The sequence below is a fragment of the Pseudomonas sp. GGS8 genome, assembly GCF_024168645.1.
Taxonomy (GTDB): domain Bacteria; phylum Pseudomonadota; class Gammaproteobacteria; order Pseudomonadales; family Pseudomonadaceae; genus Aquipseudomonas.
Map to the genome: position 1 here is coordinate 2,972,821 of NZ_JALJWF010000001.1, position 228,710 is coordinate 3,201,530.

A 228,710-nucleotide genomic window follows, 5' to 3' on the forward strand; every position below is an offset into this window, starting at 1 on the left:
GACTTTCTGTTTGTAAGGGGCGACTTTGCCGTTGAGGTTGAGGGTGGCCAGCGTGCGGCCGTGGAACGCGCCATCAAAGGCAATGATCGCGGTGCGACCGGTGGCGCCACGGACGATCTTCAGGGCGTTTTCCGCCGCTTCCGCGCCGCTGTTGGTGAGCATGCCGCTGACCGGGTAATCCACCGGAATAAACGCAGCCAGGCGATCCATGAGTTCGATGTAAGGCATATGGGGAGCCGCGTTGAACGCGTAGTGAGTCAGCCGAGTGGCTTGTTCGCGAATGGCCTCGACGATGCGCGGATGGCAATGGCCAAGGTTCAGTACGCCGATTCCTCCGACAAAGTCGATGTAGCGCTTGCCATCGGTGTCCCAGACCTCGGCATTTTTGCCGTGGCTGAGGCTGACGGGGTGAACGATGGAGATCGACTGGCTGATGGATTCGCTGCGCATGGATGGCTGACTCTGAAGAAGGGATGCTTCTTTTTATCTAAGCCGCGAGCAGAGGTGCCCGGCAAACGAAATAAAGTTGCCGGGTCAATCTTAAAAGTCGGGATGTGCCCTGATACCGATCGATGGCGACGCATAATCTGTGGCGAGGGAGCTTGCTCCCGTTGGGTCGCGAAGCGACCCTGCTTATCTTAATAAAGTAGGGGACCGCTGCGCAGTCCAGCGGGAGCAAGCTCCCTCGCCACAGGTTCAGTGTCACTCATATGACGTGTTTTGCGGGCTTCAGTCAGCGGCGTGTCAGTGGCTGCTGAGCAAACTTCACACCCGCCAAACCATGGGCAATCAACGCGCGGATATTGCCGTGGTCGCTGCCTTCGGGCGTGGCCAGCACCGAACGGTAATGTTCACCGAACGCCAACAGCGCTTCTTCATCGCTCAAACCTTCCAGCAACGCCAGGCCCAGGGTCTTGCACGAGCCTTCGTTCTGCCCGGCTGCGTTTTCCACGCCGCCGTTGTTGAAAGCCTGAGGCTGGTAGTCATAACCGGCGGCAATGAACGCCAGGGTGTCGGCGAAAACGTGTTCGCCGCTGTTGAGACTGGCGCGCAGGGTGTTCAAATCACTCATTGGGTTTTCCTTTGGCGAACGCCGCTTGTTGGTCGGCGCTGGCTTCTTTCTGGTATTGGGCTTTCCACTCGGCGTACGGCATGCCGTAAACCACTTCGCGGGCTTCGTCGAGGCTGACGTCGATCTGGCGTTCGTCGGCAGCGGCCTTGTACCACTTGGACAGGCAGTTGCGGCAGAAACCCGAGAGGTTCATCAGGTCGATGTTCTGCACGTCCTTGCGGCTGTCCAGGTGGGCAACCAGCCGGCGAAAGGCGGCGGCTTCAAGTTCCAGGCGTTGTTGATCGTTCATGATGGGCTCTGTGCAATCAAATCGTGGCGCGGATGATAAAAGCCTGGCGAGCGATGCGCCAGACGCGGTCAACGGCTCGCGGCCAGGGTAATCGACACCGACTCGGCGAAGCGCAACGCGTGGGGCTTGTCGACTTCGACTTCGGCGTACAGCACCGACTCGTTGGCCATGACCAGGTCCAGCAACTCCTGGGTCAGGCGCTCGAGCAGGGCGAAGCGATTGCCTTCTACGTGGGCAATGATCGCCTTGGTGATGGTGCGGTAGTTCAGCGCGTGATCGATGTCGTTGTCACGCACGGCGTCCTGGGCGGCGTACAGGATGGTCAGGTTGATCAGCACATCCTGCTTGTTGAGGATTTCGTCCTCGTTGATCCCGATGAAAGTTCGCAAACACAGGTCCTTGACCCGGATGCGTGCCATTCCTGGTTGAAGTTGTGGCATTGCTACTTGCTCCGTCCAATCAATTGCAGGAACTCCTGGCGGGTGTTGCTCGACTCGCGGAAGGCGCCGAGCATCACCGAGGTGTTCATGGTCGAATTCTGTTTCTCGACGCCGCGCATCATCATGCACATGTGCTGGGCTTCGATGACCACCCCGACACCGGCCGCATCGGTCACTTGCTGCACGGCTTCGGCGATTTGCCGGGTGAGGTTCTCCTGGATTTGCAGGCGGCGGGCGAACATATCCACAAGCCGTGCGATCTTCGACAGGCCCAGCACCTTGCCCGTTGGAATATAAGCCACATGCGCCTTCCCGATGAAGGGCAGCATGTGATGTTCACACAGCGAGTACAACTCGATGTTGTCGACAATGATCATTTCATCGTTATCGGAGGCGAACAGCGCGCCGTTGACGATCTCTTCGACACTCTGTTCGTAACCATGACACAGGTATTGCATCGCCTTGGCGGCGCGCACCGGGGTGTCTTGCAGCCCTTCGCGGTCGGGGTTTTCACCGAGGCCGATGAGGATCTCGCGATAGCTCTGGGAAAGGGCGTTCTGGGGCAGGGATAACGTCATGGGACATCCTCGCAGCGGGCGGCTTATTTGACGTGCCGTCCGCCATTGACGGTCAGGGTCGTGCCGGTGACATAAGGGTTGTCGAGCAAATAGCGCAGGCTCTGGTAGATCACTTCGCTGCCGGGCTCGATGCTCAGTGCGGATTTGGCCAGGACCCTGGCGCGGTACGCCGCGTCGTCGTCGGGATTGAACAGTAGCAGGGCTGGCGCGATACCGTTGACCTTGATGTCTGGTGCGTACTTGGCGGCAAAGGACAGGGTCAGGCTGTCGAGCCCGGCTTTGCTTGCGCAGTAGCCGATGTGCTTGCTGCTGCCTTTGCGGGTCACGTCATCGCTGATGTGCACGATGTCGGCGGGGCTTGAGCGTCTGAGCAAATCTGAACAGTGCAGGTTGATCAGGTAGGGCGCCAGCATGTGCACGCTGAACATGCGGGTGAAGGCTTCGACTTCGGCGCCTGGGGTTTCGGCCAGCCATTCGGAGGCGTTATGGACAATCGCCCGCAGGCTGTCGGTGTGGTTCTTCAGTTCGCCGATGAACGCGAGAATTCCGGCCTCGCTGGAAAAGTCCGCGAACACCGCTGTCGCTCCCAGGTCGCGCAGTGTCTGTACGCCGGGGCGTTCGCTGCGGTAGCTGAAAATGACCGGTTGGCCGTCTTCGAGCAAACGCTGCGCACAGTGCAGGCCGACACGCTGGCCGGCACCGGTGATGAGGATGGGGGCTGCGGAAGAGGTCATGAACGGCTCGCGTCGCGGTTAGAGCAAAACTATACCAGCGACGGGAGGCGTACACCTACGCCCTGTCGGAGCGAGCGGTGCGGCGACAGGGGTTATTGATTTTGGGTGGCGGGTTCGGCGGGCAACGGACGTGCCAATGAGGCGTGCAGCCAGCCGGCCAGAAGATGGGTCGACAGTGGAATGAAGAAATAAACCATCAACGGCGTCAGGCACAGGGTGCTGACGAACACGCGGGTCAGCAATCCCGTTTCAGCCAATAACGGTCCCAGCACAAAGTTGAACAGCAGGGACACCGGAAAGAACGCCAGCCAGATCGCCACGGCCTGCTTCCAGCGTGGCGGGCGTTGCCCTACCGCACCGAACCAGCCATCGATGCCACTGACCCGATGCTCCGAAGGGTGGGCAAACAGATTGCTGCCGCGTCCCAGCCAAGCGGTACGCGACGCGGAATGCTCCCAGGCGTGCAGCGTCTGCTCGTCGGCGAAGCGGAAAATAATCTGGAATTCGTCATCGTCGGGGGGCGGAGCGAGTACGCCAGAGCCGAGATAACCGGGGAAGTCGGTGGCCAATTGTTCGCCTTCGCGCAACCAGGCCATCAGGTCCTGATAACGCCCATCGGCGACACGACGCGCAACCATCAGCGTGACGGGTGAAGTAGACATTGTGTATCTCCGTAAGGCAAACGCGTCGCTCCGGATAGGAGTTTCGCCAGGCACAGCGCCGGGGTAGTGGGCTGCGTCTTGGGACAGGCAAGGATTATTCCTGATTGTGTCTGGAACTTTCGTTCCAATTAGTTCAACGACGTGTTGAATATCACTGGGGTATGAGAGTAAAAATGTATCAAAATATAAATATGGATCCAAAATCCCCGTGCTGACCGACATTGCGCCTGGCTTGCCCCCCATTACCTCCCTGATTCGAGAAGAGCTGTTCCCGATTCGTGAGGTTGCGCGCATGACAGGGGTCAACCCGGTTACGCTTCGAGCCTGGGAGCGACGCTACGGGCTGATACAGCCCACCCGCACCGAAAGCGGGCACCGTTTGTATTCGATGATCGATATTGAGCGTGTGCGCAGCATCCTCGGCTGGATCGAGCGCGGTGTCGCGGTCAGCAAAGTTGGCAAGATACTGGCCAAGACCGAACCGCTCCAGGTGCTGGAGCGGATCATTCCCGACGAACTCGTTCAAGTCGACTACGGCCAATGGCAGCAGCAGGTCAAGGCGGCAGTGAGTGTTTTTGACGAAGTTCAACTCGAGCATGTCTACGGTCAGATTTTTTCCAGTTATCCGCTGACGGTTGTGTTCCAGGACATCCTGATTCCGATCTGGAAGCTATTGCTACAACGCCATGATGCATTCGGTCAGACCAGCGAGTGGCTTTTTCTGGATGGCTTTCTGCGTTCTCGAGTATTGCAACGCCTGCTGCTGGTACGTGTCATGCAGCCGCGACGAGTGATTGTCTGCGCCTTGGCCGACCAATGTCATGAGCTCGAAGTGTTGGTCACGGCGCTGTATCTGAGCAGCATCGATTCGGCTATTCAGTTGTTGGCGATCGGGCAGCCCTTTGATGAGTTGATCCTGGTCTGTGAGAAGATCAAGCCCAGGGCACTGGTGCTGATTTCCAATCATGTACCGGCTGCCGAACTGCCTCGACGTTTGAACCGTCTGGCCATGGGGCTGGATTGTCAGCTGTTTCTGGCCGGGGATGCGTCCGACCTGGCGCAAGAGAGTCTGGCCGGGTCGTCGGTGGGTTGCCTTGGAAACGAGGGGGTGGGGATGCGCCAGCGTCTGAAACAGTTCCTGGCGGGAAACCTGGATACCTGAGATTCAAATATGCAAAGCAGGATGGGTCAGGCGATGTTGTTGAAGGATGTACTGACGCAGACGCTCGGTTTCGTCCTTGTCACTCTGGCTCAACTCGTAGGCGTAGAAACCTTGCTCGGTCTCACGCTCCAAGGTGCCGCGCAACGCAATCCGCTCATAGCCTGACGGGCTGAACCACAATGCGAAGTGCTTTGGCGCTTTGGTCTTGTTGCGAACTTCCAGCAAAACCCCTTTGAACGATATTTCGTGCACCCACATCGTGCCGGGTTGCCCCTTGGCATTTTCCAGAGCCACTGGCTCTTCGAGCGCCAGGCGCCATGGCCGAATCATTGGCCCGTCTTCATAAATGCTGGGAACGCCGAGGCGTAGATGCATTGCGTGAAATTCATCTTCCACCAGGTGCAGCGGGAAGGTCATTTGCTGATTTTCGAAAGTGGCATGGATGGTGACTTGCTCATGAGCGGCCAGGCGTGTGAGCAAGTCACGGATTTGCGAGCCGCCGTTGACGAGCAAACTCGACGTCGCATCCCGCACATTGAGTTGCGGGTTGTGTTGCATGGTCTGGATAAAGTCCAGCTCATCCTGGGTCAGGAGTGCGTCGCGCTGCATGATTTGCTCGAAAGAAATAATTACAAAGTCATCGGTGATTGTAGTAAATGACCACTAATTCGCAGATTGGTTTGAGCCGTTCGTCGATTTGAGATCAGCAAGTTCTGCCTGTACCTCGGCCAATTGCGCTTCCAGCTGTGCGACTCGCTGCTGTGCCTTGACCTGAACCGTGACGTCTTTCTGCACCCCGACAAAATAGGTTTGTCCGTCGTGCGGGTTTTTTACCGTGGAAAGCGACAGTTCGTTCCAGAACGGGGTGCCGTCCTTGCGGTAATTCTTGAGAATTTCCCGGCAGGAACCGCCATTGTCCAACGCTTGGCGAATCAATGCGAGGGCGGGCTGATCCCGGTCTCCTGCCTGCAAAAAACGGCAATCCTGGTAGAGGATTTCTTCGTTGGTATAGCCCGTCAGGCGTTCGAATGCCGGGTTTACGTAAATCAGGATATTGTCCTGTTCGCCTTCCTTTTCGGCAATCACGATGCCGTCGTTGGACGCGTCGATCACCATTTGCAGCAGTGAGGCATTAATCATCGCAGAGTCCTTTGCGTATTGATGGGTACGCTGCATTCTAAAAGATCAATGCGAGCCGTGCTGTTAATATCTTGGCCTTTTACTCAGCTTCAGGATCAGATTGATGAAAGTCGCCATCCTTTCCGGCTCGGTGTACGGCACGGCTGAAGAAGTCGCCCGCCACGCCGCAAGCCTATTGAACGCCGCCGGTTTTGAAACCTGGCACAACCCGCGCGCGACACTTGCCGATGTTCAGGCTTTTGGCCCGGAAGCCTTTCTGGCGGTGACTTCGACCACCGGCATGGGCGAGTTGCCGGACAACCTGCAACCGCTGTATTCGACGATTCGCGATCTATTGCCCGCCACCTGGCGTGGCTTGCCGGGTGCCGTTATCGGGTTGGGCGACTCGAGTTACGGCGATACGTTCTGCGGTGGCGGTGAGCAAATGCGTGAATTGTTCGGCGAACTGGGCGTGCGTGAAGTGCTGCCAATGTTACGTCTGGACGCCAGTGAAACCGTAACGCCGGAAACCGACGCCGAGCCTTGGCTGGCGGACCTCATCAGCGCACTGCGAGGCTGACTTGTGGGAGCGGCTTAACTTACGGGCATTAAGGCTTACGCGCCTTTATAGGGTGGGTGCTTTGATATGGATCCAGGCTCACCCACGCACTGACCCACTCGGCCATCAAGCTGGCTGCCAATGCAACTACCCGAAGTCTGGAGGCTGACTAGACTGCTGTAACGTCAGTAAAACAATAAGAACAGAAAAACGAGAATCCTTGCCGTGAACGTAGCCCCCGTCCAGTCGCCACACAGTGTCAAAGGTAAAGTCAGTGCCGCCGAGTGGCAGGCACGCGTTGACCTGGCTGCCTGTTATCGTCTGGTCGCCCTGCACGGCTGGGATGATCTGATCTTCACGCACATTTCGGCCAAGGTGCCGGGCACTGAAGATTTCCTGATCAACCCGTTCGGGCTGATGTTCCATGAAATGACCGCATCGAGCCTGGTCAAGGTCGATCAGGCCGGCAACAAATTGATGGACAGCCCCTACGACATCAACCCGGCGGGTTACACCATCCACAGCGCGGTGCATGAAGTCCGGCATGACGTCGTGTGTGTACTGCACACCCACACGGCGGCGGGGGTGGCGGTATCGGCGCAGAAACAGGGCATTTTGCCGATCAGTCAGCAGTCATTGTTCGTCCTGTCCAGCCTGGCTTATCACGCCTACGAAGGCGTGGCGTTGAACCATGAAGAGAAGGCGCGGCTGCAAGCCGACCTGGGTGAAAACAATTTTCTGATGCTGCACAACCACGGTCTGCTGACCTGTGGCGGCACCATCGCCGACACGTTCCTGATGATGTTTACCTTCCAGCGCGCCTGCGAGATTCAGGTGCTGGCGCAGAACGGTGGCGCGGAGCTGATCGCCATCGAACCGCAGATTCTGGCGGGTGCCAAGGCGATGATCGCCGGCGTTACCAAAAGTGCTCAAGGGATGGGTGGCGCGCTGGCCTGGCCGGCGCTGCTGCGCAAACTCGATAAACAAGACCCGGGTTATAAACTCTAAATGGCACTCACCGAAATTCCTCTGTGTGTGTGGCGTAAACGCGGCCAGACGTTCGTCTTCCGCGGTCAGAACATCCGCTACTGGGCTGCGGGGCAGGGTGAGCCACTGTTGCTGATCCATGGCTTCCCGACCGCCAGTTGGGACTGGCATTACCTGTGGCAACCGCTGGCGCAGCGCTATCGGGTGATCGCCTGTGACATGCTCGGCTTTGGCGATTCGGCCAAGCCGCTGAGTCACGACTACAGCCTGCTGGAACAGGCTGATCTGCAACAGGCGTTACTGGTGCACTTGAACGTCGAGCAACCCGTTCACGTGTTGGCACACGATTATGGCGACAGCGTGGCCCAAGAACTGTTAGCCCGACACTACGAAGCGCGCGCTCATATCGCCAGTTGCGTGTTCCTCAATGGTGGACTGTTTCCCGAAACCCATCGCCCGGTGTTGATGCAAAAACTCCTGCTCAGCCCCTTGGGCTGGATGATCGGGCTGGCTTTTACCCGTGACGCTCTGGTGAAGAGTTTCAAGCAAGTCTTCGGTCCGCAGACCCGGCCCAGCGAAAGTGAGCTGGATGATTTCTGGAGCCTGGTCGACAGTAATCACGGGCAACGGATCATGCACAAATTGATCGGTTACATACCGCAGCGGCGGCTCCAGCGTGAGCGTTGGGTCAGCGCCATGCAGCGCGGCGAGGTGCCGCTGCGCGTTATCGATGGTGAGGTCGATCCGGTTTCCGGTGCGCACATGGTGGCGCGCTATCGGCAACTGATTCCCGCCCCGGATACCGTCCTGCTGCCCGGGATCGGCCATTACCCACAGATTGAAGCGCCGGCACAGGTGCTTGAGCACTATCTGGAGTTTCGCGACCGGTTGGTTTCACCGCCGCTCAAAGTGGCGTGTTCCTGATTATCCCGCTGCCTTATCGCGCACCATTCAGCCGCCCCCGTGTTCATTGTGACCGGCAGCCCCGTGCCCGACACTCGCACCTCATTGTCCCTGGCCTGCTGGAGTTCCCCATGAATGAGTCTGTGCGCTTCGAAGATAAAGTGGTGATCGTCACCGGTGCGGGCGGCGGCTTGGGGCGGGCGCATGCATTGCTGTTCGCAAAGCAGGGAGCCAAAGTGCTGGTCAATGATCTCGGCGGCTCGGCTCAAGGTGAAGGCGCCAACACTTCGGCAGCCGATCGCGTGGTGGCGGAAATTCGCGAAGCGGGCGGCACTGCCGAGGCTAACCATGACTCCGTCACCGACGGCGACAAAATCGTCCAGAATGCCCTCGACACATTCGGCCGTGTCGATGTTGTGGTGAACAACGCAGGCATTTTGCGCGACAAGACCTTTCACAAGATGGACGACGGCGACTGGGACCTGGTTTACCGCGTTCACGTCGAAGGCGCCTACAAAGTCACCCGCGCCGCCTGGCCACACATGCGCGAGCAAAACTATGGCCGTGTGATCTTCACCGCGTCGACCTCGGGTATTTACGGCAACTTCGGCCAGTCCAATTACGGCATGGCCAAACTCGGTCTCTATGGCCTGACACGCACACTGGCTATCGAGGGCCGCAAGAACAACATCCTGGTCAATGCCATCGCCCCCACGGGTGGCACCCGCATGACCGAAGGCCTGATCCCGCCGCAAGTATTCGAGCAACTCAAACCGGAACTGGTCAGCCCGTTGGTGGTGTATCTGGCCAGCGAGCAATGCCAGGAAACGTCGGGGCTGTTCGAAGTGGGGGGCGGCTGGATGGGCAAGGTGCGCTGGGAGCGCAGCCTGGGCGCCGGGTTCGATCCGCGGGTCGGTTTCTCGCCGGAAGATGTCGCGGCGCACTGGCAGCAGATCTGTGATTTTGAAGGCGCGGCGCATCCGAAGGACAATATTGAGGCGTTGAAGGAGATGATGGAGAACTTGCAGAGGTTTTCGTTATAAGGCTTGTGGCCACCCAGTCGGCGGTAGGTGATTGGGTGGCCTGTGTGGCTATCGCTCGTATCGTTTTTCAGTCACGAATTTTGGCGCTTTCCAGTGTGGGCCTTTGATAGCAATAGCGAAATCGCCCTCAGCCAATATGCCTTCCTCGAATAGCTCCTCGTAAGTCTTACACAGCTCACCACGGGCGATCACTTCGAACCGATAACGCCCAAACAGCATGTCAATCGAGGGAAATGCCAAGCCGATAGCCAACACTGATAGCAGATCTCTTACAGATTCGTTTCGGACAGCTTGTTCGAGTTTCGCTAATGATGTTTTCGATCCACAACCTCCTTCAAAAGCCAGAATCTCCTGCCGTTTGGCGGCCTCAATGGCTTCGTCCGTATAACGAAGTGTTTCGTCGTTGCCGAGTTTGAAATCCTCAAGCGCTGCAGTATGAACATTGTTCCAGAGGGAAGCATTTTTCTTCGGAATGAAATCATCAGGAATGCCCATGGCTCTAAGTCTTTCCATCATACGAAGAGTATGTGCATAGAAGCGCCGGTCGGTATCGGTCATCTCAAGTTTCCCCTCCAGAATGTCCTCCAGACGCTGAACCATGATGCTGTCAGCACCCGAGCCACTTTTTGGAATGGCATACATTTCTTCCGATTCAGATTTGTCTCTATCCGTCATACGCTGTGCTCGCTGCAAAGAGTTTTTAGTTTTTGCCGAGTAATTAACGTACACCAGCTTGCGAAGAGACGTGTCTGGTAGGTGAGTAAGCGTATGCCTGCATTATTGTGTGAATAATTGCAGGAGTAGATGTCAGTCAGAACATTGCTGGCCAAATAAAGGATGTTTCGTACAGAACGGTGGGACGTAGCTTTCACGACTTTTGTCGACTAAGCGGTATGAGGGAGCAAGCACCTATAGCCTGCTCCCATTAATTTTTATTGCTCAGGTTTGAATCCTGGCTTTCCGTTTGCCGCTCGCCATTGTTTTATGGCATTTAGTGCTCCGGCAGCACTGTCTTCGACGCCATCTTCCGGATAATACAAAATATCAGATCCGTTCGGGTGTTCCGAAGTGTCTACTATGTTGTCAACGATTGCGTCGAGTTCTTTTTCTGATGAGTAATCGCCTTCAAATAATCGGTTGATAAGTCTCGCGTACTCTGACTCTGTGTAATCTTCGAGTTTTTTCTTGAGTTTAATCATGGTGGCTTCTATTTTCTGAGTGCGTGTAAATGTGTTGTGTTGTTGCGGAGTCTGTTGGCGCGCTGAAGAAAGTCATGGCGAGTTTGCAGAGGTATTCGTTGATTGGTATAAGGGAACAAGCACGTATAGCCTGCTCCCATTAATGTTTATTGCTCGGGTTTGAAACCTGGTTTTCCGTTGGCGGCTCGCCAGGCTTTAATGGCTTTTAATACGCCAGCGGGGCTGTCTTCAACACCTTCTTCCGGGTAGTACAATACTCCTGTGCCGTTTGGGTGTTCTGAAGTGCTTACGATATTGTCCACGATTTCATCGTGTTCTTTCTCTGTTGTGTAATCCCCTTGAACCAAACGGTCTATAAGGGCAACGTATTCTGATTCTGTGTACTCTTCGAATTTATTTTTAAGTTTCATCTCATATTTCTCCATTTTTGGAGTGAGTTTCAATGTGTTGCTTTGGTGTCAGTAGACGAAGATTATCTATGTCGTAGACCGAGCCGCCTTCACTGATAAGCGTAACATGGTGAATCTCAAACTTCGTACGTCTACCCATTTGCTCCGAAGGAGGGGCGCTTGGTGATAGACCATTTCTAATATCAAATTTGTTGAATAAGGTGAACTGATCAATCAAGAATGGATCATGTGCTACAGCCTTCCAAAATGCTCTGCGAAACGCCTTGAAACTCGAAAACTCCCTACCTCGAAGTTTATCCGCAATCTGTTCGGGAATCGGTGCGCCTTGCAGTGTCGACGCTGCTCCCAACCAGTTCTCTGAAACCGGCTGACCGTTGCCGGTTGCGATCCCGGGATCCTGGCGCCGATCCCTGAACATGGTGAACGTCGGCGGGATCCCTGACTCAATCGGGAAGACCGTGATGAATCCACCAAAACCATACTGATCCAGCTGCGGAAACGGGTCTATCCGTCCCCCGTCGGGAGTAACATTTGCGCCTTCGTAAATCGGCAGCTCAGTGTCGACCAGCGGGAAATCCGTCGAAGGATTCAGTGGGTCTACCAATGGCGTCCAAGTGACGATGGGGCCGATGGAGTCGGAGGTGGTGGAAACGTAAGCGCTTTTCTTTGCGTCGAAGTGAGCCGCTCTCACAGGCACATTAGCGGGTACTGTCACGCCGTCGGTGCTGACAACGACGATCTCTACCCTGTTGCCTATCGTCCTCGAGCCGAGCCTCACTGGCAGGTCGATCTCCCCTCCGACGGCTGCCAGTTCATACAGGTCGGCAGTTGAATCAGGAGCGAGTTCTGACAGCGGAACACTTACGGAGAAAAGATCACCGTTACCCAGCCTGGAGGGAGCCAATAGAGCGGCGAACCCGACCAGGACCGGCGCTGCTGCAGTTGCGAGAGCTGCGATAGCCGTGGATACCGCTGCGCGAAGCGCAGTCCTGAGCGCCAAAGAGGTTGCTGGACTAACGCCGAAGGTCCCGGTTGTTCCGGTAAACGCCGGGCCGAATGCCGCCATCGAACCAACATTGGCAAACGTGGGGTTTTGCCACCGAGCCTCTGTTTCCTCTCGCCATTGCGCCAAGAGGCGTGCCTGATCGAGTTGTCGTTGGGCCTCGCCCTCTGCCGCCAGACTAGCCTGTTGCCGCTCGCGCTCTTGCGCCTGCCTTTCCTTCAACTGCTGTATCTTCAGATTTGCCCGTTGAACTTGTCGTTGAGCCACGACAGTAGCTGTATCAATGACTTTCCAGCGAATCTCCAGACTCTGTCTTTCTGTTTGTAATTGCTTTTGTATCTGCTCGATTCGCTGTTCCATTTCAGCTTGAAGACGAGCCTGCTCGGCTGCGAAATGCTGCGCGGCTGCTTCTGCCTTGGCTTCAGCCTCGGCCAGAGCTGTATTCAATGCTGAGATTCGTGCCCTTTCTTGAGCCTCAAGCTGAACCAGAGCCTGAAGCTGAGCTTTAGATTTAGCTTGAACCTCAACATAAGCATCAGCTTCCGCCTGCATGCGCGCCTTTTCTGCGGTAACACGTTGGGCTTCCTGTTCCGCTGCCAATCGCGCCTGTTCCTCGGCCACGCGTTTGGCTTCAGCCAAGGCTCTTGCCTGAGCCGCTGCCGCCGCTTTTGCGTTGGCCTCGGCAATGGCGTTGTTTTGTGTGGCCAAGCGGGCGTCCAACAGCTTTATTTGCTCAGCCAGGAACTTCGCCTCGTAAGCTGCGGCATAAGAGATGTTCCATTTCTCTACTGCTCTGTAATAACCCATTTGCCCTGCGCGACGACGACCCGGGGGCTCCTCGAAACCCTTGTAAGCAGGATTTTCACCTTTGTGGGTCAGTGGGTCATGGCCATAATAAAGATTGGCTATTCCTATCTGTTCTTGATGATCTGTCCTTGCTTTGAACAGTTGCAGCTTAAGCGTCCGTAACTCAATCTCAAGAGCATCGGTTCCAGGGGGAACCACAGCAGCAACGGCCGCTCTTGTTTTTGCAAGTTCGGCATCGGTTATATGAATGATGTTCTTGATGTTTTCGTTGAAGCGTTCTTCGGTATACGCATTATTATCCATCAGTAAATCAGTGGCGGAATCCATTAAGTCATAGGCACGATCGGTGTGGTCGGGGCCTGATGCGCCCCCTGCGCTAAATCCGAAACCAGGAGACGACGAAGGTGTACGAGGTATACCTCTATTAACAAGGATATTTTTTTCTTGCTGCATATCGAGTTCCTTTCGATTCGAATATCTGAATAGCCACGTCGGGATTCAATACGTGCGGTCGTTCATGGCTATTTATGTCGTCACCCATCCAGGGCGACCAGGAAAACTATAAGTTCGATCTTTTAATGCAGGCAGGTGAGCGTTTCCGACAGTGATGTAGGAAACATGAAGTTTTATCTCGGAAATAAGCCCACATAAAAAAGGCCGCTGCAAACGCAGCGGCCAAAGTAAGACGTGGATCCAGGAGCTACAAATCAACGTCAGTGAACACAGGGCGATGAGTCAAAAAATACGCTTCGAATCATCTGGATTCTGTCGCCAATGGGGTGGTCTATCCTCCCCATCGCTTCGTGCTTTCAGGCCGTTTGCCGTGAAAGCCCGGCAAGAATAAGCGCTTGAGCGCAAAGGAAAAATAGCGATTCCAGACATGCAGTGTTGCAGTTCGGGTAACAGTTTCCGGCTGACCCCTGGTAGCAGCAGCCTCGCAAGCTTGGCAGCTGCTAACAGCGAACGCAGGCTGCGCCAGTTGCTACACGCCCAACTTCAACCATGTCCATGCGCTGCGCTGATAACCCTTCATCCAGCCCATCCATACCCCGCGCAAAACCCCGTCCCATGCGGGCATTCATCCTTTGGAGGTACAGCGCGAATACCTCCTTGGTGCGCTTATCGCTCCCGGCAAGCGGCAGTAGGGTGGGGCCTTCTGTCACTCACCGGGGAAGACGCATGACAAAAACAACAATGCGCGCCATCTTCAAACCGCAAGCGCTGGCCGCTGCGGTGGCCTTGGGCTGCTGTGCCCAGGCGCAGGCAGTTTCATTCAACATCGGCGAAATCGAGGGGCAGTTCGATTCTTCGCTGTCCGTCGGCGCAAGTTGGGGCATGCGCGACGCCGACAAGTCGCTGGTGGGCACCGTCAATGGCGGGACCGGCCAATCCTCGACCGGTGATGACGGACGCCTGAACTTCAAGAAAGGCGAAACCTTCTCCAAGATCTTCAAAGGCATCCACGACCTCGAATTAAAGTACGGCGACACGGGTGTGTTCGTCCGTGGCAAGTACTGGTACGACTTCGAGCTCAAAGACGAAGACCGCGAGTTCAAGCAGATCAGTGACAGTGGCCGCAAGGAAGGCGCCAAGTCTTCCGGGGCGGAGCTTCTCGATGCCTTCGTTTATCACAACTATTCCATCGCCGATTTGCCGGGCACCGTGCGCGCTGGCAAGCAAGTAGTCAGTTGGGGTGAAAGTACCTTCATCGGCAACTCGATCAACAGCATCAACCCGATCGACGTCTCCGCGTTCCGTCGCCCCGGCGCCGAGATCAAGGAAGGGCTGATTCCGGTCAACATGCTGTTCGCCTCCCAGGGCCTGACCGATCAGCTCTCGGTGGAAGGTTTCTATCAACTGGAGTGGGACCAGACCGTCGTCGACAACTGCGGCACCTTCTTCGGTAACGATGTGGTGGCGGACGGTTGCAACAACAATTACACCGTCGGCAGCCCGGCGATTGCCCCGTTGGCGCCTTTGGCGTCGGCCTTCGGTCAACCGATCCAGGTGACCCGCGAGGGCGTGGTCGTTCCCCGTGGCGGCGACCGCGATGCGCGCGATTCCGGGCAGTGGGGCACGGCGTTGCGCTGGCTCGGTGACGACACCGAGTACGGCCTGTACTTCATGAACTACCACAGTCGCACACCGACGGTCGGCACCACCACTGCCAGCCTGTCGACGCTGGCCAGCCTGCCGGGCATGGTAAGTGTTGCCAACCGTCTGGCGCCGGGCAGCGGGTCGGGGCTGGCGCAAAGCGTGATGCTCGGACGCGGTCAGTACTACCTCGAATACCCGGAAGACATTCGTCTCTACGGCGCGAGTTTCTCCACCACCTTGCCTACCGGCACCGCGTGGAGCGGCGAGATCAGCTATCGCCCGAATGCTCCGGTGCAGGTCAACACCAACGACCTGACCCTGGCCATGGTCAACCCGATTGCCGGCGGCGCCGCGTCACCGATAGCCACCACTCCTGGCGCTGACAACAAAGGCTATCGCCGCAAGGAAATCACGCAGATCCAAAGCACCCTCACACAGTTCTTCGACCAGGTGTTGGGCGCCCAGCGCTTGACGCTGGTGGGCGAAGCGGCGGTGGTTCACGTCGGTGGTCTGGAGCCGCGGAGCAAACTGCGTTACGGCCGCGATTCGGTCTACGGCCAGTACGGTTTCGGCGGCGATACCGACGGCTTCGTCACCTCGACCTCCTGGGGCTACCGCGCCCGGGCAATCCTCGATTACGCCAACGTGATCGGCGGGATCAATCTCAAGCCCAACCTGTCCTGGTCCCATGACGTCAGCGGTTATGGCCCCAACGGTCTGTTCAACGAAGGCGCCAAGGCCATCAGCGTCGGCCTCGATGCCGACTACCGCAACACCTACACCGCGAGCTTGAGTTACACCGACTTTTTCGGCGGGGATTACAACACCCTGACTGACCGCGACTTCGTGGCCTTGAGCTTCGGCGTGAACTTCTGATCTGCCTGAGAAGGATGATTTAAATGCGCAAGATGATTCTGCAATGCGGTGCCCTGGCACTCAGTCTGTTGGCCGCTAACGTAATGGCGGCGGTCTCGCCGGAAGAGGCCGGCAAGCTCGGCACCACACTCACGCCACTCGGCGCCGAGAAGGCCGGTAACGCTGACGGCTCGATCCCGGCCTGGACCGGTGGCATCCCGAAAAACGCCGGTGCGGTCGACAGCAAAGGCTTTCTGGCCGACCCGTTCGCCAGTGAAAAACCGCTGTTCACCATCACCGCCGCAACGGTCGACAAGTACAAGGACAAGCTTTCGGACGGTCAGGTGGCGATGTTCAAGCGCTACCCGCAAACCTACAGAATTCCGGTCTACCCGACCCACCGTACCGTGGCCGTGCCACCGGAAATCTACGAGTCGGCCAAGCGCAGCGCGCTGAACGTGACCAGCATCAACGACGGTAACGGCTTGGCCAACTTCACCGGCAACCGCTACTACGCGTTCCCGATTCCGAAGAATGGCGTCGAGGTGCTGTGGAACCACATCACCCGTTACCACGGCGGCAACCTGCGACGCATCATCACCCAGGTGACCCCGCAGACCAACGGCAGCTACACGCCGATCCGCTTCGAGGAAGAGATCGCCGTACCGCAATTGATGAAGGACCTGGACCCGGACAAAGCCGCTAACGTACTGACCTTCTTCAAGCAGTCGGTGACCGCGCCGGCGCGGCTGGCGGGTAACGTGCTGCTGGTGCACGAAACCCTCGACCAAGTGAAAGAGCCGCGCCTGGCGTGGATCTACAACGCCGGTCAACGTCGTGTGCGTCGTGCACCGCAAGTGGCCTACGACGGACCGGGCACCGCCGCTGACGGCCTGCGGACTTCGGATAACTTCGACATGTTCTCCGGTGCGCCGGATCGCTACGACTGGAAATTGATCGGCAAAAAGGAAATGTACATTCCCTACAACAGCTACAAACTCGACTCGCCGAGCCTCAAGTACGATGACGTGGTGAAAGCCGGGCACATCAACCAGGACCTGACCCGTTACGAGTTGCACCGGGTCTGGGAAGTGGTGGGCACGGTCAAGCCGAGTGAGCGGCACATCTACGCCAAACGCCACATGTACTTGGACGAAGACAGCTGGCAAGTGGCGCTGGTGGATCACTACGATGGTCGTGGCCAACTGTGGCGAGTGGCCGAAGGTCACGCCCAGTACTACTACGATCACCAGACTCCGGCCTACACCCTCGAGGCGCTCTACGACATCATCGCGGGTCGATACATTGCCCTGGGAATGAAGAACGAAGAGAAGCACAGTTTCGAGTTTGGCTTCGACGCCAAGGCTGCCGACTACACCCCGTCGGCCCTGCGCGCCGAGGGCGTCCGGTAAGGGTTTTGATACATAGGCATCACGAAAGGCGACCGGTGGGTCGCCTTTTTTATGGGCGCCAATCAGCGCGCTGAATACCTCTCAACAAGCGGGATGGAGAGGGTTAGGGTTGTCGGACAATTATAAAAAGGCACGCCGCAATGACCGCCATGACCCCGTGTCTGGACCGTTCTGGATTTCTGCCCCGCCTGTCCTCTCATCACCTGTCGCGGGCTCGCTTGACCGAGCCGCTACTGGCCTCCACGGCCCGAGTGAAATTACTCTGCGCACCCGCCGGCAGCGGCAAGAGTGCGCTGCTCGCCGAGTGCCTGTTGCGGGCGCCATCCCAATGCCGGGTGCATTGGCTGCCCTTGTCTGGCGTGGCGTCGAGCGCGGCCGATTTTCGTCATCGTCTGGCGGAGGCGCTGGGGCTGGCCTCGGCGGGCGAAACCGAATTGCTGCGCAATCTGGCGCGATTACAGACGCCGACCTGGCTGTTTCTCGATGACTACTGCCGTCTGCCGAACCCGGAGCTGGACTCGTTGCTGGATCGCATGTTGGCGATCGGCAGCCCGATGCTGACCTGGTGGCTTGGCACTCGCCGCCGGCCGCAATGCAACTGGCCAAGGTTGCTGCTCGATGATGAGTTGTACGAGTGCGAGAGCGCTTGGCTGGCTTTTACTTCAGGTGAAGTGGAGCAGCTGTTGCGTCCCTGGGTGCCGGATCAGGCCAACAAGGTGGCCAGTCGGGTCATCCGTCGCACTGGCGGCTGGTGTGCCGGTGTGCGGATCGCACTGTTGCAGAAGTGCGACTGGTCGCGTCAGGACAACGCCCAGGGACGGGCGGACACCTTGCTCGATTATCTGCAGCACGAGTTGTTCAGCTCGCTGACGCCTGAGTTGAGCGAGGCCTGGCGCGTGCTGGCCCACTTGCCACGCTTCAATGCCCGACTGTGTGATCACCTGTTCGGGGCCGGGGAGGGCGCGCAGTACCTGAGGACCTTGCAAGCTCTGGGCTGTTTTATCGAACCCTGGCGCGACTCCACCGACTGGCTGCAGGTGTTCACCCCGTTCACCCAATTGCTGCGCGATGAGCAATGGCCGGCCGGACGCTCCTGGCATCGGCGTGCCTGCCAGTGGTTCTGCGCCGAGCAGGACTGGAAATCAGCCTTCGAACAGGCATTGCTCGCCGAGGAATACGAAGTGGCGGTCAGCCTGTTGCAGCACTTCAGTTTCGAGCAGCTGTTCGAGGAGCAGACGGTGGTGCTGTTGTTGCGTTTGCACGAGCAGCAAGGCGAGGAACTGACACTGGGCAGTCCGCAGTTGGTCGGATTGATTACCGCCGCCTTGTTGTTCGCCGGACGTTTCGAGCAGGCGACCACCTGCATCGCTCGTTTGGCGCATTTCACGCCGCAACCCTCGGCCGTGCTTCAGCATCGATTGATTGCACGCTGGCAGTCCCTGCAGGGTTGGCTACTGCATTTGCAGGGGCGCATGGAGCTTTCTCGCGCGCACTTTCTTGACGCGTTGAGCGCACTCGATCCCGACTGTTGGACGGCGCGGTTGATGTGTTTGTCGGGGCTGACGCAACAGGCATTGCTAAGGGGCGAACTCGACGTCGCACACGCCCATAACCGCGAGGCCTTGTGCCTGGCGCGGGCGCAAGGTTCGCTGGTGTTCGAGGGCCTGATGGAGCTCGATCATGCGCAATTGCTGGAGCAACGGGGCGCGGCGGTGCGGGCCGAAAGCTTGCTCTGTGACATCAATGAACTGCTCAGTCAGCGTTCGGACCGACCTGCGCCCTTGCTGGGACGAATTGCGTTGCGTCGTGGGCGGCTGGCCATGAGTCTGGGAGCAGACGAACACGCTGCCGAACTCTTTCAGGCGGGGCTGGACGAGTGCTTGCACAACCATGACAAGCGCGTGCTGTATGGGTTTCTCGGTCTGGCGCAACAGGCGGCCAATCATCGAAATTATGCTGCGGCGTTTGTTCATCTGCGCGACGCTGAACGGTTAATGCAGCAGCGGCAGATTCCCGAAACGGTTTATCGGGGGGTACTGCTGCAAATCAGCAGCCATATCTGGTTGCAGCAGGGGCGTCCCGAGTTGGCCTGCGAAGCCTTGAGTCGGGTGCTCCGTCATTATCGTGGCTCCCCTGTACGCCAGGCACCGCCAGCGACACTCGAGCTGATACCGGTTCTGGAATTCCTGTTGATACTGGCCGAGGTTTATCTAGGACTGGCCCAAGCGCCGTTGGCCCGGCTCGAGGCCCAGTTGCAATGGGCGCGACAGCGAGGCATGTCGCGACTACAAGCACAGTTGCATTTGGTCATGGCCGAAGTTGCCTGGTTGACCGACGACCCTTCTGCTCAGCAGTCGTTGCAGGACGGATTGGCCCTGGTCGAGCGCTGCAACCTCCAACAAGTGTTGTGCGATTTGCAACTACGCCAGCCTGAATTACTGGGCGCAATCCGCCTTGCCGCAACGGGAGCCCCTTTGAATGGGGAGACCTTCCCACAGAGTCAATTGAGTTTGCGTGAAATAGAAGTATTGAAGTTAGTGGCGCAGGGTAATTCCAATCAACAGATTGCCGACCTTCTTTTTATTTCATTGCACACCGTTAAAACCCATGCACGGAGAATTAATGTGAAGTTGGGAGTGGAGCGAAGAACCCAGGCGGTTGCGCAGGCAAAGTTGTTGGGGATGCTCGGTTAGTGTTGGGTTTTCTGTGTATGGGTTCGGCTTCTGATAACGATCAATCGGCCAGGGCAGGTGGCTGATACCCCATCCGCCAACTCACGGCCCGGGTCGCCGCCAGCAAGCGCTGCGCCGCCGGGCCGTTTTCGTCGGCGTGGAACAACGAGGTCGGGCCGACGATGGTCATCACCGCCGCCACCTGGCCGACGGCGTTGAACACCGGAGCCGACAATGCGTCGACCCCGGGCATCAATAATCCGTGAACGTGGTGCAAACCCCGTTCGCGGATTTGCTGGCACAACGTCACGTAGGCCTGCTCGTCCGCCAATGGGTGAGCCTCCACCGCGCTGACCTCCGCCTCGCGCAGTTCCACCGTCTCCCGGTGGGGCAGAAAGGCACTGAACACCAACCCTGTCGACGAGCTGAGCAACGGTAAAACCGAGCCCAATTGCGTGACCACCGTCACCGCTCGCACTGCCGGTTCGATGTGCACCACCGTCGCCCCCTGATTACCCCACACCGCCAAAAAACAGGTTTCGTTCAGATCGTCACGCAGTTCGGCCAAGGGCAGGGCGGCGACTTTCAGCACGTCCATACTGTTCAGAGCAGCCAGGCCCACGCGCAACGCTTCACGGCCCAGGCCGTAGTGGTTGGTGGCGGGGTTCTGCTCGGCAAAACCGCTGGCGATCAACGCCTGTAGGTAACGGTGAACCTTGCTCGCAGGCATCTGAACGTGTTCGGCCAGACGCGACAGCGAGGTCGAGGGCGATAGCTCGGCCAGTGCCTTGAGGATGTCAGTACCGACCTCGGCCGAGCGGACTTTCTGTTTATCGTTGTTGCGCGGCGTTTCCATGAAGGCGGTCTGATCCCGGGACGAATGGGCGTCTTTATAGCTTGACGGTCAATACCAATCAAATTACGTTATGCGTAATTGAATTACGATAAAAATAACTTCCCGTTCAGGAGGCTCCATGAACCTCGATTCAACGGCGCCAGCGCTGGCTTATCAGTCAGGCTTTGGCAACGAATTCAGCAGTGAAGCGTTGCCCGGCGCACTGCCCGTCGGCCAGAACTCCCCTCAAAACGCTCCTTACGGCCTGTACACCGAACTGTTCTCCGGCACTGCGTTCACCATGGCCCGCAGCGAAGCACGCCGCACCTGGATGTACCGCATTCAGCCGTCGGCCAATCACCCGGCATTCGTCAAACTGGATCGGCAACTGGCCGGTGGTCCGTTGGGTGAAGTGACCCCCAATCGCCTGCGCTGGAACCCCTTGGATATTCCGACCGAGCCTACCGATTTCATCGACGGGCTGGTGAGCATGGCCGCCAATTCGGGCGCGGATAAACCGGCAGGAATCAGCATTTATAACTACCGCGCCAACCGCTCCATGGAGCGGGTGTTCTTCAACGCTGACGGCGAAATGCTGCTGGTACCGGAGCTGGGCCGCCTGCGCATCGCCACCGAACTGGGCGTGCTGGAGCTGGAACCGCTGGAAGTCGCCGTGCTGCCTCGCGGCCTGAAATTCCGCATCGAATTGCTCGACCCGCAAGCCCGCGGCTACGTGGCTGAAAACCATGGTGCGCCATTGCGCCTGCCGGACCTGGGGCCGATCGGCAGCAACGGCCTGGCCAACCCCCGGGACTTCCTGACCCCGGTGGCGCATTACGAAAACCTCAAGCAACCGACCACCCTGGTGCAGAAATTCCTTGGGCAGCTGTGGGGCTGCGAGCTCGATCATTCGCCGCTGAACGTGGTCGCCTGGCATGGCAACAACGTGCCGTACAAATACGACCTGCGCCGTTTCAACACCCTCGGCACGGTGAGTTTCGATCACCCCGATCCGTCGATTTTCACCGTCCTGACCTCGCCGACCAGCGTGCATGGTCTGGCCAACCTCGACTTCGTGATTTTCCCGCCACGCTGGATGGTGGCCGAAAAGACGTTCCGTCCACCGTGGTTCCACCGCAACCTGATGAATGAATACATGGGCCTGATCAAGGGCGAGTACGACGCCAAGGCCGAAGGTTTCGTGCCGGGCGGCGCCTCGTTGCACAGTTGCATGAGCGCCCACGGCCCCGATGGCGAGACCTGCACCAAGGCGATCAACGCTGAACTGGCGCCGGCTAAAATCGATAACACCATGGCTTTCATGTTCGAAACCAGCCAGGTGCTGCGCCCGAGCCGATTCGCCCTGGATTGCCCGCAACTGCAAAACGATTACGACGCCTGCTGGGCCACGCTGCCCGCCACTTTCGACCCGACCCGGAGATAACCCATGACTCAGACTTCCATCACTCGTAGCTGGGTTGCCTCCGCCAACGGCCATGCGGATTTCCCGTTGCAGAACCTGCCGTTGGGCGTGTTCAGCGTGAAGGGCGCCGCGCCGCGCAGTGGCGTGGCCATCGGCGACCATATCTTTGATCTGGAAGCGGCACTCGATGCCGGGCTGTTCGATGGCGCCGCGCGCGCCGCTGTCGAAGCCACCCGTGGCGGCCAGTTGAATGCGTTTTTCGAGCGGGGTCGCGAAGCACGCGTCGCCCTGCGTGAACGCTTGATCGAGTTGTTTAAGGAAGGCAGCACCCTGCACGGCAAGATCGAAGCCCAAGGCGCAAAACTGCTGCCGCTGGCGGCGGATTGCCAGATGCACCTGCCGGCGAAGATCAACGACTACACCGACTTCTACGTCGGCATCGAGCACGCGCAGAATGTCGGCAAACTGTTCCGCCCGGACAACCCGTTGCTACCGAACTACAAGTACGTGCCAATTGGTTACCACGGCCGCGCCTCGACCATTCGTCCGTCCGGCACCGACGTGCGTCGACCGAAAGGCCAGACCCTGCCGGCCGGCCAGACCGAGCCGACGTTTGGCCCGTGTGCACGCCTGGATTACGAACTGGAACTGGGTATCTGGATTGGCCCGGGCAACGCCATGGGCGACTCGATCGCCATCGGGGACGCCGCCGATCATATCGCCGGTTTCTGCCTGCTCAACGACTGGTCGGCGCGGGATATTCAAGCCTGGGAATACCAGCCGCTGGGGCCGTTCCTGTCCAAGAGTTTCATCACCAGCATTTCGCCGTGGGTGGTGACGGCGGAAGCGCTGGAGCCATTCCGTCGTGCGCAGCCGGCGCGCCCTGAAGGCGATCCGCAACCGCTGCCTTACCTGTTCGACAAACGCGATCAGGCGGCCGGTGCCTTCGACATCGAACTCGAAGTGCTGCTGCTGACCGAATCGATGCGCGAACAGAATCTGCCGGCTCATCGCCTGACCCTCAGCAACACAAAACATATGTACTGGACCGTTGCGCAGATGGTGGCGCACCACAGCGTCAACGGTTGCCAGTTGCAGGCCGGCGATCTGTTCGGTTCGGGCACGCTGTCCGGGCCTGAAAGCGGCCAGTTCGGCAGCCTGCTGGAAATCACCGAGGGCGGTAAAAAGCCGATCGAGCTGGCTTCGGGCGAGGTGCGTAAATTCCTCGAGGACGGCGACGAAATCATCCTGCGGGCACGTTGCAGCCGTGAGGGATTTGCCTCCATCGGTTTTGGCGAATGCCGCGGCAAAGTGCTGCCGGCGCGCTAAGAGGATCGGCTCATGGAACTCTATACCTACTACCGTTCGACCTCGTCTTACCGGGTGCGCATTGCGCTGGCGTTGAAGGGGCTGGATTATCAGGCACTGCCGATCAACCTGATCGCGCCGCAGGGGGGCGAACATCGCCAGCCGGCATACCTGGGCATCAACCCGCAAGGCCGGGTGCCGGCCTTGCGCACCGACGAAGGTGAATTGCTGATCCAGTCACCGGCGATCATCGAGTACCTGGAGGAACGTTATCCACAGGTGCCGCTGCTGTCCAAAGACCTCGCCGCCCGCGCCCACGAGCGTGGCGTGGCGGCGGTGATCGGCTGCGACGTTCACCCGCTGCACAACGTCAGCGTGCTGAATAAACTGCGGCAGTTGGGGCACGATGAGCCGCAGGTGGTCGAGTGGATCGGTCACTGGATCAGCCAAGGGTTGGCGACGGTGGAGCAGTTGATCGGTGACAGCGGTTACTGCTTTGGCGAGCAACCGGGGCTGGCGGACGTCTATTTGATCCCGCAGTTGTATGCGGCCGAGCGCTTCAATATTTCCCTTGAGGCCTACCCGCGAATTCGGCGAGTGGCGGCGCTGGCCGCGACACATCCAGCCTTCTTCCTGGCCCATCCGGCGAACCAGCCAGACACCCCGTAAAAAACGTAGGAGCGAGGCTTGCCCGCGAAGAACGACAACGCGGTGATCCTGATGGACCGAGGCGTCGGTTCGCCGGCAAGCCTGGTTCCTGCAGGGGGATGCGTTCAATGGATGATGGCGTTGGGCGGAAGGTGCCCCAGCCGTTCGGTCAGGCGAATCTGCTGGATCGGGTCGTCACAGAGCAGCAGCGCGTGTTCCAGGTCAAAACGCTCGGCATTCGGGCAGTCCAGCCGTTGATAGAGGCTGGCCCGGGCCAGGTAGTCGGAGGCACTGGCGTTGCCCAGTTCCAGCACGCGCTCGGCGTCGACCAGAGCGTCGATGTAGTCATCGCTGGTGAGGTGCAACTGGCGCAGGTTGCGTGACAGCCGTTGCAGCATCTGCGCAGGTTCTGCGGTCTGCAAATGCTCGGCGCTGAGCTTCATGTTCGGGCCGTACTGGCGTTGCAGCAGTTCACGACAATCATTGGGGTACAACCGGCGCCCACCGCACGGGTCGAGCAGGTGATCGGCGCCTTGCACCCGCAGCAGAAAATGCCCGGGGAAGTTGACCCCGACCATAGGAATCTCCAGCCTTCTGGCCAGTTCCAGCGCGATCAGGCCCAGTGCCAGCGGCTGGCCCCTTCGGCGTTCCAGCACTTTATGGAGCAACGCCACTTGCGGGCGCAAGGGCGTGAAGTCGTCCTGGGCAAACCCCAGGTCATTCATCCGCCGCAACAACGGTTGCGCCAACTCATTTACCGGCAGCATCGGTAATCCGTAGCTGACTCGCTGTTGCAGGTCCTTGAAGTCCGCCAGCACGGTCTCGGGATTGAGCTCTTTATCGTGTTCGACGGCGATCCACAACGCCGCCTCGAACAGCGCGGGCGGTGATCGTTGCAGACAGTCGAAAAAGCGTTGGCGCGGGGTCATCAAAATCTCCGGGCAATGCCCTCGTTTTAGCCCCGTCACACGCTTTCGTCCAGTGCCGCACACAGGCAGTAACAGGTTATGACCAAAAGCCTCTAAAGCGGTGCCGCTTATTCCGGCGCGCTTCTGCAATTTTTGTGCGCAAGCCTATACTGGCGACTACAAGAAGTGATTCGGGAGCCTTACGATGTTCGCTCTCATGCAAAGCACTCGCCTTGAATCGCTGCACCTGAGTGTTGATCCGGTCACCGGGTTGAAGGCGGTGATTGCCATCCATAACAGCCGCTTGGGACCTGCCCTGGGCGGGTGTCGTTACCTTGCCTACCCCAGCGATGAATCCGCGATCGAGGATGCTGTGCGCCTCGCCCAAGGCATGAGTTACAAGGCGGCATTGGCCGGTCTGGCTCAGGGTGGTGGCGTTGCGGTGATTATTCGCCCGGCCCACGTGGAAAACCGCGCCGCAGTATTCGAAGCCTTCGGGCGCTGGATCAATCAGCTCGATGGTCGCTACATCACCGCCATCGATGCCGGCACCTCGGTGGCGGACATGGACTGCATCGCCCAACAGACGCAATTCGTCACCAGCACCACCGCTGCAGGCGACCCTGCACCCCACGCGGCCATGGGCGTGTTTGCCGGCATCCGCAGCACCGCCATGGCCCGTTTGGGCAGCGATAATCTCGAAGGGCTGCGCATCGCCATTCAAGGCCTGGGCAATGTCGGTTATGCCTTGGCCGAACAGTTGCACGCGGCCGGGGCCGAGTTGTTGGTCAGCGACATCGATCATGGCAAGGTGCAACTGGCCATGGAGCAGTTGGGCGCTCATCCAATTGCCAACGATGCGCTGCTCAGCACACCGTGCGACATACTCGCGCCCTGCGGCCTGGGTGGTGTGCTTAACAGCAATAGTGTGTCGCAATTGCGCTGCGCGGCGGTCGCAGGTTCGGCTAACAACCAGTTGATCCATCTGGAAATCGCCGATCAGCTGGAACGTCGGGGCATTCTGTATGCGCCGGATTACGTGATCAACGCCGGCGGGCTGATCTACGTGTCGCTCAAACACCGCGGGGAAGAGCTGACGACTATCACCGCGCACCTGTCGAAAATCAGTTCACGGCTGACCGAAGTCTTCGCCCATGCCCAGGCGGAAAAACGTTCTCCGGCCAGGGTAGCGGATGAGTTGGCGGAGAAAGTGCTGTACCGGTAAAAGTTTGAAACGATAAAGGAGTGAGCGCGTATCCGGTCAACTTGCTCCCCAAGCCCTGCGCCACAAACGTCGGGCCTGACCATCGCACGCCGACCCCGCGTGCCAGGAGCCCTGTGATGCTTCACAAGGTTGAGCTGCCGTACACCCGTTTTTTATCCCCCGATGGCCAGTTGCTTGGTGATCTTCCCGCCTGGGCCGACGATTTCAATCTGCTGACGCGCCTGTATCGGCAGATGGTCCTGACCCGCCTTTTCGACCAGAAAGCTGTCGCCCTGCAACGCACCGGGCGCATTGGCACCTACGCGCCGACTTTGGGCCAGGAAGCCATTGGCGTCGCAGTTGGCAGCCTGATGCACGCCGAAGATGTGCTGATCCCGTATTACCGTGACACCGCCGTGCAGTTGATGCGCGGTGTGCGCATGGAAGAAATCCTGTTGTATTGGGGCGGCGATGAGCGTGGCAGCGACTTTGTCGACCCGGCGGTGGCCCAGGATTTTCCGATTTGTGTGCCGATCGCCACCCAGGCCCTGCATGCCTGTGGCGTCGCCAGTGCATTCAAAATCCGTGGTGAGCATCGAGTCGCCGTCACCACCTGCGGCGATGGCGGCACCAGCAAAGGGGATTTCCTCGAAGCCCTCAATGTCGCTGGCGCCTGGCAGTTGCCGGTGGTGTTCATCGTCAACAACAACCAATGGGCGATCTCGGTACCACGGCGAATTCAGTGCGGTGCCCCCACGTTGGCGCAGAAAGCCATTGGTGCGGGGTTCCACGGTGAGCAAGTCGATGGCAACGACATACTCGCCGTGTATGACCGCGTGCAAGCGGCCCTCGAACGGGCACGCCACGGCAAAGGCCCGGTGTTGCTCGAATGCTTGAGCTATCGCCTCGGCGATCACACCACGGCCGACGATGCCACACGCTACCGCTCGGCGGACGAGGTCAAGCAGGCCTGGCTCGAAGAACCGATCAAACGCCTGCAACGGTTCATGGCCGGGCAAGGTGTATGGGACGAAGGCCGCGAACAGGCGCTGATCGGCGAATGCCAGGCGCTGGTGCAAAGTGCTGTGGATAACTTTGACGCGGCGGGTCTGCAGGCGCCGGAATCGGTGATCGATCATGTTTACGCGCAGTGGCCGCAGGCTCTGGCCGAACAGCGCGAAGAGTTCCTCGAACGAGTGGCGCGCCGGACGGGAGGTTCGGGCCATGAGTAACGGTAAGGTGGCGCTGCTGGAGGCGGTGAATCTGGCGTTGCATCGGGCCATGCGCGAAGACGAGAACGTTATCGTCCTGGGTGAAGACGTCGGGGTGAACGGTGGCGTGTTTCGCGCCACGCTGGGCCTGCGCGACAGTTTTGGTTTCAAGCGGGTGATCGACTCGCCGCTGGCCGAAACCATGCTCGGCGGGCTGGTGGTGGGCATGGCGGCCCAAGGCCTGAAACCGGTGGTGGAAATTCAGTTCATGGGATTTATCTACGCCGCCATGGAGCACTTGGTGTCCCACGCCAGTCGCATGCGCAACCGCACGCGCGGGCGGCTCACTTGCCCGATGGTGCTGCGCTCGCCAATGGGCGCAGGGATTCGCGCACCGGAACATCACAGTGAAAGCACCGAAGCACTGTTCGCGCACATTCCGGGGTTGCGGGTGGTGATCCCGTCCTCGCCGGCCCGGGCCTATGGTTTGTTGCTCGCGGCCATCGACGACCCGGACCCGGTGATCTTTCTCGAACCGACCCGACTCTACCGCATGAACCCGCAACCGCTACTGGACGACGGTAAACGCCTGCCGCTGGACAGCTGTTTCACCCTGCGCGAAGGCAGCGACATCACCTTGATCAGTTGGGGCGCCAGTGTGATGGAAACCCTGCAAGCCGCCACAGCGTTGGCCGAGCAGGGCATCTCGGCGGAAGTGATCGATGTTGCCAGTATCAAACCGTTGGACCTCGACACAATGGAGGCCTCGGTGCGCAAGACCGGTCGCTGCGTGATCGTGCATGAGGCGCCGCGCTCCTGCGGGGTCGGCGCGGAAATCGCCGCCAGTCTCTACGAACGGGTGTTGCTGGAGTTGCAGGCACCGATCCAGCGAGTCACCGCGCCGGACATCCCGCCGCCACTGTATCGACTGGAATCGCTGTACATGCCCGGCGTCGAAGACATTCTTCACGCCTGTGACACCGTGCTGCGCCACGCCTGAAGAAGCCCCTGAAGAGACGCCAGAGGCCGAGGAGGTTGCGATGAAATATTTCAAACTGCCGGATCTGGGCGAAGGCTTGCAGGAAGCGGAAATCGTCCGCTGGCACGTCAAGGTCGGCGATACCGTCAAGGCTGACCAATTGCTGGTGTCGGTGGAAACCGCCAAGGCGCTGGTGGACATTCCCGCGCCTTACGACGGCGTGGTAGCGAAAACCTTCGGCGGCGAGGGCGACATCCTGCATGTGGGTGAGCCGTTGCTCGGTTACGAAGGCGAAGCGGACGCGGGCACTGTGGTCGGACGGCTTGAGGGCGGCGGCACGAGTCAGGAAGATGCATTTTTTATCGGCGCAGCACCTTCGACCCGTGAGCACTTGGCGAACCGCGCCACGCCGGCGGTACGTCAATTGGCGCGACAACTGGGCGTTGAACTGAGCGCCTTGGTCGGCTCCGGCCAGGACGGCCAGATCACCCGCAGCGATGTGGAAAATGCGGCCCAGACGGAACGTGAGCGTTTCGGCGGTGAGAAGCTGCGCGGTGTGCGACGCAGCATGGCGCTGAACATGGCCAGATCCCATGCCGAAGTGGTGCCGGTGACGATTTTCGGCGATGCCGATCTGCATCGCTGGGGGCAGGCGCGAGAACCACTGATTCGTCTGGCCAAAGCCATGGCGGCGGCCTGCGCGGTGGAGCCGGTACTCAACAGCGGCTTCGATGGCAAAACCCTGTCGCTCAAACAACACGAACGGCTCGACCTGGGCATTGCCGTGGATACGCAGGACGGCTTGTTCGTGCCGGTACTGCGCGATGTCGGCAATCGCACGTCGGCGGATTTGAAAGAAGGTGTGATGCGCCTGCGCGCCGATGTGCAGGCGCGCTCGATTCCGCCCAAGGAAATGATGGGCGCGACACTGACCCTGTCGAATTTCGGCACCTTGTTCGGTCGCTATGCCAACCCGGTCGTGGTGCCGCCACAAGTGGCGATCCTCGCCGCCGGGGCGATTCGCGATGAACCGGTGGCGGTTGAGGGTGCGGTAGCGGTGCATCCGATCCTGCCGCTGTCCCTGACCTTCGATCACCGCGTAGTGACGGGGGGCGAGGCGGCGCGGTTCTTCAAGGCGCTGGTCGACGCACTGGAGCAACCTGACCCCTGATTTTCTGCGGGCATGAAAAAGGCCCTGAGCCATTGGGCTCAGGGCCTATTCAATTCGGGCATTGCTTATTTCGGCGTCTTGGCGGCTTTGGCTGGCTTGGTCGGCTCAGCGGGTGCTGCTTCAACAGGTGCAGCAACTGCAACAGGTTCAACAACTTCGGCTGGCGCACTCAGCAGCTCGGACAGTGCATCCGGCTGGCTCTTGAACGCCTTGGCGAACACATCGCGGTTTTTCGCCATGTAGATCCCGGCTTCTTCCACTTGCTGTTCGGTCAGGGACGGAACGGCTTTTTGCAACACTTCAGCCAGCAATTCGGCCAGTTCGAGCATTTTGTCATGACGGTCAGCTTCGGCTTTATCCATGAACAAGCGCTCCAGATCTCGGCTGCTGCGGTATACCACTTCGACGGCCATTCACCACCTCACATGCCTTCACATTTAGTTGTCTTTGCGACTACTGTATCTATATACAGCGAAAAGGATAAGCGAATCCCTGCGCTTTGGGTAGTGGCTTTTTAATGTAGACCGGATTCGGGGTTTGTCAGGTGGACCGTGTCGCTCCAATCGCGGGCAAGCCCGCTCCCACAGGAGCAGCGCTGAACCCTGTGGGAGCCGGGCTTGCCCGCGATGGCATTCGTCCCACCACCGCCAACGTGCCTCATGTCACGCAGTCATCATCTCACCCCACAGCCTCTGGCCTTTTTTCTGCATGCAGAACAACCGTCACGTCCAACCCGCATCATCCGCTCGAACCGAGCTAAGGAATAACCATCGTGAAAATCAACTGGGCCGAGAGCCTGCGGCAGAACGTGCACCAACTGGCCGAATCCCTGGGCAACCTGTTCGTCGAGACCTTCCACTACCTGGCGCTGTTTGCCATCGGTGCAGTCACCGCGTGGGCGGCGGTGATGGAATTCTTGCAGATGATCGAGGCGGGGCACATCAAGATCGATGACATCTTGCTGCTGTTCATCTACCTGGAACTGGGGGCGATGGTCGGGATTTACTTCAAGACCAACCACATGCCGGTGCGGTTCCTGATCTACGTGGCGATCACCGCACTGACGCGGCTGCTGATCTCCAACGTCTCGCACCACAATCCGCCGGACCTGGGGATCATCTACCTGTGCGGCGGGATCCTGCTGCTGGCGTTTTCGATTCTGGTGGTGCGTTACGCCTCGTCGCAATTTCCTTCAGTGAAGATCGAACACCCGCAGCGCAAGATCGGTGCGGGTTCCGGTGAGCATCCCGAAGTGGAAAAGGGTGAGCTTTAAAGCCCTATTTCAGGTCGGGTTCGGGCTTTGACCTGTGGCGGCGGAAGCTTACGGTTGTCGCCGTCGGTCATGGCTTCGAGGATCGCCACGGCGCAGTGGCCCTGTTCGATGGCGATGCCGAACTGAATGCTTTGCACCAAGCGTTTGAGGCGCTTGGGGTCATTGCGTTGTTCGGCGCTGATCATCCGTTTGGCCACCACGCGGCCAGCGTTGGAGAGGGTCAGCATGATGCTGCCGTCCAGACCCTGGATGCTCAGGTTGATTTGATAATCCGCTGCAAAGGCATCGGTAATGAGCTGAAAAGGGTTGTCCATGATGCGTCACCGCCTGATTGAACGTGCAGTTGTTGACGGCCATGATCGGGATTAGTTCGCAATACCAGACCACCGGCCTTCCTTGTTCATGCGCTTTCTTCCGTGCCGCGTAGGGGATACAGCAAGGGGCATGCCGGAAAAACTGTCGGACAATGTTTACGGCAAAAAAACGGCGGGCACCTTGGCCCGCCTTCTTTTTGCCTGCCCGTTTCAGGGCATAAATGAATAGATGATCGCAGACAGTGCAATCAAACCGACCAACACCACGAACACGTTCGAGGCCTGGCCCGAGTACTGGCGCAAGGCTGGCACGCGGCGGATGGCGTACATCGGCATCAGGAACAACAGGCAGGCGATGATCGGCCCGCCGAGGGTTTCGATCATGCCCAGGATGCTCGGGTTGAAGGTCGCCACGGCCCAGCAACTGAGGATCATGAACAGCGCAGTGAGGCGGTTCAGCCAGCCGGCAGAGATGACTCGACCACGGCCACGCAGGCTTTTCACGATCAGGCCTTGAAAGCCTTCGCTGGCGCCGATGTAATGGCCCAGGAAGGATTTGGTGATTGCCACCAGCGCAATCAGCGGCGCGGCGTAAGCGATGCCCGGTGTCTGGAAGTGGTTGGCCAGGTACGACAGGATCGAAATGTTCTGCGCCTTCGCCGCGGCCAAATCAGCCGGGGACAACGCCAGCACGCAACTGAAGCAAAAGAACATCACGGTGACGACCATCATGGCGTGAGCGATCGCCAGAATGCCGCTGCTTTTGCGTTCGGCTTGCTCGCCGTAACGTTGTTTCTGATCGACAGCGAAGGCAGAGATGATCGGCGAATGGTTGAACGAGAACACCATCACCGGGATCGCCAGCCACAAGGTTTTGAAGAACAGTGGCAGCGGCATGCCTTCATTGGCAGTGGCGAAGAACGCGCCGTTCCAGTTCGGGATCAGGCTGACACCGAGCAGCAGCAAGGCCGCGACGAACGGGTAAACCAGCACGCTCATGCATTTGACGATGACGCCCTGACCACAACGTACGATGGCCATCAGGCCGAGAATCAGCCCCAGCGACAGGATCGCCCGAGACGGCGGCGTCATGTGCAACTGGTGCTCCATCAGGCTGCTCAAGGTGTTGGTCAGCGCCACGCTGTACACCAGCAAAATGGGGAAAATCGCGAAGAAATACAGCAGCGTGATCAGCTTGCCGGCGCCGATGCCGAAGTGTTCTTCCACCACTTCAGTGATGTCCCCGGAACGGCCGGACAACACGAAACGCGTCAGGCCGCGGTGTGCAAAGAATGTCATCGGAAACGCCAGCACGGCCAGGATCAGCAGCGGCCAGAAACCACCCACGCCGGCGTTGATCGGCAAAAACAGTGTGCCGGCACCAATCGCTGTGCCATAGAGGCCAAGCATCCAGGTGGTGTCGTGTTTACTCCAGCCTTTGTGAGTTATTTCGCTACTGCGTGTGAGGTCTACAGCGGGATTATCGGCAGCAGGTGTACGTACATCGGTCATCGTTTTCGCCTCGTTATTATTTTTACTCGGGCTCACGTGTTGCGGACGGTCAGGAAATACTCCTCAGCATTCCACCCAGCTGACAGCCAGGCCGCCCCGTGAAGTTTCTTTGTATTTGTCGTGCATGTCGGCGCCGGTATCGCGCATGGTGCGGATCACCCGGTCCAGGGAAATGAAGTGTTTGCCGTCACCGCGCAGGGCCATTTGCGTGGCGTTGATCGCCTTCACCGCGGCAATCGCGTTGCGCTCGATGCACGGCACTTGCACCAGACCGCCGACCGGGTCGCAGGTCAGGCCGAGGTTGTGTTCCAGGCCGATTTCGGCGGCGTTTTCCAGTTGTTCCGGGGTGGCGCCGAGCACGTCGGCCAAACCGGCAGCGGCCATGGCACAGGCCGAGCCGACCTCACCTTGGCAGCCGACTTCGGCGCCGGAGATCGAGGCGTTTTTCTTACAGAGAATGCCTACAGCGGCCGCGCCCAAAAAGAACGCCACAACGTCATCGTCCGACGCGTCCGGGTTGAATTTCATGTAGTAGTGCAGCACCGCCGGAATGATCCCCGCCGCCCCGTTTGTAGGCGCGGTGACCATCCGTCCGCCCGCGGCGTTTTCTTCGTTCACGGCGAGGGCGAACAGGTTCACCCACTCCATGGCCGACAGGGTGGAGCTGATGACGTTCGGTTTGCCGATTTCCAACAGGCTGCGATGCAATTTCGCCGCGCGGCGCGGAACATTCAGACCGCCTGGAAGGATGCCTTCGTGACGCAAGCCTTGCTCGACGCACTCGCGCATCACCGACCAGATGTGCAACAGGCCCTGACGGACTTCGGCTTCGCTGCGCCAGGCCAATTCATTGGCCATCATCAATTCGGACACCCGTAGACCGTGCTGTTTGCAGAGCTTGAGCAATTCGGCGGCGCTGGAGAAATCGTACGGCAGCACGACGTCGCTGGCCGGTGCAATGCCGGACTCGGCTTCGGCCGCTTCGATGATGAAACCTCCACCCACCGAGTAGTACGTCTGCTCGAACAGCTCACCGGTTTCGCCGAAGGCTGTCAGGGACATGGCGTTAGGGTGGTAGGGCAGGCTCTCGTCGAGCAGCAGGAGATCGTGCTGCCAGTTGAAGGCGATGGTCGCTTTGCCGGCCAGGGATAGTTCGCCGGTTTGGCGCAGGTGCTGAATTCGGCTGTCGATGCAGGTCGGGTCGATGCTATCCGGCCATTCGCCCATCAGGCCCATGACACAGGCGCGGTCGGTGGCATGGCCGACGCCGGTGGCCGACAGCGAGCCATAAAGGCGGATTTCTACCCGACGTACGGCGGCCAGCAAATGCTGGTCAATCAGTGCTTGGGCAAAGGTCGCCGCAGCACGCATCGGGCCGACGGTGTGGGAACTGGACGGACCGATGCCGACTTTGAAGAGATCGAAAACACTGATAGCCATGCTAAAGCCTATACAAGCAATGGAAGAGAAATCGCCGCCATTTTTGTAGGCCAAGCGCAATGTCGGCGATACTGCCTACCTCGGTCCTACGTGACCAACGAAACTTCCTAAGACAGCCTTTAGCAGGACTAAACGATGAGTCGTCAATTGCACGCCCAGACTTACGTCTGGCTGCACGTGTTTACCTGTGCCGCGCGGCACCTGTCGTTCACCCGTTGTGCCGAAGAACTGCACATCACGCCGGGCGCGGTCAGTCAGCAAATTCGGCAATTGGAAGAGCGGCTAGGGTTTCGCCTGTTTCACCGGCGTGCCCGTGGTGTGGAATTGAGCGCGCAAGGCCAGCGCCTGGCCATTACGGTCAACGAGGCTTACGGCAGCATCGACGCAGAATTGCGACGACTGGATGCGGGAATGATCAGCGGGATTTTGCGGGTGCGTTCGATTCCCTCGTTCCTGAGCAAATGGCTGACCCCGCGTTTACCGCGTTTGCAGCAGCGTTTCCCGGATATTCAATTGCGCCTGGTGGCGGAGGACAGCAGCGTGCCGTTGCACGAGGGCGACTTCGACCTGGCGATTGATCTGAACGACGGCAGTTATCCCGGATTGTTATCCACAGCCCTGCTCGACGAGCAGATATTCCCGGTGTGCGCTCCGAGCCTGTTGCGCGGGCGGCCGCCGCTGCACGGTCCGGCAGACTTGATGCACTTTCCGTTGTTGCACGACATCACCGCCTGGCGCGGCAGTTACGAATACGCGGAATGGGAGTTTTACCTCAATGCCATTGGCTTCGAAGGCGCGGACGTGCGGCGCGGACACACCTTCAACCGCAATCACCTGACCATCGAAGCGGCGATTGCCGGGATGGGCGTGGCGATTGCGCGGCGAACGCTGCTCAACGATGAGCTGGAACGGGGCACGCTGATCGTACCGTTTGGCCTGGCGGTGCCCAATCATAAGCGCTACGTGCTGCTCTATGCGCCGGGTGCGCTGAGCCATCCGGGCGTGCGTGCGGTGCATGACTGGCTGGTGGAGGAGGCAGGGATTTTTCGCAGCCAGCACCCGCTGGGGGAGCGGCAGGAGTGAGCAGCTTGGGACATCAGGCAGGGGCGACCCAACTCCCGACATTAACAGCGCTTTTGCCCGTTGTCCGGCTTTTTTTGCGTATGAATATTTATCTTTTTTTAGGGGTTGAAATGTTCCGCGCACACACCGATTGTGTAACCAAGAGGTTGCGGTGATGACGCCCAAGGGCCAGCCGATGCGCCTCTTGCGAGCTAGCTGAAATAAGGGAAGAACTATGCAAATCCAAGTCAATAGCGATAACCATATTCAAAGCAGTAAACGACTGGAGGAGTGGGTACGTACTACCATTGAGAGCACGCTCGAACGTTATGAGGAGGACCTGACCCGCGTCGAGGTCCATCTGCGGGACGAGAACGGCGATAAGCCTGGTCCCCATGACATGCGCTGCCAGCTGGAAGCGCGGCCAAAAGGCCACCAACCGATTTCCGTGACTCATAAAGCCGACTCCCTGGAACTGGCGATCGACGGGGCGGCCGAAAAACTTGAACATGCGCTGGAGCATATGTTTGGCAAATTACGCGGCAAACCACGCGCCGCTGTGGTGCCGTTCGACAGGGGCGCTCATGCCGATGCGCTGCTTGAGGATGAGTTTCTCGAGAACGAACAGGCTGCGCTCAACGGTTGAGGCCTGATTCACTTTTTACCTTCCCAATGACTACGGGCCTGCATTGCAGGCCCGTTTTTATTTCAGGCGCAGGGGCTGTCGAAGGCTGCGATCTTTTGATCTTGCTTACCGCAAAAACGCCTGCCGATACTCCCCAGGCGTCCCACCCAAAGCCTGGCGAAACCGATTGGTAAAGTGACTGGCACTGGCAAAACCGCACGCCAGCGCAATCTCCCCCAATGGCTGCGATGTTGCGCGCAACAACTCCCGCGCCCGGCTCAATCGCCGCGCCAACACGTACTGATGCGGCGGCAAGCCGAAGCTCACACGAAACATCCGCGCAAAGTGATATTCCGACAGCGCGCACAAGCTCGCCAACTGCCCCAGGCTGATTGCCTCCGCCAACTGGCTGTCGATGAATTCCACCAACTGCCGCCGCTGATGCGCCGCCAATCCACCCTTGAGGCGCAAGCCCTGACGCACGCCGACCTGGCTGAGCAGAACATGGCTGAGCATTTCGTGGGCCAGGCTGCTGGTGAGCAGGCGTTCGCCCGGTTCGTCCCAGTTGAGCGCGATCAACTGCCGAAAACGCCGGGCCTGCCGGGGGTCTTCGAGGAACGTGCGCTCGCGCAACTGCAATTCACGCGGTTCGCGATCCAGCAGCGTGACGCAGCCGAGGGCAAATTGTTCGGGGCTGAAATACAGGTGGGCCAGGCGAATGTCGCCGTTGATCACCCAGCCTGACTGATGGTCGGCCGGCAGAATGCATAACTTGTCCGGGCCACCCTTGGTGTCAGGCTGGTCGCGGCGGAAGGTGCCGGTGCCGCCGGCGATGTAGCACGACAGGGTGTGATGGCTCGGTGCCTCGTAATCCTGGGCATCATGGTGGTTGTTCCACAAAGCCGCAGCCATGCCGTCACCGAGCTCGGCGCTGTGCTCCAGGCGAGCATTGGGCGAGCGGTTGAGCGCTTGAAAGACTTGCAGTGTATCGAGTGACACTGGTGCGGCCATGATCGGTTCTCTCCAACGCCTTGCATCCTACTCCGTAGACATTGGCCTGCCAGCCCGCCGGCCGACAAAAGCGCAAGTTTATGCAAGTGCAAAAGGGTTTTACGCCGGACACTGAAGGCCTATTCAGGAGTCTTCACCATGAACCTCTCGTTATACCTGCTGACCGTGCTGATCTGGGGCACCACCTGGATTGCCTTGAAATGGCAATTGGGCGTGGTGGCGATTCCGGTGTCGATCGTCTATCGCTTCGGACTCGCGGCGCTGGTGTTGTTCGTGATGTTGCTGCTCAGCCGGCGTCTGCAAGTGATGAATCGCCGTGGGCATCTGATTTGCCTGGCGCAGGGGCTGTGCCTGTTCTGCATCAATTTCATGTGTTTTCTCACCGCCAGCCAATGGATCCCCAGCGGCCTGGTCGCTGTGGTGTTTTCCACCGCCACGTTGTGGAACGCCTTCAATGCGCGGGTGTTCTTTGGTCAGAAAATCGCGCGCAACGTGCTGATGGGCGGCGCATTGGGTTTGTTCGGCCTTGGCCTGCTGTTCTGGCCCGAGGTGGCCGGTCATACCGCCAGCCCGGAAACCTTGCTCGGGTTGGCTTTGGCGTTGCTCGGAACCTTGTGCTTCTCGGCGGGCAACATGCTGTCGAGTCTGCAGCAGAAGGCCGGCCTGAAACCCCTGACCACTAATGCCTGGGGCATGGCTTACGGCGCAATGATGTTATCGGTGTGGTGCCTGGCCAAAGGCATCCCGTTCGACATGGAGTGGAACGCCCGCTACATCGGCTCGTTGTTGTATCTGGTGATTCCGGGATCAGTGATCGGCTTCACCGCCTACCTGACCCTGGTCGGCCGCATGGGGCCGGAGCGGGCGGCGTATTGCACCGTGTTGTTTCCCGTGGTGGCGCTGAATGTGTCGGCATTTGCCGAAGGCTATCAGTGGACAGCGCCGGCACTGATGGGGCTTGTGCTGGTGATGCTGGGTAACGTGTTGGTTTTCCGCAAGCCCAAAGTGCGCGTGTTGCAGCGGACTGGCAATTTGGCCTGACGTTTTTGGGAGGTCGAACGCGGTACTGTTCAGCGCTCGATCTTTAAGGCGATATACATCAGTAACGGCAACATAAAATCAACGATATGCCGAGCCCAATCCTTGGCATTCCATGTCTGTGATTTGTCCATGTCGAACCATTCGACGCCCACGACCTGCAAACAAACGTAGTAGATGAACAAACCGATCAGTAAACCGATTATCGAGAATTTTTTTGCTTCATGAAATTCTCGGGCTGACGCATTCAGCTTTTTATAAAGGTGGTAAGTGCCTACCAGGCAGTAAACGGTGTAGGTCACTTCGAGAGTGATGATGAGCCAGTAAATCCGGTGATGCAGCATGGGCGAAGTGATGGCTCGGTAGCTTGTTCGCTCATTGTTATGGGTTGTGTCCATGCTCAGGACATGGGCGACATATTCGTAGTTGGTGGCGTAGTCAGTAAAGTTGCTATACATCACCAGGAGTCCAAAAAAACTTATATAAGCCATTAGGACAATCTTGCTGATTCTGATGATCTTGTCAGTTGTGTAGTTGTTCAAGGTGATAGTTCTCCATCTACATAGTCCGGGGGCGGGTAAGTAGGGGAGATTCTAAGGGGCTTAACTTATTTTCGTTGGTTGACTGAATTGCAAGTTGTGTAAAAAAACGGGCAGTCATAAAAAATGTCTGCCCGTTTTTAATCAGCCTTTCCAGACTTGCGGGTTCACCAGATCCTGCGGCCGCTCACCCAACAAGGCGCTGCGCAAATTGGTTAATGCGCGGTTGGCCATGGCCTCGCGGGTTTCATGAGTCGCGGAGCCGATGTGCGGCAAGGTCACGGCGTTTTTCAGTTGGAACAGTGGTGATTCAGCCAGTGGTTCTTTTTCGTAAACGTCCAGCCCGGCGCCACGAATCCGGTTGTTTTGCAGGGCTTCGATCAAGGCCGGTTCGTCCACCACCGGGCCGCGGGCGATGTTCACCAAAATGGCGCTCGGCTTCATCAGCGCCAGTTCGCGGTGGCTGATCAGGTGCCGGGTTTTTTCGCTGAGCGGCACCACCAGGCAGACGAAATCGGCTTCGGCCAGCAGTTGATCCAGGCTGCGGAACCGCGCACCGAGCTCCTGCTCCAGTGCAGTCTTGCGGCTGTTGCCGCTGTAGATGATCGGCATGTTGAAGCCCAGCCGACCACGACGGGCGATGGCCGCGCCGATGTTGCCCATGCCGACGATGCCTAAGGTTTTGCCATGCACATCGCTGCCGAACAGGGGGGCACCGACCGTGGCTTGCCATTGTCCGGCCTTGGTCCAGGCGTCCAGCTCGGCGACGCGGCGGGCGCTGCTCATCAGCAGGGCGAAGGCCAGGTCGGCGGTGCTTTCGGTGAGCACGTCGGGGGTGTTGGTGAGCATGATCCCGCGTTCGTTGAAGTAGGCGAGGTCGTAGTTGTCGTAGCCCACCGAGACGCTGGAGACCACTTCCAGTTTGCTGGCGTTTTCCAGCTGCGCCCGGCCAAGTTTGCGACCAACACCGATCAGGCCGTGGGCGTGGGGCAGGGCTTCGTTGAATTGGGCGTTGATGTCGCCGTTTTTCGGGTTCGGCACGATCACATCGAAGTCTTGTTGCAGGCGTTCGATCATGGGCGGGGTGATGCGGCTGAAGGCGAGGACGGTTTTTTTCATTGGAGAGGGGCTCGTCGGGCGTGGAGATTGCCAAGCACGCTAACATTCTTCCCCGGCATTAGGCGAGTGCTCGGATTGCCCGGGTGTACGCCATGCAAAATTGTAGGAACGACCTGTGGCGAGGGGGCTTGTCGGAACGCCGCACCGCCCCGTTTGAGTGCGTAGCACTCACAAGATCTTTGATACATCAGAAATTTTGGGGTTGCTACGCAGCCCAACGGGGGCAAGCCCCCTCGCCACAGGTCGTTCCTATAATGGATCAGCTGTGTGGCGCGGGTTTTGGTACGTCGACGTTATCCAGCACTCGATTCACTGCCAGCTCGGCCAACATGATGACCTGCTGGATCGCCAGGAGCGTGTGCCGCTGCGGGGTGTCGACATAGGCTGCGATGTCGCTGGTCATGACGCTGGCCGAGGCCAGGGATTCGCAGACATGGGCCAGCAGGCTTTCGTTGTCCATGTCCGGTGCAACCTGAAACATCCTGCTGGGCTTGCGGCCTTCTGGTTTTTTCGGAGTGGGCTTGAGGTAGTGATCGAGCGCCCGTTCGGCGGCTTCGTTGAGTTTCTTGGAATCGAGGGATTCGTAGGGGGAAGTGTCGTCCGCCTGAGGCGGATTCGGTGTCGCTTTAAACATGGCAAAGATCCTTAAAGTTGAGGAGCTGCCACTTTTTCGTTTTCCAGACAAAAGGGTGGCAGCTGTACGCGGACTGGAAAAACCGGTAAAGGATCAAACCCGGCAGACCCGAAGGTCTCCCACGCACAGCCGCCATAACTGTGGAGCTACAAAAGCGCCGCATTATGTCATTTGCTGTGATCCTATACTTCGGGTTTTCCAGGCCCGATCGCTGAATTGCCAGCGACCCATAAAGCCTACCCACTTCGCTTCCGACGCAACAACCGTCAAAACTTGTCGGAAACCTCCCCAAAAACCACCGCGTCTGTAGGACCGTGAAGTCAGTTCGCCACCCGAGCCCCACCCAAACTCCCACTCAACTCATACGCCGCCAATTCCGCCTGATGCGCCGCCAGAATCTCCGGCAACGACCCGCGCAAATACTCGACCCAGGTCTTGATCTTCGCGTCCAGGTACTGCCGCGACGGATAGATCGCATACAGATTCAATTCCTGCGAACGATACTTCGGCATCACCCGCACCAGCGTACCGTTGCGCAGCCCTTCAATCGCCGCATACACCGGCAACACGCCAACACCCATGCCGCTGGTGATCGCCGTCTTCATCGCATCAGCGGAGTTCACCAAAAACGGCGAGCTGTTGATGGTGACCATTTCCTGGCCTTCGGGGCCATCGAAAGCCCACTTTTCCAGCGGGATCACCGGGCTCACCAGGCGCAAGCACATGTGATTGAGCAAATCGCTGGGCTTCTGCGCGCAGCCGTTGGCTTTTACATAGGCGGGCGATGCGCAAACGATGCTGTAGGTGATGCCCAAACGCTGGGAGACGAAGCCCGAGTCCGGCAGTTCGCTGGCGAGCACGATGGACACGTCGTAGCCCTCATCGAGCAGGTCCGGCACACGGTTGGCCATGGTCAGGTCGAAGGTCACGTCGGGGTGGGTCTTGCGGTAGCGGGCGATGGCGTCGATCACGAAGTGCTGACCGATGCCGGTCATGGTGTGCACTTTGAGTTGCCCGGCCGGGCGCGCGTGAGCATCGCTGGCCTCGGCTTCGGCTTCTTCGACATAGGCCAGGATCTGCTCGCAGCGCAACAGGTAGCGCTTGCCGGCCTCGGTCAGGGCGATGCGGCGGGTGGTGCGGTTGAGCAGGCGGGTTTGCAGGTGGGCTTCCAGGTTGGAGACCGCGCGCGAGACGTTGGCCGTGGTGGTGTCCAGTTGCACGGCGGCGGCGGTGAAGCTGCCGGCCTCGGCCACGTAACTGAAGGCGCGCATGTTTTGCAAAGTGTCCATGGGGTGCTCTCTTGACGAATGGCAAATTGTGACACGAAGTTTCAGAGACTGAGACCCCGACCAAGGGATTATCTCGTTAACGGTAACAAAGATTCACAAGAATCCCGGCTTATCGCCATCCGGGCCCACCCCTAGAATTGCGCCATTGTTGGAACGGGCTTGTGTGGCGAGGGGGCTTGCCCCCGTTGGGTCGCGAAGCGCCCCTAAAACCAGTCACCGCGTTCTTCAATCAGAATGCGGGTGATCGATTTACGACTGCTTCGCAGCCGAACGGGGGCAAGCCCCCTCGCCACACAGGCCTCGCTCCTACCAGATCTTGTACCTCTCCCTTTCAGGAATTTGCAGCAGTGCCGCGTCGCATCAACAGAGCGCTCAGAACGCTCAGTGTTTTGGCTTTAACCGTGACCATCAGCGGCTGCATCGGAACCGGCGGTATTGCCCCACAAGGCAAGGCACTGGAGGCCAATTCATTGGCCACCGACGAAGCCATCCAGAGCGCCGCCCAGGACGCTCACTGGCCCACCGCCCAATGGTGGCAAGCCTACGGCGACCCGCAACTGAACCGCTGGATCGACCTCGCCCTGCAAGGCAGCCCGAACATGGCCATGGCCGCCGCGCGAGTGCGTCAGGCCCGGTTCATGGCCGGCATTGCCGAGTCAGCCGAGTCGTTGCAGATTAACGGCCAATCGACCCTCAAGCGCCACAACTGGCCGACCGATCAGTTCTACGGCCCCGGCGAGTTGGCTAACACCACCACTTGGGACAACAACGCTGCGCTGGGCTTCAGCTATGCCCTCGACCTCTGGGGGCGCGAAAGCAACGCCACCGAGCAAGCGGTGGACATGGCGCACATGAGCGCTGCCGAAGCACGGCAGGCCCAGCTCGAATTGCAGAACAACATCGTGCACGCCTACATCGAGCTCTCGTTGCATTACGCGCAACGGGACATCGTCGCGGCGACCTTGAAGCAGCAACAGCAAATCCTCGACCTGGCGCAAAAACGCCTGGACGGTGGCATCGGCACGCACTTCGAAGTCAGCCAGGCCGAAACGCCGCTACCGGAAACCCATCGCCAACTTGATGCGCTGGATGAAGAAATCGCCCTCAGCCGTAACCAGCTCGCGGCCTTGGCCGGCAAGGGACCGGGGGAGGGCGCGCAGTTGCAACGGCCGACGCTGTCGTTGGGGACGGCGCTGAAGTTACCGTCGTCGCTGCCGGCGCAATTGCTCGGTCAACGCCCGGACGTGGTTGCCAGTCGTTGGCAAGTGGCGGCCCAGGCGCGGGGCATCGATGTCGCTCACGCCGGCTTCTACCCCAACGTCGATCTGGTGGGCAGCCTCGGTTACATGGCCACTGGCGGCGGTGCGCTGGAGTTCCTGACCGGCAAGAAGCTCAACTACAGCGTGGGACCTGCGATAACATTGCCGATTTTTGACGGCGGCCGTTTGCGTTCCGAGCTGGGTGAAGTCTCGGCCGGTTATGACATCGCCGTGGCCAAATACAACCAGACGCTGGTCAATGCGCTGAAGAACATCTCCGACCAGTTGATCCGCCGCGAGTCGATGGACAAGCAGCAAACGTTCGCCGCCGAATCGGTGGCCACGGCGCAGAAGACCTACGACATCGCGATGATTGCGTATCAGCGTGGGCTCACCGATTACCTCAACGTACTCAATGCGCAGACCTTGCTATTCAAGCAGCAACAAGTGCAGCAGCAGGTGCAGGCTGCGCGGTTGAGTGCTCATGCTGAACTGGTGACTGCTTTGGGCGGAGGCCTCGGCGCTGGCAACGACGTCCCGAGTGCCGAGAAAACCCACCCCCCGAAAACCCCGGTTCTTTTGCGTTGAACACAAACCCTGTGGGAGCGGGCTTGCCCGCGATGGCGTCATCACATCCGACATTGATGGCGCCTGACACACTGCCATCGCGGGCAAGCCCGCTCCCACAGGTTCTGCGTCTTAACCGAATCTCAATGAGCACGATTTCATGACTCCCTTGCCCGCACCTTTGCGCTGGCTGTATTCCCTTGAATGGCGCCGGGGTTTCTTTGACTGGGCGCGCAGCGATGGCGTGACCTGGGTCTACATTTTCAAGGTGTTGTTCGCGGCGTTCCTGACCCTGTGGCTGGCCATGCGTCTTGAATTGCCGCAACCGCGCACCGCGATGATCACCGTGTTCATCGTCATGCAACCGCAAAGCGGCCAGGTGTTCGCCAAGAGTTTCTATCGCTTCCTCGGCACGTTGGCCGGTTCGGCGGTGATGGTCGCGCTGATTGCCTTGTTCGCGCAGAACACCGAACTGTTCCTCGGCTCGCTGGCGATCTGGGTCGGCCTCTGCACGGCTGGTGCGGCGCGTTGTCGCAACTTTCGCGCCTACGGATTTGTGCTCGCCGGTTACACCGCGGCGATGGTCGGGTTGCCTGCCCTGGCGCATCCGGACGGCGCATTTATGGCGGCGGTCTGGCGGGTGCTGGAAATCTCTCTGGGGATTCTCTGCTCGACGCTGGTCAGCGCCGCGATCCTGCCGCAAACCGCCAGCGCGGCAATGCGCAACGCCTTGTATCAGCGCTTCGGCGTGTTCGCGTTGTTCGTCACCGACGGTTTGCGCGCTCGGAGCAAACGAGATGCTTTCGAAGCCAGCAACGTGCGCTTCATTGCCGAGGCGGTGGGCCTGGAAGGACTGCGCAGCGTCACAGTGTTCGAAGACCCGCACATGCGTCGACGCAACGGGCGACTCAGTCGTTTGAACAGCGAGTTCATGGGCGTCACCACACGCTTCAATGCCCTGCATCAGTTGCTCGAGCGCCTGCGCGGCAGCGGCGCCGATCACGTTGTCGCGGCGATCAAACCAGGGTTGCAGGACCTGGCCGAAGTGCTCGACGGTTTCAGCGGCCGTGCGCTGACCAGCCCTGACTCCGCTCGCCTGGCCAGCGCCTTGGCGACTTACAAGGACAACTTGCCGGCGCAGGTGCGCAGGCTTCGGGCGAGCTTTCAGGAGAGCGACCCGAGCGACGCCGAACAGCTGGATTTTCACACTGCCTACGAACTGCTTTATCGCTTCGTCGACGACCTGCACAGTTATGCACAGACCCACGCGTCCCTGGCCGATCACAGCCACGAACGGGAGCGTTGGGACGAGCCCTTCACCCCGCAAACCAACTGGTTGGCCTCGGCGGCGTCGGGGATTCGCGCAGCGTTCATCCTTGTGGTGCTCGGCAGTTATTGGGTGGCCACCGCGTGGCCGAGCGGGGCGACCATGACCCTGATCGCCGCCGCCACCGTGGGCCTTTCTGCGGCGACACCGAACCCCAAGCGCATGGCCTTTCAGATGGCCTGCGGGACCTTGCTCGGGGCGCTGATCGGCTTCGTCGAGATGTTTTTCATTTTTCCCTGGATCGACGGTTTTCCGTTGCTTTGCGTGATGCTCGCGCCGGTGATTGTGCTCGGGTCGTTCCTCACTTCTCGGCCGCAATACGCCGGTGTCGGCCTGGGGTTGCTGATCTTCTTCAGCACCGGTTCCGTGCCGGACAACCTCACGGTCTACAACCCTTACGCCTTTATCAACGACTACATCGCCATGGTCATGGGCATGTTGGTGTGCGCGGCGGCCGGGGCAATCATTCTGCCGCCCAACAGCCGCTGGTTGTGGCGGCGGCTGGAGCAGGACTTACGCGGGCAAGTGGTGTACGCCATCAGCGGCAAACTCAAAGGCCTGGCGTCGAGTTTTGAAAGTCGCACGCGGGACTTGCTGCATCAGGCCTATGGCCTCGCCGCAGGGCAGCCGCAGGTGCAGCGGGACTTGTTGCGCTGGATGTTGGTGGTGCTGGAAGTCGGCCACGCGATTATCGAACTGCGCAAGGAACAAGCGATTCTGCCGGTGCATCCGGCGTATGCCGAATCCCAGCCGTGGCGCCAGTCCATCCGGGTGATGGGGCGTTCGCTGGTGCGGCTGTTTCTGCAACCGGGCCAGAGCAATCTGGAGCGGGCGCTGGTCGCGGTCGACCACGCGATCGGTCGCGTGCAGGCCACCGACGAACCCTTCGCGCCGCACTTCGACACCTCTGCATTGCGCCGGGTGAAGAGCTACCTGCATTTTATCCGCACCTCGCTGCTCGACCCGCAATCGCCTCTGGCCTCATACACCACTGCCAAGCCCCAAGGACTTGAACATGCCTCGTGAAATCGCCTTCCACGGCGTGTACATGCCGACCATGACCCTGATGTTTTTCATTGCGGCGGCGCTAGCCTGGGGCCTTGATCGGTTCTTGTCCGGGTTCGATCTGTACCGCTTCTTCTGGCACCCGGCACTGCTGCGCCTGAGTCTGTTTACCTGTCTGTTCGGCGCTTTGGCGCTGACTGTCTACCGTTGACTCTCTACCACTGACTCTCTATCACTGAAGAAGGCCCTGATGAAAAAGCTTTTCAGCCTGCTCGCGACCCTGCTGGTATTGGCCCTTGCCCTGTGGATCGGCCGGACCTTGTGGGTGCATTACATGAATACGCCCTGGACCCGCGATGGCCGGGTGCGCGCCGACATCATCAATGTCGCCGCCGACGTCACCGGTGAGGTGGTGGAGGTGCCGGTGCGCGACAACCAGCTTGTGAAGAAGGGCGACCTGCTGATGCGCATCGACCCCGAGCACTATCGCATCGCGGTGAAACAGGCGCAGAGCCTGGTGGCCTCGCGCAAGGCGACGTGGGAGATGCGTAAGGTCAACGCCCATCGTCGCGCCGACCTCGACAACCTGGTGATCTCCAGGGAAAACCGCGACGACGCCACCAACATCGCCGACTCGGCCCTGGCCGATTACCAGCATGCGCAAGCGCAACTGGAAGCGGCGGAACTGAACCTCAAACGCACCGAAGTGCGGGCGGCGGTGGACGGCTACGTCACCAACCTCAACGTCCATCGCGGTGACTACGCGCGCATCGGCGAAGCGAAAATGGCCGTGGTCGATATGAACTCGTTCTGGGTCTATGGCTTCTTCGAGGAAACCAAACTGCCGCACGTGCGGGTGGGCGACAAGGCCGACATGCAGTTGATGAGCGGCGAAGTGCTCAAGGGCCATGTGGAGAGTATTTCGCGCGGCATCTATGACCGTGATAACCCGGAGAGTCGCGAGCTGATTGCCGACGTGAACCCGACGTTCAACTGGGTGCGCCTGGCGCAGCGGGTGCCGGTGCGGATTCACATTGATGAAGTGCCGGAGGGTGTGCTGTTGGCGGCGGGGATTACGTGTACGGTGGTTGTTAACTAACCGTTAGACCTGCGTCGCATCCATCGCGAGCAGGCTCGCTCCCACAGGGAATTTGCGTCGTTCACCGAGTCAGAGTTTGAACTCGGTCAATGTGTGCGAGCCTGCTCGCGATGGACGCGACGCAGGTTCACTCCTTGCAAAACGTCTCATGTAAATGCCGCCAAACCACCTTGCCATCGGCCTGTTTCTCAAACACCACCGAGGACCGGCGATCAGAATGTAACCCCGTTGCATCGGTCTGCTGCTCGCGATAACTCACCACTGCGCCACCGTCATACAGCGCGACACCTCGCAACTCGCTGAGCTCGATCCTGAAGCCGAGCTTCTTGCCGCCCGCCAGCAGGAACAACTCATTCAACGCCTCGAAATCCAGCACCCGACCCAAGGGCGAGACCATGGAAAACTGCGGCGAAAAACGCGTCAACAATTGCTCAAGTTCAGCCTCGTTTCGCTCCTCGGCCAACCATTGTTCGATGGCTACGTGGGCCTGGATCACTTCGTCAAAGTATTCGGTGTAGTCGGTCATGCTGTTTCCTGAAAGTCTGAAAAGTGTGTTCTGACGCCTTCGCGGTGTCAGAGCTGCCCGCGCAACCCGAACCGCTTCATCAGCCCCGACTCCAACAGCCCCTTGGGCAACAACCCCGCCATCAACGGCAACGCCCGGCTGCCATTGCCCAAACGCACCAGACGCGGCGGTTTATTCTGCTGCACGGCCTTCAATAAACCGACGGCAAACTCACTGGCAGGCGTCGGCTTGTCCTGAGACGCCTTGGCCCGTGCACGAATACCTTCGCGCAGCGGCCACCACGGTGATTGTTCGGTGATCAGTTGCTCCGCCTCATGGCCGGCATTCTTGGCGAAGCTGGAGGCGATGGCCCCCGGCTGAACTTCCATGACCCGCACACCGAAGGGGGCCAGTTCCATGCGCAATGCATCGCTCAAGGCATGCACGGCGGCTTTCGAAGCACAGTAAGCACCGGCAAACGGCGTGACCAGAACCCCGGACACGCTGCCGATGTTCACCACCAGGCCTCTGGCGCGACGCAGCACCGGGAACATCGCGCGAGTCACGCCGACGATTGCAAACACGTTGGTTTCAAACTGGCGCTGCATGGCCGGCACGCCGCCATCGAGCAGCGGCCCCATGGCGCCATAACCGGCATTGTTGATCAACACATCAAGGCCGCCGCGTTGCTGGTTGATCCGCTCGCTCAGCTGTTCAAGGGCCGGGCCATCGTTAACGTCCAGCTGCACGGCGGTGAAACCGGCGGCGGTGAGAGCCGCCACATCTTCAGCCTTGCGGGCGCTGGCCCAGACTTCGTAACCGGCACCTTTGAAGGTGTCGGCAAGTGCGCGGCCAATGCCGCTGGAACAACCGGTAATCAACGCAACGGGCATGGCGCGGTCCTTGTGCAAAAAAAGAAGAGGATCAGTCAGAAAAACTACCCTGCAAATGCTCGGCACGAAACTCCAGGGTTTGCGGGCGATAGCCAGGGCGTAGCGGCGGCAACGGCAAACAGTCTTGCCAATTGGCGCCGGCCTGCAATTCGCCGGGGCCGCGATAGCGCGGTGCGGCGTATTGATTGTCGGCCAGATTGACCGTATCGCCCGGTGCATAAGCAGCGATGCGCCAGCGCAGTTCGGTCAGCGGCACGTCGTTGCCGTTGTTCATTGTCAGCTGCAACGGCCGGTCCGCCGGGCAGTGTTCCGGGGCATAGACGATACGCAGTTCAAGGCGCGCCAGTTGCTTGACCTCGCGGTTGTCCAGCCAGATCACCCACATCACCACGAGGCCCAATCCGACGGCAGCCGCCATGGATACCGGGAAGGCCTTGGCCGGATAGCGCAGCAGCAGGATCAGCCAGGTGATGACCAGCAGGACGCCGATGAACATGTTTGAACGCTCCTTGAAGTCATGATCACCATCCTACCGAACGACTGCGGGAATGGACATTCACGGATCAACTGCGATCACCGCTGGTCGGCACTGTACTTTCTGACAGTAGCCATGCCTGATCACGAGCGGTTAGATAACCGCAGGCTAACAGGGATGGATCGGCATGCAGGCTTCGACACCGACTATGCATTACAAAACACCTGGCATGACGGTGTTCGACCCGCGCAGCTTGCCGGTCCGTTCGGTGGATTATTGGCGTGAGGTCGAAGGCGCCCCGACTCAGGCGCGCATCAACCGTACCCTCCACAATGCCGCAGGATTCGCGGTCAAACAGTGGGATCCACGGCTGTGGGCGTTGCAAAAGGACGATGTCTCGACTCCTGCCAATCTCACGATCGTAAATTCGTTGTCGGGTGTTCCCGTCAGTACAATCAGCGTCGATGCCGGCTCACAGACCAGTCTTCCCGGCCTGGCCAACGAAGCGCTGCAAAGCTGGGGCAGTCGCGGTACCCGACGCGAGATTCACTACGACGACCTGCTTCGTCCCGTGGCGGTTTTTGAGCACGTCGCCACGCAGCCACCCCGATGTGCCGAGCGTATGGAGTATGGTCGTGCCGAGCACGGCGAGCGGGATCACAACCAGTACGGGCAGTTGATTCGCCAGGATAGTCCCGGCGGGACCGAGCTGTTCAAGGCGTTTGCGATCACCGGCCAATGCATCAGGCACGTTCAGCACTTCACCCAGAATACCGCCGCACCTGATTGGCCGGAGCCGATAGCGGATCGACAGAAGTTGCTCGAACCGGGCGAGGGGGCCCTCTCGACATGGCGTTACGGTCCGTTGGGTAATGTGCTGGAAACCGTCGATGCCAGGCACAACTGTCAGACTTTCAACTTCACCCTGGATGGCCAGTTACGCCATGGCGCCTTGAAACTGGCCGGCGAACTCTCTTGGCAAACACTGGTCAGCGAGATCGAGTACAACGCCGAGGGACAGCCCCTGCGAGAAGTGGCGGGTAACGGCGTACAAACAACGCTCAAGTATGGTCCCGAGGATGGTCGTCTGTTGGAGCGACGGGCGAACAGCGATCGAGTCGGATTGCTGCAACACCTGTCCTACGGCTATGACCGAATGGGCAATGTGCTGAGTATCGAAGACAAGGCACTGCCAGTCCGTTACTTCAACAACCAGCGTATTGATCCCGTCAGTCGTTTTATCTACGACAGTCTTTATCAATTGGTCCAGGCGTTTGGCTGGGAGGCGGGCGGCCCCAGTAAGGGGCCGAACTCAGTCGGTCGTACTGATCCGGCAGCGGTCAGCAATTACCATCAGCGCTACTGCTATGACGAGGCCGGCAACCTGCTGAAGCTGACGCATGTCGGCGCACAAAACCCGGGCCGTGAACTATCGGCCGCGCGGTTCAGCAATCGCTGTCTGCCTTATCGCAAGGGTGTGCCGCCCAGCGAAGAAGACATCGCCGTAGCGTTCGACGCCAATGGCAATCTGCTGGAGTTGGATCAGGGAAGGTTCTTGACGTGGGATCTGCGAAATCAATTGCAGTCGGTCAGCCCGGTAGAACGCGCCTCCGGGCTCAATGACAGTGAGTTCTATGTCTACGATGGCGGCGGTCAGCGGGTGCGCAAGATTCGTTCGTTGCAGACCAATGCCCGAACCGTGATCGCCGAAGTGCGTTACTTGCCGGGGCTGGAACTTCGTAACGACAGTGGCACCGGGGAATCGCTGCAAGTCATCACCGCTCAGACCGGGCTCAACAGGGTTCGGGTGTTGCATTGGGAAACCGAGCCACCGTCCGGCGTCAACGATCAGTACCGCTACACCCAGGTCGATCACCTGAACTCCAGCACCGTGGAACTGACTGACGGCGCACAGATCATCAGCCAGGAAGTCTTCTACCCCTACGGCGAAACGGCGTGGTTTGCCGGTACGGACGTGATCGGCGTCGACTATAAAACCATTCGCTATTCGGGCAAGGAGCGGGATGCGACAGGGCTTCATTACTACGGTTTTCGGTACTGCATACCGTGGTTGCAGCGATGGGCGAATACCGATCCTGCCGGGACTGTCGACGGTCTCAATCCGTATCGGATGACCCGGAACAATCCCCTCACCCTTGTCGACGACAACGGGGCAATCAGCACAGTGCCGCAGGCAAACGGATTAAGCCGGCCGGTGATTGCGGTGGGCGATGAACGCAAGGTGCCGGGTGCCAGACCCGTTGACGCGGGGAAGCCCGTGTCGATGGTCCCATTCACGGGGCAACCAACCGATATCAGGAACGCATTATCGGTGCCGGAATTTAGCCGGGTGATTGTCAATACGGACTTGTTGATGTCAACCAAAGTCCCTTATTCGCCGAGGATCAGTTCGCAACTGGCGAATAAGGCTGGGGGGGCCGAGTTTATATTTTCGATGCAGCGGATGACCTATTCCGGACAGGCAAAAGGCGAGTTCAATGCCTTGAAGGTTGTCGATATAGACGCGGGAGAAATACCTGATCAACGCAGCGCAGTCTCTGGCTATTGGGCTCCTCAGGGAGGCTACGTCGACATAAAGATGCACCCCAGGGGCACAGATCCCGACTTTGTTTTTACGCCGGCGTTTAGTGGTTGCTCGCTGACCGTGGATCAGATGAACAACAACGTCCTGCGTGTGAGGCATGTAGAGGGCTCAAAGGAAAATGCCCAATACAATCACTTACCCGCCGCCGAGCATGGATTGGGACTGAGTGCGGCCATGCAGTTTCCGGATTACGGCTTCGACGTTGATGAAAACAACAATGTGATTACCGAGACGACCGGCTTTGCCTTTATGAAGTACGACCGAAAAACACAGGCGTGGGACATTCATTACCAAGTGGCTCAGGGCGCCATGGGCGTTGCGAAGTATTCCCCCGCCAAAAAAAGTTTTTTTGGCGGGTCGAATTCCTCTGTGAATGTGTTCGAGCGCTCCAAGGTCCGAAAAACCATGAACAAGAAGGTTGTCACCGCTAAACAAAAATAAGTGTCGAGCCTACTTGCTGCACCTGGCCCGGAGGGACAAGCAGCCATTCTCAATGGGCGTCGGCGTGCTATTCGCAGGCCTCGGCGGGGATGGATATTCGCGGATCAGGGCCTGCACCGCTGGTCGGTACTGTAATTTCTGACAGTAGCCAGCCATGCGCTCGAAACGTTAGAAAACATTGGCCAACAGGGCAGTTATTCGATGGACGGTGGCAATGGGAATGCATCACAACACACCCACACTGACGGTCGTCGATCCGCGCGGCTTGTCGATCCGTTCGGTTGATTATTGGCGGGCTGTCGAAAACGTCCCTGCTGAGGCACGCATCAACCGCATCGCTTACGATGCCGCAGGACGCGCGGCAGAACAGTGGGATCCACGGCTTTGGGCGCTGTCACAAGAAGAACCGCTGACACCCGCCAATCTAACGACAGCGTTTTCGTTGTCGGGCAATGCGCTGTTCACTTACAGCGTCGATGCCGGTTGGCAGCTCAACCTGCCAGGTCTGGGTCGTGAGGTTTTATCGGGATGGGACAGCTGCGGCACGCGACGCGAGGTTGAATATGACGACCTGCGTCGTCCCGTGGCAGTGTTCGAGCAGGGCACAACTGAGCCGCGAAGGTCTGTTGAACGCATGGCCTATGGCGGTCCCGATCATGGCGAGCAGAATCAATGCGGGCAGTTGATCCGCCATGATGACCCTGCCGGGACGGTGCTGTTCGAGGCCTTTTCGATCACCGGCCAATGCGTGAAGCAAGTCCGTCATTTCACCCTGGACCCCGTTGCCCCAGACGGGCCGGAGTTGGAAGCCGATCGCCAGCGGCTGCTTGAGCCGGGGGAAGGGGCTGTCTCGACGTGGCGTTTCGGCCCGCTGGGCGATGTGCTGGAACAGATCGATGCCAAGAAAAACCGTCAGGCCTTCAGCCTGACCCTTGAGGGGCGTCTGCGTGAGGCGCGTCTGCAACTCCAGGGACTGACCACCTGGCAAACGCTGGTCAGCGATATCCAGTACAACGCCGAAGGGCAAATCGAACGGGAGGTCGCGGGCAACGGGGTGCGAACAACCCTCGGTTACCGTCCTGAAGACGGTCTGTTGATGGAGCGTCGGTCACAGGATGCCGACGCCCGGATGTTGCAGCATCTGATCTATGACTATGACCCGATGGGCAACGTGTTGAGCATCGAGGACAAGGCTCTGCCAGTGCGCTACTTCGCCAACCAGCGCATCGACCCGCTCAGTCGCTTTGGCTACGACAGTCTTTATCAGTTGATCGAGGCCTTTGGTTGGGAGGCGGGCGGTCCCAATCAAGGACCCGGGTCGGTCGGGCGCACCGATCCGGCGGCGGTCAGCAACTATCGGCAGACTTACCGCTATGACACGGGCGGCAATCTGCTGCAGCGGACCCACGTTGGTGCGCAAGATCACGGGCGCGAGATGAAAGCTGCCCGCTACGGCAATCGTTGCCTGCCTTGGCGCAACGGCGTGCCGCCCACCGAAGACGAAATCGCTGCCGCGTTCGACGCCAACGGCAATTTGCTGGAGCTGGATCAGGGACGGCTCTTGACCTGGGATCTGCGCAATCAGTTGCAATCGGTCAGCCCCGTGGAGCGCGCCTCCGGGCGCAATGACCGGGAGTCGTACCTCTACAATGGCGGTGGCCAGCGTGTACGCAAAATCCGCTCGTTGCAGACCAACGCCCGAACCGTGGTCGCTGACGTGCGTTACTTGCCGGGGCTGGAGCTGCGCACCGATAACGGCACCGCAGAGGTGCTGCAGGTGATCACCGCCCAGGCCGGACTCAACAGCGTGCGGGTATTGCATTGGGAGAGCACCCCGCCTTCGGGAACAAACGACCAGTATCGATACGGCTTCATCGATCATTTGGGTTCGATCAGCCTGGAGCTGGCCCATGATGGGCGAATCATCAGCCGCGAAAACTTTTACCCCTTCGGCGAGACGGCGTACCTGGCCGGGGATGATGTGATCGAGGTCAGTTACAAAACCGTTCGTTACTCGGGCAAGGAGCGGGATGCGACGGGGCTTTATTACTATGGCTTTCGTTACTACGTACCGTGGCTGCAGCGCTGGATTAACCCTGATCCTGCCGGGGACGTGGATGGTTTGAATTTTTACGCGATGGTCATAAATAATCCATTGACTCTGTGGGACGCGGATGGGCTCACCAATACAGGGAACTATGAAGTAAAGGTTGGACTGAAGGAGAAGTTGGCGCTGAAAGTATCGAAGTTGAAGGTCAAGATCAGTGTTTTCGATACAGTGTCGGGAAAGTACAAGGAGTCAGATGAATTTAAGGTTGTGGAAGTGGAAATGGGAAGTAAGTACTTGGTGAGTGGTGATGAGGTGAAGAAAAACCTGAAGGAATATAGAGATATTTATAAAGCTCATATGAGTGCGGCGTCAAAAATAAAGCCGGGGGGCGAAGAGTCTAATAGTAGTCTTGGCGAAAGTGTTTCTGGGTATATGTTACGAAGTGCGAATGATACGTTTGTGGAGGAAGCTAATACTTATCTGGATCCACCGAATATGCACCCGGATACTTTCGTTGAGCGACGATTCTTCGCTGTTCTGAAAAGATCGGATAAAAATAAATTGCCTGAGCAGCGAAAGATTTACGGGCTAACTGAGTTGAGTACGCTTACAGAAAAGGGCAAGACGGAAGTCACTATCATTCAGACCGTCGTCCATCCTGATACTCAAGTTGTAGAAGATTTGCCAGGGAGGGCGCCGAGCAATAAGGGTTCGATGGGACGATTGCCCCTCATGCGAGGTATCGGCACTTACTTGACAGTGCAGTCTTTGGCAGCAGTGTCGAAGCCTAAGGATGTTGTTGTTAAAAAAGTTATAACAGAAGCGATAAACCCGCGTTCCGCCAAGATCGCCCTGAAGTTTGGCGCCAAGTTGGTCAAATAAAGAAAAAAGCCCCCGCCCAACCCGCTGCGGATAGGGAACGCAGCGGGCTGGACGGGAGCTTCTTGTGTTACCGGTCAATCACTGCGCGATGGTTTTCACCGACACGCCGCGTTCGATCGGGGTGGAACGGCCGTAGATATCTTCAAACCGCTCGATATCGTCTTCACCCAAATAGCTGCCCGATTGCACTTCGATGATCTCGAGTGCAATTTTGCCCGGGTTGCGCAGACGGTGAACCGAGGCGATCGGGATGTAGGTCGATTGGTTTTCAGTGAGCAGAAACACGTTTTCGTCGCAGGTCACTTCAGCAGTGCCGCTGACCACGATCCAGTGTTCGGCGCGGTGATGGTGCATCTGCAGCGACAGGCACGCACCCGGTTTGACCGAGATGCGCTTGACCTGGAAGCGGCCGCCCATGTCCACCGAGTCGTAGGAACCCCACGGACGATAGACTTCGCAGTGGGTCTGGGTTTCGCTACGGCCCAGCTCGTTGAGGGTGTTGACCATCTGTTTGACGCCTTGGACCTTGTCCTTGTGGGCGATCATCATGGCGTCCTTGGTTTCGACCACCACGATGTTTTCCAGGCCGATCACCGACACCAGTTTGCCGTTGCCGTGGATCATGCAGTTCTTGCTGTCCTGGATGACCACGTCGCCTTTGGTGACGTTGCCGTTGGCGTCTTTTTCATTGACTTCCCACAGCGACGACCAGCAGCCGACATCGCTCCAGCCCGCGGTCAGCGGCACGACGCAGGCGCGCTGGGTTTTTTCCATCACTGAATAGTCGATGGAATTGTCTGGGCAGCAGGCGAAGGTGGCAGGGTCGATGTCGACGGTGTCGGGATCCTGCGCGCTACGCTCCAGCGTCAGTACGCAGGTGTCGTAGATGTCCGGATCGTGTTTTTTCAGTTCTTCGAGGAAACGGCTGGCGCGGAACAGGAACATGCCGCTGTTCCAGAAGTAACCACCGGACTGGACGAACTCGGTGGCGCGTTTCACGTCGGGTTTTTCGACGAAGTGCGAGACGCGGCTGACGCCTTCCGGCAGCAGGGCATCGTTGGTGGATTTGATATAGCCGTAACCGGTTTCCGGTTTGGTCGCCGGTACGCCGAACAGCACCATCTCGCCACGCTCGGCCGCCACGGTGGCCAGGGCCAGGGCGCGTTGCAGGGCTTTCTGGTCTTCCAGGACGTGGTCGGCCGGTAACACCAGCATCAGCTCGTCGCGACCTTCATTGACCAGCATCATCGCAGTCAGGGCCACTGCTGGTGAGGTGTTGCGGCCGAAGGGTTCCATCAGCACGCGCTGCACGTCCAGGTTGCGGGCGCTCAGTTGCTCGTTGACGATGAAACGATGTTCCTTGTTGCAGACCACGATCGGGGTGTCCATGCCTTCGAACACCAGGCGTTCGAGGGTTTGCTGGAACAGCGTTTGCTCGCCGGTCAGGGCGAGGAATTGCTTGGGAAATTGCTTACGGGAAAGCGGCCAAAGACGTGAGCCGCTACCACCTGACAAGATTACTGGAATCATGTTGTTACTCCTTGAAAAACGTATGGGTCAGAGCTACTGCGTTCTGTCGTTTCACTCTTGTTCTTATTCCGTACCCGATTGACGCCTTGATCCACTGTGGGAGCGAGCCTGCTAGCGATGACTGAGTGTCAGTCGACATCAATGCTGGATGTCAGATCGCAATCGCGAGCAGGCTCGCTCCCACAGGGAACAGCGTTAATCAGGTGAATTTGTTAGCGCGTCGACACTGGGCGCTTTACCCAAACTGGCGACAGGCTGCTGCCATTGCCGGTGACGTACAGCACCGCGGCTTCACCACGCTCCAAGGCAACCGGCTTCACGTCGCCGACTTTCTTGTCGCCTTCGTACAGCGCCAGGCTGACTTTCACGGGGTTGATTTCACGTTCGCCGCGGCTCTTGGCGGCCACGTTCGGCACCACTTCGGTTTTGCCGTCCGCGGTTTTCAGGGTCAGGGCCTTGTCGCTGAGGTTCTGCACGCGCACCAGGGATTTCTGCTTGTTCTTGAACGGCGGTTCTTCAATCAGTTGCGGCGCGCCGCTGGCGTTGTTGACCAGGGTGTAATAGTGATCACCGGCCAGTTTCACCGGCAGGGTCTGGCTGCCGATCTTGGCGCTGTAGTCGCCGCCTGGCATGAAGCTGAAGTCAGTGCTGGACAGCGGCGCGACTTCGTTCAGGTTGGTAGTGCCGACAGTGGCGCTGACTTCGGCGTTGCCGGCGTTGTAGACCCGCACGAAGCTGGAGCCTTTCGGTGCGGTCGGGCCGTAGAGGGCGGCATCGCCACCGGCGAAGGCCTGCATCGACAGCACGCTCATGCCGGCGACGAGGGCAACTGCTTTTAAGGAGCGAGCGGCGAGACGGCGAGGAGTAGTAGTGAAAGTCATGGGTGTACCTCTCTTTCAGTTTTGCGCCCGGTCGGGCGTCTCGGATTTAGTGTTTGCAGCTACGTTTTGTTGGCGTGCGCCGGCTTGTTTAAGCTCTGCGACCCACTGCGGGTCGGCGTCACCGATTTCGTTGTTCACAGGCAGATATCGTTCAGGGAACTCCCAGATCAGCACTTGTGGCGGGCTGTTCTTGAAGGCATCGCTTTTGAGGTAGCTGAGCATCGGCAGAATCGGGCCGTGGCCGTCTTCGGCGTAATTGACCACGTCGCTGTGCAGTGCTTCTTTCAGTGCCCCGACGAAGTTCCAGTTCGGATTGGCGCTGTAGCTGGTGCCGATCAGGGCCACCGGCACTTCAGTGTTGGCGAACAGTGCGTCATCACCGGCAGGCTGATCCTGAGCCGCCACGGTGTTGCGCTTCTGCAAAGGTTCTGGCGCCGGCATCAGGTTTTCGAACAGCGGGTCCAGCGGCAGGAACAAGCGCAGGTCGCCCTTGTGGGTCACCTTCTCGGCCGGTTCGGTGACGAAGTTTTGCGGTTCGCCGCTGAGCGGGGCCTTGTCGGCAATGGTTTTGGCCAGGGTCTGCGCAGCGATTTGTGCGCCTTCCGGGGTCCAGTGGGTGTCGGTGCGCAGGAACACTTGCTGACCGTCGTGCTTGGCTTGTTGCAGCGGGCCGAGCAGGTCAGGGGCAAGAATTTTGTTGGCCGCCACTTGAGCGTGGAAGTCCTGATAGAGGTTGGCGTGGATGCTCGAAGGCTTCACTTCACCCAAGTGTTCCGGGTACAGGCGAGTCTTGGCCGGCACGATCGCCATCACCAGTTTCACGCCTTTCTCTTTCAGTTCCTGGCGCACGCCTTCGACCAGCGCGTAGTTGCCTTGCAGGTTCAACTCTTCGTTGACGATCGGGTTGAATTCCTCATCGCTGTACAACCACTGATCGCGACCGAGCACCACGCCCGGACGACCTTCGTTGAACAGTTTGAAATCCAGCGCGGCCCAAAGGTTGGTGCCCAGGCGCTTGATCGGGAACTCGTCGTCGTAATGCGTCTCGACGGCTTTGGTCCAGCGACCGTTGAGCACGGTGGCATCGGCGTTGGTACTGAAGCCGAAGAAGCTGCGTACCGACCACACGCCCAGGACCAGCAAGGTCACCAGAAACAGGGCGATGTAGAAGATGCGTAATGAGCGGGTCATGGTCAGATCCCTCAGAACTGGAAGTAAAGGAACGGCGAGAAGCTTTGCGCCGAGAGTTTGAAAATCGAAGCGATGAACAGCAGCAGCACCAGGGCGCGCATCACGTAGCGGGACCAGTCAGCGGTCCAGTAGGCCGGTTGCACAGTCGCTTCAACGCCGACGGTGTAACCCGGTTCGTGGATGCTGGCCGGGTTGTCACCTGGTACGGCTTTGATCATTCCAGGCGTCGCCGCGGCAGGGCCATCGGCCTCGACGTTGACGGCAGGCTTGGTCTTGACCGGTGGCCGGTTGGTGTAGAAATCGCGGATACCGAAGAACGCCAGAGTGACGTAGGCCACCACCAGGGTTGCCACTTGCAGACCGGTGAGGCTGGCCTGATTGAGTTCCGACAGCGACCATTCGCCGAAGCTGAACATCGCGCCGTACATGCGACCGGCGACGTGCAGGTTTTCCGAGCGGAAGATCACCCAGCCCATGACAACGAGCAGGAAGGTCAGTGCCCAGCGGATCGGGTTGATGCTGCGCGGCGAGGTGTTCAGGCCCAGTGCTTTTTCGATCGCCAGCCACATGCCATGCCAGGCACCCCAGACGATGTAGGTAATGTTCGCGCCGTGCCACAGACCACCGAGCAGCATGGTCAGGAACAGGTTGCGATAGGTCATCAGCGTGCCTTTACGGTTACCGCCAAGGGTGATGTACAGGTAGTCACGCAGCCAGGTGGAGAGGCTGATGTGCCAGCGCCGCCAGAACTCGGTGATCGACTGGCTGATGTACGGCTGTTTGAAGTTTTCCATGAAGCGGAAACCCATCATCAAGCCCAGGCCGATGGCCATGTCGCTGTAGCCGGAGAAGTCGAAGTACAGCTGCGCGGTGTAGGCGAGGGCGCCCAGCCAGGCGTCACCCGTGGTCGGGTTCTGCAAGGCGAAGCAATGGTCGGCCACTACCGCCAGGGTGTCGGCGATGAAGACTTTCTTGATGAAACCCTGCATGAACCGCGTGGCACCTTCGGAGAACTTGTCGAGGGTGTGGGTGCGGTTGTTGAACTGGTCGGCCAGGTCGCGAAAACGCAATACAGGGCCCGCGATCAGGTGCGGGAAGATCGCCACGAACGCAGCAAAATCGATCAGGTTACGGGTGGCCGGGGTATCACCGCGGTAGACGTCGATGATGTAGCTGATGGACTCGAAGATGTAGAACGAGATCCCGATCGGCAACAGCACGTGGGTCAGGATGAACGGCGACAGACCGACCGAGGTCATCATCGCGTTGATGCTGTCCACGCCGAAGTTGGCGTACTTGAAGTAGCCGAGGATGCACAGATCCACCGCAACGCCGAGCAGCAGCCAGCGCTGGGCCGGTTTGGTCCGAACGCCCGCGGCGCCGACTTTCAGGCCGATCCAGTAGTTCCACAGCGTGACGGCCGCGAACAGCGCAAGGAAGTCCACACGCCACCAGGCGTAGAACACGTAGCTGGCGATCAGCAGCAGCAGATTGCGATAGCGTATTCCGCTCAGGTAGTACAAGCCGAGAAAGATCGGCAAGAACAGAAACAGGAATACGTTGGATGAAAATACCATCCCGATCTCTCCATGTTTAACCAACAGTCAAGGGCCAACGGCCCCCCCAAACCCCCCACTGAAAACCGGAGGGCGAAACAACAACTCATACCTGACACTGACCCTGTGGGAGCGGGCTTGCCCGCGATAGAGGTGTGTCAGTCGACATCAATGTTGAAAGTCAGATTGCATTCGCGGGCAAGCCCGCTCCCACAGGGTTTTGTGTATGTTCTAAGAACCTTTGCCCTTGTCATTGGCCGGGTCGAAGACCTTGGTCAAATCCCCACCCAGTCGGAACGTCTTGAACGGCTGCATCTTGTGCTTGAGTTCCAGCACGTCCGGCGGGCAGGTGTAGAGCGAGCAGAATGGTTCGAGCCAGGCAAATTTCGAATCGATCTTGAGATCGGTCATGTCCTGCTCTTTACCGTTTTTCTTCTCGAACTCATCCGGGTTTTTCACCCCGGCAAGCACGCGATCGCCCAAGCGTTTCAAGGCGCCGTTGTTTTCCTGACGCAAGTCCACACCGTTGACCTGGGCGAAACTGGCGATCATCGCCAGCGGCGGCAGGGCGTAGTTGTGGTAGGCGAGGGCGCGTTGCTGGCGCTTGAGTTCGTTAGGCAGGAAGCCCTGGGCGTCGACCTGATTGGCGCCGACCTTGTATTCCTTCACGGCCCAGTCGAACAGGTCGCGGCGGTTGGTGGCGACCGAGGTGGCCATCACCGACCAGGCGGCCCAGTACGAGTGGTTGTTGGTCTGTTCGAGCGGGAGATTGTCCCAATCGCTGACCACCTGATCGGCCATTTTGCTGAACCAAGCTTCAATCACTTGCGCTTGTTCCTGGTGGGTGGCCAGGGGATGCGAGTCAGAGAATTTCAGGCGGATATAGGACGAAGCCATGCTGCCCAATGCCCATTTGCGCATGGACTTGCCGGTGTGGTTGAAGTCCTTGGACATCAATGCATCGGCCTTGGCCCAGGCGGTCAACCAGTCGAGGGGGCATTCCAGTTGTTCCGGGCGACCGTCACGCATGAACTGCATCACTCGCTTGCTGGTGCCGCGCTCGATCTTGGTGATGTCAGCGGTGGTGTCGCGGAAGGCCTTTTCCGATTCCTCGTTCAGAGTCGAACGGGCCTTGTCGGAGCCTTCGTATTTGCTGCGAAACTGCAGGGCGCCGGTGTAGGGCGTCGGCATTGCGTCGCAGCCTTCGTTCTTGTCGCCGGTCTTGAATTTATCCACAGGCGCAAAATACCCCTGAGGTGGGCGCAGTGGCGCGGCGGCCTGGGTGGCGCCAGCGAACATCGCCAGAGCCAGCAGGGAAGGTGCGAGTAACTTTTTCAAAGCTCGGGTTTGCATGCAATTCATAAGAGGTAGCCTCATTGCCCGGCTTGAGCAGTACGCTGCCCGGTGCCGGAGAACACGTTGCGTTTGCAGATTTTTGCTTCGACTTTCTGCGGCGCGGCGCCTGGTGTTTCAGGCCCCTGGACTTCAACGGCCAGCAGATTCTGCGAAGCCCAGTCTTCGTCCGTGCGCAACTCAAAGGCGAAACGCCCGTCGGTATCGGAGGTTTCCGGTTTGTCGATCTTGATGTCCTCGTGGCGCCCATTCATGTACCAGAGGGTGGCATGCAAGGTTTTCACCGACGTATCGGCGAAGCGGATGTCGACCTGGTGGTCGCTGTTGCGCAGGTCCAGGTTCTTGCTGTTGACCATCAGTTCGTTTTTGCCCGGCTTCAGCGTGGCGCTGCCGCTCATTTGTGCATCCTTGCCTTCGCAACCGTTGTCGAGCAGCGCCATCATCTGGCGGTAGATGGTTTCCTGGTCGAGGCGATAAAGTGGCGAGAACTCCCAGATGAGAATTTTCGGCGGCTTGGTCTGGAACTCTTCGCTGCCCAGGTACTGCAGCATCGAACCTTCCAGGCCACCGCCGGGGAATGCCACGTTGAGGATGTCGGCGCCGATGGCCTCTTCCAGGAAACCGGCGAAGTTGTAGTTCTTGCCACTGTGGCTGGTGCCGACCAGGGTGATTTGCGGGTTGCCGGATTCACCGAACAGATCGCCATCCGCCGCTTCGCCCTTGGGCTCGGTGGTGAACTGATCCATGTACTGGATCGCATAGCTGGTGCCACAGAGTTGACCCGCCATATTGTGTAACGTTCCGGTCTTGCCCATGCGACCCGACTTATGGGTCTCGAATTCACGCTTGGGAATGTCGGCGAAGACCGGCAACTGCTTGACCTTCTCGGCGACGATTTTCGCTGTGCGCTGGGCGCCATACGGGGTCCAGTGTTGGTCACCGCGAAAGTAGAAATCGTGGGCGGGCAGGGTGTCGGGCAGCGATTCGTTGGTCAGCGGCGAGAGGTCGGGGACCACGTAGCCCATCTGCGCGAAACGCCCGAGCATGGTTTTGTAGTTGGTCAGTGCCTTGTCGAAATCGTATTTGGCTTTTTCTTCCGGGTTCAGCTTGTTGCGGTTCACCAGGCCCCGGGTCGGCTGGTAAACGATGACCAGTTCCACGCCTTTGCTCTTGAACGCATCGTGCAGCAGCTTCATGCGTTTGTAGCCGGCGGGCGTGGTATCGAATTCGGTGCGCAAGTCTTCTTGGGTACGGAACAGCCAGTCGCCCTGGGCCTGCACCAGCGTGGTGAAGTTCTGCTGATAGCGCGTGGTGTAGTTCTTCGGGTCGTGGGCTGCCGGGCACAGGTTGCAGCACGGCTCGGCGTTGAAGCTCGGTGCTTTGGCGTCTTCGGCACGCACGCCAGTGCTGGCCGCGAGAATGCCCGCGGTCAGGGCCGACAGGCTGAGTAATTTGATCAAGTGTGGGTGCATAAAATTATCCTCAGTCCCGCATTTCGGTCTGGCGTTCGACAGGGTCGATCAGCACGGCTTTCTGCTGGCGTACCAGCAGGTCGAGAATTTCATCCTGGCGCTCGCCGAGAATTCCCGAAAAGCTGATGCCACTGGTTTTGGTCGGCGCGAGCATCGACACGCGATACAACTCCACGCTCAGCGGCGAGTCGATCGACAGTGGTCCGCTGCCATTGGCGGCCAGTTCACCACCGACCACGATCAGCGACACTTCGGCATCGAACGGGTCGAGCTTGATGTCCCGGTCGGTGTCGCTCAGGTCTTTGATGTGCCCGTAGACACCGGTCAGGCCATTGGCCATCGAGATGTTTTCGTACAGGCGAATGTTCACGCTGTTACGAATCCGGATGCCGTGGCGCTTATTGCTGATCACCTTGTTGCCCCACAACAGGTTGTCGGCACTCTCGTAGAGAGTGATGCCGTCGGTGTGGTTCTTGTAGATCTCGTTGTAGGCGATCAGGTTGTTCACGCTGTTACGGTCGATCACCAGGCCCGACAGGTGGTTGTCGTAGCTGCGGTTGTTGAAGATGAAGCTGTCGTTGACCTCACGGGAAATAATGATCCCGTGCTTCTTCTTGGTTCCGTAAACCGTGTTGTCGGCGATGATCAGGCCGTGGGAACGGTCATGGGGGTCGATGCCGTAGACGATGTTGTCTTTGTAGGTGTTGCCCTTGACCACGAAATCGCGGGTTTCGTAGCAGTAGAAGCCGTACCACATGTCCGAGAACTCGGAGCCGACGATCCAGCCGGTCGGTTCAGGGCGCTTGAGCACCTTGGCCATGTTCGGTGTGTACTGGGAAATACTCACGCCGTAGGACTTACTGTTGGCGTAACCGAAACTGGCAATCTTGCTGTTGGCGATGTAGGTCTCGGTGCCGCCCCAGGACAACAGGAACGGACGGAATTCCTTGGGCGACTGGAAGGTCGCCGGACCGTTGGCCTTCTCGCTCCAGCCGGTGATCTTGGTATCACGCACAAACAGCTGACCGTCGTTGACCAGGAACGAACCGGCCTCTTGGGACAGGCGCAATTCCTGGGTCTGTTTGTCGATTTCCAGAATGCCGTGTCTGCCCACCACGATCGGCAACTTCGCCAGGAACACACCCGGCGACGTTTCGCTGAGGTACTGCTTGGGCAGCTTCTTGGTCAGGTCCTTGAGGTTCATGTAGCCATCGTCGACGAAGATCGCCTGCGGGATGCCGTGCTGACGCACCACCCACTCGGCCATCTTGTTGTCGCCGCCGATGAAGTCCTTCAGGGCGTCTTCCTGCATCATCCGGCGCACGCTGATCTTGCCGGGTTTGGTGCGCACGATTTTCGCGGCAATAGCTTGGGCGGTGTAGCCAGAGGTGTCCGGCAGTTTCGGCTTGGCCAGTTCCAGCGGCGCGGTGGGCGCGCTGCTGACGGTGTAGGTCTTGGCCTGTTGCAGTCCTTTGGCTATGGTCGTCGGTTTGCTCTGCTGTTCAGGCTGGTGCACAGCCTTGACCGGTTCGACGGTGGCGAAGGCGGCTGTGCTGGCCAGCAGCAGCGCGCCGGCCAGCAGGCTGATCGAGCCTTTCTTGGCGCTGTTCATGTCGGGCACTCCCTTCGCGGTTTGCATCAGAAGCGCCAGATCACGTCGATAAACGCACGGTGCATGTACGAGTCGACTTCTTTGCCATAGGCATCGCCGGGCTTGAACACTCCACCACGGAACCGCACCAGGGCCGAAGGCTCATCGATCGACTGGCTCAACGCCGCTGGCAACAGGCCTTGCTTGAAGTACTTGGTGACCACCAGGTCCATTTCCTGACCGAGGTCCTTGTTGCCATCTTCCAGCGGCAGGGAGGTGCTGGAGAGGATTGCCCCGGTCGCGTCGTCGGTGTTGTTTTCAACGGCGTTGATGCCGTTGTTGCCCACCGGCTTGTTGCCGTCCACACGCCAGAACTTGTGGTAGATCAGGCTGGCGTCGTATTCGTCGTTGAGCATCCAGGAGCCGAACAGCGTGGCGGTTTGCATGTTGTTCATTTCGCCACGGAAGGCTTCGCCGAAACGGTGGACCCGCGAGCGGGTACCGGTGTAGTTCGAACGGTTGCTTTCCAGGCCGTTCTGTTCGTACTCGGCGCTGGCGCGGGCATAGGCTGCGCCGACTTGCCACTGCGGATCGAGGCGCAGACGAACACCTACGTCGGTAGCCCAGCCGTTCAGGTCTTCACCGCGCTTGGCTTCTGCCGGGCGAGTGCCGTCGGCATTCAGCGGGTTGACCGTGTCACGGTCGCCGTTCATGCCGGTGATGCTGCCCCAGTAATTGACGGTGTTGGTGTTGCGCCAGTTGTAGGCATCGCTGTCGGCGGTGAGGCCGAGCCAACTGATGTCGCCGTTCTGTTTCTTGTCCAGGGTATCGCCGGCCACGCCTGGCTCCGGATAGTCGAGCTTGCCGTTATCGTGGGTGTGATGGCCGCGAATGCCGACCCAGTTACCCGGCGTCCACTGATACGCCGCATCGGCGTAGGCGTGCAGGCGATCCTTGTCTTTGGGGGACAGTTCTTTCAGGTCGGTGCGGTATTCGCTGAAGCGTTCGGCGACCCCGACGTTGGCGCGCAACAGGGTGGTGTCGAAGGTCCAGTTCAGGGCTTCGATATTGGTGTCGCGCCATTGGCCATCGTCGTTGCGCAGGCGTTGGCGACCGAACTTGAGGAGCTCGCCAGGGTAGGGCGTGAGGCCGCTGTAGCCGACCCAGAACTCGCGCATCGCCAGGTAGTTTTTCCTGGTCTTGCGATCACCGCTGTCGGTGGTCTGGGTGCCGCTGTTGTCGGACTGTTGCAGGGTGTCGGTTTCGATGATGTCGGTAGACGTCACAGCCTGACCCATGGCGTAGGCGCTCCACGCGCCGCTTTCGCCATAGACCCATGGGCGCAGGTCGAGGCCGACGCCGTTAACGTCGCCGCCACCGGCGGTGCCCAGGTCACTGTCGTTTTCGGACTGGCCGGTAACTTTGACTTCGAGACCGAAGTTCTTGTCTTCGCTCAGGGCCGCCAGGGTCGGGCACGACCACAGCAGGGCGAATGTCAGGCCAATACCGGCCTGCACGAATGGATTGAGTTTCATAGGGATTCCTCGCCGTCTTCTTCTTGCAGGGCGTGCAGTTCCAGCGTGTCCGGACTCACGGTGCTACGAATGGCTTGCTCTTGTTTGAGCAGGCGTTGGGCCTCGGCCAGCCGGTCAGGCGGCAGTTGCGCTTCGAGTGTTTGCGCAAGCTCAGTGGCTTGCGGAGTGTCTTGAGCCTTGGCCAATTGGCTGAAGACGTAAGCGTTGACCGGGTCGGGCCGGGTGCCCTTGCCTTGGGAGAACAGTTGGGCGATGGCGAAATCGGCGCTGTTCTGGCCGTTGCGCGCAGCGGTCAGCAGGTGATCCAGGGCTTTCTGCGGATAGACCTTGCCCAGGTAACCGCGACGGTAAATCTGGCCGAGGTAGTAATCGGCGGCGACTTCCCTGCCGACGGCTTTCTGGAAGTGCTCTTCGGCGACCTTGGCGTCGGCCGGCACCATTTTGCCTTCGTAGTAGAGCTTGCCCAGCAACAGTTCGGCACGCGGCTGATCGGCGGCGCGGCCGTTGTCCAGGTACTTCATCATCGTGTCGACGTCGCCCAGTTCAGGGAAGTCGTAGAGCAATTGCGCCAGGCTGACCCAGGACGCCGGGTAGCCAGGGGCGATGCCTTCGAGCAGCGACTGAGCGGTTTTTTCGTCGGTCTTGCCCAGGCTCGCATCGCCCAGCACGCGGGCCACGCTGTCGACCCGTTGCGCGGAGACGGTGCCACGACTGTGAGCAGCCTGCATCTGCTTGATCAGCTCGGTCTGTTGTTCGGGCTGGCCACGTTTCTGATAGACCGTGGCCAGTTCGACGTAGCAGATGTCGGTGGTGTTCAACCCCGCTTTGCAGATCTTTTCCACGTCATTCAGGTGCTGGTCGTAAGTGCCCTGGGTGCGATAGAGCAGCACCTGGGCCAGACCCGCTTCCGGTTTGCCTTCGGCGCGCCATTGAGTGATCTGCTGCTGTGCATTGACGTTGGGGAAACTGTGCGGGAATTGCAGGTACAGCATCGCCAGCGGGATCAGGGTGTTGCCTTCACCATTGGTTGCGGCTTTCTTCAACAGCGCTTCGGCTTCGTGGTGTTCAGCTTCAGTGGCACCGGGTTTGGCCACGAGCAGGCGACCCAGGCGAGCCTGAGCCCGCGGCGAGACGCTGGCCGCGGCGCGGTAAGTCGCCTCGGCCTTTTTGATCTGCGCGGGATCGCGGCTGTCGACCTGAATGTCGGCCAGCCCAACCTGGGCTTCGCTGTAACCCAGGTCGGCCAGTTGCTGGTAGTTCTGCGCCGCCACCGTGGTGTCGCCGCGCTTGAGGGCTTCATTGGCCAGACGCTGGTCGGGCAGACCGGCGCAACCGGCCAGGCTCACGGCCAATGCCAGTGAACACACCACATAACCACTGTGGGAGCGGTGGTGCGGCATTCCGACTTGCCCTCGATTCAGGCCGCTCGGTGTTTCAGAAAGACCGCGTTGATCCAATCGCGGGCAAGCCCGCTCCCACAGGATTCGCGGTGTTTTCAGGAGACTGATGATCGTCACGGGCATGTCCTCTGCTTAAAGACCGGCGGCCATGGCTTTGTTGATCAGCCAGTTCAGGTTCGGGCCACGGGTGCTGCTCACTTCCGCAGGGCGGCCGGCGAGGGAGCTGTCCAACGGTTCGTCAGGCTTGATCTGCACGCGAATGTCGGATGACAGGTCTTCGCTTTTCAGGCTGGTGCTGCTGACGATCTTGCCGGTACGGGTCTGGTCTTCGCCGGCGATCTGGAAGCTGACCGTGGTGCCTGGGCGCACATCGCCGAACTGGCGATAGGAGAAGCGGGCTTCAACGTTGGCTTCGGTATTGCGCGGCACCAGCTGGAAGATCACGTCGCCCTTGCTGGCGTACTGACCGTTAGCCACCAGTTGCTGCGCCACGGTGCAATCGCATGGCGAGGTCAGGGTGCCGGTCATTTGCTTGCCGAACAGTTCTTCAACCTTGGACGGTTGCAGTTGGTCTTCGTCCAGATGGCCTTTGAGTACGTCGAGCATGCTGGTGCTGAAGGTCGCCAGCGGGGCGCCTTTGGCGGCAACGCCGTCAGCCTTGATCAGACTCTGCACGGTGCCATCGCGCGGCATGGTGATGTTCATGCCTTGCACGCTGACCAAGCCAGCCTGGGCGTGGCTGACGAAGTACATGCCGTACACCGATTTGAAGATGAAACCGAACGCCACCAGGCCGACCACGAAGATACCGGCGCTGAAGGTCACCGCTTTCAGACGGCCGAGTGCGGTCATGCCATGACCGCCGTCCTTGACCTTGCGCGCCTTGGTGAAGTTGTCGCGTTGCAGGGTTGCGAGCATTTCACCCACGCTGACGATATCACCGGCCAGGTGCGAGGTGATCAGGTGGCGCAGGGTGGAAATGTCTCGGGGCTCCAGGTTCTGGAACTGGCACCCTACGCGGCCGGTCTGGCGGTCGACGGAGCGGATCTGCAATTCCACGTCCATGGCCAGGCCGAGGTTGTCGATGACGAATTGCAGGCGGGCCTTGTGCACATCACCGACCTTCAGCGGCAGCTGACCGGCGTTGAACGCCAGGCCGCCTGCGGAAAGGTCGATGACGCGGGCTTCGACCGGGGTCCGGTCAGGGCCGAAGAAACGCAGCTTGGCCGGGATTTTTACCCGGGCGTGTTGGCGCTGGGCTTCGGATTCATGCACTACGTTGGAGTTGACGGCGGTATTCATATGGGCGATTTCCTAGTTAATTCAGGCGAGTTCGGTCAGACCATCATCAGCAGCACGGCGACAAAAATGCTGCCGGCGGAGAAGGTCATGGTCCGAGACGACCAGGTGTTGAACCAACGTTGAAAGCTGGCGAGATCACGGGTCAATTTGGTGTCCTGGCGGGTCCAGGATTGTTGGTCCAGGCGGAAGAACACGTAGATCTTCACCAGCGCACCGACGATCTGGTTGTAATAAAGAATCATCGGGTAAGCCGGGCCGATCCGGTGACCGGAGCAGGACAGCAGCACGGTCAGGATCAAGCGGGTGATGCCGATCCACAGCAGGTACACCAGGATGAACGCGGTGCCGTATTTGAACGTGGCGATGAGTGCCACGGTCAGGCCCAGCAAGGACGTCCACATCGATACACGCTGGTCGAACAACACCACCGAAGTGAACAGGCCGAGGCGTTTCATCCCCAGGCCCAAGGCGCGGGAGTTCTGTCGCAGGTTGTTGCCGTACCAGCGGAACATCAGTTTGCGACTGGCCTTGATGAAGCTCTTTTCCGGTGGGTGTTCCACGGTATGGATCGCGGCGTCAGGCACGTAGAACGTGTCGTAGCCCAGACGCATCAAGCTGAACCAGCTGGACTTGTCGTCGCCGGTCAGGAACTTGAAGCGGCCCAGGCGCCAGTGTTGCAGTGAGTCGCTTTCCACGTCGGCGATGAAGTCCGGGTCGGTCACCACAGTGGCGCGGAACACCGACATCCGGCCGGTCATGGTTAATACACGTTTGGACAGGGCCATGGAGCACATGTTGATGTGACGCTGGGCGAATCGCAGTTTGTGCCATTCGCTCATGATGTAGCCGCCGCGCACTTCGCAGAACTCGTTGGTGGTCAGGCCGCCGACATTGCCGAACAGCTGGAACCACGGCACGGTCTTGAGCACGACGCCTTCGGCCAGCACGGTGTCGCCATCGATCACTGCAACCACGGCGCGGTCGTCCGGCAGGTGGCGGGAGATGGCGCGGAAACCATAGGCCAGGCCATCGCGCTTGCCAGTGCCGGGAATGCGCACGAAGTCGAGCTTGACCCGTGTCGGCGGGTTCATGCGTTTCCAGAGGCTCTTGACCAGCAGCTCATCGGACATTTCGACGATGGAGCACACCACGGTAGTCGGCAGGCCGCAGTCGATGGCCTCGCGGATCACCGAGCTGTAGACCTGAGCAGTGGTCAGCGCATCGATACGGAAGCTGGTGACCATCAGAAACACGTGGGACGGGTTCGCCTCTTTGCCCAGCTTGCGCACTTTGCGCCGCAGGTGCGGGTAGACCACGTACAGAAACAGCATGCCGCGCAAAAAGTGCGTGGCACCCATCGAGTAGCGCCAGATACCGACGATACCGATCAGGAAGATGAAGTCCTTCGACTCGGAGTCGAACGTGGACGGAGGCAACGCCATGGCGATGCCCATTAATAAACTTAGGTAAAACAGCCAACCGGCGGCCTGAAGTAGGCCGTGCTTTAGCCTGTGCATAATCTGCATCCGTCTCGATCTCGGGCGAGCCTGTGGGGTGGCCCGATGGGGTTAAGGCAGGCCTGTGAAAACTGACGTCACCCACTCTGGATGACGCCAGAAATCCTGGTAGGAGCTGCCGCTGGCTGCGATCTTTTGGCGTCAGTGAGATCGCTGAAAATCAAAAGATTGCAGGCTTCGCCAGCACCTACACAGATGCAGCGTTACCAGCAGATGCCTTCAGTCCGGCCACTCACACTGGTGGTTTTGGACATGAAGCCGACCAGGTCGACCACTTGCTTGCCGTGCGGTGCTTCCAGTGCCAGGGCGCGGAATTTCTCGTCACGGTTGCCGAGGATGATCACGTCGGAGTTGTTGATCACGTCCTCGAAGTTCGAGTTGAGCAAGGACGAGACGTGAGGGATCTTCGACTCGATGTAATCCTTGTTCGCACCGTGGACACGGGCGTACTCGACGTTGCTGTCGTAGATGCTCAGGTCGTAGCCCTTGCCGATCAGCATTTCCGCCAGGTCGACCAGCGGGCTTTCGCGCAGGTCGTCGGTGCCGGCCTTGAAGCTCAGGCCCAGCAGGGCGACTTTGCGCTTGTCGTGGCTGGAGACGATGTCGAACGCGTTCTGCACTTGGGACTCGTTACTGCGCATCAGCGAGTTGAGCAGCGGTGCATCCACGTCCAGGGAACTGGCGCGGTAGGTCAGGGCGCGGACGTCTTTCGGCAGGCAGGAGCCGCCAAATGCGAAGCCAGGACGCATGTAGTATTGGGACAGGTTCAGCGTCTTGTCCTGGCAGACCACTTCCATCACTTCACGACCATCGACGCCGACAGCCTTGGCGATGTTGCCGATCTCGTTGGCAAAGGTCACTTTGGTGGCGTGCCACACGTTGCAGGTGTACTTGATCATCTCGGCAACGGCGATGTCCTTGCGGATGATCGGCGCATCGAGTTCTTCGTACAGCGATTGCAGAACGTCGCCCGAAGCCTTGTCGAACTCGCCGATGACGGTCATTGGCGGCTGGTCGTAGTCGGCGATCGCGGTGCTTTCACGCAGGAACTCAGGGTTCACGGCAACGCCGAAGTCGACGCCTGCTTTCTTGCCGGAGCAGTCTTCGAGAATCGGGATGACCACGTTTGCCACGGTGCCCGGCAACACGGTGCTGCGCACGACGATGGTGTGGCGGGTGGTTTTGTCACGCAGAACAAAACCGATTTCGCGGCACACGGCCTCGATGTAGTTCAGTTCCAGGTCGCCGTTCTTTTTGCTCGGCGTGCCGACGCAGATCATCGACAGGTCGGTGTCGCGAATCGCTTCGGCGAAGTTGGTCGTACCGCGCAGACGGCCAGTCTCGATGCCCTGTTTCAGAAGTTCGCCCAGACCGGGTTCAACGATCGGCGAACGACCGGCGTTGATCATATCGATCTTGTCTTTGGCAACATCGACGCCAACGACGTCATGGCCCCGTGCAGACAGGCAACCGGCACAAACTGCACCGACGTAACCCAAACCAAATATGCTGATGCGCATCGCATTTACCTCTCAGTTAATCAAGACTGTGTTCAACAAGCCATTACATGGCCGGAGTTAATGGTGTTCAGCGGTCATAGTGCACTCGCAAGTGCGGCCTTAAAGGCGTCACAATGCCGGGTGCAGGCATACTAAGTTCCGAGTGTCTAAATAAGTGCACTCAAGATGTGCGCAACCAGGCCTTATTGTTATGACGTGCCCTGTTATGCAGCCGACCCTCTAATCAGAGGACGTTCGTGCAAAGGTCTTGCGCGCTCAATGCCAGGTCAGAAGCCCGTAAATCAAGCGGTTGGGTGCTCGGGTGAGCACGTTTATAGGGGCGCAGCCGTGGCCTTGTAGGGGATACTAATGGTGCGTTATCTCCTGTCCTTCATGTGTTGCTCAAACAAGTGATCCATAAGTTCAAGTTGATGTGACAACTTCGCTATCGGGATCTCTTCTCTGTGTAAGTTATCTCGTACGTTCGCCGAGAGAATAGTTACGGGTGGTATGAGCGGCGCATTTGGACATAGTTCCTGTCCACCCATCGCGATTTCTGAAATTTCTTGAAATATTGAAAAAGATGGCACTGCTCTCATATTGATAGCACGTGCCTTTTCGCCCTTTATATATAGGGTGATTGTTACCTTGGGTACTTTTTTGCCACTACTCATAAAAATTTTCAGTGCCACTACTGAAAAAAATCAGCAAAGTCGAGTGAAACAAAAGTTAGAAAATGGAGTGATTGTTTTTTGGCGCCAATAAGTCGGCGAAAAAGGCGAGGATTGTTCGAGGATCGAAGGGATGGCGCACGACGAAGTTGTCCATGTCGTGCGCTGATTGAGTGCGGGTCTGGTTACTCCGGTGCGTGATCGCGCAGGAACACCAGATTGTCCGGTTTAGACTGCTCGCTGCTGTAGCGATAACCCTGAACATCGAACTGCTTGAGGGCGGCCGGGTCATTGATGCGTTCTTCGATGACGAAGCGGCTCATCATCCCGCGGGCCTTTTTCGCGTAGAAGCTGATGATTTTGTACTGGCCGTTCTTCAAGTCCTTGAATTCGGTATTGATGATGCGCGCGTTCAAGGCACTGCGTTTGACCGCCGAGAAGTACTCATTGGAGGCCAGGTTCAGCAGCACGTCATCGCCTTGATCGGCCAGCGCTTCGTTCAGCCATTCGCTGATCCGCGTGCCCCAGAAGGCATACAGGTCCTTGCCGCGGGCATTGGCCAGTTTGGTGCCCATCTCCAGCCGATAGGGCTGCATCAGGTCCAGAGGGCGCAGCAGGCCGTACAGGCCGGAGAGCATGCGCAAGTGCTGCTGGGCATAATCGAAGTCGGCTTCGCTGAAGGTTTGTGCATTCAGGCCGGTGTACACGTCGCCCTTGAACGCCAGCAAGGCCTGCTTGGCGTTGGCCGGGGTGAAGGCCGGGGTCCAGCTGCCAAAACGTGCGGCATTGAGGCCGCCAATTTTGTCGGAGACGTGCATCAGCTCGCTGATCTGCGCCGGCGTCAGGTCGCGCAGTTGCAGGATCAGTTCCTGAGAGTGGTCGAGGTATTGCGGCTGAGTGAAGCGCTGGGTCGCCGGCGGTGTTTCGTAATCGAGGGTCTTGGCGGGGGAAATCACCATCAGCATGAAGTCGGCTCCTTTAATCGTGGGGGCGATTCTAGGGGGTTGTCTGTGTTGACTCCAGCTATGGGTGTCATAGGTGATCGGTGGTGAGCTTGGTCCTGATGGCGGGAGGAGAACCTGTGGCGAGGGGGCTTGCCCCCGTTCGACCGCGAAGCGGTCGCAAAACGGCTGCATGCGTTTTACCTGTAGGAACGGGGACGCAGTTTTTGGGGCTGCTTCGCAACCCGACGGGGGCAAGCCCCCTCGCCACAGGGGTTCGATGAGCCGCGATCGGCTATAGTGCCGCGCGGGTTTTGTTATGGAGACATCCCATTGCGTATTGTTTTTCTATTCTTCGCCTCGCTGTTGAGCTTCGCTGCCCAAGCGGCGCCAGGCGATGTGGCGACGCTGGATCGCAGCACCTGGCCTGAGCAGCTCAGCAACCCGACCGTGTTCGACGTTGCCTCCCGGGCCGAAATCCTTATGTTCGCCCGCGTCCTGTTGGCCAGCGAATCGCTGGATGAAGCAGGCCTGGCTCAACGCCTGGGCCTGCGCACTGTCAATCTGGAGTCGGTCAACCAGCTGCGTCAGCGCATGTGGCAGCGTTTGCTGAGCAACTACAACTTCGCCCAGCAGAGTTGCGATCAGGATGCCTCTTTCTGTTTCCTGGTCGAGGACATGGACACCCTGCGCGAGCAAGCGGCCAAGTTTCAGATCAGCGACGACAGCTACTACATCAAGTGGGCCGAGCCGAGCCGGTTGTTCCACGCCCAGTACCTTGATGAGCAATTGCGCAAGGCCGCGCTGTTCCCGCAGACCAGCAGCGAAGTCGATCGTTTTGGCGACTACGAGCGCAATGGCGATGCCATGAATGACCGTCTGTTCCTGCTGACCTTCGACAGCGCCGCCAATGCCGCGCCAGATAACACTGCCTGGGTTACCGAGTACCTGCGCAAATCGAACATGAGCGCTACGTTCTTCGTCCTCGGCAAGGACATTCAGGCCCGCCTGGCTGAACGTTCGGTGACCAGCCTGCAAGGGACCTATTCGCAGCAATGCGTTGGCGTGCAGGGGTGGGAGTTCCGTTCCCACAGCCACTGGCAAGACTGGCAGGACTCGGTGCGGCGCAGCGCCGAGCTGGTCAAAGGCAAGTTGCCGGAGAACTACGTACCGCTGTTTCGTCCGCCCGATGGCCAGCGTCGGTCCGATGCTGAAGGCTTCTTCAGGTCTCAGGGTTTGCAGGTGGCATTGTGGGACATCGATGCCCAGGACGGCGCCGGCAAGCTCAAGGGTAACCAGAGTGCGCAACGGGTGCTGACCCTGATGCTGCTGTGGCGACACGGGGTGATCAACTTCAATGTGAAGCAGGATGCACTGAAAACCGCGATGCCTTGGCTCATCACGCGAACGGCGCCAAGCGGGATCGGTTGGGAAAACTGTCAGGACGCGTTTCGCTGAAACGGGAAAAGCCCGTAAACATTGGGCCAGAGGCGTTTCTGGAAGAGATTTCGATGCAGGCGGACTTCCGACTTTAGCGGGGTGCTGGCAGTCCGCCAAGTGCTATTGGTCATTCTGAAAAATAAACTTCAAAAAAACGTCAAAGTGCTTTTTTCTGTCATGTGTTTTGGAGTATTACGAAGACAGACCGCCGAAACCTGCAACACAGGTGGCGTCTTCCAAGACTCCGTTTGGGTTGCAATCACTTGAGTCTGAGCAGGTGATTTCGGTGGCCACTTCGAGGCGCAGCACTGTCATGGTATTGCGTCGACTGGCTCCCACAAAGGTGACCGAGTATGGATGATCACGGACGTAGCCCTTCCAACCAGCCAATCCTTTATGTACTCGATACCAACGTATTGATTCACGATCCAAACGCCCTGCTTAACTTCGAAGAACACCACGTCGCGATCCCGATGACCGTGCTTGAAGAGCTGGACAAGCTCAAGAGCGGGCCTCACAGCGTTGCAGCGGAATGCCGTCAGGCCATTCGGCTGATCGACAAGACCCTGGGCGATGCCAGCCCCGAAGACGTCGAACTCGGCGTTCCCATCCAGCGAGGCAAGAGTGGGCCGAAGGGCTTGCTGTCAATTCTGATGAGCAAGCGTGCCGAGCCGAACATCATTCTGCCCGAGCACCTGAACGACAACATCATCATCAACCAGCTGATCGACCTGCGCGCGCGTGATGCAAAACTGCCCGTGGTGCTGGTCACAAAAGACATCAACATGCGCCTCAAGGCCCGGGCTTGTGGGATCGCGGCCGAGGACTACAGCACCGACCAACTGGTCGACGACGTTTCGTTGCTGCCCAACGGTTATCACAACATGACTGGCTCCTTCTGGGACCGGGTGAGCAAAGTCGAAACCCGGCAGGATCATGGCCGCACCTGGCATCAGGTGCAGCTGATCGACAACCTGCCTGCCGTGCATGTCAACGAGTTCATCATCGACGAACAGGGCTTCGTCGGCTGGATCAAGGAAATCCAGGTCGACAAGTTGCTGATCCTCGATCTGCATCAGGAGCCTCTGTTGCACCAGGAAGCCTGGGGCCTGAAACCGCGTGACATCTATCAAAGCCTGGCGCTGTACGCCTTGCTCGATCCGGACATTCATCTGGTCAACCTGTCCGGCGCGGCCGGTTCCGGTAAAACCATCCTGGCCCTGGCGGCGGCCATCGAGCAGACCATGGTCAGCAAACGCTACCGGCGCATCATTGCCACCCGCAGCGTGCAGGGGCTCGACCAGGAAATCGGTTTCCTGCCCGGCACCGAAGCGGAAAAGATGGAGCCTTGGCTGGGCGCCATCACCGATAACCTCGAAGCCTTGCACATGGATGACGAGAACACCCATGGCAGCGTCGACTACATCCTCAGCAAAGTGCCGTTGCAGTTCAAATCCCTCAACTACATTCGAGGCCGCAGCTTCCAGCAGAGTCTGATTTTGATCGATGAATGCCAGAACCTCACGCCGCACCAGATGAAAACCATCATCACCCGTGCCGGCGCCGGTTCCAAAGTGGTGTGCCTGGGCAACCTGGCGCAGATCGACACCCCTTACCTGTCCGCGACCAGCTCCGGGCTGACGTACCTGACCGAGCGCTTCAAAGACTTCCCCAACGGTGTACACATCACCCTGCAAGGGGTGCCACGTTCGATTCTGGCCGAATACGCCGAATCGCATCTGTAACCCTCACCAGAACCGGGCGGCCCGAAGCCGCCCGGTTTTTTTATGCCCGAAAAAATAACCTTGTGGGAGCGGGCTTGCCCGCGATGGCATCACCGCGGTGTACCTGTTTAACCGCAGCGTCTGCATCGCGGGCAAGCCACGCTCCCACAGGGTTCAATGTGATCGGATAATCGTGCGTGCGGAAAATTGACCCGCAGGTTTACAATCGATGCTCCTGATCAGGAGTAACGCTGTGCTGACTCATCTCGATTCCCAAGGTCGCGCCAATATGGTCGACGTCACCGAAAAAGCCGTGACGTTCCGCGAAGCGACGGCCCAAGCGCTGGTGCGCATGCTGCCCGAAACCCTGCAGTTGATCGTCAGCGGCGGTCATCCCAAGGGTGATGTGTTCGCCGTGGCGCGGATCGCCGGCATCCAGGCGGCGAAGAAAACCAGCGATCTGATTCCCCTGTGCCATCCGTTGATGCTCACCGGCGTCAAGGTCGAACTCAGTGCCGAAGGCGACGACACCGTGCGCATCGTGGCGCGCTGCAAGTTGTCCGGGCAGACCGGCGTCGAGATGGAAGCGCTGACCGCCGCCAGTGTCGCGGCGTTGACCATCTATGACATGTGCAAGGCCGTGGATCGTGGCATGACCATCGAGGGCGTGCGGCTGCTGGAAAAACTCGGCGGCAAGAGCGGCCATTTCCTGGCGGAGCAGCCATGAACGTGACCGTGAAGTTTTTTGCCCGTTACCGTGAAGCGCTCGGCGTGGACTCGGTGAAGGTTGAAGGTGATTTCGCCACGGTCGACGATGTGCGTGCGCTGCTGGCCCAACGTGAAGGCGCCGAGGTGTTGAGCGAGCAGAACCTGATGTGCGCCCGCAACGAAGACCTCTGCCAGCTCGACGAGCCGGTCAGCGATGGCGATGAAGTGGCTTTCTTTCCGACCGTAACCGGAGGCTGAGCCATGGCGATTCGTGTGCAGCCCACGCCGTTTGACCCGGGCGCTGAAGTCAACGCCATGCACGCGGCGAACGTGGGCGTCGGTGCGGTGGTGAGTTTTGTCGGCTACGTACGCGACTTCAACGACGGCCTCGACGTCGCCGGAATGTTTCTGGAGCACTACCCGGGCATGACCGAAAAAGCCCTGGGCAAGATTGCCGCGGAGGCCGAGCAGCGCTGGCCGCTGTTGAAGCTGGAAGTGCTGCATCGCATCGGCGCGCTGGAGCCGGGCGAGCCGATCGTCTTCGTCGGTGCCGCCAGCGCTCACCGCCAGGCGGCCTTCGATGCCTGCGCCTTTGTCATGGACTACCTGAAAACCCGCGCGCCGTTCTGGAAAAAGGAAAATACCAGTGATGGGGCACGCTGGGTTGAAGGGCGTGACAGCGATCATGCGGCGGCGGATCGCTGGAAGCAGTAATTCCTCTAGTGCTTTCGAATACCCCTTCGCGGTCCGACTTGCCCGCGAAGAGGCCTTCTGCATCACCCAAAACCCCACTGATTCACCTCCCGACCAGAGGCGCGGTAGATCTGCAGGCGCCTGATTGACGGCTTATACATAAAAGTCCAGTATGGATTTATAAGTACAAAAAAGGCGGTCCCTGTATCAGTTTTTTCTTCTGTCTTGCCAAACCAACAACAACCCGCGAGAGAACGAACATGAAGAAATTCCCCCTCATCACCGGTCTGGCCCTGAGCCTGTTGGCGTGCAGTAGCGTGTTCGCTGCCGAGAAAAGCCTGCGCATCGGTATTGAAGCGGCCTATCCGCCGTTCGCGTCCAAAACCGACAAGGGTGAAATTGTCGGTTTCGACTACGACATCGGCAACGCCCTGTGCGCGCAGATGAAGGTCAAGTGTGTGTGGGTCGAAGGCGAATTCGACGGTCTGATTCCTTCCCTTAAAGTGAAGAAAATCGACATGGCGCTGTCGTCCATGACCATCAATGAAGACCGTAAGAAGTCGGTGGATTTCACCCACAAGTACTACTTCACCTCATCGCGACTGGTGATGAAGGAAGGCGCGGCAGTCGATGACCAGTACGCCAGCCTCAAGGGCAAGACAATCGGCGTACAACGCGCAACCACTACCGACCGTTACGCCACCGAGGTTTTCGAACCCAAGGGCATCAACGTCAAGCGTTACGGCAACAACGAAGAAATCTACATGGACCTGGCTGCCGGTCGCCTCGATGCCATCTTTGCCGACACCATTCCATTGAATGATTTCCTGTCGATGCCGCGAGGCAAGGGTTACGCCTTTGTCGGGCCGGAACTCAAGGATCCGAAATACGTGGGTGAGGGCGCCGGGATTGCCGTGCGCAAGGGCAATACCGAGTTGGTCAGCGAACTGAACACAGCCATCGATGGCATTCGCGCCAGTGGCGAATATCAGAAAATTTCAGACAAGTACTTCAAGTCCGATATTTACGGCGATTGATTAACCGCCATCGCGGGCAAGCCCGCTCCCACAGGTTCAGTGGTGTACTCATGTTTTGTGCACGACACGGACACTGTGGGAGCGGGCTTGCCCCGGGCGGCGTTCCGACGATGAGGCCGGAACAGTCACTGCAAATCTCTAGCCTTTCAATTCCTTCAAATGCTTGTACACCGTCGCTCGCCCCATGTTCAGCACATTGGCCACATAGTTGGAGGCGCTTTTGCCTTTGAAGGCACCTTCGGCGTGCAGCGCCAGCACCAGTTCACGTTTGTGGTCGCGGGTCAGCACATTCAGGCTCAACTGACGCTCGCGCAGCCAAGCGTGCAGAAAAGTGTTGATCCGTTCCTGCCAGTCATCGCGAAACAGTGAGTCCGGTTGCGGAATCAGCTTGGTCGGCGACAGGAACAAATCCAGCGCCGCTTTCGCGTTCTCGAACAACGAGATATTCAGGTTGATGCACAGCACTGCCAGTGGTTGCCCTTCGCTGTCGCGCAACACGCTGCTGAGGCTGCGAATCTTCTGGCCGTCCCAGTTGAGCTTTTCGTACGGCCCGATGTTTCGTTCACTGACCTCTTCGCTGAGCATGTCCTCCAGCGATGAGTCGTCACCGATTTCCCGTTTGGACAGGTTGTTGGCGATGTAATCGACCTTTTGCGTGCGCAAGTCGTGCAGCACCACCTCGGCGTGAGGGAAGAACAACGTGGCGATGGCATCGGCAATCGCGCGGAAGTTGTCCATGGACGCATTGTTCAGGGCCGAGTTTTTTTCAGGTGCGTTCATACAGTGGAGCTCCAGGCAGCGTCAGCGCCCCGTTAAAAAAGGGGGCGCTGTGGAAGTTTGCCGCAATCGTGTGGGCGCGTCACCTGAGGATCAGGATCAACCCAGGCGGGCGGGGGAGAGCATTGCCGCATTCAGGCCGAAACGGGTGAGCTGCTCGGGCAAGTCTTCGCCACGCACCAGTGCAGCACTGGCCTGGCCCATGGCCGGTGACGTCTGGATGCCGTAGCCACCTTGTCCCGCCACCCAGAACAGGCCCGGTACGTGCTGATCGAACCCGGACAGCAAATCCCCGTCGTGTACGAAGCTGCGCAGGCCGGCCCAGGTGCGGATCGGGCGGCGAATGGTCAGGGTGGTGGCCTCTTCGATCTGGTAGATGCCCATGGCGATGTCCAGCTCTTCGGGCTGCACATCGTGCGGTTCCACCGGGTCGGCGTTGGCCGGAGAGCCGAGGAACATGCCGGCATCGGGTTTCATGTAGAAGGATTCATCGAGGCTGACCAGCATTGGCCAGTCATGGCTATCCAGGCCCTCGGGGCCGGCGAAGATAAAGGCTGCCCGGCGCTTGGGTTGCAGGCCCAGAGGCCGGGCGCCGGCCAGCTCGCCGACTTTGTCAGCCCAGGCGCCGGCGGCATTGATGATGATCGGGGCGCTGAAGGTCTGAGTGTTGGTTTGAACCTGCCACAGCCCTTCGGCATCCTGGGTCAGGTTCAGCACTTCGCTGTCGGTATGAACCTCGCCTTTATTGCGCCGGATACCGCGCAGATAGCCTTGATGCAGGGCATCGGTATCGATGTCGCTGGCGGTCGGGTCGTAGATCGCGCCCTGGACTTTTTCCCGACGCAGGATCGGCAGGCGCGCACAGGCTTCGTCGGCGCTGAGCAGTTGCATCTGGGGCACGGTGGCTTTGGCACTCAGGTATTGATTGTTCAGCTCGGCCGGATCGCCAGTGAAGTCGACGGTCATCTCTCCGCGCGGGGTCAGCAACGGGTGTTCGCAGAAACCGGGCGGCGGTGCATCGAAGAAGTCGCGGCTGGCCTGGGTCAACGCCCGAACCTGTGGCGTGCCGTAGGCGGCGCTGTACAGTGCCGCCGAGCGCCCGGTGGAGTGATAGGCCGGATGAGATTCGCGTTCGAGCACAATCACCCGCCCGTGCTGCGACAGCCAGAAACCGGTGGAAGCGCCGGCAATCCCGCCGCCGATAATGATGAAATCTGCCTGGCTCATGAACGTCTCCTGTGGGGCGCAAAATGCCGAAATTGTAGGGAACTCCTGTAGGCGCCAGGCTTGCCCGCGAAGGCGATGCATCAGCAGATATCAACTGAGACTGACACACCGTGCGGGCAAGCCTCGCTCCTGCCAGGGGGCGTGGTGTTAGTGCTGTAGGCGGTAAATGGCATTGGCCAGTGCGATGTCTTCCAGGCCCAGGCCGATGGAGCGGAAGAACACAGGTCGGTCGTAGTCCGGGCGCTGCACTTTTTCGCTGAGCAAGTCGGGCAGGTCGCCGACTATCGAGCGCTTGTCCCAGCCATGCTGTTCACCGGCGATCAGCATTTCGCCGGCCGAGCCCGGGGTGGTCTGACGATAGTCGCAGAATATCTGCATGTCATTGAGGCTCTGCGGCGGCACTTCATGGGCACGCGGAGCATTGGTGCTGATGGATGTGATCAGCGCCGGTTTGCTCAACATGGACGGGTCGATCACCGGGCCGGCGGACGAAGTGCAAAGCATGATCACGTCGGCGTCTTGAATCGCGGTTGCGCAACTGTCGGCGAGGGTCAGCCGAGGGTCGAGGCTTTTCAGTTGCGCCAGCGCTTCGGCGTTCTTGCCGCGCAGGCTCGGCGAATAGAGGCTGATGCTTTGCCAGTCTCGCAGATTCTTCACGTAGTGCAGGTGCGCCTGGGCCACTTTGCCGCTGCCGATGATCGCCAGGCGTTGGGCCTTCAGCGGAGCGAGGGCATCGACCGCCACTGCCGTTGTCGCTGCGGTGCGGGCCGTGGTCAGTTCACCGGCATCGCAGAGCAGCAATGGCTCGCCGCTCTGCATCGACATCAACAGCGTCCAGGCGGTCACCAATGGGCCTTGTTCGCGCACGATGTAGGGCGACGTCTTGACGCCATATACGCCGTCTTCGGCCAACACACCCAGATAATTGATGAAGTCCCCGGCACCTTTCGGGAACTCCACCAACTGCTGCGCCGGTTGCACGGCTTGCCCGGCGGCCAGGTCGCGGAACAGCTTGCGCAGGATCTGCGGTACGTCGATTTGCGCCAGCAGTTCGCGGGCCTGGGGTTGGGTGATCACGTAAGGCGTGCTGGGCATGGTTGGCTCCGGGCGCTGAAAGTAAACTAATTTGTCTATTATGGACTTTTAGTTGTTTCGAGCAAGCGCCTGTTGAAAAAAGCCGGACGAAAAAAAAGCGCAGTCCGTTTCCGGCTGCGCCTTTTATTCTGCGACCCGCGTTACGGGCGCTTGCGCTCAACCGCCCGCAGCAGATGCGTCGGCGGCGTTTCACAACTGATCTTGCGACCCAGCAGCGCCTCGATGGACGGTAGCTGGTAGGAGTCGTCTTCACCGGCAAAGCTGATGGACACACCATCGGCACCAGCACGACCGGTACGACCGATGCGGTGCACGTAGTCGTCCGGTACTTCCGGCAAGGTGAAGTTGATCACATGGCTGATGCCGTCGATGTGAATGCCGCGCCCGGCCACATCGGTGGCGACCAGCACGCGGATTTTGCCTTCGCGGAAACCTTCCAGGGTCTTGATGCGCTTGTGCTGCGGCACATCGCCAGACAGTTGCGCGGCGTTGACGCCATCGCGCACCAGGCGTTCTTCGATACGCCGCACTTCGTCCTTGCGGTTGGCGAAGACCATCACCCGTTCCCAGCCGTTATCGTTGACCAGGTTATAGAGCAGTTTGTATTTGTCGGCGCCGGCCACCGCGTAGATGTGTTGCTCGACGTTTTCGCTGGCCACGTTCTGTGCTTCGATCTCGACGATCGACGGGTCGGTGGTCCATTGCTTGGCCAGGTTCATTACGTCGTCGGTGAAGGTCGCGGAGAACAGCAGTGTCTGACGCTCGTTCTTCGGTGGCGTCTGGCGAATGATCTGACGCACTTGCGGGATGAAACCCATGTCGAGCATCCGGTCGGCTTCGTCCAGCACCATGACTTCGACCATGTCCAGGTGCACGTCGCCGCGCTGGTTGAAGTCGAGCAAGCGGCCCGGAGTGGCCACGAGGATGTCGCAGTGACGGGCTTCGAGGTGCTTGAGTTGTTTGTCGAAGTCCATGCCGCCGACAAACGTCATGACGTTAAGGCCGGTGTACTTGGTCAGGTCGGCCGCGTCCTTGGCGATCTGCACCACCAGTTCCCGGGTCGGGGCGATGATCAGTGCCCGTGGCTCACCCATGTAGCGTTCTTTGGGCGGCGGGGTTTGCAGCAGCTGAGTGATGATTGAAATCAGGAACGCGGCGGTTTTGCCGGTACCGGTCTGGGCGCGACCGATGGCGTCTTTGCCCGCGAGGGTGAAGCCCAGCACTTGCGCCTGGATCGGTGTGCAATAAGGAAAGCCCAGGTCCTGAATCGCGTGCATCAGCTCGGGGGCGAGTTTGAAATCGTGGAAGCGGGTTTTGCCTTCCTGAGGTTCGACGACGAAGTCTTCGAGCTTCCAGGGAATGACCGGTGCCTTTGGCTTCGGTTCGCGGCGTGGTTTTGCCGGTTTCGGGGCTTCGCTGCGCGGCTGTTCAGAGGCAATGGCCGGGGCAGGTGGGGCGGTCGGTGTGGTCACCGGCTCGTGTTTCGGTGCCGCTACGGTTGCGGTCCGGCCAGGCTGATTACCGTCGGTACGGTGGCTGGGGGTATGAGAAGGAGCGCTGGAGCCTGGCGCGAGCTGCTCAGCCTCGCTTTTACCGAACATTTTCTTGAGTGCTTTGAGCACGGTCATCTCATCAATTGGTTAAGGAATGTACGCCGGCCAGTGTAATGCAAGAATCGGGCGCGGCGTAGTGCGATGGATCAAAGGGTGGCTTTTAGCGCAAGCGCTCGGTGAGCCAGACGCCGATGTCGCGAATTTCTTCGGGTAACACTTCGTGGCCCATTGGGTATTCCTGCCATGCCACGGTGACACCATGCAGCTTTAAATACTCATAGGCGGTCCGGCCCATGGAGTTTTGCACGACGTCATCATACTGACCATGCAGCGACAACACCGGAATGCGCTGCTGGCTGGCGGAAAGCTCCAGTTCATCGCTGAAAGTCGGGGCATAAGTCGAGAGTGCAAGTACGCCGCCCAGCGGCCCCTGCCATTTCAGAAAGGCCGTGTGCAATACCACGGCGCCGCCCTGGGAAAAACCGGCGAGAAAGATCCGCGAGGCGTCTATTCCGCTGGCCTTCTGCACTTCAATCAAATCAACGACCCGTTGCGCGGACTCCTCCAATTGCTCGCGGCTGATGGCGCGTGCCGGGCTCATGGCCAATATGTCGTACCAGCTTGGCATCTCGTAGCCACCATTAATGGTGACAGCGCGAGTTGGGGCCTGGGGCAAAACGAAACGGGTGGTGAGCAGGTTTTCCTGTAGCGCTTCGGCTACCGGCAAAAAATCGTAGCGGTCGGCACCCAGCCCGTGAAGCCAGATTACGCAGGCGTCTGCGGGCTTGACGGGTTGAAGAATCAGGGGCTCGGTCATGTCTGCTCCATTGTTGTGCGTGCGCTCTCATTAAGTGCGAGGTTCGAGTGCGCAATGGGTTGATCAGTTAAGAAGATGTCGCACGGTTGCAAGTTTTGCTATTGACCTCGCGCTGAATCGCTTTAGCGAGCGGTCTGGTACGGGCTTTGCTATGGGGAAACCTGTGCAACCAATCTCGTGCCTGGCGGTAACACTATCAGTGTATGGCTAGTGATGGGATAGCAAAGAATCCGGTGATGGATGTTCGCCAGTGGCCGCTACGGGCTTCGCGAACGTGAAAGGGCTACAGCCCGTTCGGCCGATTGGTGAGAAGTGAGTTATCCATGATGTGGATTTTCTCCTACTAGACTCATAGCGACGGTCCTTACGTCGGTTGACCCTAAAAAAAGCCAACACGGGTCAGCAACGCCTCAAAAGGGTGCGACAGGGCTCAAGCTCCGACACAACAAGAGCAAAACTGGAGGTTTGAATGAAGATGTTGAAATCCACCCTGGCCGTCGTGACTGCAGCCGCAGTGCTCGGTGTCAGTGGGTTCGCTCAGGCGGGTGCAACCCTGGATGCAGTGCAGAAGAAAGGTTTTGTACAGTGCGGTGTGAGCGACGGTTTGCCGGGATTCTCGGTTCCGGACTCTACCGGCAAGATCGTTGGCATCGATGCTGACTTCTGCCGCGCTGTAGCTGCTGCAGTGTTTGGTGATGCGACCAAGGTCAAATTCAGCCAGTTGAATGCCAAAGAGCGTTTCACTGCTCTGCAATCCGGCGAAATCGACATGCTGTCGCGTAACTCCACCATGACCAGTTCCCGTGACGCGGGCATGGGCCTGAAGTTTCCTGGCTTCATCACCTATTACGACGGCGTAGGCTTCCTGGCCAACAGCAAGCTGGGCGTGAAAAGTGCCAAGGAACTGGATGGCGCGACCATCTGTATTCAAGCCGGTACCACCACCGAGCTGAACGTGTCCGACTACTTCCGCGCCAACGGCCTGAAGTACACCCCGATCACCTTCGACACCTCCGATGAAAGCGCCAAGTCGCTGGAGTCCGGTCGTTGCGACGTGCTGACCTCCGACAAGTCCCAGTTGTATGCACAGCGCAGCAAACTGGCCTCGCCGAAAGATTACGTCGTTCTGCCTGAAACCATCTCCAAAGAGCCTTTGGGGCCGGTCGTACGTAACGGCGACGATGAGTGGCTGGCAATCGTTCGTTGGGTTGGCTACGCGATGCTCAACGCCGAAGAGGCCGGTATTTCTTCGAAAAACGTCGAGGCAGAAGCCAAGTCGACCAAGAATCCGGACGTTGCTCGTCTGCTGGGCGGCGACGGTGAGTACGGCAAGGATCTGAAGCTGCCGAAAGACTGGGTGGTAAAAATCGTCAAGCAAGTTGGTAACTACGGTGAAGTCTTCGAGAGAAACCTCGGCAAGGGCACTCCGCTGGAAATCGACCGTGGCTTGAACGCCCTGTGGACCAACGGCGGCATTCAATACGCACCACCAGTGCGCTGATGGTTCTATCACCCGGTGGGCCAACCACCGGGTGATGTTCTGTTCCATTATTTCCGGGGCACTTCATGCAAAATTCAATCGGCGCACCAAAGCAGAGGTTCAGCCTCAGCGATCCGCGAGTGCGTGCGTGGCTGTTTCAGATCATTACGGTTATCGCCGTGGTCGGGATGGGTTGGTACCTGTTCGACAACACTCAAACCAACCTGCAACACCGGGGCATTACCTCCGGCTTTAGTTTTCTTGAGCGCAGCGCCGGTTTTGGCATCGCTCAGCACCTGATCGACTACACCGAATCGGACAGTTATGCCCGAGTGTTTGTCATCGGCCTGCTCAATACCTTGCTGGTGACGTTCATCGGCGTGATTCTGGCGACGATCCTCGGGTTCATCGTCGGTGTGGCACGGCTGTCGAAGAACTGGATCATTGCCAAGATGGCGACGGTCTATGTGGAGGTCTTCCGTAACATTCCGCCGTTGCTGCAAATCCTGTTCTGGTACTTCGCGGTGTTCCTGACCATGCCAGGGCCACGCAACAGCCATAACTTCGGCGACACCTTCTTCGTCAGCAGCCGCGGCCTGAACATGCCGGCAGCGTTGATAGCGGACGGTTTCTGGCCGTTTGTGGCGAGCATCGTTGTGGTCATCGTCGCGATCGTGCTGATGTGCCGCTGGGCCAACAAGCGTTTCGAAGAGACCGGCGTACCGTTCCACAAGTTCTGGGTTGGCCTGGCGATATTCCTGGTGATCCCTGCGCTGTGCGCATTGATCTTCGGTGCGCCGCTGCACTGGGAAATACCCAAGCTGCAAGGCTTCAACTTCGTTGGTGGCTGGGTGCTGATTCCGGAACTGCTGGCGCTGACCCTGGCCCTGACGGTGTACACCGCGGCGTTCATCGCCGAGATCGTGCGTTCGGGCATCAAGTCGGTCAGCCACGGCCAGACCGAAGCGGCCCACTCGCTGGGGCTGCGCAACGGTCCGACCCTGCGCAAGGTGATCATCCCACAAGCCCTGCGCGTGATCATTCCGCCGCTGACCAGCCAATACCTGAACCTGGCGAAAAACTCCTCGCTGGCGGCCGGTATCGGTTATCCGGAAATGGTCTCGCTGTTTGCCGGTACGGTGCTGAACCAGACCGGGCAGGCGATCGAGGTGATTGCTATCACCATGAGCGTGTACCTGGCGATCAGTATCAGCATTTCCCTGCTGATGAACTGGTACAACAAGCGCATTGCGCTGATCGAGCGGTAAGGAAGAGCGCATGACGACTCATACTTTCAAACCCGACATGCCACCACCGAGCAGCAGCATCGGTGTCGTGGCGTGGATGCGGGCGCACATGTTTTCCAGCTGGATCAACACCCTGCTGACGCTGTTCGCGTTCTATCTGATTTACCTGATCGTTCCGCCCCTCGTGAGCTGGGCGATTCTCGACGCCAATTGGGTTGGAACCACCCGCGCCGATTGCACCAAGGTCGGCGCCTGCTGGGTATTCATTGAGCAGCGCTTCGGCCAGTTCATGTATGGCTACTACCCGGTGGACTTGCGTTGGCGCGTGGACCTGACCGTGTGGTTGGCGGTGATTGGCGTGGCGCCGTTGTTCATCGCACGTGTTCCGCACAAGGCAATCTACGGGCTGAGCTTTCTGGTGCTCTATCCGATCATTGCCTACCTCCTGCTGCACGGCGGCGTATTCGGTCTGAGCCAGGTGGCGAGCAGCCAGTGGGGCGGTCTGATGCTGACCCTGGTGATCGCTACCGTCGGGATCGTCGGCGCTCTGCCGCTGGGTATCGTGCTGGCCCTGGGCCGTCGTTCGAACATGCCGGCGATTCGGGTGGTCTGCGTGACCTTCATCGAGTTCTGGCGCGGTGTGCCGTTGATCACGGTGCTGTTCATGTCGTCGGTGATGTTGCCGTTGTTCCTGCCTGAAGGCATGAACTTCGACAAACTGCTGCGGGCGCTGATCGGTGTGATCCTGTTCCAGTCGGCCTACATCGCCGAGGTGGTACGTGGCGGTCTGCAAGCGATCCCTAAAGGTCAGTACGAAGCGGCTGCGGCAATGGGCCTCGGTTACTGGCGCAGCATGGGCCTGGTGATTTTGCCGCAAGCCCTGAAGCTGGTAATCCCTGGCATCGTCAACACCTTCATTGCGCTGTTCAAGGACACGAGCCTGGTGATCATCATCGGCCTGTTCGACTTGCTCAACAGCGTCAAGCAAGCCGCCGCCGACCCGAAATGGCTGGGCATGGCCACAGAAGGCTATGTGTTCGCGGCCCTGGTGTTCTGGATTTTCTGTTTTGGTATGTCCCGCTATTCCATGCATTTGGAACGCAAGCTGGACACTGGCCACAAGCGTTAGGAGCGTAGTTTATGAGTGAAGCGATCAAACAGCCTGTGAGTCCTCAAGGCATTATTCAGATGCAGGGCGTAAACAAGTGGTACGGCCAGTTCCACGTGTTGAAAGACATCAACCTGAACGTTAAGCAGGGCGAGCGTATCGTGCTGTGCGGCCCTTCGGGTTCCGGTAAATCCACCACCATCCGTTGCCTCAATCGCCTGGAAGAACACCAGCAGGGCCGCATCGTGGTCGATGGCGTGGAACTGACCAACGACCTCAAGCAGATCGAAGCGATCCGCCGTGAAGTCGGCATGGTATTCCAGCACTTCAACCTGTTCCCGCACCTGACCATTCTGCAGAACTGCACCTTGGCGCCGATGTGGGTGCGCAAGATGCCCAAGCGCAAGGCCGAAGAAATCGCCATGCATTACCTGGAACGCGTACGCATTCCGGAGCAGGCGCATAAATTCCCGGGGCAACTGTCCGGTGGTCAGCAACAGCGTGTGGCGATTGCCCGTGCCCTGTGCATGAAACCGAAAATCATGCTGTTCGACGAACCGACTTCGGCGCTCGACCCTGAGATGGTGAAAGAGGTTCTGGACACCATGATCGGCCTGGCCGAAGACGGCATGACCATGCTTTGCGTGACCCACGAAATGGGCTTCGCCCGTACTGTGGCCAACCGCGTGATCTTCATGGACAAGGGTGAAATCGTCGAACAGGCTGCGCCTAACGACTTCTTCGACAACCCGCAGAACGAGCGGACGAAGCTGTTCCTGAGCCAGATCCTGCATTGATGCCTTGCTGACTCGCAAAAACCAACCCGGCCTCGCGCCGGGTTTGTTTTTTCTACTTCTGGTGGTGGCAAATGCGCTTCATTTCGTTGCCGATCATTTGTCTACCGACGATGACCAGTTCATCACATGCGTCTGAGTAATGCTTCGAACAACCGCCGCCGACCATGACTTCCCCACAGGTCTGGCACTCTCATCCGAATAAATCATCGACTCGATGCTCCATTCCCTCTCCTTGACCGTAGGCGGTTGCTGTACTGCACGAAGCTGACTAACATGTCAGAAAATTCATCCTATGATTGGATGAAAGGGCGAATCCTATGTCAGATATTTCTCCATTAATTAAACGATCCTTGGTCGATCAGGCCCTGGACCAGTTGCGCCTGCGCATTAATCAAGGTGTCTGGACGGTCGGCCAGCGCTTGCCCACCGAGCCGGAACTGGCGACTGAGCTGGGCATCAGCCGCAATACCGTGCGCGAAGCCATGCGAGTGCTGGCGTTTTCCGGCTTGATCGAGATTCGTCAGGGCGACGGCAGTTACCTGCGGGCGGTGGTCGATCCGCTGGATACCCTGAAGGCGTTGTCCCGTTGCTCCCATGAGCAGGCCCGTGAGACTCGGCACATCCTTGAGGTCGAGGCCATCGGTCTCGCCGCAATGCGCCGAACCGATGAAGACCTGGTGGCATTGCGCGAAGCGCTGAGCGTCAGCGGCAGTCACTACCACGGCGATCTCGATACCTACATCGCCTGCGACCTGGTGTTTCACCGTCGTCTGGTGGACGCGGCGCACAACCCGACCCTCAGTGAGCTGTATCGCTACTTTTCCAGCATCGTGGGCGCGCAGTTGCGTCAGACCCTGAACATCACCCCACGACGCCAAGCGGTGTTCGACCTGCATATCGAACTGCTCGATGCCGTCGAACAGCGCGACCCGGAACGGGCCAAAGCCCTGACGAGGCAGTTGATCAATGAACCTTGAAACCGAGAACCCGATGTCCAGTCAGCAGGCCAGCCACAACCGCATCACTGAGCTCAAGCGCACGGCGGAGCTCGAAGAGCTGTTGATCGACGCCGAGGTCGATGACGAAGAGGTTCAGCGAAGTCATCCGCTCCTGCGGCGACCGTGGCTGTTGCTGCTGGGCCTGATTCTGGTGGCGCTGAACCTGCGTCCGGCGCTGTCGAGCATGGCGCCGATGCTCAGCGAAGTCTCGAAAACACTGGGGCTATCGGCTGCCCAGGCCGGTTTGCTGACCACCTTGCCGGTGCTTTGCCTCGGTCTGTTCGCGCCGTTGGCGCCGGTGCTGGCGCGCCGTTTTGGTGCCGAGCGGGTGGTGCTGGGGATTCTTCTGATGCTGGCTGGCGGGATCATCTTGCGCAGTTCGTTCGGCCAAGTCGGCCTGTTTGCCGGCAGCGTGCTGGCCGGCGCCAGCATTGGGGTGATCGGCGTGCTGTTGCCCGGTATCGTCAAGCGCGACTTCCCGAAGCAGGCCGGCACCATGACCGGCGTCTACACCATGGCGCTGTGCCTGGGGGCGGCCATGGCGGCTGGCGCGACCGTGCCGTTGAGCGAGCATTTCGACGACAGCTGGGCCGTGGGCCTCGGCTTCTGGGTGGTTCCGGCTTTGGTCGCAGCCATGTTGTGGTTGCCGCAAGTCGGTCAGAAACACGGTGCGCACCACGTTGCCTATCAGGTCCGAGGTTTGTTGCGCGATCCTCTGGCCTGGCAAGTGACCTTGTACATGGGCCTGCAATCGTCTCTGGCCTACATCGTGTTCGGTTGGCTACCGTCGATTCTGATCGGTCGCGGTCTGACGCCTACCCAAGCCGGCCTGGTGCTATCGGGATCGGTGATTGTCCAGTTGATCAGCTCGCTGGCGGCTCCGTGGCTGGCAACGCGCGGCAAGGATCAGCGATTGGCGATCGTGATCGTCATGGCAATGACCCTCGGCGGCTTGTTCGGTTGTCTCTATGCACCAATCGACGGTCTGTGGGGCTGGGCAATCCTGCTGGGGTTGGGGCAGGGCGCTACGTTCAGCCTGGCGTTGACCCTGATCGTGCTGCGCTCGCGGGACGCCCATGTTGCGGCCAATCTGTCGAGCATGGCCCAGGGCTTCGGTTACACCCTGGCATCCATGGGGCCGTTCGCGGTCGGAGTGGTGCATGACTGGACTGGTGGCTGGACTGCCCTGGGCTGGATCTTCGGCGTCATTGGCCTCGGCGCGATCATCGCCGGGCTCGGTGCCGGGCGTGCGTTGTACGTTCAGGTTCAAAGCGAGAAAGTCTGACGCTAACGCACTGTCGGTATTCGGGCCGCGAATGCCGATAGTGTTTCGCGCATTTGTTGACTATCGTGCAGGCAATCTTTCGAAACCACTTTTGCAAGCCCGGGAGCCTGCCCATGAGTGATGCCCACAACGCCTTGATCACCCGGTTCTACCAAGCTTTCCAGCGGCTGGATGCTGAGGCGATGAGCGCCTGCTACACCGACGACGTGGTGTTCAGTGATCCGGCGTTCGGCGAACTGCGCGGGCGCGATGCCGGCGACATGTGGCGCATGCTCACCACCCGCGCCAAGGACTTTTCCCTGACCTTCGATAACGTGCGCAGCGATGAACGCACCGGCGGCGCTCATTGGGTGGCGACGTACCTGTTCAGTCAGACCGGCAATGTCGTGGTCAATGACATTCAGGCGCGCTTCGTGTTTCGCGACGGCAAGATCTGCGAGCATCACGACAGTTTTGATCTGTGGCGCTGGTCGCGTCAGGCGCTGGGTTTCAAAGGACTGTTGTTGGGCTGGACCCCGGTGGTGAGTAACGCCGTGCGTGCTCAGGCCTTGAAGGGCCTGAAGGCATTCCAGGCCAGTCGCTGATAAGATCGCGGCTTGTTTTCTTTCAAGTCTTGATCGTCACGTGAGCACCTCGAGCGAATCTTCCGTCATTGCCACCGAACCGCCGCTGCCTGTCAGCAAGCCCTGGTTCGTCTACCTCGTTCGCGCGGCCAATGGTTCGCTCTACTGCGGGATCAGCGACGATCCCGTCCGCCGTTTCGCCACTCACCAGAGCGGTAAAGGTGCGCGCTTCTTCCTGTCCAGCCCGGCAGTGGCCTTGGTCTACACCGAAGCCTGCCGTGACAAAAGTGAAGCGCTGCGCCAGGAGCGTTTGATCAAGAAACTCAAGAAAAGCGCCAAGGAATGTCTGGTCGCGAGTGCGGCTGCGGGCTTATCAATCTGACTGATAAGCGCCCATCAGGCAGATGGCTAGGCTGCTCGTGGATTGCGCGCTAAGCTGCGGGCTCCTTATCCGAGCGGCGGAGCCGAGCATGTCCGAGTTGATTCTTCATCACTACCCGACGTCCCCTTTCGCCGAAAAGGCCCGTTTGCTGCTGGGCTTCAAGGGGTTGTCCTGGCGCTCTGTGATGATCCCGCCGATGATGCCAAAGCCCGATCTGACGGCCCTGACTGGCGGCTACCGCAGGACGCCGGTATTGCAGATTGGCGCTGATGTCTATTGCGATACCGCGCTGATTGCTCGTCGTCTGGAGCAGGAAAAAGCCTTGCCCGCGTTCTTCCCCGAAGGCCAGGAAATGGTGACTGCGACCTTCGCGGCATGGGCCGATTCGGTGGTGTTCCAGCATGCGGTCAGCCTGGTGTTCCAGCCGGAGTCGGTGGCGGTGCGCTTCGGCAAATTGTCGCCGGAAGCGATCAAGGTATTTCTGGCCGACCGCGCCGGCTTGTTCAGCGGTGGCAGCGCCACTCGATTGTCGGCCGAGCAGGCAAAGCATCAATGGCCAACGATCATGGCGCGTCTGGAGCAGCAGCTTCAGCGTGAGCAGGGAGACTTCCTGTTCGGCGAACCGTCGATTGCCGACTTTGCCCTGGCTCACTCGCTGTGGTTCCTCAAGGCGACGCACGTGACCTCACCGTTGGTGGGTGCCTATCCGGCCGTTTTGGCGTGGTTTGGCCGAGTGATGGGCTTTGGTCATGGCGCGTTCAGCGAGATGACGGCCGAGCAGGCGCTGGAAATTGCCCGTAATGCCACACCGGCCGCGTTGCCGGATGAGCAGTTCGATGAGCCGAACGGCTTCGAGGCTGGCCAGCAGGTGGTGATTGCGGCGACCGATTACGGGGTTGATCCGGTGGTGGGGGAATTGCTGTTTGCGGGCAGCGAGGAATTGATTCTGCGCCGTGAAGACGAGCGGGCCGGTGTGGTGCATGTGCACTTTCCGCGGTTCGGGTTTCGTATCGAAGCGCAGTAGGTGCTAACCACTCATTTTCTGGTCATGCACCAACCTGTGGGAGCTGGCTTGCCTGCGATAGCGGCGTGTCAGGCAACAATAATGTTGCTGGGCTGACGTCATCGCTGGCAAGCCAGCTCCCACAAGGGACGGTGTCGTTATTTCAACGCGGCAAGCACCTGGTCCGGGTCATACCCGCGAATCAGCGTCCCGTTCACATCGATCAGCGGAATCCCGCGTCCCCCCAGCGCCTCGTAAGCTTTGCGCGCCACGGCATCCTTCTCGATATCGAATTCCTTGTACGGAATGCCTTTCTGATCGAGAAAACGTCGGGTCAGCTTGCAGTAGCCACACCAGTCGGTGGCATAGAGCACGACGTTGGCCTTGGCCTGGGTCTGCTCGGACACCACCTGCGAGGGGTGAAGTACCCGCTCGATCTTGCCCCAGTTCTGGTAAACCACAACCACCAGCAGGATCAACAGGCATTTCTTCAGTACGCCGCCGAGCATCAGTTGCGTCGCTTGAGCTGGTCGGTCAATTGGGTCGGCAAGCCTTTGATGATCAGCGTGCCGGCTTCTTCGTCGTATTCGATCTTCGAGCCCAGCAGGTGTGCTTCGAAGCTGATCGACAAGCCCTCGGCGCGGCCGGTGAAGCGGCGGAACTGGTTCAGGGTGCGCTTATCCGCCGGAATTTCCGGGGACAGGCCGTAGTCCTTGTTGCGGATGTGATCGTAAAACGCTTTCGGGCGTTCTTCGTCGATCAGTCCGGACAATTCTTCCAGGCCCATGGGCTCGCCCATTTTTGCCTGGCTGCTGGCGTAATCCACCAGGGTCTTGGTCTTTTCGCGGGCGGACTCTTCCGGCAGGTCTTCGCTTTCGACGAAGTCACTGAAGGCCTTGAGCAGGGTGCGGGTTTCGCCCGGGCCGTCGACGCCTTCCTGGCAGCCGATGAAGTCGCGGAAGTATTCCGAGACCTTCTTGCCGTTCTTGCCCTTGATGAACGAGATGTACTGCTTGGACTGCTTGTTGTTCTGCCACTCGGAAACGTTGATCCGCGCTGCGAGGTGCAACTGGCCAAGGTCCAGATGTCGTGAAGGGGTCACGTCCAGCTGATCGGTCACCGCCACGCCTTCGCTGTGGTGCAGCAGGGCGATGGCCAGATAATCGGTCATGCCTTGCTGGTGATGCGCGAACAGCACATGGCCACCGACCGAGAGGTTGGATTCTTCCATCAGCTTTTGCAGATGCTCGACCGCCACCCGGCTGAACGTCGTGAAATCACGACCACCGTCGAGGTATTCCTTCAGCCAGCCGCTGAACGGAAACGCGCCGGACTCCGGATGGAACAGCCCCCAGGCTTTGCCCTGTTTGGCGTTATAGCTTTCGTTGAGGTCGGCGAGCATGTTCTCGATGGCCGCGGACTCTGCCAGTTCGGAATCGCGGGCGTGAAGAACTGCAGGTGTGCCGTCGGGTTTTTTGTCGATCAGGTGGACGATGCAATGACGGATCGGCATGGGCTTCTCGGCTGATTGAAGAGAGGAGGGCGTGCTCCCCCAAAAAGTGCCCAGTGTACCGCAACCACTGGTTTTGGCGCGGCTCGAAGGGCAATTCGCAGCTGTGCGACGGCCCTTATGCAGTTTTTTCCCGATTTAGAGCAATAAAGCTGACCAAATGGGTAGCTAGAGGCGGATATTTCCCCGTCTCTGTGCTAGTTTTGCCCGGTCTTACGCGAAGTCACTGCGTTAAGCGTGCATTCAGCATTTGTCAGGTCGAACCAAACCCTGATTTCGGTATCTATAACCCCGACTCGTCGTGGTTATGGCCGAGGGTGCCAGATCCAGAAGATCGGGCTCGATGGCTGACACTGCACTCTGCAATCCATATGAATTTGATAGGGAAGGAACACTACAATGGCTCTTACTAAAGACCAACTGATCGCCGACATCGCTGAAGCTATCGACGCGCCAAAAACCACCGCGCGTAACGCTCTGGACCAACTGGGCCAAATCGTTGCCGATCAGCTGGAAAACGGCGGCGAAATCACTCTGCCAGGTATCGGCAAGCTGAAAGTGACTGAGCGTCCTGCCCGTACCGGCCGCAACCCTTCGACTGGCGCTGCCATCGAAATCGCTGCCAAGAAAGTGATCAAGCTGGTTGTGGCCAAAGGCCTGACCGACGCTGTTAACAAGTAAGACTTGTTAAAAAAAACCGTGCTCCGGAGCAATCCGGGCACGGTTTTTTTGTGTCTGCGATTCAGCGATTGATCAGGTTCAATCGCTGTCTCGGTTGTTACTCAGCTTTTGCGGGCCCAGCGCTCGCGCCAGACCTGTTGCTCGGATTTGGTCTGGAAGGTCCAGGCGACGAAGCGGCTTTGCTTCTGCCCTTGGGACATCTCCACAACCTGGCTCTCCAATACGCCAGCCTTTTTCAGCGCCGTCTGGATCGCCGGCAGGTTTGAGGCTTTCGAGACCAGGGTGCTGAACCAAAGCACTTTGTGTTGAAAGTGCGCGCTCTCGGCGATCAATTGCGTCACAAACCGTGCCTCGCCACCTTCACACCACAGTTCAGCCGATTGACCGCCAAAGTTCAGCACCGGCAATTTGCGTTTTGGGTCGGCGCGGCCCAGCGCGCGCCATTTACGCACGCTGCCCTTGGTCGCCTCGTCCATCGAGGCGTGGAATGGCGGGTTGCACATGGTCAGGTCAAAACGTTCGCCGGGCTCGAGCAAGCCCAGCAGAATGTGCTTAGGATTAGTTTGCTGGCGCAGCTGGATGGCTTTGTTCAGCCCGTTGGACTGCACGATGGCTTTGGCGGAGGCCACGGCCGTCGGGTCGATTTCCGAGCCAAGGAAGTGCCAGCGGTAGTCGCTGTAGCCGATCAACGGATAAACGCAGTTGGCGCCCATGCCGATATCGAGCACCTTGACCGGCGCACCGCGAGGAATTTCACCGTCGTTGACGCTGGCCAGCAAGTCGGCCAAAAAGTGCACGTAGTCGGCACGCCCCGGAACCGGTGGGCACAGGTAGTCGGCCGGGATGTCCCAATGGGCGATGCCGTAGAACGACTTGAGCAGCGCCCGGTTGAACACTCGCACCGCGTCCGGGCTGGCGAAGTCGATGCTCTCCTTGCCGTACGGATTGATGATCACGAACTTCGCCAGTTCCGGCGTGCTCTTGATCAGCGCCGGGAAGTCGTAACGACCCTGATGGCGATTGCGCGGGTGCAGGCTGGCCTTCTCGCGTGGCTCCACGGCTTTGGCCGGGGTCGCGGATTCAGGCTTTTTGCGCGCAGGTTTGGGTGTGCTGGGGGCGGTCATGGGCGAGGTCGATTCGGGTATGGCTAAAAGTGGCGGGTATTGTCCCACATCCAGCTGCTGGTAACCCAATTGTGAAGATCGCCGCATGTCCTGTGGGAGCGGGCTTGCCCGCGATGGCGGTTTTACATTCAACATTGATGTCGGCTGGTACACCGCTTTCGCGGGCAAGTCGGATCGCCGCACCGCCGCTCCCACAGAGATTTTTGGTGTTTGGGAGAAAGTGGCAGGCATAAAAAAGGGAGGCCACGCGGGCCTCCCTGTTTCATTGCGACGTGCCGTTACAAACTGGCGATCCGCGCATGTTGCTCCGCCAGCTTGCCCAAAGCCTGTTCGGCTTCAGCCAGTTTGGCGCGTTCTTTCTCGATGACTTCGGCCGGGGCCTTGTCGACGAAACCGGCGTTGGACAGCTTGCCGCCGACGCGCTGAACTTCGCCCTGCAGACGCAGGATTTCCTTGTCCAGACGGGCCAGTTCGGCGTCCTTGTCGATCAGGCCGGCCATCGGCACCAGCACTTCCATCTCGCCAACCAGTGCAGTGGCGGACAGCGGTGCTTCTTCGCCAGCCTTCAGAACAGTGATCGACTCCAGACGCGCCAGCTTCTTCAGCAGGGCTTCGTTCTCGGTGAGACGGCGCTGATCTTCGGCGCTGACGTTTTTCAGGAACAGGTTCAGCGGCTTGCCTGGACCGATGTTCATTTCACCGCGGATGTTGCGCGTGCCGAGCATCAGGCCCTTGAGCCATTCGATATCGTCTTCGGCGGCCTGATCGATGCGTGCATCGTTGGCCACTGGCCAAGGTTGCAGCATGATCGTCTTGCCCTCGATACCGGCCAGCGGTGCAACGCGCTGCCAGATTTCTTCGGTGATGAATGGCATGAACGGGTGAGCCAGGCGCAGAGCGACTTCCAGCACTCGAACCAGCGTGCGACGGGTGCCGCGCTGGCGTTCGACCGGCGCATTTTCGTCCCACAGCACAGGCTTGGACAGTTCCAGGTACCAGTCGCAATACTGGTTCCAGATGAACTCGTACAAGGCTTGCGCCGCCAGGTCGAAACGGAACTGATCGAGCTGACGGGTCACTTCGGCTTCGGTGCGTTGCAGCTGCGAAATGATCCAGCGATCCGCCAGGGACAGCTCGTACGCCTCGCCGTTCTGGCCGCAGTCTTCGCCCTTGTCCAGAACATAACGCGCAGCGTTCCAGATCTTGTTGCAGAAGTTGCGATAGCCTTCGACGCGGCCCATGTCGAACTTGATGTCACGACCTGTGGAGGCCAGCGAGCAGAACGTGAAGCGCAGGGCGTCGGTGCCGTAGCTGGCGATGCCCTCGGCGAACTCGTCGCGGGTCTGCTTCTCGATCTTCTTCGCCAGTTTCGGCTGCATCATGCCGGAGGTGCGCTTCTGCACCAGATCTTCCAGCTCGATGCCGTCGATGATGTCCAGCGGGTCCAGGACGTTGCCCTTGGACTTGGACATCTTCTGGCCCTGGCCATCACGCACCAGACCGTGCACATAAACAGTCTTGAATGGAACCTGCGGCGTGCCGTCTTCGTTTTTCACCAAGTGCATGGTGAGCATGATCATCCGGGCAACCCAGAAGAAAATGATGTCGAAACCGGTCACCAGCACGTCGGTGGAGTGGAATTTCTTCAGGAATTCGGTTTGCTCCGGCCAGCCGAGTGTGGAGAAGGTCCACAGGCCCGAACTGAACCAGGTATCCAGAACGTCGTTGTCCTGTTGCAGCGCAACGTCGGCGCCCAAGTTGTGCTTGGCACGTACTTCGGCTTCATCGCGACCGACATAGACCTTGCCCGACTCGTCGTACCAGGCCGGAATCCGGTGGCCCCACCACAGCTGACGGCTGATGCACCAATCCTGGATGTCGCGCATCCACGAGAAGTACATGTTTTCGTACTGCTTTGGCACAAACTGAATGCGGCCGTCTTCAACTGCAGCGATGGCCGGCTCGGCCAATGGCTTGGTGGACACGTACCACTGGTCGGTCAGCCACGGCTCGATGATGGTGCCGGAGCGGTCGCCTTTCGGCACTTTCAGCGCGTGATCGTCGACGCTGACCAGCAGGCCGGCAGCTTCGAACGCTGCAACGATTTCCTTGCGGGCCTGGAAGCGGTTGAGGCCGACGAACTCGGCGGGCAATGTGCCGTCGATCTGCTCGTTGACGCTGCCATCGAGGTTGAACACCTGGGCTGCCGGCAGCACGTCAGCATTCTTGTCGAAGATGTTCAGCAGCGGCAGGTTGTGACGCTTGCCGACTTCGTAGTCGTTGAAGTCGTGGGCCGGGGTGATTTTTACGCAGCCGGTGCCGAATTCAGGGTCGCAGTAATCGTCGGCGATGATCGGGATGCGGCGGCCGACCAGCGGCAGCTCGACAAATTTGCCGATCAGGGCTTTGTAGCGTTCATCGTTCGGGTTAACGGCCACGGCGGCGTCGCCGAGCATGGTTTCCGGACGCGTGGTCGCGACGATCAGGTAATCCTGGCCTTCAGTGGTTTTGGCGCCATCGGCCAGCGGGTACTTCAGGTTCCACAGGAAACCTTTCTCGTCGTGGTTCTCCACTTCAAGGTCGGAAATCGCCGTGTGCAGCTTGGTGTCCCAGTTGACCAGACGCTTGCCGCGGTAGATCAGGCCGTCTTCGTGCAGGCGCACGAAGGCTTCTTTCACCGCTTCCGAGAGGCCGTCGTCCATGGTGAAGCGCTCACGGCTCCAGTCCACGGACGAGCCGAGGCGGCGGATTTGACGGCTGATGTTGCCGCCGGACTGATCTTTCCATTCCCAGACTTTCTCGAGGAATTTCTCGCGGCCCAGATCGTGGCGATTCTGGCCCTGGGCTTCGAGTTGACGCTCCACCAGCATTTGCGTGGCGATACCGGCGTGGTCGGTGCCCGGCTGCCACAGGGTGTTGCGACCCTGCATGCGGCGGAAACGGATCAGGGCGTCCATGATCGCGTTGTTGAAGCCGTGCCCCATGTGCAGGCTGCCGGTGACGTTCGGCGGCGGGATCATGATGGTGTAGGACTCGCCCTCGCCTTGCGGGGCGAAGTAGTTCTCGGACTCCCAAGTGTTGTACCAGGAAGTTTCAATGGCGTGCGGCTGGTAGGTCTTATCCATGCGCGGCGGGACCCTATTGGCATTTATTCAGGAAAAGCCGGGAAGTATAGCGGGGCACGGGGCGTAGGGCGAGCAGGGGCGGACTGTGGCGAGGGGGTTTACCCCCGTTCGGCTGCGAAGCAGTCGTAAAACCGATGTGTGGGTGCGCCAGATGCACCACGATGGCAGATTTTGGGGCCGCTTCGCGACCCAACGGGGGTAAGCCCCCTCGCCACAGAAACCCGCGCGGCTCAGGGTTATTCGTAATGGCTAAGCAACCGTTCCATCCGCGCATCGAGGCGGCGTTTGATTTCGGTTTCGATGTGCGGGGCGAAGTCGTCGATCACGTCTTGCATGATCAATTGCGCGGCGGCGCGCAGTTCGCTGTCCAGGTGCAACATGGCATCTGGGCCCTTGCTGGCGGCAGCGGCCGGCTTGGCGACCGGGGCGGGTGGTGGCGGTTCGACCTGTGGCGCATTGCCGACAGTATCGAACAACATGGGAATCTGTTCCTGATCACCTTCAATGACTGTGTCGGTCAGCAAGGGGGGTTGCAGGTTGTCATCGCCGAGCAGTTGGCGGATCGACTCAAGGTCTTCCAGCAGGTGCGCGGACTTTTGCGGCGGTTTTGGAGTGTCCATCGGAGTGCTCAGAGTCGCTGTAAACGGTGATCTTGCAGAGGATAGCCCTGTTCGCGGTAGAAACGGAAACTCTCCCGCGCAGCCGCACGAATCGTCGGATCTTCCACCACCACTTCCGCCACGCGGGCGAACTGTTTGGCAAAGGCCGGGACTTTCAGATCGAGATTGACCAGCAGATCCTGATGCTGACCGCAGTCATCGCCAAGACCCAGCACAATCAAACCGTCCGGCTCGCTTTCGGCGGGGCCGTGGGGCACGAAGCTTTCGCCCTTGAACGCCCACAACCGCGCATCGAGCGCATCACGCTGGGCGGCATCGCTGCAGTGCAGGTAAATGCGGTGGCCCATGCGCCAGGCTTTTTCGGTGAGCTTGCAGGCGAAATCCAGCCGCGCCGAAGGGTCGGCGCTGGGCAGGATATAGAAGTCGACTTTGGTCATTGCGGTTCCTGAGCCAAAGGCCGCGTCACCGGAAAGTGACGCCGCCCAGGGTCATCGGTTTCAGGCTTTGGCGCGGTCTAGCAGATATTGGGTCAGCAGGGGAACCGGACGGCCAGTGGCGCCCTTGTCCTTGCCGCCGCTGCTCCAGGCCGTGCCGGCGATGTCCAGGTGCGCCCAGTTCAGGTTCTTGGTGAAGCGCGACAGGAAGCAGGCGGCAGTGATGGCGCCGCCTTTCGGACCGCCAATGTTGGCGATGTCGGCGAACGGGCTGTCCAGCTGCTCTTGATATTCATCGAACAGCGGCAGTTGCCAGGCGCGGTCGTCGGCGGATTGGCCGGCGCTCAGCAGTTGGCCGATCAGCTCGTCATTGTTGCCCAGCAGGCCCGAAGTGTGGGCGCCCAGTGCGACGACACAAGCGCCGGTCAGGGTGGCGATGTCGATTACCGCTTGCGGCTTGAAGCGTTCGGAGTAGGTCAGGGCATCGCACAGCACCAGACGGCCTTCGGCGTCGGTGTTGAGGATCTCCACGGTCTGGCCGCTCATGGTGGTGACGATGTCGCCCGGACGCGTAGCGTTGCCACTCGGCATGTTCTCGGCGCAGGCCAGGATGCACACCAGGTTGATCGGCAGTTTCAGCTCAAGCACAGCTCGCAGGGTGCCGAATACACTGGCGCTGCCACCCATGTCGTATTTCATTTCATCCATGCCGGCACCCGGCTTGAGGCTGATACCGCCGGTGTCAAAGGTGATGCCTTTGCCGACCAGCGCGTACGGCTTCTCGGATTTCTTGCCGCCGTTGTATTGCATGATGATCAGGCGCGGTGGCTGGGCGCTGCCCTGGCCGACAGCGTAGAACGCGCCCATGCCCAAGTCCTTGATCTTCTTCTCATCGAGGACTTCGACTTTCAGGCTCTTGAATTCTTTACCCAGGCTCTTGGCCTGTTCGCCAAGGAACGTCGGGTGGCAGATGTTTGGTGGCAGGTTACCCAGATTGCGGGTGAAGGCCATGCCATTGGCGATCGCGGTCGCGTGGGCAACGGCGCGTTCGACTTCAGCCTGTGCGGCCTTGATGGTCACCAGGGTGACTTTCTTCAGGGAGAGCGGGTCGGTTTTCTGGCTCTTGAACTGGTCGAAAGTGTACTCGCCGTCCACCAGGGTTTCGGCCAGCAGGCGAGTCTTGCCGTAGCTGTCACGGCCCTTGACCACGACTTCGTCCAGGGCCAGCACTGCATCGCCGCCGCCCAGGCCTTTAAGGGTGTTGAGGATACCGGCGATGATTTTGCGGAACGGGCGATCGCCCAGTTCTTCATCCTTGCCCACGCCCACCAGCAACACGCGTTCGGCCTTGAGGTTGGGCAGGCTGTGCAGCAACAGGCTCTGGCCGACCTTGCCGGCCAGGTCGCCGCGCTTGAGCACCGCACTGATGGCGCCGCCGCTCAGTTCGTCGAGTTGTTTGGCTACGGAGCCGAGCTTGCGGCCTTCGCGCACGGAGACCACCAGCGTGGCGGTCTTCAACGTTTCCGGGCTAACGCTTTTTACAACCAGTTCCATGTCCGGGTCCCTGAATTAATGGTCAAACTGCGCGACGCGCAGAGGCTTGCTTATAAGTAGAAAGACGCCGGTGTATTGCCAGCGACAAAGGCCGCAGTTTGAACCTCGCTGCCCGCGCCTGACAACCCTCGGTTATGCGAACTTCAGCGGTTCAGGTGCCTGCTTGAGCATGCGCAGTGACAGGCGCACTCAATCACAGGATAATGCGCCATCTTTTTCGGCGGCCCTGCCCTGCGGGCCGGCTGATACGTTTTGTTTGTTTGGCCGCTTAGCCTGACAACCCTGGAGTGTCTGGTTTGATTGTCTTCCGTTATCTATCCCGCGAAGTCCTGTTGACCTTGAGCGCTGTCAGCGCCGTGCTGCTGGTCATCATCATGAGCGGACGCTTCATCAAATACCTCGCCCAGGCGGCCTCTGGGCTACTGGATCCAGGTTCGCTGTTCCTGATCATGGGCTATCGTCTGCCGGGCTTCCTGCAGCTGATTCTGCCTTTGGGGCTGTTTCTCGGGATCCTGCTGGCCTACGGTCGTCTGTACCTCGAAAGCGAAATGACCGTGTTGTCTGCTACTGGCATGAGCCAGCAGCGTCTGTTTGCCATGACTCTTTTTCCGGCCACCCTGGTTGCCCTGATCGTAGCGTGGCTGAGCCTGAGCCTGGCACCGCAAGGTGCCAACCAGTTCCAGCTGCTGTTGAACAAGCAGGATGCACTGACCGAGTTCGACACCCTCGAGCCGGGTCGCTTCCAGGCCTTGCGCGACGGCACTCGGGTGACCTACACCGAGCAACTGTCGGATGACCGGATCAATCTGGGCGGCGTGTTCATTTCGCAAAAGAATGTCAGTTCCGACAACAAGGATCGGGGGATTTCCGTACTGGTGGCCGAGAAGGGCCATCAGGAAATCAGGCCCGATGGCAACCGTTACCTGATCCTCGACAACGGCTACCGCTACGACGGTAATCCGGGTCAGGCCGACTACCGCGCCATCAAGTACGACGAGTACGGCGTATTGCTGGCCAAGCCGGACGTCAGCGACGAAGTGACCGACCGCGATGCGATGACCACCAGTTCCTTGCTGAGCAGCGACGACATCCGCTCGCGTACCGAACTGCAATGGCGTTTGTCCCTGCCGTTGCTGGTCTTCATCGTGACCTTGATGGCGGTGCCGCTGTCGCGGGTTAACCCGCGCCAGGGCCGTTTCCTCAAGCTGCTGCCTGCGATTCTTCTTTATATGGCTTATCTGACCATCCTGATTGCCGCTCGCGGCGCCCTTGAAAAGGGCAAGATCCCGCCGGTGTTGGGCTTGTGGTGGGTGCATGCAATCTTCCTGGCCATCGGTCTTGGCTTGCTGTATTGGGAGTCGCTGAGTTTGAAGATGGCGAGTCGCCGCAGTGCGCTGGAGGTGGCCCGTGGATAAGCTTGATCGCTACATCGGTAGCAGCGTGTTCATCGCGATTCTGGCAGTGCTTGGGATCATTCTGGGCTTGGCAACGCTGTTCGCCTTCATCGATGAGATGAGCGACGTCAGCGATACCTACACGCTGATGGATGTACTGAGTTACGTATTGCTGACCGCGCCGCGCCGTTTGTACGACATGTTGCCGATGGCGGCGCTGATCGGTTGCCTGATAGGCCTCGGCAGTCTGGCCAGTCACAGCGAGCTGACCATCATGCGTGCCGCCGGTGTGTCCATTGGTCGGATCGTCTGGGCCGTGATGAAGCCGATGTTGATCCTGATGGCGGTAGGGCTGGTGATCGGCGAGTACGTCGCGCCGGCCACGGAAATCACCGCTCAAGCCAACCGCTCGCTGGCCCAGGGCAGTGGCGATGCGCAAAGCGCCAAGCACGGTCTGTGGCACCGTCAGGGTGAGGAGTTCATTCACGTCAACTCCGTTCAACCCAACGGTCTGCTGTACGGTGTGACCCGTTATCGTTTTGACGATCAACGCCACATGCTGTCTTCGAGCTTCGCCAAGCGTGCGGAATTCGATACCGATCACTGGCAACTGACCGATGTCACGACCACGCTGTTCCATGACAAAAGTACCGAAGTGGTGACTGCCCCGGTGGAACGCTGGGAAATCGCCCTGAGCCCGCAGCTGCTGAGTACCGTGGTGATGGCGCCCGAGTCGTTGTCGATCAGCGGTCTGTGGAATTACATCCACTATCTGGCTGACCAGGGCCTGAGCAACGGTCGTTACTGGCTGGCGTTTTGGGTCAAGGTGTTGCAGCCGCTGGTGACCGCCGCATTGGTGTTGATGGCGATTTCCTTCATCTTCGGTCCGCTGCGTTCGGTGACCCTCGGTCAGCGGGTCTTCACTGGCGTGCTGGTGGGCTTCACCTTCCGTATTGTCCAGGATTTGCTCGGGCCTTCGAGCCTGGTGTTCGGTTTCTCGCCGCTGTTTGCAGTGCTGGTGCCGGCCGGTGTCTGCGCCCTGGCCGGGGTCTGGTTGCTGCGTCGGGCCGGTTGATCGCGGTTTTTTCCGGTCTTGCTTGTCACTCAAAACGCCCCTGTCGCAAGACCGGGGCGTTTTTGTAGGCGCCGTCTGACCTGCAAACGTGACGCTTGCGCCGTGGATCAGGTACAATTCCCGGCTATTTTTCGGCGGGCTATGCCTGCAGCCTTTTTGAGTGTTGATCCGTGAGTGATTTGAGTCATATCCGCAATTTCTCCATCATCGCCCACATTGACCATGGCAAGTCGACGCTGGCCGATCGCTTCATCCAGAAGTGCGGCGGCCTTGCCGAGCGCGAAATGGAAGCCCAGGTGCTGGACTCCATGGACCTGGAACGTGAACGCGGGATCACCATCAAGGCCCATAGCGTCACCCTCTATTACAAAGCCCGCGATGGCATTAACTACCAGCTGAACTTCATTGATACCCCGGGCCACGTCGACTTCACCTATGAAGTCAGCCGGTCGCTGGCGGCCTGTGAAGGTGCGTTGCTGGTGGTCGATGCCGGTCAGGGCGTCGAGGCGCAATCGGTTGCCAACTGCTACACGGCGATCGAGCAGGGCCTGGAAGTCATGCCGGTCCTGAACAAGATCGACCTGCCACAGGCCGATCCAGAGCGCGTCAAGGAAGAAATCGAAAAAATCATCGGCATCGATGCCACCGACGCGGTCGAGTGTAGTGCCAAGACCGGCCTGGGCGTCGATGAAGTGCTCGAGCGCTTGGTCCACACGATTCCCGCGCCGACCGGTAACATCGAAGATCCGCTGCAAGCGTTGATCATCGACTCCTGGTTCGACAACTACCTGGGCGTTGTTTCCCTGGTTCGTGTGCGCCACGGTCGGGTGAAGAAGGGCGACAAGATTCTGGTCAAGTCCACCGGCAAGATCCACCTGGTGGACAGCGTCGGTGTATTCAACCCGAAACACACCCCTACCGTCGACCTGAAGGCTGGTGAAGTGGGCTTCATCATCGCCAGCATCAAGGACATTCACGGTGCGCCAGTGGGCGATACCCTGACCTTGAGCTCGACGCCGGACGTCGATGTGCTGCCAGGCTTCAAACGCATTCAGCCGCAGGTGTACGCCGGCTTGTTCCCGGTCAGCTCCGACGACTTCGAAGACTTCCGCGAGGCGCTGCAAAAGCTCACCCTCAACGATTCGTCGCTGCAATACACACCGGAAAGCTCAGACGCACTGGGTTTCGGCTTCCGTTGCGGCTTCCTCGGTATGCTGCATATGGAAATCATCCAGGAGCGCCTGGAGCGCGAATACAACCTGGACCTGATCACCACGGCGCCGACGGTAATCTTCGAGCTGTTGCTCAAGACCGGCGAGACGATCTACGTCGACAACCCGTCCAAGCTGCCGGACCTGTCTGCCATCGAAGACATGCGCGAGCCAATCGTGCGCGCCAATATTCTTGTGCCACAAGAGCACCTGGGTAACGTCATTACCCTGTGTATCGAAAAACGTGGTGTACAGGTCGACATGCTGTTCCTCGGCTCCCAGGTACAAGTGACCTACGACCTGCCGATGAACGAAGTGGTGCTGGACTTCTTTGATCGTCTGAAATCCACCAGTCGCGGCTATGCTTCTCTGGACTACCATTTCGATCGTTACCAATCGGCTAGTCTGGTGAAACTGGACGTGCTGATTAACGGCGACAAGGTCGACGCCCTGGCGCTGATCGTGCACCGTGACAACTCGCATTACAAAGGTCGCCAGTTGACCGAGAAGATGAAAGACCTGATTCCGCGGCAGATGTTCGACGTGGCAATCCAGGCCGCCATTGGCGGTCAGATTGTGGCGCGTACAACCGTCAAGGCACTCAGAAAGAACGTATTGGCCAAATGCTACGGTGGCGACGTCAGCCGTAAGAAAAAGCTGCTGGAAAAGCAAAAGGCCGGTAAAAAACGCATGAAACAGGTCGGTAACGTGGAAATTCCACAAGAAGCCTTCCTTGCCGTGCTCAGGTTGGATAGTTAGGTCCTATGTCACTAAATTTCCCGCTGTTGCTGGTCATCGCCGTGTTCGTCTGCGGCCTGTTGGCGTTGCTCGATCTGTTGTTCCTGGCGCCTCGGCGCCGGGCTGCCATCAACTCCTATCAGGGGAGCGTCAGCCAGGCTGACATGGTGGTGGTCGAGAAGCTGAACAAAGAGCCGCTGCTGGTCGAATACGGCAAGTCGTTCTTCCCGGTGTTGTTCATCGTGCTGGTGCTGCGTTCGTTCCTGGTGGAGCCGTTCCAGATTCCTTCCGGTTCGATGAAGCCAACCCTGGACGTCGGCGACTTCATTCTGGTGAACAAGTTTTCTTACGGGATCCGCCTGCCGGTGATCGACAAGAAAGTCATCGAGGTCGGTGATCCGCAGCGCGGCGATGTGATGGTGTTCCGCTACCCGAGCGACCCGAACGTCAACTACATCAAGCGTGTGGTGGGCCTGCCGGGCGATCAGATTCGCTACACCGCCGACAAGCGCCTGTTCGTCAACGGTGAATCGATTGCCGAACAACTGATCGGCTCCGAGCCGGGCACATTGGGCAGCTCCGAGCTCTACAAGGAAAAGCTCGGCATCGCCGAGCACCTGATCCGCAAGGAAATGAGCCGCTACCGCGCAACGCCGGACCATACGTGGACCGTGCCGGCCGGGCACTACTTCATGATGGGCGACAACCGCGACAACTCGAACGACAGTCGCTACTGGGATGACCCGAACATTCCCAAGGATCTGCTGGGCATGGTTCCCGACAAGAATATCGTCGGCAAGGCCTTCGCAGTCTGGATGAGCTGGCCGGAACCCAAACTCAGTCACCTGCCGAACTTCTCGCGGGTTGGCCTGATCAAGTAATCAAACACGGCGCTGTTGAACACAGCGCCGAATGCATTTCTGGAGTCGGCACAATCGACGACAGGAGCATGAAAACAACGATATTCAGGACGTTATTTTTGAACACAGCGTTAATTGTCCCAAGCCTGCGCCGTATCAAGGCCCTGGCGGTGGAATCCAACCACGAACTCAGCGTGGGTAAACCGTGAGCGTCTCCTTAAGCCGTCTCGAGCGTCAGCTCGGTTACACCTTCAAGGATCAGGAGCTGATGGTCCTGGCCCTGACTCACCGCAGTTTTGCCGGGCGTAACAACGAACGCCTGGAATTCCTCGGCGATGCCATCCTCAACTTCGTCGCTGGCGAGGCACTGTTCGATCGCTTCCCGCTGGCCCGCGAAGGCCAGTTGTCGCGTTTGCGCGCACGCCTGGTGAAAGGCGAGACCCTGGCCGTACTGGCCCGTGGTTTCGACCTGGGCGAATACCTGCGCCTGGGCTCCGGCGAATTGAAAAGCGGCGGTTTCCGTCGTGAGTCGATTCTGGCTGATGCCCTTGAAGCGCTGATCGGTGCGATCTACCTGGACGCCGGCATGGAAGTGGCGCGCGAGCGCGTGCTGGCCTGGCTGGCCGGAGAGTTCGAAGGCCTGACGCTGGTCGACACCAACAAAGATCCGAAAACCCGCCTGCAGGAATTCCTGCAGTCGCGTGGTTGTGAGCTGCCGCGTTACGAAGTGGTGGATATCCAGGGTGAGCCGCATTGCCGGACGTTCTTCGTCGAATGTGAAATCATCTTACTGAATGAAAAAAGCCGAGGTCAGGGTGTGAGTCGTCGTATTGCCGAACAGGTAGCGGCCGCCGCAGCACTGATTGCCCTGGGTGTGGAGAATGGCAATGACTGATTCAACCGCAACTCGCTGTGGCTATGTTGCCATCGTCGGCCGTCCCAACGTGGGCAAGTCCACGCTGCTGAACCACATTCTGGGGCAGAAACTGGCGATCACCTCGCGCAAGCCGCAGACCACCCGCCACAACATGCTCGGCATCAAGACCGAAGGCGACGTGCAAGCGATCTACGTCGACACCCCGGGGATGCATAAGGGTGGCGAAAAGGCCCTGAACCGTTACATGAACAAGACCGCTTCGGCGGCGTTGAAAGACGTCGACGTGGTGATCTTCGTGGTTGATCGTACCAAGTGGACCGACGAAGACCAGATGGTCCTCGAGCGCGTTCAGTACGTGACCGGCCCGCTGATCGTGGCGCTGAACAAGACCGACCGCATCGAAGACAAATCCGAGCTGATGCCGCACCTGACCTGGTTGCAGGAACAGCTGCCGAACGCGCAGATCATGCCGATCTCGGCCCAGCACGGGCACAACCTCGACACGCTGGAGCGAGTGATCGCCGAGCACCTGCCGGAAAACGATCACTTCTTCCCGGAAGATCAGATCACCGACCGCAGCAGCCGCTTCCTTGCGGCTGAACTGGTGCGCGAAAAAATCATGCGTCAGATGGGCGCCGAGCTGCCGTACCAGATCACGGTGGAAATCGAAGAGTTCAAGCAGCAGGGCAAAACCTTGCACATCCATGCCTTGATCCTCGTCGAACGTGACGGCCAGAAGAAAATCATCATAGGCGACAAGGGCGAGCGCATCAAGCGCATCGGCACCGAGGCGCGCAAGGACATGGAGCTGCTGTTCGACTCCAAGATCATGCTCAACCTGTGGGTCAAGGTGAAAGGCGGCTGGTCCGACGACGAACGCGCCTTGCGTTCGCTGGGTTACGGCGACTTGTAATCCCGGTTTACGCTGCACCGTACAACCCTGTGGGAGCGGGCTGGCCCGCGATGAGGATGTAACATTCAGCAGAGATGTCGAATGTGAGTCCGCCATCGCGGGCAAGCCCGCTCCCACATTGGTTTTGGGTTGTCTGTAAAACTGCGCTCCTTCATTGAGAACTGCGATTTCCATGTCCCAACCGCCCATCGGCCAACCCGCCTACGTGCTCCACTCCCGCGCCTACCGCGAAAGCAGTGCGCTGGTGGATTTCCTCACGCCGCAAGGTCGTCTGCGGGCGGTGTTGCGCAGTGCACGGGGCAAGGCCGGGACGTTGGCGCGGCCGTTCGTGCCGCTGGAAGTCGAGTTCCGTGGCCGGGGCGAGCTGAAGAATGTCGGCCGCATGGAAAGTGCCGGTGTTTCGACCTGGCTCAACGGTGAGGCGCTGTTCAGTGGTCTTTACCTCAATGAGTTGCTGATTCGCCTGCTGCCCGCCGAAGATCCTCACCCCGCCGTCTTCGATCACTACGCCGCTACCTTGCTCGCACTGGCGGAGGGGCGTGCGCTGGAGCCGTTGCTGCGCTCCTTCGAATGGCGATTGCTCGATGATCTCGGTTATGGCTTCGCGCTGAACAGCGACATCCATGGCGATCCGATCGCGCCGGACGGTCTCTACCGTTTACAGGTGGATGCGGGCCTGGAACGGGTCTACCTGTTGCAACCGGGCCTGTTCAACGGCACCGAACTGCTGGCCATGGCCGACGCCGATTGGTCTGCACCCGGAGCGCTGTCTGCCGCCAAGCGCTTGATGCGTCAGGCGCTGGCCGTTCACTTGGGCGGTCGTCCCTTGGTCAGTCGTGAGTTGTTTCGAAAGCCATAGGGTCTGCGCCACCAAACATCAACAGACACTATCTCCCCGTGTATGCTGTGCACCGAATCTTCCCCCTCTTCAGGAGCGTTTCCGTGACCACCAGCAATCGCATTCTTCTTGGCGTGAACATCGACCACGTTGCCACCCTGCGTCAGGCCCGGGGTACTCGTTACCCGGATCCGGTCAAGGCAGCGCTGGACGCGGAAGAGGCGGGCGCTGACGGCATCACCGTGCACCTGCGTGAAGACCGTCGGCACATCCAGGAGCGCGACGTGTTGCTGCTCAAGGACGTGCTGCAAACCCGCATGAACTTCGAAATGGGCGTCACCGAAGAAATGATGGCGTTCGCCGAGCGTATCCGCCCGGCGCATGTTTGCCTGGTGCCGGAAACCCGCCAGGAACTGACCACTGAAGGCGGTCTGGACGTAGCGGGGCAGGAAGCGCGGATCAAGGCGGCGGTGGAGCGCCTGGCGAAGATCGGCTGTGAAGTGTCGCTGTTCATCGACGCTGACGAGCGGCAGATCGAAGCGTCCCGCCGTGTCGGTGCTCCGGCCATTGAATTGCACACTGGGCGTTACGCGGACGCCGAGACGCCAACCGAAGTTGCCGAGGAGCTCAAGCGTGTGGCCGATGGCGTGGCATTCGGCCTGGCCCAAGGCCTGATCGTCAACGCCGGCCACGGTTTGCACTATCACAACGTCGAAGCTGTTGCGGCGATCAAGGGCATCAACGAACTGAACATCGGCCATGCGCTGGTGGCCCATGCGTTGTTCGTCGGGTTCAAGTCGGCGGTGTCGGAAATGAAGGCGCTGATTCTGGCTGCTGCGTTGAAAGGCTAGATCGGCGGCGCTGCCATCGCGGGCAAGCCACGCTCCCACAGGTTTTGCGTCGAACACACAGTCGTCATTCAACGCAAAACCTGTGGGAGCGTGGCTTGCCCGCGATGGGGTCTTTGAAGGTTGCGAAGATTTAAAGCGGTGGGGTTTCCTGGCTCGGCTTGGTCTTGTCGACCCCCGGCACGTGCAGGTTGCCCTCGGCGACCTGGGTGCCTTCAAGCTGCGGCTGCGTGACCCACGTCAGAATGTCGTAGTAACGACGGATGTTCGCCACGAAATGCACTGGCTCGCCGCCACGGGCGTAGCCGTAACGGGTCTTGCTGTACCACTGTTTCTGTGACAGGCGCGGCAGGATCTTCTTCACGTCCAGCCACTTGTCCGGGTTCAACCCTTCCTTGGCCGCCAGTTTGCGCGCGTCATCCAGATGACCGCTGCCCACGTTGTAGGCTGCCAGCGCGAACCACGTGCGATCCGGCTCCTGGATCGACTCGTCCAGTTGATCCTTCATGTAGACCAGGTACTTCGCGCCGCCCATGATGCTCTGCTTGGGGTCGAGTCGATTGGACACGCCCATGGCTTGTGCCGTGTTCTGGGTCAGCATCATCAACCCGCGCACGCCGGTCTTGGACGTGACCGCCGCTTGCCACAACGACTCCTGATAGCCGATCGCCGCCAGCAGGCGCCAGTCGACTTTTTCTTTCTTGGCGGACGCCTTGAAGTGCTGTTCGTATTTGGGCAGCCGTTGCTGCAAGTGCTGGGCGAAGGTGGTGGCGCCCATGTAGCCGAGTACGTCGACATGCCCGTAGTAGCGGTCTTTGAGGCGTTGCAGGGTGCCGTTTTGCTTTACCTTGTCGAGGTAGGTGTTGATTTCGTTGAGCAGGCTGTTGTCATCGCCGGCGGCCACGGCCCAGCTCTGGTTGCTGGCATCACCGAGGTCGAAGGCGACCCGCACGTTGGGGAAGTAGACCTGGTTCATCGCCACTTCGTTGGAGTCGACCAGGGTCAGGTCGATCTGACCTTCGTCGACCATACGCAGCAGGTCGACGACTTCAACCGCGTCGGACTCTTCGTATTCAATGCCGGGATATTTCTTTTTCAGCTCTGCCAATTGCTCGGCGTGGGTGCTGCCCTTGAGCACCATGATCTTCTTGCCGACCAGATCGCCTGCGTCAGTCGGCCGCGACTGGCCGTTGCGATAGATGATCTGCGGGGTGACTTCGAGGTAGGAATGGGAAAACCGCACCTGCCTTTTGCGTTCCTCGCTGCTGACCAGGCCGGCAGCAGCCAGCACCGGGCCATTCGGCTTGCCCACCTGATTGAACAGGTCGTCGAGGTTGTCGGCGGTTTCGATCTTGAGTTCGACCCCCAGATCGTCGGCGAAGCGCTTCACCAGCTCGTATTCGAAGCCGGTTTCACCGTTGCGATCCTGAAAGTAGGTGGCGGGGCTGTTACGGGTAACCACCCGCAGCACGCCATCCTCCTTTACGCGCTCCAGCGTGTTGGGTTTATCAACACAGCCACTGAGCATCAGGAAGAGTCCGGTTGCGATCAGCCATTTGGCGTACCGCGGACGCAAAGCCGTTGGGGAAAACATCTGCGCAGTATACGCAAAGGACCACGAGCGCCATATCTCGACAGCGAAGGGCTTGTCTGCTAGAGCGCAAAAAAGCTGCTTGGAGCCCGCAGGAACGGCCCCGAACAGCTTTTTGTGACAGAAAAAATACCCCCCGGCGCACGCCTGTTCAAGGCCCGAATACCCGGGCCCGACGTTCGGGTGCAACCGCGCGTACCGTTTCGGGTGATGTCGCGGGCAGTTTAGGCTAGAATGCACGGCCTCAAAGCACACCCCTTCCCGAGGCTGTCCCGAAGATGTTGATCCTGCGCGGCGCTCCTGCCCTTTCTGCCTTTCGCCACAGCAAACTCCTTGAGCAACTGAGCCAGAAGGTTCCAGCTGTCAGCGGCTTGTATGCTGAATTCGCTCACTTCGCCGAAGTCACCGGCGTCCTGACCGGCGACGAACAGCAGGTGCTCGCGCGCCTTCTGAAGTACGGCCCTAGCGTTCCGGTACAAGAGCCCACTGGTCGTCTGTTCCTGGTGTTGCCGCGTTTCGGCACCATTTCGCCGTGGTCCAGTAAAGCCAGCGATATCGCTCGCAACTGCGGCCTGACCAAGATCCAGCGCCTGGAGCGCGGCATCGCGTTCTATGTCGCCGGCCAGTTCAGCGACGCCGAAGCGCAGCTGATCGCAGACGCGCTACATGACCGTATGACCCAGATCGTGCTGGGTAACCTCGAACAAGCCGCCGGCCTGTTCAGCCACGCCGAACCCAAGCCCCTGACCGCGATCGACGTGCTGGGCGGCGGCCGCGCCGCGCTGGAAAAAGCCAACACCGAGCTGGGCCTGGCCCTGGCCGAAGACGAAATCGACTACCTGGTCAACGCCTTCCTTGGTTTGAAGCGCGACCCGCACGACATCGAACTGATGATGTTCGCCCAGGCGAACTCCGAGCATTGCCGTCACAAGATCTTCAACGCCAGTTGGGACATCGACGGTCAGAGCCAGGAAAAAAGCCTGTTCGGCATGATCAAGAACACCTACCAGATGCATAGCGAAGGTGTTCTGTCGGCTTATAAGGACAACGCTTCGGTCATCGTCGGTTCCGTGGCCGGCCGTTTCTTCCCGGACCCTGAAACCCGCCAGTACGGCGCGGTGCAGGAACCGGTGCACATCCTGATGAAAGTCGAAACTCACAACCACCCGACCGCGATTGCCCCGTTCCCGGGCGCATCCACCGGCAGCGGCGGTGAGATTCGCGACGAAGGCGCCACCGGTCGCGGCGCCAAGCCAAAGGCTGGCCTGACCGGTTTCACCGTGTCGAACCTGCAGATTCCGGGCTTCGAACAGCCGTGGGAAGTGCCGTACGGCAAACCCGAGCGCATCGTTACCGCGCTGGACATCATGATCGAAGGCCCGTTGGGCGGCGCTGCATTCAACAATGAATTCGGCCGTCCGGCGTTGACCGGTTACTTCCGTACCTTCGAACAGTCGATCACCACGCCTCATGGCGACGAAGTTCGCGGTTACCACAAGCCGATCATGCTGGCTGGCGGTATGGGCAACATCCGTGAAGAACACGTCAAGAAAGGCGAAATCGTCGTTGGCTCCAAGCTGATCGTGCTTGGCGGCCCGGCGATGCTGATCGGTCTGGGCGGCGGCGCGGCTTCCTCCATGGCCACCGGCACCAGCTCGGCAGACCTGGACTTCGCTTCCGTACAACGTGAAAACCCTGAGATGGAGCGTCGTTGCCAGGAAGTCATCGACCGTTGCTGGCAACTGGGCGACAAAAACCCGATTAGCTTCATCCACGACGTCGGCGCGGGCGGTCTGTCCAACGCCTTCCCGGAACTGGTCAACGATGGCGACCGCGGTGGCCGTTTCGAACTGCGCAACATTCCAAATGACGAGCCGGGCATGGCCCCGCACGAAATCTGGAGTAACGAATCCCAGGAACGCTACGTTCTGGCGGTCGGTCCCGCGGACTTCGAACGCTTCCAGGCGATCTGTGAACGTGAGCGTTGCCCATTCGCGGTAGTCGGCGAAGCCACTGCCGAGCCGCAACTGACCGTGACCGACAGCCACTTTGGCAACAGCCCGGTGGACATGCCACTGGAAGTATTGCTGGGCAAAGCCCCACGCATGCACCGTTCGGTGGTTCGTGAAAACGAGCTGGGCGACGATTTCGATCCATCGACCCTCGACATCGCCAACTGCGTCGAGCGCGTCCTGCATCACCCGGCCGTGGCCAGCAAAAGCTTCCTGATCACCATCGGCGACCGTACCATCACCGGCCTTGTGGCCCGTGATCAGATGGTCGGCCCGTGGCAGGTTCCGGTGGCTGACGTTGCCGTTACCGCCACCAGCTTCGACGTTTATACCGGTGAAGCCATGGCCATGGGCGAGCGCACTCCGCTGGCTCTGCTGGACGCTCCGGCGTCGGGCCGCATGGCTATCGGCGAAACCCTGACCAACATCGCCGCCTCGCGCATCGCCAAGATCTCCGACATCAAACTGTCGGCGAACTGGATGTCCGCTGCCGGTCACCCAGGTGAAGACGCGCGTTTGTACGACACCGTGAAAGCGGTCGGTATGGAACTGTGCCCTGAGCTGGGCATCACCATTCCGGTGGGCAAGGACTCGATGTCCATGGCCACCCGCTGGAACGACGAAGGCGTCGATAAGGCGGTCACTTCGCCGATGTCGCTGATCGTGACCGGTTTCGCGCCAGTGGCTGATATCCGTCAGACCCTGACCCCGCAACTGCGCATGGACAAAGGCACCACCGACCTGATCCTGATCGATCTCGGTCGTGGTCAGAACCGCATGGGCGCCTCGATCCTCGCTCAGGTTCACGGCAAGCTGGGCAAGCAGGCACCGGACGTCGATGACGCCGAAGACCTGAAAGCCTTCTTCGCGGTGATCCAGGGTCTCAATGCCGACGGTCACCTGCTGGCTTACCACGACCGTTCCGACGGTGGTCTGCTGACCAGCGTGGTGGAAATGGCGTTTGCCGGTCACTGCGGCCTGAGCCTGAACCTCGACGGTCTGGCAGAAACCTCCGCCGACATCGCCGCGATCCTGTTCAACGAAGAACTGGGCGCTGTGATCCAGGTTCGCCAGGACTCCACCGCGGACATCCTCGCGCAGTTCAGCGCCGCTGGCCTGGGTGAGTGCGTGTCGGTGATCGGTCAGCCGATGAACAACGGCGAGATCAGCATCACGTTCAACGGCGATACCGTGTTCGAAGGTCAGCGTCGTCTGCTGCAACGTCAGTGGGCTGAAACCAGCTACCAGATCCAGCGTCTGCGTGACAACGCCGACTGCGCCGAACAAGAGTTCGACGTGCTACTGGAAGAAGACAACCCGGGCCTGAGCGTCAAGCTCAGCTACGACGTCAACCAGGACGTCGCCGCGCCTTACATCAAGAAAGGCATCCGCCCTCAGGTTGCCGTGCTGCGTGAGCAGGGCGTCAACGGTCAGGTGGAAATGGCGGCTGCGTTCGACCGTGCCGGTTTCAATGCGATCGACGTGCACATGAGTGACATTCTGGCCGGCCGTGTCGACCTGAACGACTTCAAGGGCATGGTCGCTTGCGGTGGTTTCTCCTACGGCGACGTACTGGGTGCCGGTGAAGGCTGGGCCAAGTCCGCGCTGTTCAACAGCCGCGCTCGCGATGCGTTCCAGGGTTTCTTCGAACGTACCGACAGCTTCACCCTCGGCGTGTGCAATGGTTGCCAGATGATGTCCAACCTGCACGAACTGATCCCGGGCAGCGAGTTCTGGCCGCACTTCGTGCGCAATCGTTCCGAGCAGTTCGAAGCCCGTGTGGCGATGGTACAGATCCAGGAGTCGAACTCGATCTTCCTGCAGGGCATGGCCGGTTCGCGCATGCCGATCGCCATCGCCCACGGTGAAGGCCATGCCGAATTCGCCAGCGAAGAAGCGTTGCTGCAAGCCGATCTGTCGGGTTGCGTGGCGATGCGTTTCGTCGACAACCACGGCAAGGTCACCGAGAAATACCCGGCCAACCCGAACGGCTCGCCGCGCGGGATCACCGGTTTGACCAGCCGCGACGGTCGCGTGACCATCATGATGCCGCACCCGGAGCGCGTGTTCCGCGCGGTGCAGAACTCGTGGCGTTCGGAAGACTGGAACGAAGACGCACCTTGGATGCGTATGTTCCGTAACGCTCGCGTCTGGGTGAACTAAGGGCAGGTGAGCTAAGCGCCATGTACAAGCTTTGCTTTTTTGTTCCGGCCAGTCATGTCGAGGTGGTCAAAAGCGCTGTATTCGCTGCCGGTGGCGGGCGGATCGGGGCTTACGATCACTGTGCCTGGCAGGTGTTTGGCTTGGGTCAGTTTCGTCCACTGGATGGCAGTCAGCCATTTATTGGCGAGGCTGGACAGGTCGAGCAGGTTGAGGAATGGAAGGTTGAGCTGGTGGTGGCGGATGAGTTGATTCGGGCGGTGGTGGTGGCTCTGAAAGAGAGTCATCCCTATGAGACGCCGGCTTATGAAGTGTGGCGACTGGAGGATTTTTGATCTTCTGGTCTGCTGAAATGAGAAACCCGCTGATTCGTCAGCGGGTTTTTTATTGCCCTGGATTTGACCGTTGAATCTGATCCGCGATCTTTTGATCTTGGCGGCCTTCGGGCCGACCATGTTCTTGTTGGTGGTGTACATATCCGTTACTGCGGTAACTGCAGCTTGCGGTTTCACCCTTACGGCGACTCCCTTTTTTACAAGCGCCTAAAAAAGGAAGCAAAAAACGCTCGGGTATGACTCACCCACATAGATAACAAAGCAGTTCAAGCACATAGGTAACAGTTTTTAACTGGCACTCGCCTCACTACGATTGACCAACGTCTCCAAGATTACGGGCGGATTTCGATCATCGTGCCGTCCGGTACCAGGCCCCAGACTTCGCGCATGTCCATGTTGCGCATGGCGATGCAGCCGTCGGTCCAGTCCAGGGTGTGGAACAGGTCTTCGGGGTTGTCTTCGGTGTCCGGGGTGCCGTGGATCATGATCATGCCGCCAGGCTCGACGCCTTCGCGCCGGGCGCGGGCGGAGTCGCTGACGTTGGGATAGGAGATGTGCATCGCCAGGTTGAAACGCTCGCTGGTCTTGCGCCAGTCCAGCCAGTAAAGGCCTTCGGGGGTGCGCTTATCACCTTCCATCAGTTTTGGGCCGATGGGGCGTTTGCCCAGGGAAATGCGATAGGTCTTGAACGGCTTGCCGTCATTGATCAATTGCAACTGGTGGGCCGATTTGAGGACCAGAACTTTCTCGATGACTTTGCCGTCCAGAGGGGCCGCGACGGAAGCCTGGGAGACTGCGACGAACGATAAGCAAAACAGGGCAAGCAACCAGCGCATTGAAACGATATCCCTAAGAGGTGTCGCGACTATTTTGGTTTTTAATTAACAATAGTTTAGATGATGGCAGGCTGAGCAAGTGGCGGGATCGATTCGGACCGCACGGGATAGACCTCGGCCCGCCGATCAGCGAAGAAGCATTCTAATGTACGCCCCACTGTGCGGAAAGCCAGTTCGCCCCAAGGGATATCGGCCTCTTCGAACAGCTGCACTTCCAGGCTCTCCGGGCCTGCGCGAAAATCCAGATCCACCAGCTCAGCGCGAAAGAACACATGCACCTGACTGATGTGCGGCACATCGATCAGTGTATAGATGCTCAGGTTGCGTACTCGGGCGCAAGCTTCTTCGGCGGTCTCGCGAATGGCGGCCTGTTCGATGGTCTCACCGTTTTCCATGAATCCTGCGGGCAGGGTCCAGTAACCGAGCCGTGGCTCGATGGCGCGACGGCACAGCAATATCTTCGAACCCCAGACCGGCACGCAACCGGCGACGATATTGGGGTTCTGGTAATGAATGGTATGACAGCTGTCGCAGACAAAACGCAGGCGCGAATCGCCTTCGGGAATGCGCTGAGTCACCGGGTTGCCGCATTGACTGCAAAATTTCATGCTTGGGTTCCTGAATGCTGCGCCTATCTTGGCGTGCAGCGGTGTCGGTCGGCAAGTTGTCGTTTCGCGACATGAGGCTTTCCGGGGGTTGGGCGGGCGGTGCGATTGGTGCATGATGCAGGGTAAGGCACAGATCGAGAAGACTCATGCTGGACGAGCTACTGCACCGGGTAAGCAATCACACGCCGCGTACGCTGGAAACCGACCGACGTTTTCCCGAAGCCGCGGTATTGGTGCCCATCACGCGCAGTGACGAACCGGAACTGGTCCTGACCCTTCGCGCCAGCGGGCTCTCGACCCATGGCGGTGAAGTGGCTTTTCCCGGCGGTCGTCGCGACCCTGAAGATCCTGATCTGATCTTTACCGCCCTGCGCGAAGCCGAAGAAGAAATCGGCCTGCCGCCGGGGCTGGTCGAAGTGATCGGCCCGCTGAGCCCGCTGATCTCTCTGCACGGCATCAAAGTCACGCCCTATGTCGGCGTGATTCCGGATTTCGTCGAATACCTGGCCAACGATGCCGAGATCGCGGCGGTGTTCAGCGTGCCCCTGGAATTCTTCCGCATGGATCCGCGCGAGCACACTCATCGCATCGACTACCAGGGCCATAGTTGGTACGTGCCGAGCTACCGTTATGGCGAGTACAAGATCTGGGGGCTGACGGCGATTATGATCGTCGAGTTGATCAACCTGCTCTATGACGCGAAAATCAGCCTGCATCAACCGCCCAAGAGTTTTATCAACACCTGAAGCCATCGCTCGTATGGCGTGAATCCTGCTTTTCGCTAGTGAGCCAGCCTGGCCTTGAGGACAACAAGATGAAATACCGCCTGGGCGACGCCCGCGTCGAGACCCATCCGCAGAGTTGGGTCGCGCCCAATGCCGTGCTGGTGGGCAAGGTCAAACTGGAAGAGGGCGCCAACGTCTGGTTCAACGCCGTGTTGCGTGGCGATAACGAATTGATCCTGATCGGCAAGAACAGCAACGTGCAGGACGGCACCGTGATGCACACTGACATGGGCTACCCGCTGACCATCGGTACCGGCGTGACCATCGGCCACAACGCCATGCTCCACGGCTGCACGGTGGGCGATTACAGCCTGATCGGCATCAACGCGGTGATCCTCAACGGCGCGAAAATCGGCAAGAACTGCATCATCGGCGCCAATTCGCTGATCGGTGAGGGCAAGGAAATTCCGGACGGTTCGCTGGTCATGGGCTCGCCGGGCAAGGTGGTGCGCGAGCTGACCGAGCCGCAGAAGAAGATGCTCGAAGCCAGCGCCGCGCACTATGTGCACAACTCGCAGCGTTATGCCCGTGATCTGGTCGAGCAGGAAGAATGAGCGCCACTGAGCGACCGGTTCCATCGCCGTGCGTGAGCATTTGTGCGCTGGATGAAGATGACATTTGCACCGGGTGTCAGCGCACGGTGGAAGAAATCACCCGCTGGAGCCGAATGGACAACGAGGAACGGCGCAAAGTGTTGGGGTTGTGTCATGAACGGGCGAAATCGAGCGGGCTGATCTGGATGTTGCCTTCCAAATCCGATTCCTGATTTTTTGTGGTAGCGCGGCTTTTGTGGCGAGGGGCTTGCCCCCGTTGCGTTGCGAAGCGGCGCTAAACCTGCGACTTCATTCTTTCAGGCGTACGGCGTTTGCTGATTTTATGACTGCTGCGCAGCCGAACGGGGGCGAGCCCCCTTCGCCACAGGTTATCTGTGCGCTGAAGATGAAGTACCCTGTGCACAAAATTGACAGGTACTCCCCGCCCCATGCTCAACCTTATCGCCTACATCAGCAGCGTCGTGCTGATCAATTACGCCTTTTCCACTGCCCCGCACCTGGACATCATCTGGTCGGCCTGGGGTGGCCTGGTGTTCGTGCTGCGCGACTTGGTGCAAACCCGTTTCGGCCATGGCGCGATCGTGGCGATGCTGGTGGCGCTGATGCTGTCCTACGTCACCTCCGATCCGTCGATTGCCCTGGCCAGCGCCACGGCGTTCGCTGTCTCCGAGTGCATCGACTGGCTGGTGTTCAGCCTCACCAAGCGGCCTTTGCACGATCGCCTGTGGATAAGTTCGGCCCTGAGCATCCCGTTGGACACCTTTATCTTCTTCGGCATGATCGATGCGCTCACACCGGGCGTGATCCTGACTGCGCTGGGTTCGAAGTTCGCGGGTGTCACCGTGGTCTGGTTGGTCATGGCCTGGCGCCTGCGCAAACAGGCCGTCGTCAGCTGAAGCCAAACCCTCAGGTTCATGTAAAATGCGGCGCTTTCTCCCCATGGGAAGCGCGCTTCCCTCGATGATCCGCTCCTTTGAGGACCTGAGATGACCCGTATCGGAACTCCATTGTCGCCAACCGCGACCCGCGTATTGCTGTGTGGCTGTGGTGAGTTGGGCAAGGAAGTGGTGATCGAGCTGCAACGCCTGGGCGTTGAAGTGATTGCCGTGGATCGCTACGCCAATGCGCCAGCCATGCAAGTCGCCCATCGCAGCCATGTGATCAACATGCTCGACGGCACCGCCCTGCGTGCGGTGATCGAAGCCGAGAAGCCACACTTCATCGTGCCGGAAATCGAAGCCATCGCCACCGCGACCCTGGTGGAGCTGGAGTCCGAAGGCTTCACCGTGATCCCGACTGCCCGCGCCGCGCAGCTGACCATGAACCGCGAAGGTATCCGTCGCCTGGCCGCTGAAGAGCTGGACCTGCCGACGTCGCCGTACCACTTCGCCGACACCTTCGAGGATTACCGCAAGGCAGTCGAAGACTTGGGCTTCCCGTGCGTGGTCAAACCGGTCATGAGTTCCTCGGGCAAGGGCCAGAGCTTGCTGCGCAGCGTCGATGACGTGCAGAAAGCCTGGGATTACGCTCAAGAAGGTGGCCGCGCCGGTAAAGGCCGCGTGATTATCGAAGGCTTCATCGACTTCGACTATGAAATTACCCTGCTGACCGTGCGTCACGTTGGCGGCACGACGTTCTGTGCGCCTGTCGGTCACCGTCAGGAGAAGGGCGACTACCAGGAATCCTGGCAGCCACAAGCCATGAGCCCGATTGCTTTGGCGGAATCCGAGCGCGTTGCCAAAGCGGTCACCGAAGCCTTGGGCGGTCGTGGCTTGTTTGGCGTCGAGTTGTTCATCAAGGGTGATCAGGTGTGGTTCAGCGAAGTCTCGCCGCGCCCACATGACACCGGTCTGGTAACCCTTATTTCCCAGGACCTGTCGCAGTTCGCGCTGCACGCACGGGCGATCCTGGGCCTGCCGATCCCATTGATTCGTCAGTTCGGCCCATCGGCGTCAGCGGTCATTCTGGTGGAAGGGCAGTCGACTCAAACTGCTTTCGCCAACTTGGGCGCTGCGTTGAGCGAGCCGGATACCGCGTTGCGCCTGTTCGGCAAGCCTGAGGTCAATGGCCAGCGGCGGATGGGTGTGGCGTTGGCGCGTGATGAGTCGATTGAGGCCGCACGGGCTAAAGCGACCCGCGCTGCTCAGGCCGTTGTTGTAGAGCTGTAACCGAGGCGTGGCCATCGCGGGCAAGCCCGCTCCCACAGGATTTTCGGCGAGTCACAAATTTTGTGTACACCCGAATACCCTGTGGGAGCGGGCTTGCCCGCGATGGCGGCCTGTCAGGCAACCCGATTCAAATCGTTATTGCGCGTTTCCTTCAGGCACAGCACCGCTATCAAACTCAGCACCGCCGCTCCCGACACATACCCGCCGACATAACTCAAACCACCCATCGCCACCAGTTTCTGCGCAAAGAACGGCGCCGCCGAGGCTCCGACAATACCGCCCAGGTTGTAAGCGGCCGATGCGCCGGTATAGCGAACATGTGTCGGAAACAGCTCCGGCAGCAGTGCGCCCATTGGCGCGAACGTCACGCCCATCAGAAACAGTTCGATGCACAGGAACAGCGCCACGCCCCAGGTCGAGCCATGGGTCAGCAGCGGTTCCATCAAGAATCCGGACAGAATCGCCAGCACGCCGCCGATGATCAGCACCGGCTTGCGCCCGAAACGATCACTGGCCCAGGCCGACAGCGGTGTCGCGGCTGCCATGAACAGCACCGCGAAACACAGCAGAGCGAGGAAGGTTTCCCGGGTGTAACCGAGCGTCGACACGCCGTAACTCAGCGAAAACACTGTCGAGATGTAGAACAGCGCATAGCACACCACCATCGAGCCGGCCCCCAACAGCATCGGCGCCCAATATTGGCTGAACAGCTCGACCAGCGGGATCTTCACTCGCTCCTGACGAGCCACGGCGTTGGCGAACACTGGGGTTTCGTGGAGTTTGAGGCGTACGTACAAGCCCACCATCACCAGTGCGGCGCTGAGCAGAAACGGAATCCGCCAGCCCCACGAACGAAACTGCTCGTCGTTCAGGCTCATGGCCAGGGTCAGGAACAGGCCGTTGGCCGCCAGAAACCCTATCGATGGGCCGAGCTGCGGAAACATGCCGAACCAGGCGCGCTTACCTTTGGGCGCGTTCTCCGTGGCCAGCAATGCGGCGCCGCCCCATTCACCACCCAGCCCCAGGCCCTGGCCGAAGCGCAGCACACAAAGCAGGATCGGCGCCCAGGCGCCAATGCTGTCGTAACCCGGCAGCACGCCGATCAGCGTGGTGCACACGCCCATCAGCAGCAAGGATGCAACCAGTGTCGATTTGCGCCCGATGCGGTCACCGAAATGGCCGAACAGCGCCGAACCCAATGGGCGTGCAAGGAAGGCGATACCGAAGGTGAGGAACGCCGACAACATCTGGGCGGTGCCGGAGGTTTGCGGAAAAAACACCGGGCCGATCACCAGCGCCGCGGCAGTGGCGTAGACGTAGAAGTCGTAGAACTCGATGGCCGTGCCGATGAAACTCGCGGTAGCCACGCGGGTGGCGGAGTTTGTCGGTTGCGCAGGCGCGGTGTCGCTGAACGTTGTGCTGGTCGTCATGTCGTTATCCCTGACAGTCATGTGCCCCAGTGGAGCGAATTATTATGGTCGAATACCCAGGGATGTGGGTTGAGACACGGTCGCTGTTCAAGGTAGGAACAGTCGCCGCAGTGGTACGGATGTTGTCGAAGATCTGGCCGGAACCTGCTGCATGCGGGGTAAGCATGTGGTTCGGTGGGAGGCTTGGGTAAGCCGGCTCGATTATAGGAAGGTGGCTAACTATCGAACAAGAGGTGCGGTTGTTTTAACCCATTAACGGATAAGCGCGGGCACTGAGCTGGTATGCCAGATCAGCACGCGCGTGACGCGATTCTCTTCAGTTTCCAGAATCTCCAGCCGATATCGGCCGATCTTCAGGCACACCGCACTGTCCGGAATCGTCTCCAGCGCCTCGGTCACCAACCCGTTGAGGGTTTTCGGACCATCGCTGGGCAGGTGCCAGCCAAGGCTCTTGTTCAGCTCGCGGATGGATGCCGCGCCATCAATCACCAGTCGGCCATCGGCCTGTGGGTGAATGTGCGGGTTATCCAGGCTGTGCTGGCTTTCGAACTCGCCGACGATCTCTTCGAGAATGTCTTCCAGGGTCACGATGCCCAGCACTTCCCCGTACTCGTCGACCACCATGCCCAAGCGCCGCTGTTGTTTGTGGAAGTTCAGCAGTTGCAGCTGCAACGGTGTGCTTTCCGGCACGAAGTATGGTTCGTGACTGGCCGCCAGCAGCGCTTCCACGGTCAGGCTTGAATCCGGCAACAAATGACGGATCTGCCGGGTGTTGAGCACCGCTTCAACCTGATTGATGTCGCTGTGGAATACCGGCAGACGGGTGCGCCTGTTGTGGCGCAGTTGCTCGATGATTTCTTCGAGGGGGTCGTCCAGGTTGATCCCGTCGACGTCACTGCGTGGCACCAGAATGTCGTTGACCGTGATGTTATCCAGTGCGTGGATGCCTGACAGTGGGCGATAGGCTGCGTGTTCGTGGTCGTCGTGTCGATCTGCCGGTGCCTCGTCTTCACTTTGCTGCACCACGTTGACCTTGCGGGCGAATGGCCGCATCAGCTGTTGGCTGATGCCATTGAGTAGCCACGCGGCGGGATAGACGATTTTCAACGGTATGCCGAGCAATGTGTTGCCCAAGGCCAGGACGGCGTCCGGATAGCGGGCGGCGATGGAGCGTGGCAGGTAGTCGGCGAACACCACCAACACCGCACCGGCACCGAGGCAGGCAATCCAGGGGCCGTTTTGTGCCCAAGTGAAAATCGCCAGCAAGGTGCTGATGACCACCACTAGCGCGCGGCACAAGGTGTTGCAGAGGATCAGGCTGTTGAGCGGGAAACTCAGCCTGGCCACGGGTTTGTCGCTGGAGCGTGAGGCTGTGCGCTGGGCCAGCAACTGCTGTTGTGCAACTTCGATGGCGGTAAACAGCCCCGACCATAAAATCAGCAGTGCCAGCACCGCAAGCATCGGCCCTATGGGCAAGTCGTCCATTAATGCCGCCCGTCAGATGTGCAGAATGTATTCGCGGACCAGCTTGCTGCCGAAATACGCCAGCATCAGCAGGCAGAAACCGGCAAGGGTCCAGCGGATGGCTTTGTGTCCGCGCCAGCCGAGACGGTTGCGCCCCCAGAGCAGCACGCTGAACACGATCCAGGCCAGGCACGCCAGCAGGGTTTTATGCACCAGATGCTGGGCGAACAGGTTCTCGACGAACAGCCAGCCGGAAATCAGTGACAACGACAGCAGACTCCAGCCGGCCCAGAGGAAGCCGAACAGCAGGCTTTCCATGGTTTGCAGCGGTGGGAAGTTCTTGATCAGCCCGGACGGATGCTTGTGCTTGAGCTGATGGTCCTGAACCAGCAGCAGCAAGGCCTGGAACACCGCGATGGTGAACATGCCGTAAGCGAGGATCGACAGGAGAATGTGGGCGAGAATGCCGGGTTCTTCGTCGATGACCTGCACCGTGCCGGCGGGGGCGAACTGGGCCAGCAACACCGTTGCGGCGCCCAGCGGAAACAGTAACACAAGGAGGTTTTCCACCGGTATCCGTGAGCAGGCCAGCAGGGTCAGGGCGATGACCGCTGCGGCAATCAGGCTGGCGGCGCTGAAAAAGTCCAGCGCCAGGCCGACCGGAGTCAGCAGATAGCTGATCAGGCTGGCGCTGTGGGCCAGCACGGCCAGCACGCCGAGCGTGACCAGCAGGCGTTTGTTCGCCTTGGCGCCGGTGGCCAGACGAGTGCCTTGATAGAAGGTCGCAGCGGCATATAAGCAGGCGGCGGCGAGGGTGGTAAGCAAGCTGGGTGACAAGGGGAGCATAAATCCTGTTAGGCAGGCCCGAAAGGCGTTGAGTTTGGCATAGAACCCACACGGCACGAAAGACCATACAAGCTGACGGCGAGGTGTCCGCCAGACGCAGTCTTCGCTATAATCCGCGACCTGCCCACGCCGCAGGCTCGCCGAGCACATGTTGATTCCGGTCTGGGCCGCCATTATCCCGGTCTACACAGGGCCTGAAAGGATCGCGCAATGTTTGAAAACTTAACCGACCGTCTCTCGCAGACGCTGCGCCATGTCACCGGCAAGGCCAAGCTGACTGAAGACAACATCAAAGACACCCTGCGCGAAGTGCGCATGGCGTTGCTCGAGGCCGACGTCGCCTTGCCGGTGGTCAAAGACTTCGTCAATTCGGTCAAGGAGCGCGCTGTCGGCACCGAGGTGTCGCGCAGCCTGACGCCGGGCCAGGCCTTCGTGAAGATTGTCCAGGCCGAACTCGAAAGCCTGATGGGCGCGGCCAACGAAGACCTGAATCTGAGTGCCGTTCCACCGGCCGTGGTCCTGATGGCCGGTTTGCAGGGTGCGGGTAAAACCACCACCGCCGGCAAACTGGCGCGCTTCCTTAAAGAGCGCAAGAAGAAGTCGGTCATGGTCGTGTCCGCAGACGTTTACCGTCCGGCGGCGATCAAACAACTGGAAACCCTGGCCAACGACATCGGCGTGACGTTCTTCCCGTCCGACCTGAGCCAGAAGCCGGTCGACATCGCTCAAGCGGCTATTAAAGAAGCCAAACTGAAATTCATCGACGTGGTCATCGTCGACACCGCCGGTCGTCTGCACATCGACGAAGAGATGATGGGCGAGATCAAGGCGCTGCACGCCGCGATCAATCCGGTCGAAACCCTGTTCGTGGTCGATGCCATGACCGGCCAGGACGCCGCCAACACGGCCAAGGCCTTCGGCGATGCGCTGCCGCTGACCGGTGTGATCCTGACCAAGGTCGACGGCGATGCCCGTGGCGGTGCTGCGCTGTCGGTACGTGCCATTACCGGCAAGCCGATCAAGTTCATCGGTATGGGCGAGAAGAGCGAAGCGCTCGAACCGTTCCACCCTGAGCGTATCGCTTCGCGCATCCTCGGCATGGGCGACGTGCTCAGCCTGATCGAACAGGCTGAAGCGACCCTCGACAAGGACAAGGCCGACAAACTGGCCAAGAAGCTGAAGAAGGGCAAGGGCTTCGACCTCGAAGACTTCCGCGATCAGTTGCAACAGATGAAGAACATGGGCGGCCTGGGCGGCCTCATGGACAAACTGCCGAATATCGGTGGGGTGAACCTGGCGCAGATGGGCAATGCCCAGGGCGCGGCAGAGAAGCAGTTCAAACAGATGGAAGCCATCATCAATTCCATGACCCCGGCCGAGCGCCGCGACCCTGAGCTGATCAGCGGTTCGCGCAAGCGCCGTATCGCCATGGGTTCCGGTACTCAGGTGCAGGACATCGGTCGCTTGATCAAGCAGCACAAGCAGATGCAGAAGATGATGAAGAAATTCTCCGCCAAAGGCGGAATGGCCAAAATGATGCGCGGCATGGGCGGTATGTTGCCCGGCGGCGGCATGCCGAAAATGTAAAGAATCCGCGCCGGCAGTCATGTCGGCGCAGCCCCACACGGACGTGGGATCTCCAGCAAACCCGCACTTGGCGGGAGCTGACTGGTCATCTTCAACGATGGCTCTATAGCAAGTCTGGATGGCACGCCGATAGGCGCCGGAAAAAGACATTTGCAAAAGTCCGGATATTCCTTAGAATATGCGGCCTTTCGGGCACCTATGCCCGCTGTGCATTTAGATTTGCAGCACCGACTACAGGAACGATGTTCACATGCTAACAATCCGTCTTGCCCTTGGCGGCTCCAAAAAGCGCCCGTTTTACCACTTGACCGTAACCGACAGCCGCAACCCGCGTGACGGTTCGCACAAGGAACAGGTTGGTTTCTTCAACCCTGTTGCTCGTGGTCAAGAAGTTCGTCTGTCCGTGAACCAAGAGCGCGTAGCCTACTGGCTGAGCGTTGGTGCACAACCTTCTGAGCGCGTTGCTCAGTTGTTGAAGGAATCTGCTAAGGCTGCGGCCTGAGCAATATGAACGCGACGCCAGCTGTTGCTGATGATTTGATCGTTATCGGCAAGATTTATTCTGTTCACGGCGTTCGCGGCGAAGTGAAGGTGTATTCCTTTACTGATCCGATTAAAAACCTGTTGGACTACAAAACCTGGACGCTCAAGCGCGAGGGCAACGTAAAACAGGTCGAGCTGGTCAGTGGACGTGGGAATGACAAGTTCCTGGTCGCAAAGCTCAAGGGTCTTGATGATCGCGAAGAAGCTCGTCTTCTGGCTGGTTATGAGATCTGCGTGCCGCGCAACCTGTTCCCTGAATTGACCGACGGCGAGTACTACTGGTACCAGCTGGAAGGTCTGAAGGTTATCGATACTCACGGGCAGTTGTTCGGGAAAATCGATCATCTTCTGGAAACCGGCGCCAATGATGTAATGGTGGTCAAGCCTTGCGCTGGCAGCCTGGATGATCGTGAACGCCTGTTGCCGTATACCGAGCAATGCGTGTTGGCCGTCGACCTCGCTGCGGGTGAGATGAAGGTGGAATGGGATGCGGACTTCTAAACGTGGCTAACCTGCGCGTAGAAGTGATCAGTTTGTTTCCCGAGATGTTCTCCGCCATCAGCGAGTACGGCATCACCAGTCGGGCGGTGAAACAGGGGTTGTTGCAGCTTACCTGTTGGAATCCGCGGGACTACACGACGGATCGACATCACACTGTGGATGATCGCCCATTTGGCGGTGGTCCGGGCATGGTGATGAAGATCAAGCCCCTGGAAGATGCTCTGGTTCAGGCCAAGGCAGCAGCCGGGGAGGCGGCGAAGGTAATTTACCTGTCCCCCCAAGGCCGTCAACTGACCCAGTCGGCGGTGCGCGAGTTGGCGAATCTGGATGCATTGATCCTGATTGCTGGCCGCTATGAAGGCATTGACGAGCGTTTTATTGATGCTCATGTCGATGAAGAGTGGTCGATTGGCGACTATGTACTGTCTGGCGGCGAGCTGCCGGCGATGGTCCTGATCGATGCGGTTACACGACTGCTGCCTGGAGCTTTAGGGCATGCGGACTCCGCCGAGGAAGATTCCTTTACGGATGGTTTGCTGGATTGCCCGCACTACACCCGACCGGAGGTGTATGCGGATCAGCGTGTTCCCGACGTATTGCTAAGTGGCAATCACGCGCACATCCGGCGTTGGCGTTTACAGCAGTCCCTTGGTCGGACCTATGAACGACGCGTCGATCTTCTGGAAAGCCGCTCGCTTTCTGGAGAAGAGAAGAAGCTGCTCGAGGAATACATCCGCGAGCGGGACGATAGTTAACAACGTATCGATGGTAGATCCGACGATTTACCTTAGGAGCACAGCATGACTAACAAAATCATCCTTGCACTCGAAGCAGAGCAGATGACCAAAGAGATCCCTACCTTTGCCCCGGGCGACACCATTGTCGTTCAGGTGAAAGTGAAGGAAGGCGATCGTTCGCGTCTGCAAGCGTTCGAAGGCGTAGTTATCGCCAAGCGTAACCGCGGCGTAAACAGTGCTTTCACCGTTCGTAAAATCTCCAACGGTGTTGGCGTAGAACGTACTTTCCAGACCTACAGCCCGCAAATCGACAGCATGGCTGTTAAGCGTCGCGGTGACGTGCGTAAAGCCAAGCTGTACTACCTGCGTGACCTGTCCGGTAAAGCAGCTCGCATCAAGGAAAAACTGGCTTAAGTCCAGCTTCCGATGCCGAAAAGCTGGCCTTTCCAGGCTGGCTCTTCAAGAAAATGCCTCGTATCGAAAGATGCGGGGCATTTTTCGTTATGGCTGTATATAAAGGCCGGTTAGGGGGCGGGGTCTGTAGGGGCGAGGCTTGTCTGCGAAGAGGGTGTGTCAGTCGACATTGATGTTGCCGGGTGTTTCGTCTTCGCGGGCAAGCCCGCTCCCGCATGGATCGCGGCGTTAGAGGGGGATTTTGTTCGTGCAAAAGCAAACGCCCCGAACAGGTCGGGGCGTTTGCTTTAAGTGCTGCGGTTTTTTTTGACTCTGGGCGCTTAGCGCTTCAGCGAAGCCGGCAGGTGCGGCTGGATCGCCGTCAGTACTGCCTTGAAGCACTTGGTGTTGCCGGCAACGACGTGGCCTTTTTCCAGGAAGTCGTGACCGCCAGTGAAGTCGCTCACCAGGCCGCCGGCTTCCTGGATCAGCAGGGCGCCTGCAGCCATGTCCCACTCGGACAGGCCTGATTCCCAGAAAGCGTCGAAACGGCCGGCAGCTACGTAGGCCAGGTCCAGGCTTGCCGAGCCGGCGCGGCGGATGCCGGCGGTCTGGCCAACCAGGGCGCGGAACATGCCCAGGTAGTTGTCGAGGTTGTCCATCTGGTCGTCACGGAACGGGAAGCCGGTACCCAGCAGGGCGCCGTCCAGGCTGGTGCGGCCGCTGACGCGCAGGCGACGACCGTTCAGTTGAGCGCCGCGACCACGGCTGGCGGTGAATTCTTCCTGGCGAACAGGGTCCAGTACAACGGCGTGTTCCAGGCGTCCGCGGTATTTGCAGGCGATGCTGACAGCGAAGTGGGGGATGCCGCGCAGGAAGTTGGTGGTGCCGTCCAGTGGGTCGATGATCCACAGGTATTCCTCGCCTTCGATGCCGGTGCCGGCGTGCATACCGGTTTCTTCACCCAGAATCGAGTGGTTCGGGTAGGCCTTGCGCAGTGCGTCGATGATTTTCTGTTCGGCGGCGCGATCCACCTCGGATACGTAATCCTTGGCGTCTTTTTCGTCGACCTTGATGGTATCCAGGCGCTCGATGGAGCGGAAGATCAATTCACTGGCGCTGCGGGCGGCGCGCAGCGCGATATTCAGCATGGGCTGCATGGATGTGTCACCTAAGGTTGTTAAAGAAAGCCGGGCATTCTATCAGAAAGTTTCTACAGGAGAAGGTCGGTGTTCGCTTTCATGGCTTAACGGTAGGAGGAGCTGTAAGATTCTGCTCCCGATAATGTGTTCGAGAGCGCCTCCCTTGCTGCAAAACATTCGTGTCGTCCTGGTCAATACCAGCCATCCCGGAAATATCGGCGGTGCTGCGCGTGCCATGAAGAACATGGGCCTGTCGCGACTGGTGCTGGTCGAGCCGCGGTTGTTCCCGCACCACGAGGCCGATGCACGTGCGTCCGGCGCCGGGGACATCCTTGAAAACGCGCAAGTCGTCGCCACCTTGGAAGATGCCTTGATCGGCTGCAATCTGGTGCTGGGTACCAGCGCTCGTGATCGTCGCATTCCCTGGCCGTTGCTCGATCCCCGTGAGTGCGGTGTAAGGGTGGTCGAGGAGGCGGGGCAGGGTGCCGAGATCGCATTGGTGTTCGGTCGTGAAGATTCCGGCCTGACCAACGAAGAGCTGCAGCGATGTCATTATCACGTGCACATCCCATCAGACCCTGAGTTCAGTTCGCTGAACCTCGGGGCGGCGGTGCAGGTGTTGAGCTATGAGGTGCGTATGTCCTGGCTGGCGGCCCAAGGTCAGCCGAGCAAGGTCGAGAAGGAAGAAGTCGCATCCACCAAGAGTGGTGAGCTGGCGACCATGGATGAGCTGGAGCGATTCTATGAGCACCTGGAGCAAACCCTGGTGGCCATCGAATTCCTCGACCCGGAAAAACCACGGCACTTGATGGCGCGCCTGCGCCGGTTGTACGGACGCAGCTCGGTCAGCCGGGCGGAAATGAATATATTGCGTGGCATTCTCACGGAAACCCAGAAGGCGGCCCGTGGCGAGCTTCTAAAGCGGAAGGATTAATGATGTTCGAGCGTTTGCGTGAAGATATCCAAAGTGTTTTTCATCGTGACCCGGCGGCGCGTAATGCTTTTGAAGTCCTGACCTGCTATCCGGGCATGCATGCCATCTGGATCCATCGCCTGTCGTCGGTCCTGTGGCGCGCAGAGCTGAAATGGCTGGCGCGGTTGGTGTCGAACTTCGGTCGCTGGTTGACCGGAATCGAGATTCATCCGGGCGCCAAGGTCGGTCGTCGCTTCTTTATCGACCATGGCATGGGTATCGTTATTGGTGAGACCGCCGAGATCGGCAACGACGTCACTCTTTATCAGGGCGTGACCCTCGGTGGCACCAGCTGGAACAAGGGCAAGCGTCACCCGACTCTGGAGGATGGTGTGGTGGTTGGTGCGGGCGCCAAGGTGCTCGGCCCATTCACTGTCGGTGCCGGGGCCAAGGTGGGTTCCAATGCCGTGGTCACCAAGGCGGTTCCGCCGGGTGCGACAGTGGTGGGGATTCCGGGGCGGATTATCGTCAAGTCTGATGATGAGCAGGATGCCAAGCGCAAGGCTATGGCCGAGAAGATCGGTTTCGATGCCTACGGCGTCGGCGAAGACATGCCGGACCCGGTGGCGCGGGCGATCGGTCAACTGCTCGATCACTTGCAGGCGGTCGATGGGCGTTTGGAGGGTATGTGCGGTGCACTGAAGGATCTGGGCAGTAATTACTGTGCCAAGGATTTGCCTGAGCTGCGCGAAGAAGACTTCGCCTGTGTGAAGGGCAAGGATGAAAGCAAGGCCAGCTGATTCGCAGCAGGGTCGCATTCAGGCATTTGCACCGCGCTGGTTGGTGTGCCATTACGCTACAGACCCTGCTATGATGCGCGCGCTCTTTTGCGGGTAAACCCGAGTAAAGCACTAGGTCTTATAGTTGACTTAAATACTCGGGAATTGCATACTCGCCTCATTCCGAACTCCGTGGTAATTGTCCATGCGACTGACTACAAAAGGCCGATACGCCGTGACCGCCATGCTTGACCTGGCGTTGCACGCGCAGCACGGGCCGGTGTCCCTGGCCGATATCTCCGAGCGCCAAGGCATCTCCCTGTCCTACCTCGAGCAGCTTTTCGCCAAATTGCGCCGTAGCAATCTGGTGTCCAGTGTTCGCGGTCCGGGCGGTGGCTACCAACTGTCCCGCGACATGCAGGGCATCCAGGTCGCCCAGGTGATCGATGCGGTAAACGAATCGGTCGATGCGACCAAATGCCAGGGCCAGGGTGACTGCCATTCCGGCGACACTTGTCTGACTCACCACTTGTGGTGCGATCTGAGCCTGCAGATTCACGAATTTCTGAGCGGTATCAGCTTGGCTGACCTTGTCACTCGCCGTGAGGTACAAGAAGTAGCCCAGCGTCAGGACCAGCGCCGTTGCAACAGCAAGGCGCCACGCCTGGACAAGATTGAAGCGTCCGCCGTCGAATGACAGCCAAAGAGCTAGCGGCACGCCAGCCAGCCTGATTTAGGAGATAGTCCATGAAATTGCCGATTTACCTTGATTACTCTGCGACCACCCCGGTTGATCCGCGTGTCGCGCAAAAGATGAGTGAATGCCTGCTGGTCGACGGAAACTTCGGTAACCCGGCGTCCCGTTCCCACGTGTTCGGCTGGAAAGCCGAAGAGTCCGTCGAAAACGCTCGCCGTCAGGTCGCTGACCTGGTTAACGCCGACCCACGCGAAATCGTCTGGACCTCCGGCGCCACTGAGTCCGACAACCTGGCAATCAAGGGTGCGGCGCATTTCTACTCCACCAAAGGCAAACACCTGATCACCACCAAGATTGAGCACAAGGCTGTCCTCGACACCATGCGCCAACTGGAGCGTGAAGGTTTCGAAGTGACCTACCTCGATCCTCGGGAAGATGGTCTGGTCACCCCGGAGATGGTCGAAGCTGCCCTGCGTGACGACACCATTCTCGTGTCGATCATGCATGTGAACAACGAAATCGGCACCATCAACGACATCGCAGCCATTGGTGAGCTGACCCGTTCCAAGGGCATCCTGTTCCACGTCGACGCCGCTCAGTCCACCGGCAAGGTCGAGATCGACCTGTCGAAGCTGAAAGTCGACCTGATGTCGTTCTCCGCCCACAAAACCTACGGCCCTAAAGGCATCGGCGCGTTGTACGTCAGCCGCAAACCGCGTGTTCGTATCGAAGCGACCATGCACGGCGGCGGTCACGAGCGTGGCATGCGTTCCGGCACCCTGGCGACCCACCAGATTGTCGGCATGGGCGAAGCGTTCCGTGTAGCCAAGGAAGACATGGCTGCCGAGAACGTACGTATCAAAGCCCTGAGCGAGCGTTTCTTCAAGCAGGTCGAAGGCTTGGAAGAGTTGTACGTCAACGGCAACATGACCGCCCGCGTACCGCACAACCTGAACCTGAGCTTCAACTACGTCGAAGGCGAGTCGCTGATCATGGCGCTCAAGGATCTGGCGGTTTCGTCGGGTTCGGCCTGCACCTCGGCATCGCTTGAGCCTTCGTACGTGCTGCGCGCCCTGGGCCGCAACGACGAACTGGCACACAGCTCGATTCGCTTCACCTTCGGCCGTTTCACCACCGAAGAAGAAATCGACTACGCCGCGCAGAAAGTCTGCGAGGCCGTCACCAAGCTGCGCACTCTGTCGCCGCTGTGGGACATGTACAAAGACGGCGTCGACATTTCGAAAATCGAGTGGGCGGCACACTGATATTCAAGTCGCCGCAACGGGCCCTGCGAATCCACGATTGGCAGGGTTTCAAGAGCGACTCCTGATGAGTGAGGATTAAGAATCATGGCTTACAGCGAAAAGGTCATCGACCACTACGAGAACCCGCGCAACGTCGGCAAGATGGACGCGGAAGATCCTGATGTCGGCACCGGCATGGTCGGCGCACCGGCGTGCGGTGACGTGATGCGTCTGCAGATCAAGGTCAACGAGCAAGGCATCATCGAAGACGCCAAGTTCAAGACTTACGGTTGCGGTTCGGCGATCGCCTCCAGCTCCCTGGCGACCGAGTGGATGAAAGGCAAGACTCTGGATGAAGCAGAGACCATCAAGAACACTCAGCTGGCCGAAGAGCTGGCCCTGCCGCCAGTGAAAATTCACTGCTCCGTACTCGCTGAAGACGCTATCAAAGCGGCCGTTCGCGACTACAAGCAGAAGAAAGGCTTGATCTGACTTTCAAGATTTGGCGACGAGTAAGGAGTCACCGATGGCTATCAGCATGACAGAAGCGGCTGCTCAACACGTGCGACGCTCCCTCAACGGGCGCGGCAAGGGTGATGGGATTCGTCTGGGTGTTCGCACCACGGGCTGTTCCGGCCTTGCCTATGTGCTGGAGTTTGTCGACGAGGTGGGCGCGGACGATCAGGTGTTCGAAAGTCACGGCGAGAAGGTGATCATCGACCCGAAAAGCCTGGCGTACCTTGACGGCACCGAGCTTGATTTCGTCAAGGAAGGGTTGAACGAAGGCTTCAAGTTCAACAACCCCAACGTACGCGGTGAATGTGGCTGCGGCGAAAGCTTCAACATCTGAGGCTACTCGTGGGTACTCCTTGTCATTTCGCTTTATTTGAGCTGCAACCGAGTTTCAATCTGGACCTCGATCAGCTGGCTACGCGCTACCGTGAGTTGGCGCGTGGCGTTCATCCGGACCGCTTTGCCGACGCTTCCGAGCGCGAGCAGCGGCTGGCGCTCGAGCAATCCGCGAGCCTCAACGAGGCCTACCAGACGCTCAAAAGCCCCCCCAAGCGCGCGCGATACTTGCTCGCATTGAGTGGTGGCGAGCTGCCGCTGGAGGTCACGGTGCATGATCCGGAGTTTCTTCTGCAGCAGATGGAGTTGCGTGAAGAGCTTGAGGATCTGCAGGACAGCGCCGACATGGCGGGTATTGCCACGTTCAAGCGCCGCCTCAAGGCAGCTCAGGATGAATTGAACCAAAGCTTCGCAGCTTGCTGGAATGATGCGGCGCAACGCGAACGGGCCGAACGCCTGATGCGGCGCATGCAGTTCCTCGACAAGCTCACCTACGAAGTGCGCCAGTTAGAAGAGCGCCTCGACGATTAACCCAGTGCCGCTCCGGTCGCACGCCTGATATACAGATAAGTCCTGATCACGATGGCCCTACTGCAGATCGCCGAACCCGGCCAAAGTCCTCAACCGCACCAGCGTCGTCTGGCTGTGGGGATCGACTTGGGCACTACCAATTCGCTGGTCGCTGCATTGCGCAGTGGTCTTTCCGAGCCTCTGGCTGATGCGCAAGGGCGGGTTATCCTGCCGTCTGCCGTGCGCTATCACGCCGATCGCGTCGAAGTCGGCGAATCGGCCAAACTGGCTGCCGCCACCGATCCTTTGAACACCGTGTTGTCGGTCAAGCGCTTGATGGGTCGTGGTCTGTCCGACGTCAAGCAGTTGGGCGATCAGCTGCCGTACCGCTTTGTCGATGGCGAGTCGCACATGCCGTTCATCGATACGGTGCAAGGCCCGAAAAGCCCGGTCGAAGTTTCCGCCGATATCCTCAAGGTGCTGCGTCAACGCGCTGAAGCGACCCTGGGTGGCGAATTGGTCGGCGCGGTGATCACCGTTCCGGCCTATTTCGATGATGCCCAGCGTCAAGCCACCAAGGATGCGGCCAAACTGGCCGGCCTGAACGTGCTGCGCTTGCTCAATGAGCCGACCGCTGCTGCGGTGGCGTACGGTCTGGATCAGCAGGCCGAAGGCCTGGTTGCCATTTACGACCTGGGCGGCGGTACGTTCGATATTTCGATTCTGCGCCTGACCGGCGGTGTATTCGAAGTGCTGGCTACCGGTGGCGACAGCGCGTTGGGTGGCGATGACTTCGATCACGCCATTGCTGGCTGGATCATTGAGAGTGCTGGTCTGTCGGCCGACCTCGATCCGGGCGTGCAGCGCAATCTGTTGCAAACCGCGTGTGCGGCCAAAGAAGCCTTGACCAACTCCTCGTCCGTCGAAGTCGCTTATGGCGACTGGAAGGCCGGGCTGACTCGTGAGGCGTTCAATGCGCTGATCGAGCCGATGGTTGCCCGCAGCCTGAAAGCCTGCCGTCGCGCGGTGCGTGATTCCGGCATTGAGCTGGAAGACGTTCACGCGGTGGTCATGGTCGGCGGCTCGACTCGCGTGCCGCGCGTGCGCGAAGCCGTTGCGCAAGCCTTCGGTCGCGAACCGCTGACCGAAATCGACCCGGACCAAGTCGTGGCCATCGGTGCCGCGATCCAGGCCGATACCCTGGCGGGCAACAAGCGTGACGGCGGCGAATTGCTGTTGCTCGATGTGATTCCGTTGTCCCTGGGGCTGGAAACCATGGGTGGCCTGATGGAGAAGGTGATTCCACGTAACACCACCATCCCCGTCGCCCGGGCCCAGGACTTCACCACTTACAAAGATGGCCAGTCGGCCATGGCGATCCACGTATTGCAGGGTGAGCGTGAGTTGATCAGCGACTGCCGGTCCCTGGCGCGCTTCGAATTGCGCGGCATTCCCGCGATGGTGGCCGGCGCGGCGAAGATTCGCGTGACCTTCCAGGTCGACGCCGACGGTCTGCTCAGTGTCTCGGCCCGCGAACTGGGGTCGGGCGTCGAAGCCAGCATTCAGGTCAAGCCGTCCTATGGCCTGACCGACGGCGAAATCGCCAAGATGCTCAAGGATTCGTTCCAGCACGCCAACGACGACAAGGTCGCCCGCGTATTGCGTGAGCAGCAGGTCGATGCCCAGCGCCTGATCGAGGCGGTGCAGGGCGCTCTGGATGTCGATGGCGAACGCTTGCTCGATGCCGAGGAGCGTATGGTCATCGAAATGCAGATGCAGGAACTGACCGAATTGATGAAAGGCACCGATGGCTATGCCATTGAGCAGCAGACCAAGCGTCTGTCGCAAGTGACCGATGCGTTTGCTGCCCGCCGCCTGGACTCGACGGTGAAAGCCGCTCTGGCGGGGCGCAATTTGAATGAAATCGAGGATAACTGATGCCGCAGGTCATTTTTCTGCCACACGAGAAGTTCTGCCCGGAAGGCATGGTTGTGGAGGCTGAGCCAGGCATATCCATTCTCGAGCTGGCCCATGAACACCATATCGAGATGGAAAGCGCCTGTGGCGGCGTCTGCGCGTGCACCACTTGTCACTGCATCATTCGTGAGGGGTTTGACTCGCTGGAAGAGGCTGATGAGTTGGAGGAAGACTATCTTGATAAGGCTTGGGGGCTGGAGGCCCAGTCACGTCTGGCCTGTCAGGCAAAAGTCGGGACTGAAGACCTGACCGTCGAAATTCCGAAATACTCGCTCAACCATGCAGCCGAAGCGCCGCACTGATTCAAGGAGCTTTCATGAGCCTGAAATGGGTTGATGTGCTGGAGATCGCGATCCAGTTGGCTGATTCAAAGCCGGATGTGGATCCGCGTTACGTGAATTTCGTCGATCTGCACCAGTGGGTGCTGGCATTGCCGGAGTTCAGTGATGATCCGACCCGCGGTGGCGAGAAGGTACTTGAAGCCATTCAGGCCGCCTGGATCGAAGAAGCAGACTGAGTCTGCGCCGTACGCAGTTAGGCAATACCCAAGAACCCGCGTATAATTCGCGGGTTTAATTTTTCGCAAATTACCGTTTCTGGAGTTACACCATGGCTGTTCAACGTACTTTCTCCATCATCAAGCCTGACGCTGTTGCTAAAAACGTCATCGGCGAGATCACCACTCGTTTCGAAAAAGCAGGCCTGCGCGTTGTAGCTTCGAAACTGAAGCAACTGTCCAAAGCCGAAGCTGAAGGCTTCTACGCTGAGCACAGCGCTCGTGGTTTCTTCAACGACCTGGTTGCTTTCATGATTTCCGGTCCGGTTGTCGTTCAGGTTCTGGAAGGCGAAAACGCTATCGCTCTGAACCGTGAGCTGATGGGCGCTACCAACCCTAAAGAAGCTGCTCCAGGCACCATCCGCGCTGACTTCGCTGATTCCATCGACGCTAACGCCGTACACGGTTCGGACTCCGAAGCCGCTGCTGCTCGTGAAATCTCGTACTTCTTCGCAGCTACTGAAGTAACCACTCGCTAAGCATTGGCTTAAGAGTGAAGGTGAATCCATGACTACATCGACTGTAAAAACCAACCTGCTGGGTCTGACTCAACAGGAAATGGAGAAATTCTTCGACTCGATCGGGGAGAAGCGTTTCCGTGCCGGTCAGGTAATGAAATGGATTCACCACTTTGGCGTCGATGATTTCGACGCCATGACGAACGTCAGCAAGGCCTTGCGCGAAAAGCTCAAGGCCGTTGCTGAAATTCGTGGTCCGGAAGTGGTCAGCGAGGACATCTCCAGCGACGGCACCCGTAAGTGGGTGGTGCGCGTGGCGTCCGGCAGCTGCGTCGAGACCGTTTACATTCCCCAGGGCAAGCGCGGCACCTTGTGCGTTTCGTCCCAGGCAGGCTGTGCCCTGGATTGCAGTTTCTGCTCCACCGGCAAGCAAGGTTTCAATAGCAACCTCACCGCCGCCGAAGTCATCGGCCAGGTGTGGATTGCCAACAAATCCTTTGGCAGCGTCCCGGCAACCGTCGACCGTGCCATCACCAACGTGGTGATGATGGGCATGGGTGAGCCGCTGCTGAACTTCGACAACGTCGTGGCCGCCATGCATCTGATGATGGATGACCTGGGCTACGGGATCTCCAAGCGCCGCGTAACCCTGTCGACTTCGGGTGTGGTGCCGATGATTGATGAGCTGTCCAAGCACATCGATGTCTCCCTGGCGTTGTCCCTGCACGCACCGAATGACGCATTGCGTAACCAATTGGTGCCGATCAACAAGAAGTATCCGCTTAAGATGCTGCTGGAGTCGTGTCAGCGCTACATGTCGTCCCTGGGCGAAAAGCGTGTACTGACCATCGAGTACACCTTGCTCAAGGACATCAACGACAAGGTCGAGCACGCGGTCGAAATGATCGAGTTGCTCAAGAACGTTCCGTGCAAGATCAACCTGATTCCGTTCAACCCGTTCCCGCACTCCGGTTACGAGCGTCCGAGCAACAATGCGATTCGCCGTTTCCAGGATCAGCTTCACCATGCAGGCTTCAACGTCACCGTGCGTACCACCCGCGGTGAAGACATCGATGCCGCGTGTGGCCAATTGGTAGGGCAGGTGCTGGATCGCACCCGTCGCAGCGAACGTTATATCGCCGTGCGTGAGTTGAGCGCCGACAACGATATGCCGCAAAACGCTGCGAACAATAATTAAGAGAGGATCTCTATGTCCCTGCGCTTCGCGCTGCTTGTGCTGTTGGCCAGCCTTTGTGCTGGTTGTGTCCTGTCGGGCGACTTCAACCCGATGAAGACCAGCAAGGGCCGTGATGAAGCGCGTGCCGCCTACGTGCAGCTGGGCCTTGGGTACTTGCAGCAGGGCATGACCGAGCGCGCCAAGGTCCCGCTGAAGAAAGCGTTGGAACTGGATGACTCGGATGCTGACGCCAACGCGGCTCTGGGGCTGGTGTTCCAGGCCGAGATGGAGCCGGAACTGGCCGATCAGCATTTTCGCAAGGCGCTGTCTTCCCGTTCCACCGATGCGCGAATCCTGAACAACTACGGCAGTTTTCTGTTCGAAGAAAAGCGTTACAAAGAGGCGTACGAGCGCTTTGAGCAGGCCGCCGCCGATACCCTGTATCCTGAACGTTCGCGGGTTTTCGAGAACCTCGGCATGACCGCTTCCAAGCTGGGCCAGCGTGATCTGGCCCGTCAGCAACTGGAAAAAGCCCTGCGTTTGAACCGCCAACAGCCACGTGCCCTGCTGGAAATGGCTGAGTTGTCATTCGAAGACAGGCATTATGTGCCCGCGCGTGACTATTACGATCGTTTTAGCCTGCTCGCCGAGCAAAATGCACGTAGTCTATTGCTCGGCGTTCGGCTGGCAAAAGTGTTTGAAGATCGCGACAAGGCCGCCAGTTTTGGCCTGCAATTAAAACGACTCTATCCCGGTACGCCGGAATATCAGCAATACCTGTCGGAGCAATGATGAAAGCGGCGCATCCCGAAGTTGTAGCAGCGAATCGCGTTAACCCCGGTGAGACTTTGCGCCAGGCCCGCGAAAGCAATGGCTGGTCGCTGGCAGAAGTGGCCCTCAAGCTCAACCTCACCGTCAATTCCCTGAGTAATCTGGAAGCCGGCGCTTTTGACAAGCTGCCTGGCCACACTTTTGCTCGTGGCTATATTCGCGCGTACGCCAAATTGCTGGGCATGGACCAGGCCGTTCTGGTTCAGCAGTTCGACCAATCCACCGGTACCGACTCCCAGGGCAGCAACGTCCACAGCCTGGGGCGTATCGAAGAACCTGTTCGGGTTTCCCACACCATTTTGCGAATTGTCAGCCTGCTGTTGCTGATCGCGGTGATTGGCGGTGGTTTTGTCTGGTGGCAGGATCAAACCTCATCGCGCACCAAAGACCTGGTCAGCCTGGCTCCGGAACACGTTGAAGTCGAAGGCGCCGACGGCACCACCCAGATCCATCCGCTGGACGAGCCGGAAGACCAGGCCGTCGCGCAAGGTGAGGCTGAAGGTGAAACGCCACTGGCGTTGCCGCAGGCCGAGACATCGGCAGAGGAACGAGCCACCGAAGCGAGCGCACCGGCCCCAACTCCAGCTCCAGCCGCCCCGGTAGCAACGCCTGTGGCTCCGGCCCACAACACTGCTCCGGTTGTCGCGACACCAGCAGCGCCAGCCCCGGCTGTTCCTGCGGTACCGGCAGCGGTTGCGACGGCTCCGGTTGCGCCGATCGTTCCAGCTTCTGCTCCAGTAGCTCCGGTTGCGGGCCAAGGCCAGGTTCAACTGCAATTCACCGCCGATTGCTGGACGCAAGTGACCGACGGCACAGGTAAAGTGCTGTTGAGTGGTCTCAAGCGTAAAGGCGAAAGTGTTTCCGTCAGCGGCAAGCCGCCCTTTGCCGTGCGTCTGGGCTTCGCCCGTGGCGCGCAGGTCAGCTACAACGGGCAGGTGATTGATGTCGCTCCGTTCACCAGTGGCGAGACTGCTCGCCTGAAGTTGGGTCAATAAGTCATGCACGGCGAATCTCCAATCAAGCGTCGCGAATCCCGGAAAATCTGGGTCGGTAACGTGCCTGTTGGCGGCGATGCGCCCATCGCTGTGCAGAGCATGACCAACAGCGACACCAATGACGTGGCCGCCACCGTGGCCCAGATCAATCGTCTGGAAGCCGCTGGCGTCGATATCGTTCGGGTTTCGGTGCCGGACATGGACGCCGCCGAAGCCTTCGGCAAGATCAAACAACTGGTCAAAGTGCCGTTGGTGGCCGACATCCACTTCGACTACAGGATCGCACTGCGCGTAGCCGAACTGGGCGTCGATTGCCTACGGATCAACCCAGGTAACATCGGTCGTGAAGACCGCGTGCGTGCGGTGGTCGATGCCGCCCGTGATCGCGGGATTCCAATCCGTATCGGCGTGAACGCCGGTTCCCTGGAAAAAGACCTGCAAAAGAAATACGGCGAGCCGACTCCCGCTGCGCTGGTCGAGTCCGCCCTGCGTCACGTCGAACACCTGGAACGCCTGAACTTCCAGGACTTCAAAGTCAGCGTAAAAGCCTCCGACGTGTTCATGGCCGTTGAAGCCTACCGTTTGCTGGCCAAGGAAATCGTCCAGCCGTTGCACTTAGGGATCACCGAAGCCGGTGGTTTGCGTTCAGGCACAGTGAAATCCGCCGTGGGCCTCGGTATGCTGCTTGCCGAAGGGATTGGCGATACTATTCGCATCTCGTTGGCGGCCGACCCGGTCGAGGAAGTGAAAGTCGGCTACGACATTCTCAAATCCCTGCACCTGCGTTCCCGTGGCATCAACTTCATCGCCTGCCCGAGTTGCTCGCGGCAGAACTTCGATGTGGTCAAAACCATGAACGAGCTGGAAGGGCGTCTCGAAGACCTGTTGGTGCCGCTGGATGTTGCGGTAATCGGTTGCGTGGTCAACGGGCCGGGCGAAGCCAAGGAAGCCCATATCGGCTTGACCGGCGGCACGCCAAACCTGATTTACATCGACGGCAAGCCGTCGCAGAAACTGACGAATGACAATCTGGTGGATGAGCTTGAACGCTTGATCCGGCAGAAAGCGGCCGAAAAGGTCGAAGCTGACGCAGCTGTAATCGCTCGCGGCTGACTCTGACTAAAGAGCCGAATGAATTTAAGGATTTAAAGTGAGCAAGTCTCTGCAAGCCATTCGTGGCATGAACGACATCCTGCCCGAACAGACTCCCCTGTGGCGTCATTTCGAGGGCACCGTCTCGCGTCTGCTGGATAACTACGGTTACAAGCAGATCCGTATGCCGATCGTCGAGTTCACCGAGCTGTTCAAGCGCTCCATCGGTGAAGTGACCGACATCGTCGAAAAAGAGATGTACACCTTCGAAGACCGCAACGGCGATTCCCTGACCCTGCGCCCTGAAGGCACAGCGGCCTGCGTGCGTGCGGTGCTCGAACACGGCATTACCGGCGGCGGCCAGGTGCAGAAACTCTGGTACATCGGCCCGATGTTCCGCCACGAACGTCCGCAGAAAGGCCGTTATCGCCAGTTCCACCAGATCGGTTGTGAAGTCTTCAACCTCGACGGTCCGGACATCGACGCCGAGCTGATCGTGCTGACCTGGCGCCTGTGGGGCGAGCTGGGTATTCGCGATGCGGTCAAGCTCGAGCTCAACAGCCTGGGCACTGCCGAATCCCGCAGTCGTTATCGTGAAGCACTGGTCGAATACCTGTCCGCTCGCCTGGATCAACTGGACGAAGACAGCCAGCGCCGTCTGAAGACCAACCCGCTGCGCGTTCTGGATACCAAGAACGCCGATACTCAAGCGGTGCTGGCCGACGCGCCGAAAATGGCCGACTACCTCGACGAAGAATCCCGCGTGCACTTCGAGGGCCTCAGGGCTCGTCTGGACGCCGCCGGCATTCCTTACGTGATCAACCCGAAGCTGGTTCGCGGGCTGGATTACTACAGCAAGACCGTTTTCGAATGGGTCACCGACCAATTGGGCGCCCAAGGCACGGTGTGTGCCGGTGGTCGTTACGACGGTCTGGTGGAGCAGATGGGCGGCAAGCCGACCCCCGGCGTCGGTTTCGCCATGGGCATCGAGCGTCTGGTGCTGCTGCTTGAAACCCTGGAGCAGATTCCCGAAGAAATCTCCCGTCAGGTCGACGTTTACCTCTGCGCCTTCGGTGAAGCCGCCGAGCTGGCCGGTCTGGCCCTGAGCGAGCGTGTTCGCGATCAATTGCCCAACCTGCGCCTGCAAGTGAATGCCGGTGCTGGCAGCTTCAAAAGCCAGTTCAAGAAAGCCGACAAGAGCGGTGCGCTGTACGCATTGATCCTCGGTGACGACGAAATGGCCCAGCAAGTGGTAGGTTTCAAACCCCTGCGTGGCCAGGGCGAACAACAAAGCATTGCCTGGGATGCGCTTGCTGCACACCTGGCCACCTGCGTCGTGCAGGGTTGAAGCTGTCAAACAGCCGATTTAGCGATTAAGGAGTATTGGGGTGTCGAGTACCGAAGACGAACATCTGGCGGAGTTGAAGGACTGGTGGACACGCAATGGCAAGCCCCTGGTCACTGGCGGCCTGTTGGCGCTGGTCATTGTGTTCGGCTGGCAGGCCTTTCAGAAGTATCAGAGCAATCAGTCGCAGGGCGCCTCGATTCTCTATCAGCAATTGCTGGAAACCACGCTGACGCCTGATGGCAAGCCTGATGCTGCACGTGTTTCGGAACTGGCCGGCAAGCTCAACAGCGAGTTCGGCGGCACTGCTTACGCGCAATACGGCAGCCTGTTCGTGGCGAAAGTCGCGGTCGACAGCGGCAAGCTGGACGACGCAGCCAGCGAGCTGAAAGCCATTGTCGACAAACCGGCCAACCCGGCACTGGGCGAAATCGCCCGTCAGCGCCTGGCGCAGGTACTGGCCGCGCAGAACAAGGTCGATGAAGCCCTGAAACTGCTCGAAGGCGATGCCGACAAGGCCTTCCTGGCCACTCGCGAAGAACTCAAGGGCGACTTGCTGGTGCAACTGGGTCGTACCGACGAAGCGAACGCGGCGTATCAAAAAGCCAAGGCGGCACTGTCGGATGAAGCGGCGGTCGGTGGCTTACAAATCAAGCTGGACGACCTGGCCAAAGGGGATGCGTGACGTGATCCGTTGGAAACATGCAGCATTGCTGGCTCTGGCCATTCTGGCCGCGGGTTGCAGCAGCAACAGCAAAAAAGAATTGCCACCGGCCGAGTTGACCGACTTCAAAGAAGAAGTGGTTCTGCACAAGCAGTGGAGTCGTTCGATCGGTAACGGTCAGGGCGAAACCTACAACATGCTGGTTCCGGCGATCGATGGCGATACCATCTATGCCGCCGACGTCACCGGTGTGGTGATGGCGATGGATCGCAGCAATGGCGACGTCAAATGGAAGAAGAAGCTTGAACTGCCTGTTTCCGGCGCCGTTGGCGTGGGTTACGGTCTGGTCATGATCGGCACGCTCAAGGGCGAAATCGTTGCCCTGGACGCCAGCAGCGGTGAAGAGAAATGGCGCGCTCGCGTGACCAGTGAAGTCCTCGCGCCGCCAGCCACCAACGGTGACGTTGTGGTGGTTCAGACCCAGGATGACCGTCTGATTGGTCTGGATGCCGCCACCGGCAACCAGCGCTGGTTGTATGACAGCACCCCAGCGGTTCTGACCCTGCGCGGCACCAGCGCACCGATCGTCACCAACCGCCTTGCGGTGGCTGGCCTGTCGACCGGTAAAGTGGTCGCTCTGGATATTTCCAACGGCGTGCCGGTGTGGGAACAGCGTGTAGCGATTCCACAAGGTCGTTCGGAACTGGAGCGTGTGGTCGATATCGACGGTGGCTTGCTGTTGTCCGGCGGGACGCTGTACGTCGCCAGCTACCAGGGTCGCGTCGCGGCGCTGGACCTGGAAAGCGGTCGTCAGCTCTGGCAGCGTGATGCTTCCAGCTATGCCGGTGTCGCCCAGGGTTTTGGCAGCGTCTACGTGAGCCTGTCTTCGGGCACCGTTGAAGGCGTTGACGAACGTTCCACCACTGCATTGTGGAGTAACGATTCGCTGGCCCGCCGTCAACTGTCGGCCCCGGAAGTGTTTTCCAGCTACGTTGCAGTCGGTGACCTGGAAGGTTACCTGCACTTGCTGAGTCAGGTGGACGGTCGTTTCGTCGGCCGCGAGCGCATCGACAGCGACGGCCTGCGTGCCCGTCCGCTGGTGGTGGGTGACACGATTTATGTGTATGGCAACAGCGGCAAATTGGAAGCCCTGACCATCAAGTAAAGACTATGCTTGGGGTTTAACCCCCAAGCGGCCTTGTTCTGCAAGGCTCGCAGCGCTTCCAGGCGCTGCCCCGAGCACCAGCCGCTGCCTCGCAGCGGCTTTTGTATTTTCTGAAATAACGAAGTGGAGAGCCGCATGGTTCCCGTAATCGCCCTGGTGGGCCGACCGAACGTCGGCAAGTCCACCTTGTTCAACCGCCTGACCAGGACTCGCGACGCCATCGTCGGCGACTTGTCCGGTCTGACCCGTGATCGCCAATACGGTGAGGCCAAGTGGCAAGGGCGTTCCTACATTCTGGTCGACACCGGCGGTATCTCCGGTGACGAGCACGGTATGGACGAAAAGATGGCCGAGCAGTCGCTGCTGGCCATTGAAGAAGCGGATGTCGTTCTGTTCCTGGTAGATGCCAAAGCCGGTTTCACCGCCGCCGACCAGATGATCGCCGAGCACTTGCGCAAGCGAAACAAGCGTTCCTACGTGGTCGCCAACAAGGTCGACAACATCGACCCTGAAATGGCCCGCGCCGAATTCGCCCCGTTGGGCATGGGCCACGCGATCCCGATCGCCGGTGCCCATGGTCGTGGCATCACCCAGATGCTGGAAATCGCCCTGAGCGACTTCCCGAAAGACGAAGAAGAGCCGGAAGAAGGCGAAGAAGAAGTCGTTGCCGAAGGTGAGGAAGCCAAGCGCATTCCTGGCCCAAGCGAAAAAGACGGTATCAAGATCGCTATCATCGGTCGTCCGAACGTCGGCAAGTCGACCTTGGTCAACCGCATGCTGGGTGAAGATCGGGTGATCGTGTATGACCAACCCGGTACCACCCGCGACAGTATCTACATCCCGTTCGAACGTAACGACGAGAAGTACACGCTGATCGACACCGCTGGTGTACGCAAGCGCGGCAAGATTCACGAAGAAGTCGAAAAATTCTCCGTGGTCAAAACCCTGCAGGCGATTAAAGACGCCAACGTGGTGATCTTCGTGATGGACGCCCGCGAAGGCGTGGTGGACCACGACCTCAACCTGCTGGGCTTTGCCCTTGAAGCCGGTCGTGCGCTGGTTATCGCGATCAACAAGTGGGACGGCATGACGCCGAGCGAGCGCGACTTCGTGAAGGTCGAGCTGCAACGTCGACTGTTCTTCGTCGACTTCGCCGACATCCACTTCATCTCGGCCCTGCACGGCACTGGCGTAGGCAACCTCTACGCTTCGGTACAGAACTCGTTCAAGTCCGCGGTCACCCGCTGGCCGACCAACCGCCTGACCCAGATTCTGGAAGATGCGGTTGGCGAGCACGCGCCACCGATGGTCAACAACCGTCGGATCAAGCTGCGTTATGCCCACTTGGGTGGTGCGAACCCGCCGATCATCGTGATCCACGGTAACCAGATCGAGAAGGTGCCGAAGTCTTACGTCCGTTATCTGGAAAACACTTACCGTCGTGTGCTCAAACTGGTCGGTACGCCGATCCGCATCGAGTTCAAGGGCGGCGAGAACCCGTACGAAGGTAACAAAAACACGCTCACCGACCGTCAGGTCAACAAGAAGCGTCGTTTGATGTCGCACCACAAGAAGGCCGACAAGAAGCGCCGCGACAAGCGCTGATCTATGGCTAACCCGGCTCCTGTGGGAGCGGGCTTGCCCGCGATGAACGATAACGCGGTGTACCTGTGACACCGCGGCGTGACCATCGCGGGCAAGCCACGCTCCCACAGGATCGGGTTAAAGAAAGGGCGCTTTATGCGCCTTTTTTTATGGGCGTCGTTTGGGCTATCCTCGGGCTCTCCCGTGCCGCCGTTAGAGCCGGGTGTAGCGCAGGGAATCACCGATGATCACCAGTAAGCTGCCGAATGTCGGCATCACTATCTTCACGCAGATGTCTCAGCTCGCGGCGCAAACCGGGGCGATCAATCTGTCCCAGGGTTTTCCCGATTTCGACGGCCCGCAGGCCTTGCGCGATGCGGTCGGTCGGCATATCGCCAGTGGCCATAACCAGTATTCGCCGATGACCGGCTTGCCGGCGTTGCGTCAGCAGATCGCGGCGAAGATCGCCCGCAGCTACGGCGCCCACGTCGATGCTGACAATGAAGTGACGGTCACTCCCGGCGCGACTCAGGCGATTTTTTGCGCGATTCAGGCGGTGATCCACAGCGGCGATGAAGTGATCGTGTTTGATCCGGCCTACGACAGTTATGAACCTTCGGTGGAGTTGGCCGGTGGTCGTTGTGTGCATGTGCAACTGGGCCTGAAAGACTTTTCCATCGATTTCCAGAAGCTTGCTGAAGCCATTACGCCGCGCACGCGGATGATCATTCTCAATACCCCGCACAACCCCAGCGGCGCACTGATCAGCCGTGCCGAACTGGATCAGTTGGCGGCATTGATCCGCGACCGCGACATCTATGTGATCAGCGACGAAGTCTACGAACACTTGGTGTTCGATGGCGTGCCTCACGCCAGCGTATTGGCCCATGAAGAGCTGTATCAGCGTGCTTTCGTGGTCAGTTCGTTCGGCAAGACGTACCACGTCACCGGTTGGAAAACCGGTTATGTCGTGGCACCGCCAGCCCTTACCGCGGAGCTGCGCAAGGTGCACCAGTACGTCAGTTTCTGCGGCGTGACGCCGTTGCAGTACGCCTTGGCCGATTACATGGCCGAGCACCCGGAACACGTTGAAGAGCTGCCGGGCTTCTATCAAGCCAAGCGCGATCTGTTCTGCGATCTGCTGACGCCATCGCGCTTCAGTTTTACTCGCGTGGCCGGTACTTATTTCCAACTGGTCGATTATTCGCAGATTCGCCCGGACCTCAATGACGTCGAAATGGCGCTATGGATGACCCGCGAGCATGGCGTCGCGAGCATCCCGATCTCGGTTTTCTACCAGACGCCACCGGTCGGCCAGCGTCTGGTGCGTCTGTGCTTTGCCAAGCGCGAGGAGACCCTGCGTGAAGCAGCGGCAAAACTATGCGTGATTTGAGTGCTCTGCCCAATCTGAATCTCGCACTGATCCAGACCACCCTGGCCTGGCATGATCGTCAGGCCAACCTGGAGCATTTCGAGCCGTTGCTGGAACAGGCTCGCGGCGCGGACCTGATCATCCTGCCGGAGATGTTCACCACCGGTTTCTCCATGGAATCGCAAACCCTCGCCGAGCCGGAAAATGGCCCTACCTGTAAATGGATGCGGGCTCAGGCGGCGAAGCTGGGGGCGGTGGTGACCGGCAGCATCATCGTCCAGGCGGCTGACGGCAGCTATCGCAACCGTCTGTTGTGGGCGCGACCGGACGGGGAGGTGTGGCACTACGACAAGCGTCACCTGTTCCGCATGGCGGGCGAGAACAACCACTACACCCCGGGCGAGCGTCAGGTGCAGTTCGAATTGAAGGGCTGGCGAGTACGACCGCTGATTTGCTACGACCTGCGCTTCCCGGTCTGGAGTCGCGATCCGCAAGACACCGACTTGCTGCTGTACACCGCCAACTGGCCGGGTGCACGGCGTCAGCACTGGAACCGTTTGCTGCCGGCACGGGCGATCGAAAACCTCTGCTATGTGGCGGCGGTGAACCGCATCGGTACCGATGGCAAAGGCTTTGCGTATACCGGTGACAGTCAGGTCCTGGATTTTCAGGGTGAGACGTTGCTCAGCGCAGGCGATGCCGATGGCGTATTCATGGTCGTGCTCGACGCGGCGGAACTGGCGGCTTATCGCACACGGTTCCCGGCGAATCTGGATGCGGATACCTTCGAGTTCACCTGAGATTTTCGCTGCCTGACAGGGCCTCATCGCGGGCTTGCCCGCGATGAGGCCATTACAGGCAATACAAAAATGCAGGCAAAAAAAGGCCCCGAGGTTCTCACCCCGGGGCCTTTTGCATTGCTGCGAAGGGGCTTACGCCGCTTTCGCTTCCGGCTGGCTCAGGGAGCGGTTCAGCGCGCTGAACAGCGCCTTGAAGCTGGCGGTGGTGAAGTTTTCATCGATGCCGACGCCGTGCACCGCACGCTCACCGTTCACTCGCAGTTCAATGTAGGCCGCGGCCTTGGCATTGGTGCCCGCGCCGATGGCGTGTTCGTTGTAGTCCATGATTTCTACCGGAATCGGTAGACCGGCCACCAGTGCTTCCAGGGCGCCGTTGCCCTTGCCACGCCAGTGCAGGTTGGTTTCGCCCTGGCCCTTGCTGGAGACTTCCACTTCCACGGCACTGTGACCGTTTTCTTCCTGCAAGCGATGGCTGACCAGCGCATACGGGGTGTTGGCCTGCAAGTATTCGCTGTGCAGCAGCGCGTGGATCTGTTGGGCGGTCATCTCCAGGCCCAGGCGATCGGTTTCACGTTGCACGACCTGGCTGAACTCGATCTGCATGCGGCGCGGCAAGCTGATGCCGAATTCCTGTTCCAGCAGGTAAGCGATACCGCCCTTGCCCGACTGGCTGTTGACGCGAATCACCGCCTCGTAGCTGCGGCCGATGTCGGCCGGGTCGATCGGCAGGTACGGCACTTCCCACAGGGCGTCCGGTTTCTGCTGGGCGAAGCCTTTGCGGATGGCGTCCTGGTGCGAGCCGGAGAACGCGGTGTGAACCAGGTCGCCGACGTACGGATGACGCGGGTGCACCGGAATCTGGTTGCACTCTTCGACGACTTTGCGCACGCCGTCGATGTCGGAGAAGTCCAGCTCAGGGTCGACGCCCTGGGTGTAGAGGTTCAATGCCACGGTGACGAGATCGACGTTACCGGTACGCTCGCCGTTGCCGAACAGGCAGCCTTCAACGCGGTCGGCGCCGGCCATCAGGCCCAACTCGGTGGCGGCAACGCCAGTGCCACGGTCGTTGTGGGTGTGCAGGCTGATGATCACGCTGTCACGACGGTTGATGTGACGGCCAAACCATTCGATCTGGTCGGCATAAATGTTCGGGGTTGCGCATTCGACGGTGGCGGGCAGGTTGAGGATCACCTTGTGCGCAGGCGTCGGGTTCCACACCTCGATCACCGCGTCGCAGACTTCCTTGGCGAACTCCAGTTCGGTGGCGCTGAAGGTTTCTGGCGAGTATTCGAAGGTCCACTCGGTTTCCGGCTGCTGGGCGGCATATTTGACGAACAGCTTGGCGGCGTTCACGGCGATGGCCTTGATCCCGTCCTTGTCCTGATTGAAGACAATGCGGCGGAAGGAAGGGGAGGTCGCGTTGTACAGGTGAACGATGGCCTTCTTGGCCCCACGCAGGGATTCGAAGGTACGCGCGATCAAGTCTTCACGGCCCTGGGTCAGCACCTGAATGGTGGTGTCGTCCGGGATGTGACCGCCTTCGATCAGGGTACGCACGAAGTCGAAGTCGGTTTGCGAAGCAGCCGGGAACGAGGCTTCGATTTCTTTCACGCCGACCTGCACCAGGGTTTTCCAGAAACGCAGTTTCTTGACCGCGTCCATGGGCTCGATCAGCGACTGGTTGCCGTCACGAAGGTCTGAGCTGCACCAGATCGGCGCGACGTCGATGGTTTTCGACGGCCAGGTGCGATCCGGCAGGTTGATGGTCGGGAACGCGCGGTATTTCGAAGACGGGTCTTTGAGCATGCTCATCGGAAAATCCTTATTGTATGGGCCGAAAAAAGGCGGCCTGCCGGTGGATCAAAATGTTCTGGATAAAGCGTAGGGCGAGGCACCGCGATTCAGCCTGGCAGTCGTGCACTGACGAGGCACAGGCTGCGGTGCTGACGGAGCTGAATGAGGGTGTGAGAGGTTTTCATGCCTTCAACCCTAACCGCGAGGGGAAAGGATGGCAAGCGGTCGAAAAACTTTGAGAGGAATACTCGAAAAGAAGGCTTTTGCGAGATTTTATTGCTCGTAAGGAGTTGGATCGTTTTGTTCTTTGCGCAGTGTCTCAGCCATGCGCAATTGATAGAAGGGGGGCAGGTTATCTGCGGGTTTCGGTGATGCTCAGGCCGCCTTCGCGGGCAAGCCCGCTCCCACAGGGTTTTGTGTCGTGGCAAAACCTGGAGTTCAACCCGCAAACTGTAGGAGCGAGGCTTGCCCGCGAAGAGGCCATCAGCCTCAACAACTATTTATGGCTGAAACGCCCCAATAAAAATCGCCGGATCCACCCGCGCATCGTTCAGGCTGACGTTCCAATGCATATGTGGCCCGGTCGCGCGGCCAGTTGAGCCGACTTTCCCGACCACGTCACCACGCGCCAGTTGCTGGCCGACTTTCACGTCGATCTTCGACATGTGGCAGAACATGCTGATAAAGCCTTGGCCGTGGTCGACGAACACCGTATTGCCGTTGAAGAAGTAATTACCGATCAGGATCACCTTGCCGGCGGCCGGGGTCTTGATTGGGGTGCCGGCGGGTACGGCGAAGTCGAGGCCCGCGTGGGGGTTGCGTTCTTCGCCATTGAAGAAGCGGCGCACGCCGAACTTGCTCGACAGCGGTCCATTGACCGGTTTGTCCAGCAGCAGGTTGCTCGGGGTATTCGGGCTGAAGCTGCGGTAGGCCTGGATCTGCTCGGCCAACTCACCTTCGATGCGCTTGAGATTTTCCGGGTTCGGATTGACCTGCTGCGTATTTTTCAGGGTGATGTGCTGTTCCGGGTATTTCTTGCTGCCGACGGTGAAGCTCAGGTTGCGGCCACCGCTGCTAAGCGACTGACTGCCCGGTTTGACCGTCAGCGGCACGCCAACGATGGCCAACCAGTTGTTCTGTTCCTTGACCACCAATACGGGCTTGCCTTGATAACTGGCTTTCGGCGCCTGGACGGAGCTGCCCAGATCCACCACTGCCACGCCACCCGGCACCGGTTTGTTCAACAGGCGGGTGATGTAACTGTCGGCGTGGGCGTTGAAGGTCAGGCACAGCAACAGCAGCGGAGCTAGAAAACGCGGCATGGATCAATCCAGTAAAGAAAGGGTGACAGGCGTGAGGTGATTGTCTTCGACCCGCACTTGCAGTTCGCCTTTGCCGAGTTTGGCTTTCAGGCGCTGGCCGGTGTGGGTTTGCGCGGCGCTGCGGATCGCGTTGCCTCGCTCGTCCAGCAGAATGCTGTAGCCACGAGCGAGGGTCGCCAGCGGGCTGACCACATGCAGCGTCTGCATCTGACTTTGCAGTTGCAGGCGACGGGACTTGAGCCCTTCACGCATGGCCCGGGGCAGGCGCTCGGCGAGGCTGTCGAGGCGCTGGCGAAGCATCGCCAATTGCCGCCCCGGATGTTGCCCGGCGAGGCGGGTTTCCAGACGGATCAGGCGTTCACGACGGGTATTGAGGCTGCGTTCGAACGCGCGGCGCAGGCGCATGTCCAGATCATCCAGACGTTGCGCCTGCTGACGCAGACGTTCGCCGGGATGGCGCAAGCGGCGAGAGATGCCTTCCAGGCGCAGCCGATCGCGCATCAAGCGGTCACGCATGCGCATCACCAGGCGACGATGCAGGCTTTCGACCCGGCGCACCAGATCGCTGGAGTCCGGCGCGAGCAGTTCGGCGGCGGCGGACGGCGTCGGGGCGCGAACGTCGGCGACGAAGTCACTGATCGATACGTCGGTTTCATGGCCGACGGCGCTGACGATTGGCGTTACGCAGGCGTCCACGGCGCGGGCCACGGCTTCTTCGTTGAAACACCAGAGGTCTTCCAGCGAGCCGCCGCCACGGGCCAGGATCAACGCATCGAAACCACGGGCATCCGCCAGTTTCAGTGCGCGGACAATCTGCGCGGTGGCTTCGCGGCCTTGTACGGCGGTGGGGATCAGCGTCAGTTGGATCTGCGGTGCGCGGCGGCGGAACACGCTGATGATGTCGCGGATCACCGCGCCGGTGGGCGAGCTGATAATGCCGATGCGTTGTGGATGCGCCGGCAGCGGCACTTTGCGCTCGGCACTGAACAGGCCTTCGGCGCTGAGCTTTTCCTTCAGTGCATCGAAGGCCAGGCGCAGGGCACCGTCGCCGGCCGGTTCCACGGTGTCGAGGATCAGTTGGTAGTCACCACGGCCCTCGAACAGTGAAACCTTGCCGCGAACCTTGACCGCCAGGCCGTCCTTCAGCGCCTGGCGAACCCGTGCCGCGTTCTGCCGGAACAGTGCACAACGCACTTGGGCGCCGCTATCCTTGAGGGTGAAATACACATGGCCGGACGCCGGGCGGGCGAGGTTGGAGATTTCGCCTTCGACCCAGATATTGCTGAACACGTCTTCGAGCAACACCCGCGCGCGGCCGTTGAGCTGGCTGACAGTCAGGACTTCCCGGTCCAGGCCGAGTCTTGCAAAGGGATCTTTAATCATGGGGCGCAGTTTAAAGGCATTCGACGATCAATCTCCATGATCCGGCGAAAATCCCCTGTGGCAGCGAGACTGTGGTGAGGGGGCTTGCCCCCGTTTGAGTGCGTAGCACTCACAAGATCTTTGATACATCAGGGATTTTGGGGCTGCTTCGCAGCCCAACGGGGGCAAGCCCCCTCGCCACAGCCCGCTCCCACAGGTGTTGCTACGGCAATCGGGTGATGTGTTCAACGAATTGCTGGACCAGCGCGGTGGGATCTTGCCGGCAGGCGAGGGCGACGGTGCTGTGGCAATCGGGGTCGGCCAAGGGCAGGAAGTGGATGTCGGGCGGTGCAATGTCCTGCATCGATTCCGGTAACAGCGCGATGCCGAACCCGGCCTGAATCAGTTGCAGTTGCGTGGTTTTGCGCGACACCACCCGAGCCGCTTTCGGGAAGAATCCCTGACGCATGCACAACTCGGCGGACAGATAACTCAACCCGCCACGCTGCGGATGAGGAATGGAGATAAACGCCTCATCCTTCAATTGCGCCAAGTCGATGCCTTGAGCGGACTTATCCACAGCCAGTCGATGGTTGGGGGGAACGGCCAGCAGCAATCGTTCGCGGTACAAAGGAGCAATCTGCACGTCTTCACGTTGGCGCAACACCGGCAGGCGCAGCAATCCGATATCCAGCCGATTGTCGGCCAGTGCTTCAAGTTGCGCTTCGGAAGATAGCTTGACGATGTCCATGGAAACGCCGGCATGCGGATCCAGGTAGTTGCTGATGCTTCGCAGCAGGCGACCACTCATGGGCACGGTGCTGGAATGACTGAGGCGCAAGGTGCCCAGTTCTCCATTGCCGATTTGGGTAGCCATCTCGCTGGCCTTGGTCAGTTCGGTCAATAAGTTTCTGGCTCGCGGCAGGAAGGCTTCACCGGCCGCTGTCAGTCGCGGCTGACGTGCCGTGCGTTCGAACAGCGGCGTTTGCAGACGGGTTTCCATGTCCTTGATCTGTCGGCTCAAGGCCGATTGAGCAATAAACAGTCGTTCAGCCGCCGCGCTGAAGCTGCCGCTCTCGGCGATTTCCACGAAGTAACGCAATTGGCGGGTTGAAAGCACGAGATATGCCTTTCTGAGATGGGTGATCGATTTTGAAGATATTAGTCGCAACGCCTGGCGCTGGCTAAAGTCATCACAGGAATAAAAGGAAGCCGTGTCGATGAATGTGTTGGAGTTATTAAGCCAATGGCCGTGGGGTGCGGTGGATTGGTTGGTGATCGGATTGGGGGTTGCCCTGGCCTATATCGTGTTCGGCATCGCCGGTTTCGGCACCGCGCTGGTGGCGGGACCGGTTCTGATTCTGTTCATGCCTCTGTCGAAAATCGTGCCATTGCTGGTTCTGCTGGATTTCGTCGCCGCTTTCGGCAATTTGCTGCCTTCACGGCGTGATGTTGAACGGTCCGAGTTGCTGCGACTGCTGCCGTGCATGGCGGTAGGCTGCACGTTGGGAGTGATTTTTCTGCTGAACCTGAAATCCGATGTATTGCTGCTGTTGATGGGGCTGTTTATCAGTGCCTATGCGATTTACAGCCTGTGGATTAAAACCCGCCCGGCACAATTGTCCGCCGGTTGGGCGGTGCCGATGGGCACGGTGGGTGGAATGTTCGGGGCGCTGTTTGGCAGTGGCGGCTTTTTATATGCAATCTATTTGAACAGTCGGTTACCGAAGGACGAGGCCCGGGCCACCCAGAGTGCGCTGATCAGTTGCAGCACCGTGGTGCGTTTGAGCCTGTTTGCCGTCGCCGGGGTATATGCCGAGCTACCCTTGTTGGTATTGGCGTTGTGTTTGTTGCCAGCGATGGCGCTGGGGTTGTGGATCGGCCGACGTTTGAACATGAAATTGTCCCGCGAGGCCTTCGTGCGGCTGGTGACCTGGCTGGTGCTGGCCAGCGGGATTGCCTTGATCGGGCGTTATTTGAGTACTTGACCGGATTTCGTCAGGGATTAAGCTGCCGGCCGCCCTGACGCTATCGCGGGCAAGCCCGCTCCCACAGGGATCTCAGGTGAGCACAAATGTGCTTACGACCGATATCGTGTGGGAGCGGGCTTGCCCGCGATAGCGTCAGGACGAACACCTCAGAGCATCCATTTGACGCAGTAGGCTTGCACCATGAATTCGCAAAGCATCATCGTCCCGAAAATCTCCACACTGCCGGTACACGAACCCCGGGCCCGGGCGGTCGTGCGGTGGCTGGTGCGCAAGAACATCATTAAAGAAGAGCTGACCACCTGTGGCCGCACCGGCAATCGCATGGCCCACGCCATCGCCGACGGTGCTCGCGCCGTGGTCCTGCACCCTGAAGCGCTGCCGTTTGGCGAGCCGATCAATGGCCTGGAGATCATCACCAAGCGCTGCATCTATACACCGGCCAAGGGTTTCCTCGAAGAAGCCGGCTGTGCCGAGTGCCGCAAGGAGATCGGCGAGGCGCTGTTCGAAAGCCTGGAAGACTGGATGCCGGGGCGCACCGATAACTTCACCTGCCCTGAATGCGGGCATGAGGACGACATCAACGGCTTCCTGTTCTTGCAGGAATGCGGCTTTTCCAACCTGGGGTTCATCTTCAACAATTGGCTCGAGGCCGGGTTCAAGCAGAGCTTCATTGATGAATTTGCCGATTGGCTGGATCAGCCCATGAGCTGGGTCAAAGTCGAACTGTAAATGCTGATGTCGGTCCCTTATGGGGGCGTTGTTTCTCCGTATGTCAGTAATGCCAATAATAGACAGAGTTTTACATTGAACACGAAGGGGTGTCTGACTATAATGGCGCGCTTCCATTTTCCCGCTCGGGAGCCCCCGCGATGCTGCGTATCAGCCAAGAAGCTCTGACATTCGACGACATTCTCTTAGTGCCCGGTTATTCCGAGGTGCTTCCTAACGAAGTCAGTCTCAAGACCCGCCTTACCCGTGGCATCGAGCTGAATATTCCACTGGTTTCCGCCGCTATGGACACCGTCACTGAGGCCCGTCTGGCAATCGCCATGGCTCAGGAAGGTGGCATCGGCATCATCCACAAGAACATGACCATCGAGCAGCAAGCTGCCGAAGTGCGTAAGGTCAAGCGTTACGAAGCCGGTGTGGTCAAGGACCCGATCACCATCGAGGCCGATGCCACGGTGCGTGAACTGTTCGAACTGACCCGCCTGCACAACATCTCCGGCGTTCCGGTACTGCACGATGGTGACCTGGTCGGCATCGTCACTTCCCGTGACGTGCGCTTCGAGAACCGCATGGACGTCTCCGTCCGTGAAGTGATGACGCCCAAAGAGCGCCTGGTCACGGTCAAGGAAGGCGCCAACAAGAACGATGTGCGTGAATTGCTGCACAAGCACCGCATCGAGCGCGTGCTGATCGTCGACGACAAATTCGCCCTCAAAGGCATGATGACCGTCAACGACATCGAAAAAGCCAAGGCTTACCCGCTCGCCAGCAAGGACGATCAAGGTCGTCTGCGCGTTGGCGCCGCAGTCGGTACCGGTAAAGACACCGGTGACCGCGTAGCTGCCCTGGTTCATGCCGGCGTTGACGTGGTGGTGGTCGACACCGCTCACGGTCACTCCAAAGGCGTGATCGACCGCGTTCGCTGGGTCAAACAGAACTTCCCTGAAGTGCAGGTCATCGGCGGCAACATCGCCACCGGCGCTGCCGCCAAGGCCCTGGCCGAAGCCGGCGCTGACGCAGTCAAGGTCGGTATCGGCCCAGGCTCGATCTGCACCACCCGTATCGTCGCCGGTGTCGGCGTCCCGCAAATCAGTGCCATCGCCAACGTCGCCGCTGCCCTTGAAGGCACCGGTGTTCCGTTGATCGCCGACGGCGGCATCCGTTTCTCCGGTGACCTGTCCAAGGCCATCGTGGCCGGTGCCTCCTGCGTGATGATGGGCTCGATGTTCGCCGGTACTGAAGAAGCGCCAGGCGAGATCGAACTGTTCCAGGGCCGTTCGTACAAGGCTTATCGCGGCATGGGTTCGCTGGGCGCCATGTCCCAGGCTCAAGGTTCCTCCGACCGTTACTTCCAGGACTCCTCCGCGGGTGCCGAGAAGCTGGTTCCGGAAGGCATTGAAGGGCGTGTTCCTTACAAGGGCACCCTGAGCGCCATCATCCATCAACTGATGGGCGGCCTGCGTTCCTCGATGGGCTACACCGGTAGCGCCAACATCGAAGAAATGCGCACCAAGCCTGAGTTCGTGCGGATCACCGGCGCCGGTATGGCCGAGTCCCACGTCCACGACGTACAGATCACCAAAGAAGCGCCAAACTACCGCGTAGGTTGAGGCTTCAAGCAAATCGTTAAGCAACCGGGGCTGTTCTATTCAGCCCCGAGTTGTTTCTGAATCACGACTGTTTCTGAATTACTTAGACGAGACTGAATCATGGCCCTCGACATTCACGCTCACCGCATCCTGATCCTCGACTTCGGTTCCCAGTACACCCAACTGATCGCCCGCCGCGTGCGTGAAATCGGCGTTTACTGCGAACTGCATCCGTTCGACATGGACGAGGAAGCCATTCGCGAATTCGCTCCAAAAGGCGTCATCCTCGCCGGCGGCCCCGAGTCCGTGCACGAAGCCGACAGCCCTCGCTGCCCGCAAGCAGTGTTTGATCTGGGCGTGCCAGTCTTCGGTATCTGCTACGGCATGCAGACCATGGCCGAGCAACTGGGCGGCAAGGTTGAAGGTTCCGACCTGCGTGAGTTCGGTTACGCCCGTGTCGATGTGGTCGGCAAGAGCCGCCTGCTCGACGGCATCGAAGACCATATCGACGCCGATGGCCTGTTCGGCCTCGACGTATGGATGAGCCACGGTGACAAGGTCACCAAGATGCCGGAAGACTTCCACATCCTGGCCAGCACCCCGAGCTGCCCGATTGCCGGCATGTTCAACGATGACCGTGCCTATTACGGCGTGCAGTTCCACCCGGAAGTGACCCACACCAAGCAGGGCGGTCGCATCCTCTCGCGCTTCATCCTCGATATCTGCGGCTGTGAAGCGCTGTGGACGCCATCGAAGATTGCCGAAGACGCCATTGCCCAGGTCCGTGCTCAGGTTGGCACCGACAACGTACTGCTCGGCCTGTCCGGCGGCGTGGACTCCTCGGTGGTTGCCGCGCTGCTGCACAAAGCCATTGGCGACCAACTGACCTGCGTCTTCGTCGACAACGGCCTGCTGCGTCTGCACGAAGGCGAGCAAGTGATGGCCATGTTTGCCGAGAACATGGGCGTCAAAGTGATCCGCGCCAACGCCGAAGAACAGTTCCTCGGTAACCTGGCGGGCGAGTCGGACCCGGAGAAGAAGCGCAAGATCATCGGCCGTACCTTTATCGACGTGTTCGATGCCGAATCCTGCAAGCTGGACAACATCAAGTACCTGGCCCAGGGCACCATCTACCCGGACGTGATCGAGTCGGCTGGCGCGAAAAGCGGCAAGGCGCACGTGATCAAGTCGCACCACAACGTGGGCGGCCTGCCGGAAGAAATGAACCTCAAGCTGGTTGAACCCCTGCGCGAGCTGTTCAAGGACGAAGTCCGTCGTCTGGGCCTGGAACTGGGCCTGCCGTACGACATGGTCTACCGTCACCCGTTCCCGGGCCCGGGCCTGGGCGTGCGGATCCTCGGCGAAGTGAAGAAGGAATACGCCGACCTGCTGCGTCGCGCCGACCACATCTTCATCGAAGAACTGCGCAAGGCGGACTGGTACCACAAGGTCAGCCAGGCGTTCGTGGTGTTCCAGCCGGTGAAATCGGTTGGCGTGGTCGGCGATGGCCGGCGTTACGCCTGGGTCGTGGCCCTGCGTGCCGTTGAAACCATCGACTTCATGACCGCGCGTTGGGCGCACCTGCCTTACGAACTGCTGGAAACCGTCAGCGGCCGCATTATCAATGAAATCGAAGGCATCTCCCGCGTCACCTACGACGTGTCGAGCAAGCCGCCAGCGACGATTGAGTGGGAGTGATCCCGGTCTGACTGATCGTCGGTAACAACCGAAAGGCCCCGTGAATGTGAGTTCACGGGGCCTTTTGCGTTTCACGGTGCGGTGTTTTCCTACCCTGGCAAGCGTCCTTCAAGTTTCATGCCCATGCGGGTGAGCGCGTGGGAAAGGCTGATCAGGTTGGGGTAAGGTTTTTGATGGATGTCGGTCCAGGTGGGGCGGTTGATCAGGTATTGCCCATCGGCCGTTCGCTCAACCAGTGTGCGCATGACCTGACCGGTTCTGCTTCGATGTACCAATGTCAGGAACCCGTTCGATTCCTCGAAGGTGAACATCCCCTGGCGGAACAGGTGGCCTTCGATTTCAATCGGGTTTCGTTGCAGCAAGGGCAGCGGCACTTCCACGCTGATATCAGCGTACAGGGTGTCGAAGTCTCCATGGCTGTCTGATGGTTCTGGAGTGGCGTTGCGACCCACCTCGATACCTCGGTCTACCTCGATGGTCAGGTTGCGTCCGGGAAGCACTTCTTCAATCCGCACGCCGATACCGCCATTCATTTCACTGATGCCGGCAATGCTCCTGAAGGTGTTGGTATTTTCCTGACCCGTCAGAACCACCCATTTACCTTGGCCGTTAAGTGCTTGGTCGGCCTGGATGATGGTGTGGGTGAGGTAGTTCTTGATGGCTTGTTGTTGCACATCGATAAGCGGCGATCCAGTACCCCGATAGCTGGCCAGACAGTCGGTTGCCTGGATTCGAATACCATTTTTCTTGGCAACCTTGATGACTTCAAGGGGCGTGAACTGGCCTGAGGGATCGCTCTGGAGCAGGTCGAGATACTCCTTCAGATCTTCTGGCATCGCCTCGGTGCTGGCGTTGAAAAAAGCATCCAGATCCACCTGATTGACGTCGTTGAGCAGGCGATGCATGTAGATCGTCCTGACGCCTTGCCTGGCTAATGTCGGCATGTTTTCGATCAGCAGCCGCAGGCTGGCGATTCGATCCTGGCTCTCTCCGATGACCAGTCCTGCCGCGTTGTCGAACACCTGCTGGAGGAGTTCGGAAATGGACGTTGAGGGAGTCAGCACCGGCTGCACAGGGCGCGCCGGCAGTGCGGCAAAAAAACCGGTTCGCGAATAGTGAAGGCGGGTATCGCTCATCAGCGCCATGCGGCGTGGCGCAACATACTGATCATAGTAGCTCGTACCCTTCAAACTGCCGTCTGGCTGTCGAACCAGCTTGATATGCGTTTCGCTCTTGCCCAAGGCCAGTCTCCACAATCTGATTTTAGAATCGTATTGGGTAGAGACAGTACGGATCGCAGGCACAGATTGGGACTCAGAGGCTGCCTGGGAGGTGCCCGGTACGGGGTCGACGAGGTCGTTCCCGCCGCCCTTCAACCCGCTTCTGTACGTGAGTTCCCACTCACCCTGAGCATTTAATCGAACCGGCATCGAGCCAGAAATACCGTGGGGATTTGCCGGGTCGATGATGGCCCAGTTACCGCCGCCGTTGATGTCGGCTTCGTAGCGCACGTAATAGGCCGCGTCGTTCATCATGATGGCGGTCGACGGGGTGGAGTTGAGCGAGTAAATGCCCTGGAACTTGCCGCTGCTGGCGATCGGTGTCTCGCTTTCCAGGATCTCGTTGCTTTGCCAATGCTCCGGCACTTCAACAGTCGATGCAGGTTCCGGTTGCAGGGGGATCGACTCTTGAAGTTGAGAGATTGTTTTCTCTGATTCATCAGCCGCAACGGGTTCTTCTGCACGGATCGTTTCAGCGGGATTATCGACCTCTCGCAGTCTGGCCATTTGCGCAGCTTCGGCGACGTCGACCGAAGCGCCAACATCCTCCAGCACATTGACCTCTTTGAGCAGCGGAAGGTTGAACAGCAGGTTGATGCCATCCAGCACGGCGCCTTTGACGCCGGCCTTGCGTTCCGCCACCGTTTTGCCATTGACGGCCTTGTCGATGTTCAAGCCCATGGCGGCGATGCTGCCCCCAATCACCGGCAGCGCAATCGGCCAGCCGAGCAGTGCCAGCGGCCCGAAGACGTGCAGACCGGCAGTCAGGTAGCCGAGCCACATGCCTTTGCGCAGTTGTCCATTGGTGACCAGGGACAGATCCGCTTCTTCCGACATCGCGCTCCGGATATTGCCGCTCAGCCATGTGAACGCGTCGGCGCCGATGGTGATGTTCTTCTGATTGATCAAATGGTGGTCGTATTTGCCCCACGTGCCCACCAACTGGTTCATCAGGGGTGTGATGTTGTCGTGGATATCCTGACGCACCGACAGCGGGAAATGGGTCATGAATTCGGCATAGCGCGCGTCATCGTTCATTTGCAGCAAGATCCACCAGTGCATGTCCGTCAGCGTCGGATGCACATGGAAGGCTTCCGTGGCGCCGGGAACATAGGTGATTTGCCGGCCACTGCTGTCAACGATGCGCAGAATATCCGTGGCGACATGCCCGCCGATGTCAAGGGCGCACACCCGCAGGTCGGCGGGAACAGAGGTTTGCGCACGCAAGGTCTCCAGAGTGATCGGCCAGCTTTTGTCAGCGGCGACGGCCCGGATGACGGTCTGAAACTCTTCCTCCTGCAGCACTCCGTTTTCCCGTGCCTCGACGGCTTTGCTCAGATAGTTGCATTTGGCCAGGGCCCGATAATCATCGAAATGCGCGCTCCAGTAGGCGTTCAGTTTGTTCCGATAACGGTCGCTGAAGGTCTCGTGCCAGAAGTCCTTGAGCACTTCGCTCGGGTACATCCGGACTTCATTGGTTTCGTTGAAAATGCCGGCGGTGGCGTCAGCGGTGTAAAACCCGCCGTAAGCGTCCAGTTGGTCGGAGTAGTCCTGGTCAGTGACGTAATACCGATGAATGACCAGTTGAGTCAGGGTCATTGATTCACTGGGTTTAGGACTGTGTTCCCAGCCGAGGAAGGCCTTGGTGCTGCTGGCTGACACATTGTTGAACCGATGCCACCAGACCTGATCCGGGTCCAGGCCGGTAATGCCATGCTTTGCGAGGATTTCACTGGCCATCGCATGGGCTTCTTCCTGCAAGTCCGGACAGGCCGCCACAATGACTGACGCAATGATTGTCAGCTGTTCCTTGTCAGCGGCACTGGTGAACACTTGGGTACGTTGATCAACAGGCATGCTCTCGTTCCTTGAGAAATGGGGCGCTGAGGATTGCCCATTTGCTCAAGGGAAGTGCACTACATAGTTATGCCCAAACGCGTTGCGCGACCGTGTAGGGTCAGCGACGTGCCACGTCGGAGAAGTAGAACTTGTCGAGGGTATGCCGCGATTCGGTGTATTCGAATTGCCGCCCATCCTGCAGGAAGGTCTGGTTGCTGACCACAATCACATGGCTTTGGCCGTCGAGGTCCAGGTGTTGCTGGTCGTCTTTGCTGCGGGGCACCGCTTCGATGGTGCGTTGGGCGTAGGCGATTTGCAGTTGCAGGGTTTGCTCGATGAAGGCGTAGATCGAGTGCTCGGCGATATCGCGGGATAGACCGGGAATCACGTCGCTGACGAAATGGTTGATGTCCAGGATCACGCGTTTGCCGTCAATCCGCCGCACCCGCTTGATCCGCGTGATCAGGCTGCCTTCCGCAGCCTTGATGTGTTCGAGCAGCGGGCCTTCGAGGGGAATCTGGGTGAATTCGACCACCTCGGTACTGACGTCGTTGCCCAGTCGTGGATAGGTTTCCTGGAAGCTGACGATGCCGCCGAGCTGAAACTCGATCGGGTTGGTGGACAGCACAAAGGTGCCTTTACCGTGGACTTTCTGGGCGAAACCGCGCTCCTGCAATTGTTCGATGGCCTTGCGCACGGTGCCGCGACTGGCCTGATAGCTATCCATCAGTTCGGTTTCGGAAGGCAATCGGGCGCCGCGTTCCAGACGTTCGGTGGTGATGCTGGCAAGCAGATCACTGTAGATCTGGTTGTATTTACTCATGGGGATGGCTCTGTGCCGCGTTGTGCTCAAGGTTTTGAACCTTAAGGGCAGGGTAGGGGTTTGTCCATGCGGCTTTGGGTTTCTTTGACTTCGGAGGTAGGAAATATCGCCGCCTGTCGGGTTCAGGATAAACAAAATCAAACTCGTCTGTACGAGTTGTTGCTTTAACTCGTACAGACGAGTATTTTTCGCTTCGGCGTGCTGCCAATAACAAAAAACTACAGCGGAAGAACAAGCATGAGCCATGACTATCCGAACATCGTCACCGAGCTGCTGCACAGCCTCGGTGGCAGCGACAACCTCGAGCAGGCCGCGCACTGCGTCACACGGCTGCGCCTGGCCCTCAAGGACTCGAGCCTGGTCAATAGCGCCACGCTGAACCAGATCGATCTGGTCAAAGGCTCGTTCTACACCGGCGGCCTGTTCCAGGTGGTGATCGGCCCCGGCGAAGTGGAAAAGGTCTACGCCGAGCTGCGCCGGCAAACCGGTCTGACGGCCTCGACCATCGCTGACGTCAAACAGAAAAGCGCCGACAAAATCAACCCGATGCAGCGATTGGTGCGGGTGTTTTCCGACGTGTTCATGCCGATTCTCCCGGCGCTGATCATTGCCGGCCTGCTGATGGGCATCAACAACCTGATCGGCGCCAAGGGCATGTTCATCGAAGGCAAGACCCTGCTGGATGCTTATCCCAAGCTTGACGGGCTCTGGAGCCTGATCAACCTGATGGCCAACACGTCCTTCGTGTTCCTTCCGGCACTGGTGGGCTGGTCGGCGGCCAAGCGCTTTGGCGGCAGTGAAATCCTCGGCATTGTGCTCGGCCTGATGCTGGTGCATCCGGATCTGCTCAACGCCTGGAACTACGGCAAAGCAGTGGCCGGGCTGGAGGGGCAGAGCCTGCCGTACTTCGACATCCTCGGTGTGTTCCAGATCGAGAAAGTCGGTTATCAGGGCCAGATCCTGCCGATCCTGCTGGCGGCCTATGTGATGAGCGTCATCGAAAAATGGCTGCGGGCGCGGGTGCCGAACGCCATTCAACTGCTGGTGGTGCCGATCACCACCATCGTCGTCACTGGTGTGCTGGCGCTGGCGGTAATTGGTCCGGTGACCCGCCACCTGGGGATTCTCATCACGGAAGGCGTGGTCACCCTGTTCGACCTGGCGCCGATGGTCGGTGGGGCGATTTTCGGCCTGCTCTACGCACCGCTGGTGATCACCGGCATGCACCACATGTTTCTGGCGGTCGACCTGCAACTGATCTCCACTCAGGGCGGCACGTTCATCTGGCCGATGATCGTCATGTCCAACCTCGCCCAAGGCAGCGCGGCACTGGGAGTGTTCTACATGACCCGTAATGTACGGGACAAAAGCATGGCCTCGACCTCGGCGATTTCTGCCTACTTTGGCATCACCGAGCCGGCCATGTTCGGGGTCAACCTGCGCTACAAGTTTCCGTTCTACGCGGCCCTGATCGGCTCGGCCCTGGGCTGCATCTTCCTGTCGCTGAACAAGGTTCAGGCCTCGGCAATCGGGGTCGGCGGCTTGCCCGGTTTCATCTCGATCATCCCGCAGTTCATCCCGATGTTCGTGGTCGGGATGGTGATTGCCATGGTCGTGCCGTTTGTTTTGACCTGCGGGTTGAGCATGAAGATTGTCCGGCCCGGGTATCGGGTCGCTTGATAGATCGCATTCGCCAGCACCTATTCAAAAAGGAATCCGCCATGCAAGACTGGCAACGTTCGGTGATCTACCAGATCTACCCGAAGAGTTTTCACAGCCACGCTGGTAACCCCACAGGGGATTTGCTCGGCGTCGTGGCCAAGCTCGATTACCTGCACTGGCTGGGCGTCGATTGCCTGTGGATCACGCCGTTCCTGCGTTCGCCCCAGCGCGACAACGGTTACGACATCAGCGATTACTACGCCATCGACCCGAGCTACGGGACCATGGCCGACTGCGAATTGCTGATCGCCGAAGCCGCCAAGCGCGGGATCAAGCTGATGCTCGACATCGTGGTCAACCACACCTCGATCGAACACACCTGGTTCCAGCAGGCCCGCAGCAGCCTTGATAGCCCTTATCGCGACTTCTACATCTGGCGCGACCAGCCGAACAACTGGGAATCCAAGTTTGGCGGCTCAGCCTGGGAGTACGAAGCCCAGACGGGTCAGTATTACCTGCACTTGTTCGATCACACGCAGGCCGACCTGAACTGGGACAACCCCAAGGTGCGCGCCGAAGTTTTCAAGATGATGTGTTTCTGGCGCGACAAGGGCGTGGGCGGTTTCCGTCTGGACGTGATCAACCTGATTTCCAAACCGGCGGATTTCCCCGAGGACAGCACCGACGGTCGACGTTTCTACACCGACGGCCCGAACGTTCACGACTACTTGCAGCAGATGCACCGCGAAGTGTTCGAAGGTCACGACCTGATCAACGTCGGCGAGATGTCGTCCACCAGCCTGGAACACTGCATCCGCTATTCGCGGCCGGAGTCGAAAGAGCTGTCGATGACTTTCAACTTCCATCACTTGAAGGTTGATTACCCGAACCTGCAAAAGTGGATTCGCGCCGATTTCGATTTCCTCGAACTCAAGCGCATCCTCTCCGATTGGCAGACCGGTATGCAGGCTGGTGGCGGCTGGAACGCGCTGTTCTGGTGTAACCACGACCAGCCGCGAGTGGTCTCGCGGTTTGGTGATGACGGCGAGCATCGGGTGGTGTCGGCGAAAATGCTCGGCACCGCGCTGCATTTCCTTCAGGGCACTCCATTTGTGTATCAAGGTGAAGAGCTGGGCATGACCAATCCGGGGTTCGATCACATCGATCAGTACCGCGATGTCGAGACCCTGAACATCTTCCGGCTCAAGCGCGAGGCGGGTGCAAGCGACGCCGACAACATGGCGGCGATCATGCAGAAGTCCCGGGACAACAGTCGCACGCCGATGCACTGGAACGCCGAGCCGAACGCCGGTTTCAGTGCGGTCGAACCGTGGATCGGGGTGCCGGCCAATGCCGCGCAAATCAACGTCGCCAACCAGCTCGACGATCCGGATTCGGTGCTGCATCACTATCGTCAGCTGATTGCCCTGCGCCGCAGTGAAGCGCTGATGTCCGATGGTGTGTACCGGCAGTTGTTGCCTGAGCACAGACAAATCTGGGCGTATGTGCGTGAAGGCAATGGTGAACGTTTGCTGGTGCTGAACAACTTCTATGGCACACCGTGCGAAGTTGAACTGCCGCCAGAGGTGCTCAGCGAAGCGAGGGTGCAACGTCTGGTGATCAGCAATTACCCGGACTGTCCGCCACGACATCAGCAGGTATTTTTACGGCCCTATGAGTCGTTCGTTCTGCACCTGACCAACATTTAAAAACACTGTTTCGAACAACACGCAGAACACTGCGCGGGGGAGTTTTGCGCGCCGGTTTTGCTGCATCACACAATAAAAATAATGAGGTGGTTCTTGAAAACAACAATAAATCGCAGTCTTGTAGCGGCGGGCGTGTGCCTGGCATTACCACTGTCAGCCCAGGCGCTGGAATTCGCCGGATACTTGCGCAGCGGCGTCGGGACCTCGGTTAACAGCGGTAAACAGCAGTGTTTTCAACTGCCGGGAGCGCAGACCAAATACCGCTTGGGTAACGAATGTGAGCAGTACGCTGAACTTGAATTGCGCCAGGATCTGTACACCCTGGACGATGGTTCGGTGCTCAGCGTCGACGGCATGGCATCGCTGTATAACCAGTACGACAAGGACCTGACGTTCAATGGTGACAACGGCTCGGTGCGCATGCCGCAGATGTACGCGCAATGGTCGAACATGCCCAGCCTCAATGGTGGTTCGCTGTGGGCCGGTCGGCGTTACTACAAACGTAACGACATCCACATTTCCGACTTCTACTACTGGAACCAGAGCGCCACCGGCGGCGGTATCGAAGACGTGCTGATCGGCGATCTGAAGTACAGCTACGCCTTCTCACGCAAGGACAACCTGTACCAGAAGGACTACATCAACCGTCACGATTTCAACGTCGCCGGCTTCAACACCAACCCTGGCGGTGAGTTGGAGTTCGGTTTGAGTTACATCGATAAACCCGACAGTCGCGACGCTCACCGTGGCTGGGCGATCACCACCCAGCATGTGCAGAAGGGCTTTCTGGGCGGCAAGAACAAACTGGCCTTTCAGTACGGCGAAGGCCCCGGCACCGGGTTGGGCTATACCGGTAACGTGAAGCTGGATGACAGCAGTAAAAGCTATCGCGTGGTGGAGTTCTTCGACTGGCAAGTGACGCCGCGCTTCGGCGGGCAGGTCGAGGCGGTTTATCAGAAGGACATTCGCCCCGACGGCGCTGACCAGAACTGGATTTCCCTCGGGATTCGCCCAGCCTATGCGATCACCGAGCAAATCAAACTGGTGACCGAACTGGGCCACGATCAGGTCGAGGCCACAGGCGGCACGCGCAAACTGAGCAAGTTCACCATCGCCCCGACCTGGTCGCCCAAAGGCCCGGAATTCTGGGCGCGCCCCGAGGTGCGTCTGTATTACACCTATGCCAGCTGGAACGAGGCGGCCAAACGGGCGGCCAATGAACTGGCGGCGGGTTCGGCGTTGTCCGATACCGGCGCCTTTGGCACGGCGCGACACGGTTCGAACGTCGGATTGCAGGTCGAGTATTGGTGGAAATAAGCGATGCTGTCGGGGCCTCGCGCTCCATCGGCACTTCAAAGAACAAAACAGCAGGTGACGTCATGGCCACACCCCAACAATTGCAACTGCTGGCACCCTTGTCCGGCGTGCTGATGCCGCTGGACCAGGTGCCCGATCAGGTGTTTTCCAGTCGCGTGATCGGTGACGGTCTGTGTATCGACCCGACTTCGTCTACCTTGTGCGCACCGCTGGCTGGAGTGATCAGCAATGTGCAGGCCAGCGGGCATGCCGTCAGTATTACCGACGACAACGGCGTGCAGGTGTTGATGCACATCGGCCTCGATACCGTGAACCTGGCCGGCAAGGGCTTCACCCGGTTGGTAGAGGAAGGTCAGCGGGTTGAGGTAGGGCAGGCACTGATCGAGTTCGATGCCGATTACATTGCCTTGAACGCGCGCAGTTTGTTGACCTTGATGCTGGTGGTCAGCGGTGAACCGTTCACTTGGCTGGCGCCCGAAACGGGTGTAGTGCAAAGCGGTCAGCCGCTGCTGAGTTTGAATCCATCCGAAGTGACGGTCGATGAACGGGGATTGGAGGAAGGCGACGCACTGTTCTCCAAACCGGTGAAACTGCCCAATGCCAACGGCTTGCACGCGCGCCCCGCGGCAGTGTTTGCCCAAGCGGCGAAAGGTTTTTCGGCGAGCATTTGTCTGCATAAACAGCAGGACAGCGCAAACGCCAAATCCCTGGTGGCGATCATGGCGTTGCAGACTGCCCATGGTGACATCCTGCAAGTCAGCGCGGCGGGTGCGGATGCCGAAGTGGCGATCAAGACCCTGGCCGAGTTGCTCGCTGCCGGTTGCGGGGAAGCCGTCACGGTGATGGCAGAGGTTGAGCCGGTTGCCGCTGAGGCTTCATCGCTGAAGGTGCTGCGCGGTGTCTGTGCATCGGCGGGGTCGGCGTTTGGTCAGGTGGTGCAGATTGAGCAACAGACCCTTGAAGTCATTGAATCCGGTCGGGGCGCGCAAGTTGAGCGCGAGCACCTGTCCCGGGCGTTGGCGACGGCGGTTCTAGACCTGCAGCAGTTGCGTGACCAGGCCACGGGTGATGCCCAGGCCGATATCTTCAAGGCGCATCAGGAACTGCTCGAAGACCCCAGCCTGCTGGATCAGGCCCTGGCACTGATCGACGCCGGCAAAAGTGCCGGTTTCGCCTGGCAGGCTGCCACCGAGTCGACCGCCACCTTGTTCAGAAAACTGGGCAATGCCTTGCTGGCCGAACGGGCCGCGGATTTGGCTGACGTTGGTCAACGGGTGCTCAAGTTGATTCTCGGTGTAGAGGATCGTGCGATGGAGTTGCCGGAAGGGGCGATTCTGATTGCCGAGCAACTGACACCCTCCCAGACGGCTGGCCTGGACACGCGCAAGGTGCTGGGGTTCGCGACGGTCGGCGGTGGCGCCACCAGCCACGTGGCGATTCTCGCCCGGGCCTTCGGCTTGCCAGCGATCTGCGGTTTGCCGGTCCAGGTGTTGGCATTGGCCAATGGCACCCGGGTTCTGCTCGATGCCGACAAGGGCGAGTTGCAGCTTGATCCTGAATTGGCCGCCATTGAGCAGTTGCAAACTCGTCGTCAACGGCAAAAGAAACGCCAGCAATACGAGCTGGCTAATGCAGGGCAGGCCGCCTGTACCCGCGATGGGCATCACGTTGAAATCACCGCCAACATCGCTTCGGTGGCCGAAGCCGAACAGGCCATGACGCTGGGCGGCGAGGGCGTCGGTCTGTTGCGTTCGGAGTTTCTTTATCTGGATCGCAATCATGCGCCGAGTCATGACGAGCAGGCCTCCACCTACAGCGCCATCGCCCGCGCGCTGGGGCCAACGCGCAGTCTGGTGGTGCGGACTCTGGATGTCGGCGGTGACAAACCATTGGCCTACGTGCCGATGGACCACGAAACCAACCCGTTCCTGGGCATGCGCGGCATTCGTTTGTGCCTGGAGCGTCCGCAGCTGTTGCGCGAACAGTTCAAGGCGATTCTGAGCAGCGCCGGACTGGCTCGCCTGCACATCATGTTGCCGATGGTCGCGCAGCTATCGGAGTTGCGACTGGCCCGTCAGTTACTTGAAGAAGAGGCGCTGGCATTAGGGCTTACCGAACTGCCGAAACTGGGGATCATGATCGAAGTACCGGCAGCGGCGCTGATGGCGGATCTGTTTGCACCCGAGGTGGATTTCTTCTCTATCGGCACCAACGATCTCACCCAATACACCCTGGCCATGGACCGCGATCACCCACGGCTGGCCAGCCAGGCCGACAGCTTTCATCCGTCGGTGCTGCGCTTGATCGCCGGTACCGTGAAAGCCGCCCATGCCCATGGCAAATGGGTCGGCGTATGCGGCGCCCTGGCTTCAGAAACTCTGGCGGTACCGTTGCTGCTGGGGCTTGGTGTGGATGAGCTGTCGGTGAGCGTGCCATTGATTCCGGCGATCAAAGCGGCGGTTCGCGAAGTCGACCTGTTGGACTGTCAGGCCATCGCCCAGCAAGTGCTGGGGCTGGAAAGTGCCGAGCAGGTACGCGAGGCATTGCGGCTGCACCACGAGGCAACGGTCGATACTTCACTGGTTCTGGAGAACTGAGCATGTTCGAGAAAATGCAGCGGGCGTTCTGGAAAGCGTTGACCCCGGACCTGGTGGTGGATGAGCTAAAAGTAGTGGCTCAACCTGTTTCCGGTTTAGCAGCGAATGTCGTGGCCGCGCTGGGCGGTGTTGATAACCTCAAATCCCATCAGCCGGTGGCGCTGACGCGAATGCGGGTGGAGTTACGGGATGTGGCGCGGATGGATCGGCAGGCGTTGACGGCGGCGGGGGTGGCAGGCGTCATGATGTTGAACGGTGGAGTGGTGCATCTGATCACCGGTCTGCAGCCATAACCGGACCTCGGTGGTGAGGGGGGTGCCCTAATGCCGGTAAGTCAAGACGCAGAACCTGTGGGAGCGTGGCTTGCCCGCGAAGAACGATGACGCGTAACACCTGAAAAATCGCGCTGCATTCTTCGCGGGCAAGCCTCGCTCTCACAGGATTTTCATCGCTCAAATTTCTTAACTTCCCTCGCCAAAACCGCTCGGCGCTACTCCGAAGGCCGAGCCCGCAACCGTCGCCCAATGACATCCAGCACATCGCACCCATCCCGTAACGGAATGGCGCAGAGCAAGGCAAAGTCACTGAGAATGAAGGATTCGCACTCGACCGAACCACGCATGGACATGTTCTCAAGCACCTGAGTGACTGCACGAATTCGATAGCTGGCAGCGTCATACAAAACATCGATCGGCGCGTGGGTATCGACGAACAGGGTGGGCATGTCGCTGCAGTTGCTGGTGAGCGCCATGAAGCGGTTGTCGGGGTGGGGAATTGGTTTTTCGTAGGGTGGGTCTGGCGTTAGCGTCGTCATTTGTAATTTCCATGAGTATGAATATGAGCTGCCAACGCACCCTCCTACAGGTTTGGGTGGCAGCCATGCGCAGGAGTAGGAGTACCGAGCACTCATGAACCTCGGCCACGCCGAAGCGTGTCCCGCGCACAGCCGCCGCGAACGATCTTACGGACACGAATTAAGCGCCGCAATCAAACGACAAAGCTGTTGCACCATGAGAGAGGGCTCCTACACCCTACCACTGCATTCGCAGTGACAGCCAAAGACTATCCATGGATCTCACTTCACACCAGTTCATGGAAACCGATACGTTTTGCAGGAAACTTCCGACGACCTTGCCCAGAAATTTCGCCGACTGTAAGACCGCTTCGCGGGCAAGCCTCGCTCCTACGGAATCGAGGCAGACCGCCAAATATAGGAACGACTTCAATCCTGTAGGCGCGAGGCTTGCCCGCGATTGAGCGCGAAGCGGTCATAAAATCTATCTGCCCCGGAGATAACAGCGAGTTCTTGTTCGATGCGGGCGACGTGCTCCATCAACGTATGAAAATTAGGCGCGGGGACTTTGCGGGGGGATCGATCAGGAAAGAAGTCGGGAAAGGTGGAAATGGATGTAGGGCGATTCCCTGATTGACGACGACTAAGTAACGATCAGCGAAGCGGCCACAAATTCTACAATCGCATTGCAGCAGACATCCCGCACGAGCCCGAAAAGATCGCCAAGGACTGTGACCATCCGCCGCGCTGCCCTTACTGTTTCTCAACCGCAGGTGTATCGTATTCGCCTTTTGCAGGCACCGCGCCTGTGGCTGATACGTGAGGTAGTTGAGTTCATGTCCTTTACCCGTCGCCAAATCCTCGGTGGCCTGGCCGGTCTTGTTGTCGTTGGTGTCGGAGCCGGTGGCGCGTCGCGTTATTGGCTGGGCAAAATGGCCGATGCTGACGCCGGTCACGACTATGAGCTCATCGCCGCCCCGCTGGACGTCGAACTGGTGGCCGGGCACAAGACTCAAGCCTGGGCGTTCGGCCCATCGGCGCCGGGCACTGAGTTGCGTGTGCGTCAGGGCGAATGGTTGCGGGTGCGCTTCATCAACCACTTGCCGGTGGCGACCACCATTCACTGGCACGGCATCCGCCTGCCATTGGAAATGGACGGCGTACCGTATGTCTCGCAATTGCCGGTGCTGCCGGGCGAATACTTCGATTACAAATTCCGCGTGCCCGATGCCGGCAGCTACTGGTATCACCCGCACGTGAACAGCAGCGAAGAGCTCGGTCGCGGGCTGGTCGGGCCGTTGATCATCGAAGAGCGCGAGCCCACCGGTTTCAAGTACGAAAAGACCTTGAGCCTCAAGAGCTGGCATGTCGATGAAATCGGTGCTTTCGTGCCGTTCAGCATTCCTCGTGAAGCGGCCCGTGGTGGTACGGCGGGGGGGCTGTCGACCATCAATGGCGTCTCACAAGCGGTGATCGACTTGCCCGCCGGGCAGATCACCCGCGTACGCCTGCTCAACCTCGATAATACGTTGACGTACCGCCTCAACATTCCCGGTGTCGAAGCGCAGATCTACGCGCTGGACGGCAACCCGATTGAACCGCGCCCGCTGGGCAAGGAATACTGGCTCGGCCCGGGTATGCGCATTTGCCTGGCGATCAAGGCACCGCCGGCCGGCGAAGAATTGTCCCTGCGCAACGGCCCGGTACGCCTGGGCACCTTGCGCTCGGTGGCCAATACCGACGCGCCGACCGAGTGGCCGCCGGCACTGCCTGCCAATCCGGTGTCCGAGCCAGACCTGGCCAATGCCGAGAAACTCAACTTCAATTTTGAATGGGTGGGCTCGGTGTCGGTCGACGTTGATAACGGCAAACCGCCCAGCCTGTGGCAGATCAACGGCAAGGCCTGGGACATCACCGACAAGACCTGCGCCGATCGACCGATTGCCAAGCTCGAAAAGGGCAAAAGCTATATTTTCGAATTGAAAAACATGACTCAGTATCAGCACCCGATCCACTTGCATGGCATGAGCTTCAAAGTCATTGCCTCGAACCGGCACAAGGTTATCCCGTACTTCACCGACACTTACCTGTTGGGTAAGAACGAGCGTGCGCAAGTGGCGCTGGTGGCGGATAACCCGGGCGTCTGGATGTTCCACTGCCATGTGATCGACCACATGGAAACCGGCCTGATGGCCGCCATCGAGGTGGCGTGATGCGTCAGATACGCCCCGCGGCGATTATCGACCGCAGCCGTGATCGTGATTTCATGCGCGAAGCCCTGGCCCTCGCCGCCGAAGGCGCGGCGCTGGGTGAAGTGCCAGTGGGTGCTGTGCTGGTGCAGGACGGTGAAATCATTGGGCGCGGTTTCAATTGCCCGATCAGCGGCAATGACCCCAGCGCCCACGCCGAGATGGTCGCGATCCGCGCCGCCGCCCAGGCCGCCAGCAACTATCGCCTGCCGGGCAGTACGCTCTACGTGACGCTGGAGCCGTGCAGCATGTGCGCCGGGCTGATCGTGCATTCGCGAATTGCCCGGGTGGTGTATGGCGCGCTGGAGCCCAAGGCCGGGATCGTGCAGAGCCAGGGGCAGTTCTTTACCCAGGGCTTTCTGAATCACCGGGTGTTGTATGAGGGTGGGGTGTTGGCGGAGGAATGTGGGGCGGTGTTGAGCGAGTTTTTCAAGGCCCGTCGAGCCAAATCTTCAGAGTAAGCACTGATCCCTGTGGGAGCGGCGGTGCGGCGACCCGACTTGCCGCTCCCACAGGGGATCTCGGTGTTTGGGGGATTGGGGCTTACTTGCGAGCAACAATCACCGCGCGCATCGGCGCCGGCAGCCCTTCAACCGTTTTGCTGTGATCATCCGGATCAAGGAAATCGCTCAACGACTGATACTTCATCCACTCCGTCCCGCGTTGTTCCTCGACCGTGGTCATGCTCACATCCACGCAACGCACATCGTTGAACCCGGCGCGACGCAGCCACAGTTCCAGCGCCGGCACCGACGGCAGAAACCAGACATTACGCATCTGTGCGTAACGGTCTTCCGGCACCAATACCTGCTGCTGATCGCCTTCGATCACCAGCGTCTCCAGCACCAGTTCACCACCCCTGACCAGGCAATCCTTCAGCGCCAGCAAATGCTCGATCGGTGAACGGCGGTGGTAAAACACGCCCATGGAAAACACCGTGTCGAACCCTTCCAGATTCGGCGGCAGGTCTTCGAAAGGGAATGGCAGGTGCCAGGCATTCGGTTCTGACAGGTAACGCTGTACGGCCTGGAACTGGCAGAAAAACAGCCAGTTCGGATCGACACCAATCACGCTGTCGGCACCGGCGCCGAGCATGCGCCACATGTAATAGCCGTTGCCGCAACCGACATCAAGGATACGCTTGCCTCTCAAGTCCAGGTGCGGAGCGACGCGAGACCACTTCCAGTCCGAGCGCCATTCGGTGTCGACATGCACGCCGAACAGGTCAAACGGCCCTTTACGCCAAGGTGACAAGCCCATCAGCGCGGTGCGCATTTGCGCGCGGGTTTCGTCGTTGCAATCGGTGTCCAGCTTCAAGCCGTTCAACAAGTCGACTTCGCTCGGCTGGATCTTCGGTAACGCATCCAGGGCGCTCTGCCAGCGCTCCAGGTCGCCGTGACCTTTTTCCATTTTCTTGTCGAGTTGCACTTGCAGGGTGTTGGCCCAGTCGGCCAGCGGAGTACCGGCCAGACGGCGGGCAAGGGGGGACAAATCAATCATGGCAAGGCAATCAACGAGGCAAAGTTAAGACACTGGAACCACGGCACGACTTTCGAGAACCCGGCGGCCAGCAGGCGTTCGCGGTGTTCTTCGAGGCTGTCGGGCTTCATGACATTTTCGATGGCGCTGCGCTTCTGGGCGATTTCCAGTTCGCTGTAGCCGTTGGCGCGTTTGAAGGCTACGTGCAGCTCAGTGAGCAGCGCGTGGTCTTCGGGATCGTTGAAGCGCAGCTTCTCCGAAAGAATCAGCGCGCCACCGGGCAGCAACGATTGGCGGATGCGCGCGAGCAGCGCGGTGCGCTGGTCCGGGGCGATGAATTGCAGGGTGAAGTTCAGCGCCACCACCGAGGCCGGCTGGAATTCCAGGGCAAGGATGTCGCCTTCGATCACTTCCACCGGCAGCAACTCCTGGAACATCGAGTCCTGGCCGTTGAGGTATTCGCGGCAACGCTCAACCATGGCCGCAGAGTTATCCACAGCGATCACCCGGCAGCCGTCGGTGCGCACGTGACGGCGCAAGGCCTGGGTCACGGCGCCCAAAGACGAGCCCAAATCGTAGAGCACACTGTTCGGCTGGGCGAATTGCGCAGCGAGCACGCCGAGGTTTTCAACGATGGTCGGATAACCCGGCACCGAGCGCTTGATCATGTCCGGGAACACCCGCACCACGTCCTCGTTAAAGGCGAAGTCAGGCACCTGGGCCAAAGGCTGGGCGAAAAGGCGATCGGATTCTTTGCTCACGGCGGTTCCAGCGGTATAGGTGGAAAAGGCCGGCATTTTAGCCAACTTGACGCGGGGATGCGCGGGTTGTCTGATAAACCGCCGGACTAACCTCGGTTAACGGAGAGACATGCTGTTGTGGCGAGGGAGCTTGCTCCCGCTCGGCTGCGCAGCAGTCGTCATCCAGTAAGTGGGTTTTGTCTGGGAAGTTGGTGTCGCCTGGGTTGGGTCTGCTTCGCAGCCCAGCGGGAGCGAGCTCCCTCGCCACAGGATTCAGCGCGGTTTCTGGGTGAACGCCGACGCCGCAATCCCCCATTGCCCCAGCCAGTAACTCAGAATGATCACATAAGGCGCGGCATGAAATGGCATCACAAACCGGTTAATGCCAATCACGCTGTCAGAAAGCACAAACGCCACCGCGCCCGCCGCCGCCAGCAGCGCCGAGCGTTTGGGCACGTCGGTGCCGAGTCGGGCCAGGGCGCGCCAGAGCATGGCGCTGATGGCCAGGCCGTAGACGATCACCGGGATCAGCAGCGGCCCCAAGCCATTGGAAATCAGAATCCCCAGCAGCACGGCACCCACGCCGAAGGCAAGGATCAGCGGCAACACAGCCAGACGCCGGCAATCGCTCAAATAAGCCTTCAGATACGCCAGATGCGCGAGCAAAAACGCTCCAAGTCCAAACACGAACAAGTCTTGCGGCCATGCCAGCAACACGTCGCCGACCAAGGAGAAAATCAAACCCAGGCTGATCCAGCGCCGATATTCGCTGGGCGGTGCATCGTGCAACCAGCCGAGCAGGGCCAGCACTGGCATCGGTTTGACCAGCAGGCAGAGCAGCGCGGCATGCACGCTCAAGCCATACACAAAGGTCACCGCGCCCATCAACGCCAGAATCAGCCAGCCCACGATCAGTTAACCGCGATGGCGCAGTCGAAGGTTTGCACGGCGGGTACTTCCGGTGCCCACGGTTGTGAGTAAGTCAGTCGCAGGCGGCCAGTACCGTTGGCGAAGGCCTGGAAACGCCAGGTTGAAATGCCGGCACTGCCGATGATTCCGGCGTCTTCCGGATTGCTGTAAACCTCGGGGCTGAGCGCGCGCAACACGCCACCGGCTGAATCCTGAATCGCCCAGCGGTAACCCGTGGTCGGGTTGCTTGGCAGCGTCAGGATCAGGGTTTGCCCGTTGTGCAGTTTCGCCGGACATTCGCTTTGTTTTTCCACGGTCAGGTTCTGTTTCGGTTGCGAGGCGCAAGCGCTCAGCAGAGCAAGGGCGAGGGGGACAAACAGGCGAGTGGGGGACATAAGATCAGCGGCTCCAGCGTTCACGACGAACGGCGAGCATAACTGAAGATGAGACAAATTGTGACGGTGCCGGCGGTCTGACTCTTTCTGGGAGCGAGCTGCTCGCGATGCACACAACGCGGTCGTTCAGATAGACCGCGTTGACTCCTTCGCGAGCAAGCCCGCTGCCAGCGGGTTTAGAGTGTGCCGAAGACTTTCTTCGCCAAATTGGTCGCCGCTGCCGCAGGGTTCTTGCGAATGGTTTCTTCCTGTTTGCCAATCATCTCGAACAACCCGTTCAACGCCTGTTCGGTCACGTAGCTTTCGATGTTGGCATTTTTCGCATCCAGCACACCCAGCGTTGCGGCTTGCCCGGCGAACGCGTTGTATTGCTGAGCCAAACCCACCTGGTCGGTGGCTTGCTTGACGATCGGCAAGAACTTGATGCGGATCTGTTCGCGGCTGGTTTTGCTCAGGTACTGAGTGGCCGAATCCTGGCCGCCGCTGAGAATCCCCTTGGCATCTTCCACGGTCATCTTCTTCACCGCATTCACCAGAATCGGCTGAGCTTGCGTTACCGCCGCTTCAGCTGCCTTGTTCATGCTGGTTTCCAGTTGATCGACCTGGTCGCCCATGCCGAACTGTTTCATTTTCTTGGCGACCTTACCCAGTTTTCCCGGCAGTTCGATTTTCACGTCCGGGTTGTTGCTGAAACCGCCGGGCGTGCCAAGTTGCTTGACGGCCAGTTGTGCGCCTTGGGTCAGTGCGTCCTTGAGGCCGCCGCTGGCGTCTTGTTGCGACAGGTCAGTGAGTGACAGTGCCAGGGCATTAGCGCAAATCATCAAGCCTGCGCACAGGCCGGCGAAGCGAAGGGTAGGGCGCAACATGGCGGCTTCCTTGTGAAAAAAAGTTCAGAAAAGACAGTTAACGGACGGCATCGACGCGGATTTTCAGTGGCTGTGGATCTTTGCCATCCAGTTTTACGGCGTGATGTTCAGTGGAGATGAACATCAATTTGCCGTCCACGTCGATCCGCGCGCTGACCGAATAACGATGGCGGGTTTGACCTGGGCCGGATCGTAGCTCAAATGAAACGGCAGCGGCACCTGGCCCTTGACCGGACCTTTCTGTGCATCGAGCACCACCGCCGGCGCGTCGGCCAGGGACACGTCCTGCAGGCTGATGCTCAGGGTCGCGTCAGGTGGCAGGGCGATGCGTTGCAGGTAGAACACTTCGCCGTCAAGGCTGACTTTGGTGGCCGGTGTAGTTGACTGGCAGGCGCTCAACAAAGTGGCAGCCGCAAGAACAGAAATTTTTTTCATCGCAACCTCTAAGGCTTGAGCATCGGAAGAAGCCCGGCGCTCAAGGAAATCTAGCGGATTTTGGCAATAGTGTCAGTGAGCAAACGTAATGGCGCATCTAGCCGCTGATTGAGCGTGTGCAATAGGCGCGAACTTGCCGGTTGTAGTGTCGGTAAAAGCTCGATGGGGCCTGGAGATACGGAGATGTGTTGGTGGTATCTGTTTTCAATCCCGCTCAGTGCATAGAGCTTTCCGGGGACGACATCGTCTGGGTCATATTTCAAATAAAATGAAGTTGCAGTTTGTTCATCGTGTGTGACGCGCACCAGCTCAACTCCAGGGTTGCCGGTTTCATGCAGGCTGACGGTTACCGCTTGCTCTGTGGCTACGGCCTCCGCTTCTTGTACTTCAACATACAAATACCCGATCGGACTCAAGTGCAGGGTGTGGTGAGAGGGCGCGTGATTGACGATCACGAAGTAGTCCTGCTCCAGCAGCAACGGCTGTTGGTTATGGAGCATCTGTATGTTGATCCGGTACTTGACGCTGATACCCGGATAGTGGTGCGCAAATGAAAAACTAAACGGGCCATCAGTAATCGAAGGGTATCGCCAGTCTTTGACGTTAATCGGTTGTTTGGTATTAGCGACCTGGATGTCGATAACTGTTTCATTTTCGCCGTCGAGGGGCGGAACAAAGTCAGGTGGCAAACTAAAGATTAGAGTGATGTTTGGGGTTTCTTCGTTCAATAGGCTCATCTCGATATCCTTATCGCGATTATTTAAAAGTAGCCTATTAATTCACGAATCAACTAACCGGAAAACATCTCCGTGTTCCGGTTAGTTGTCTGAAAGTTTCACGCTTCAGGCATGACCGCCGTTTCTGCCGCATCCTCACTGCGATGCAGTGCCACCTGACGGATCGACAAGCGAATCTCCGCCGGCAGCACCCGTTTGGCGGCGCCTTCGGCCAGTTCGCCGAGCAGTTCGTGATAGCTCAGCTTGCCGGCTTCGTCGCGGCGCAGCACGTCGAGGTCGAGCATCGTCTGGATGAAGTGCCGGAACAGGCTCTTGTCGAAGAACTCCGGGGCATTCAGCCCGTGCAGGATCGACAGGCGCTGGGCCATGACGGTGCACAGGTCTTCCAGTTCTTCGGCGCTGATGCTGTTCTGGCCGCTGTTGAGCAACAGGGAAACAGTCATGTAGAAGCGCTGCAAGGTCTGGGCGATGCTTTTGGATAGCAGCGTCAGCAGCACGAAATGCCGCGAACTCGGCGCCGGGCGCAGGTATACGTCTTTCTCGAAACGCAGCAGGCCTTGCTCGACGAAGGCTTCGAGCCACTGATCGATCACGCCATCGAGCTCGTCCAGCGTCCAGCGAATGAACAGCTCCGATTGCAAGTACGGATACAGCGCACGGGTGTAGCGCAGGATCTGCTCGCGGCTCATGCGCGACGCACTCTGGAAGAAACTCGCCAGCAGCGACGGCAACGCGAAAATGTGCAGCACGTTGTTGCGGTAGTAGGTCATCAGGACGGCGTTCTGTTCGTCCAGGTACAGAATCTTGCCCAGTGCATCACTCTGCTCAGACAGCAGGTCCATGTCTTTCACATGCTCGATCAGCGCGCGGCCGTCACCGTCCGGCAGGGTGGTGTGTGGCGAATAAGGAACCTTGCGCAACAGCGCCAGATACAAATCCAGCACCCGCGCCATGGCCCGATCGTCCAGCGCCAGGCGGCTGGTGGACAGTAACGCCAGGGCTACCAGATTCACCGGGTTGATCGCCGCCGCTTCGTTCAGATGCTGCGCGACTTTCTCGCCGAGGCGGTTGGTGGTTTCGTTGAGCCAGGCCGGTTTGAATTGCGGGCCGAGTGCCTGTTGGCGCCAGTCGGGCTGTTCGCTGTCGAGGAACTCCGCCAGTTTGATCGGCTCACCGAAGTTCACCGCGACCTGACCGAAACGCTGTTTGAGCGCGCCGATGACTTTGAAGATGTCGAAGATCGATTCTTTCTTCTTGCTCGCGCCACGCAATTCGCCGAGGTAGGTGCGGCCTTCCAGCACGCGCTCGTAACCGATGTACACCGGCACGAACACGATCGGCATGCGCGACGAACGCAGGAAGCTACGCAACGTGATCGCGAGCATCCCGGTTTTCGGTTGCAGCATGCGCCCGGTGCGCGAACGGCCGCCTTCGACGAAGTACTCGACCGGGAAGCCTTTGGTGAACAGGGTGTGCAGGTATTCGTTGAACACCGAGGTATAGAGCGGGTTGCCCTTGAAGGTGCGGCGCATGAAGAACGCACCGCCGCGCCGCAGCAGGCTGCCGATCACCGGCATGTTGAGGTTGATCCCGGCGGCGATGTGCGGCGGGGTCAGGCCGTTGCGGAACAGCAAATAGGACAGCAGCAAATAGTCGATGTGGCTGCGGTGGCACGGCACATAGATCACTTCGTGACCCTGGGCGACCTTCTGCACGCCTTCGATGTGGTTGACCTTGATCCCGTCGTAGATCTTGTTCCAGAACCAGCTCAGCACCACTTCCAGAAAGCGGATGGCGGTGTAGGTGTAGTCCGAGGCGATCTCGTTGCCATAGCGCAAGGCCTGGGCCTTGGCTTTTTCCGCGGAAATGTTCTCGCGCTCGGCTTCGTCGAGGATCGCTTGCTTGACCAGCGGCTGATTGAGCAGGCCTTTGACCAGATTGCGCCGGTGGGAAATGTCCGGGCCGATCACCGCGGCTTTCAGATTGCGGAAGTGCACCCGCAGAATCCGCTGGGCCATGCGCACAGTGCGCTCGTGGCCCTTGTTGTGTTCGATCAGTTCGCGCAGATGGATCGGTGCCGAGAACTGCACCCGGGTCTTGCGCCCCAGCACGATGATGCTCAGCAACCGGCGCAACCGCCCGGTGACCGCCCAGCTGTCGGCGAACAGCAGTTTCCACGGGCTCGATTCGCTGTCTGGCGACTGGCCCCAGAACACGCTGACCGGAATGATCTGCGCGTCTTCGACGGCGTTTTGGCTCAGGGCGCTGACCAGGCGGGTCAGGGTCGGCGGCGCACCGCGTTTGTCCTGGCGGCCGAGCCAGTCGGGCTCCGGTGTCAGGTAAAAGAACGCGGCGGGCTCCAGCAGCGCACCCACCGATACCGGCAGCACCGGGCGGGGCAGGCCGGCCTTGCTGCATTCGGTATCGACCACGGCAAGGTCGGTCAGTGAGGGATTTTGCAGGACGTAGAACACTGGCCGGCTGCGGTCGAGGTTAAGGGTGAACGACGACTGGTTGATCGTCTCCGAGCGAACCCAGAGGTACAGCAGTCGGCGCAGGGTGCCAAACACAAGACGGCGGAACGGGGAACGGGTCATACGGCTTCTGCGTGAGTGAATAAAACCGAGCAGTTGCTCGGGCGGTCGATAGTGTGCCGTATTCGCTGAAAATCGGCAAAAAAGCTGCTAAGTAAACTTGAGTTGAGAGTTTTTGCGTCTGTCATATACTCGGCCATTCAAAATAAAAAGAAGGGGTACCGAGACATGGCAACGCGCGAAACCGGCAATGTGAAGTGGTTCAACGACGCCAAGGGTTATGGCTTCATTCAACGCGAGGACGGGGTGGACGTGTTCGTACACTACCGCGCGATCCGCGGCGAAGGGCATCGCTCGCTGACTGAAGGTCAGCAGGTTGAGTATGCGGTGGTGACTGGCGAGAAGGGTTTGCAGGCTGAGGATGTGGTGGGGCTGTAAACCCAACCCTTCAGATCACACACCACCCTGTGGGAGCGTGGCTTGCCCGCGATAACGGCGGCACATCCAACAATGATGTGGCTGACAAATCGCAATCGCGGGCAAGCCCGCTCCCACAGGTTCGTTGTACGGCTTTTTATGCGGTTTTCCAGGTGATCTCTTCTTCACCATCGACGCTGATGCGAATCCAGCGATCTGCCGTTTCCTCACCTTCTTCCTCGACCCAACTACCCGGCGCACAACGCACTTCGACGTTGAGCGCGGCAAATGCGGCGCGGGCGCAGGCGATGTCGTCTTCCCACGGGGTCTGGTCGCTTTCCAGGTACAGGCTGTTCCATTTGCCGACGGCTTTGGGCAGCCAGGTCACTGGCACGTTACCGGCCTTGCATTTGTAGGTCTGGCCTTTCTGAACCCAGTCGGTGCACGGGCCTAAAGCGGCGCCGAGCCAGGCTGCGATGGCTTTGTGATCGACGTCGGCGTCTTTCAGGTAAATCTCGATGTCCGGTTGGCGCATGGATGTCCTCACTGCGGGTCTGAAAAATCCATTCGCGGATTTAGCCGGCCTTGAGCCTTTACTCAAGACCAAAAATTTAAGTTGCTCTCTAACTACTGCAGAACGAAATAATCGTAGCGCATCGAAACGGTGACCTCGAACGGTTCCACTTGTTCGATGACCGCTGCCCGGCGTTCGGCACTGGCGCGCCAGCCGTGAGGTGTCATCGCCAAGAGGTTCGCGCGATCCTGACCATTGACCAGCGTCAGTTTGAACTCCAGGGTTTCGCTATGTTGCAACGCCATGCCTTCCGGCACCAACGCCAAGTGCTTGTCGTCGGTGTACTCACGCACTTCATCGTACAGCCGCTCACGTAATTCCATCAGATGGCCGCTGGTCGGCCCGACTTTCATCAAGCCGCCACCGGGGCTGAGCAGGCGTTTGGCTTCTTCCCAATCCAGCGGGCTGAACACGCTGGCCAGAAACTGGCAGCTGCCCGAGGCCAACGGCACCCGGGCCATGCTGGCGATCAACCAGGTCAGCGCGGGGTTGCGTTTGCAGGCGCGTTTGACCGCTTCCCGGGAAATGTCCAGGGCATAGCCATCGGCGTTGGGCAAGGCTTCGGCGATTTGCGCGGTGTAGTAACCCTCGCCACAGCCGATGTCCAGCCAGCGCTGGGGCGCATAACCGGCCGCCAGTTCCGCCAGACGCTTGGCCACCGGCGCGTAATGGCCGGCGTTCAGAAAGTCGCGACGGGCCTCGACCATTGCCTGGTTATCCCCAGGGTCACGGCTGTTCTTGTGCTGCACCGGCAGCAGGTTCAGGTAACCCTGCCGCGCGCGGTCGAAACGATGCCCGGCGGGGCAGGCCACGCCGTTGTCCACCGCGTTCAGCGGTTCGCTGCAGATCGGGCAGGCGAGCATCAGGCGAGCAACTTGATCAGGGTCTGGTAGTAGATTTCGGTCAGCACGTCGAGGTCCGCCGCCAGTACACGTTCGTTGACCTGGTGGATCGTCGCGTTGACCGGGCCCAGCTCAACCACTTGGGTGCCCATGGTCGCGATGAAGCGCCCATCGGAAGTGCCGCCGCTGGTGGAGGCCTTGGTGTCACGACCGGTGATGTCCTTGATGCTCGCCGACACCGCGTCGAGCAGCGCGCCCGGCTCGGTGAGGAACGGCAGACCGGACAGCGCCCAGTCGATGTGCCAGTCCAGGCCATGCTTGTCGAGAATGTCGGCGACGCGCTTTTGCAGGCCTTCGACGGTGGACTCGGTGGAGAAGCGGAAGTTGAACACCGCCACCAGATCACCCGGAATCACGTTGGTCGCGCCGGTGCCGGAATTGACGTTGGAGATCTGGAAACTGGTCGGCGGGAAGAAATCGTTGCCATGGTCCCAGTGCTCGGCGGCAAGTTCGGCCAGCGCCGGGGCGGCGAGGTGGATCGGGTTCTTCGCCAGGTGCGGATACGCCACGTGGCCCTGCACGCCGCGCACGGTCAATTTAGCACCGAGGGAACCGCGACGGCCGTTCTTGACCACATCACCCACCAGCGTGGTGCTCGACGGCTCACCGACGATGCACCAGTCCAGACGTTCCTTGCGGGCGGCAAGGCGTTCGACCACAGCCTTGGTGCCGTGGTGCGCCGGACCTTCTTCGTCGCTGGTGATCAGGAACGCGACCTTGCCCTTGTGATCCGGATAGTCGGCGACGAAACGCTCGGCTGCCACGGTCATGGACGCAAGGCTGCCTTTCATGTCTGCCGCGCCACGGCCGCAGAGCATGCCGTGTTCGTCGATCACCGCGTTGAACGGATCGATCTGCCAGGCAGCCACCGGACCTGTCGGCACCACGTCGGTGTGACCGGCGAAGCACAGCACCGGGCCGTCGTGTTTGCCGTGGGTCGCCCAGAAGTTATCCACATCTTCGATGCGCATCGGTTCCAGCATAAAACCGGCATCGCCCAGGCGCTGCATCATCTGCTTCTGGCAATCGGCGTCGACCGGCGTCACGGATGGACGACGGATCAGGTCGATGGCGAGTTGAAGGGTCGGCGAAAGGTCGGCGTGGGCCGTCATGGAAAACTCCAGAAGCTGTAAATGTGGGAGTGAGCCTGCTCGCGATGAACGATGACACGGTCCGTATGACAAACCTCATCGCCTGCATCGCGAGCAGGCTCGCTCCCACAGGTATTGGGTCAGGCTATTGGGCGCAAGGCCTGCAAAATGGCGGTTATCTTAAAGCAAAACGGCGGCCATTGGCCGCCGTTTAGTGCATCTGTGTTGATTTAGACCGCAGGCAGAGGCGCAGCTTCTACCGAAGGTTTGGGCAGCGACGACAGGAACGCCATGATCAGCGCCGCCAGGTACGGCAGCGACTGCACCAGCAACATGGTCACCCAGAAGCGCATGTCGTTGCTCGGCAGGCCTTGCACCAGGAAGATCCCCAGCGCCGCGCCCCACAACAGCAGCATGATGAACACCTCTTCGCGAGCCTCCGAAATCGCCACCCAGAAGCCGTGGTTATCGGCATTCTTCGGTGTACGGAAGAACGGAATGCTGCTGGTGAAGAAGCCGTACAGCACCGCTTTGGCGATGGTGTGCGATAACGCCAGCCCGGCCAGTGCGGCACAGAAGGCGTCTTTCAGGTTGACCCCGACCGCGCGGCGGTACAGGAAGATGATCTTGCCCACCTTGAACACGAACAGCGCCAATGGCGGGATCGCGAAAATCAGCAGCGGTGGATCGACCCGTTGCGGCACGATGATCATCGCCGCCGACCACAACAGTGCGCCGACGGTGAAGAAGATGTTCATGCCATCCGCCACCCACGGCAGCCAGCCCGCGAGGAAGTGGTAACGCTGGCCACGGGTCAGCTCGGTGTCTTTGCCGCGCAGCAGGCTGGCGGTGTGACGCTTGATGATCTGAATCGCGCCGTAGGCCCAGCGGAAACGCTGTTTTTTGAAGTCGATAAAGGTATCGGGCATCAGGCCTTTGCCGTAGCTGTCGTGGTAATACGCTGCCGACAGACCTTTTTCGAACACGCGCAGACCCAACTCGGCGTCTTCACAGATGCACCAGTCGGCCCAGCCCAGTTCTTCGAGTACCGAGCGCCGGGTCATGGTCATGGTGCCGTGCTGGATGATCGCGTCACGGTCGTTGCGGGTGACCATGCCGATATGGAAGAAGCCTTTGTATTCCGCATAGCAGAGCTTCTTGAAGGTACTTTCGTTCTGGTCGCGATAATCCTGGGGCGACTGCACCACGGCGATTTTCGGGTCGGCGAAGTGCGGCACCATGTGCTTGAGCCAGTTCGGGTCGACGCAGTAGTCCGAGTCGATCACCGCAATCACTTCGGCATCTTTGGCGGTGTGTGGAATCAGGTAATTCAGTGCGCCACCCTTGAAACCAGCCAACGGTGCGACGTGGAAGAACTTGAAGCGTGGGCCAAGAGTTTCGCAATAATCACGCACCGGTTCCCAGACCGCCGGGTCCTTGGTGTTGTTGTCGATGATCAGGACTTCGAAGTCCGGATAGTCGAGGTTGGCCAGAGCATTGAGGGTCTGTTTGACCATCTCCGGCGGCTCGTTGTAGCACGGCACGTGAATCGACACCTTCGGTCGGTAGTCTGAATCGCCCACCACTGGCAGGAATTCACGCCGGCGTTTGTGGGTCCAGACCGCTTCGGCCAGTTCATGGGCTTCCGTCAGCAGAACGATAAACACCCCGAGTGCACCGAGGGCGAGCAGGAAACCCACCGTCAAGCTGAACCAGGTGCTGTATTGCTGGCTGTAGTCGTAACCGATCCACACCAGTACCGAACCGCACAGGAACGCGATAAAGGTCAGGAAGGTACGACCACGTTGGCGCAGGGCCGAGCCGTCGATCATCAGCAAGGTCAGGGACAGCAGGGCCAACACGGCCGAGCCGATCGCCAGCACACGCCATTGCGGGATCGCTACCACCGGGCCTTCAAAGTTGAATTTCTGCTGGCGCGCGGCGTTGAACACGCCCCAGTACGCGCCTACCGAGCCTTCGTCAGTGGCCTTCCACGGCTGGTCAAACGCTTCGATCACGAAGTAGTTGAAGCCTTGGCGGTTGAGCTTGTTGACCAGTGTGCGCAAGTAAATTGCCTGGTCCGCCGGCGACGCATCGGCGCCACCGCGCATGCGGCCGTTGCTCGGCCAGCCGACTTCGGAGAGCAGCAACGGTTTTTTCGGGAACATCTTTTTCAGGTCACGGGCGCGGTCGAGAACGAACTGACCGGCCTTGTCCACTGGGATGAACTCCCAGTAGGGCAGAACGTGAGCCGCGATCAGGTCGACGTGCTTGGCCAGTTCCGGGTGTTCTTCCCAGACGTGCCACTGTTCAGAGGTTGTGACCGGCACCTTAACGGCCGCACGCACGCGATCCAGGATCACGCTCAGCTCGGCAGCGGTGATTTCCTTACGGAAGATCGCCTCGTTACCGACTACGACGCGAACCACACTGCGGGAGGTGTTGGCCAGTTCGATGGCGCGCAGGATCTCGCGCTCGTTGCGTTCCTGGTCCGGGCTGATCCAGATCCCCAGGGTCACCCGCAGGCCGAATTCTTCCGCCAGTTTGGGGATATCCTCCAGCGTGCCGTCGACCGAGTAGGTCCGGATGTTGTCCGTCAGCTTGCTCATGATCTCCAGGTCGCGACGCATTTCATCGTCGGTCGGATACTGGTCTTTCTGTGGGTACTGGCCTTGTTGAAACGGCGAGTACGAGAAGCCAGAGATCTGTTCAGGCCAGTTGGGGGCGGTGACCGGGCGATTGATCAGCGCCCAGAAGCCGGTAAACAAGGCTGCGATGGCGAGCACCACGACCAGGTTGAGTCCAAATTTACGCGATGACATAGCTTTTTCAGGTTCCAAAGGCTGTGGAACGAAGGAACGGTTGGCGGCCGGCTGCCAGGTGGCAGGGGCGCGCATCCTACACTGGAGGTTCTCTGACCGTACAGCGAACAGGGAAACGCCCGACATTGGGCAATCCAGGTCGACTTAAGTTCTTTGACCTGAGCGTTGTAGTCCAATTCCGATCAATTTTTTGTCAATTAAAGCAGTCGACACCGCCGTTCATAGTGCAAAGATGCTCTTGGCCGCCGACAGCCCTATAATGCGCGCCGGTTTTTGGGGTAATGGTCATGAGTACAGAAGATCCACGGTTTGCTGGCATCGCCCGTTTGTATGGCATCGACGGCCTTGAGCGCCTGCGCGCGGCCCATGTCGCGATCGTCGGCATCGGCGGCGTCGGTTCCTGGGCGGCGGAAGCCGTTGCCCGGTGTGGCGTGGGCGAGATTTCGCTGTTCGACCTGGACGACGTCTGCGTCAGCAACGTCAACCGTCAGCTGCATGCACTGGACAACACCGTCGGCAAGCCCAAGGTCGAGGTGATGGCTGAGCGCCTGCGCGGGATCAACCCGGACTGCACGGTGCATGCGGTGGCGGACTTCGTCACCCGCGAAACCATGGCCGAATACATCACGCCGAACATTGATTGCGTGATCGATTGCATCGACAGCGTCAACGCCAAGGCGGCGCTGATCGCCTGGTGCAAGCGGCGCAAGATCCAGATCATTACCACCGGCGGTGCGGGCGGGCAGATCGACCCGACGCTGATCCAGGTCTGCGACCTGAATCGCACATTCAACGATCCGCTGGCATCGAAAGTGCGCTCTACATTGCGCCGCGACTACGGCTTCTCCCGCACCGTGACCCGTCACTACAGCGTGCCGTGCGTGTTTTCCACCGAGCAACTGCGCTACCCGAAACCCGATGGCAGCATTTGCCTGCAGAAGAGTTTTGTCGGGGATGGCGTGAAGCTCGACTGTGCCGGGGGCTTTGGCGCGGTGATGATGGTGACGGCGACGTTCGGCATGGTCGCGGCAACCAAGGCTGTGGATAAAATTGTGGCTGGGGTGCGGCGTCCGGCGGATCGGGTCAAACCTCAGGCTTGATCAGAGTGGCTGATGGCCTCTTCGCGGGCAAGCCCGCTCCCACAGTGATCTATGCCGGATGCGGGGCGCGGGGGCAATTCAATTCCTGTGGGAGCGGGCTTGCCCGCGATGGCTGCGCAGCAGCCCCTTTAATTGGCCAACTCACGCATCCGCTGTAAAACAGCATTCAAGCCATTGCTACGGGATTGGGATAACTGGCGACCCAGCCCCAGCTGATTAAACCAATCCGCCAAATCCACTTGCCGCAACTCAACCGCCGACAACCCATTGACCCGCGCCAGCAGCAACGCCACCAACCCGCGAATCAACCGCGCATCGCTGCTGGCGCAGAACTGCCAATGCCCGTCCTGCAACGTGCCGACCAGCCAGACCTGGCTTTCACAGCCATGCACGCGGTTGGACTCGACTTTATCCACATCGCTCAACGCTGGCAGACGGTCGCCCCACTGCATCAGCAATCGCGCCCGTTGTTCCCAGCTCGCCGCCTTCTGAAAAGTGTCCAGAGCCGTGACGGCATCGGCGGGCAAGGTCATCGCAACAACTCCAGGGCCTGATCCAGCGCTTCAAAAAAGCGCTCAAGGTCTTCGGAGTCGTTGTACAACGCCAACGACACCCGAATCGCCCCGGCCAGTTCAAAGCTCTTGAACAACGGCATGGCGCAATGATGACCGGCGCGCACGGCGATGCCCTGTTCGGTCAGCAAATGCGCCAGATCAGCGTTATGCACACCCTCGACGACAAAACTGGCCAGCGCCAGTTGCGGTTTGCCCAGCAGGCGAATGCCGTTGCGCGCTTCCAGGCCTTTGAGTAAATAGTCATGCAGCGCCGCTTCGTGGGCGGACACGGCGTCCTGATCCAGCCCGGTCAGGTAGTCCAGCGTTGCGCCCAGACCGATCACACTGGCGATCGGTGGCGTTCCGGCCTCGAACCCCAGCGGTGCGGGACGAAAGCGTGCGTCGTGGTAATTGGCATCCAGCACCATTTCGCCGCCGAACTGCCAGGGTCGCAATTGCGGGAGCACTTCATTACGCCCGAACAGCGCCCCCAGGCCATCGGGGCCGTAGAGCTTGTGGCTGGAAAACACATAGAAGTCGCAACCCAGTGCCTGCACGTCGTGCCGGCCATGGACCACGCCTTGGGCGCCGTCGACCACGGTCAACGCATTGTGTGCCTTGGCCATCGCCAACAGCGCGGGCAACGGTTGCCAGGCGCCGAGCACGTTGGACAGCTGACTGACCGCTAGCAGGCGTGTACGCGGGCCGATCAGGCGAGCGGCGGCCTCCAGATCAATCAAACCATCGACATCCAGCGGCAGGATCACCAGTTTCAGGTCGCGACGGTGGGCCAGTTGCTGCCACGGCAACAGGTTGGCGTGATGCTCCAGAGCGCTGATGACAATTTCATCGCCCGGATTGAAAAGGTGTTCCAGGCCATAGGCCAGGAGGTTCAGCGCGGAGGTTGCACCGTGGGTAAAGATAATCTGCCCGCAATCGCCGGCATTGAGCCATTGCGCAACTTTGCGGCGGCTGTCCTCGAACGCCTGGGTGGCATGGGCGCCGGGCAAGTGTTGCGCCCGATGCACGTTAGCCGCGCCGTTGGCGTAGTAATGCGCCAGGGCGTCCAGCAGGGCTTGAGGTTTTTGTGTGGTGGCGGCGTTGTCCAGATAGGTCTGGTCTTGCCGTTGCAGTGCGGCGATGGCCGGAAAATCGGCGCGCCAGGGAGAAGGAATCATCATGGTGTTCGGCCCTGGTGACATGGGCGGGGGGAACGCCTGACCTGTAGGAGCGAGGCTTGCCCGCGAAGGCGTCATCACTGGCGCTAAAAGCTTCGCGGGCAAGCCTCGCTCCTACAAGATCAGGTGATCGTTTGACGCTCTGCTTAGTTGTGAGCGTGCAGCGCTTCGTTCAGTTCGATAGCCGATTTGTGGGTTTTGCACTCCACGGCACCGGTCTCTGAATTGCGGCGGAACAACAGGTCAGGTTGACCAGCCAGTTCACGGGCTTTAACCACTTTGACCAGTTTGTTGTGCTCATCCAGCAGCGCGACCTTGGTACCGGCCGTTACGTACAGGCCCGACTCAACGGTATTGCGATCGCCCAACGGGATACCGATACCGGCGTTGGCGCCGATCAGGCAGCCTTCGCCAACCTTGATCACGATGTTACCGCCGCCCGACAGGGTGCCCATGGTCGAGCAGCCGCCGCCCAAGTCCGAACCCTTGCCGACGAACACGCCAGCCGATACACGGCCTTCGATCATGCCCGGGCCTTCGGTGCCGGCGTTGAAGTTGACGAAACCTTCGTGCATCACGGTGGTGCCTTCGCCCAAATAAGCGCCGAGGCGAATACGTGCCGCGTCAGCGATGCGCACGCCGGCCGGTACCACGTAGTCGGTCATTTTCGGGAACTTGTCCACCGAGAACACTTCCAGCAACTCGCCACGCAGACGGGCTTCCAGTTGATGCTCAGCCAGTTCGGACAGGTCGATCGCACCCTGGCTGGTCCAGGCTACGTTCGGCAGCAACGGGAAGATCCCGGCCAGGTTCAGGCCGTGCGGCTTGACCAGACGGTGGGACAGCAGGTGCAGCTTGAGGTAAGCCTCAGGCGTGGAGGTCAGTTGCGCGTCTTCGGCCAGCAGTGTGGCAACCAGCGGCTTGTGGCTCTCGGCCAGACGGGTCAGCAGCGCTGCTTGTGCAGCGTCGACGCCTTTCAGCGCTTCAGCCAGTTGCGACGCCTGGGCGGTGCTGAAAGCGATGGCCTGATTGCCTTCGGTGTAGCCCAGAACCGGCGCAATGGCAGCGACCAGTTCGGCTGACGGGTTGAGCAGTGGCTGCGCGTAAAACACTTCCAGCCATGCGCCTTGACGGTTTTGAGTGCCGACACCAAAGGCCAGGCTGAACAGGGTAGTGGACATGTTGATACCTCTAACAAAATGGAACGGGCTGCCTTACTTGAGTGCCGCCGCGTAGATATCTGGCTTGAAGCCAATCAGGGTTCTGTCACCGAGATCGAGCACCGGGCGCTTGATCATCGAAGGTTGTGCGAGCATCAGTTCGATGGCTTTCGGCTGATCGAGATCGGCTTTGCGTTCGTCGTCGAGCTTGCGAAAGGTCGTGCCTGCACGGTTCAACACCACTTGCCAGCCGTGCTCGTCGCACCATTGGTTCAGGTGTTCACGGTCGATTCCGACCGCTTTGTAATCATGAAAGTCATAGCTGACAGCGTGTTCATCGAGCCAGGTGCGCGCCTTTTTCATGGTGTCGCAGGCTTTGATGCCGAAAAGGTGCAACGTTTTGCTTGAAACGGTCAAGGAATTGCCCCCTTTACAGGTGCTGGAAATTGAAGGTGAGGGATTATGCCATGACCCTTCAGTTAAAACCCAAAACCCTGTGGGAGCGAGCATGCTTGCGATGGCGAGATAACATCGGTTGCCTGGGAACCCGCGCTTTATGCAAGCCGGCTGCACCATGCTGATGCTGGTCGGCGTTTCACGCCTGATCGAACGACTTGAGCCGCCATCACCAGATTGGCGATGGCGTGCTGCGGGAAATGCAGGGGAAACTTAATTTAGGCGAGGCCTGTCTGGGGCAGGTCAAGTAACGGCACGCTGTGAAAAATCGGCTGACTCACTCGCTTTCGGGATACGGATAAGCCTTGGCCATAAAGGCTTTGTCTTTTTCGCTGAGAACAAAGTTATGGCGGATCTCGAAGTCACCGTGGGTCCATTGCTGACGGATCGGATAGTGCATGACCGACAGCGGGTCATAGGGTGAGAAATTGACCTCGCTTGCATCAAGCAGATTGAAGTAACGATCGTCAACGGCACGCCGTTGACGATTGTTTTCGTCAGCGTCTTCGGGTACGCCATGCGCTGCGTAGACAGCCTGCTTGTTCCAGGGAATGTTCGCCTCGGGATGCAGGTGTTCATGTTCGGCGCCCAATGCATGGCCAAACTCGTGCATGACATAGTGGTTGAACGTTGGAAGATGGAGCATCCAGTCCCCGATCACCATGGTAGGCCCCTTATCCGTCAACAATGCGTCTGTCCCGATGTTGGACCAGTAGGTTGCGGGCTCGGTGCGAATTCGGATATCACCTTCTTCGCCTTCGACGAAGTCGAACTTGAGGTTGATATGAGGCAGCCAGTGACTGGCCGCTGCCTTGACGCCGTCCTTGAACGCTTGATTGCCATTCAAAAACGCAATGCGCAATGTGCGGCCTGGCGCCCAGAATTTGGTGTGTCGGGCCACTGCCAGGGCCACTGCCCCTTTTGTCCGATCAGAAGAAACGCTTTGGTTCGCTGGGTTTTCAGTTATTGCCACGTTATATGAGGCAATCGGGTCTACCGATAGTTCGGCAAAGCATTGAGGTAAATCATTCATGTTTAAACTTCCGTGTTTGCTTGGTTTAAAGGGTGAGCAGCATGCGCTGAAATCAATAGTTGTTTTTTGGGTAGAACTCGCCAACCGATGTTATGTCTTGTTCGCTAAGTTCCGTGTAGGTGCCTACTTCCCAGATGCCATCCGTAAACTCCTTGTCTACGGGGTAGTGCATAATCGACGTTTTGTCGTAGGGCGCGATTCGCAAGCTGTCTGTTCCTTTGGGTGTGAACAATTGATCATCAACCAGTTCTTTAGTCCAGCCAAATTGCGCCGCATACGCTTTATAAACTTTAGGCTTGTTCCATGGGATATTGGCGTGGGGGTGCTGGTGCTCGTGCTCCAGGCCCAGTGCGTGTCCGAACTCATGCAGCACCGTCACCTTGAAGTCTGGGTCTGAAGGTTTAAGGCCGATATACATTGTCGGTTCCCCTGCTTCGACGGTCAGGGCGTCAGTGCCGATGGAGGAGCCGTTCAGCGTCGTGTTTGTCGAGATTCTGATGTCCGCGTTGGCGTCCTTGGACACTCCGAAGATAAGACTGACATGAGGATCCCATTGCCAGATAAGCTGTTCGATGGCGTCCTGCAATGCTGTAGGCGGATTGTCGACGAAAGATATTGTAAGCCATCGATGTTCAGGCCATAACTTTGTATGGCTTGCGACAGCGTTAATAGAGAACTCGCCGGGGCTGCGTTTAGGTGCGTTGTTTGGGTTTACTTTGATTGCTGCTTCATAAGAGGCTTCTTCGCTGGCAGGCTTAAGCGTTATGCACGATGATAGTTTGCGCATTTAAAACGTCCTTGTTTTAGGTGATAGGGTCTAATGTTTTTAATGTGGGACGATATTATTATTAATTTTCGAGTGGATCAAAGTTGTATTTGAGGCGGGCTGTTGCAGCCAAGACGCCCCCTCATTGCAAGGGGGCGCTATTACAGTCTTATTGTCGACGTTTGATAAAGGCGCGAATACGTTCGGCGGCCTCTACACATTCAGCCAGCGGCGCGACCAGTGCCATGCGCACGCGTCCGGTGCCCGGATTGAAACCATCAACTTCACGGGAAAGATAAGAGCCCGGCACCACGGTCACATGCTCTTGCTCGAACAGATCCCGGCAGAACGCCGCGTCGTCGCCTTCAACGTTTGGCCACAGGTAGAAGCCGCCATCCGGGCGCTGCACGTCCATTACCGGGCCAAGGATTTCCAGCACGGCATCGTATTTCTCGCGATACAGCGCACGGTTGGCGCGTACATGCACTTCGTCATTCCATGCCGCGACGCTGGCCAATTGGGTTTGTACCGGCATCGCGCAACCGTGGTAAGTGCGATACAGCAGGAAACCCTTGAGGATGTCTGCATCACCGGCCACAAAGCCTGAACGCAGGCCAGGCAGGTTGGAGCGCTTGGACAGGCTATGAAACACCACGCAACGCTTGAAGTCTTTGCGACCCAGTTCCACACAGGCGCTGAGCAGACCGGGTGGCGGGGTTTGTTCATCGAAGTACAGTTCGCTGTAGCACTCGTCGGCGGCGATTACGAAGTCGTATTCGTCGGCCAGGGCGATCAGCTTTTTCAGGGTTTCAACCGGGATCAGCGCGCCGGTCGGGTTGCCCGGCGAGCACAGGAACAGGATCTGGCAGTGTTTCCAGATGTCTGGCGAAACAGCGTCGAAATCCGGGTTGAAGCCGTTTTCATCCAGGCATGGCAGGTAATGCGGCTTGGCTCCGGCCAGGAACGCCGCGCCTTCGTAGATCTGATAGAACGGGTTCGGGCTGACCACCAGCGCGTCTTCACCACGGTTGACCACGGTCTGGGTGAATGCGAACAACGCTTCGCGGGTGCCGTTGACCGGCAGCACGTTGCGCGCGGGGTCGAGCCAGCCATTTGGAACGCTGAAACGGCGTTCGCACCATGCGGCGATCGCTTCACGCAGGGCCGGGATGCCGAGGGTGGTCGGGTACACGGCCATCTGATCCAGATTGCTTGCCAGGGCTTCGGCGACAAAGCTTGGCGAGCGATGCTTCGGTTCGCCGATGGACAGCGCGATGGCGCGTTTGTCCGGGTTTGGCGTGACGCTGCCGAGCAGGGCGCGGAGCTTTTCGAACGGGTAGGGCTGCAACTGGTTCAGAGCGTTGTTCATGGGGGCCTCGTTCAAAGTGGGAGGACTAATGTGGTGCAGGGGGCTTGTTGTGGTGAGGGGGCTTGCCCCCGTTCGGCTGCGCAGCAGTCGTAAAACCATTGTATGCGGTATACCTGAAACACCGCGGCAGCAGGTTTTGGGGCCGCTTCGCAGCCCAACGGGGGCAAGCCCCCTCGCCACAACAAGCCCCCTCCCACAGGAGGGGAATTGTTGATTCAGATGCTGATGTGCGAATGTTTGATATGGGGTTCCAGGTTGACGCTCAGCTGCTTGACGATTGCATCCTGCAAACGGCTGCACAGCAACGGATCGGAAAGCGGCTGATTGTTTGCGTCGGTGATGAAGAACACGTCTTCTACGCGCTCGCCCAAGGTGGCGATCTTGGCGTTCTGCAGCGACAGGTCGAACTCGAGGAAGATCGTGCCGATTCGCGCCAGCAACCCAGGACGGTCGGGTGCACTGAGTTCCAGCACGGTCACCGGACGCTGGGCATCGTTGTGGATCGTCACCTGTGGCGCAAAGGCAAAATGTTTGAGCTGACGCGGCACCCGACGCTGGATAATCGTTGGGTAGTTGTCCGGATTGCGCAGGGCTTCGGTCAGGCCTTCACGAATCTGCTTGACCCGCGCCGGGTTGTCGCCGATCGAGTCGCCATCGGTGTCGAGCACAATATAGGTGTCGAGGGTGAACTGGCTGCTGGAGGTGATGACCCGGGCGTCGTGAATGTTCAGGTTGAGCTGGTCCATCGCCGCCACGGTCACGGCGAAGAAGTCGTGTTGGTCCGGCGCATAAATGAAGATCTGCGTACCGCCCTCGAACTCGCGCTGGGTAGTTTCCTTGATCAGCACCAGCGGGCCGCCGTCGGCCGGCTGCTGCAAAATTGCATCAGTGTGCCAGGCCACATCGCCGGCGGTATGACGCAAGAAGTAGTCATCGCCCAGTTGTGCCCACAACTGCTCGACGTCGTCCGGGTCGGTGCCGCCGCGTACCAGAATGTCCAACGCAGCGCTTTGGGTCTGGCGGATCTGCTCTTCGCGATCCACCGGGTTTTCCAGGCCGCGACGCAAGGCACGCTTGGTCTCGGTGTAGAGCTGGCGCAACAGACTCGCGCGCCATGAATTCCACAGCGTCGGGTTGGTGGCGTTGATGTCGGCTACGGTCAGCACGTACAGATAATCGAGGCGGGTTTCATCGCCGACAATCTGTGCGAAATCGTGGATCACGTGTGGGTCGGACAAGTCCTTGCGCTGGGCGGTGGTCGACATCACCAGGTGGTTTTGCACCAGCCAGACGATCAGGCGGCTGTCCCAGATCGGCAACTGATGGCGCTGGCAAAAGGCTTCGGCATCCACTGCGCCAATTTCCGAGTGATCGCCATACCGGCCCTTGCCGATGTCGTGGTACAGGCCGGCCAGGTAAATCAACTCCGGCTTGGGCAGTTTGGCCATGAGCTTGCTGGCCAGCGGGAATTTTTCCGACACTTGGGTGTACTGCAACTTACGCAGGTGCTTGATCAGGTTCAGGGTGTGCGCATCGACCGTATAGATGTGAAACAGGTCGTGCTGCATTTGCCCGACAATAAAGCCGAACTCCGGCAGATAACGCCCAAGAATCCCGTAACGATTCATCCGCCGCAGGTTGCGGTGGACGCCGATCTTGCACTTGAACAATTCGATGAACAGGCTGGTATTGCGAATATCGTTGCGGAAGTCGTCGTCGATCAAATGACGGTACTCGCGCAGCAGGCGGATGGTGTCGGCGCGTACGCCTTTGATTTCCGGCTGCTGGGCCATCAGCACGAAGATTTCGAGCATGGCGAAGGGCGTGCGACGGAACACATTGTTGTTGCGCGCCTCGATGTAGCCGTCGTGCAGCTGGAATCGCGAGTTGATCGGTTGTGGCGGTGCTTCGTCTTCGGGGGCCAGGATCACTTCTTCGAAGTGCTGGATGATCAGGTCGCTGAGCTGGGCAATGCTCATGACCACCCGGTAGTACTGCTGCATGAAATTTTCGATGGCGTGCTTGGCGTCATTGCCGACGAAACCCAGCAGCCCGGCAATCGTGCGCTGGTGATCGAACAGCAGACGATCTTCGGCGCGGCCGGCGAGCATGTGTAGTGCGTAACGCACTTTCCACAGAAATTCCTGGGACGAAGCCAGCAGGGCATTCTCACTTTCCACCAGGAAACCTTCGCCCGCCAGGGCTCGCAGGTTCAGCGTGCCGTACTCACGACGGGCGACCCACAAAATCGTCTGAATATCCCGCAGGCCGCCGGGCGAGCCTTTGACGTTGGGTTCCAGGTTGTACTCGGTGTCGTTGTACTTGTGGTGACGGGCTTTCTGCTCGGCGCGCTTGGCCAGGAAGAACTCCTTGCTGGGCCACATGTGCGCGGTGCTGGTCACGTCGAGCATGCGCTGGCGCAGGCGTTCGGGGCCGGCAATGGTGCGGCTTTCCATCAGGTTGGTGATCACCGTCAGGTCGGCGCGGGCTTCCTCGGCGCATTCGTCCACCGAGCGAACGCTCTGACCGACTTCCAGGCCGATGTCCCACAGCAACGTCAGAAAACGCTCGATGGAATCGCGGAAAATTTCGTGATCGGCGCCATCCAGCAGGATCAGCAGGTCGATGTCGGAGTAGGGGTGCAACTCGCCACGACCGTAGCCGCCGACCGCGACCAGTGCGATGTCGGCTTCGGAACTCAAGCTGAACTGTTCCCAGGCCTTTTGCAGGATGTTATCGACGAACCAGGCACGATCCTCGATCAACCGGCGAATCTCCCGGCCGCTGCGAAACCGCTCGTCGAGCACTTCGCGGGCCTGACGGATCGCCTTCTTGAAAGCAGCGATAGGGCTTGCCTTCAGGGCCAGTTCAGCCTGGAACTGGCCGCGGTCGAAGAGTTCGGGATCCACCTGCGGCATCGATTGGCTTTCCTTTCTATAAGGCTGGGAACGGAGCGGGCGGGATCAGGCCGAAACGCGCGGGATGGTGTCGTCGCTGCGCAGGGTGAAGATCTCGTAGCCGGTATCGGTCACCAGCAGGGTGTGTTCCCATTGCGCCGACAACTTGCGGTCCTTGGTGATCGCGGTCCAGCCATCGCCCAGCACCTTGGTGTCGGCTTTGCCCTGGTTGATCATCGGCTCGATGGTGAAGGTCATGCCGGCTTTCAGTTCCATGCCGGTGCCGGCGCGGCCGTAGTGCAGGATCTGTGGTTCTTCGTGGAACACCTTGCCGATGCCATGGCCGCAGAACTCGCGAACCACCGAGAAACCGTTTTTTTCAGCGTGTTTCTGGATGACTTCGCCGATGTCACCCAGGCGGCAGCCAGGCTTGACCAGTTCGATGGCCTTGTACATGCATTCCTGAGTCACCTGGGACAGACGCTCGGCCCAGACCGGCACGGTGCCGACGTGGAACATGCGGCTGGTGTCGCCGTGGTAGCCGTCCTTGATGACGGTGACGTCGATGTTCAGCGTGTCGCCATCCTTCAACGGTTTCTCGTTCGGGATGCCGTGGCAGACCACGTGGTTGATCGAGGTGCAGATCGACTTGGGGAAGCCCTTGTAGTTGAGCGGGGCAGGGATGGCTTTCTGCTCGTTGACGATGTAGTCGTGGCAGATGCGGTCCAGTTCTTCGGTGGTGACGCCCGGTTTGACATAATCGGCAATCATTTCCAGCACATCGGCGGCCAATTTGCCGGCGATCCGCATTTTTGCGATGTCCTCTGGGGTTTTGAGGGTGACGGTCATACAGGCTCTCTCTGCGCTCAATGGCGCCTTCTAAAACGAAATGGGCACTGCGCGAACGATTGTCGCGGCCCTGAAAAACGCGATTCTACCAGACGATCAGGGCAAATCTGAGCTTCTGTGCATCGCTTCTCTCTATAGGATGGCGCATTCTTGGGGGATTCCAAGGGTGGGATCAAAAGCATTCGCCAGGTTTTCAGAATCCGGGTTCCGTTTTTTCCGGCCTTGTGATATAAAATGCGCCGCTTTCCGGGGTTGCCCTGGAAGCTTAAATCCACACACGTGTCGACACGATGACCTGGGTGCCTTCAGCTGATGCTGCTGGTTGGTCATTGGGATACGTGGAGGCCAAACCCGACTTATTAAGGAACTATCATGTCCCAAGTCAATATGCGCGATATGCTGAAGGCCGGTGTGCACTTCGGTCACCAAACCCGTTACTGGAATCCGAAAATGGGTAAGTACATTTTCGGCGCGCGTAACAAGATTCACATCATCAACCTTGAAAAAACCCTGCCAATGTTCAACGAAGCTCTGACTTTCGTAGAGCGTCTGGCCCAGGGCAAAAACAAGATTCTGTTCGTCGGCACCAAGCGTTCCGCTGGCAAGATCGTTGCTGAAGAAGCAGCACGTTGCGGTTCGCCGTACGTCGATCACCGCTGGTTGGGCGGCATGCTGACCAACTTCAAAACCATCCGTGCTTCCATCAAGCGTCTGCGTGACCTTGAAGTGCAAGCTGAAGACGGTACTTTCGCCAAGCTGACCAAGAAAGAAGCGCTGATGCGCACTCGCGATCTTGAGAAGCTGGATCGTTCCCTGGGTGGTATCAAGGACATGGGCGGTCTGCCAGACGCTCTGTTCGTTATCGACGTTGATCACGAGCGCATCGCGATCACCGAAGCCAACAAGCTGGGCATCCCGGTTATCGGCGTAGTCGATACCAACAGCAGCCCGGAAGGCGTTGACTACATCATCCCAGGCAACGATGACGCAATCCGCGCTATCCAGCTGTACATGGGTTCGATGGCTGACGCTGTTATCCGTGGTCGCAACAATGTTGCTGGCGGCACTGTAGAATTCGTTGCTGAAGAAACTCAGGCTGCAGCTGAGTAATTGACGCCCTGGCGTTGACTCAGTAAGCAAAAAGGGGGCTTGGCCCCCTTTTTGCCACCTCGAAAACCATTTGTCGGCGCCCACTGCTTTACCTGTAATGTGCGGCAGCTGACAAGGGTGGTTCGGGAAGAATTGATCGCCCGTTCGATCGGGTGGAATGGTTGAAAACCTATCCAAGAGGAATTTGAAAATGGCAGAGATTACTGCAGCGTTGGTCAAAGAACTGCGCGAGCGTACCGGCGAAGGCATGATGGACTGCAAAAAAGCCTTGACCAAGGCTGGCGGCGACATCGAAAAAGCCATTGATGACATGCGCGCTTCGGGCGCCATCAAGGCTGCCAAGAAAGCTGGCAACGTTGCCGCTGAAGGCGCAATCGCTCTCAAGGAAGACGGTAAATCCGCCGTCCTGCTGGAAGTGAACTCGCAGACCGACTTCCTGGCTCTGCAGGACGACTTTAAGGCATTCGTTGCTAAAAGCGTTGAACAGGCTTTTGCTGACAAACTGACCGATGCTGCTCCGCTGATCGAAGCGCGTGAAGCTGATCGTCTGGTTCTGGTTGGCAAGGTTGGCGAAAACGTCAACATTCGTCGCCTGGCTCGCGTTGAAGGCGATGTTGTTGGTGGCTACCTGCACGGCAACAAGATTGGTGTTGCGGTTGTTCTCAAGGGCGGCAACGTTGAGCTGGCCAAAGACATCGCTATGCACGTAGCGGCGACCAACCCTGAATTCCTGCTGCCGTCGGAAGTTTCCGCTGAAGCGATCGAGCGCGAGAAAGGCGTGTTCCTGACCCTCAACGCTGACAAGATCGCCGGCAAGCCAGAAAACATCGTTGAAAACATGGTCAAAGGCCGTATCAGCAAGTTCCTGGCTGAAGCGAGCCTGGTTGAGCAGGCGTTCGTCAAGAACCCTGAAATCAAGGTCGGCGACCTGGCCAAGAAAGCCGGTGCTGAAATCGTTTCTTTCACCTACTTCAAAGTAGGCGAAGGCATCGAGAAGCCAGTAGACAACTTCGCAGAAGAAGTTGCTGCTCAGCTGGCTGCCAGCAAGCAATAAGACGGTTTTTTAACTGTCGCCCTGAAGAGGCTGCCCGCTTACGCGCGCAGCCTCTTTTCAGATGGGGTTGCCAATTTTATTTGGTTTCCTTTTGGAACTGGCTTACAAAGCCATGTTCCGATGGCGCTGAAGCAGCGCCAAGCTAGAGTGAACGCCAGCTGTAAACAGCTCGCAAAGAATTTTTAAAATACGCCGCAGGAGAGATTCGCAATGGCTCAGCAGGGCAGTGGTTATCAGGCTCGCTATAAACGCATTCTACTCAAGCTTAGCGGCGAGGCCCTGATGGGCTCGGAAGAGTTCGGGATCGATCCGAAAGTTCTGGATCGCATGGCACTGGAAGTTGGCCAGCTGGTTGGCATCGGTGTTCAGGTCGGTCTGGTGATCGGCGGGGGTAACCTGTTCCGCGGCGCAGCGCTCAGCGCAGCCGGCATGGATCGGGTCACTGGCGACCACATGGGCATGCTGGCCACTGTGATGAACGCCCTGGCGATGCGCGATGCGCTGGAACGTGCCAATATCTCGGCCATCGTGATGTCGGCCATTTCCATGGTTGGCGTGACCGATCACTATGATCGCCGCAAAGCCATGCGCCACCTGAACTCCAAGGAAGTCGTGATTTTCGCGGCCGGTACTGGCAACCCGTTCTTCACTACGGACTCGGCTGCCTGTCTGCGCGCAATCGAAATCGATGCCGATGTCGTGCTCAAGGCAACGAAGGTTGATGGCGTCTACACCGCTGACCCGTTCAAAGACCCGCATGCCGAGAAGTTCGATCATCTGACCTACGATGAAGTCCTGGATCGCAAGCTGGGTGTGATGGATCTGACGGCCATTTGCCTGTGCCGCGACCACAAGATGCCGCTGCGCGTGTTTAATATGAACAAACCCGGTGCCCTGTTGAATATCGTACATGGCGGCGCTGAAGGAACCCTGATCGAGGAAGTTCAACAATGATCAACGAAATCAAGAAAGACGCTAAAGAGCGCATGCAGAAATCCGTAGAATCGCTGGCGCACAACTTCGGCCGTATCCGTACCGGCCAGGCGCACCCAAGCATTCTGGAAGGCGTGATGGTTCCGTACTACGGCGCCGACACTCCGATCAAGCAAGTGGCGAACATCACCGTTAAAGACGCCCGTACCCTGCAAGTCGTTGCCTTTGAGCGCAACATGCTGGGCGCGGTCGACAAGGCCATTGGTAGCGCTGGTCTGAACCTTAACCCGACCAACCTGGGTGAGTTGCTGCTGATTTCCATGCCGGCCCTGACCGAAGAAACCCGCCGGGGCTTCACCAAGCAGGCTCGTGATGTGGCTGAGGATGCCCGTGTTGCCGTGCGCAACATCCGTCGCGATGCAAACAGCTCGCTGAAGGACCTGGTCAAGGAAAAGGAAATCAGCGAAGACGAAGAGCGTCGTGCCACTGGCGAGATCGACGATCTGACCAAGAAATTCGTGGCTGAAATCGACGCTAAGTTGGCGGAAAAAGAAAAAGACCTGATGGCCGTATAAGGGTCGAGTTTCAAATGGACAAGACCAAGCAGACTGCGCCGTCCGCGGTGCCGCGCCATGTCGCGATCATCATGGATGGTAATAATCGTTGGGCGAAAAAACGCTTTATGCCGGGTGTCGCCGGCCATAAAGCGGGTGTGGATGCTGTTCGTGCGGTCATCGAGGTGTGTGCGGAGTCCGGGGTTGAGGTATTGACCCTGTTCGCATTCTCCAGCGAGAACTGGCAACGCCCGGCCGATGAGGTCAGTGCCTTGATGGATCTGTTCTTCAAGGCATTGCGTCGCGAGGCCAAGCGCCTGAATGACAACAACATCAGTTTGCGCATCATCGGCGACCGTTCGCGTTTTCATCCGGAACTTCAAGCTGCCATGCGTGAAGCCGAGGCGATGACCGCCGGTGTCAACCGCTTTATCCTGCAGATCGCCGCCAACTACGGTGGCCAGTGGGATATCGCGCAAGCCGCGCAACGTCTGGCACGCGAAGTTCAGGCTGGGCATCTGCGCCCGGAAGACATCACCCCCGAGCTGTTGCAAACCTGTCTGGCGACCGGTGATCTGCCGTTGCCGGACTTGTGCATCCGTACCGGTGGCGAGCATCGCATCAGCAACTTCCTGTTGTGGCAACTGGCTTACGCCGAGTTGTACTTCTCCGACCTGTTCTGGCCGGACTTCAAACACGACGCCATGCGCAATGCGCTGGCCGATTTCGCTTCTCGCCAGCGTCGCTTCGGTAAAACGAGCGAGCAGGTCGAGTCTGGAGCCCGGGTTTAATGCTTAAACAACGAATCATCACGGCATTGATTCTGCTGCCGATTGCCCTGTGCGGGTTTTTCCTGCTTGAAGGGTCCGGTTTTGCGCTGTTCATCGGGCTGGTGGTGACGCTGGGAGCATGGGAATGGGCACGCTTGGCGGGTTTCGCTACCCAGTCGATCCGTGTTGCTTTTGCGGCTGTGGTCGCGTTGATGTTGTTTGTCATGCACATCCTGCCGGGGCTCGCGCCTTGGGTGCTGGGTGCCTCGGTGCTCTGGTGGGGCGTGGCCACTTATCTGGTGCTGACTTATCCACGGTCCAGCGAACACTGGGCCAGCGCCGCCTGCAAACTGGCGATCGGGTTGTTGATTCTGTTGCCAGCCTGGCAAGGTCTGATCCTGATCAAGCAGGAGCCTTTGGGTAACTGGCTGATCATGGCCGTGATGGTGCTGGTCTGGGGCGCCGATATTGGTGCGTACTTTTCCGGCCGAGCCTTCGGCAAGCGCAAGCTGGCACCACAGGTCAGCCCTGGCAAGAGCTGGGAGGGCGTGTACGGCGGTTTGCTGCTGAGCCTGGTGATCACGGCAATCGTCGGTTTTGCGCGGGGCTGGAGTTTCGCTCAAATGCTGATGGGCCTGTTCGGTGCCGCGATCATCGTGTTCATTTCGGTGGTGGGCGACCTCACCGAAAGCATGTTCAAGCGCCAATCGGGGATCAAGGACAGCAGTAATCTGCTGCCTGGGCACGGCGGTGTGCTAGACCGCATCGACAGTCTGACAGCGGCGATTCCGGTGTTCGCCGTGCTGCTGTGGATGGCGGCATCGTGAGCCGCCCACAACAGATTACCGTGTTGGGGGCGACCGGCTCGATTGGCCTGAGCACTCTCGACGTCATCGCTCGTCATCCCGAGCGCTATCAAGTATTCGCCTTGAGCGGTTTCACTCGTTTGAGTGAGCTGCTGGCGCTGTGCGTGCGTCATAGGCCACGTTTCGCGGTTGTGCCGGAATCTGGCGCTGCCCGAGGCTTGCAGGACGAGTTGCGCGCGGCCGGCCTGTCGACCCGTGTTCTGGTGGGGGAGGAGGGCTTGTGTCAGGTCGCCTCGGATCCAGAAGTCAATGCGGTGATGGCGGCGATCGTCGGGGCGGCGGGTTTGCGTCCAACCCTGGCGGCAGTCGAGGCCGGCAAAAAGATTCTTTTGGCCAATAAAGAAGCACTGGTGATGTCCGGTGCGCTGTTCATGCAGGCCGTGCGTAAAAGCGGTTCGGTACTGCTGCCGATCGACAGCGAACACAACGCGATTTTCCAATGCATGCCGCAGGATTTCTCTCGTGGTTTGGGCGCGGTCGGTGTACGCCGGATTCTACTGACAGCCTCTGGTGGCCCGTTCCGGCAGACGCCTCTGGCCGAACTGGCGCATGTTTCCCCTGAGCAAGCGTGTGCTCACCCGAATTGGTCCATGGGGCGAAAAATTTCGGTGGATTCGGCCAGCATGATGAACAAAGGGCTCGAGTTGATCGAGGCCTGCTGGCTGTTCGACGCCACGCCCTCTCAGGTCGAAGTGGTGGTTCACCCGCAAAGCGTGATTCATTCGCTGGTCGACTATGTCGATGGTTCGGTGCTGGCGCAGTTGGGCAATCCGGATATGCGCACGCCGATTGCCAATGCCCTGGCCTGGCCAGAGCGGATCGACTCGGGTGTTGCGCCGTTGGACCTGTTCGCCATCGCTCGTCTGGATTTTCAGGCACCTGACGAAGAACGTTTCCCTTGCCTGCGCCTTGCGCGTCAAGCCGCCGAGGCGGGTAACAGCGCGCCGGCCATGCTCAATGCCGCGAATGAAGTGGCTGTGGCGGCCTTTCTCGACGGACGGGTTCGCTATCTGGAAATCGCGAGTATTATCGAGGAAGTGCTGAACCTCGAGCCTGTGGTTGCGGTTGATGATCTCGAGGCAGTGTTTACGGCCGATGCGAAAGCACGGGTACTGGCCGGGCAATGGTTGAGTCGTCACGGGCGATAAGTGCTGCAATACGTTGGCCCATGCAGCACCGATAGGATTGCGGAGAAAGTAGATGAGCGCGCTCTATATGATTGTCGGCACCCTGGTAGCGCTGGGCGTGCTGGTCACCTTCCACGAATTCGGCCATTTCTGGGTCGCACGTCGCTGTGGGGTCAAAGTGCTGCGTTTTTCCGTGGGCTTCGGCATGCCGCTGCTGCGCTGGCACGACAGTAAAGGCACTGAATTCGTAGTCGCCGCCATCCCGTTGGGTGGCTACGTAAAAATGCTCGACGAGCGCGAAGGCGAGGTTCCGGCCGATCAGCTCGATCACGCCTTCAATCGCAAATCCGTCCGTCAACGCGTTGCTATCGTGGCGGCCGGTCCGATCGCCAACTTTCTATTGGCGATGGTGTTTTTCTGGGTATTGGCAATGCTGGGCAGCGAGCAGGTGCGCCCGGTTATCGGTGCGGTCGAATCCGGCAGTATCGCCTCCAAGGCAGGTTTGAGTCCGGGGCAGGAAATTATTGCCATCGATGGCGAGCCAACTTCCGGCTGGGCTGCGGTGAACCTGCAACTGGTCCGCCGTCTGGGCGAGAGCGGTTCCCTGCAATTGCTGGTTCGCGAACAGGGCTCCACAGTGGATTCGCCTCGTGAGCTGGCGCTGGACAAGTGGCTCAAGAGCGCTGACGAGCCAGATCCGATTCGCTCGCTGGGTATTCGTCCCTGGCGTCCGGCATTGCCGCCGGTGCTGGCCGAATTTGATCCGAAAGGGCCGGCGAAGGCTGCGGGCCTGAAGGCCGGTGACCGGTTGTTGGCCCTTGATGGCAAGGCACTGGATGACTGGCAGCAAGTGGTCGACATCGTCCGTATGCATCCGGATACCAAAATCATGCTGCGTGTTGAGCGCGATGGTGCTCAAATCGACGTCCCTGTGACGTTGGCCGCGCGCGGCGAGAGCAAGGCGCCCAGTGGTTATCTGGGTGCAGGGGTGAAAGCGGTCGATTGGCCACCAGAGATGATTCGCGAAGTCAGTTACGGTCCGGTGGCCGCGATTGGGGAGGGTGCCCGGCGCACCTGGACCATGAGCGTACTGACCCTCGACTCGCTCAAGAAAATGTTGTTCGGCGAGCTCTCGGTAAAAAACTTGAGTGGACCGATAACCATTGCTAAAGTGGCGGGCGCTTCTGCCCAGTCGGGCGTCGCTGATTTCCTGAATTTCCTTGCTTATCTGAGTATTAGCCTGGGTGTTCTGAATTTGCTGCCCATTCCTGTACTGGATGGGGGGCATTTGTTGTTTTATCTGATCGAGTGGGCGCGTGGTCGTCCCTTGTCGGATCGGGTGCAAGGTTGGGGGATACAGATCGGTATCAGTTTGGTGGTCGGGGTGATGTTGCTTGCTCTGGTCAATGATCTGGGTCGACTGTAACGCTTCGCTGAATTGCGAATCTGCCGCATTTTGCGGCAGTTTTTATTGCCAGTTGGAATAAGAAAGGACTTCATGAAACGTCTGCTGCTAACTGCGGTTCTCACCGTATTGATGATCGCCGAAGTTCACGCCGAGTCCTTCACTATCTCTGATATTCGCGTCAATGGCCTCCAGCGGGTCTCCGCGGGTAGTGTCTTTGGTGCCTTGCCGTTGAACGTCGGCGAGCAGGCGGATGATCGTCGCCTGGTGGAATCCACTCGTGCGCTGTTCAAAACCGGGTTCTTTCAAGATATCCAGCTGGGCCGTGAAGGCAATGTCCTGATCATCACTGTAGTCGAGCGTCCGTCGGTCGCCAGTATCGAGATCGAGGGCAACAAAGCGATCTCCACTGAAGACCTGATGAAGGGCCTCAAACAGTCCGGTCTGGCCGAAGGCGAGATCTTCCAGCGCGCCACCCTCGAAGGTGTGCGTAACGAACTGCAGCGTCAATACGTCGCTCAGGGCCGCTACTCGGCGACCGTCGACACCGAAGTGGTGCCGCAGCCGCGTAACCGCGTTGCCCTGAAGGTCAACATCAACGAAGGCACCGTTGCGGCGATCCAGCACATCAACGTGGTCGGCAACACTGTCTTCCCTGATGAAGACCTGATCGACCTGTTCGAACTCAAGACCAGCAACTGGCTGTCGTTCTTCAAGAACGATGACAAGTACGCTCGTGAAAAACTCTCCGGTGACCTGGAGCGTCTGCGCTCCTATTACCTGGACCGTGGCTATATCAATATGGATATCGCTTCGACCCAGGTGTCGATCACCCCAGACAAGAAACACGTCTATATCACCGTTAACGTCAACGAAGGCGAGAAGTACACCGTTCGTGACGTGAAACTCAGCGGCGACCTGAAAGTGCCTGAAGACCAGGTCAAGTCCCTGCTGCTGGTGCAGAAAGGCCAGGTGTTCTCGCGCAAGCTGATGACCACCACCTCCGAACTGATCACCCGCCGCCTGGGTAACGAGGGTTACACCTTCGCCAACGTCAACGGCGTGCCTCAGCCTCATGATGAAGACCACACGGTCGATATCACCTTCGCTGTCGATCCGGGCAAGCGTGCTTACGTGAACCGCATCAACTTCCGTGGCAACACCAAGTCCGAAGACGAAGTGCTGCGCCGTGAAATGCGTCAGATGGAAGGCGGCTGGGCTTCGACCTACCTGATCGACCAATCCAAGACCCGCCTGGAGCGTCTGGGCTTCTTCAAGGAAGTCAACGTCGAAACGCCGGCCGTGCCGGGTGTCGATGATCAGGTCGACGTGAACTACAGCGTTGAAGAGCAGGCTTCCGGGTCGATTACCGCCAGCGTCGGTTTCGCCCAGAGCGCCGGTCTGATCCTTGGTGGTTCGATCACTCAGAACAACTTCCTGGGTACCGGTAACAAGGTCAGCATCGGCTTGACTCGCAGTCAGTATCAAAGCCGTTATAACTTCGGTTATGTCGACCCGTACTGGACTGCTGACGGTGTAAGCCTGGGTTACAACGCTTTCTATCGTACGACCGACTACAAAGACCTCGATGTCAACGTAGCCAGCTACGCCGTAGACAGCCTGGGTGCAGGTGTCAGCGTTGGTTACCCGATCAGCGAGACTTCGCGGCTGACGTTTGGTTTGTCTGCACAACAAGACAAGATCAAGACGGGTCTTTACACCGTCGACGAAATCTTCGACTTCGTTAACAAGGAAGGTGATCAGTACCTCAACTTCAAGGCGTCGGCCGGTTGGTCTGAATCCACCTTGAACAAAGGGGTACTGGCGACCCGTGGTCATTCCCAGAGCTTGACCGCGGAAGCCACGACGCCGGGCAGCGACTTGTCGTTCTTCAAGCTCGATTATCGCGGTCAATTGTTCCAGCCGTTGTCTGAAAACTACACCATGCGCCTCCACACCGAGCTGGGCTATGGCGATGGCTATGGTTCGACCGACGGCTTGCCGTTCTATGAAAACTATTACGCCGGTGGTTTCAACTCGGTTCGTGGCTTCAAGGACAGCACCCTGGGGCCTCGTAGTACGCCGAGCCGGGGCGTGAACCCGGGCACCGCAACCGACCCGGACCAGGATCCACTACCGTTTGGTGGTAACGTCCTGATTCAGGGTGGTGTAGAAGTTCTGTTCCCTCTGCCGTTCGTGAAAGATCAGCGTTCCTTGCGCACTTCGGTATTCTGGGACGTGGGTAATGTGTTCGATTCGACTTGCAAGCAGAGCACCAACGCCGATGGTTCCAAGTCCAACACTCAGTGTAACGACGTCAGCCTGAGCAATATGGCCAGTTCGGTGGGTGTCGGTGTGACATGGGTTACCGCCCTTGGTCCGTTGAGCTTCGCCTTGGCGATGCCAGTCAAAAAACCGGACAGCAATGCCGAGACTCAAGTGTTCCAATTCTCCCTCGGCCAGACGTTCTAAGCGTCTGACCCAAGATAACGACAATGGATTTTGTAGGAGTGCATCGTGCGTAAGTTGACTCAATTGGTTCTCCTGGCGACCGTGCTGGTTGCAGGTCCGGCTTTTGCCGACATGAAAATCGCCGTTCTGAACTATCAGATGGCGCTGCTGGAATCCGACGCGGCGAAGAAGTACGCAGTGGATGCCGAGAAAAAGTTCGGCCCGCAACTGACCAAGCTCAAGAGCCTGGAAAGCAGTGCCAAGGGTATCCAGGACCGCCTGATGGCCGGTGGCGACAAAATGCAGCAAGGCGAGCGTGAACGTCTGGAACTCGAGTTCAAGCAAAAGGCCCGTGATTTCCAGTTCCAGTCCAAGGAACTGAACGAAGCTAAAGCCGTTGCCGACCGTGAAATGCTGAAGCAGCTCAAGCCGAAACTGGACAGCGCTGTGGAAGAAGTCATCAAGAAAGGTGCTTATGACCTGGTCTTCGAGCGTGGCGCAGTGATTGATGTCAAGCCTCAGTACGACATCACTCGCCAGGTTATCGAGCGCATGAATCAGCTGAAGTAACCCATGACAGTGACTATAAAGCTCGGCCAGTTGGCCGAGTTCCTCGGCGCCACCTTACGTGGCGACCCGAACAAAGAAATTACTGGGCTAGCCACTTTGCAAGAGGCTGGCCCAGCTCAGTTGAGCTTTCTGGCAAATCCTCAATACCGTAAATACCTGGCTGACAGTCAGGCTGCAGCTGTATTACTGAAGACTGCTGACGCTGAAGGTTTTGCCGGTGATGCACTGGTGGTGCCTGATCCGTATTTGGCCTATGCGCGCATTTCCCATCTATTCGATCCCAAGCCCAAGGCGCCTGCCGGTATTCATCCGACAGCGGTAGTGGCGGCGGATGCGGTAGTGGATCCGGCGGCGAGCATCGGTGCCTTCGCGGTCATCGAAAGTGCCGCGCGTATTGGCGCCGGTGTGACCGTTGGGGCTCATTGCTTCATCGGCGCACGCAGCGAAATCGGTGAGGGCGGCTGGTTGGCCCCGCGCGTCACGCTGTATCACGATGTGCGCGTCGGCAAACGGGTGGTGATTCAATCCGGTGCCGTGCTCGGTGGTGAAGGCTTCGGTTTTGCCAACGAGAAGGGTGTCTGGCAGAAAATCGCCCAGATCGGCGGCGTCTCGATCGGAGACGACGTGGAAATAGGCGTAAATACGGCTATCGATCGTGGCGCGCTGGCCGATACCGTCATCGGTAATGGTGTGAAGCTCGACAACCAGATTCAGATTGCCCACAACGTCCAGGTCGGTGACCACACTGCCATGGCCGCGTGCGTGGGAATTTCCGGCAGCACCAAAATCGGCAAGCATTGCATGCTCGCCGGTGGCGTAGGGCTGGTGGGGCATATCGACATTTGCGACAACGTTTTCCTGACCGGGATGACCATGGTGACCCACTCGATTACCGAGCCGGGCTCCTATTCTTCCGGTACGGCGATGCAACCGGCAGCCGAATGGCGCAAAAGCGCGGCACGTATCCGTCAGCTCGATGACATCGCGCGACGTCTGCGACAGCTGGAAAAGCGTGTAGGGGACGTGACCCCTGACGGTAATGCTTCATCAGATGGCTGATACCATTTCCATATCAAGTGTGCACAGCCGTTAGACTGCCTCCTTGATTTGCTAGAGGAGTGCGCGTCAATCGCGCGCTCCCAATCTTTACATAGGCTTCCCCCCGAAATGATGGACATCAACGAGATTCGCGAATACCTGCCTCACCGTTACCCGTTCCTGCTGGTGGATCGGGTCGTGGATCTGGATGTGGAAGGCAAGCGCATTCGCGCCTACAAGAATGTCAGCATCAACGAACCGTTCTTCAATGGTCACTTCCCTGCGCATCCAATCATGCCGGGCGTACTGATCATCGAAGCGATGGCTCAGGCTGCCGGGATCCTTGGTTTCAAAATGCTCGACGTGAAACCGGCTGACGGCACCCTTTACTACTTCGTCGGCTCCGACAAGCTGCGCTTCCGTCAGCCTGTGCTGCCGGGCGATCAATTGATCCTTGAAGCCAAGTTCATCAGTTGCAAGCGTCAGATCTGGAAGTTCGAATGCCAGGCTTCGGTCGATGGCAAGCCAGTCTGCTCCGCTGAAATCATCTGTGCGGAACGCAAACTATGAGTTTGATTGACCCTCGCGCAATCATCGATCCGACGGCCATCCTGGCCGACGACGTCGAAGTCGGCCCTTGGTCGATCATCGGCGCAGGTGTGGAAATCGGCGAGGGAACAGTGATCGGGCCGCATGTGATTCTCAAGGGCCCGACCCGAATCGGTAAGCACAACCGCATCTACCAGTTTTCTTCGGTAGGCGAGGACACGCCCGATCTGAAATACAAGGGCGAAGAAACCCGTCTGGTCATCGGTGATCACAACGTCATCCGCGAAGGCGTGACGATTCACCGCGGGACCGTTCAGGACCGTTCGGAAACTACCCTGGGCGATCACAACCTGATCATGGCCTATGCCCATATCGGTCACGACAGCGTTATCGGCAACCACTGCATCCTGGTCAACAACACTGCGTTGGCGGGCCATGTGCACGTTGAAGACTGGGCGATCCTGTCCGGCTTCACCCTGGTTCACCAGTATTGCCACATTGGTGCCCACAGCTTTTCCGGCATGGGCACTGCCATTGGCAAAGATGTTCCAGCTTACGTCACGGTATTCGGCAATCCGGCCGAAGCGCGCAGCATGAACTTCGAAGGCATGCGCCGTCGCGGTTTCAGCGAAGATGCGATCCACGCGTTGCGTCGTGCCTACAAAGTGGTTTACCGCCAGGGCCTGACGGTCGAGCAAGCGCTCGCCGAGCTGGCCGAACCCTCGCTGCAGTTCCCGGAAGTCGCGGTATTCCGTGACTCCATCCAGTCTTCGACCCGCGGCATCACCCGCTAATCATGGCCAATCTGCGTATAGCGCTGGTGGCGGGTGAAGCTTCCGGTGACATTCTGGGTGCGGGTCTCATGCGTGCGCTCAAGGCTCAGCATCCGGCGGTGGAGTTCATCGGTGTCGGTGGTCCGCTGATGCAAGCCGAAGGGCTGGCTTCCTGTTTCCCGATGGAACGCCTTTCTGTCATGGGGCTGGTGGAAGTGCTGGGCCGTTTGCGCGAGCTATTGGCGCGTCGCAAGAAACTGGTCGCCGATCTGATCGCCGCAAAGCCGGACGTGTTCATCGGTATCGATGCTCCGGACTTCAATCTCAATATCGAACTCAAGCTGCGTCAGGCCGGGATCAAGACCGTGCATTACGTTAGCCCGTCGGTCTGGGCCTGGCGGCAGAAGCGGGTGCTGAAGATCCGTGAAGGCTGCGATCTGATGCTGACACTGTTCCCGTTCGAAGCTAAATTTTATGAAGAGAAGGGCGTGCCGGTACGGTTTGTTGGGCATTCCCTGGCCGATGCGATCCCGCTTGAGGCCGATCGCGCCGCCGCGCGGGCCGAACTCGGTTTGCCGGACGGGCCGCTGGTCGCCCTGATGCCGGGCAGCCGCGGCGGTGAAGTCGGACGCCTCGGTGCGTTGTTCCTCGACACCGCCCAGCGCCTGCGGGCCCTGCGTCCGGGCGTGCGGTTCGTCGTGCCGTGCGCCAGCCCGGAACGCCGGGCCCAGCTTGAAGAGTTGCTGGTCGGGCGCGATCTGCCGTTGACCTTGCTCGACGGCAAATCCCATCTGGCGCTGGCGGCCTGCGACGCGGTGTTAATCGCTTCGGGAACCGCCACGCTGGAAGCATTGCTGTACAAGCGGCCGATGGTAGTCGCTTATCGCTTGGCGCCGCTGACGTTCTGGATTCTCAAACGGATGGTGAAGAGTCCCTACGTCTCGTTGCCGAATCTGCTGGCCCAGCGCCTGCTGGTGCCGGAGTTGTTGCAGGACGATGCGACAGTCGAAGCCCTGGCTCAGACTCTGTCGCCGCTGATCGAAGGTGGCGAGGAGCAGACCCGAGGCTTTGACGAAATCCACCGAACCCTGCGCCTGGACGCCTCCAATCAGGCAGCGGACGCGGTACTGAACCTGATTGGCAGAGCGCAATGAGCAAAACAAGTAGGCAGATGGGCCTGGATTTTATGCTGGTCGATGAAGTTGAAGATCTGGTGGCAGGTGTCGATGAAGTCGGTCGCGGCCCGCTGTGCGGTGCCGTGGTGACCGCGGCGGTGATCCTTGATCCGAGCCGGCCGATTCTCGGCCTCAACGATTCGAAGAAACTCACTGAAGCCCGCCGCGAAAAACTCTACGACGAAATTTGCGAAAAAGCCCTGAGCTGGTGCATTGCCCGCGCCGAAGTCGAAGAAATCGACGAATTGAACATTCTCCATGCCACCATGCTAGCCATGCAGCGAGCGGTCGAGGGCCTGCACATTCAGCCGAAGCTGGCGATGATTGACGGCAACCGTTGTCCGAAACTCGCGATGCGCGCCGAAGCCGTGGTGCAAGGCGACAGCAAAGTGCCAGCCATCGCTGCGGCGTCGATTCTGGCCAAGGTCAGCCGTGATCGTGAAATGGCGGCGTTCGAACTGATTTACCCGGGCTACGGCATCGGTGGCCACAAAGGCTACCCGACGCCCGTTCATCTGGAAGCGCTGACGCGTCTGGGGCCGACACCGATTCACCGCCGCTCGTTCGCCCCGGTACGCCTGGCGTATGAAGCGCGGGAAAGCCTGATCGAGGGTTAGTCGCAGGCTGATGTTTTGCTCAAGGCCCGGTACAATCCGGGCCTTGTTGTCTTCACGTTTCTAGTTTCTAGACAGGATCACTATGCCGGCTTCATTCGTTCATCTACGCCTGCACACTGAATATTCCCTGGTCGACGGTCTGGTGCGGATCAAACCGCTGGTCAAGACCCTGGTCGGTATGAACATGCCTGCCGTGGCGGTCACTGACCAGAACAACATGTGTTCCCTGGTCAAATTTTATAAAGCCGCCATGGGCGCCGGGATCAAGCCGATCTGCGGCGCCGACCTGTGGCTGTCGAACAAGGATCCGGACAACCCCTTGAGCCGGATCAGCCTGCTGGCGATGAACGCCACGGGTTATCGCAACCTCACCGAACTGATCTCCCGCGGTTTTATCGACGGCCAGCGCAATGGCTCGATCATTATCGAACGCGAGTGGGTGGCCGAAGCCAGCGAAGGCTTGATCATGCTGTCGGCGGCTAAAGAGGGCGAGATCGGCCTGGCAATGCTCGGCGGCAACCCGGACGAAGCCGAAACCCTGGCTCGCGAGTGGATGGCGGTGTTCCCGGATCGTTTCTATCTGGAAGTCCAGCGCACCAATCGCCCCAACGACGAAGAGCAACTGCACGGCGCTGTGGCCCTGGCCGAGAAAATCGGCGCTCCGCTGGTGGCGACCAACGACGTGCGCTTTATCAAGCAGGAAGACTTCGAAGCCCACGAAACCCGTGTTTGCATCGGTGAAGGCCGGGCCCTCGACGATCCGCGGCGTTCAAAGAATTACAGCGATCAGCAATACCTCAAAAGCGCCGAGGAAATGGCCGAGCTGTTCAGTGACCTGCCCGAGGCACTGGAAAACACGGTTGAGATCGCCAAGCGCTGCAACATCGAAGTGAAACTGGGCAAACACTTCCTGCCCAACTTCCCGATTCCCGATGGCATGACCATCGATGAGTACTTCCGCAAGGTTTCCTTCGACGGTCTGGAAGAGCGCCTCACCGTTCTGCTGCCCAAAGACACCACCGAAGACTACGACGCCAAGCGTCAGGTCTATGTCGACCGGCTGAATTTCGAGCTGGATATCATCATCCAGATGGGCTTCCCCGGTTACTTCCTGATCGTGATGGACTTTATCCAGTGGGCCAAGAACAACGGCGTACCGGTGGGGCCTGGCCGTGGGTCGGGTGCCGGGTCGCTGGTGGCCTATGTGCAGAAGATTACTGACCTTGACCCGCTGGAATATGACCTGCTGTTCGAACGTTTCCTTAACCCGGAACGGGTTTCCATGCCCGACTTCGACGTCGACTTCTGCATGGACGGCCGTGACCGCGTGATCGATTACGTGGCCGAGAAATACGGCCGTAACGCGGTGAGCCAGATCATCACCTTCGGTTCCATGGCGGCCAAGGCTGTGGTCCGTGACGTGGCGCGGGTGCAGGGCAAGTCCTACGGCCTGGCGGATCGTCTGTCGAAGATGATTCCGTTTGAAGTCGGCATGACCCTGGAAAAAGCCTACGAACAGGAAGAAATCCTGCGCGACTTCATCAAGGTCGATGAAGAAGCCGCGGAAATCTGGGAAATGGCGCGCAAGCTCGAAGGCGTTGTGCGTAACGTCGGCAAGCACGCTGGTGGTGTGGTAATCGCGCCGACCAAACTGACCGACTTCTCGCCGATCTATTGCGACGAAGCGGGCGACGGCCTGGTAACCCAGTTCGACAAGGACGACGTCGAGGCTGCTGGTCTGGTGAAGTTCGACTTCCTGGGACTTCGGACCCTGACGATCATCGACTGGGCGCTGAAAACCATCAACCGTGACCGCGCCAAGGTCAACGAACCGCCGCTGGATATCGCGTTCATCCCGCTGGACGATAAACCGACTTACACGCTGCTGCAAAAAGCCGAAACCACCGCGGTGTTCCAGCTCGAGTCGCGCGGCATGAAAGAGCTGATCAAAAAGCTCAAGCCCGACTGCCTGGAAGACTTGATCGCACTGGTGGCCCTGTTCCGTCCGGGGCCGCTGCAATCGGGCATGGTGGACGACTTCATCAACCGTAAGCATGGTCGCGCCGAACTCGCGTACCCGCACTCGGACTACCAGTACGACGGCCTCAAGCCGGTATTGGCGCCGACTTACGGCATCATCCTGTATCAGGAACAGGTGATGCAGATTGCCCAGGTCATGGCCGGTTACACCCTCGGCGGCGCGGACATGCTGCGTCGAGCCATGGGTAAGAAAAAACCCGAAGAAATGGCCAAGCAGCGTGGCGGCTTCATTGAAGGTTGCGCGACCAACAATATCGACGCCGACCTTGCCGGTAACATTTTTGACCTGGTAGAAAAATTCGCCGGTTACGGCTTCAACAAATCCCACTCCGCTGCTTATGGCCTGGTGTCGTACCAGACCGCGTGGCTGAAAGCCCACTATCCGGCGCCGTTCATGGCCGCGGTACTGTCGGCGGATATGCACAACACCGACAAGGTCGTGACCTTGATCGAAGAAGTGCGAACCATGAAGCTGCGCCTCGATGCGCCGGACGTGAACACCTCGGAATTCAAGTTCACGGTGAACGACGAAGGCCGCATCATTTACGGCCTGGGCGCGATCAAGGGCGTGGGCGAAGGCCCGGTCGAAGCGATTACCGAGGCGCGGCAAGAGGGGCCGTTCAAGGACCTGTTCGATTTTTGCGCCCGGGTCGACCTCAAGCGCATCAATAAACGAACCCTCGACGGCTTGATCCGCAGTGGTGCCCTGGACCGCCTTGGCCCGTATTTCCACGACGAGCAAAAAGCCTATCAGGCCAACATCGACCGCAACCGTGCGGTGTTGTTGACGGCCATGGAAGAGGCGATCAAGGCGGCTGAACAAACCGCTCGTACCCACGACAGTGGGCATGCCGATCTGTTTGGCGGTCTATTCGTTGAAGAAGACGCCGACGTCTACGCCAATCACCGCAAGGCCAAGGAACTGACCCTCAAGGAGCGCCTGAAAGGCGAGAAAGACACCTTGGGGCTGTACCTCACCGGCCACCCGATCGACGAATACGAAGGCGAGATCCGACGCTTCGCCCGTCAGCGCATCATCGACCTGAAGCCGGCTCGCGATACTCAGACGGTCGCGGGCATGATCATCGCCCTGCGAGTGATGAAGAACAAAAAGGGCGACAAGATGGGCTTCATCACCCTCGACGACCGCTCCGGGCGGATCGAAGCCTCGTTGTTCGCCGATGCATTCCATTCTGCGCAGTCGCTGTTGCAGACCGATGCGATGGTGGTGGTCGAAGGCGAAGTTAGCAACGACGACTTCTCTGGCGGCCTGCGCTTGCGGGTCAAGCGGGTGATGAGCATGGAAGATGCGCGCACCAACCTGGCCGAAAGCCTGCGCCTGAAGTTGCACACCAAGGATTTGAAGGGTGATCAACTACGCTGGCTGGGTGAGCTGTTCAAGCGCCACCGTGGCGCGTGCCCGATCACCATGGAGTACACCAGTCCCGATGCGAAGGCCTTGTTGCAGTTCGGCGAGACCTGGCGGATCGACCCGGCGGATGCCTTGATTCAAGCTCTGCGTGACCAGTTCGGGCGAGACAACGTCTTCCTCCAATACCGTTGACGGTCAGGCGTCATTCCTTGCCATTGGAACGTGCCTGATCCCGACCCGAATTTTTAATCTCGACCTGAACGCGCCTGTCCCTTAAGGTAGGGCGCGAATAGACAACCGGCCGGCCCAAGTTCTCTTGGACGCGACCCTAGACGGACGCCTATGAACCCGAATTTTCTAGATTTCGAACAGCCGATCGCCGACCTGCAAGCCAAGATCGAAGAGTTGCGCTTGGTCGGTAATGACAATTCGCTGAATATCGGCGATGAGATCTCCCGCCTTCAGGACAAGAGCAGCACGTTGACCGAAGACATCTTCGGCAAGCTGACCAGTTGGCAGATCGCGCGTCTGGCGCGTCACCCGAAACGTCCATATACCCTGGACTACATCGAACACATCTTCACCGAGTTCGATGAACTGCACGGCGACCGTCACTTCTCCGACGACGCTGCCATCGTTGGCGGTGTTGCCCGTCTGGACGACCAGCCGGTGATGATCATCGGCCACCAGAAAGGCCGTGAAGTGCGCGAGAAGGTTCGCCGCAACTTCGGCATGCCACGTCCTGAGGGCTACCGCAAGGCGTGTCGCCTGATGGAAATGGCCGAGCGTTTCAAAATGCCGATCCTGACCTTCATCGACACCCCGGGCGCTTACCCTGGCATCGACGCCGAAGAGCGCAACCAGAGCGAAGCGATTGCCTGGAACCTGCGCGTCATGGCTCGCCTGAAAACCCCAATCATCGCCACCGTGATCGGTGAGGGTGGTTCTGGTGGTGCGCTGGCAATCGGCGTCTGCGATCAGCTGAACATGCTGCAATATTCGACCTACGCGGTGATTTCGCCGGAAGGTTGCGCCTCGATTCTGTGGAAAACATCCGAGAAAGCTCCGGATGCCGCAGAGGCGATGGGTATTACTGCCGAGCGCCTGAAGGGCCTGGGCATTGTCGATAAAGTGATCAGCGAGCCGTTGGGCGGCGCTCATCGTGATCCGGCCGCTGCCGCTGCCTCGATCCGCGCCGAGCTGAGCTCGCAACTGGCGATGTTGAAGAAGTTCGACAACGACGCGCTGCTGGCCCGTCGTTACGAGCGTCTGATGAGCTACGGTCTCTGATCTGACGCAGATTCGGCTGACAATAGAAAAAACTGTGGGAGCGGGCTTGCCCGCGAAAGCGATGTAACATTCAACGAATTTGTTGGCTGTTCCGCCGCCTTCGCGGGCAAGTCGAATCGTCGCACCGCCGCTCCCACATTTGATTTGTGCAAAGTGATCGATATGAGTCAGCCCGCGATTGATCTGTCTACCAGACTCCTGCACAACCTCGCGTCTTGGCGCAACGCCACAACCTGGCGCATCGCCTTCTCCGGTGGTCTCGATTCCACCGTCCTGCTGCACCTTCTCGCACACCTCGCAAAAACCGAATCCTTGCCAGCGCTGACCGCCATTCATGTCCACCACGGTCTTCAGGCTGCGGCTGATGCGTGGCCGGAGCATTGTCAGTCGGTCTGTGATGCGTTGGGTGTACCGCTGGAGGTTGTACGTGTTCAGGTTGAGCCCGGCGCCAGCCTTGAGCGTGCGGCGCGAGATGCGCGTTACGGCGCCTTCGTCGCGGCGACTCACGCCGGTGAAGTGCTGCTCACTGGCCAGCACCGTGACGATCAAGCGGAAACCCTGTTGTTTCGGCTGATGCGTGGGGCGGGGGTGAGAGGCTTGTCGGGAATGCCGAGCGAGCGTCCGTTGGGGCGGGGGCATCTGCTGCGACCATTGCTTGATGTCACTCGCGCCGAGCTTGAGGTCTACGCCACTGAGCATCGGCTGAGCTGGATCGAAGATCCGTCGAATCAGGATCGGCAGTTCTCGCGCAATTACCTGCGTCACCAGGTGTTTCCGGCATTGACCGCTCGCTGGCCGCAAGCGGTGGCGACCATGGCTCGCAGTGCTGCGCATCTGAGTGAAGCGCAGGGGTTGCTCGACGACTTGGCACAAATTGATCTGGCCCGGGCCAGCACGCACAGTGATTTCGATTGGCTGGGTTTGCGGTCGCTGGAGCTGGCACCGCTGCAATTCCTCTCTGACGCTCGTCAACGCAATGCGTTAAGTCATTGGCTCAAACCGCTGACATCTTTGCCAGACAGTGACCATTGGTCGGGTTGGGAGGATTTGCGCGATGCGACCAACGATGCGCGTCCGGTCTGGCGGCTGGCGGCGGGCGAACTGCACCGGGCCGGTGGGCGTCTTTGGTGGTTGTCAGGTGGTTGGTTGCGTACTCCGCCATCCCCGGTGTCTTGGGTTGACCCCACGGTATTGCTGGCGTTGCCGGATAATGGCGCGCTCACACTCACCGGTAAGATCCCCGATGGCCCGTTGCAGATCCGCTATCGTGAGGGCGGCGAAGTCATGAATTTGCCCGATCGCGGCCACCGGGACTTGAAGCGTTTGCTCAACGAAAGCGGTGTGCCGGGTTTCGCCCGTGGCAGATTGCCGCTGGTCTACAGAGACGAGCAATTGCTGGGGGTGGCGAACCTGCAGGGGCTAAATGGCAGTGAGCGCAGTGGCTGGTATTTGCATTGGCAGCCGCCGATCGAAGATCAAGGTTTGAGCTGAAAGGGGCTTTCCGGTAGACTACGCTCCCTTCTTGATACAACTTCTGTGGATTCGCCTGAATCGCAGGAGTTGCCGATTACCAAGCAGTCTTTGCTGGGCGATTCCAAAAAATGTGTAGCGAGCAACCTACCGGTGTTTCATCTTCCGGTCTGTCCCAACGCGGCGGTTTTTTTGAAAGGTGCACTGTGATTAATGCAGGTGATCGGGGGCTTCGGCCTTCCTTCGCTTTCCCCGGCGGCTCGGACCGCTTTAACGCAGACTTCTAGGGTTTTTCATGACGCGCTACATATTCGTCACGGGCGGTGTTGTTTCTTCATTGGGGAAAGGCATTGCCTCGGCTTCATTGGCGGCCATCCTGGAGGCGCGGGGACTTAAGGTCACCATGCTGAAGCTGGACCCGTACATCAACGTTGACCCGGGCACCATGAGCCCGTTCCAGCACGGTGAAGTGTTCGTCACCCACGACGGCGCCGAGACCGACCTGGACCTGGGCCACTACGAGCGGTTCATCCGCACGACCATGACCCAGAACAACAACTTCACCACTGGCCGTGTCTACGAACACGTCCTGCGCAAAGAGCGCCGTGGTGATTACCTGGGCGCAACCATTCAGGTGATCCCGCACATCACCGACGAAATCAAGCGCCGGATCATCAAGGGCGCCGGCGATGCCGACGTGGCCATGGTCGAGATCGGTGGCACCGTGGGTGACATCGAGTCGCAACCGTTCCTCGAAGCGATCCGTCAATTGCGTTTCGAAGTCGGCGCCAAGCGCGCGATGCTGATGCACCTGACACTGGTGCCGTATATCGCCACTGCCGGCGAAACCAAAACCAAGCCAACCCAGCACTCGGTCAAGGAACTGCGCTCCATCGGTCTGCAGCCTGACGTACTGGTGTGCCGCTCCGATCACCCGATCGACATCTCGTCGCGTCGCAAGATCGCGCAGTTCACCAACGTTGAAGAGCGTGCGGTGATTGCGCTGGAAGACGCCGACACCATCTACAAGATCCCGGGCATTCTGCACTCCCAGGGCCTGGATGATTTCGTCGTCGAGCGTTTCGGCCTGCAATGCGACAGCGCCGATCTGTCCGAGTGGGAAGCGGTGGTTGACGCCAAGCTGAACCCGGAGCACGAAGTCACTATCGCCATGGTCGGCAAGTACATGGAACTGCTGGACGCCTACAAGTCGCTGATCGAAGCGATGAGCCACGCCGGCATCAGCAACCGCACCAAGGTCAACCTGCGCTACATCGATTCCGAAGACATCGAAAACCAGGGCACCGCGCTGCTGGAAGGCGTCGACGCGATTCTGGTGCCGGGTGGCTTCGGTCTGCGTGGCGTGGAAGGCAAGATCACTGCCGTTCAATACGCTCGCGAAAACAAGGTTCCATACCTGGGCATCTGCCTGGGCATGCAAGTGGCCGTCATCGAGTTCGCTCGTAACGTCATGGGCTGGAAAGACGCTAACTCCACCGAGTTCGATCGCACCAGCGGTCACCCTGTGGTAGGTCTGATCACCGAGTGGGAAGACGCCACCGGCGCCGTCGAAACCCGTACCGAAGCGTCCGACCTGGGCGGCACCATGCGCCTCGGCGCTCAGGACTGTCTGCTTGAGCCAGGTTCCCTGGTGCACGATTGCTACGCCAAGGACGTGATCGTCGAGCGTCACCGTCATCGCTACGAAGTGAACAACAACCTGCTGCCGCAAATCATCGAGGCCGGCCTGAAAATCTCCGGTCGTTCCGGTGATGGCGCGCTGGTTGAAGTGGTTGAAGCACCGGATCACCCATGGTTCGTCGCTTGCCAGTTCCACCCCGAGTTCACCTCGACGCCACGCGACGGTCACCCGTTGTTCAGCGGTTTCGTTAAAGCCGCTTTGGCTCAACACCAGAAGAAGGCGTAAACCTGATGGCGCAGAAGATCATCCGCGTAGGCGATATCGAGATTGCCAATGACAAGCCAATGGTGCTGTTCGGTGGCATGAACGTGCTGGAAAGCCGTGACATGGCGATGCAGGTCTGCGAAGAGTACGTAAAGGTCACCGAGAAACTCGGTATCCCTTACGTGTTCAAGGCCAGTTTCGACAAGGCGAACCGTTCTTCTGTGACCTCTTACCGTGGCCCCGGCCTGGAAGAGGGCATGCGGATTTTCCAGGACATCAAGCAAGCCTTCGGCGTGCCGATCATTACCGATGTCCACGAGCCTGATCAGGCCGCGGTCGTCGCTGAAGTCTGCGACATCATCCAGTTGCCGGCCTTCCTGTCGCGCCAGACCGACCTTGTGGTCGCGATGGCCAAGACCGGCGCGGTGATCAACATCAAGAAAGCCCAGTTCCTCGCGCCTCAGGAAATGAAACACATCCTGAACAAGTGCGTGGAAGCCGGTAACGATCAGTTGATTCTCTGCGAACGTGGTTCGAGCTTCGGCTACAACAATCTCGTGGTCGACATGCTCGGTTTCGGCATCATGAAGCAGTTCGAGTACCCGGTGTTCTTCGACGTGACCCACGCGTTGCAAATGCCTGGCGGCCGCTCCGATTCCGCCGGCGGTCGTCGTGCCCAGGTCACTGACCTGGCCAAGGCCGGTATGAGCCAGTCGCTGGCCGGGCTGTTCCTCGAAGCGCACCCGGACCCGGACAACGCCAAATGCGACGGTCCTTGCGCTCTGCGTCTGGATAAACTGGAGCCATTCCTGGCCCAGCTCAAAGCACTGGACGAACTGGTGAAGAGTTTTCCGACGGTAGAAACCGCGTAAACCTCAATTCTCCGGTAAAGTACCGCACGGTTTAATTGCTCAGGCCCTCGGGCTTGAGCCTTATCGTCCGCAAGCCTGCCCGCTGTCTGTCACTTGCCGACGATAAAAGATTTCCTTCAGCTGCGTCGTTTTCGTCAACTTTGGAGTGTTTACAACAATGGCAAAAATCGTCGACATCAAAGGTCGTGAAGTTCTCGACTCCCGTGGCAATCCCACTGTGGAAGCAGACGTGCTTCTCGATAACGGCATCATCGGCAGCGCTTGCGCGCCATCCGGTGCTTCCACTGGCTCGCGTGAAGCGCTCGAGCTGCGTGATGGCGACAAGAGCCGTTACCTGGGTAAAGGCGTGCTCAAGGCCGTAGCCAACATCAACGGTCCGATCCGTGACTTGTTGCTGGGCAAAGACCCAAGCGACCAGAAAGCGCTGGATCACGCGATGATCAAGCTCGATGGCACTGAAAACAAAGCGACCCTGGGCGCCAACGCGATCCTCGCCGTTTCCCTGGCCGCAGCCAAGGCAGCAGCGCAGGACCAGGACCTGCCGCTGTACGCTCACATCGCTAACCTGAATGGCACCCCGGGTGTTTACTCGATGCCGGTTCCGATGATGAACATCATCAACGGTGGCGAGCACGCCGATAACAACGTCGACATTCAGGAATTCATGGTTCAGCCGGTTGGCGCCAAGTCTTTCTCGGAAGGTCTGCGCATGGGCACCGAGATTTTCCATCACCTCAAAGCCGTTCTGAAGGCCCGTGGCCTGAGCACTGCCGTTGGTGACGAAGGTGGTTTCGCACCAAACCTGGCCTCCAACGAAGACGCTTTGAAAGTGATCTCCGAAGCGGTGGCCAACGCCGGTTACAAGCTGGGCACCGACGTGACCCTGGCTCTGGACTGCGCGGCCAGCGAATTCTACGAAGATGGCAAGTACAACCTGTCCGGCGAAGGCCAGGTGTTCACTGCTGAAGGTTTCGCCGATTACCTGAAAGGTCTGACCGAGCGTTACCCGATCATCTCCATTGAAGACGGTCTGGACGAGTCCGACTGGGCTGGTTGGAAAATCCTCACCGACAAGATCGGCGAGAAGACTCAGCTGGTAGGCGACGACCTGTTCGTGACCAACACCAAGATCCTGAAAGAAGGCATCGACAAAAAGATCGCCAACTCGATCCTGATCAAGTTCAACCAGATCGGCACCCTGACCGAAACCCTGGAAGCCATCCAGATGGCCAAGGCCGCTGGTTACACCGCTGTGATCTCGCACCGCTCCGGCGAAACCGAAGATTCGACCATTGCCGACCTGGCCGTGGGCACCTCGGCTGGCCAGATCAAGACCGGTTCGCTGTGCCGTTCCGACCGCGTTTCCAAGTACAACCAACTGCTGCGTATCGAAGAGCAGTTGAATGGCAAAGCCAAGTACAACGGCCGTAGCGAATTCCGCGGCTGAGTGGTAAACGATAAAAAGACACCGGATTGTGTCGGAAAAATCGCGACAGCGACGGATTTGTCACTAATCTGATGCCTTAAGAGCACAAGCCTGGTTCTTCCAGGCTTCGTGCTATCAGAAGCTTCAAAGTTTGGCATGGCTGTCTTTTTTCACTGGATACCTGATATTCGATGCGCAGTCCCAATTGGTTGTTCCTCGTCTTGCTCTTGCTGCTGGCCGGCCTGCAGTACCGCCTGTGGGTGGGTAATGGCAGTCTGGCGCAAGTGGCCGAGCTGAAGCAGCAGATTGCGGATCAACACGCCGAAAACGAGGCGTTGCTGGAGCGCAACCGAGTGATGGATGCCGAAGTCAGTGAGCTGAAAAAAGGCATGGAGACCGTTGAAGAGCGGGCTCGCCATGAGTTGGGCATGGTCAAGGATGGTGAAACCCTTTACCAGTTGGCCCAATGATTGAGTCGTTACCGGCCTTCTGGGCCGTAATTCCTGCCGCGGGCGTCGGTGCCCGTATGGCTGCGGACCGTCCCAAGCAATACTTGCAGCTGGGCGGGCGCACTATTCTCGAACACAGCCTCGGCTGTTTCCTCGATCATCCAGCCCTGAAGGGATTGGTGGTCAGTCTTGCTATCGACGATCCTTACTGGCCGAACCTGGCCTGTGCTGCCGATCCGCGTATTCAGCGGGTTGAAGGCGGCGCCGAGCGTTCCGGGTCAGTGCTCAACGCCTTGCTGCATCTGCATGCCCAGGGCGCTGACGATGAGGATTGGGTGTTGGTTCACGATGCCGCGCGACCGAATCTGGCGCGTGATGATCTCGATAAATTGCTCAGTGAACTGGCTGACGATTCGGTGGGCGGTCTATTGGCGGTGCCTGCGCGCGACACCCTCAAACGGGTCGACAAGCATGGGCGAGTGCTGGAAACCGTGGATCGCAGCGTGATCTGGCAGGCGTATACGCCGCAGATGTTTCGCCTTGGAGCATTGCATCGGGCGTTGGCGGACAGCCTGGTGGCAGATGTTGTCATCACCGATGAAGCCTCGGCGATGGAGTGGGCAGGTATGGCACCCCGTTTGATCGAAGGTCGATCCGATAACATCAAAGTCACTCGCCCCGAAGACCTGGAGTGGTTGCGCCAGCGTTGGGCGAACCGCCGTTAAAAGATCGCAGGCTATGTGGGCGCTGCCGCAGGCTGCGATCGTTTGCTCTTAAACCCGATACTCAGGCCGTTCGGCCAACCCTTCCTTTAAATAATCCACCAACTTGCGCACCTTCGGCGACAGATGTCGCTGCTGCGGATAAAGCGCCCAAACCGCTGTGTTCGGTGGTTGGTGGGCTTCCAGCAGCGAAATCAATTCGCCATTTTTCAGGTGCTCCAGCACGTAGTAATCCGGCAACTGACACAGCCCAACCCCTTGTAGCGCGGCATCCAGCACGGCCTGCCCACTGTTGCAGCGCCAGTTTCCCTGTACTCGCTGGGAAAATTCCCGCCCGTTCTGTTCCAGTTGCCAGATATCCGAGCTGCCGATGAGGCAGTTATGACGACTCAGTTCCGACAAGCTGTGTGGGCGACCATACCGTTCCAGGTAGGACGGTGAGGCGCACAGGTACATGCGCCGTGGTGCCAAACGGGTCGCGACCAATCTTGAATCCTGTAGACGGCCAAGTCGGATGGCCAGGTCCAGCCCTTCATGCACCAGATCGAGCGGGCGGTTGCTCAGTTCGATATCGACACGCAGTTGCGGATACATGCCCATGAAGCGAGTCACCAGCGGCACGATAAATCGTTCGCCGTAGGCCACGGCACACGTCATGCGCAGCATGCCCTTGGGCTCGCTGGTCAGGTCGCCGACAGCGCGCAACGCCTCTTCACGACCATCCTGCAAACGCTGGCAATGTTGCAGAAAGGTTTGCCCGGCCTCGGTCAGCGTGACCCGGCGGGTACTGCGATAGAGCAAGCGGGTCTGCAGGCGCTCTTCCAGTCGTACGATTTGGCGACTGATGTGGGAGGAAGACACTCCAAGGCGTTCAGCCGCGGCGGTGAATTGGTTGCACTCGGCGACGGCGACGAACTCGTCGATGCCTTCCCAGCGGTTTTCGGACATCGGGATTATCCCTGCATGGCAATAATGTTTTGCTTTTGTCCCGATTATTCATCGTAAGCCGCTGTATTACACTCCCTGTCTCGTTTTTATTCACTGGAGAGTCAGCATGATCAAGTCGCGCGCCGCCGTTGCCTTCGAGGCCAAGAAGCCCCTCGAGATCGTTGAAGTCGATGTCGCCATGCCCAAGGCGGGCGAAGTCCTGCTGCGCGTTGTCGCTTCCGGTGTCTGCCATACCGATGCCTACACCCTCTCGGGCGCGGACCCGGAAGGGATCTTCCCGTCGATCCTGGGTCACGAAGGTGGCGCGGTGGTCGAAGCGATCGGCGAGGGCGTGACTTCGGTTGCCGTCGGTGACCATGTGATCCCGCTGTACACCCCGGAATGTGGTAAATGCAAATTCTGTCTGTCGGGCAAAACCAACCTCTGCCAGGCGATTCGTGCAACCCAAGGTAAAGGCCTGATGCCGGATGGCACTTCGCGCTTTTCCTACAAGGGCGAAACGATTTTCCACTACATGGGCACCTCGACCTTTTCCGAGTACACCGTGCTGCCGGAAATCTCCGTCGCCAAAATTCCTAAAGAAGCACCGCTGGAAAAAGTCTGCCTGCTGGGCTGTGGCGTCACCACCGGCATCGGTGCAGTGATCAACACTGCCAAGGTCAAACCGGGTGACACCGTTGCCATCTTCGGCCTGGGCGGCATTGGACTGTCTGCCGTGATCGGCGCGGTCAAAGCCAAGGCTGGCCGGATCATCGCCATCGACATCAATCCGGCCAAGTTCGAAATCGCCAGGCAATTGGGCGCCACCGACTGCGTGAACCCGAAAGACTTCGATCGTCCGATTCAGGAAGTGATCGTCGACATGACCGATGGCGGCGTCGACTTCTCGTTCGAATGCATCGGCAACGTGCAGTTGATGCGTGCCGCACTTGAGTGCTGCCACAAAGGTTGGGGCGAGTCGGTAATCATTGGTGTGGCCGGCGCCGGCCAGGAAATCTCCACTCGTCCGTTCCAGTTGGTCACCGGTCGCGTCTGGCGCGGTTCGGCGTTCGGTGGTGTGCGTGGCCGTACCGAGTTGCCAAGCTATGTCGAAATGGCTCAGACCGGCGAGATCCCGCTGGATACCTTCATCACCCATACCATGGGCCTGGAAGATATCAACAAGGCGTTCGATCTGATGCATGAAGGCAAAAGCATCCGTAGCGTCATCCATTTCTGAGGTCGGTCATGAGCCTGGAAAATATCTCCTGCCAGAAAAGCTTCGGCGGCTGGCACAAGCGCTACCGGCACCGCTCCGACGTGCTCGGTTGCGACATGGTGTTTGCCGTGTACCTGCCGCCGCAAGCGGAGCAGGGCGGTAAACTGCCGGTGCTGTACTGGTTGTCTGGCCTGACCTGCACCGACGAGAACTTCATGCAGAAGGCCGGCGCCATGCGCATGGCCGCCGAGCTGGGGCTGATCGTCGTCGCACCGGACACCAGCCCGCGCGGTCCCGAAGTGCCGGGTGATCCGGACGGTGCCTGGGACTTCGGCCTCGGTGCCGGGTTTTATCTCAATGCCACGCAGGAACCGTGGTCGCGGCACTATCGGATGCACGACTATGTCGTGCAGGAATTGCCGGCATTGGTCGAGGCGCATTTCCCGGCGTCGGACAAACGCGGCATAAGTGGCCATTCC

206 protein-coding genes and 2 pseudogenes (2 of these 208 only partly in view) are annotated in these 228,710 nt (G+C 59.1%); 120 read left to right on the forward strand and 88 right to left on the reverse strand.

Annotated elements, in window-relative coordinates:
* The 7 genes from J3D54_RS13350 to J3D54_RS13380 form a co-directional block, all read right to left on the reverse strand.
* Positions 1-450, reverse strand: partial view of an aspartate aminotransferase family protein gene (locus J3D54_RS13350; protein WP_253418796.1) — the 5' portion only. It extends 801 nt beyond the left edge of the window; the window shows 450 of its 1,251 coding nt (coding positions 1-450); the start codon lies at positions 448-450; the stop codon falls past the left edge of the window.
* 283 nt (positions 451-733) lie between these two features.
* Complete coding sequence (locus J3D54_RS13355; protein ID WP_253418798.1) at positions 734-1,072, reverse strand: HopJ type III effector protein; 339 nt, start codon at positions 1,070-1,072, stop codon at positions 734-736.
* Positions 1,065-1,361, reverse strand: coding sequence for a DUF1244 domain-containing protein (locus tag J3D54_RS13360; protein ID WP_018927179.1), 297 nt, complete (start codon positions 1,359-1,361; stop codon positions 1,065-1,067). The genes J3D54_RS13355 and J3D54_RS13360 overlap by 8 nt, the downstream gene beginning before the upstream one ends.
* A 68-nt stretch (positions 1,362-1,429) precedes the next feature.
* A complete protein-coding gene (gene folX, locus J3D54_RS13365; protein ID WP_105340102.1) occupies positions 1,430-1,801 on the reverse strand; it encodes a dihydroneopterin triphosphate 2'-epimerase in 372 nt (123 codons plus the stop codon).
* A gap of 2 nt (positions 1,802-1,803) precedes the next feature.
* A complete protein-coding gene (folE, locus tag J3D54_RS13370; protein WP_253418800.1) occupies positions 1,804-2,379 on the reverse strand; it encodes a GTP cyclohydrolase I FolE in 576 nt (191 codons plus the stop codon).
* A gap of 23 nt (positions 2,380-2,402) precedes the next feature.
* The gene (gene folM, locus J3D54_RS13375) at positions 2,403-3,113 is read right to left on the reverse strand and encodes a dihydromonapterin reductase (protein WP_253418802.1); all 711 of its coding nucleotides are present in this window, start codon (positions 3,111-3,113) and stop codon (positions 2,403-2,405) included.
* A 92-nt stretch (positions 3,114-3,205) separates the two neighbouring features.
* Entirely contained in the window at positions 3,206-3,775 is a 570-nt protein-coding gene (locus tag J3D54_RS13380; protein ID WP_253418804.1) for an antibiotic biosynthesis monooxygenase, read from the reverse strand.
* 208 nt (positions 3,776-3,983) lie between these two features.
* Between J3D54_RS13380 and J3D54_RS13385 the strand changes: the two genes are divergently transcribed.
* The gene (locus J3D54_RS13385) at positions 3,984-4,937 is read left to right on the forward strand and encodes a MerR family transcriptional regulator (protein ID WP_253418807.1); all 954 of its coding nucleotides are present in this window, start codon (positions 3,984-3,986) and stop codon (positions 4,935-4,937) included.
* 3 nt (positions 4,938-4,940) lie between these two features.
* Here the strand turns inward: J3D54_RS13385 and J3D54_RS13390 are convergent, their stop codons facing one another.
* Positions 4,941-5,546: a hypothetical protein gene (locus J3D54_RS13390; protein WP_253418809.1), complete on the reverse strand. Its 606-nt coding sequence runs from the start codon at positions 5,544-5,546 to the stop codon at positions 4,941-4,943.
* Between the two features lie 54 nt (positions 5,547-5,600).
* Positions 5,601-6,077 carry a PAS domain-containing protein gene (locus tag J3D54_RS13395; RefSeq protein WP_253426607.1) on the reverse strand — a complete coding sequence of 159 codons (477 nt, stop codon included), beginning with the start codon at positions 6,075-6,077 and terminating at the stop codon, positions 5,601-5,603.
* 103 nt (positions 6,078-6,180) lie between these two features.
* Between J3D54_RS13395 and J3D54_RS13400 the strand changes: the two genes are divergently transcribed.
* The 4 genes from J3D54_RS13400 to J3D54_RS13415 all read left to right on the forward strand — a co-directional run bounded on the left by J3D54_RS13400 (position 6,181) and on the right by J3D54_RS13415 (position 9,548).
* Positions 6,181-6,636, forward strand: coding sequence for a flavodoxin (locus tag J3D54_RS13400; RefSeq protein WP_253418813.1), 456 nt, complete (start codon positions 6,181-6,183; stop codon positions 6,634-6,636).
* A gap of 204 nt (positions 6,637-6,840) precedes the next feature.
* The gene (locus J3D54_RS13405) at positions 6,841-7,623 is read left to right on the forward strand and encodes a class II aldolase/adducin family protein (RefSeq protein ID WP_253418817.1); all 783 of its coding nucleotides are present in this window, start codon (positions 6,841-6,843) and stop codon (positions 7,621-7,623) included.
* Complete coding sequence (locus tag J3D54_RS13410; protein WP_253418820.1) at positions 7,624-8,526, forward strand: alpha/beta fold hydrolase; 903 nt, start codon at positions 7,624-7,626, stop codon at positions 8,524-8,526. It abuts the gene before it with no gap.
* 110 nt (positions 8,527-8,636) lie between these two features.
* Entirely contained in the window at positions 8,637-9,548 is a 912-nt protein-coding gene (locus J3D54_RS13415; protein ID WP_253418823.1) for an SDR family oxidoreductase, read from the forward strand.
* Positions 9,549-9,596: 48 nt separating this feature from the next.
* On the opposite strand, the gene J3D54_RS13420 is transcribed toward J3D54_RS13415, so the two are convergent.
* From J3D54_RS13420 to J3D54_RS13435, 4 genes are all read right to left on the reverse strand, one after another.
* On the reverse strand, positions 9,597-10,223 hold the full coding sequence (locus tag J3D54_RS13420) for a hypothetical protein (protein WP_253418825.1): 627 nt from the start codon (positions 10,221-10,223) through the stop codon (positions 9,597-9,599).
* A 257-nt stretch (positions 10,224-10,480) separates the two neighbouring features.
* Positions 10,481-10,747, reverse strand: a complete 267-nt coding sequence (locus J3D54_RS13425; RefSeq protein WP_253418828.1) for a bacteriocin immunity protein — start codon at positions 10,745-10,747, stop codon at positions 10,481-10,483.
* Positions 10,748-10,893: 146 nt separating this feature from the next.
* Positions 10,894-11,157 carry a bacteriocin immunity protein gene (locus J3D54_RS13430; protein WP_253418831.1) on the reverse strand — a complete coding sequence of 88 codons (264 nt, stop codon included), beginning with the start codon at positions 11,155-11,157 and terminating at the stop codon, positions 10,894-10,896.
* A gap of 1 nt (position 11,158) precedes the next feature.
* Positions 11,159-13,420, reverse strand: coding sequence for an S-type pyocin domain-containing protein (locus J3D54_RS13435; RefSeq protein ID WP_253418833.1), 2,262 nt, complete (start codon positions 13,418-13,420; stop codon positions 11,159-11,161).
* Between the two features lie 726 nt (positions 13,421-14,146).
* On the opposite strand from J3D54_RS13435, the gene J3D54_RS13440 reads away from it, so the two are divergent.
* The 3 genes from J3D54_RS13440 to J3D54_RS13450 all read left to right on the forward strand — a co-directional run bounded on the left by J3D54_RS13440 (position 14,147) and on the right by J3D54_RS13450 (position 20,024).
* On the forward strand, positions 14,147-15,940 hold the full coding sequence (locus J3D54_RS13440; RefSeq protein ID WP_253418835.1) for a DUF1302 domain-containing protein: 1,794 nt from the start codon (positions 14,147-14,149) through the stop codon (positions 15,938-15,940).
* A gap of 23 nt (positions 15,941-15,963) precedes the next feature.
* Complete coding sequence (locus tag J3D54_RS13445) at positions 15,964-17,331, forward strand: DUF1329 domain-containing protein (protein WP_253418837.1); 1,368 nt, start codon at positions 15,964-15,966, stop codon at positions 17,329-17,331.
* 140 nt (positions 17,332-17,471) lie between these two features.
* The gene (locus J3D54_RS13450; protein ID WP_253418839.1) at positions 17,472-20,024 is read left to right on the forward strand and encodes a LuxR C-terminal-related transcriptional regulator; all 2,553 of its coding nucleotides are present in this window, start codon (positions 17,472-17,474) and stop codon (positions 20,022-20,024) included.
* Positions 20,025-20,064: 40 nt separating this feature from the next.
* Here J3D54_RS13450 and J3D54_RS13455 read toward each other — a convergent pair whose 3' ends face one another.
* On the reverse strand, positions 20,065-20,859 hold the full coding sequence (locus tag J3D54_RS13455; RefSeq protein ID WP_253418840.1) for an IclR family transcriptional regulator: 795 nt from the start codon (positions 20,857-20,859) through the stop codon (positions 20,065-20,067).
* 118 nt (positions 20,860-20,977) lie between these two features.
* Between J3D54_RS13455 and hmgA the strand changes: the two genes are divergently transcribed.
* The 3 genes from hmgA to maiA are packed head-to-tail and all read left to right on the forward strand — an operon-like array spanning position 20,978 to position 24,238.
* Complete coding sequence (gene hmgA / locus J3D54_RS13460; protein WP_253418843.1) at positions 20,978-22,282, forward strand: homogentisate 1,2-dioxygenase; 1,305 nt, start codon at positions 20,978-20,980, stop codon at positions 22,280-22,282.
* A 3-nt stretch (positions 22,283-22,285) separates the two neighbouring features.
* Positions 22,286-23,590 (forward strand): fumarylacetoacetase, encoded by a 1,305-nt coding sequence (gene fahA, locus J3D54_RS13465; protein ID WP_253418846.1) that lies wholly within the window; start codon positions 22,286-22,288, stop codon positions 23,588-23,590.
* 12 nt (positions 23,591-23,602) lie between these two features.
* The gene (gene maiA, locus J3D54_RS13470) at positions 23,603-24,238 is read left to right on the forward strand and encodes a maleylacetoacetate isomerase (protein ID WP_253418849.1); all 636 of its coding nucleotides are present in this window, start codon (positions 23,603-23,605) and stop codon (positions 24,236-24,238) included.
* A 104-nt stretch (positions 24,239-24,342) separates the two neighbouring features.
* On the opposite strand, the gene J3D54_RS13475 is transcribed toward maiA, so the two are convergent.
* Positions 24,343-25,146, reverse strand: coding sequence for a SirB1 family protein (locus J3D54_RS13475; RefSeq protein WP_253418852.1), 804 nt, complete (start codon positions 25,144-25,146; stop codon positions 24,343-24,345).
* Positions 25,147-25,330: 184 nt separating this feature from the next.
* Between J3D54_RS13475 and J3D54_RS13480 the strand changes: the two genes are divergently transcribed.
* The 4 genes from J3D54_RS13480 (at position 25,331) to J3D54_RS13495 (ending at position 29,690) form a co-directional block, all read left to right on the forward strand.
* Positions 25,331-26,350, forward strand: a complete 1,020-nt coding sequence (locus tag J3D54_RS13480) for a Glu/Leu/Phe/Val dehydrogenase dimerization domain-containing protein (protein ID WP_253418855.1) — start codon at positions 25,331-25,333, stop codon at positions 26,348-26,350.
* A gap of 116 nt (positions 26,351-26,466) precedes the next feature.
* The gene (pdhA, locus tag J3D54_RS13485; protein ID WP_253418860.1) at positions 26,467-27,561 is read left to right on the forward strand and encodes a pyruvate dehydrogenase (acetyl-transferring) E1 component subunit alpha; all 1,095 of its coding nucleotides are present in this window, start codon (positions 26,467-26,469) and stop codon (positions 27,559-27,561) included.
* Positions 27,554-28,540 (forward strand): alpha-ketoacid dehydrogenase subunit beta, encoded by a 987-nt coding sequence (locus tag J3D54_RS13490; protein ID WP_253418863.1) that lies wholly within the window; start codon positions 27,554-27,556, stop codon positions 28,538-28,540. Before pdhA ends, J3D54_RS13490 begins: the two co-directional genes overlap by 8 nt.
* 40 nt (positions 28,541-28,580) lie before the next feature.
* Positions 28,581-29,690, forward strand: coding sequence for a dihydrolipoamide acetyltransferase family protein (locus J3D54_RS13495; RefSeq protein ID WP_253418866.1), 1,110 nt, complete (start codon positions 28,581-28,583; stop codon positions 29,688-29,690).
* A 173-nt stretch (positions 29,691-29,863) separates the two neighbouring features.
* Here the strand turns inward: J3D54_RS13495 and J3D54_RS13500 are convergent.
* Positions 29,864-30,103: pseudogene (locus tag J3D54_RS13500) on the reverse strand (YebG family protein); the annotation flags it as partial.
* Positions 30,104-30,462: 359 nt separating this feature from the next.
* Between J3D54_RS13500 and J3D54_RS13505 the strand changes: the two are divergent.
* Positions 30,463-30,963, forward strand: coding sequence for a phosphate-starvation-inducible PsiE family protein (locus J3D54_RS13505; RefSeq protein WP_253418869.1), 501 nt, complete (start codon positions 30,463-30,465; stop codon positions 30,961-30,963).
* Here J3D54_RS13505 and J3D54_RS13510 read toward each other — a convergent pair.
* The 3 genes from J3D54_RS13510 to J3D54_RS13520 all read right to left on the reverse strand — a co-directional run bounded on the left by J3D54_RS13510 (position 30,960) and on the right by J3D54_RS13520 (position 34,229).
* Complete coding sequence (locus J3D54_RS13510; protein ID WP_253418872.1) at positions 30,960-31,277, reverse strand: DUF3509 domain-containing protein; 318 nt, start codon at positions 31,275-31,277, stop codon at positions 30,960-30,962. The genes J3D54_RS13505 and J3D54_RS13510 overlap by 4 nt on opposite strands.
* Positions 31,278-31,487: 210 nt before the next feature.
* Positions 31,488-32,789: a serine/threonine transporter gene (locus J3D54_RS13515; protein ID WP_253418876.1), complete on the reverse strand. Its 1,302-nt coding sequence runs from the start codon at positions 32,787-32,789 to the stop codon at positions 31,488-31,490.
* A gap of 63 nt (positions 32,790-32,852) precedes the next feature.
* Complete coding sequence (locus J3D54_RS13520) at positions 32,853-34,229, reverse strand: L-serine ammonia-lyase (protein WP_253418879.1); 1,377 nt, start codon at positions 34,227-34,229, stop codon at positions 32,853-32,855.
* A 135-nt stretch (positions 34,230-34,364) separates the two neighbouring features.
* On the opposite strand from J3D54_RS13520, the gene J3D54_RS13525 reads away from it, so the two are divergent.
* Together J3D54_RS13525 and J3D54_RS13530 are read left to right on the forward strand one after the other, a co-directional pair.
* Entirely contained in the window at positions 34,365-35,312 is a 948-nt protein-coding gene (locus tag J3D54_RS13525; RefSeq protein ID WP_253418881.1) for a LysR substrate-binding domain-containing protein, read from the forward strand.
* A gap of 214 nt (positions 35,313-35,526) precedes the next feature.
* Positions 35,527-35,937 carry an HPF/RaiA family ribosome-associated protein gene (locus J3D54_RS13530; RefSeq protein WP_064620217.1) on the forward strand — a complete coding sequence of 137 codons (411 nt, stop codon included), beginning with the start codon at positions 35,527-35,529 and terminating at the stop codon, positions 35,935-35,937.
* A 105-nt stretch (positions 35,938-36,042) separates the two neighbouring features.
* On the opposite strand, the gene J3D54_RS13535 is transcribed toward J3D54_RS13530, so the two are convergent.
* Positions 36,043-36,927, reverse strand: coding sequence for an AraC family transcriptional regulator (locus tag J3D54_RS13535; protein WP_253418883.1), 885 nt, complete (start codon positions 36,925-36,927; stop codon positions 36,043-36,045).
* 138 nt (positions 36,928-37,065) lie between these two features.
* Here J3D54_RS13535 and J3D54_RS13540 point away from each other — a divergent pair, with 138 nt between their 5' ends.
* Entirely contained in the window at positions 37,066-37,968 is a 903-nt protein-coding gene (locus J3D54_RS13540) for a DMT family transporter (RefSeq protein WP_253418885.1), read from the forward strand.
* 29 nt (positions 37,969-37,997) lie between these two features.
* On the opposite strand, the gene J3D54_RS13545 is transcribed toward J3D54_RS13540, so the two are convergent.
* The 4 genes from J3D54_RS13545 to J3D54_RS13560 form a co-directional block, all read right to left on the reverse strand.
* Positions 37,998-38,507: a DUF2165 family protein gene (locus J3D54_RS13545; protein WP_253418887.1), complete on the reverse strand. Its 510-nt coding sequence runs from the start codon at positions 38,505-38,507 to the stop codon at positions 37,998-38,000.
* Between the two features lie 141 nt (positions 38,508-38,648).
* Positions 38,649-39,623 carry a D-glycerate dehydrogenase gene (locus J3D54_RS13550; RefSeq protein WP_253418889.1) on the reverse strand — a complete coding sequence of 325 codons (975 nt, stop codon included), beginning with the start codon at positions 39,621-39,623 and terminating at the stop codon, positions 38,649-38,651.
* Positions 39,624-39,882: 259 nt separating this feature from the next.
* Positions 39,883-40,257, reverse strand: coding sequence for a DUF6124 family protein (locus J3D54_RS13555; RefSeq protein ID WP_253418891.1), 375 nt, complete (start codon positions 40,255-40,257; stop codon positions 39,883-39,885).
* Positions 40,258-40,577: 320 nt separating this feature from the next.
* Complete coding sequence (locus J3D54_RS13560) at positions 40,578-41,546, reverse strand: LysR family transcriptional regulator (RefSeq protein ID WP_019581124.1); 969 nt, start codon at positions 41,544-41,546, stop codon at positions 40,578-40,580.
* Positions 41,547-41,893: 347 nt separating this feature from the next.
* Between J3D54_RS13560 and J3D54_RS13565 the strand changes: the two genes are divergently transcribed.
* From J3D54_RS13565 to J3D54_RS13580, 4 genes are all read left to right on the forward strand, one after another.
* Complete coding sequence (locus tag J3D54_RS13565) at positions 41,894-43,393, forward strand: efflux transporter outer membrane subunit (RefSeq protein WP_253418894.1); 1,500 nt, start codon at positions 41,894-41,896, stop codon at positions 43,391-43,393.
* 139 nt (positions 43,394-43,532) lie between these two features.
* A complete protein-coding gene (locus J3D54_RS13570) occupies positions 43,533-45,725 on the forward strand; it encodes an FUSC family protein (RefSeq protein WP_253418897.1) in 2,193 nt (730 codons plus the stop codon).
* Positions 45,715-45,915, forward strand: coding sequence for a DUF1656 domain-containing protein (locus J3D54_RS13575; RefSeq protein WP_253418900.1), 201 nt, complete (start codon positions 45,715-45,717; stop codon positions 45,913-45,915). Before J3D54_RS13570 ends, J3D54_RS13575 begins: the two co-directional genes overlap by 11 nt.
* Before the next feature lie 39 nt (positions 45,916-45,954).
* Positions 45,955-46,803, forward strand: a complete 849-nt coding sequence (locus tag J3D54_RS13580) for an HlyD family secretion protein (RefSeq protein ID WP_253418903.1) — start codon at positions 45,955-45,957, stop codon at positions 46,801-46,803.
* A 127-nt stretch (positions 46,804-46,930) separates the two neighbouring features.
* Here the strand turns inward: J3D54_RS13580 and J3D54_RS13585 are convergent, their stop codons facing one another.
* From J3D54_RS13585 to J3D54_RS13595, 3 genes are read right to left on the reverse strand one after another with little or no spacing between them, the layout of a single operon-like run.
* On the reverse strand, positions 46,931-47,329 hold the full coding sequence (locus tag J3D54_RS13585) for a DUF4440 domain-containing protein (RefSeq protein WP_253418906.1): 399 nt from the start codon (positions 47,327-47,329) through the stop codon (positions 46,931-46,933).
* A gap of 47 nt (positions 47,330-47,376) precedes the next feature.
* Positions 47,377-48,201, reverse strand: coding sequence for an SDR family oxidoreductase (locus J3D54_RS13590; protein ID WP_253418908.1), 825 nt, complete (start codon positions 48,199-48,201; stop codon positions 47,377-47,379).
* A 31-nt stretch (positions 48,202-48,232) separates the two neighbouring features.
* Positions 48,233-48,697: a multidrug transporter gene (locus J3D54_RS13595; protein WP_253418910.1), complete on the reverse strand. Its 465-nt coding sequence runs from the start codon at positions 48,695-48,697 to the stop codon at positions 48,233-48,235.
* Positions 48,698-48,863: 166 nt separating this feature from the next.
* Here J3D54_RS13595 and J3D54_RS13600 point away from each other — a divergent pair, with 166 nt between their 5' ends.
* Both J3D54_RS13600 and J3D54_RS13605 read left to right on the forward strand, forming a co-directional pair.
* On the forward strand, positions 48,864-51,722 hold the full coding sequence (locus J3D54_RS13600; RefSeq protein ID WP_253418912.1) for an RHS repeat-associated core domain-containing protein: 2,859 nt from the start codon (positions 48,864-48,866) through the stop codon (positions 51,720-51,722).
* 214 nt (positions 51,723-51,936) lie between these two features.
* Positions 51,937-54,654 carry an RHS repeat domain-containing protein gene (locus J3D54_RS13605; RefSeq protein ID WP_253418914.1) on the forward strand — a complete coding sequence of 906 codons (2,718 nt, stop codon included), beginning with the start codon at positions 51,937-51,939 and terminating at the stop codon, positions 54,652-54,654.
* A gap of 78 nt (positions 54,655-54,732) precedes the next feature.
* Here the strand turns inward: J3D54_RS13605 and J3D54_RS13610 are convergent, their stop codons facing one another.
* From J3D54_RS13610 to yaaA, 13 genes are all read right to left on the reverse strand, one after another.
* The gene (locus J3D54_RS13610; RefSeq protein ID WP_253418916.1) at positions 54,733-56,184 is read right to left on the reverse strand and encodes a mannose-1-phosphate guanylyltransferase/mannose-6-phosphate isomerase; all 1,452 of its coding nucleotides are present in this window, start codon (positions 56,182-56,184) and stop codon (positions 54,733-54,735) included.
* A 212-nt stretch (positions 56,185-56,396) separates the two neighbouring features.
* The gene (locus tag J3D54_RS13615) at positions 56,397-57,065 is read right to left on the reverse strand and encodes an alginate O-acetyltransferase AlgF (RefSeq protein WP_253418918.1); all 669 of its coding nucleotides are present in this window, start codon (positions 57,063-57,065) and stop codon (positions 56,397-56,399) included.
* A 15-nt stretch (positions 57,066-57,080) separates the two neighbouring features.
* A complete protein-coding gene (locus tag J3D54_RS13620) occupies positions 57,081-58,256 on the reverse strand; it encodes an alginate O-acetyltransferase (RefSeq protein WP_253418920.1) in 1,176 nt (391 codons plus the stop codon).
* A gap of 11 nt (positions 58,257-58,267) precedes the next feature.
* A complete protein-coding gene (locus J3D54_RS13625; RefSeq protein WP_253418922.1) occupies positions 58,268-59,833 on the reverse strand; it encodes an MBOAT family protein in 1,566 nt (521 codons plus the stop codon).
* Positions 59,834-60,043: 210 nt separating this feature from the next.
* Positions 60,044-61,174, reverse strand: coding sequence for a mannuronate-specific alginate lyase (locus J3D54_RS13630; protein ID WP_301293345.1), 1,131 nt, complete (start codon positions 61,172-61,174; stop codon positions 60,044-60,046).
* An 11-nt stretch (positions 61,175-61,185) separates the two neighbouring features.
* On the reverse strand, positions 61,186-62,637 hold the full coding sequence (locus tag J3D54_RS13635) for an alginate O-acetyltransferase (RefSeq protein WP_253418924.1): 1,452 nt from the start codon (positions 62,635-62,637) through the stop codon (positions 61,186-61,188).
* 10 nt (positions 62,638-62,647) lie between these two features.
* The gene (gene algG / locus J3D54_RS13640) at positions 62,648-64,249 is read right to left on the reverse strand and encodes a mannuronan 5-epimerase AlgG (RefSeq protein ID WP_253418928.1); all 1,602 of its coding nucleotides are present in this window, start codon (positions 64,247-64,249) and stop codon (positions 62,648-62,650) included.
* Positions 64,250-64,275: 26 nt separating this feature from the next.
* On the reverse strand, positions 64,276-65,763 hold the full coding sequence (locus J3D54_RS13645) for an alginate export family protein (RefSeq protein WP_253418930.1): 1,488 nt from the start codon (positions 65,761-65,763) through the stop codon (positions 64,276-64,278).
* Positions 65,760-67,280, reverse strand: coding sequence for an alginate biosynthesis TPR repeat lipoprotein AlgK (algK, locus tag J3D54_RS13650; RefSeq protein ID WP_253418932.1), 1,521 nt, complete (start codon positions 67,278-67,280; stop codon positions 65,760-65,762). The genes J3D54_RS13645 and algK overlap by 4 nt, the downstream gene beginning before the upstream one ends.
* Before the next feature lie 15 nt (positions 67,281-67,295).
* On the reverse strand, positions 67,296-68,465 hold the full coding sequence (locus J3D54_RS13655; RefSeq protein WP_253418934.1) for an alginate biosynthesis protein Alg44: 1,170 nt from the start codon (positions 68,463-68,465) through the stop codon (positions 67,296-67,298).
* A 35-nt stretch (positions 68,466-68,500) separates the two neighbouring features.
* Positions 68,501-69,985: a mannuronan synthase gene (gene alg8, locus J3D54_RS13660; RefSeq protein WP_253426613.1), complete on the reverse strand. Its 1,485-nt coding sequence runs from the start codon at positions 69,983-69,985 to the stop codon at positions 68,501-68,503.
* Positions 69,986-70,185: 200 nt separating this feature from the next.
* Positions 70,186-71,502 (reverse strand): nucleotide sugar dehydrogenase, encoded by a 1,317-nt coding sequence (locus tag J3D54_RS13665; RefSeq protein ID WP_253418936.1) that lies wholly within the window; start codon positions 71,500-71,502, stop codon positions 70,186-70,188.
* Between the two features lie 835 nt (positions 71,503-72,337).
* Positions 72,338-73,117: a peroxide stress protein YaaA gene (yaaA, locus tag J3D54_RS13670; protein WP_007936296.1), complete on the reverse strand. Its 780-nt coding sequence runs from the start codon at positions 73,115-73,117 to the stop codon at positions 72,338-72,340.
* Positions 73,118-73,426: 309 nt separating this feature from the next.
* Between yaaA and J3D54_RS13675 the strand changes: the two genes are divergently transcribed.
* From J3D54_RS13675 to J3D54_RS13700, 6 genes are all read left to right on the forward strand, one after another.
* Positions 73,427-74,551 carry a polysaccharide deacetylase family protein gene (locus J3D54_RS13675; protein WP_253418939.1) on the forward strand — a complete coding sequence of 375 codons (1,125 nt, stop codon included), beginning with the start codon at positions 73,427-73,429 and terminating at the stop codon, positions 74,549-74,551.
* Positions 74,552-74,886: 335 nt separating this feature from the next.
* Positions 74,887-76,278 (forward strand): PhoH family protein, encoded by a 1,392-nt coding sequence (locus J3D54_RS13680; protein WP_253418941.1) that lies wholly within the window; start codon positions 74,887-74,889, stop codon positions 76,276-76,278.
* A 232-nt stretch (positions 76,279-76,510) separates the two neighbouring features.
* Entirely contained in the window at positions 76,511-76,984 is a 474-nt protein-coding gene (moaC, locus tag J3D54_RS13685; RefSeq protein ID WP_253418943.1) for a cyclic pyranopterin monophosphate synthase MoaC, read from the forward strand.
* Positions 76,981-77,223, forward strand: a complete 243-nt coding sequence (gene moaD, locus J3D54_RS13690) for a molybdopterin converting factor subunit 1 (RefSeq protein ID WP_253418945.1) — start codon at positions 76,981-76,983, stop codon at positions 77,221-77,223. Before moaC ends, moaD begins: the two co-directional genes overlap by 4 nt.
* Positions 77,224-77,226: 3 nt before the next feature.
* Positions 77,227-77,679, forward strand: coding sequence for a molybdopterin synthase catalytic subunit MoaE (gene moaE, locus J3D54_RS13695; RefSeq protein WP_018927117.1), 453 nt, complete (start codon positions 77,227-77,229; stop codon positions 77,677-77,679).
* Positions 77,680-77,918: 239 nt separating this feature from the next.
* Positions 77,919-78,695 (forward strand): ABC transporter substrate-binding protein, encoded by a 777-nt coding sequence (locus J3D54_RS13700; RefSeq protein ID WP_253418948.1) that lies wholly within the window; start codon positions 77,919-77,921, stop codon positions 78,693-78,695.
* Positions 78,696-78,833: 138 nt separating this feature from the next.
* On the opposite strand, the gene J3D54_RS13705 is transcribed toward J3D54_RS13700, so the two are convergent.
* The 5 genes from J3D54_RS13705 to J3D54_RS13725 form a co-directional block, all read right to left on the reverse strand.
* The gene (locus tag J3D54_RS13705) at positions 78,834-79,475 is read right to left on the reverse strand and encodes a transcriptional regulator (RefSeq protein WP_253418951.1); all 642 of its coding nucleotides are present in this window, start codon (positions 79,473-79,475) and stop codon (positions 78,834-78,836) included.
* A 96-nt stretch (positions 79,476-79,571) separates the two neighbouring features.
* A complete protein-coding gene (locus J3D54_RS13710; protein ID WP_253418954.1) occupies positions 79,572-80,699 on the reverse strand; it encodes an FAD-binding oxidoreductase in 1,128 nt (375 codons plus the stop codon).
* 147 nt (positions 80,700-80,846) lie between these two features.
* On the reverse strand, positions 80,847-81,794 hold the full coding sequence (locus J3D54_RS13715; protein WP_253418957.1) for an ornithine cyclodeaminase family protein: 948 nt from the start codon (positions 81,792-81,794) through the stop codon (positions 80,847-80,849).
* Positions 81,795-81,934: 140 nt separating this feature from the next.
* Positions 81,935-83,422: an ATP-dependent RNA helicase RhlB gene (gene rhlB / locus J3D54_RS13720; protein WP_253418960.1), complete on the reverse strand. Its 1,488-nt coding sequence runs from the start codon at positions 83,420-83,422 to the stop codon at positions 81,935-81,937.
* Between the two features lie 85 nt (positions 83,423-83,507).
* Entirely contained in the window at positions 83,508-84,164 is a 657-nt protein-coding gene (locus tag J3D54_RS13725; protein ID WP_253418963.1) for an alpha/beta hydrolase, read from the reverse strand.
* 469 nt (positions 84,165-84,633) lie between these two features.
* On the opposite strand from J3D54_RS13725, the gene J3D54_RS13730 reads away from it, so the two are divergent.
* The 9 genes from J3D54_RS13730 (at position 84,634) to J3D54_RS13770 (ending at position 93,048) form a co-directional block, all read left to right on the forward strand.
* Positions 84,634-85,665, forward strand: coding sequence for an amino acid ABC transporter substrate-binding protein (locus J3D54_RS13730; protein ID WP_253418966.1), 1,032 nt, complete (start codon positions 84,634-84,636; stop codon positions 85,663-85,665).
* 65 nt (positions 85,666-85,730) lie between these two features.
* Positions 85,731-86,912: an amino acid ABC transporter permease gene (locus J3D54_RS13735; RefSeq protein ID WP_253418969.1), complete on the forward strand. Its 1,182-nt coding sequence runs from the start codon at positions 85,731-85,733 to the stop codon at positions 86,910-86,912.
* A 10-nt stretch (positions 86,913-86,922) separates the two neighbouring features.
* Complete coding sequence (locus J3D54_RS13740; RefSeq protein WP_253418972.1) at positions 86,923-88,020, forward strand: amino acid ABC transporter permease; 1,098 nt, start codon at positions 86,923-86,925, stop codon at positions 88,018-88,020.
* 11 nt (positions 88,021-88,031) lie between these two features.
* Positions 88,032-88,796 carry an amino acid ABC transporter ATP-binding protein gene (locus J3D54_RS13745; protein WP_253418977.1) on the forward strand — a complete coding sequence of 255 codons (765 nt, stop codon included), beginning with the start codon at positions 88,032-88,034 and terminating at the stop codon, positions 88,794-88,796.
* Positions 88,797-89,113: 317 nt separating this feature from the next.
* On the forward strand, positions 89,114-89,773 hold the full coding sequence (locus J3D54_RS13750; RefSeq protein ID WP_253418980.1) for a FadR/GntR family transcriptional regulator: 660 nt from the start codon (positions 89,114-89,116) through the stop codon (positions 89,771-89,773).
* Positions 89,763-91,079 carry a CynX/NimT family MFS transporter gene (locus J3D54_RS13755; RefSeq protein WP_253418983.1) on the forward strand — a complete coding sequence of 439 codons (1,317 nt, stop codon included), beginning with the start codon at positions 89,763-89,765 and terminating at the stop codon, positions 91,077-91,079. The genes J3D54_RS13750 and J3D54_RS13755 overlap by 11 nt, the downstream gene beginning before the upstream one ends.
* Before the next feature lie 113 nt (positions 91,080-91,192).
* A complete protein-coding gene (locus J3D54_RS13760) occupies positions 91,193-91,663 on the forward strand; it encodes a nuclear transport factor 2 family protein (protein ID WP_253418985.1) in 471 nt (156 codons plus the stop codon).
* A gap of 40 nt (positions 91,664-91,703) precedes the next feature.
* Positions 91,704-92,024 (forward strand): GIY-YIG nuclease family protein, encoded by a 321-nt coding sequence (locus J3D54_RS13765; protein ID WP_253418987.1) that lies wholly within the window; start codon positions 91,704-91,706, stop codon positions 92,022-92,024.
* Between the two features lie 88 nt (positions 92,025-92,112).
* On the forward strand, positions 92,113-93,048 hold the full coding sequence (locus J3D54_RS13770) for a glutathione S-transferase family protein (protein ID WP_253418989.1): 936 nt from the start codon (positions 92,113-92,115) through the stop codon (positions 93,046-93,048).
* A gap of 137 nt (positions 93,049-93,185) precedes the next feature.
* On the opposite strand, the gene J3D54_RS13775 is transcribed toward J3D54_RS13770, so the two are convergent.
* Positions 93,186-93,536 (reverse strand): glutaredoxin family protein, encoded by a 351-nt coding sequence (locus J3D54_RS13775; protein WP_253418991.1) that lies wholly within the window; start codon positions 93,534-93,536, stop codon positions 93,186-93,188.
* A complete protein-coding gene (gene yejK / locus J3D54_RS13780) occupies positions 93,536-94,540 on the reverse strand; it encodes a nucleoid-associated protein YejK (protein WP_253418993.1) in 1,005 nt (334 codons plus the stop codon). Before yejK ends, J3D54_RS13775 begins: the two co-directional genes overlap by 1 nt.
* A gap of 396 nt (positions 94,541-94,936) precedes the next feature.
* On the opposite strand from yejK, the gene J3D54_RS13785 reads away from it, so the two are divergent.
* Positions 94,937-95,218 (forward strand): HU family DNA-binding protein, encoded by a 282-nt coding sequence (locus tag J3D54_RS13785; RefSeq protein ID WP_007905514.1) that lies wholly within the window; start codon positions 94,937-94,939, stop codon positions 95,216-95,218.
* 101 nt (positions 95,219-95,319) lie between these two features.
* Here J3D54_RS13785 and rlmF read toward each other — a convergent pair whose 3' ends face one another.
* The 5 genes from rlmF to J3D54_RS13810 form a co-directional block, all read right to left on the reverse strand.
* Positions 95,320-96,342, reverse strand: a complete 1,023-nt coding sequence (rlmF, locus tag J3D54_RS13790) for a 23S rRNA (adenine(1618)-N(6))-methyltransferase RlmF (RefSeq protein ID WP_253418995.1) — start codon at positions 96,340-96,342, stop codon at positions 95,320-95,322.
* 278 nt (positions 96,343-96,620) lie between these two features.
* Positions 96,621-99,467 carry a valine--tRNA ligase gene (locus J3D54_RS13795; protein WP_253418997.1) on the reverse strand — a complete coding sequence of 949 codons (2,847 nt, stop codon included), beginning with the start codon at positions 99,465-99,467 and terminating at the stop codon, positions 96,621-96,623.
* A 236-nt stretch (positions 99,468-99,703) separates the two neighbouring features.
* The gene (locus tag J3D54_RS13800) at positions 99,704-100,087 is read right to left on the reverse strand and encodes a DNA polymerase III subunit chi (protein WP_253419000.1); all 384 of its coding nucleotides are present in this window, start codon (positions 100,085-100,087) and stop codon (positions 99,704-99,706) included.
* A gap of 8 nt (positions 100,088-100,095) precedes the next feature.
* Entirely contained in the window at positions 100,096-100,524 is a 429-nt protein-coding gene (locus J3D54_RS13805; protein ID WP_253419003.1) for a DNA polymerase III subunit chi, read from the reverse strand.
* A gap of 60 nt (positions 100,525-100,584) precedes the next feature.
* The gene (locus J3D54_RS13810; RefSeq protein ID WP_253419006.1) at positions 100,585-102,075 is read right to left on the reverse strand and encodes a leucyl aminopeptidase; all 1,491 of its coding nucleotides are present in this window, start codon (positions 102,073-102,075) and stop codon (positions 100,585-100,587) included.
* A gap of 296 nt (positions 102,076-102,371) precedes the next feature.
* Here J3D54_RS13810 and lptF point away from each other — a divergent pair, with 296 nt between their 5' ends.
* The 8 genes from lptF (at position 102,372) to pdxJ (ending at position 110,832) form a co-directional block, all read left to right on the forward strand.
* Positions 102,372-103,490: an LPS export ABC transporter permease LptF gene (lptF, locus tag J3D54_RS13815; protein WP_064620163.1), complete on the forward strand. Its 1,119-nt coding sequence runs from the start codon at positions 102,372-102,374 to the stop codon at positions 103,488-103,490.
* Entirely contained in the window at positions 103,483-104,544 is a 1,062-nt protein-coding gene (gene lptG / locus J3D54_RS13820; protein WP_253419009.1) for an LPS export ABC transporter permease LptG, read from the forward strand. Before lptF ends, lptG begins: the two co-directional genes overlap by 8 nt.
* 170 nt (positions 104,545-104,714) lie before the next feature.
* Positions 104,715-106,514: a translation elongation factor 4 gene (gene lepA, locus J3D54_RS13825; RefSeq protein WP_253419012.1), complete on the forward strand. Its 1,800-nt coding sequence runs from the start codon at positions 104,715-104,717 to the stop codon at positions 106,512-106,514.
* Positions 106,515-106,519: 5 nt separating this feature from the next.
* Positions 106,520-107,374, forward strand: coding sequence for a signal peptidase I (gene lepB / locus J3D54_RS13830; protein WP_253419015.1), 855 nt, complete (start codon positions 106,520-106,522; stop codon positions 107,372-107,374).
* A gap of 184 nt (positions 107,375-107,558) precedes the next feature.
* Positions 107,559-108,248 carry a ribonuclease III gene (gene rnc, locus J3D54_RS13835; protein WP_018927089.1) on the forward strand — a complete coding sequence of 230 codons (690 nt, stop codon included), beginning with the start codon at positions 107,559-107,561 and terminating at the stop codon, positions 108,246-108,248.
* The gene (gene era / locus J3D54_RS13840) at positions 108,241-109,143 is read left to right on the forward strand and encodes a GTPase Era (protein ID WP_018927088.1); all 903 of its coding nucleotides are present in this window, start codon (positions 108,241-108,243) and stop codon (positions 109,141-109,143) included. Before rnc ends, era begins: the two co-directional genes overlap by 8 nt.
* Positions 109,144-109,315: 172 nt before the next feature.
* Positions 109,316-110,002 (forward strand): DNA repair protein RecO, encoded by a 687-nt coding sequence (gene recO, locus J3D54_RS13845; RefSeq protein WP_253419018.1) that lies wholly within the window; start codon positions 109,316-109,318, stop codon positions 110,000-110,002.
* An 83-nt stretch (positions 110,003-110,085) separates the two neighbouring features.
* Positions 110,086-110,832 carry a pyridoxine 5'-phosphate synthase gene (pdxJ, locus tag J3D54_RS13850; protein ID WP_253419021.1) on the forward strand — a complete coding sequence of 249 codons (747 nt, stop codon included), beginning with the start codon at positions 110,086-110,088 and terminating at the stop codon, positions 110,830-110,832.
* Positions 110,833-110,962: 130 nt separating this feature from the next.
* On the opposite strand, the gene mltF is transcribed toward pdxJ, so the two are convergent.
* Positions 110,963-112,423, reverse strand: a complete 1,461-nt coding sequence (gene mltF / locus J3D54_RS13855) for a membrane-bound lytic murein transglycosylase MltF (RefSeq protein ID WP_253419024.1) — start codon at positions 112,421-112,423, stop codon at positions 110,963-110,965.
* A gap of 275 nt (positions 112,424-112,698) precedes the next feature.
* On the opposite strand from mltF, the gene purL reads away from it, so the two are divergent.
* Both purL and J3D54_RS13865 read left to right on the forward strand, forming a co-directional pair.
* Positions 112,699-116,595, forward strand: a complete 3,897-nt coding sequence (gene purL / locus J3D54_RS13860; protein WP_253419027.1) for a phosphoribosylformylglycinamidine synthase — start codon at positions 112,699-112,701, stop codon at positions 116,593-116,595.
* Positions 116,596-116,615: 20 nt separating this feature from the next.
* Entirely contained in the window at positions 116,616-116,927 is a 312-nt protein-coding gene (locus tag J3D54_RS13865) for a YqfO family protein (protein WP_253419029.1), read from the forward strand.
* Positions 116,928-117,259: 332 nt separating this feature from the next.
* On the opposite strand, the gene J3D54_RS13870 is transcribed toward J3D54_RS13865, so the two are convergent.
* Positions 117,260-117,763 carry a murein L,D-transpeptidase family protein gene (locus J3D54_RS13870; RefSeq protein ID WP_253419031.1) on the reverse strand — a complete coding sequence of 168 codons (504 nt, stop codon included), beginning with the start codon at positions 117,761-117,763 and terminating at the stop codon, positions 117,260-117,262.
* A gap of 56 nt (positions 117,764-117,819) precedes the next feature.
* On the reverse strand, positions 117,820-118,371 hold the full coding sequence (locus J3D54_RS13875; protein ID WP_253419033.1) for an NUDIX hydrolase: 552 nt from the start codon (positions 118,369-118,371) through the stop codon (positions 117,820-117,822).
* A gap of 146 nt (positions 118,372-118,517) precedes the next feature.
* On the opposite strand from J3D54_RS13875, the gene J3D54_RS13880 reads away from it, so the two are divergent.
* The 5 genes from J3D54_RS13880 to purT all read left to right on the forward strand — a co-directional run bounded on the left by J3D54_RS13880 (position 118,518) and on the right by purT (position 121,878).
* On the forward strand, positions 118,518-119,117 hold the full coding sequence (locus J3D54_RS13880; protein WP_253419035.1) for a CoA pyrophosphatase: 600 nt from the start codon (positions 118,518-118,520) through the stop codon (positions 119,115-119,117).
* Positions 119,118-119,185: 68 nt separating this feature from the next.
* On the forward strand, positions 119,186-119,710 hold the full coding sequence (locus tag J3D54_RS13885) for a gamma carbonic anhydrase family protein (RefSeq protein ID WP_007954617.1): 525 nt from the start codon (positions 119,186-119,188) through the stop codon (positions 119,708-119,710).
* On the forward strand, positions 119,707-119,922 hold the full coding sequence (locus tag J3D54_RS13890) for a DUF1289 domain-containing protein (RefSeq protein ID WP_019647761.1): 216 nt from the start codon (positions 119,707-119,709) through the stop codon (positions 119,920-119,922). The genes J3D54_RS13885 and J3D54_RS13890 overlap by 4 nt, the downstream gene beginning before the upstream one ends.
* Before the next feature lie 216 nt (positions 119,923-120,138).
* Complete coding sequence (locus J3D54_RS13895; RefSeq protein ID WP_253419037.1) at positions 120,139-120,606, forward strand: VUT family protein; 468 nt, start codon at positions 120,139-120,141, stop codon at positions 120,604-120,606.
* 90 nt (positions 120,607-120,696) lie between these two features.
* Positions 120,697-121,878 carry a formate-dependent phosphoribosylglycinamide formyltransferase gene (gene purT, locus J3D54_RS13900; RefSeq protein ID WP_253419039.1) on the forward strand — a complete coding sequence of 394 codons (1,182 nt, stop codon included), beginning with the start codon at positions 120,697-120,699 and terminating at the stop codon, positions 121,876-121,878.
* 113 nt (positions 121,879-121,991) lie between these two features.
* Here the strand turns inward: purT and J3D54_RS13905 are convergent, their stop codons facing one another.
* The 3 genes from J3D54_RS13905 to J3D54_RS13915 all read right to left on the reverse strand — a co-directional run bounded on the left by J3D54_RS13905 (position 121,992) and on the right by J3D54_RS13915 (position 125,618).
* On the reverse strand, positions 121,992-123,308 hold the full coding sequence (locus J3D54_RS13905) for an MFS transporter (RefSeq protein WP_019581065.1): 1,317 nt from the start codon (positions 123,306-123,308) through the stop codon (positions 121,992-121,994).
* 252 nt (positions 123,309-123,560) lie between these two features.
* Positions 123,561-124,793 carry a transporter associated domain-containing protein gene (locus J3D54_RS13910; protein WP_253419042.1) on the reverse strand — a complete coding sequence of 411 codons (1,233 nt, stop codon included), beginning with the start codon at positions 124,791-124,793 and terminating at the stop codon, positions 123,561-123,563.
* Between the two features lie 12 nt (positions 124,794-124,805).
* Positions 124,806-125,618 (reverse strand): inner membrane protein YpjD, encoded by an 813-nt coding sequence (locus J3D54_RS13915; RefSeq protein ID WP_018927074.1) that lies wholly within the window; start codon positions 125,616-125,618, stop codon positions 124,806-124,808.
* 210 nt (positions 125,619-125,828) lie between these two features.
* Between J3D54_RS13915 and ffh the strand changes: the two genes are divergently transcribed.
* The 5 genes from ffh (at position 125,829) to rplS (ending at position 129,400) form a co-directional block, all read left to right on the forward strand.
* Positions 125,829-127,205, forward strand: coding sequence for a signal recognition particle protein (ffh, locus tag J3D54_RS13920; protein ID WP_007941401.1), 1,377 nt, complete (start codon positions 125,829-125,831; stop codon positions 127,203-127,205).
* Between the two features lie 250 nt (positions 127,206-127,455).
* Positions 127,456-127,707 (forward strand): 30S ribosomal protein S16, encoded by a 252-nt coding sequence (rpsP, locus tag J3D54_RS13925; RefSeq protein WP_003198088.1) that lies wholly within the window; start codon positions 127,456-127,458, stop codon positions 127,705-127,707.
* Positions 127,708-127,712: 5 nt separating this feature from the next.
* Positions 127,713-128,249 carry a ribosome maturation factor RimM gene (gene rimM, locus J3D54_RS13930; protein ID WP_105340217.1) on the forward strand — a complete coding sequence of 179 codons (537 nt, stop codon included), beginning with the start codon at positions 127,713-127,715 and terminating at the stop codon, positions 128,247-128,249.
* Positions 128,231-129,004 (forward strand): tRNA (guanosine(37)-N1)-methyltransferase TrmD, encoded by a 774-nt coding sequence (gene trmD, locus J3D54_RS13935; RefSeq protein ID WP_253419045.1) that lies wholly within the window; start codon positions 128,231-128,233, stop codon positions 129,002-129,004. The genes rimM and trmD overlap by 19 nt, the downstream gene beginning before the upstream one ends.
* Before the next feature lie 45 nt (positions 129,005-129,049).
* Positions 129,050-129,400: a 50S ribosomal protein L19 gene (gene rplS / locus J3D54_RS13940; RefSeq protein WP_003175895.1), complete on the forward strand. Its 351-nt coding sequence runs from the start codon at positions 129,050-129,052 to the stop codon at positions 129,398-129,400.
* A gap of 320 nt (positions 129,401-129,720) precedes the next feature.
* On the opposite strand, the gene suhB is transcribed toward rplS, so the two are convergent.
* Positions 129,721-130,539, reverse strand: a complete 819-nt coding sequence (gene suhB / locus J3D54_RS13945; RefSeq protein ID WP_008053258.1) for an inositol-phosphate phosphatase — start codon at positions 130,537-130,539, stop codon at positions 129,721-129,723.
* A 145-nt stretch (positions 130,540-130,684) separates the two neighbouring features.
* On the opposite strand from suhB, the gene trmJ reads away from it, so the two are divergent.
* The 21 genes from trmJ to J3D54_RS14050 all read left to right on the forward strand — a co-directional run bounded on the left by trmJ (position 130,685) and on the right by J3D54_RS14050 (position 149,529).
* Positions 130,685-131,455, forward strand: coding sequence for a tRNA (cytosine(32)/uridine(32)-2'-O)-methyltransferase TrmJ (trmJ, locus tag J3D54_RS13950; protein ID WP_253419049.1), 771 nt, complete (start codon positions 130,685-130,687; stop codon positions 131,453-131,455).
* 2 nt (positions 131,456-131,457) lie between these two features.
* Positions 131,458-132,234 (forward strand): serine O-acetyltransferase, encoded by a 777-nt coding sequence (gene cysE, locus J3D54_RS13955; protein ID WP_253419052.1) that lies wholly within the window; start codon positions 131,458-131,460, stop codon positions 132,232-132,234.
* A 184-nt stretch (positions 132,235-132,418) separates the two neighbouring features.
* Positions 132,419-132,910, forward strand: a complete 492-nt coding sequence (iscR, locus tag J3D54_RS13960; RefSeq protein ID WP_003227911.1) for a Fe-S cluster assembly transcriptional regulator IscR — start codon at positions 132,419-132,421, stop codon at positions 132,908-132,910.
* Positions 132,911-132,960: 50 nt separating this feature from the next.
* Complete coding sequence (locus J3D54_RS13965) at positions 132,961-134,175, forward strand: IscS subfamily cysteine desulfurase (protein ID WP_253419055.1); 1,215 nt, start codon at positions 132,961-132,963, stop codon at positions 134,173-134,175.
* Positions 134,176-134,259: 84 nt separating this feature from the next.
* A complete protein-coding gene (gene iscU, locus J3D54_RS13970; RefSeq protein ID WP_003443374.1) occupies positions 134,260-134,646 on the forward strand; it encodes a Fe-S cluster assembly scaffold IscU in 387 nt (128 codons plus the stop codon).
* Between the two features lie 34 nt (positions 134,647-134,680).
* A complete protein-coding gene (gene iscA, locus J3D54_RS13975; protein WP_007941391.1) occupies positions 134,681-135,004 on the forward strand; it encodes an iron-sulfur cluster assembly protein IscA in 324 nt (107 codons plus the stop codon).
* 8 nt (positions 135,005-135,012) lie between these two features.
* The gene (gene hscB, locus J3D54_RS13980; protein ID WP_018927068.1) at positions 135,013-135,534 is read left to right on the forward strand and encodes a co-chaperone HscB; all 522 of its coding nucleotides are present in this window, start codon (positions 135,013-135,015) and stop codon (positions 135,532-135,534) included.
* Positions 135,535-135,585: 51 nt separating this feature from the next.
* Complete coding sequence (gene hscA, locus J3D54_RS13985; RefSeq protein ID WP_253419058.1) at positions 135,586-137,451, forward strand: Fe-S protein assembly chaperone HscA; 1,866 nt, start codon at positions 135,586-135,588, stop codon at positions 137,449-137,451.
* Entirely contained in the window at positions 137,451-137,792 is a 342-nt protein-coding gene (gene fdx / locus J3D54_RS13990) for an ISC system 2Fe-2S type ferredoxin (RefSeq protein ID WP_018927066.1), read from the forward strand. Before hscA ends, fdx begins: the two co-directional genes overlap by 1 nt.
* 14 nt (positions 137,793-137,806) lie before the next feature.
* Positions 137,807-138,007, forward strand: coding sequence for a Fe-S cluster assembly protein IscX (gene iscX, locus J3D54_RS13995; protein ID WP_253419062.1), 201 nt, complete (start codon positions 137,807-137,809; stop codon positions 138,005-138,007).
* Positions 138,008-138,099: 92 nt separating this feature from the next.
* Positions 138,100-138,525, forward strand: coding sequence for a nucleoside-diphosphate kinase (ndk, locus tag J3D54_RS14000; protein WP_018927065.1), 426 nt, complete (start codon positions 138,100-138,102; stop codon positions 138,523-138,525).
* A gap of 28 nt (positions 138,526-138,553) precedes the next feature.
* Positions 138,554-139,702 (forward strand): 23S rRNA (adenine(2503)-C(2))-methyltransferase RlmN, encoded by a 1,149-nt coding sequence (rlmN, locus tag J3D54_RS14005; protein ID WP_007941385.1) that lies wholly within the window; start codon positions 138,554-138,556, stop codon positions 139,700-139,702.
* A gap of 12 nt (positions 139,703-139,714) precedes the next feature.
* Positions 139,715-140,473: a type IV pilus biogenesis/stability protein PilW gene (gene pilW, locus J3D54_RS14010; RefSeq protein ID WP_253419065.1), complete on the forward strand. Its 759-nt coding sequence runs from the start codon at positions 139,715-139,717 to the stop codon at positions 140,471-140,473.
* Entirely contained in the window at positions 140,473-141,507 is a 1,035-nt protein-coding gene (locus J3D54_RS14015) for a RodZ family helix-turn-helix domain-containing protein (protein WP_253419068.1), read from the forward strand. Before pilW ends, J3D54_RS14015 begins: the two co-directional genes overlap by 1 nt.
* Positions 141,508-141,510: 3 nt before the next feature.
* Positions 141,511-142,620, forward strand: coding sequence for a flavodoxin-dependent (E)-4-hydroxy-3-methylbut-2-enyl-diphosphate synthase (ispG, locus tag J3D54_RS14020; RefSeq protein WP_003185136.1), 1,110 nt, complete (start codon positions 141,511-141,513; stop codon positions 142,618-142,620).
* Positions 142,621-142,657: 37 nt separating this feature from the next.
* Positions 142,658-143,947, forward strand: a complete 1,290-nt coding sequence (hisS, locus tag J3D54_RS14025) for a histidine--tRNA ligase (protein ID WP_253419071.1) — start codon at positions 142,658-142,660, stop codon at positions 143,945-143,947.
* A 40-nt stretch (positions 143,948-143,987) separates the two neighbouring features.
* On the forward strand, positions 143,988-144,629 hold the full coding sequence (locus J3D54_RS14030) for a tetratricopeptide repeat protein (RefSeq protein ID WP_253419073.1): 642 nt from the start codon (positions 143,988-143,990) through the stop codon (positions 144,627-144,629).
* Entirely contained in the window at positions 144,622-145,773 is a 1,152-nt protein-coding gene (gene bamB, locus J3D54_RS14035; protein ID WP_253419076.1) for an outer membrane protein assembly factor BamB, read from the forward strand. The genes J3D54_RS14030 and bamB overlap by 8 nt, the downstream gene beginning before the upstream one ends.
* A gap of 135 nt (positions 145,774-145,908) precedes the next feature.
* Positions 145,909-147,378: a ribosome biogenesis GTPase Der gene (der, locus tag J3D54_RS14040; protein WP_007941378.1), complete on the forward strand. Its 1,470-nt coding sequence runs from the start codon at positions 145,909-145,911 to the stop codon at positions 147,376-147,378.
* A gap of 223 nt (positions 147,379-147,601) precedes the next feature.
* Positions 147,602-148,750, forward strand: a complete 1,149-nt coding sequence (locus J3D54_RS14045; RefSeq protein ID WP_253419079.1) for a pyridoxal phosphate-dependent aminotransferase — start codon at positions 147,602-147,604, stop codon at positions 148,748-148,750.
* Complete coding sequence (locus J3D54_RS14050) at positions 148,738-149,529, forward strand: amidohydrolase (RefSeq protein ID WP_253419082.1); 792 nt, start codon at positions 148,738-148,740, stop codon at positions 149,527-149,529. Before J3D54_RS14045 ends, J3D54_RS14050 begins: the two co-directional genes overlap by 13 nt.
* Before the next feature lie 132 nt (positions 149,530-149,661).
* On the opposite strand, the gene leuA is transcribed toward J3D54_RS14050, so the two are convergent.
* The 4 genes from leuA to J3D54_RS14070 all read right to left on the reverse strand — a co-directional run bounded on the left by leuA (position 149,662) and on the right by J3D54_RS14070 (position 155,127).
* Positions 149,662-151,341, reverse strand: a complete 1,680-nt coding sequence (leuA, locus tag J3D54_RS14055) for a 2-isopropylmalate synthase (protein ID WP_253419085.1) — start codon at positions 151,339-151,341, stop codon at positions 149,662-149,664.
* A gap of 482 nt (positions 151,342-151,823) precedes the next feature.
* Positions 151,824-152,645 carry a peptidoglycan DD-metalloendopeptidase family protein gene (locus J3D54_RS14060; protein WP_253419088.1) on the reverse strand — a complete coding sequence of 274 codons (822 nt, stop codon included), beginning with the start codon at positions 152,643-152,645 and terminating at the stop codon, positions 151,824-151,826.
* A 3-nt stretch (positions 152,646-152,648) separates the two neighbouring features.
* Positions 152,649-154,028, reverse strand: a complete 1,380-nt coding sequence (xseA, locus tag J3D54_RS14065; protein ID WP_253419091.1) for an exodeoxyribonuclease VII large subunit — start codon at positions 154,026-154,028, stop codon at positions 152,649-152,651.
* A 202-nt stretch (positions 154,029-154,230) separates the two neighbouring features.
* Positions 154,231-155,127 carry a LysR substrate-binding domain-containing protein gene (locus tag J3D54_RS14070; RefSeq protein ID WP_253419094.1) on the reverse strand — a complete coding sequence of 299 codons (897 nt, stop codon included), beginning with the start codon at positions 155,125-155,127 and terminating at the stop codon, positions 154,231-154,233.
* A gap of 100 nt (positions 155,128-155,227) precedes the next feature.
* On the opposite strand from J3D54_RS14070, the gene J3D54_RS14075 reads away from it, so the two are divergent.
* From J3D54_RS14075 to guaA, 4 genes are all read left to right on the forward strand, one after another.
* Positions 155,228-155,995, forward strand: coding sequence for a sulfite exporter TauE/SafE family protein (locus tag J3D54_RS14075; protein ID WP_253419098.1), 768 nt, complete (start codon positions 155,228-155,230; stop codon positions 155,993-155,995).
* Between the two features lie 183 nt (positions 155,996-156,178).
* Entirely contained in the window at positions 156,179-156,727 is a 549-nt protein-coding gene (locus tag J3D54_RS14080) for a sugar ABC transporter ATPase (protein WP_253419100.1), read from the forward strand.
* A gap of 140 nt (positions 156,728-156,867) precedes the next feature.
* Positions 156,868-158,337 carry an IMP dehydrogenase gene (gene guaB, locus J3D54_RS14085; RefSeq protein ID WP_253419102.1) on the forward strand — a complete coding sequence of 490 codons (1,470 nt, stop codon included), beginning with the start codon at positions 156,868-156,870 and terminating at the stop codon, positions 158,335-158,337.
* A gap of 99 nt (positions 158,338-158,436) precedes the next feature.
* Positions 158,437-160,014, forward strand: a complete 1,578-nt coding sequence (guaA, locus tag J3D54_RS14090) for a glutamine-hydrolyzing GMP synthase (protein ID WP_064620114.1) — start codon at positions 158,437-158,439, stop codon at positions 160,012-160,014.
* A gap of 89 nt (positions 160,015-160,103) precedes the next feature.
* Here the strand turns inward: guaA and J3D54_RS14095 are convergent, their stop codons facing one another.
* Both J3D54_RS14095 and treR read right to left on the reverse strand, forming a co-directional pair.
* Positions 160,104-163,151, reverse strand: coding sequence for a membrane-targeted effector domain-containing toxin (locus tag J3D54_RS14095; protein ID WP_253419104.1), 3,048 nt, complete (start codon positions 163,149-163,151; stop codon positions 160,104-160,106).
* 100 nt (positions 163,152-163,251) lie between these two features.
* Positions 163,252-163,956, reverse strand: coding sequence for a trehalose operon repressor (treR, locus tag J3D54_RS14100; RefSeq protein ID WP_030129865.1), 705 nt, complete (start codon positions 163,954-163,956; stop codon positions 163,252-163,254).
* Between the two features lie 237 nt (positions 163,957-164,193).
* Between treR and treP the strand changes: the two genes are divergently transcribed.
* The 5 genes from treP to J3D54_RS14125 all read left to right on the forward strand — a co-directional run bounded on the left by treP (position 164,194) and on the right by J3D54_RS14125 (position 171,534).
* Positions 164,194-165,636, forward strand: coding sequence for a PTS system trehalose-specific EIIBC component (gene treP / locus J3D54_RS14105; RefSeq protein ID WP_253419107.1), 1,443 nt, complete (start codon positions 164,194-164,196; stop codon positions 165,634-165,636).
* Positions 165,637-165,677: 41 nt separating this feature from the next.
* Positions 165,678-167,327, forward strand: a complete 1,650-nt coding sequence (treC, locus tag J3D54_RS14110) for an alpha,alpha-phosphotrehalase (protein WP_253419109.1) — start codon at positions 165,678-165,680, stop codon at positions 167,325-167,327.
* 93 nt (positions 167,328-167,420) lie between these two features.
* Positions 167,421-168,644, forward strand: coding sequence for a carbohydrate porin (locus tag J3D54_RS14115; RefSeq protein WP_026345671.1), 1,224 nt, complete (start codon positions 167,421-167,423; stop codon positions 168,642-168,644).
* 62 nt (positions 168,645-168,706) lie between these two features.
* Positions 168,707-171,241: a phosphoenolpyruvate--protein phosphotransferase gene (gene ptsP, locus J3D54_RS14120; RefSeq protein ID WP_253419111.1), complete on the forward strand. Its 2,535-nt coding sequence runs from the start codon at positions 168,707-168,709 to the stop codon at positions 171,239-171,241.
* A 2-nt stretch (positions 171,242-171,243) separates the two neighbouring features.
* Entirely contained in the window at positions 171,244-171,534 is a 291-nt protein-coding gene (locus J3D54_RS14125) for a PTS transporter subunit EIIB (protein WP_253419114.1), read from the forward strand.
* A gap of 197 nt (positions 171,535-171,731) precedes the next feature.
* Here J3D54_RS14125 and J3D54_RS14130 read toward each other — a convergent pair whose 3' ends face one another.
* The gene (locus tag J3D54_RS14130) at positions 171,732-172,055 is read right to left on the reverse strand and encodes a hypothetical protein (RefSeq protein WP_253419117.1); all 324 of its coding nucleotides are present in this window, start codon (positions 172,053-172,055) and stop codon (positions 171,732-171,734) included.
* An 815-nt stretch (positions 172,056-172,870) separates the two neighbouring features.
* Between J3D54_RS14130 and J3D54_RS14135 the strand changes: the two genes are divergently transcribed.
* Complete coding sequence (locus tag J3D54_RS14135; RefSeq protein ID WP_253419119.1) at positions 172,871-174,247, forward strand: multicopper oxidase family protein; 1,377 nt, start codon at positions 172,871-172,873, stop codon at positions 174,245-174,247.
* Positions 174,247-174,744 (forward strand): tRNA adenosine(34) deaminase TadA, encoded by a 498-nt coding sequence (tadA, locus tag J3D54_RS14140; RefSeq protein ID WP_253419121.1) that lies wholly within the window; start codon positions 174,247-174,249, stop codon positions 174,742-174,744. The genes J3D54_RS14135 and tadA overlap by 1 nt, the downstream gene beginning before the upstream one ends.
* An 82-nt stretch (positions 174,745-174,826) precedes the next feature.
* Here tadA and cmoB read toward each other — a convergent pair whose 3' ends face one another.
* From cmoB to plsB, 8 genes and pseudogenes are all read right to left on the reverse strand, one after another.
* The gene (cmoB, locus tag J3D54_RS14145) at positions 174,827-175,783 is read right to left on the reverse strand and encodes a tRNA 5-methoxyuridine(34)/uridine 5-oxyacetic acid(34) synthase CmoB (protein WP_253419123.1); all 957 of its coding nucleotides are present in this window, start codon (positions 175,781-175,783) and stop codon (positions 174,827-174,829) included.
* A complete protein-coding gene (cmoA, locus tag J3D54_RS14150) occupies positions 175,780-176,559 on the reverse strand; it encodes a carboxy-S-adenosyl-L-methionine synthase CmoA (RefSeq protein WP_253419125.1) in 780 nt (259 codons plus the stop codon). Before cmoA ends, cmoB begins: the two co-directional genes overlap by 4 nt.
* Before the next feature lie 216 nt (positions 176,560-176,775).
* Positions 176,776-177,411: a lysoplasmalogenase gene (locus tag J3D54_RS14155; RefSeq protein ID WP_253419127.1), complete on the reverse strand. Its 636-nt coding sequence runs from the start codon at positions 177,409-177,411 to the stop codon at positions 176,776-176,778.
* Positions 177,412-177,413: 2 nt separating this feature from the next.
* Entirely contained in the window at positions 177,414-177,806 is a 393-nt protein-coding gene (locus J3D54_RS14160; protein WP_253419129.1) for a protease inhibitor I42 family protein, read from the reverse strand.
* A 176-nt stretch (positions 177,807-177,982) separates the two neighbouring features.
* Entirely contained in the window at positions 177,983-178,672 is a 690-nt protein-coding gene (locus J3D54_RS14165) for a DUF4197 domain-containing protein (protein WP_253419131.1), read from the reverse strand.
* A gap of 37 nt (positions 178,673-178,709) precedes the next feature.
* Positions 178,710-179,107: pseudogene (locus tag J3D54_RS14170) on the reverse strand (YbaY family lipoprotein).
* A 50-nt stretch (positions 179,108-179,157) separates the two neighbouring features.
* Positions 179,158-179,844, reverse strand: a complete 687-nt coding sequence (locus tag J3D54_RS14175; RefSeq protein WP_253419134.1) for a hypothetical protein — start codon at positions 179,842-179,844, stop codon at positions 179,158-179,160.
* A 98-nt stretch (positions 179,845-179,942) separates the two neighbouring features.
* Positions 179,943-182,441, reverse strand: a complete 2,499-nt coding sequence (gene plsB / locus J3D54_RS14180; RefSeq protein ID WP_253419137.1) for a glycerol-3-phosphate 1-O-acyltransferase PlsB — start codon at positions 182,439-182,441, stop codon at positions 179,943-179,945.
* Positions 182,442-182,606: 165 nt separating this feature from the next.
* Here plsB and J3D54_RS14185 point away from each other — a divergent pair, with 165 nt between their 5' ends.
* Positions 182,607-182,816, forward strand: coding sequence for a cold-shock protein (locus tag J3D54_RS14185; RefSeq protein WP_007964248.1), 210 nt, complete (start codon positions 182,607-182,609; stop codon positions 182,814-182,816).
* A 136-nt stretch (positions 182,817-182,952) separates the two neighbouring features.
* Here J3D54_RS14185 and J3D54_RS14190 read toward each other — a convergent pair whose 3' ends face one another.
* From J3D54_RS14190 to J3D54_RS14205, 4 genes are all read right to left on the reverse strand, one after another.
* Positions 182,953-183,330, reverse strand: a complete 378-nt coding sequence (locus J3D54_RS14190) for a hypothetical protein (RefSeq protein ID WP_253419140.1) — start codon at positions 183,328-183,330, stop codon at positions 182,953-182,955.
* A 92-nt stretch (positions 183,331-183,422) separates the two neighbouring features.
* Positions 183,423-184,232 carry a putative RNA methyltransferase gene (locus tag J3D54_RS14195; RefSeq protein WP_253419143.1) on the reverse strand — a complete coding sequence of 270 codons (810 nt, stop codon included), beginning with the start codon at positions 184,230-184,232 and terminating at the stop codon, positions 183,423-183,425.
* The gene (gene dapE / locus J3D54_RS14200; RefSeq protein WP_028939204.1) at positions 184,232-185,383 is read right to left on the reverse strand and encodes a succinyl-diaminopimelate desuccinylase; all 1,152 of its coding nucleotides are present in this window, start codon (positions 185,381-185,383) and stop codon (positions 184,232-184,234) included. Before dapE ends, J3D54_RS14195 begins: the two co-directional genes overlap by 1 nt.
* A 209-nt stretch (positions 185,384-185,592) precedes the next feature.
* Complete coding sequence (locus J3D54_RS14205; protein ID WP_253419146.1) at positions 185,593-188,184, reverse strand: glycosyltransferase; 2,592 nt, start codon at positions 188,182-188,184, stop codon at positions 185,593-185,595.
* A gap of 281 nt (positions 188,185-188,465) precedes the next feature.
* On the opposite strand from J3D54_RS14205, the gene tcdA reads away from it, so the two are divergent.
* Positions 188,466-189,284 carry a tRNA cyclic N6-threonylcarbamoyladenosine(37) synthase TcdA gene (gene tcdA / locus J3D54_RS14210; protein ID WP_253419149.1) on the forward strand — a complete coding sequence of 273 codons (819 nt, stop codon included), beginning with the start codon at positions 188,466-188,468 and terminating at the stop codon, positions 189,282-189,284.
* A gap of 128 nt (positions 189,285-189,412) precedes the next feature.
* Here the strand turns inward: tcdA and J3D54_RS14215 are convergent, their stop codons facing one another.
* From J3D54_RS14215 to map, 9 genes are all read right to left on the reverse strand, one after another.
* Positions 189,413-189,817, reverse strand: a complete 405-nt coding sequence (locus tag J3D54_RS14215; RefSeq protein WP_253419153.1) for a SufE family protein — start codon at positions 189,815-189,817, stop codon at positions 189,413-189,415.
* Positions 189,814-191,019 carry an aminotransferase class V-fold PLP-dependent enzyme gene (locus J3D54_RS14220; protein ID WP_253419155.1) on the reverse strand — a complete coding sequence of 402 codons (1,206 nt, stop codon included), beginning with the start codon at positions 191,017-191,019 and terminating at the stop codon, positions 189,814-189,816. Before J3D54_RS14220 ends, J3D54_RS14215 begins: the two co-directional genes overlap by 4 nt.
* A gap of 143 nt (positions 191,020-191,162) precedes the next feature.
* On the reverse strand, positions 191,163-192,197 hold the full coding sequence (gene dapD / locus J3D54_RS14225; RefSeq protein ID WP_253419159.1) for a 2,3,4,5-tetrahydropyridine-2,6-dicarboxylate N-succinyltransferase: 1,035 nt from the start codon (positions 192,195-192,197) through the stop codon (positions 191,163-191,165).
* Positions 192,198-192,230: 33 nt separating this feature from the next.
* The gene (locus J3D54_RS14230; protein WP_301293349.1) at positions 192,231-192,593 is read right to left on the reverse strand and encodes an ArsC family reductase; all 363 of its coding nucleotides are present in this window, start codon (positions 192,591-192,593) and stop codon (positions 192,231-192,233) included.
* Between the two features lie 316 nt (positions 192,594-192,909).
* Positions 192,910-193,749 (reverse strand): hypothetical protein, encoded by an 840-nt coding sequence (locus J3D54_RS14235; RefSeq protein WP_367399610.1) that lies wholly within the window; start codon positions 193,747-193,749, stop codon positions 192,910-192,912.
* Entirely contained in the window at positions 193,718-194,452 is a 735-nt protein-coding gene (locus tag J3D54_RS14240; RefSeq protein ID WP_253419162.1) for a M12 family metallopeptidase, read from the reverse strand. Before J3D54_RS14240 ends, J3D54_RS14235 begins: the two co-directional genes overlap by 32 nt.
* A gap of 148 nt (positions 194,453-194,600) precedes the next feature.
* The gene (dapC, locus tag J3D54_RS14245) at positions 194,601-195,800 is read right to left on the reverse strand and encodes a succinyldiaminopimelate transaminase (protein WP_253419165.1); all 1,200 of its coding nucleotides are present in this window, start codon (positions 195,798-195,800) and stop codon (positions 194,601-194,603) included.
* A gap of 215 nt (positions 195,801-196,015) precedes the next feature.
* Positions 196,016-198,718: a [protein-PII] uridylyltransferase gene (locus J3D54_RS14250; RefSeq protein ID WP_253419168.1), complete on the reverse strand. Its 2,703-nt coding sequence runs from the start codon at positions 198,716-198,718 to the stop codon at positions 196,016-196,018.
* 45 nt (positions 198,719-198,763) lie between these two features.
* The gene (map, locus tag J3D54_RS14255; protein ID WP_018927020.1) at positions 198,764-199,546 is read right to left on the reverse strand and encodes a type I methionyl aminopeptidase; all 783 of its coding nucleotides are present in this window, start codon (positions 199,544-199,546) and stop codon (positions 198,764-198,766) included.
* Positions 199,547-199,918: 372 nt separating this feature from the next.
* Here map and rpsB point away from each other — a divergent pair, with 372 nt between their 5' ends.
* The 23 genes from rpsB (at position 199,919) to ispD (ending at position 226,088) form a co-directional block, all read left to right on the forward strand.
* Positions 199,919-200,656 carry a 30S ribosomal protein S2 gene (gene rpsB / locus J3D54_RS14260; protein ID WP_018927019.1) on the forward strand — a complete coding sequence of 246 codons (738 nt, stop codon included), beginning with the start codon at positions 199,919-199,921 and terminating at the stop codon, positions 200,654-200,656.
* A 190-nt stretch (positions 200,657-200,846) separates the two neighbouring features.
* Entirely contained in the window at positions 200,847-201,710 is an 864-nt protein-coding gene (tsf, locus tag J3D54_RS14265) for a translation elongation factor Ts (RefSeq protein ID WP_253419171.1), read from the forward strand.
* Between the two features lie 210 nt (positions 201,711-201,920).
* Positions 201,921-202,664: a UMP kinase gene (pyrH, locus tag J3D54_RS14270; protein WP_003198235.1), complete on the forward strand. Its 744-nt coding sequence runs from the start codon at positions 201,921-201,923 to the stop codon at positions 202,662-202,664.
* Positions 202,661-203,218 carry a ribosome recycling factor gene (gene frr / locus J3D54_RS14275; RefSeq protein ID WP_007940501.1) on the forward strand — a complete coding sequence of 186 codons (558 nt, stop codon included), beginning with the start codon at positions 202,661-202,663 and terminating at the stop codon, positions 203,216-203,218. Before pyrH ends, frr begins: the two co-directional genes overlap by 4 nt.
* Positions 203,219-203,232: 14 nt before the next feature.
* Complete coding sequence (gene uppS, locus J3D54_RS14280) at positions 203,233-203,988, forward strand: polyprenyl diphosphate synthase (RefSeq protein WP_253419174.1); 756 nt, start codon at positions 203,233-203,235, stop codon at positions 203,986-203,988.
* Positions 203,988-204,794: a phosphatidate cytidylyltransferase gene (locus J3D54_RS14285; RefSeq protein ID WP_253419177.1), complete on the forward strand. Its 807-nt coding sequence runs from the start codon at positions 203,988-203,990 to the stop codon at positions 204,792-204,794. Before uppS ends, J3D54_RS14285 begins: the two co-directional genes overlap by 1 nt.
* Entirely contained in the window at positions 204,791-205,981 is a 1,191-nt protein-coding gene (ispC, locus tag J3D54_RS14290; RefSeq protein WP_253419180.1) for a 1-deoxy-D-xylulose-5-phosphate reductoisomerase, read from the forward strand. The genes J3D54_RS14285 and ispC overlap by 4 nt, the downstream gene beginning before the upstream one ends.
* Before the next feature lie 52 nt (positions 205,982-206,033).
* Positions 206,034-207,386, forward strand: coding sequence for a sigma E protease regulator RseP (gene rseP / locus J3D54_RS14295; RefSeq protein WP_253419183.1), 1,353 nt, complete (start codon positions 206,034-206,036; stop codon positions 207,384-207,386).
* 72 nt (positions 207,387-207,458) lie between these two features.
* On the forward strand, positions 207,459-209,837 hold the full coding sequence (gene bamA, locus J3D54_RS14300) for an outer membrane protein assembly factor BamA (protein WP_253419186.1): 2,379 nt from the start codon (positions 207,459-207,461) through the stop codon (positions 209,835-209,837).
* 45 nt (positions 209,838-209,882) lie between these two features.
* Positions 209,883-210,386, forward strand: a complete 504-nt coding sequence (locus J3D54_RS14305) for an OmpH family outer membrane protein (RefSeq protein ID WP_007940508.1) — start codon at positions 209,883-209,885, stop codon at positions 210,384-210,386.
* Positions 210,387-210,389: 3 nt separating this feature from the next.
* Positions 210,390-211,445: a UDP-3-O-(3-hydroxymyristoyl)glucosamine N-acyltransferase gene (gene lpxD / locus J3D54_RS14310; protein ID WP_253419188.1), complete on the forward strand. Its 1,056-nt coding sequence runs from the start codon at positions 210,390-210,392 to the stop codon at positions 211,443-211,445.
* Between the two features lie 108 nt (positions 211,446-211,553).
* A complete protein-coding gene (fabZ, locus tag J3D54_RS14315; protein ID WP_007940511.1) occupies positions 211,554-211,994 on the forward strand; it encodes a 3-hydroxyacyl-ACP dehydratase FabZ in 441 nt (146 codons plus the stop codon).
* Positions 211,991-212,767 (forward strand): acyl-ACP--UDP-N-acetylglucosamine O-acyltransferase, encoded by a 777-nt coding sequence (lpxA, locus tag J3D54_RS14320; RefSeq protein ID WP_253419190.1) that lies wholly within the window; start codon positions 211,991-211,993, stop codon positions 212,765-212,767. Before fabZ ends, lpxA begins: the two co-directional genes overlap by 4 nt.
* 2 nt (positions 212,768-212,769) lie before the next feature.
* Positions 212,770-213,900, forward strand: a complete 1,131-nt coding sequence (lpxB, locus tag J3D54_RS14325) for a lipid-A-disaccharide synthase (RefSeq protein WP_253419193.1) — start codon at positions 212,770-212,772, stop codon at positions 213,898-213,900.
* Complete coding sequence (gene rnhB / locus J3D54_RS14330) at positions 213,897-214,538, forward strand: ribonuclease HII (protein ID WP_253419196.1); 642 nt, start codon at positions 213,897-213,899, stop codon at positions 214,536-214,538. Before lpxB ends, rnhB begins: the two co-directional genes overlap by 4 nt.
* Before the next feature lie 82 nt (positions 214,539-214,620).
* A complete protein-coding gene (dnaE, locus tag J3D54_RS14335) occupies positions 214,621-218,142 on the forward strand; it encodes a DNA polymerase III subunit alpha (protein WP_253419199.1) in 3,522 nt (1,173 codons plus the stop codon).
* A gap of 150 nt (positions 218,143-218,292) precedes the next feature.
* The gene (locus tag J3D54_RS14340; RefSeq protein WP_253419202.1) at positions 218,293-219,240 is read left to right on the forward strand and encodes an acetyl-CoA carboxylase carboxyltransferase subunit alpha; all 948 of its coding nucleotides are present in this window, start codon (positions 218,293-218,295) and stop codon (positions 219,238-219,240) included.
* 162 nt (positions 219,241-219,402) lie between these two features.
* Positions 219,403-220,731 (forward strand): tRNA lysidine(34) synthetase TilS, encoded by a 1,329-nt coding sequence (tilS, locus tag J3D54_RS14345; RefSeq protein WP_253419205.1) that lies wholly within the window; start codon positions 219,403-219,405, stop codon positions 220,729-220,731.
* A 274-nt stretch (positions 220,732-221,005) separates the two neighbouring features.
* The gene (locus J3D54_RS14350; protein ID WP_007940520.1) at positions 221,006-222,637 is read left to right on the forward strand and encodes a CTP synthase; all 1,632 of its coding nucleotides are present in this window, start codon (positions 221,006-221,008) and stop codon (positions 222,635-222,637) included.
* A gap of 5 nt (positions 222,638-222,642) precedes the next feature.
* Positions 222,643-223,488, forward strand: a complete 846-nt coding sequence (kdsA, locus tag J3D54_RS14355; RefSeq protein WP_015093773.1) for a 3-deoxy-8-phosphooctulonate synthase — start codon at positions 222,643-222,645, stop codon at positions 223,486-223,488.
* A 157-nt stretch (positions 223,489-223,645) separates the two neighbouring features.
* The gene (eno, locus tag J3D54_RS14360; protein ID WP_007940523.1) at positions 223,646-224,935 is read left to right on the forward strand and encodes a phosphopyruvate hydratase; all 1,290 of its coding nucleotides are present in this window, start codon (positions 223,646-223,648) and stop codon (positions 224,933-224,935) included.
* A gap of 170 nt (positions 224,936-225,105) precedes the next feature.
* Positions 225,106-225,384: a cell division protein FtsB gene (gene ftsB, locus J3D54_RS14365; RefSeq protein ID WP_007907178.1), complete on the forward strand. Its 279-nt coding sequence runs from the start codon at positions 225,106-225,108 to the stop codon at positions 225,382-225,384.
* The gene (gene ispD / locus J3D54_RS14370) at positions 225,381-226,088 is read left to right on the forward strand and encodes a 2-C-methyl-D-erythritol 4-phosphate cytidylyltransferase (RefSeq protein ID WP_253419207.1); all 708 of its coding nucleotides are present in this window, start codon (positions 225,381-225,383) and stop codon (positions 226,086-226,088) included. Before ftsB ends, ispD begins: the two co-directional genes overlap by 4 nt.
* Positions 226,089-226,136: 48 nt before the next feature.
* Here ispD and J3D54_RS14375 read toward each other — a convergent pair whose 3' ends face one another.
* On the reverse strand, positions 226,137-227,033 hold the full coding sequence (locus J3D54_RS14375; protein ID WP_253419209.1) for a LysR substrate-binding domain-containing protein: 897 nt from the start codon (positions 227,031-227,033) through the stop codon (positions 226,137-226,139).
* 106 nt (positions 227,034-227,139) lie between these two features.
* On the opposite strand from J3D54_RS14375, the gene J3D54_RS14380 reads away from it, so the two are divergent.
* The gene (locus J3D54_RS14380) at positions 227,140-228,252 is read left to right on the forward strand and encodes an S-(hydroxymethyl)glutathione dehydrogenase/class III alcohol dehydrogenase (RefSeq protein ID WP_018927002.1); all 1,113 of its coding nucleotides are present in this window, start codon (positions 227,140-227,142) and stop codon (positions 228,250-228,252) included.
* Between the two features lie 8 nt (positions 228,253-228,260).
* Positions 228,261-228,710, forward strand: the 5' portion of a protein-coding gene (fghA, locus tag J3D54_RS14385; RefSeq protein WP_253419212.1) for an S-formylglutathione hydrolase. The gene runs 396 nt beyond the window's last position; only the first 450 of its 846 coding nucleotides appear in the window; it begins with the start codon at positions 228,261-228,263; the stop codon falls past the right edge of the window.

Excerpts from the sequence above, each read along its gene's own strand:
- J3D54_RS13380 (WP_253418804.1), bottom strand. The coding sequence starts at position 3,775 with ATGTCTACTTCACCCGTCACGCTGATGGTTGCGCGTCGTGTCGCCGAT.
- lepB (WP_253419015.1), top strand. The coding sequence starts at position 106,520 with ATGTCACTAAATTTCCCGCTGTTGCTGGTCATCGCCGTGTTCGTCTGC.
- J3D54_RS14190 (WP_253419140.1), bottom strand. The coding sequence starts at position 183,330 with ATGCGCCAACCGGACATCGAGATTTACCTGAAAGACGCCGACGTCGAT.
- J3D54_RS13600 (WP_253418912.1), top strand. The coding sequence starts at position 48,864 with ATGCAGGCTTCGACACCGACTATGCATTACAAAACACCTGGCATGACG.
- J3D54_RS13515 (WP_253418876.1), bottom strand. The coding sequence starts at position 32,789 with ATGACCGATGTACGTACACCTGCTGCCGATAATCCCGCTGTAGACCTC.
- guaA (WP_064620114.1), top strand. The coding sequence starts at position 158,437 with ATGGCCCTCGACATTCACGCTCACCGCATCCTGATCCTCGACTTCGGT.
- J3D54_RS13430 (WP_253418831.1), bottom strand. The coding sequence starts at position 11,157 with ATGAAACTTAAAAATAAATTCGAAGAGTACACAGAATCAGAATACGTT.
- J3D54_RS13880 (WP_253419035.1), top strand. The coding sequence starts at position 118,518 with ATGCTGGACGAGCTACTGCACCGGGTAAGCAATCACACGCCGCGTACG.
- ispG (WP_003185136.1), top strand. The coding sequence starts at position 141,511 with ATGCACGGCGAATCTCCAATCAAGCGTCGCGAATCCCGGAAAATCTGG.
- J3D54_RS13665 (WP_253418936.1), bottom strand. The coding sequence starts at position 71,502 with ATGCGCATCAGCATATTTGGTTTGGGTTACGTCGGTGCAGTTTGTGCC.
- treP (WP_253419107.1), top strand. The coding sequence starts at position 164,194 with ATGAGCCATGACTATCCGAACATCGTCACCGAGCTGCTGCACAGCCTC.
- J3D54_RS13395 (WP_253426607.1), bottom strand. The coding sequence starts at position 6,077 with ATGATTAATGCCTCACTGCTGCAAATGGTGATCGACGCGTCCAACGAC.
- rnhB (WP_253419196.1), top strand. The coding sequence starts at position 213,897 with ATGAGCAAAACAAGTAGGCAGATGGGCCTGGATTTTATGCTGGTCGAT.
- yaaA (WP_007936296.1), bottom strand. The coding sequence starts at position 73,117 with ATGCTGATGGTGATTTCCCCCGCCAAGACCCTCGATTACGAAACACCG.
- J3D54_RS13420 (WP_253418825.1), bottom strand. The coding sequence starts at position 10,223 with ATGACGGATAGAGACAAATCTGAATCGGAAGAAATGTATGCCATTCCA.
- J3D54_RS13390 (WP_253418809.1), bottom strand. The coding sequence starts at position 5,546 with ATGCAGCGCGACGCACTCCTGACCCAGGATGAGCTGGACTTTATCCAG.
- hmgA (WP_253418843.1), top strand. The coding sequence starts at position 20,978 with ATGAACCTCGATTCAACGGCGCCAGCGCTGGCTTATCAGTCAGGCTTT.
- J3D54_RS14350 (WP_007940520.1), top strand. The coding sequence starts at position 221,006 with ATGACGCGCTACATATTCGTCACGGGCGGTGTTGTTTCTTCATTGGGG.
- J3D54_RS13705 (WP_253418951.1), bottom strand. The coding sequence starts at position 79,475 with ATGAACGCACCTGAAAAAAACTCGGCCCTGAACAATGCGTCCATGGAC.
- J3D54_RS13400 (WP_253418813.1), top strand. The coding sequence starts at position 6,181 with ATGAAAGTCGCCATCCTTTCCGGCTCGGTGTACGGCACGGCTGAAGAA.
- J3D54_RS13810 (WP_253419006.1), bottom strand. The coding sequence starts at position 102,075 with ATGGAACTGGTTGTAAAAAGCGTTAGCCCGGAAACGTTGAAGACCGCC.
- J3D54_RS13620 (WP_253418920.1), bottom strand. The coding sequence starts at position 58,256 with ATGACCCGCTCATTACGCATCTTCTACATCGCCCTGTTTCTGGTGACC.
- recO (WP_253419018.1), top strand. The coding sequence starts at position 109,316 with ATGTCCCAACCGCCCATCGGCCAACCCGCCTACGTGCTCCACTCCCGC.
- J3D54_RS13415 (WP_253418823.1), top strand. The coding sequence starts at position 8,637 with ATGAATGAGTCTGTGCGCTTCGAAGATAAAGTGGTGATCGTCACCGGT.
- lpxA (WP_253419190.1), top strand. The coding sequence starts at position 211,991 with ATGAGTTTGATTGACCCTCGCGCAATCATCGATCCGACGGCCATCCTG.
- J3D54_RS13360 (WP_018927179.1), bottom strand. The coding sequence starts at position 1,361 with ATGAACGATCAACAACGCCTGGAACTTGAAGCCGCCGCCTTTCGCCGG.
- iscX (WP_253419062.1), top strand. The coding sequence starts at position 137,807 with ATGAGCCTGAAATGGGTTGATGTGCTGGAGATCGCGATCCAGTTGGCT.
- der (WP_007941378.1), top strand. The coding sequence starts at position 145,909 with ATGGTTCCCGTAATCGCCCTGGTGGGCCGACCGAACGTCGGCAAGTCC.
- J3D54_RS14125 (WP_253419114.1), top strand. The coding sequence starts at position 171,244 with ATGTTCGAGAAAATGCAGCGGGCGTTCTGGAAAGCGTTGACCCCGGAC.
- J3D54_RS14095 (WP_253419104.1), bottom strand. The coding sequence starts at position 163,151 with ATGCCTGTTGATCAACGTACCCAAGTGTTCACCAGTGCCGCTGACAAG.
- J3D54_RS13495 (WP_253418866.1), top strand. The coding sequence starts at position 28,581 with ATGAAATATTTCAAACTGCCGGATCTGGGCGAAGGCTTGCAGGAAGCG.
- J3D54_RS14220 (WP_253419155.1), bottom strand. The coding sequence starts at position 191,019 with ATGATGATTCCTTCTCCCTGGCGCGCCGATTTTCCGGCCATCGCCGCA.
- ispD (WP_253419207.1), top strand. The coding sequence starts at position 225,381 with ATGATTGAGTCGTTACCGGCCTTCTGGGCCGTAATTCCTGCCGCGGGC.
- iscU (WP_003443374.1), top strand. The coding sequence starts at position 134,260 with ATGGCTTACAGCGAAAAGGTCATCGACCACTACGAGAACCCGCGCAAC.
- era (WP_018927088.1), top strand. The coding sequence starts at position 108,241 with ATGACTGATTCAACCGCAACTCGCTGTGGCTATGTTGCCATCGTCGGC.
- J3D54_RS13735 (WP_253418969.1), top strand. The coding sequence starts at position 85,731 with ATGCAAAATTCAATCGGCGCACCAAAGCAGAGGTTCAGCCTCAGCGAT.
- J3D54_RS13800 (WP_253419000.1), bottom strand. The coding sequence starts at position 100,087 with ATGGACACTCCAAAACCGCCGCAAAAGTCCGCGCACCTGCTGGAAGAC.
- suhB (WP_008053258.1), bottom strand. The coding sequence starts at position 130,539 with ATGCAGCCCATGCTGAATATCGCGCTGCGCGCCGCCCGCAGCGCCAGT.
- J3D54_RS13425 (WP_253418828.1), bottom strand. The coding sequence starts at position 10,747 with ATGATTAAACTCAAGAAAAAACTCGAAGATTACACAGAGTCAGAGTAC.
- J3D54_RS13655 (WP_253418934.1), bottom strand. The coding sequence starts at position 68,465 with ATGAATACCGCCGTCAACTCCAACGTAGTGCATGAATCCGAAGCCCAG.
- J3D54_RS13895 (WP_253419037.1), top strand. The coding sequence starts at position 120,139 with ATGCTCAACCTTATCGCCTACATCAGCAGCGTCGTGCTGATCAATTAC.
- mltF (WP_253419024.1), bottom strand. The coding sequence starts at position 112,423 with ATGTTTTCCCCAACGGCTTTGCGTCCGCGGTACGCCAAATGGCTGATC.
- rplS (WP_003175895.1), top strand. The coding sequence starts at position 129,050 with ATGACTAACAAAATCATCCTTGCACTCGAAGCAGAGCAGATGACCAAA.
- J3D54_RS13525 (WP_253418881.1), top strand. The coding sequence starts at position 34,365 with ATGAGTCGTCAATTGCACGCCCAGACTTACGTCTGGCTGCACGTGTTT.
- J3D54_RS13865 (WP_253419029.1), top strand. The coding sequence starts at position 116,616 with ATGTACAAGCTTTGCTTTTTTGTTCCGGCCAGTCATGTCGAGGTGGTC.
- J3D54_RS13910 (WP_253419042.1), bottom strand. The coding sequence starts at position 124,793 with ATGGACGACTTGCCCATAGGGCCGATGCTTGCGGTGCTGGCACTGCTG.
- moaD (WP_253418945.1), top strand. The coding sequence starts at position 76,981 with ATGAACGTGACCGTGAAGTTTTTTGCCCGTTACCGTGAAGCGCTCGGC.
- pyrH (WP_003198235.1), top strand. The coding sequence starts at position 201,921 with ATGGCTCAGCAGGGCAGTGGTTATCAGGCTCGCTATAAACGCATTCTA.
- J3D54_RS13870 (WP_253419031.1), bottom strand. The coding sequence starts at position 117,763 with ATGCGCTGGTTGCTTGCCCTGTTTTGCTTATCGTTCGTCGCAGTCTCC.
- tsf (WP_253419171.1), top strand. The coding sequence starts at position 200,847 with ATGGCAGAGATTACTGCAGCGTTGGTCAAAGAACTGCGCGAGCGTACC.
- J3D54_RS14340 (WP_253419202.1), top strand. The coding sequence starts at position 218,293 with ATGAACCCGAATTTTCTAGATTTCGAACAGCCGATCGCCGACCTGCAA.
- J3D54_RS13555 (WP_253418891.1), bottom strand. The coding sequence starts at position 40,257 with ATGTTTAAAGCGACACCGAATCCGCCTCAGGCGGACGACACTTCCCCC.
- J3D54_RS13625 (WP_253418922.1), bottom strand. The coding sequence starts at position 59,833 with ATGGTATTTTCATCCAACGTATTCCTGTTTCTGTTCTTGCCGATCTTT.
- J3D54_RS13560 (WP_019581124.1), bottom strand. The coding sequence starts at position 41,546 with ATGGACACTTTGCAAAACATGCGCGCCTTCAGTTACGTGGCCGAGGCC.
- J3D54_RS13725 (WP_253418963.1), bottom strand. The coding sequence starts at position 84,164 with ATGACCGAGCCCCTGATTCTTCAACCCGTCAAGCCCGCAGACGCCTGC.
- J3D54_RS13770 (WP_253418989.1), top strand. The coding sequence starts at position 92,113 with ATGTCCGAGTTGATTCTTCATCACTACCCGACGTCCCCTTTCGCCGAA.
- eno (WP_007940523.1), top strand. The coding sequence starts at position 223,646 with ATGGCAAAAATCGTCGACATCAAAGGTCGTGAAGTTCTCGACTCCCGT.
- treR (WP_030129865.1), bottom strand. The coding sequence starts at position 163,956 with ATGAGTAAATACAACCAGATCTACAGTGATCTGCTTGCCAGCATCACC.
- J3D54_RS13580 (WP_253418903.1), top strand. The coding sequence starts at position 45,955 with ATGAAAAAGCTTTTCAGCCTGCTCGCGACCCTGCTGGTATTGGCCCTT.
- moaE (WP_018927117.1), top strand. The coding sequence starts at position 77,227 with ATGGCGATTCGTGTGCAGCCCACGCCGTTTGACCCGGGCGCTGAAGTC.
- treC (WP_253419109.1), top strand. The coding sequence starts at position 165,678 with ATGCAAGACTGGCAACGTTCGGTGATCTACCAGATCTACCCGAAGAGT.
- cmoA (WP_253419125.1), bottom strand. The coding sequence starts at position 176,559 with ATGCCGGCCTTTTCCACCTATACCGCTGGAACCGCCGTGAGCAAAGAA.
- fabZ (WP_007940511.1), top strand. The coding sequence starts at position 211,554 with ATGATGGACATCAACGAGATTCGCGAATACCTGCCTCACCGTTACCCG.
- rpsP (WP_003198088.1), top strand. The coding sequence starts at position 127,456 with ATGCTAACAATCCGTCTTGCCCTTGGCGGCTCCAAAAAGCGCCCGTTT.
- J3D54_RS13585 (WP_253418906.1), bottom strand. The coding sequence starts at position 47,329 with ATGACCGACTACACCGAATACTTTGACGAAGTGATCCAGGCCCACGTA.
- ffh (WP_007941401.1), top strand. The coding sequence starts at position 125,829 with ATGTTTGAAAACTTAACCGACCGTCTCTCGCAGACGCTGCGCCATGTC.
- J3D54_RS13760 (WP_253418985.1), top strand. The coding sequence starts at position 91,193 with ATGAGTGATGCCCACAACGCCTTGATCACCCGGTTCTACCAAGCTTTC.
- J3D54_RS13890 (WP_019647761.1), top strand. The coding sequence starts at position 119,707 with ATGAGCGCCACTGAGCGACCGGTTCCATCGCCGTGCGTGAGCATTTGT.
- J3D54_RS14130 (WP_253419117.1), bottom strand. The coding sequence starts at position 172,055 with ATGACGACGCTAACGCCAGACCCACCCTACGAAAAACCAATTCCCCAC.
- J3D54_RS14060 (WP_253419088.1), bottom strand. The coding sequence starts at position 152,645 with ATGCCGCGTTTTCTAGCTCCGCTGCTGTTGCTGTGCCTGACCTTCAAC.
- J3D54_RS13715 (WP_253418957.1), bottom strand. The coding sequence starts at position 81,794 with ATGCCCAGCACGCCTTACGTGATCACCCAACCCCAGGCCCGCGAACTG.
- J3D54_RS13490 (WP_253418863.1), top strand. The coding sequence starts at position 27,554 with ATGAGTAACGGTAAGGTGGCGCTGCTGGAGGCGGTGAATCTGGCGTTG.
- J3D54_RS14015 (WP_253419068.1), top strand. The coding sequence starts at position 140,473 with ATGAAAGCGGCGCATCCCGAAGTTGTAGCAGCGAATCGCGTTAACCCC.
- lpxB (WP_253419193.1), top strand. The coding sequence starts at position 212,770 with ATGGCCAATCTGCGTATAGCGCTGGTGGCGGGTGAAGCTTCCGGTGAC.
- frr (WP_007940501.1), top strand. The coding sequence starts at position 202,661 with ATGATCAACGAAATCAAGAAAGACGCTAAAGAGCGCATGCAGAAATCC.
- J3D54_RS14375 (WP_253419209.1), bottom strand. The coding sequence starts at position 227,033 with ATGTCCGAAAACCGCTGGGAAGGCATCGACGAGTTCGTCGCCGTCGCC.
- J3D54_RS13570 (WP_253418897.1), top strand. The coding sequence starts at position 43,533 with ATGACTCCCTTGCCCGCACCTTTGCGCTGGCTGTATTCCCTTGAATGG.
- iscA (WP_007941391.1), top strand. The coding sequence starts at position 134,681 with ATGGCTATCAGCATGACAGAAGCGGCTGCTCAACACGTGCGACGCTCC.
- fdx (WP_018927066.1), top strand. The coding sequence starts at position 137,451 with ATGCCGCAGGTCATTTTTCTGCCACACGAGAAGTTCTGCCCGGAAGGC.
- tilS (WP_253419205.1), top strand. The coding sequence starts at position 219,403 with ATGAGTCAGCCCGCGATTGATCTGTCTACCAGACTCCTGCACAACCTC.
- J3D54_RS13540 (WP_253418885.1), top strand. The coding sequence starts at position 37,066 with ATGAACCTCTCGTTATACCTGCTGACCGTGCTGATCTGGGGCACCACC.
- map (WP_018927020.1), bottom strand. The coding sequence starts at position 199,546 with ATGACCGTCACCCTCAAAACCCCAGAGGACATCGCAAAAATGCGGATC.
- J3D54_RS13605 (WP_253418914.1), top strand. The coding sequence starts at position 51,937 with ATGGGAATGCATCACAACACACCCACACTGACGGTCGTCGATCCGCGC.
- J3D54_RS13710 (WP_253418954.1), bottom strand. The coding sequence starts at position 80,699 with ATGAGCCAGGCAGATTTCATCATTATCGGCGGCGGGATTGCCGGCGCT.
- J3D54_RS13740 (WP_253418972.1), top strand. The coding sequence starts at position 86,923 with ATGACGACTCATACTTTCAAACCCGACATGCCACCACCGAGCAGCAGC.
- xseA (WP_253419091.1), bottom strand. The coding sequence starts at position 154,028 with ATGATTAAAGATCCCTTTGCAAGACTCGGCCTGGACCGGGAAGTCCTG.
- J3D54_RS14240 (WP_253419162.1), bottom strand. The coding sequence starts at position 194,452 with ATGCGCAAACTATCATCGTGCATAACGCTTAAGCCTGCCAGCGAAGAA.
- trmD (WP_253419045.1), top strand. The coding sequence starts at position 128,231 with ATGGGATGCGGACTTCTAAACGTGGCTAACCTGCGCGTAGAAGTGATC.
- J3D54_RS14175 (WP_253419134.1), bottom strand. The coding sequence starts at position 179,844 with ATGAGCCTATTGAACGAAGAAACCCCAAACATCACTCTAATCTTTAGT.
- J3D54_RS13795 (WP_253418997.1), bottom strand. The coding sequence starts at position 99,467 with ATGGATAAGACCTACCAGCCGCACGCCATTGAAACTTCCTGGTACAAC.
- rhlB (WP_253418960.1), bottom strand. The coding sequence starts at position 83,422 with ATGACCGTGCTCAAAGCACTCAAGAAAATGTTCGGTAAAAGCGAGGCT.
- J3D54_RS13915 (WP_018927074.1), bottom strand. The coding sequence starts at position 125,618 with ATGCTCCCCTTGTCACCCAGCTTGCTTACCACCCTCGCCGCCGCCTGC.
- algG (WP_253418928.1), bottom strand. The coding sequence starts at position 64,249 with ATGAACAGCGCCAAGAAAGGCTCGATCAGCCTGCTGGCCGGCGCGCTG.
- J3D54_RS14045 (WP_253419079.1), top strand. The coding sequence starts at position 147,602 with ATGATCACCAGTAAGCTGCCGAATGTCGGCATCACTATCTTCACGCAG.
- dapE (WP_028939204.1), bottom strand. The coding sequence starts at position 185,383 with ATGACGGCCCACGCCGACCTTTCGCCGACCCTTCAACTCGCCATCGAC.
- rlmN (WP_007941385.1), top strand. The coding sequence starts at position 138,554 with ATGACTACATCGACTGTAAAAACCAACCTGCTGGGTCTGACTCAACAG.
- J3D54_RS13635 (WP_253418924.1), bottom strand. The coding sequence starts at position 62,637 with ATGCACCCACACTTGATCAAATTACTCAGCCTGTCGGCCCTGACCGCG.
- J3D54_RS13610 (WP_253418916.1), bottom strand. The coding sequence starts at position 56,184 with ATGATTCCAGTAATCTTGTCAGGTGGTAGCGGCTCACGTCTTTGGCCG.
- J3D54_RS13520 (WP_253418879.1), bottom strand. The coding sequence starts at position 34,229 with ATGGCTATCAGTGTTTTCGATCTCTTCAAAGTCGGCATCGGTCCGTCC.
- J3D54_RS14165 (WP_253419131.1), bottom strand. The coding sequence starts at position 178,672 with ATGTTGCGCCCTACCCTTCGCTTCGCCGGCCTGTGCGCAGGCTTGATG.
- J3D54_RS13590 (WP_253418908.1), bottom strand. The coding sequence starts at position 48,201 with ATGCCCGTTGCGTTGATTACCGGTTGTTCCAGCGGCATTGGCCGCGCA.
- J3D54_RS13785 (WP_007905514.1), top strand. The coding sequence starts at position 94,937 with ATGGCTCTTACTAAAGACCAACTGATCGCCGACATCGCTGAAGCTATC.
- ftsB (WP_007907178.1), top strand. The coding sequence starts at position 225,106 with ATGCGCAGTCCCAATTGGTTGTTCCTCGTCTTGCTCTTGCTGCTGGCC.
- J3D54_RS13885 (WP_007954617.1), top strand. The coding sequence starts at position 119,186 with ATGAAATACCGCCTGGGCGACGCCCGCGTCGAGACCCATCCGCAGAGT.
- J3D54_RS13775 (WP_253418991.1), bottom strand. The coding sequence starts at position 93,536 with ATGCTCGGCGGCGTACTGAAGAAATGCCTGTTGATCCTGCTGGTGGTT.
- J3D54_RS14135 (WP_253419119.1), top strand. The coding sequence starts at position 172,871 with ATGTCCTTTACCCGTCGCCAAATCCTCGGTGGCCTGGCCGGTCTTGTT.
- bamB (WP_253419076.1), top strand. The coding sequence starts at position 144,622 with ATGCGTGACGTGATCCGTTGGAAACATGCAGCATTGCTGGCTCTGGCC.
- J3D54_RS13575 (WP_253418900.1), top strand. The coding sequence starts at position 45,715 with ATGCCTCGTGAAATCGCCTTCCACGGCGTGTACATGCCGACCATGACC.
- J3D54_RS13440 (WP_253418835.1), top strand. The coding sequence starts at position 14,147 with ATGACAAAAACAACAATGCGCGCCATCTTCAAACCGCAAGCGCTGGCC.
- J3D54_RS14250 (WP_253419168.1), bottom strand. The coding sequence starts at position 198,718 with ATGCCGCAGGTGGATCCCGAACTCTTCGACCGCGGCCAGTTCCAGGCT.
- plsB (WP_253419137.1), bottom strand. The coding sequence starts at position 182,441 with ATGACCCGTTCCCCGTTCCGCCGTCTTGTGTTTGGCACCCTGCGCCGA.
- leuA (WP_253419085.1), bottom strand. The coding sequence starts at position 151,341 with ATGAGCATGCTCAAAGACCCGTCTTCGAAATACCGCGCGTTCCCGACC.
- rseP (WP_253419183.1), top strand. The coding sequence starts at position 206,034 with ATGAGCGCGCTCTATATGATTGTCGGCACCCTGGTAGCGCTGGGCGTG.
- tcdA (WP_253419149.1), top strand. The coding sequence starts at position 188,466 with ATGGTCATGAGTACAGAAGATCCACGGTTTGCTGGCATCGCCCGTTTG.
- J3D54_RS13755 (WP_253418983.1), top strand. The coding sequence starts at position 89,763 with ATGAACCTTGAAACCGAGAACCCGATGTCCAGTCAGCAGGCCAGCCAC.
- J3D54_RS14205 (WP_253419146.1), bottom strand. The coding sequence starts at position 188,184 with ATGTCATCGCGTAAATTTGGACTCAACCTGGTCGTGGTGCTCGCCATC.
- J3D54_RS13805 (WP_253419003.1), bottom strand. The coding sequence starts at position 100,524 with ATGACCAAAGTCGACTTCTATATCCTGCCCAGCGCCGACCCTTCGGCG.
- pdhA (WP_253418860.1), top strand. The coding sequence starts at position 26,467 with ATGCTTCACAAGGTTGAGCTGCCGTACACCCGTTTTTTATCCCCCGAT.
- J3D54_RS13700 (WP_253418948.1), top strand. The coding sequence starts at position 77,919 with ATGAAGAAATTCCCCCTCATCACCGGTCTGGCCCTGAGCCTGTTGGCG.
- kdsA (WP_015093773.1), top strand. The coding sequence starts at position 222,643 with ATGGCGCAGAAGATCATCCGCGTAGGCGATATCGAGATTGCCAATGAC.
- J3D54_RS13595 (WP_253418910.1), bottom strand. The coding sequence starts at position 48,697 with ATGTTCATCGGCGTCCTGCTGGTCATCACCTGGCTGATCCTGCTGCTG.
- ptsP (WP_253419111.1), top strand. The coding sequence starts at position 168,707 with ATGGCCACACCCCAACAATTGCAACTGCTGGCACCCTTGTCCGGCGTG.
- folM (WP_253418802.1), bottom strand. The coding sequence starts at position 3,113 with ATGACCTCTTCCGCAGCCCCCATCCTCATCACCGGTGCCGGCCAGCGT.
- J3D54_RS14080 (WP_253419100.1), top strand. The coding sequence starts at position 156,179 with ATGAATTCGCAAAGCATCATCGTCCCGAAAATCTCCACACTGCCGGTA.
- J3D54_RS13410 (WP_253418820.1), top strand. The coding sequence starts at position 7,624 with ATGGCACTCACCGAAATTCCTCTGTGTGTGTGGCGTAAACGCGGCCAG.
- J3D54_RS13480 (WP_253418855.1), top strand. The coding sequence starts at position 25,331 with ATGTTCGCTCTCATGCAAAGCACTCGCCTTGAATCGCTGCACCTGAGT.
- J3D54_RS13680 (WP_253418941.1), top strand. The coding sequence starts at position 74,887 with ATGGATGATCACGGACGTAGCCCTTCCAACCAGCCAATCCTTTATGTA.
- J3D54_RS13730 (WP_253418966.1), top strand. The coding sequence starts at position 84,634 with ATGAAGATGTTGAAATCCACCCTGGCCGTCGTGACTGCAGCCGCAGTG.
- tadA (WP_253419121.1), top strand. The coding sequence starts at position 174,247 with ATGCGTCAGATACGCCCCGCGGCGATTATCGACCGCAGCCGTGATCGT.
- J3D54_RS14185 (WP_007964248.1), top strand. The coding sequence starts at position 182,607 with ATGGCAACGCGCGAAACCGGCAATGTGAAGTGGTTCAACGACGCCAAG.
- folE (WP_253418800.1), bottom strand. The coding sequence starts at position 2,379 with ATGACGTTATCCCTGCCCCAGAACGCCCTTTCCCAGAGCTATCGCGAG.
- hscA (WP_253419058.1), top strand. The coding sequence starts at position 135,586 with ATGGCCCTACTGCAGATCGCCGAACCCGGCCAAAGTCCTCAACCGCAC.
- dapD (WP_253419159.1), bottom strand. The coding sequence starts at position 192,197 with ATGTCCACTACCCTGTTCAGCCTGGCCTTTGGTGTCGGCACTCAAAAC.
- J3D54_RS13550 (WP_253418889.1), bottom strand. The coding sequence starts at position 39,623 with ATGAAAAAAACCGTCCTCGCCTTCAGCCGCATCACCCCGCCCATGATC.
- J3D54_RS13615 (WP_253418918.1), bottom strand. The coding sequence starts at position 57,065 with ATGACTTTCACTACTACTCCTCGCCGTCTCGCCGCTCGCTCCTTAAAA.
- J3D54_RS13745 (WP_253418977.1), top strand. The coding sequence starts at position 88,032 with ATGAGTGAAGCGATCAAACAGCCTGTGAGTCCTCAAGGCATTATTCAG.
- rimM (WP_105340217.1), top strand. The coding sequence starts at position 127,713 with ATGAACGCGACGCCAGCTGTTGCTGATGATTTGATCGTTATCGGCAAG.
- J3D54_RS13510 (WP_253418872.1), bottom strand. The coding sequence starts at position 31,277 with ATGGACAACCCTTTTCAGCTCATTACCGATGCCTTTGCAGCGGATTAT.
- iscR (WP_003227911.1), top strand. The coding sequence starts at position 132,419 with ATGCGACTGACTACAAAAGGCCGATACGCCGTGACCGCCATGCTTGAC.
- J3D54_RS13475 (WP_253418852.1), bottom strand. The coding sequence starts at position 25,146 with ATGACCCCGCGCCAACGCTTTTTCGACTGTCTGCAACGATCACCGCCC.
- purT (WP_253419039.1), top strand. The coding sequence starts at position 120,697 with ATGACCCGTATCGGAACTCCATTGTCGCCAACCGCGACCCGCGTATTG.
- J3D54_RS14195 (WP_253419143.1), bottom strand. The coding sequence starts at position 184,232 with ATGCTCGCCTGCCCGATCTGCAGCGAACCGCTGAACGCGGTGGACAAC.
- J3D54_RS13905 (WP_019581065.1), bottom strand. The coding sequence starts at position 123,308 with ATGACGACCAGCACAACGTTCAGCGACACCGCGCCTGCGCAACCGACA.
- fahA (WP_253418846.1), top strand. The coding sequence starts at position 22,286 with ATGACTCAGACTTCCATCACTCGTAGCTGGGTTGCCTCCGCCAACGGC.
- cysE (WP_253419052.1), top strand. The coding sequence starts at position 131,458 with ATGTTCGAGCGTTTGCGTGAAGATATCCAAAGTGTTTTTCATCGTGAC.
- bamA (WP_253419186.1), top strand. The coding sequence starts at position 207,459 with ATGAAACGTCTGCTGCTAACTGCGGTTCTCACCGTATTGATGATCGCC.
- rlmF (WP_253418995.1), bottom strand. The coding sequence starts at position 96,342 with ATGACCGCCCCCAGCACACCCAAACCTGCGCGCAAAAAGCCTGAATCC.
- rpsB (WP_018927019.1), top strand. The coding sequence starts at position 199,919 with ATGTCCCAAGTCAATATGCGCGATATGCTGAAGGCCGGTGTGCACTTC.
- guaB (WP_253419102.1), top strand. The coding sequence starts at position 156,868 with ATGCTGCGTATCAGCCAAGAAGCTCTGACATTCGACGACATTCTCTTA.
- J3D54_RS13875 (WP_253419033.1), bottom strand. The coding sequence starts at position 118,371 with ATGAAATTTTGCAGTCAATGCGGCAACCCGGTGACTCAGCGCATTCCC.
- J3D54_RS13450 (WP_253418839.1), top strand. The coding sequence starts at position 17,472 with ATGACCGCCATGACCCCGTGTCTGGACCGTTCTGGATTTCTGCCCCGC.
- J3D54_RS13355 (WP_253418798.1), bottom strand. The coding sequence starts at position 1,072 with ATGAGTGATTTGAACACCCTGCGCGCCAGTCTCAACAGCGGCGAACAC.
- J3D54_RS13750 (WP_253418980.1), top strand. The coding sequence starts at position 89,114 with ATGTCAGATATTTCTCCATTAATTAAACGATCCTTGGTCGATCAGGCC.
- J3D54_RS13535 (WP_253418883.1), bottom strand. The coding sequence starts at position 36,927 with ATGGCCGCACCAGTGTCACTCGATACACTGCAAGTCTTTCAAGCGCTC.
- yejK (WP_253418993.1), bottom strand. The coding sequence starts at position 94,540 with ATGCCGATCCGTCATTGCATCGTCCACCTGATCGACAAAAAACCCGAC.
- J3D54_RS14050 (WP_253419082.1), top strand. The coding sequence starts at position 148,738 with ATGCGTGATTTGAGTGCTCTGCCCAATCTGAATCTCGCACTGATCCAG.
- dapC (WP_253419165.1), bottom strand. The coding sequence starts at position 195,800 with ATGAACAACGCTCTGAACCAGTTGCAGCCCTACCCGTTCGAAAAGCTC.
- J3D54_RS13445 (WP_253418837.1), top strand. The coding sequence starts at position 15,964 with ATGCGCAAGATGATTCTGCAATGCGGTGCCCTGGCACTCAGTCTGTTG.
- J3D54_RS14215 (WP_253419153.1), bottom strand. The coding sequence starts at position 189,817 with ATGACCTTGCCCGCCGATGCCGTCACGGCTCTGGACACTTTTCAGAAG.
- J3D54_RS13435 (WP_253418833.1), bottom strand. The coding sequence starts at position 13,420 with ATGCAGCAAGAAAAAAATATCCTTGTTAATAGAGGTATACCTCGTACA.
- ndk (WP_018927065.1), top strand. The coding sequence starts at position 138,100 with ATGGCTGTTCAACGTACTTTCTCCATCATCAAGCCTGACGCTGTTGCT.
- J3D54_RS13455 (WP_253418840.1), bottom strand. The coding sequence starts at position 20,859 with ATGGAAACGCCGCGCAACAACGATAAACAGAAAGTCCGCTCGGCCGAG.
- lpxD (WP_253419188.1), top strand. The coding sequence starts at position 210,390 with ATGACAGTGACTATAAAGCTCGGCCAGTTGGCCGAGTTCCTCGGCGCC.
- J3D54_RS14380 (WP_018927002.1), top strand. The coding sequence starts at position 227,140 with ATGATCAAGTCGCGCGCCGCCGTTGCCTTCGAGGCCAAGAAGCCCCTC.
- pilW (WP_253419065.1), top strand. The coding sequence starts at position 139,715 with ATGTCCCTGCGCTTCGCGCTGCTTGTGCTGTTGGCCAGCCTTTGTGCT.
- maiA (WP_253418849.1), top strand. The coding sequence starts at position 23,603 with ATGGAACTCTATACCTACTACCGTTCGACCTCGTCTTACCGGGTGCGC.
- J3D54_RS14285 (WP_253419177.1), top strand. The coding sequence starts at position 203,988 with ATGCTTAAACAACGAATCATCACGGCATTGATTCTGCTGCCGATTGCC.
- folX (WP_105340102.1), bottom strand. The coding sequence starts at position 1,801 with ATGCCACAACTTCAACCAGGAATGGCACGCATCCGGGTCAAGGACCTG.
- J3D54_RS14075 (WP_253419098.1), top strand. The coding sequence starts at position 155,228 with ATGAATGTGTTGGAGTTATTAAGCCAATGGCCGTGGGGTGCGGTGGAT.
- J3D54_RS13645 (WP_253418930.1), bottom strand. The coding sequence starts at position 65,763 with ATGAAACTCAATCCATTCGTGCAGGCCGGTATTGGCCTGACATTCGCC.
- purL (WP_253419027.1), top strand. The coding sequence starts at position 112,699 with ATGTTGATCCTGCGCGGCGCTCCTGCCCTTTCTGCCTTTCGCCACAGC.
- J3D54_RS13530 (WP_064620217.1), top strand. The coding sequence starts at position 35,527 with ATGCAAATCCAAGTCAATAGCGATAACCATATTCAAAGCAGTAAACGA.
- J3D54_RS14160 (WP_253419129.1), bottom strand. The coding sequence starts at position 177,806 with ATGTCCCCCACTCGCCTGTTTGTCCCCCTCGCCCTTGCTCTGCTGAGC.
- J3D54_RS13965 (WP_253419055.1), top strand. The coding sequence starts at position 132,961 with ATGAAATTGCCGATTTACCTTGATTACTCTGCGACCACCCCGGTTGAT.
- uppS (WP_253419174.1), top strand. The coding sequence starts at position 203,233 with ATGGACAAGACCAAGCAGACTGCGCCGTCCGCGGTGCCGCGCCATGTC.
- cmoB (WP_253419123.1), bottom strand. The coding sequence starts at position 175,783 with ATGATTGATTTGTCCCCCCTTGCCCGCCGTCTGGCCGGTACTCCGCTG.
- dnaE (WP_253419199.1), top strand. The coding sequence starts at position 214,621 with ATGCCGGCTTCATTCGTTCATCTACGCCTGCACACTGAATATTCCCTG.
- J3D54_RS13630 (WP_301293345.1), bottom strand. The coding sequence starts at position 61,174 with ATGAATTGCATGCAAACCCGAGCTTTGAAAAAGTTACTCGCACCTTCC.